Raw genomic sequence first — 222,010 nt, 5'->3', positions numbered from 1 at the left:
ACTTACGATATAGGTATAATGCAGGTAAATTCATCTAACATACCTAAGCTCAAGAGGGTAGGTATCATAGAAAAAGAAGAGGACCTTTGGGACATTTGTAAGAACATAAGAGCGGGAGCTTACATACTTAAGGAATGTATAGCTAATCATGGCTTTAACTGGAAGGCTGTGGATTGCTACAACAAAGGTAAAAAGGCAAAGGATATAAGCACCTATGTATGGAAAGTGTATAAGGTACTGAGTGCTTACAGATGATTATCTTTCCCTTTTTACAATAGAGATAATGAGGGGTGAGAGAATTTCTACAGCATCTTTCCCAGCTATTCTGTAAAGATCCTCTAAGGCTTGATCTGTTTCTACCTTCGCCTTCCTGTATGTGTTTTCAACTCCACCTAACTCTATCACTTTCTGCCTGAGCCACGTAGTGTCGCGGTTCTTCAAAAGGTTTTTCACATTTTTTATGTCAAGTTTGTCTAGCACGCTTATGAGAGGATAGGTACATTTACCTTCTTTGAGATCATTACCTACAGGTTTACCTAACTTTTCCTGAGAACCTACATAGTCTAAAGCGTCGTCAACGAGTTGGAAAGCTCTACCTATCCTGACGCCTATACGGTAAAACTCTTCGTAATCTTCCCTTCCCGCCATTAGAGCTCCTACTGCCATGCTGGCTCCAAAGAGCACACCCGTTTTTTTATCTATTATGTCAAAGTAAGTTCTTTCATCTATAACATTTTCTATACTTTTGAGCTCAAGCACCTGTCCCTGAGCCATATCCATAACCGCTTTACTCACTATCTGTATACTTTTCATGTCGCCATACACTGAATACAACCAAAGAGCCTTAGCGTACATGTAATCGCCAGTCAGAACGCACATCTCGTTTCCAAAAACTAAGTTAGCGGAAGGTTTACCCCTTCTTGTGTCCGCACCATCAACTACATCATCGTGAAGCAAAGATGCCACATGTATGTACTCTATACCCACAGCTAAGGGATGTACTTTACTATCATCCCCACCCAAAGCTATACAGGTAAGTAAGGTAAGGATAGGTCTTATCCTCTTACCACCAGAAGATACTATATAGTTGCCTACTTGTAAAACCTCTCTCACTTCTGGGTCAAGATGTCTTACAAGCTCTCCTTCTATCACTTTTAGTAGTCGCTCCATCTTATACCTACAAAATCAAATACAGTTTTATACACAGAACAAACACTAAAAGTAAGTGAATTAGATTTAGAACCATGGAAATGCCATGCCACCTCATGAATGTCTCATAGTCTGTAAATTTAAAATGGTGCGATATAGGAAGCACATAAAACTCTTGAAAGGCAAGGATAATAAGGTTAAGGATCATAACAATGACCACCCATTTGCCCAACCTAAAGCCTAAAATCAAGGAAAGCGAACCCAAAATTAAGCCTAAACCAAAGTATACAGGAAACACCTTTTCTACTACCCTTCCTGCGTATTCCTTTTCAAGAACTTTAAAAAGTAGTGGTGCTAAATAAAAGCTAAAGAATGTCCCAAGACCTAAATAAAAGGCATTTAGGAAAAGCAAGAGTTTTGCCATTTTTACTCCCTTACCACGGGAAGACCGTACTTTTTGAGAGTTTCTATAAGCTTTTTCTCGTTCTCTGGTTTCATCTCACAAAGGGGTAGTCTGAACTCTTTTTCACACATACCAAGAGCCCAGCATGCGGTCTTTATAGGGATAGGGTTAGTTTCTATAAAAAGTATTTTAAAAAGTTCAAACAGATAGAGATGTAGTTCCAAAGCCTTCTTGAAGTCTCCTTTGAGTGCATAATCCACCATGTTCTTTACTTCTACAGGTACTATGTTGTTAGCTACGGATATGACACCTTTTGCACCGAGAGCCATCATGGGAAGCGTAAGAGAATCATCACCAGAAAGTACCACAAAGTTGTCTCCCAAAAGTCTCATCAGTTCAGATATCCTATCCATGTTTGGTGTTGATTCTTTTGTGCCTACTATGTTGGGGCAGTCTTTAGCAAGCCTGTATACTGTTTCTGGAGCTATCTCCACACCAGTCCTTGAAGGTATGTTATAAAGGATTATGGGAATATCTACCTCGTCCGCTATGGTTTTAAAGTGTCTGTATATACCCTCCTGAGTAGGCTTGTTGTAATAGGGAACAACAGACAAACAGGCATCTGCACCCACGCGCTTTGCATAAGCGGTAAGCTCTATAGCTTCGTGTGTAGCGTTTGCTCCTGTTCCCGCTATAACCTTTATCCTTCCCTTTGCACGCTTTACTACATACTCAACCACTTTTTCGTGTTCCTCAAAAGTAAGGGTTGCTGATTCACCTGTGGTACCACACACAACCAATGCATCAGTACGGTTATTTATGTGAAACTCAACGAGCTGATCTATGGAAGCGTAATCCACCTCTCCATCTTTGAACGGAGTTATAAGAGCAACCATTGATCCCTGAAACATGGCAATTACATTATATCACACATCTATATATCAAATATGACCTCTGCGAGGTATCCATCAGGTAGTTTTTCTACTTTGAGCCTGTGGTATGTGGCAGCTTTTATTACAAGTTTAGGTTCGTTTTTTTTATCATCAAACTTATCTCCAAAAAGCTTTAACTTTACATGGTTTTCTGATAACTCTAAAACCTCACAACTGGAAGCTACAAAACCCTTTGATTCGTGTAGCACTATAGCCTGATTTATAGCATCTGCAAGCATGTAGGGGAGATTAGAATAAACTTCTACCGTATGACTTTCCTTCCTTTGGACTTTTTCTATGTCTGTAATTTCGTTAAAAGTTGCAAGAATAGCCTTGCATATGAGCTCCTCAAGAGTTTTTGCTTTTACACGCACGCCTGCGTCAGCGGTTATGTCTTCTATAATCTCATAAAAACTCATAGCCCAAGCACATCAAACATAGAGTAAAAACCCGGTGGCTTGCCCATTATCCACCTACTTGCTTCTATAGCACCCTTGGCAAAAGTGTCCCGAGAGGTTGCTCTGTGTGTAAGTTCTATCCTTTCACCAAAACCCAGAAAGTAGACAGTGTGATCACCTACTACATCTCCCCCCCTTAGGGCAATAACGCCTATCTCTTGCGTGCTTCTTTGATGCACTCCTTCCCTACCAAAAACTGCAGAATCTTTGAGTGTAGTGTTAAAGGCAGATGCTACTATGCTTGCAAGTTTAAGAGCGGTACCACTGGGTGCATCTTTCTTGAACCTGTGGTGTATTTCGGATATTTCCACATCAAAGTTCTTGTCCTTCAAGGCTTTTGCGGAAAGCTCCACGAGTTTAAAAAGAAGGTTTACACCAAGACTCATGTTAGGAGAAAGAAGAATGGGTATATTTTGCGAGTGCGCTTTTACTTCTTGCACTTCCTCTTCTGAAAAGCCTGTGGTTCCTATAACTATGCCTTTACCACTCAGAGAAGCTATCTTTGTGTGAGAGACTGCAGCAGATGGGTTGCCTGAAAACTCTATAACTACATGACATTGGGAGATAACCTCTTCAAGTCTTGAAGTTAAGGGCTTCCCTTTCAGTTCCTGTATGCCTGACGCTTCCCCTAAGTCTGCTACTCTTATGCAGTCTGGATGTTCCACACCTGCTATCACCTCAAAGTCTGAATATTCAAGGGAAAGCCTTAGAATGGCTTTCCCCATTCTTCCAAGAGCACCACAGAGCACAACCTTAGTCATTCTTCCTGGTCCTCTCCGAACATCATATCTTCAAGCTCTTCAAGTGCCTCTTCTGCCTGATCTGGTGGGACTACTGACGGATAAAGAGCTATCTTTATGTCTTCTGTAAAAAGGAAACGGGCAAGAAGTTCCTGAAGCTTTTCCATCTCTTCAGGAGTAAGGTCGCTTCTAATACTCTCTTCAATGGGTTTGTTAGTGAAAAAAAACCCTACTAAACTGAACGGGACCGCATACATTTGCTCTTCCATGATACTCTCCTTAGACACATTTTTCACTTTAAAAATATAACATATTTTTCTTCCGTGATCTCTTTCCATCACTACGAGGGGGCGGATTACTCCTATTATCCGTGCGGAGGCTTTTCTTTGTAAGTTAGCCAGCTGACCTGTTGGAGGTGCATCGCTTGAGTTTTCTGTACACCACGCTACCATGTCTAACATACAACCTCTGGCTATGGAATTTTAGACACTAGGTTTTAGCCCTAAATTTTCTATAAAGTTTGTGATCCTGTCTTTCCACTTTCTTGCTATATGCCTAACTTCATCCATATCCACGGTCTTTAGCTCCCGTTTTTCCATAAGGACTCTACCTTTACATATGACGGTATCTATGTCAGAGGACTTTGCGGAGTAAACTATCTGAACGAGAGGGTCGTATAGGGGTTGTAAGTGGGGTTTGTCTGGGTCTATAAGTATAAGGTCTGCCTGATAGCCTTCTTCCAGTTTTCCTGCTTTTATACCGCATGCGGTAAAGCCGTTTAGCGTCGCTATCTTTATAGCAGTTCTGGCATCCATAGCTTTTGCAGATAAGCTATAACCTTTTTGGAGCTTTACCATGGTAGACATCTCTTCAAGCATATCCAAGTTGTCGTTAGATGCAGGACCGTCAGTTCCCAAGCACACATGTATGCCCATCTTTATATACTCCCAAACGGGAGCTATACCCGAAGCGAGCTTTAAGTTACTTTCTGGACAGTGAAGTACCTTTGCACCTCTTTCCTTAACTATAGATTTTTCCTCTTCATCTAACCATACCATGTGAGCCATAAGCACCTTTTCTGAAAGGAACCCCAAGGCATCTAAGTGTTTTACCGGTGGCTTTCCATACTTTTCCTTTACACTTTCCACCTCAGCTTTGGTTTCTGCCACATGTGTGTGAATAAGCACTCCTTCTTTTTCCGCGAGCTCTTTTACTTTCATAAGGGTTGGGGGTGAGCAAGTGTATGTTGCGTGAGGACACAAAACAGGAAAGACAAGATCCTGCTCTCTGAAAGTTTTTATAAAGTGCTCAGCCCTCTTTATGTATTCATCCGGAGTGCTTGCTACTTTTGTGGGAAAGTCTAATATACCAAAACCTAAACCTACCCTTACACCCGCAGACAGAGCTACCTCCGCTACCGCTTCTTCAAAAAAGTACATGTCCATAAGTAAGGTAGTGCCTGACATAATGCTTTCTGCTATGCCAAGCAGAGCCCCATCTCTGACAAACTCTGGTGATACAAACTCACCTTCAAGCACCCATATGACCTTTTGAAGCCAATCCATCAGTGTCAGATCAGCACCTATCCCTCGTAATAGGCTCATAGAAATGTGCGTGTGCATGTTGGCAAAAGAAGGCATTGCTATCTTTCCGTTCGCTTTTATCACATACCTTGCCTCTTCTTCTACATGTGCACTTATAGACGTTATCCTTCCGTCCTTTATGGCTATGTCAAGGATACCTTTTTCTGGTATAAGGGCAGATTTTATGACTATGTCCAGCATGCACAATATTTTAATCCTAAGTTCAACTCTTGACATTTGAAAATATTTTGCATATAATAAATAATAGTAAAACTTTTAAAAGGAGGTTTAGCCATGAAGAGTTTAGCAGGTACAAAGACACTTGAGTGTCTTAAGCACGCCTTTGCTGGAGAGTCTCAAGCCAACAGGAGGTATCTGTACTTTGCCAGAAAGGCAGACATAGAAGGATACCCCGACATAGCTAACATCTTTAGGGAAACCGCAGAAGGTGAAACGGGGCATGCCTTTGGACACCTTGAATTTCTTGAAAAGTACGGAGGTGGTGATCCTGCTACCGGTAAACCTATAGGGAGTATGGAGCAGAATCTTGAGGCTGCAATAGCAGGAGAGACCTACGAGTACACTGAAATGTACCCTGGTTTTGCCAAGATCGCCAGAGAAGAAGGTTTTGATGACATAGCAGAGTGGTTTGAGACTCTTGCAAGAGCTGAAAAGTCCCACGCTGGCAGGTTCCAAAAAGCTCTTGAAAGTCTCAAAGCCTAAAAGTACGCCCGGCTTCTGCCGGGTTTTATACCTTTTGGGGGTGGAAAAGTGAGAAAGGTTAGTATGGAGGACATTCTTAACATCTACGAATACGAGAAGGTAAGAGAAGAAAAGAAAAAGGAAATAATGGAGCTTAAGAAAAACAGAAGAGTTTTTCTTGGTGATCTGGTTCATCTCGTTTTTGAAAACACACAAACTGTCTGGTTTCAGATACAGGAAATGATAAGGGCAGAGAGGATGGTCAGGGATGAGGATATAAAACAAGAGATAGAAGTTTATAACGAGCTTATACCTGATAAAAATCAGCTTTCTGTTACTATGTTTATAGAAATACCCGATGAGGAAGAGAGAAAAAAACTACTTCCCAAGCTTGTAGGTATACACGACCATCTTTATCTACATATAGGCAACAAACACACAATAAGGGCAGTAGCTGACGAAAGAAGCAAAGAGGACTACGAGTATGGCAAAGCCGCAGTGGTTCACTTTTTGAAATTTAACCTAACAGATGAACAAGTTGAGGACTTTAAAAAGATGCCTCTAAAGCTTGAGATAAACCACCCTAACTACAAAGCTATTGCTGACATACCACAGAATGTAAAGGAAGAGCTTATAAAGGATCTACTGAGTTAAACCTCACTTTGCCTCTTCCATTATCTCTTTCATAAGTCTTTCCACTTCTTGCGCTATTTCTTTAGCCTCTGGTATGTTGTACATCTCAAGCATCACGGTGGGAGCTACAGTGCTCATGATCCTCTTATCACCCTGGTCTATAAGTGCTATCCTACAAGGCATAGCGGTAGATACATAAGGGTTCTTTTGTAGAACCGCACTTGCGTGTTTGGGGGAGCATACCTCAACGATCATACACTGATAACTTATCGGCACACCTTTGCTTTCAAGTATCTTAGTGACTTCATGAACAGCCATAACGCCAAAACCTTTGGCTTTCGCAGTTTCTTCAAGCTTGCTTTTGAGTTCTTCTAAACTCTTTGTGCTTTCAACATTTATAAGCATGGTTCAGTACCTCCTTTTAAAGTATTGAACAAACTCTATGTATATTATATCAAGTATGTCATCTATAGCTCTCCTTCTTGGAAGATCGCCCACGCCACCCGTAGGTAGGTTATACGGTACAGTAAAGGAAAAGTCCTTTTCTTCTTTACCATCTTTTAGAGCTATGCTTAAGGTAAGATTGTACGCGCTTACCCTTTGGTAAGGAGTGTACGCAATAGGCGTTTCCTTTAACTCTTTTATCACAGGAACAATACTAAGTGCATTCTCTTTACAACTAAGCTTATGTCCGCTCTCAAGTACAGCATCTTCTAACTTTTTTCGTAGTGCATAGTTTATATAAGGATCCCTATAGGGATTTTCAACAGGCTTTATACAAAACAGAGCAGAAAAAGTTAAACCAACAAAGGAGAGGTACATTATTAAAACTCTTGACATGCTCATTTTTATATGCTAACATATAAAGCAGTAAATTCCTTCAAAGGAGGGTAAGAACATGAGGAAGAGCCTTTTAGCAATGGCAGCCCTGATGGGAGCAGCAGTCTTGCCTTCTCAGGCAGCGGTTATCAGAATTGACGAAGATACCTTCGCCAACATGGGACTAAAACTCCAGATCTGGGCACAGCACCTGGGTAAGACAACCCCTGGAGGCAAGGACTACAATGACTTCTCCATCAACAATGCCAGGATTTACTTCAGCGGTCAGGTGAACAAGTTCGTCCAGTTTGGTGCAAACTTGGACTCTGCAGTCTACAACGGAAGCACCGGTAGAGGTAGCCACGGAGGAACAAGAGAATCAAGAGTTAACGACGCCTTTATAAACCTCAAACCCATGGAAGAGTTCCAGATCATGGCAGGTCTCTACAGGCTACCCTTTAGCAGAGCATCACTAACAGACAGCTACACATACCTTATTCCTACTGGATACGGCTATACCACCAGGACTAATATGTTTGTACCTTTTACCATAGGGTCCAACATAGCCAACGGTTACAGGGATGCAGGTCTTACCGTATGGGGCAACATAGCGGACGGCATGCTCAAGTACCAGCTTGGCATCTTTGATGGAAGGTGGGACCATGCTAATGCCAATTTTGGTGTAAAGGACAACCTTGCCTTCTCCGGAAGGATACAGTTCACACCCACCATGCTGGGCTTCAAAGGTGAAAAGGGCTTTACCCTTGCTGACACTTACCTTGGAAAGCAAAATGTGCTCAGCATAGGTCTTGGCTACAATGCCCAAAAGTGGGACAATGGTAGCGGATACTCAGCTACCGCAAAGGCGTGGACCGTGGATGCCATGTGGGAGCAGAAGTTTGGAGATATAGTTCCCAACCTCCAGCTTGGCTACCAAGACAGGAAAGACATGCCCGCAACTGCTCCTAACAAATCCAAGGACAGAGCTTACTATGTACAGGGTCAGCTCCTTTATGATCAAGTGATTGGAATAGGAAAACCTGCCCTTGCCATAAGGTACGAAAAGCTTGACGACAGGACAAGTGCTAATAAAGACACCAACAGAACTGGTGTGTTCCTCAACTACTACATAAAGGGTCAGGACGCCAAGATTCAATTGGGTGCTGACGTGGTAAGCCTCAAGAACAAGAGCGCTAACGAGAAGAACTACACTGACTGGACATTGGCACTTCAAACCCAGTTCTGAGCAGTTTTAAAAACTCCCTTAGCCCCGCATCCTGCGGGGTTTTTTATTTTGTGGTATAATAGCAAAAGATGTTTTTTTCTATGAGCAAAAAAGCACTACTGACCACATTGGCTTTTTTTATATCTTCGTGTGCTCAAATGACGAGTGGCTATGTAGAGCCTTATAACATTAGTCAAGCTCAGATATCAACACCTCTGCCTTCACAAAAGGAAGAGAAGAAAACTCAAATAGAAGAAAAAAAGGGAGAGAGGGTTATATACGAGCGGAACTACGAAGGGAGTGTAAAAACAGGCTCACCGGCAAAGAAAGGAAACATAAGCATACACTTTGACGACATAAGCCTTTTGGAACTTCTCAACGAAGTATTTTATAAAACATTGGGTATATCTTATTCTGCTCCTGCAGACCTAAATCAGAGAGTCTCTGTGCATTTGGACCACTTAACGAGAGAAGAAGTTATAACTTACATGCAGGATATTCTTTCCGTCTACGGTTTTAGTTTGTCAGAAGATAAGGGTAAACTTTTGGTACTTCCTTCTGGAAAATCTCCATTAGGCAGTAACTTTTCGGCTATAATTTATTCTCCCGAAAATGTGTCTCCTTCTTCTTTAGCTCAGGCTCTTTCCGCTTTTCTTTCACCTGCAGGAAAGGTTATAGCCCAACAGAGATTTTTGGTAATACTGGACTATAAAGAAAAACTTATAAGATTGAAAAGACTTCTTGAGGAGATTGACAGCCCCTTTTACAGAGACAAGAAAATAGCATTTATAAAAACTAGGGTTGATGCTAATCAGGTAAGGGACAATGTGAGGAAGATATTAAAACTTCTTGGCAAGGCTGATGCGGATTCAGTTATAGACAGTCTTGAAAAGGAAGGTATAGTTGTAGTGGTTTCAAAGGATCCTGTACTTTTCCAGGATATAAAGAGGTGGATAGGGGTTATTGAAGATACAGCTTCAAATACCAAACGAGAAATATACATATACAGGCTTAACTTTTTGGATGCACAAAGTACCGCAGAGCTTTTGAATACATTGGGTATATTTGAAGAAGGTATAGGTTTATCTTCTGAAACTCAAAAGGTTGCTACGGTAAACTTAACATCTCAAGATACCACTAAACAAACTGTAGAACAGCCTAAAACTGGACAAACACCTGAGGCAAAAACCCAGCAGACCCAAAAGAAAGAGGAGGTGCTACCCACAGTTATAGAAGAAAAAGTAAAGCCAGAAATCAAGGAGGAGAAAAAGGTTATCAAAGTAGGAAACATAGTTGCGGATAAGTCTACCAACACACTTATCATAAAAGCCACACCCATTGAGTTTGAGGTTATAAAATCCCTTCTGAGAGAGCTTGATACGGTCCCCAAGCAGGTACTCATAGAGATGGTAATAGCAGAGGTTTCCTTAGGACAAGGTCTTCAATACGGTGTGGAAGGGCTCTTGAAGGGCTTTTTAGATAGCACGAGCTTTACTATAGGCACATCCTTTGGCTTGGCTCCACAGGTACAAACCTTGCAAGGTTTTACCACGATAATATTCAATAAGAACAATGACATAAGGGGTATCCTAAACTTTTTGGCATCAAAGACATCCCTAAAAGTACTTTCTGCTCCTCACATACTTGTAAAGGATAACGAAGAAGCAAAGATAGAGGTAGGTGCGGAAGTCCCTATCCTTACCCAGCAGGTAGTTCCCATAACTGGTGGTACTCTTAATGTGCAAAACACGGTTCAGTACAGAACCACAGGTGTTATACTCCGTGTAAGACCTATCGTAAGTGCGGACAATTCTGTTACGCTGAAGATCACGCAAGAAGTGAGCGATGCAGTAAAGAACACGGTGCAGCCAGAACTTACATCACCACTTATAACAAAAAGGTCAGCATCAACAACACTAATACTTAGAAACGAACAGGTGGGATTACTTGGAGGTATTATACAAAATAGGCTACAGAGACAGAAAAGTGGTGTACCGTTGCTTTCTGACATACCGGGTCTTGGCATACTTTTCAGCAGTGAGTCCACTTCTTCTTCCAACACAGAACTCATACTTCTCATTAAGGCTCGTGTCATTAGCACTCCTGAAGAAGAGCAAGGTGCGAAAGAATCTTTTGAAAGTAAGCTCAAACACCTTAAGGAATTGCTAAGAGAAGAATGAAAACCTTTACTGACAATATGAAGAAGTATTTAATTATCCTCGTACCTACGATTCTATTGTTTACGATAGCCTACTACGGTGTTTATAAACCTTATCAGAGAAAAAGGGAAGAGTTAAAAAGCCTTTATGAAGAGAATAAAAAGCTTAGAGATGAATACAAGAGGAAAGCTGATGAGTTAAAAAAGCTCATGAAAGAGGAAGAAAGGATCAACAAGGAACTCACCCAATTGAAAAGTAGATTTTCCGTAGGTGGTGACCAAAAACTTGTCCAGGAACAGATCAAGACTCTTCTCTCCGATAAAGCTAAAATTTATGGGCTTGCGGAGGTTTCTTTTTCACAAGAAAGTGTGCAGGACATGAACGGTATAAAAAAAGTAATAGTAAAGGCCAGATACACATCACAAAATGTGGAGAACATACTAAAATTTTTAAAGGACATAGAGGTAAACGGGCTTATAGTGGATAATCTTTCCATGGGTGTTGACAACATAAACAATCCTACTGCATACTATGTAGAGGTAAGGGTTTATAGGTTATGGATGCCACAGTGAAGATCCAAATAAATCACGAATTTTTAAAGGCAAACGGCATAGCTCCATTAGAAGAGGGAGAGGACTATATAAAGTTTGCATGCCTAAGAGAGGATGAATACCTTAGGGAGCTTTTGCAAAGAACTTTAGGCAAAAAGGTGATCTTTCAGCAGGTAGATGAAGAAAGGTTAAACAACCTGCTTGAGGATCCAACAAGTATAGGATTAGAGCTTGAAGCACTTTCCGAAGATGTGCTGGACGAAAGAAAGCTTGAAAATATAGCAGAAGAAGCACCTATAGTAAAGTTTGTTAATGATATGATAAGGGATGCTATAACGCGTTCAGCTACGGACATACACATAGAGCAGTTTGAAAACCATGTAGTGGTGCGCTACAGGATAGACGGTATCCTCTATACTATAAGGGAGTATCCCAAGTACATAGCTCCGCCAGTAATATCAAGGATAAAGATACTTTCAAGGCTCAACATAGCGGAAAAGAGACTACCTCAGGATGGAAAGTTCTCTTATTCCCTTAATGGTCAGGAGTATGATATCCGGGTTTCTACCGTCCCGTCGGTTCACGGTGAAGGTGCGGTGCTAAGGATACTCAAGCGCGGAGAGATAAATCTTAGTCTCCATACCTTAGGTTTTAAGGACCAAGATATTAACGCATTGCTTTCCTTCATAAAAAAGCCCTACGGTATGATACTGGTTACTGGACCCACGGGTTCAGGGAAAACTACAACCTTGTATGCCTGTATGAAAGAGATAAACACAGGGGAGAAGAAAATAATAACCGTTGAGGACCCCGTGGAGTATAACCTCAGAGGTGTAGTACAAATACAGGTTATGCCCAAAATAGGACTTACCTTTGCAAACGCGTTAAGAAACATACTCAGGCAGGATCCAGATGTGATCATGATAGGTGAGATAAGGGACCTTGAGACTGCAAGTATAGCAGTTCAGGCATCTCTGACAGGTCATTTGGTACTTGCTACCTTGCATACTAACGACGCGTCAAGCGCTTTTACAAGGCTCATAGATATGGGTGTGGAGGAGTTTCTTCTGGCTTCGGCAGTGATAGGAGTTATATCTCAAAGACTTGTCAGAAAAGTATGTCCTTACTGCGTTTACGAATATGAGCCTGCAACCTTTGAAGAGGAAATATTGAAGCTCAATGGAATTGATGTACCTGAAAAGCTTTATAAAGGGAAAGGATGTGAAAAGTGCAACCATACGGGTTATTTGGGTAGAACAGTAATAGGTGAGATTCTCAAGGTTTCTGAAGATATAAGGAGCTTAGTAGTCAAAAAATCTGACGCAGGTAAGATAAAGGAACAAGCGATAAAAGAGGGTATGGTACCGCTTTTAAAGGATGGACTTTTAAAAGCGGTGGAAGGGATAACTACCGTAGAGGAAATACTGAGAGTTTACAGAGATTAAGGGGGCAAAGCCCCCAACGGATTTACCTTCTGTTAAATAGTCTCTTTGACAGAAGAGCAAAGGGAACAAAGAACCATGCAAAGAACAGAGATGCATTACCATATCCCATAGTGCATCCACCGCCTCCTCCTGAACCCACCGAAGGAAGAGATGGAGGTGTGGTAGGAGGATTAGAGGTGGGAACCTGAGCGGTCATAGGGACGCTTACAGCCTGAGCCTGAGTGTCAAATATAAGCACACCACCGAGTGTACCCCTTGCAGAGAGAGGAGGAGAGAACCCTACCGCTATGGAACACACCTCACCTGGTCTTAGCTTGTAAGCCCTGGTTGATGTAGGAAGAGGTGGTGTAGTACTTGGTATACACTCCGTTCCGTTAGATACGTAATTATCATTACATGTGCATCCCACTACATTCGTAAAGAAACCGCTACCTGCAACAGCTACATTGAACTCCAGCGTAGAAGAAGTTATGTTCCTGACCACTATTACCTTTCCTACGCTTGAAAACCTGGGAACTGTTCCAAAATCTATACTGCTACTGCTCAAGCTAAGGAAGTTCTGAGTAGCGGGACCTCCTCTACCCACGAGGGTTCTTTCTATAGAAGATCCGTTAGGTACAGCTACGATAACCCTTCCCGTAAATACACCTGAAGTAAAAGGTTGGAACCGTACTGCTACATTACAGCTTACAGTTTGATTTTCTATGCATGATGTAGGACAGGAAGAGCTTCCTATAGAAAAGTACGTACCCGATACGCTCACGAGAGAATCAGGCAGGGTTATCGTTTCGCCGGGTGTTGCATTTCCATTATTTGGACATGTAAAACTAATATTGACGAACCTATCCACAAAGCTACCCAAAGGAACTGTACCAAAGTCTATGTCCGCACTTGGGTATATACCATTTCCTTTTAAAAATATACCAACACCGGCGCTCTGGTTCCCAGGACCACCGTTGGCATCATTTATGTTGGCTGTGCCAAAGTAGTTTTTAGTATCCTGCGGTGAGAAAGCAAGCTGAAGCTCGCAGTAGTTATTAACACAGTCGTCGGTATTTCCTGCAAAAAAGTTTAAGCTTGCACCGTTGCAGTTGGTAGTTATAAGCCCAAAGGCAGGTATATCTCCCACAGGATTTTCTATAAGGTTAAAAGCAGGATTCAGAAGAGTAAGAGTATCTCCACTGGCATTGCATACCCTTACAGTTTTATAAGCGTTACTGCCTACGCTCACATCACCAAAGTCGCATATAAACCTTGATGGATCGCACCCAGGACCGGATATCTTTATGGCTACACCTTTGCCTGTTAGATTAACTATGGCTGTCTTTTGTGTATTGCAAGCCGTGGTGTCTCCATCATCGTCGTATACCACTGCCAAAGTACCAGAATAGGCAAGTTTTTGGTGTGGTTCAAATCTTACGGATATGGTACATGAAACACCATAGTTTAGACTGCTCCCACTACAGCTATCCCCAACTATCTTAAAATTTTGAAATCCTGAAGGGACAGAAACTCCACATATCCTCAAAGGTCCAGCAGTGGGGTCTCCTATGTTAGTTATCGCAAAGTCAGTAGTTTTGGTAGTGTCTATGGTGGTAGGTCCGTAGTCATAGGGAGAAGAGGGAAAGATTCTTATCACAGGCTGTGAAATAGAAAAACTTGAAGTAATAAGCACTCCAAAGGTAAGCGCCAGAAGTTTTCTCATACTTTACCCCCTTCTTTATGGTTTTCTACAAGTGGTACTGTCCGCAGTGCAAGGACTTGCACCACAAGCATTACCTTGATCATAATCTGCAAACTGTATGTTAAAGCTTGCCCTCACTGTTTTTTCTCTTCCTGTCAAGACCTCTCTACCGTGCAGTTCAAGGACTGCGTTATATATACAGTTATCAAGAGATGAGACGCAGTACTGACTTAGAACACTTGACTTCCAGCTTGCTAAGGCTACTGTTAAACCTTGTAAAGATACTTCTGTATCTGGTGGAACGGTTATACCTGTAAGCTGAGCAAAAGGTGTAGCAAATATTTGCTTGCATTCGGGCGCTCCTTCACATGCGTTGTTAGAAACTGCGCTACTCCATATGACCCTATAGCTGTCAAAATAAACTGGTGAGGGATTAGGTGTGATTGGCTGTCCTGATGCGTTTTTTATAGTTTCGCTCTTAATCTTTATGTTGATGGCATCGTCTTGGAAAGCTACACCGCAAACTCCTGTATCCCCCACCCATATTACGGTATCGCTATTTACCTTGCTTGGTGTGATGCTCGTTATACCCACAAGGACTGTGTCAAAGCCTCCATATATACCAGAACCGCTACCACCTCCACAAGAGAAGAGAAAAGGTGCTACCAAAGATAAAACAGTGAGCTTTTTCATTCTCCTCCTCCTTCCTGTCATATTTTAGCATAAGTATAAGGTAATATCAAAGCTCCAGTGGACTCAATTTTTCAAAGCGGGCAAGTTTAACAGGTATCTTAAGCTCAAAGTATTGAAGAGGGCTTGGTTTAGTAAAACCTTAGAAACTATCCATTGGTTTGAGAATAAAAACAGGGTAGAGTATGAAGTTTCTCAAGAGGAGAAGCTTTTAGCAAGAAAGATTTTCAAACACATATTGAATAAGTGGATAAGACCAAGCTTTAAACACATTTCAATGCATTTAGATAGCAAGGTGGCGGTAGTAGAAAACAACCAAAAGAGCAGAAGCTATGACAGTGGCTAATCCTACCACTATACCTGTAGACCCGTTGCAGAGCATATTAGGAAACTTAGAAGGCAAAACTGATGGCTCTAAGGTAGAACCGTCAAAGTTAGGTACAAAATCAACGGTATCCTCCTCTATGTCTTCAAGGAGTTTTATGGCTACCTTGGAAAGTTTTGCCTCTGAATACCTCATAGCTGCCGGAGGATCACCGTCTATAGAGCCAAAGTTCCCCTGCCCCTTTATAAGAGGGTATCTCATGTTAAAGTCCTGAGCCATCCTAACCAAAGCGTCATAAACAGCCTGATCTCCGTGAGGGTGGTAGTATCCCAAAACTGTCCCTACTATTCTTGCACTCTTTACAAAGGGTTTATCCGGTGTTAGGTTCATCTGGTACATGGCATAGAGTATCCTTCTTTGGACAGGTTTTAGCCCATCGCGAGCATCGGGAATAGCCCGCCCTACTATGACAGACATGGCATAGTCTATGTAGGACTGCTTTACCTCTTCTTCTATGGGGACTGTTGTGATTTCCAAGAATATAATTATAAGAATACCCATGAGTTAGCGATATTGAAAATTTTTTAGCAGGTAGTTATCATGAGAAACCGTTTGGGGAGAAAACATGCAGCGCTAATACTTAGCGCTTTCCTGATAAGAACATTTCGGGATTCGTAAGCTAAATATTTAAGTGGTATCATTAAATTATGAAGTTAGTTATAATTGCTAACAGGATTCCTCTGACTATCAGAGGAACAGACCCGCTTATATTTGTTAGAAGCCCTGGTGGATTGGTATCGGGTATAGATGCTTTTATAAAAAAAGCGAATATATCAGACTGGGTTTGGATAGGCTGGGTTGGTTCTCGTGTAAAGAAAAGAGATTTAGAGAAAATTAGGTCAACTCTTATCCAAGAGTCTAATTGCATACCCATATACATACCGGAAAAGCTTTTGGATAAGTTTTACAACGGATTTTCCAACAAGACACTCTGGCCTCTTTTCCATAACATGCCAGACTTAGCAACTTATAAACAAGATGAATGGCAAAGTTATCAGGAAGTCAATAAACTATTCTTTAGAGCTCTTATAGATAATGTTGAAGTTGATAAAGATACATACATATGGATTCACGACTACCATCTTATGCTTTTACCAAGTATGGTAAGAGAATTCTATCCTGATGCCAAAATAGGATTTTTCCTTCATATACCGTTTCCTCCACCAGAAACATTTGCTCAGCTTCCTTGGAAGAGGGAAACGTTAGAGGGCTTGCTAGGAGCAGACGTTATAGGATTTCACACATATGAATATACTACTAATTTTCTTCGTAGCCTTTCAAGAGTCTTGGGTATTGAGCATAGCATGGGAGAATTGGTTTATAACAGTAGAATAATAAAAGCTGACACATTTCCAATGGGTATAGACGTTGATAAATTCAATGTGAAAGATGATGAAATAGAAGAACAGGTTTTGTCTATAAAACAAGTTTTGCATTATAAAAAAATAATTTTTTCAGTAGATAGGCTAGATTATACTAAAGGCATATACAACAGGCTTTTAGCTTACGAAGATTTGTTAAAGAGAAGGGAGGATTTTAGAAACAACGTTGTCTTGATTTTAAATATAGTGCCATCAAGAGAGGGTGTAGAACATTATCAAAGAATGAAGAGACAAATAGAGGAAAAGATAGCTGAGATAAATGGGTATTTTGGTTCTGTGGAATGGGTTCCAATACTTTATCATTACAAATCTTTGCCTGTAAATGAGTTAATAGCACATTATAGGGCTTGCGATGTTATACTGATAACTCCTATAAAAGATGGCATGAATTTAGTAGCAAAGGAGTTTGTAGCTTCAAGGCAAGATTTAAAAGGGGTGCTTATATTATCTGAATTTGCTGGAGCAGCAAAAGAGCTAGGCGAAGCTTTAATAGTAAATCCAAACTCTATAGAGGAATTATCAAAAGCTATAGAAGCAGCTCTTGATATGCCAGAAGATGAACAAAGTTTTAGACTAAAAGCCATGCAGGAAAGACTTAGAAGATACGATATATTAAGATGGGGTAACGATTTTATCAGTTCTGTAAAAGAAATATCTTCAAAAAGGGAAATTTTGAAAACGAAAGAGCTTACGGAAAGACTTATAAGAAAATTAAAGGATATGTTTAATAGCGCTAGAAAGAGATTGATACTTTTAGATTATGACGGTACTTTAATACCTATTGCAAGAAGACCAGACATGGCCATCCCTACTGAGGAGATTAGGTATATTCTATACAATTTAGGTTCCATGGAAAATACAAAGGTAGTACTTATATCTGGCAGAAAAAAAGAGTGGTTAGAAAGATGGTTTGGAAACCTTCCCATTACTTTGGTAGCAGAACATGGATGTCTTATTAAATCACCTGGTGAAAGCTGGGAAGCCAAATGTTATATAAACCAAGAAATTAGAGAAAAAGTAAAAAATATAATGGAATCCTATGTAGATAAATTGCCACAAGCTTTTGTAGAAGAAAAAGATTTTACGCTAGCTTTTCATTACAGAAACGCTGATCAAGAAATGGCTTCCTTAAGAGTAGCTGAACTGGTAGACGAGATTAGTTCGCTTATAGCTAATACAGAATTAAATATTTTAATGGGCAACAAAGTAGTAGAGATAAGACCAGCCAGCGTTAATAAAGGGACTATTGCTGTTTCTCTTTCCCAAGATTGTGATTTTATATTGGCTATGGGCGACGATACCACGGATGAGGATATGTTTAAGTCTCTTCCGCAAAAATCTATTACTATAAAAGTAGGTACGGGACCATCTTTTGCTAGATACTACTTACCTTCTCAGCGCAGTGCGTTGGATTTTCTTAGTAAATTGTCCAAATCTTAACATCATAAAATATCCGTTGAGTGATTATCCCAAAAAGAAGAAAAGCTATCCGTGTCGTGCAAGCTCCAGTATAAAGGACAAGAAGGATCGTACATGGCTCTGTCTATATCACAGTCATTTCTGTGAGAATGAAAGCTATCAAGATCACGCTCAATAGAAGAATTAGAAGAACTGCCAAACCTCCAAAGACCCAAAAAGCCTAAAATTGCAAGAATGAACCACAGCATGGCTTACCTCCTTACTTTATTTTTTTTCTTGTTTGAGAAGCTTTTGGTTTCTCTGTGCAGTGTATACGCACACCACACCACTATCGTTGTAAATGATCTGATGGTTAAAATCGCAGTGAAGCGCAACAAAGTAGAGGGGTAACTGCTGGTTTCCCCAGCTTTCTGGCAGGAAAGCTATGAGATTGCCCTCCTTGCAATTGGGAATGAGCCTAAAGTCGTTCACCACACACAGCTCTGAGTTGTCCACTCTGTTGGCTTCCTGACAGCCATACAGAGATACCGCCAACGCAACGGCAAAAAGTTTTTTCATAATCTACCTCCTCAATATCTTATAACCCCCTTACGCTAAATTTTCTGACATCATTTGTTCTCAACTGGCTCAATGTTTACATAAACTACCTTTCCGACATTCTGCGTGTAATAGGATAGTGCCATTTTTGAAGGTAGAGTGAGCGCAGAAGCAACAACGCTGAAAGCAGAAGTTCCCCCAGTTATACCTACAATGATCTCACTTTTCTTGTAGCCCCGACTTTGGAGTTCTTTTAATGCACTCCTCATAGCCTTTTGGATATCATCAAAGTCATCGTAATTGGCAGGTCCAAACTGCTCTACACTCAAGCCTCCAAATAGCTTATTTACCACCTCCTCAAAGTGCTTGTAGTAGTCCTTGGACTGCTCTGAAGGAATCACCACTACCTTTTCCAGCTTTGCTTTACTCTTTAGGTCTTCTATAGTCTCAAGGTAAGGTATCCACGAAAAGGTTTCCCATACTTTTCTCGTATCTCCTCTAAGCTTCTCTTCTGTTTTATGTCCAAAAGCTCTTCTTCTGACAGCTTTGGAAGGCTAAGGGCGGTTATGAAAACTCTCTGAGCAGAAGGTAAAATTTCCTCAACTTGGTAGTCTCTCTCCTCAAAGAACTCTTTTAGCTTCTCGTACCTCACAAAAATGTACGCGAGTGCTACAGCGGTTATAACAGCTAAAATCCCAGCTCTTTTTAGAGAGTTCCCTTCTCCCTGAAGGAAAAAGTCAATTAATGAGAATAAAGCTTCAGGCAGTGTTCCAAAGAATAAAGTGATGAACACTATATCCAATAAACTGAACTCTCCCAGCAAGGTCCTTATCGTTCTGTAAGACTTTAAGTTCATTTATTCTCCTTTAACCGATAGTAGTAATCCAAGTAATCCTCAAACACCTTTTTGAACTCCTCTTCTGAACCAAGTATGCGCTGTATCTCTCCTCCATACTTACCCTCTGGCTGACTGCCATGTACTATGACATTTCTTAGGTGGCTCAAAAACTCAAACTTCTCATTATTTCTAAGCTGGTCTCTTATCTCTTCTCTGGTTTTGTATTTGTTGCAGTCTTGTCTATTCTGTTTTCTGCAAGCAAGCACTATAAAAGCCTCATAAAGCAGTACTATAGCCTTTAGGTACTGGCCCCTGTCCGCAAAGAACTTTGCCCTGCTGACCATTCGCTCGTCAAGGTAATCCCTGTCAAGCTCTGATATTAGACGGTTTATCTCCTTGTGTAGTGTATCGTATTGCTCTGGTGGTTTAAACTTCATGAGCTCCTTTAACTCTGTGCGTGGTTGTTGGTTAGTTTCTATTTTGTAGTAGGCTCTTTTGGCCACATCTCCTGCGCCAAGCTTGTCGTAGTAAGCTCTAAAATCTCCTGTGGAAGTGATGAGAGACACTGCGTTTGAGATGTCTAAAAGGTGAGATATGTCCGTGAGCTCGTAGGCTGGCTTTGGGTCTTCTCTGCGCCCATATTCCAGAAAGCCGTAGAATATTCTCAGTCTAAAATCCCTCAGGTTCTTGTAAATCATGAAAGCGCTCAGAACGGAGTAAGGCATGTACCTATAAGAGTGGGTTATGTCAAGGAACACCTCCTTGTAATCTGCGGTGCTCAGGATGTTGAATACCTCTTTTGCTATCTCAAGCACTCTTGGCGGGTTGTCCTCTACTGATAGCAGTCTTACTCTAACGCCCAAGTCCTCAGAGAGGATATCTTCCAGACGCTTTAGTTTCTCGTGGTCAAAACCTTTTTCTAAGCTACTGGCTATCTCAAAAACCTGCTCACTTTCGGAAAGTTGAAAGAGCTCTCCCCAAGTAGAACCGCTTGTGCCCACTATAAGCAGATCAGGTTCTATGTTCTGTCTCTCTCTTAGGTATCTGTGGATCGCTACGGTGAAGAAGGAGCTTTCGTAGGTGCTTCCATCTTCAAACCTGTAGGTTATCTTCTGGTAGCCAGTCCCCTCTTCCTTACTCTTTGTAGCCTTGCCTATAAAAGATACAAGTAGATGATCAGCCATTGTTTGCACCCATGTCTTGTTTTAGTTTGGATACAAAGTCATCAACGGAGCAGAGAGTGAATATGTAATTTGAAGTGTCTGCACCATTATTTAGTTTTTGTGGTACTATCATGTAGAATCTTAGCGTAAAAAACTGGTACAGACAGGTTTTTATGAAGGCGCTTTTGTTGTTGAAAGATGTTAAGTTGAATTCCGATAAAGAACTGGATGTTTTGTACTCAAGTATGAAAAGCCTGTTGTAGAATCCACTGTCAGAGACCAAAACCATGCCATCTATCTCCCCTTCATTTCCGTATTTAGTTTCGTACTTGAGATTACTCAAAAATACATAATTTCCGTAAGGATTAGCTTCTAAGAAGAAGTTGGGTAAGTTCAGTTGCATAGCCTGCTCAAACCATCCACCCCTTAGGAAATTAATGTCAAGAATGTTTGTGATGGTGAGAGTTTTCTGATCCTTGTTCCATGTGTAGTTATGTATGATACCGTTTTTGAATTGATCCAGAAGTCTGAGTAATAACTCTACAGACTCCTGAGGTGTATCTTCAAGGCTTATAACCACTTGGCCACCTCTGTAGTTTTTAACACCAGAGAGTAGAAGTCTATAAGCTGGGTATATCTTGTCGTAATTTCTGATCATGAATTTGAGAGTACCTGAAAGCTTGCTTCTTTCTTCCTTCTTAAGTTTATAGAGCGTAAAGGACTTTACCTTTATACCTCCTGCGTACAGCTTAGAGAATATGGACCACAGTGTTTTGTTATAAAGGGGATTCATCCTGTCATAGGGTAGGAAGTCTTCTAAATAACCTATGTTCACAAGGTATCTGGAATCTTCTGACCTTATCTCCGTAGGATAAACTGGCGTTTCATTCTGAGCAACAGATGTGTTGTCTCTACCTAAAAGAGTTTTTATTTCCTCAAGCAACTCAGTTATGCGTTTTAAATAGTTCATAGTTAACTCCCCTATATATTTTTCTATCTATATTTTATAACTTCTTTCTCGTTTCATGTCTGACGTTAACAAAAGTATTTGCTAAAAGAGTGTCTTTAGTATTATAATTTTACTACTTAGCCCAGGTAGCTCAGTAGGCAGAGCACACCCTTGGTAAGGGTGAGGTCGCCGGTTCAAGTCCGGTCCTGGGCTTAAAAAGGAGGTAATACGATGGCAAAGGAGAAGTTTATAAGAGAAAAAGAGCACGTCAATGTTGGGACGATAGGGCACGTAGACCACGGTAAGTCTACCCTCACATCTGCCATAACCTGCGTGCTTGCAGCTGGCATTATGCCAGGAGGCAAAGCCAGATGCACAAGATACGAAGAGATAGACAAAGCACCAGAAGAAAAAGAAAGGGGTATAACCATAAACATCACCCATGTGGAGTACGAAACACCCAAAAGACACTACGCTCACGTGGACTGTCCGGGACACGCTGACTACATCAAAAACATGATAACGGGTGCAGCACAGATGGACGGTGCTATTTTGGTAGTTTCCGCAGCGGACGGACCCATGCCCCAGACGAGGGAACATGTGCTACTTGCAAGGCAGGTGAATGTCCCTTACATAGTGGTGTTTATGAACAAGTGCGATATGGTAGATGACCCAGAGCTATTAGACCTTGTAGAGCTTGAAGTGAGGGAGCTCCTTTCCAAGTATGAGTTTCCCGGAGACGAAGTGCCAGTCATAAGGGGTTCAGCTTTGGGAGCACTGCAGGAGCTTGACGGAGGCAAACCAGACAAGTGGTGCAACTCCATAGTAGAGCTACTAAACGCCATGGACGAGTACATACCCACACCAGTGAGGGAAATAGACAAACCCTTCCTCATGCCCATAGAGGATGTGTTTACCATATCAGGTCGTGGTACAGTAGTGACAGGCAGAGTAGAGAGGGGGGTATTAAGGCGTGGAGATGAAGTAGAGATAGTAGGATTAAGAGAAGAACCCATAAGGACAGTAGCAACATCCATAGAGATGTTCAGGAAGATACTGGACGAAGCACTACCTGGGGACAATGTGGGAGTACTGCTTAGGGGAGTAGGCAAGGACGATGTGGAGAGGGGACAGGTGTTGGCAAAGCCGGGCACTGTAAAACCCCACAAACGCTTTAGGGCACAGGTGTATGTACTTAGCAAAGAAGAAGGAGGAAGGCACACACCCTTCTTTGTGAACTACAGGCCACAGTTTTACTTTAGGACAGCGGACGTGACAGGGACAGTAGTGAAGTTGCCAGAAGGACAAGAGATGGTGATGCCTGGGGACAACGTGGAACTTGAGGTAGAACTCATACAACCTGTGGCGATGGAAGAGGGACTTAGGTTTGCCATAAGGGAAGGAGGAAGGACTGTGGGTGCTGGTGTGGTCACCCAAATCCTTGATTGAGAGGTGAAAAAATGGCAAATGTAAGGGAAGTTATAGTATTGGCATGCACAGAGTGCAAAAGAAGGAATTACTCCACTACTAAGAACAAACAGAAACATCCTCAGAGAATGGAACTAAGAAAGTACTGTAAGTGGTGCAGAAAACACACTCTGCATAGAGAAGTAAAGTAGGGGCACTAGCTCAATTGGCAGAGCGCGGGACTCCAAATCCCGCGGTTGGGGGTTCGAGTCCTCCGTGCCCCGCATGGAGAAGTTAGGATGGAGAAGATAAAGAACTTTCTTAAAGGTGTAAAGCAGGAAATATATCGAGTATCGTGGCCTGACAGAAAATTGGTGACAAAAGCTACCATTAGTGTTATAATTTTCTCTTTGTTTATAGGTATATACTTGTGGCTTTTGGATATTGGTTTTACAAGAATGATACACTTTGTGCTTTCTTTGAGAGGTAGCTGATGGGAGAGTTTAAGTGGTACGCACTGCAAGTTGAGGCTGGCAAAGAGGCTACTGCAAGGGAGAACCTTCTGAAGGTTATACAGTTGGAAGGTCTACAGGACTATGTGGAAGATGTGGTAGTGCCAGCGGAGGAAAAGGTAGTTATAAGAACTCAAGGTAAGGAAAAGTATAGGCTTTCTTTGAGAGGGAACAACAGGGATCTGAGTGTGCTTGGAAAAAAGGGAGTGACTACTTTTAGGATAGCGGACGGAGAGGTTAGAGTTATTGAAAGCGTAGAAGGAGATACGTGCGTAGAAGCTCCTCCCATATCAAAGCCTGGACAAAAAATAAGCTGTAAAGAAAACAAAGTGGAGGCTAAGATCATCCTTGAGTCAAAGATGTTTCCCGGATACCTGCTTATAAAGGCGGATATGAACGATGCCCTTTTGAGAGCCATAGAAAAGACACCTCACGTTTATAGACCCGTTTTGGTGGGTGGAAAGATAGCACCCATAGATGAGAAAGAAGTGGAAAGGATCATAAGCTTTGTGAAGAAAGGCGTAAGACCTCTGCGCGTCCTTTTTGAAAAGGGAGATCAGGTAAGGGTAATAGAGGGACCTTTTATGAACTTTACTGGCACAGTGGAAGAAGTGCATCCCGAAAGGGAAAAGGCTGTGGTGCTTATAAGCATATTTGGAAGGCTCACACCTGTAGAGCTTGACTTTTCACAGATAGAGAAGCTTTAGGAGGACAAATATGGCTAAGAAAGTAAGTGCTGTTGTTGAACTTATGTTGCCAGCTCAGCAAGCAACACCCGCACCGCCTGTTGGTCCAGCTCTTGGTCAGCATGGTGTTAACATAATGGAGTTTGTCAAGCAGTTTAACGCGGCAAGCAAGGAGTTTGAACCCGGCACAGTAGTTCCTGTGGTCATTACCATATATCAGGACAGAAGCTTCACCTTTATAATGAAAACTCCGCCAGCCTCTTACCTTCTTAAGAAGGCTGCCAAAGTTCAAAAAGGTTCAGGTGATCCCAAAAAGCAAAAAGTAGGCAAGATCACAGTAGACCAACTCAGAGAGATAGCTAATATAAAATTAAAAGATATGAACACTAAGGATATAAACGCAGCCATGAGAACCATAGCAGGAACAGCTAAAAGTATGGGCATAGAGATAGAAGGATGGAAGGAGTAGAGCTATGAGAAGGGGTAAAAGATACACAAAGGCTTTAGAGCTCTTTGATAGGACAAAACACTACACCTTAGAGGAAGCTATTGATATTCTCAAAAAGATAAAAGAAACCGCGGGTGCCAAGTTTGATGAGACTGTAGAGCTTGCGGTAAGGCTGGGTGTTGACCCTAAGTACGCGGATCAGATGGTAAGAGGTTCGTTGGTGCTTCCTCACGGTCTTGGAAAAGAGGTCAAGGTGTTGGTGTTAGCAGAGGGTGAACAGCAAAAGATAGCCCAGTCAGCGGGAGCGGATTTTGTAGGAGGCGAAGACTTGATAAACAAAATACTCAAAGAGGAGTGGGTGGATTACGATGTGGTGATAGCAACACCGGAGATCATGCCCAAGGTAGCCAAACTGGGAAAGATTTTAGGTCCAAAGGGACTCATGCCTAATCCCAAGACGGGCACTGTCACTAACAACATAAAACAGGCTGTGGAAGATGCCAAAAGGGGAAGAGTGGAGTTCAGGGTGGACAAGACAGGCAACGTACATATACCCATAGGAAAGATCTCCTTTGACAGGGAAAAGCTTTTGCAGAACGCTTATGCAGCAATAGACGCTATAGTAAAAGCAAAACCACCTGGTGCAAAGGGTCAGTATGTGAGGAGTATAACCCTTTCCAGTACTATGAGCCCTGGCGTTAAAGTGGATGTAGCCCAGACTCTCAGAAAACTTCAGGAGCTTGCAGCCTAAGGAGGTAAAGTATGGAAAGAAAAAGCTGGCAGGAAAAAGCTCAGAAGGTAAAAAGCTACAAAGAGCGCATGGAGAGATCCAACCTTATGGTATTTTTGAACTTTGTAGGTATAGATGCCCAGTCCATGTCCAAACTCAGAGGCGATGTTAAGTCTGCAGGAGGTGAACTCTTAGTAGGTAAAAATACCCTATTTTATAGGGCATTTATGGACACAGTGCTATCGGATCACAGAGAAGTGCTTGTGGGACCAACCGCGGTAGTGTTTTCCTACAAAGACCCAGTCCTTACCGCAAAAACGGTTTACGAGTTTCTCAAAGAACTCAATAAAGACAACCCTTTAGAAAAAGTAAAAGGTGGATACATGCAAGGGAGGTTTCTAAAACCTGAAGATATAAAAGCCCTTGCAGAACTGCCACCTATGGAGGTGCTTGTATCCAAATTGATGGGTACTCTTCAGGCACCTCTGATTAACTTGATAATGGCTCTGAAGGCTATGCCTCAGAAGCTTGTTTTGGCACTAAAAGCTTTAGAAGAGAAAAAATCTTAAAGGAGGTTAAAAGATGGCTACGCTTACCATTGACGAGATAGTAGAAGCTATCGGCAACATGACCCTTCTTGAGGTTGCCGAGCTCGTAAAGAAGTTAGAGGAAAAGTTTGGTGTATCTGCTGCTATGGTGGCTGCCGCTCCTGCGGTTGCAGCTCCATCAGGACCTACGGCTGCTCCTGTAGAGGAAAAGACAGAGTTTGATGTGATCCTCAAGAGTGCAGGAGCTAACAAGATAAATGTTATAAAGGTGGTCAGGGAAATAACTGGGCTTGGACTAAAAGAAGCAAAAGACCTCGTTGAATCCGCTCCAAAACCCATCAAAGAAGGAGTTTCCAAGGAAGAAGCGGAAAACATTAAGAAAAAACTGGAAGAAGCTGGTGCACAGGTAGAGATAAAGTAAGCCTAAATCTGAATATGGAAATTCACGAAGCTTTACCCTCCTGCGCAAAGCGGGGGGTTTTCTTTTTTCTTGACTTTTCAGGCAATTTATTTTATATTAATAAGTTTCCAAAGCATAAAAAGAGGGTTATAGCATGAGAAAGAACATAGCATTGCCCAGAAAGTTTTTTGGAAGAAGGTCCGAAATACTTGACCCTCCTTACTTGCTTTTTCTTCCTAAGGAATCTTTTGAGAATTTTCTGCAGTTTAGGAAAGCACCAAAAGAGCGCAAGCCTGTAGGTCTTGAGTATGTATTCAGAACTTCTTTCCCTTTCAAGGATCCTGATGAGAAGATCACTGTTGAGTACTTAGGTTATGAAGTGGGTGAGTGGGAATGCAACAAATGTGGTTATAAAGCTTACAACGATCAGAGCTTTTTGGGTGGGTATGGTGTAGCGTGTCCCAAGTGTGGCACCATGCTAACATACAAAGAAAAGTACACGGTTGAGGAGTGCAAAACTAAAGGTTTTACCTACGCGGTACCCATCAGAGTTTTAGTCAGACTCAAAGTAAAGACAAAAAAGGGAGAGAGAGTGCAAGACCCTAAAAAGGTCTATTTTGGCGAAATACCTATGATGACAGAGGTGGGGTCCTTTGTGGTCAACGGAAGTGAGAGGATAGTAGTAAGCCAGCTCATAAGGTCCCCCGGTGTCTTCTTTGAAGAGAAGGAAGAAAGACAGAAAGAAACCACCATAGTGAGGATCATATACAGGGCAAGCATAATACCAGACAAAGGACCCAGAGTTGAGTTTGAGCTTTCCAGCACAACAGACATTCTTACCGCAAGGGTAGATAAGAAGAAGATAAGTGGTTCTTTTATGTTCAGAGCCTTAGGGCTTGAGACCGCTTACGATATTCTCAAACACTTCTACCCAGAAACCAAAGCGTTCTTTACTGAGGGTGGGAGACTCTTTGACAAACAAACTGGGGAAGAATACACACCCCAAGACCTTTCCCAGAGCTATCTTTTTGCAGTACTCAGATACAAAGGAAAACTTGAGGGAAAAGGAAAGGAAGAAGAATTTTTGGAAGAGAGATACATAGAGGATGTAGAAGATTTAGAAAGATTGCTCAAAGACGAAAGGATAAAGGTGGAGCTCTTGACAGCGGTACCAAGAGAGAGTGCGGTAAAAAGTCCATACGGCAAGATCCTTATAGAGACTCTCATAGCGGAAACATCTCCACGTGAGCCTGACAGAAGAAGCTCCATTGTGATACCCGCAAGGTTCTCCTTTAGGGACATAGCGCTTGTTGACATATACAAAAAGCTCCGTGCGGTAGAGCCTATGGTGATGGAGCTGGAACACTTGGTGAGCAGGGCAAGGTCTCACTTCTCCCTCTACTTTGAGGACATAACCAGGTATGACCTTTCCAGAGTGGGAAGGGTGAAGATAAATGCCAAGGTTCATAGAATACCTAAGGTGTTAAGACCTGCAGACTTGGAAAAGCTTTCAAGCCTTCCTCCTTTGGCTCTTGCAGAGAGCGTTGAAGAGTATCAAGAAGGACAGCTTTTAACAGAGGACCTTCTTAAGGAAATTTTCAAGAAGAGAGACCAAGTAAAAGTAAAAGACTACACAGAAGACAACGCACGCTTTTTGCTTCCTGTAGATATTATAAATACAGTCAAATACCTCATAGACCTGCGTTTTGGTAGAGAAAAGAAGGATGACATTGCGTATCTTGGCAACAGAAGAGTCAGAGCCATAGGTGAGCTTCTTGAGAATCAAGCACGCATAGGTTTGGCGCGCATGGAAAAGTTCTTCAGGGACAGATGCACAGTGGTTAATCCAGAAGACCCCAATCTCAAACCCCAAGACCTTTTAAACCCCCGCTACCTTACCAGCACCATATACGAGTTTCTAAAAGGTGGTATGCTTTCCCAATACCTTGACAACACAAACCCCCTTTCCGCTCTTACGCATAAAAGGAGACTCTCCGCTCTGGGACCTGGTGGTCTTACCAGAGAAAGTGCTAAGTTTGAGATAAGAGACGTGCATCCTTCCCATTATGGTAGGATATGCCCCATAGAAACCCCAGAAGGTCAAAACATAGGACTTGTCACTTCTCTGACCGTTTATGCTCAGGTAAACGAGTTTGGCTTTATTATAACTCCATACAGAAAAGTAGTAGATGGTAAGGTCACCAACGAGATAGAGTACTTGGCAGCTTACGAAGAGGAAAACTATGTAATAGCTCAGCACACACCCACTGACCAAGAAGGTAAGATAAAGACAGATAGAGTGTTCGCAAGATACAAAAACGACATACAGATAGTTAAACCTCAGCAGGTCCATTACATGGATGTTTCTTCAAGACAGGTAGTTTCTGTGTCCGCTTCGCTTATACCTTTCCTTGAACATGACGATGCCAACCGGGCTCTTATGGGTTCTAACATGCAGAGACAAGCGGTTCCTCTTGTGTTTACCTCTTCACCCCTTGTAGGCACAGGTATGGAAAAGAAAGTGGCATACGATAGCAGTGCGGTTGTCCTTGCCAAAAGAGGTGGTGTAGTGGAGGAAGTGGACAGCAAAAGGATCATAGTAAGGGTAAACCCAGAAGAGATAGACCCAAAAGACCCTACAGACATGGGCATAGACATATACGAGCTCAAAAAGATGAGCAGAACTAACCAAAACACCTGTATAAACGAAAGACCCTTAGTCTTTAAAGGTCAAAGGGTGAGCAAAGGAGAGATATTGGCAGACGGACAATCTACCGAACGGGGTGAGCTTGCCTTAGGTAAAGATGTGCTGGTTGCCTTTATGCCTTGGAGGGGATATAACTTTGAGGACGCCATAGTTATCTCAGAAAGGTTAGTAAAGGAAGATGTATTCACCTCTATACACATAGAGGAGCTTGAGGTAGAAGCCAGAGAGACAAAGATAGGTTATGAAGAGATAACAAGGTCCATACCGGGTGTACCCGAAAGAGCTTTGGCTCACCTTGACGAATTTGGTATAGTAAGAATTGGCACTTATGTGAAGCCCGGGGACATACTCGTAGGTAAGGTTACTCCTAAGGGTGAACAGCAACTAACACCCGAAGAAAAGCTTCTTCAGGCTATCTTTGGAGAGAAGTCAAGAGATGTCAAAGACACATCTTTGAGGTGTCCTCCGGGTGTGGAGGGTGTGGTGGTAGATGTGCAGGTTTTTGCAAGAAAGGTAGGAGAAAGGCGCAATTATCTTGCGGAACATGTGGAGAGACAGGAAAAGGAAAACCTACGCAACGAACTTGAAAAGAAGAAAAGGCTTCTTGTAGAAGGCAGAAACAGCGTTATAAAAAGTTTGGTCTTGGGGAGAGAAACAAGCAAAGATATTACCATTAAGAAGAAGACATACAAAGCAGGCACGAAGGTGGATGAAAAGACCTTTGAGGTGCTTCTTAACTACATAGTAGCAAAGCCGGAAAATCTTTTTGACGATAAAGAGCTTTGCGAAAAGATAAATCAGGTAAGGGAGAGAACAAAAGCACAAGTAGAACTCCTTGAAAGGATCTACAGGGAGAAGGAAGAATCCATAGGTAAAAGAAGCGAGCTTCCTGCAGGTGTGATAGCGCTCGTGAAGGTCTACATAGCTCAAAAGAGAAAGATAAAGGTAGGCGATAAGATGGCAGGAAGACACGGAAACAAAGGTGTTATATCCGTAGTGCTTCCCGTAGAGGACATGCCCTTCCTTCCGGACGGAACACCTGTAGACATAGTTCTAAACCCTCTTGGTGTGCCATCCCGTATGAATGTGGGTCAGATACTTGAAACCCACTTAGGATGGGCTTTGAAAGAACTGGGTAAAAAGCTGGGAGAACTTATATCCGAAATGGCAGACAGAAAAGAGATAATAGATTTCCTGAAGAGAATATACTCTGTGGGAGACACTCCAAGCGGTGAAAATGCTAAATACATAGAAGAGTTCCTAAACAGCCTCAGCGACGATGAGTTTATGGAAGTTGTAAAGGGTTATGCAGAGAAGGGCATACCTGTAGCAACACCTGTGTTTGAGGGTGCCAGCGAAGAGCACATAAAAGAACTTCTAAAACTCGCAGGACTTCCAGAAGATGGAAGAACGGTACTTTACGATGGAAGGACTGGAGAACCCTTTGACACAAAGGTGACGGTAGGATACATGCATATGCTCAAGCTCATACACATGGTGGATGACAAGATACATGCAAGAAGCACCGGTCCTTACTCCTTGGTCACACAACAGCCTTTGGGCGGAAGAGCACAGTTTGGAGGTCAAAGACTTGGAGAGATGGAAGTTTGGGCTTTAGAAGCACACGGTGCAGCTTACACCCTTCAGGAGATGCTCACTGTCAAGTCTGATGACATAGAAGGAAGGACAAAGGTTTACGAATCCATAGTGAAAGGCAAATACACCTACACACCCGGTATACCCGAGTCCTTTAGGGTGCTTGTAAGAGAGCTAAAAGCTTTAGGTTTGAATGTCAAGTGTGAAAACGGGGAATCAAAGCCCTGTGATCAGATTGAGGTAGAGGAGGAAGAAAGATGAGAAAGGGACTTCTTCCCTTTGAAAAGATAAAGCTTATGTTGGCTTCGCCAGAAGAAATAAGAAGCTGGAGCTATGGGGAGGTAAAGAAGCCAGAGACCATAAACTACAGAACCCACAAACCAGAAAAGGATGGGCTTTTCTGCGCTAAGATCTTTGGTCCCATAAAGGACTACGAGTGTCTATGTGGAAAGTATAGAGGTAAAAGGTTTGAAGGTACTATATGCGACAGGTGTGGTGTTGAGGTCACAAGGTCTTATGTCAGAAGGAAGAGGTTTGGACACATAGAGCTGGCAGCACCCGTTGCTCACATATGGTTTCTCAAGAGCTCTCCTTCCAAAATAGCTACTTTGCTTAACCTTTCCACAAGGGATGCGGAAAGAGTTGTCTACTTTGAGTCCTACCTGGTTATAGAGTATCCCATGAGTGAGGAGGAAGAAAAGAAGTTTGAGGAGATGGAAGACACTATACCCATTAAGGATGATATGGGAAACACCAAGTTCGTAAAGCTCTATGTTGTGGACGAAGACAAATACATGAGTGAATACGCAACGAGCTTGGAACACAGATACGAAGGCGGTATGGGTGCAGAGATCATAAAGAAGGTGCTGGCAAGCCTTGACCTTCAGGCTTATGCTAAAAAGCTCAGGGAGGAGATAAAGCCTTACAGCTTTGGTTTTGAGGATCTTGGAAAGCACTTAGAGGAAAAGTACAAAAAGCTCTACCACAAAATGGTAAAAGTCATTGCGGAAGATTTTAGACTCTTTGGTATAGAAATAAAGCATCCCCAAGACATGACATTAGAACAAGCTATATTGGGCATTTTAAATGAAGAGTACTATCTGAACACACAGACAGGAGAGCTGTTTGCTGAGGATTGTGGAGAAGACTGCCTTACAGGTAGAGAAGCTCTGCGTGAGTATTACGAGAAGCAAAAGGAGAAAAAGAAAGACCTTCCAGTGTTTGAAAAGATAAAGGAAGACATAAGGAATGCGGTTCTCAAGGAAGTATCTGAAGCAAAAGTGAGAAAAGCCATAAGGATTCTCAAGCTTGTAGAAGACTTTATAAAGAGTGGCAACAGACCCGAGTGGATGATACTTGAGGTTCTGCCCGTACTTCCTCCGGAGCTAAGACCTCTTGTGGCACTTGATGGAGGAAGGTTCGCTACCTCGGACCTTAACGACCTTTATAGAAGGATCATAAACAGGAACAACAGGCTCAAAAGACTTATAGAGCTTGACGCACCAGAGATCATCATAAGAAACGAAAAGAGAATGCTTCAGGAGGTAGTGAGCGCTCTCATAGACAACGGCAAGCGCGGAAGGGTGATAACCCAAAATGGGCGGGCTCTAAAGTCCCTTGCGGACTATCTAAAAGGTAAGCAAGGGCGCTTTAGGCAGAACCTTCTTGGAAAGAGAGTGGACTACTCGGGAAGGTCTGTGATAGTTGTGGGTCCAGAACTCAAGATGCATCAATGCGGACTTCCCAGAATAATGGCTCTTGAACTTTTTAAACCTTTCGTATACAGAAGGCTTGAAGAGAAAGGATACGCGACTTCTATAAAGAATGCAAAGAAACTCGTAGAGCAAAAGACACCCGAAGTGTGGGAATGCCTTGAGGAAGTAGTAAAACAGCATCCAGTACTTCTCAACCGTGCACCCACTCTTCACAGAATGTCCATACAAGCTTTTGAGCCTGTTTTGATAGACGGTAAAGCTATACAGCTCCACCCCTTGGTATGTCCACCTTTTAACGCAGACTTTGACGGAGACCAGATGGCGGTTCATGTACCTTTAGGTATAACCGCACAGTTAGAAGCGTACATTCTCATGCTCTCCACTCAAAACATCATATCTCCCGCTCACGGAAAACCCATCACCATGCCATCTCAGGACATTATCTTAGGTGTGTATTACATTACGCAAGAAGTTCCGGGAGTGAAAGGAGAAGGAAAGCTCTTTTTAAGCAGGGAAGATGTGCTATTGGCTCTTGAAAACCAAAAAGTAGACCTTCATGCCAAAATAAAGCTAAGGCTCGAAGACGGTAAGGTTGTAGAAACAACTCCCGGAAGGGTACTGTTTAACAGCATACTACCAGAAGGACATCCCTTTGTAAACGAACCCTTAGACAAGAAAAAGGTCTCTAAGCTTATAACTAACATATACAATAAGTACGGTATAGAAAGAACCGCGAGCTTTCTTGATGACCTGAAAGAACTGGGCTTTAATATGGCAACCAAAGCAGGGATATCCATAAGCGTAGAAGACCTGCAAATACCCAATGTAAAGAAGGAAATACTCAAATCTGCCTTTGAGCAAGCGGACGAGATAATAGATCAGTATATGAAAGGTTTGCTTACCAACAAAGAACGCTACAACAGAATAATAGACCTGTGGTCTGAGATCACTGACAAGGTTTCCAAGTCCATGTTTGAAGAGATAGAAAAAACCCAAAGAAAAGAAGGGGAAAAAGTCTACCCTGGCACCTTTAACCCCATATACATGATGGCAAACTCTGGAGCAAGAGGAAACAGAGATCAGATAAGACAGCTTGCAGCCATGAGAGGACTTATGGCAAAACACACGGGAGAGTTTATAGAAACCCCCATCATATCCAACTTCAGGGAGGGACTTTCTGTTCTTGAATACTTCATATCCACTTACGGTGCGAGGAAAGGTCTTGCGGATACTGCACTAAAAACCGCCTTTGCAGGCTACCTAACCAGAAGGCTCGTAGATGTAGCTCAAGACATTATGATAACGGAAGAAGACTGTGGCACCCATAAAGGTATAGACATGACTGCCATAGTAGAAGGTGGTGAAGAAAAAGTACCTCTCAAAGACAGAATCATCGGTAGAACCTTGGCAGAGGACCTAATAGACCCATACACAGGTGAAACTATAGCCAAGCGCAACCAGATAGTAGACGAAACTCTTGCAGATAGGATAGTGCATGCAGGTATAGAAAAGGTCAAGGTCAGATCTCCCCTCACATGCGAAACTAAGTTTGGTATATGCGCCATGTGCTACGGATGGGACCTTTCACAAAGAAAGCTTGTTGATGTAGGAGAGGCGGTAGGCATAATTGCAGCTCAGTCTATAGGAGAGCCTGGAACTCAGCTTACCATGAGGACTTTCCATATAGGTGGTGCGGCGGTCGCAGAAAAGGTTCAGAATGTTCTTGTGTGCGAAACAAGCGGAAAAGTAAAATACTACAACATAAAACTCATAAAGAACAGGGAAGGCAAATACATTAACATATCAAAGGATGCAGGTATAGCCATACTTGATAAAGACTCAAGACCCATAGAAAGACATGCGGTACCCTACGGTGCCGTCATCTTAGTAGAAGAAGGTGCTCAGGTAAAGGAAGGCACTACCCTCGCAGAGTGGGATCCCTTCAACACTTACATCATAGCGGAAGAAGGTGGGAAGGTAGAGTTCAAGGACATAGTGCTTGACGTGACCGTAAAAGAAGAAAGAGATCCCCTTTCTGGTAAAACATCCACTATAGTTTCCTTTACAAGACCCAAGGACGCCATGCTACACACTCCGAGGATAGTGATCGCCACACAAGACGGTAGAGAGCTTGCTTATGACCTTCCTGTAAACTCCATACTCAACATTCCCCCAGAAAACATAAAGGTAGAGTGGCTCGTATGTCCTACTTGCAGTGAATCGGAAGGTACAGAAATACAGCACAAATACTATGTGGTAAAGGACTATGAGGTTCAGCCCGGAGATGTGCTGGCAAGGATACCCAAAGAGATGGCAAAGGTAAGAGACATAGTGGGAGGTCTTCCCAGAGTGGAAGAGCTTTTTGAAGCAAGAAAGCCCAAGAACCCCGCCATACTCAGCGAAATAGACGGTACAGTCAGAATATATGAAGATGCTGACGAGGTAATTCTTTACAATCCCCGAACTGGTGAAACAAGAAAGTATGATATAAAGAAGGATGAGTATATACTTGTAAGCCACGGTCAGTATGTGCAGAAAGGAACCAACATAACAGACAGCATAAAGGCAGAAATAGACGGACAAGTGAGAATAAAGGGAAGAGGTTATAAGGTTGTTGTGTATAACAAAGAGATGGGCTTGCAAAGAGAGTACTTTGTGCCCAAAGGTAAGCACCTGCTTGTTAAAAACGGAGACACAGTCAGTGCTGGAGATCCACTAACTGATGGTACTCCTGTCCCTGAGGAGATCCTAAGGATAAAAGGTATGGATGAGCTTCAGAAGTTTTTACTCAAAGAGGTGCAGATGGTTTATAGGCTTCAGGGTGTTGACATAAACGACAAACACTTTGAGATCATCATAAGACAGATGCTGAGAAAAAGGAGAGTAGTAGACCCCGGAGACAGCAGGTTCTTGGTCAACGAGGAAGTGGATATAGAAGACTTAGAGCAAGAAATTCAAAGGATAAAAGAAGAAGGTGGCAAACTGCCCAAAGTGGAACCCATTTTGGTAGGCATATCTAAGGCTGCACTTACTGCAAGAAGCTGGATATCCGCTGCATCCTTCCAAGAGACGCCCAAAGTGCTTACAGACGCATCCTGTGAAGGTAAAGTTGACGATCTTAGAGGTATAAAAGAGAATGTGATCATAGGGAACCTAATACCAGCAGGTACAGGTTCAGAAAAGTACGCTCAAGTAAAGGTTATAGAAGAAGCCAAAGCAAAAGCTCTCAAAGATGTGTTATAATAGTAGACTGCTTTGAAAGGAGGACGCAATGCCTACCATAAACCAGCTTGTAAAGCAAGGCAGAGAGAAGAAGAAGAAAAAGAGTAAATCGCCTGCCCTGCAAGGGAATCCCCAAAAGAGGGGAGTCTGTGTCAGGGTCTACACGGTGACACCCAAAAAACCTAACTCTGCTCTTAGGAAGGTAACAAGGGTGAGGCTTTCCAACGGTATAGAAGTGACCGCATACATACCGGGAGAAGGTCATAACCTTCAAGAACACTCCATAGTGTTGGTAAGAGGTGGAAGGGTTAAAGACCTTCCGGGAGTAAGGTATAAAGTGATAAGGGGTGCTCTTGATACTGCAGGTGTTGCCAACAGGAGGCAGTCAAGGTCCAAATACGGTGCCAAAAGACCTAAACAACAGGCAGGAGGTAAAAAGTAATGCCCAGAAAAGGACCAGTTCCTCCCAGAGAAACACCACCAGACCCAGTTTACGGAGATGTTCTCGTTGCAAAGCTTATAAATAAGGTTATGAAGGATGGTAAAAAGAGTGTTGCGGAATACATAGTTTATACAGCATTAGAAGAAGCGTCAAGGGAAGCTAAAATGACACCCGTTGAACTTCTACACAAAGTGGTAGAACAGTTAAAACCCGAGTACGAGGTAAGACCCAGAAGAGTAGGTGGTGCTACATATCAGGTGCCAGTGGAAGTTCCACCAAGAAGGCAGATAAGCTTGGCTATAAAGTGGCTTGTAGAAGCGGCAAGGAACAGAGCAAGACACAGAGGTAGCTACACCATGGTGGAAAGGCTAAAGTCTGAAATGTTAGACGTGCTTGAAGGAAAAGGTGGTGCCATAAAGAAGAAGGAAGATACTCACAAGATGGCAGAAGCTAACAAGGTTTTTGCTCACTTTAGGTGGTAAAGGAGGATAAGAGATGCCTAGGACAGTACCCATAGAAAGACTCAGGAATATAGGGATAGTGGCTCACATAGATGCTGGGAAGACTACAACTACCGAAAGGATACTTTATTACACAGGAAAAACCTACAAGATAGGAGAAGTGCACGAAGGTGCTGCTACTATGGACTGGATGCCTCAAGAAAAGGAGAGGGGTATTACCATAACTGCAGCAACTACCGCATGCTATTGGAAGGATCACCAAATAAACATAATAGACACACCGGGGCACGTGGACTTTTCCGTTGAAGTAGTAAGGTCTATGAAGGTTCTTGACGGCATCATCTTTATCTTTTCAGCAGTGGAAGGTGTACAGCCTCAGTCAGAAGCCAATTGGAGGTGGGCAGACAGATTCGGAGTTCCAAGGATTGCCTTTATAAACAAATTGGACAGGCTGGGTGCGGACTTTTACAGAGTCTTTAACGAGATAGAGAAAAAGCTCAGTATAAAGCCCGTTGCAGTTCAAATACCTGTAGGTGCGGAAGATCAGTTTAAGGGTGTTATAGACCTTATGAACATGAAAGCCATCATATGGCTTGAGGAAACGCTGGGTGCTAAGTACGAGGTGGTTGATATTCCCTCCGAATACTTAGAAAAGGCTCAAGAGTGGAGAGCCAAGATGGTGGAAGCTATAGTAGAAAATGACGATGAACTCATGATGAGGTACTTAGAGGGGGAAGAGGTGCCCACCCAGGACCTCAAAAGAGTTTTAAGGACTGCTACCATAAACAGAAAGTTAGTGCCTGTACTTTGCGGTTCTGCCTTTAAAAATAAAGGCGTTCAACCCCTTTTGGATGCGGTAATAGATTATCTTCCCTCTCCCCTTGATGTACCACCTGTGAAAGGTATAAACCCCAAAACTTCAGAGGAAGAAGAGAGGAAGCCTTTTGACGAAGAGCCTTTCTGTGCTTATGTGTTTAAGGTGATGAGTGATCCGTACGCAGGACAGCTTACCTACTTTAGGGTTTTTTCTGGAAAGGTATCCGCAGGCTCTTATGTTTACAACGCCACAAAAGACAAAAAAGAGAGGATAGGAAGATTGCTTTTGATGCATGCTAACTCCAGAGAAGATGTGCAGGAAGCTGCTGCAGGTGAAATAGTTGCGGCGGTAGGTTTGGATGCTACAACTGGAGACACCCTCTGCGACGAAAAGTTCCCCATACTTCTTGAGAAACTTGAGTTTCCTGAGCCTGTCATTTCTATGGCGATAGAACCAAAGACAAAAAAAGATCAAGAGAAGTTATCACAGGTGCTCAACAAGTACATGAAAGAGGACCCCACCTTTAAGGCAAGCGCTGACCCAGAGACGGGTCAAACTCTAATACACGGTATGGGAGAACTACACCTTGAGATCATGGTAGACAGGATGAAAAGGGAGTACGGCATAGAGGTGAATGTGGGTAAACCCCAAGTGGCATACAAAGAAACCATCAAAAAACCTGCCCAAGCAGAAGGCAAGTTCATAAGACAGACAGGTGGAAGAGGACAGTACGGACATGTGGTGATAGAAATAGAACCCTTAGAAAGGGGTCAGGGTTTTGTATTTGAGAATGCTATAGTAGGCGGTATAATACCTAAAGAGTTTATTCCTGCTGTGGAACAAGGTATTAGAGAAGCAATGCAAAGTGGCGTGCTGGCAGGTTATCCCGTTGTGGATATCAAAGTGAGACTTTTTGATGGATCTTATCACGAGGTGGACTCTTCGGAGATGGCTTTCAAGATAGCTGGTTCTATAGCCTTTAAAGAAGCGGTTAAGAAGGCAAATCCTGTCCTTCTTGAGCCTATAATGGAGGTGGAAGTGGAAACTCCTGAAGATTATGTGGGAGATGTCATAGGGGACCTTAATTCCAGAAGAGGGAAGATAATGGGAATGGAAAATAAAGGTGTGATAACAGTAGTTAAAGCCTTAGTGCCTTTAGCAGAGATGTTTGGATACGCTACTACACTGAGGAGCTTGACACAGGGAAGAGGAACTTTTATAATGAAATTTTCTCATTACGATGAAGTTCCCCAGAGCATAGCGGAACAGATCATAGGGGAACGTATGGCAGGAGCTAAAACTTAACGAATATGCGGAGGTAATACGATGGCAAAGGAGAAGTTTATAAGAGAAAAAGAGCACGTCAATGTTGGGACGATAGGGCACGTAGACCACGGTAAGTCTACCCTCACATCTGCCATAACCTGCGTGCTTGCAGCTGGCATTATGCCAGGAGGCAAAGCCAGATGCACAAGATACGAAGAGATAGACAAAGCACCAGAAGAAAAAGAAAGGGGTATAACCATAAACATCACCCATGTGGAGTACGAAACACCCAAAAGACACTACGCTCACGTGGACTGTCCGGGACACGCTGACTACATCAAAAACATGATAACGGGTGCAGCACAGATGGACGGTGCTATTTTGGTAGTTTCCGCAGCGGACGGACCCATGCCCCAGACGAGGGAACATGTGCTACTTGCAAGGCAGGTGAATGTCCCTTACATAGTGGTGTTTATGAACAAGTGCGATATGGTAGATGACCCAGAGCTATTAGACCTTGTAGAGCTTGAAGTGAGGGAGCTCCTTTCCAAGTATGAGTTTCCCGGAGACGAAGTGCCAGTCATAAGGGGTTCAGCTTTGGGAGCACTGCAGGAGCTTGACGGAGGCAAACCAGACAAGTGGTGCAACTCCATAGTAGAGCTACTAAACGCCATGGACGAGTACATACCCACACCAGTGAGGGAAATAGACAAACCCTTCCTCATGCCCATAGAGGATGTGTTTACCATATCAGGTCGTGGTACAGTAGTGACAGGCAGAGTAGAGAGGGGGGTATTAAGGCCTGGAGATGAAGTAGAGATAGTAGGATTAAGAGAAGAACCCATAAGGACAGTAGCAACATCCATAGAGATGTTCAGGAAGATACTGGACGAAGCACTACCTGGGGACAATGTGGGAGTACTGCTTAGGGGAGTAGGCAAGGACGATGTGGAGAGGGGACAGGTGTTGGCAAAGCCGGGCACTGTAAAACCCCACAAACGCTTTAGGGCACAGGTGTATGTACTTAGCAAAGAAGAAGGAGGAAGGCACACACCCTTCTTTGTGAACTACAGGCCACAGTTTTACTTTAGGACAGCGGACGTGACAGGGACAGTAGTGAAGTTGCCAGAAGGACAAGAGATGGTGATGCCTGGGGACAACGTGGAACTTGAGGTAGAACTCATACAACCTGTGGCGATGGAAGAGGGACTTAGGTTTGCCATAAGGGAAGGAGGAAGGACTGTGGGTGCTGGTGTGGTCACCCAAATCCTTGATTGAGAGGTGAAAAAATGGAGGAGCTAATACGAATAAAGCTAAGGTCTTACGATTACAGGCTTCTCGATCAGTCGGTCAAGCAGATCATAGATACAGTTAAGAGAACAGGTGGTATAGCCAAAGGTCCTATACCCCTTCCTACATTGAAGAAAAGGTGGGTAGTGCTTCGCTCTCCACACAAATTTGACCAATCAAGAGAACACTTTGAAATAAGGGAACACAGAAGGATAATAGACATAACGAGGATAACTCCTCAAACAGTAGAATCTCTCATGAGTATAAACTTACCTGCCGGTGTAGATGTAGAACTAAAGATGAGGAGCTGATCATCATGGCTATAGGTTTGATAGGAAAAAAGTTAGGTATGACAAGGGTATTTCTCAAAGACGGAACCACACTGCCCGTTACTGTGATAGAGGTGCCACCTCATGTGGTAGTTGCCATAAGAACTCCAGAAAGGGAAGGATATTCAGCCCTTCAACTGGGTGCCTTTTCCGCAAAGGAAAAACATCTGACTAAGCCAGAGATAGGCCATCTACAAAAGGCTGGTGTAAAGCTTCTGAGGGTGCTCAAAGAGTTCAGAGTAGATTCAGTAGAAGGTTATCAGATAGGGCAGGAAATTGGCGTTGCAGATGTTTTTTCTCCTGGTGAATTGGTAGATGTAATAGGCATCAGTAAAGGAAGAGGTTTTACTGGAACTATGAAGAGATGGGATTTTGGTGGTTTTCCAGCATCTCACGGTCATAGATATCACAGGGCAGTGGGTTCTATAGGAAACAGGTCAGACCCCGGAAGGGTATGGAAAGGCAAAAGGATGGCAGGACACTATGGCGCTCAGAAAGTGAGGGTACAGTCCCTTTTTGTAGTTGATGTAATACCTGAAAAGAACCTTCTTCTGGTGAGAGGTTCTGTACCCGGTCCTACGGGTGGTCGTGTGATTATAGAGAAAAGCAGTATATCCTACAGAAAGTCCCAAAAACTTAAACTTAACAGGCTAAAGCACCTAACGGAAAATCTCGTAAAAGGAGCACAGGCATGAAAGTGGGAGATGTGGAATTAAGAGATGACATTTTTAATGTTGAGGTAAACAGGCATGTACTCTGGGAAGTGGTAAAGTGGCAACTCGCATCAAGAAGACAGGGAACTCACAGCACAAAAACCAGAGGTGAAGTCTCTTACAGTGGAAGAAAACTACTACCACAAAAAGGTACAGGAAATGCAAGGCATGGAGATAGAGGTGCTAACATATTTGTAGGCGGTGGTATAGCTCATGGTCCTAAACCTACAGATTATTATTACAACTTACCTAAGAAGGTCAGGAAGTTAGGACTAAAAATGGCACTATCCTCAAAGGCACAAGAGGGCAAACTGCTTATATTTGACAGCATTAACATGGGAGAGGTACCTAAGACAAAGAAAGCTCTTGAGTTTTTACAAAATATGGGAATAAAAGACTCAAAGGTTCTTATAGTTATTCCAGAAAAGGATCAAGTAGTGATGAAATCTTTCAGAAATCTTCAGACAGTAAGAGTGCTTCCCGTGGAAGGTTTGAATGTTTATGATATACTTTGGGCAGATGTGCTGGCTCTTCACAAAGAAGCCATAGAGAAAATATACGAGAGGTTATCCGCATGAGAAAGCCCGAGGAAATAATAATAAGACCCATCATAACGGAAAAGAGCAATAGGTTAATGGAGGATCACAAAAAATACACCTTTGAAGTTGCCCTTGACGCCACCAAGCATGAAATAAAATATGCGGTAGAACAGCTATTTAAAGTACCTGTACTGAAGGTAAATACCATAATAGTAAAGCCTAAAAAGAAGAGGGTGTTAGGTAAATTCAGAAAATATGGCTACACGCGCTCTTACAAAAAAGCCATAATTACCATTCCTCCTGATAAGGAGATAGACTTACTAAATTTGTGAGGTTAAACCTATGGGTGTGAGAAAGTTAAAACCAGTTACCAACGGTCAGAGACATGCGGTTCTTTATGACTTTAAAGAGATAACAAAAAAAGAGCCAGAAAAGGCTCTTTTAGTTCATTGGCACAGAGCAAAGGGAAGATCCCGTCAGCAAGGTAAAATAACCTCACGCTCAAGAGGAGGAGGACACAAAAAAAGGTACAGGTTAATAGACTTCAAGAGGGACAAAAGCTTAGTGCCTGCAAAAGTAGTTGCCATAGAGTACGATCCCTTCAGGTCTGCAAGAATAGCTCTCCTTCACTACGCTGACGGTGAGAAGAGGTACATACTGTGGCCAGAAGGTCTTGAGGTGGGTAGTACGGTAATGTCTATATCTTATGAAGATGCGGAGAAAGGCAAAGAGCTCCCAGAGATAAAGACAGGCAATGCTATGCCTCTCAAGTACATACCTGTAGGTACTGTAGTGCACAATGTGGAACTACACCCGGGGAAGGGAGGTCAGCTGGCAAGAGCCGCAGGCATGTCAGCACAGGTCCTTGGTAAAGTAAATGATTATGTACAGCTTAGGCTACCCTCAGGAGAGATTAGGTTAGTGCACCAAAGATGCATGGCAACTATTGGCAGAGTAGGACTTGCAGAACACGAGCTTATAAAGTATGGAAAGGCTGGACGCTACAGGTGGCTCGGTTGGAGACCTCACACGAGAGGTACCGCTATGAACCCCGTAGACCATCCTCACGGTGGTGGTGAAGGAAAAACCAAGGGTAAGCACCCCGAGTCTCCTTGGGGTTGGAAGACCAAAGGATACAAGACCAGAAGAGGCAAAAAATACTCAGACAAGTTTATACTCTCCAGAAGGAAAGGAGGAGTCCAGCAATGAGCTTCAGAGGTGCTTGGAACAAAAGAAACAGGCTAATAGAAGACCCAGAACAGTTTCTAAAACTTTACAAGAAGACTCAAAGGATATACAAAAAAGTGAGAAAAGTACAACACACAGAAAGCTTGTTCCAAAAAGCCCTTGAAAAGTACAAGAAAGTTTGGGAAGAGTACAGACTTTTGGTAAACAAAAAGGCTTGGGTGGACCCAAAGCTGTGGAAGAGGATCAGGCTTATGAACCAAACGGGAGATAGAAAGGTAGTAAGAACCTACAGCAGAGACACCACCATAATTCCCGAATTTGTGGGACACACCATAGCGGTGCATAACGGAAAGACCTTTGTACCCGTTTATATAACTTCAGATATGGTAGGACACAAGCTGGGTGAGTTTGCACCCACAAGAACTTTTAAGGGCCATCCAGAAAAATCTGCAAAAGTAGCTAAAAAGAAGTGAGGTAAGGGACATGGAAGTCAGAGCGGTTTTAAGGTATGCGAGGATTTCACCAACAAAGGTGAGACAAGTTTTAAGAGTAATACAAGGACAAAATGCTGGAAGTGCTCTTTATCAGCTGAAAGTGATACCAAAGAAAAGTGCAAGAATCGTTGAAGGTGTGCTAAAAAGTGCTTTAGCCAACGCAGAACAGCACGGGCTTGATATAGAAAAGGTTTACATAAAGAAGGCGGTAGCGGATGAGGGTCCCATGTACAAAAAGTGGATGCCAAGAGCACACGGAAGAGCGACCATGCTCAGGAAAAGGACATCTCACATAACAATAGTGTTAGAAGAGAAAAAGGAGGAGCAGTAAATGGGTCAGAAGACGCATCCCATAGGTTTCAGGATAGGTGTAATAAAAGAGTGGAACTCCAAGTGGTTTGCTGGTAAAAGGGACTACACAAAACTTCTCCACGAAGATATAAAGATAAAGGATTACATAAAGAAAAGATACGCTTCCGCTGGAGTTTCCAAAGTGGTCATAGAAAGAGCTGCAGAAAAGGTAAAAGTCAGGATATTTGCTGCAAGACCAGGTATCATAATAGGAAGGAAGGGAGCGGAAGTAGAACAGCTAAAGAAAGACATAGAAAGTATAGCGGTGGGGAAAGATATAACCATAACCGTTGACGAAGTAAGAGTGCCAGAGCTTGATGCTCAGCTTGTAGCGGAGGAAATAGCCCTTCAGATAGAGAGGCGTGTATCCCACAGAAGAGCCATGAAAAGAGCTATAGACAACGCCTTCAAAGCAGGTGCAAAAGGCGTAAAAGTTCAGGTAAAAGGTAGGATAGGTGGTGCAGAACTGGCAAGAGCAGAATGGTTTCTGGTAGGAAGGATGCCTTTGCAAACTCTCAGAGCGGATATAGATTACGGTTTTGCGGTTGCTCAGACCAAGTACGGCGTTTTGGGTGTCAAGGTTTGGATATACAAAGGCGACATACTAAAAGGTGGTAAAGAAGAGATCATAAAGAAGATAGAAGAGGACCTTAAGAAAGCAGAAAAGGAGGTATAAAGGATGTCTTTCTTGGCTCCAAAAAAGACCAAATTCAGGAAATCTCAGAGAGGAACACTAAAAGGCAAAGCTTTTAGAGGAAACAAGCTGGCTTTTGGTGAGTATGGCATACAGGCTTTAGAATCTCATTGGTTAACTCAGAGGCAAATAGAAGCTGCCAGAATAGCCCTTGTGCGTGCCCTAAGGAAAGGAGCTAAAGTGTGGATAAATATATTTCCGGATAAGCCTTATACCAGAAAGCCCAACGAGGTAAGGATGGGTGGTGGAAAGGGTGATCCAGAAGGTTTTGTAGCGGTAGTAAAGCCCGGAAGGATACTCTTTGAGTTTTCTGGTGTGCCCGAAAGCGTTGCTGAAGAAGCTTATAAGTTGGTTTCTGCCAAACTACCCATAAAAGTAAGGCTCGTGAAAGCTGGAGGTATAACAGTATGAAGGCACAGGAACTCAGAAAGTTGAGCCTACAAGACCTCAGAAAAAAGGAAGATGAGCTAAGGAGAGAACTTTTAAGACTCAGGTTCAAGAAAAAGGTGGAAGGTTTGCCCAACATAATGGCTATAAGAAATACAAAAAGGGAGTTAGCCAGAGTGCTTACCATAATAAGAGAAAAGGAGTTGAGAGGTGAAGACTGATGAGCAGAAAAGAGTTTGTGGGTGTGGTTGTTAGCGATAAGATGCAAAAAACGGTAGTAGTAAGAGTAGACAGAAAAGTGCCCCACCCTCTATACAAAAAGCACATAATAAAGAGCAAAAAGTACCACGCACATGATCCTAACAACGAGTGTAGGGTGGGAGATGTGGTGCTTATAAGGGAAACAAGACCTCTGTCCAAGACAAAACGATGGGTAGTGGTGAAGATACTTCAAAGAGCCAGATCGCCCGAGGAAAACCTAAGCTAAGATTATGTACGCTTTAATCCAAAAACACAAAACCTTAGCAGTACTAATAGTTGTCTTAGCATCAGGAGCTTTCTTTCTTTGGCTTTTTTTTACTGGAAGTATCAGAGACATCACTTCTGTAGGCAAAAAGTGTGTAGCGGAGGTAAACGGTAGCTGTATAACTTTAAGAGAGTACCGAAGGGAGCTTTTAAGGTTCTCCAACATACAGAACAAAGAACTTGAGGAGATTATAAAAAAGCAGGTAATTGATAACCTTATCACACAAGAACTTCTTTATCAAAAGGCTAAGTCCTTAGGTTATTCTGCTTCAGATGAAGAGGTCATCAGTGTCATAAAAAGCGACACAACCTTTCAAGAAGGAGGTAGCTTTAGTGCCTCTAAGTATAAAGAACTGCTATCAAGGCTTGGACTCGTTCCGGAAGAGTATGAAGATTACATAAGGAGAATGTTAACGATACAAAAGCTACTCGTGTTGGTCTCCAACGGCGTCTACATTTCTGATAAAGAAAAAGAAGTTAATTTGGCAGTTCAGTCCACCTTACTATCTGGTAGACTTTACATACTCACACCTTCTGATGTGGAGCTTTCTTACAACCCAACACAAGAGGAGGTATTAAGTTTTTACGAGAAAAATAAGGAGCTTTTTAGAAAGCCAGAAACCAAGATAATAAGAGTTTGGAAGGAAAAGGATAAGGGAAGAATAGAAGAGCTCTACAAGTCTATAAAGGAAGGTAAGATACCTCAAGGCTACACTGAGTATGTACTTCCCAATGATCAAAGCAAATTGCCTGAAGTTATAAATTCTGAGGTTCCAAGGTTAAGTGAAAAAGACCGCATTTCTGTTTCTAAGTCAGGAGATGAGTATGTACTCATATACCTTTACAAGATTGAGCCTCCCGGTGTGAAAAGCTTTGATGAGGTAAAGGACCAGATAAAGTCTATACTAATAGAGCGCAAGAAGTTATCAGCGGTGAAAGAAAAGGCGCAAGAAGTATATAAGTTGCTCTCAGAAGGTAAAGAGGTTAGCACCAAGTACATAGCTTTTAACGACACACCCGCAAACCAAATTATGAGCATAGCAAAGATAAAGCAAGATGAGATAGTGCGCTTTTTGCTATCAAAAGAGAAGGTATTTGGTCCCTACGATTTGGCACAAGGTTATGGTGTTTTTTTAATAACGGATAGAAAGAAAAAAATCATGAAGGAAGATGAAGCAAAGAAATTAACGCAGGACATATTAAACATGAAGTCAGACACCATGGTAAATTATCTCATAGAGCATCTTATGAAGAAGAGTAAAATAAAGGTAAACGAAGAAGTAATAAAAGGAGGAGTTTGATGGGTATGTGGAGAACCGCTATAACTCAGCATTTGGGACACGAAACTTACATAAGAGGCTACAGACTGCTTGATCTGGTAGGCAATCTTTCTTTTGCGCAAGCTGTTTATCTCATACTAAAAGGTGAGCTTCCAACAGAAAGGGAAAGCAGGATGATGGAAGCCATGCTTGTTTCTGTGATAGACCACGGTATTGCTCCACCTTCTGCCATAGCCGCAAGAGCGGTAGCGTCTGGTGGTAATTCTTTGAATGTGGGAGTGGCGGCAGGTATATTGGCTTTTGGTTCTGCTCACGGTGGTGCCTTAGAGGATGCCATGAAGTTTATGCAGGAAGGTGTAGCAAGTGGAAAAGGTGTTGAGGACATAGTCAGCGAATATCTTTCTGCAAGAAAACCCATACCGGGGTATGGACACAGGTATTATAAGGACTTTGATCCAAGAACCAAAAGGCTTATGGATATTGCAAAGGCTTTGGAATTTTATGGAAAGCACTGCGAATTTGCTCAGGCGGTAGAAGAAGAAATAGCAAAACAGAAAGGCAAAAAACTTGTTCTTAACGTAGACGGAGCCATAGCTGCAGTTGCATCAGAGATGGGGTTTGATTGGAGGTTGGGGAAAGGCTTCTTCATAATAGGTAGAGTTCCAGGGCTTGTAGCGCATGTTTACGAAGAGCTAACCACAGAAAAACCTTTTTCTAAAAGGCTTGACGAGGAGAAAGATGTGGAATATACAGGACTGCCTCCGAGGGAACTGCCACCAGATATAAAGAAGATTTAGAATGCAAGAGTTTGTATCAAAAATATACAAAGGCTTCATTATATTAGCTTTTAACATAACCATAATTGTGCTTATTATAGGCTTGTTTGTAGGTATTTACAGAACTATATCGGAAATAGGTTTAACCGCTTCAGAAGCAACGGTCAGACTTGGCTTTAAGGAGCTTGTTACCAATGTACTTTCTCTTATAGTGGTGCTTGAACTTATAAGGGCTTTTATAGACTTTTTTGAACACGAAAGGGTAAGGGTGGAGATTCTTTTAGAGGTGCTTATAGCTTTTATCATAAGGGAATTTATGCTCCACCTTTTTGAAGGTAATATGTCTGGTATGGATGTGTTTTTTTGGTCTTTTGGTATAGCGTTTCTTATAGCTGCCAGGTTTATAAGCCTTTTTTACAGAGTGGCAAAGGCTTAATATGCTTCTTCTTCAACGCGTATGACTACAGGCTCTCCCATTATGACGGGGAGGTTTTTTATCTCTCTTATAGCTTTTTGCATACTGCTTTCGTAAGCTTTGTGCGTGAGTATAACAAGAGGGACTATAGGTTCGCCTTCCCTACCTGCCATCTTGCAAACCTTCTCTTTTTGAAGCACACTGGCTATGCTTATGTTATAATCTGCCAAGACCCTGGAAACACTTGCCAATACACCTGGTCTATCAGGCACATCAAACCTCATGTAATACCTGCTGTAAAAATCCTTGCTCAAATATAAAGATTGGTCCTCCCATTCCAATTGATCTTTATCTTTCGTGCAAAAGAGGAGTTTTTTAGCTATGTCCACGATATCAGAAACTACGGCGGAAGCGGTAGGCTGACCACCAGCACCCTTACCGTAAAACATAGTTTTGCCTACAAAATCACCCTCTACCATTATGGCATTATAAACATCGGAAACCTTAGCAAGAGCATCCTCTGACCTTATAAAAGTAGGATGAACTCTGACTTCCATACTTCCATCCCTTCTTTTTGATATAGCAAGAAGTTTTAGAGTGTATCCAAGCTCTTTTCCAAGCTCCAAATCAAGCAGATCAAGGTCTCTTATGCCTTCTACATAAACCTCTTCAAAAGGTACATACCTACCGAAGGCTATCATGGAAAGTATGCATATCTTGTGGGCAGAATCCCAACCGTCTATGTCTAAGGAGGGGTCCGCCTCTGCATAACCCTGTTTTTGAGCAAGTTCAAGAGCGTGTGAAAAGTCCATCCTTTCTTCTAGCATTTTGGTAAGTATATAGTTAGTGGTTCCGTTGAGAATACCATAGATGGCTCTTACCCTGTTGCCTACAAGACCTTCCTTTAGAGCTTTAACTATAGGAATACCACCACCTACAGATGCCTCAAAGCCTATGTGCAAACCCCTTTCTCTGGCTTTTCTGAAGACTTCAAGACCGTCTTCCGCAAGCAAGCGTTTGTTAGCAGTAATTACGTGTTTGTTTTCTTCAAGAGCTTCAAGTATAAGGTTTTTAGCAAAATCCTTGCCACCTACAAGTTCAACGACTATATCACTCTCTTTTATAACTTCCCTGTAGTCATGTGTTCTGAGATAAGTAGGTATCTCTATCTCCCTTTTTCTTTCCCAATCTTTGTCTGCGACTTTTGTAAGTACAAGTTCTACACCTGTCTTTTTCTGTATTATGTTAGAGTTTTCTAACAGCAGTCTTACCGTTCCTGTTCCTACTACGCCACAACCTACTATGCCTACTTTTACCTTCACACGTTTATTATAACTCAGCAGGTATTACAGTGTGTTTGTTTTGCTTCCCTTGCTCTCTTCGCGGTTTCTGGGTCGTAAGCTCTGCCTTGCCAAAGCATCTTATAGACTACTTCGTAAGTGCTTTCCGCAAGTTCGGTAAGCTCCTTAAAGAGTTTATTGAAACCTTCACTTCTGTGAGATTCCTCATGATCCTCTAAGCTTCTCCAGAAAGTGACTATAAGCACCTCTCTGTCCTTTAGAGGATGTTCTGTTGTTTGACCAGCAGTAGATCCCTCAAGAGACACTCCACCCGTATTGAGAAGCACAAAGCCTCCATAGAATCCCGTATCCGAGTGATAGGTTTTTACGTGCTCACAAAGATAAGCGACCCTTTCCATAACATCGTCTAATGTAACACCTTCCTTAAGCACCACGTAATTTATATTAACTATGGCATCTTCCGGAACATCTACTATCATGTTTCCCATAAACATGGCTCTAACCTCCTTCAACTTTTAAATATATAAGAATATTCTAATATGTCAATAGACTTCCTTAAGCTTGACATTTTCTTTCAAATCATCTATAATGTTTTTGAGAAGTTAGCCCCCATCGTCTAGCCTGGTCTAGGACACCGCCCTTTCAAGGCGGAGATCGCGGGTTCGAATCCCGCTGGGGGTGCTTCTCCTTTATTTAAAAATGGAGAGATACCAAGCAGAAGACATAAAAGCTATTACGGGACTTCAACACGTACGCCTAAGACCATCTATGTACATAGGCGATGTGGGAGAGAGGGGACTACACCATCTTCTTTGGGAAATCCTGGATAATGCGGTTGATGAACATGTTGCTGGTTATGCTAAAAACATCACCGTTATCATACACGAAGATGGTTCTGTAAGCGTTGAGGATGATGGAAGGGGTATACCAGTAGATATACATCCAGAAACGGGTATTCCTGCTGTAGAGATGGTGTTCACCATGCTCGGAGCGGGTGGGAAGTTTGACAAAAAGGTTTACAGGTACTCGGGGGGACTTCACGGCGTGGGAGCATCGGTGGTGAATGCACTTTCTGAGTGGTTAGCGGTAGAAGTTTACAGGGACGGAAAAATATACAGACAGGAGTACTCAAGGGGAGAACCTCTTTATCCTCTGAAAGTAGTAGGTACTACTACAAAGAGGGGTACCAAAGTAACTTTCAAACCTGACCCAGATATTTTTGAAACTACCAAGATAAAGCTTGACCTTGTTGAAAGAAGAATAAGGGAGCTTGCATACCTCAACCCAGAGTGTACTTTCAAGCTCTTTGACGAAAGGGTAAATAAGGAGTTTATCTACAAGTTTGATAATGGCATAGAAGAGCTTGTAAAGTTTCTTTCTTCTGGCAAAGAGCTACTTTTTGATGAGGTTATAAGGATAAAGGACGAAAGAGAAGGTGTTCAGGTAGATATAGCCTTTATTTACACAAAGGATTACAGAGAGCTTGTGGAAAGCTTTGTGAATAACATAAAGACCATAGAGGGTGGAACCCACATAACAGGTTTTAGGAGCGGGCTTACTAAAGCAGTAATGAAACACATCTCTAGCCTAAAGCTCCAAAAAGAACTAAAAGAAGCTATAACAGGGGAAGACCTAAGAGAGGGACTTGTGGCAGTAGTAGCCTGCAAAGTCCCTGAGCCTCAGTTCGAAGGACAGACCAAAACTAAATTGGGAAACCAGAATGTCAAAAGCATAGTAGAATCAGTAGTGTACGAGCATCTTTCTGCTTACTTTGAGGAAAACAAGGAAGTTTACAGGAAGATAGTAGAAAAGGCGGTAGAGGCAGCACTCGCGAGGGAAGCTGCCAAAAAAGCGAAAGAGCTTGTCAGGAGAAAGTCTCTCTTAGAGGACACTACACTGCCGGGCAAATTAGCGGATTGTTCTGAGAAAGATCCAGAAAAGTGCGAGCTCTTCATAGTGGAAGGCGAGTCCGCTGGAGGCTCAGCAAAACAGGCAAGAGACAGAAGGATACAGGCAATACTACCTCTCAGGGGTAAGATACTCAATGTGGAGAAGGCAAGGTTTGATAAGGTCTTTTCCAACGAAGAGATAAAAGCCATAGTGAGCTCTATGGGATGCGGTATAGGTGAAGACATGGATCTTTCTAAGCTCCGGTATCACAAGGTGATCCTAATGACGGATGCTGATGTAGACGGATCCCACATAAGAACTTTACTTCTAACGTTCTTCTACAGATACATGCCAAAGATCATATCTGCAGGTTATCTTTACATAGCTCAACCGCCCCTTTATAGACTTAAAAAAGGGAAGCAGGTGTTTTATCTCAAAGATGATAAGGAGCTTGAGCATGTGCTTATGGAACACATAAAAAATCACGGTGTGCTTAAAGACGCAAAAGGAGCAGAATACAGAGGTGAGGAACTCGTAAAGCTTCTGAAAAACCTCAAAGAGTTTGAAGAAAACTACAGGTATTTGGTCAGAAGAAAGGGTGAGGATGTGTTATCCTCCTTGCTTTCCGTTATGCTCACCGAAGAGGACATGAGAAACCAAGAGCTTTTGAAGGAAAAGGTTAATTTACTCAAAAAGATACTTACTGATTACAAGATAGAAACCAAGTACGATGAACTAAGCGGGGCTTATGAGATAATTTTGATGGATGAAAGAACAGGCAGGCGCATCCTTTTAGATGTGGAATTTCTATCTTCTCTCGCGTATAAGTCTGTACTTTCTGGATTTAAACTTGACCTACCAGCGGTGGTAAGCGTAGAAAAGAAGAGTAAAACTGTATATGACCTACATCAGATATTAAACACTTTTATGGAGCTTGCTAAGGAAGGTTTTGAGCTTCAAAGGTATAAGGGATTAGGAGAGATGAACCCGGAGCAGCTATGGGAGACAACTATGAACCCCAAGACTAGGAGGCTCTTGAGGGTAAGTATAGAGGACGCAGCAGAAGCTGACAGGATATTTACCATACTTATGGGAGAAGATGTGGAACCAAGAAGGAAGTTCATAGAAACTTACGCAAAAGAGGTAAGAAACTTAGATGTTTAAAAGATTATTGGTGGGATTGGACGGTTCTAAGTCAAGCTGGACTGCTTGCGAGTATGCCTTTGACTTTGCACAAAAGTTAAACCTCCCAGTAGTGGGCATTCATATCATAGATGAGAGGCTCATGGAGGAGAGCTTTCTTGAAGACTTAGCGGGTGTTTTGGGTTTTACCTTTTACTACGGTGTATCTTCCAAAGTTAAAGAGTTCTTAGAGTCTCAGGCAGACCTTATTTTGGAGGAGTTTCTTAGCTTAGGAAGACAGAAGGGTGTAAAAGCTTCTTCCTTTCAAACTGTTGGTATTCCTCACAAAGAGATCGTCTCTCAAGCAGATGCGGAGGATCTGCTATTCTTAGGTAAGAAAGGTAAAAGGCCTGTAGAAGGTTTCCTTCTTGGTTCTACTGCAGATACAGTGGTAAGAAGTTCTCCTTGTCCCGTCTTCCTATCTGCAGAAGAAAAAAGGGACCTAAAAAGGGTGTGCGTAGCATACGATGGCAAAGAAATGTCCAAGAAAGGCATGAAAATGGCTTTGCAAATAAAGGATCTTTTTGGCTCTGAAATCTACGCTCTGCATGTAGGTGATGAAAGCATGATAGATGAAGTGTTTAAAAGTGCGGATCATTACGAAAGTTTGAAAGGACTGCCAGAGGAGAAAATAGTAGAATACTGTAAAGAAAAGGAAGTAGACCTTTTAATTATGGGTGCTTTTTCCAAAGGGCGGTTCAAGGAGTTTCTTTTTGGTAGTATAACTTCCTTTGTGGTGCATCACCTTGACATACCAATGCTTTTGGTGAAGTAAGATGGGAAAGCTTTATGTGGTTGCCACTCCGATAGGAAACCTCAAAGACATAACCCTCAGAGCTCTTGAGGTGCTCAAAGAAGTGAATTTTATAGCCTGCGAAGACACAAGAAGAACAAGCATTCTTCTTAACCACTTTAATATAGAAGGAAAGAAACTGCTATCTTATTACGAGCCAAAGGAGAGCGTCCAAGTTCCTAAAATAATAAAGCTTCTTGAGAGGGAAGATGTGGCACTTATAACAGATGCAGGCACTCCCAGCATTTCTGACCCTGGTTATAAGCTCATCAAAGCTTGTATAGAAAAAGGTATTCAGGTGGAAGTGATCCCCGGACCCAGCGCAGTTCTCACCGCTTTGGTAGGCTCTGGCTTACCCACAGACAGATTTCTCTTTGTGGGATTTTTACCAAGAAAGGGTCTTGCAGGTTTTTTTGAAGATATAAAAAAGTGTGAAGATACTACCATCATAGCTTTTGAATCTCCTAATCGTATACTAAAGAGTCTTGAGGTTATGAAAGAAGTATATACAGATGACCTTCCTGTCTGTGTTGCAAGGGAGCTGACCAAACTACACGAAGAGTTTATTAGAGGTACGCTGTCTGAAGTGTATAACCAGCTCTCTTCAAGGGGAGAAATAAAGGGGGAAATAGTGCTTCTTTGGAGGCAATAAGAGGTGTTTTATGTGCTACCCTCCAGCAAAAAACAGTCAAAGATGAAAGGTAGTTATCAGGAGTTTAGCGATGAAAGGTTTACACAGCTGTACCCAAAAGCGAAGGAGTTAATGCGTTGTTTTAATGTCAAAGAGGAGTTCCTGCCTCTTTTTTTGAGGTATAAAAACAGGTTCTGGGATAGTCTGGAATACTGGGTGCTTCCGCCAACAGTACAGGCTCGGATAAAGGACAGGTCTGTAGTTTTGAGCCCTCTTTTAGGGCTTGCATCCGTGGAAAGCCCTATGCCCGAATATAGTCTTGATTGGAAAAGCATTTGTCAAGGTAAAACTCTCAAAGAATACTGGAAAGAAGACATAAAAAAACTGAGCAAAGAACTCTTTGAAGGTAAAACAGTTTTTCTCTTTGTAGGAAAACAAGAAGAGAACCTTCTTGACCTTTCTACAGCCTCCCAGATTGTAGTTTTTGAGTATTACAGAGCCAAACAAAAGGTAAAAAATCCTCTGCCCCACAGAGCATACACCCTTCGCTATATAGCGGAAAAGGACCTAAGCCTTGATGAACTATTTAAGATAAACTTTTACGATTATAAGGTGGAAAAGGTAGAGCGGAAGGGAAAAAGACTCAAAGTATTGCTCAGAAGTGAGGGAAGATACATATAATTTAAACAAGGAGGTTTGAAATGGACAGCAAGGAGAAGTTTATTATAGATTTAGGAGAAAAAGTCATCCAAGGAGAGCACATCTCAAGAGAAGAAGCCCTAGAAGTTTTGAGAATCCCTGATGAATACATAGCCCTGCTTGTTTATATAGCACAGAAGGTAAAAAATGCCTTTTTCCCTTCCAACAGTGTGGAGTTTTGCTCCATAATAAACGCAAAAAGTGGAGCCTGCTCGGAAGATTGTAAGTTCTGCGCTCAGTCTAAGTTTTACAAAACACCCATAAACATATACTCCTTAGTGCCCAAAGATGAGATAGTAGAAGGTGCTTACAGGGGTGTTGAGTTTGGTGCCAACAGGTACTGCGTAGTGCTGAGCGGTAAGAAGGCAACCTTCCAAGAAGTAGAAAAGATAGCACAGGCTGTTGAGGAGATAAAGCACAGAGAGAAACTACCTATAAATGTATGCGTGTCTGCCGGCACTCTTGATGAGGAAGACCTCCTTAGACTAAAATCTGCCGGTGTGCGGAGGATCAATCATAATCTTGAAACTTCCGAAAGGTTCTTCCCAAACATAGTAAGCACTCATACTTGGAGAGAACGCTATGAGACTATAAAACGCATCAAGTATGTGGGACTCTCCGCGTGCTGTGGTGGTATATTTGGTATGGGCGAGACAGACCAAGACAGGGTTGACCTTGCCTTAACCTACAGAGAGCTGGGTGTGGACTCCATACCTCTAAACTTTCTTATGCCTATAGAAGGCACACCTATGCAAAACGCTCCCGGAATTGGTCCTTTAGAAGCTCTCAAGGTTATAGCAATGTTTAGACTTACAAACCCTAAAGCGGAATTAAGACTGTGCGGAGGAAGAGAGCAAACTCTCAGGGACTTTCACGGAATGGCTGTCCTTATGACCAATGCCATGATGGTGGGTGGGTATTTAACGCGTGCAGGAAGAGATATAAAGAAGGACTATCAACTGCTTAGAGACCTCAAAGCGGAAAGACTACAAAAAGTCCTTGAATGATAGAAGTAAGGACTGGCTTTGAAAACATGAGCATAGATGGGAATAATCTTTTGGCGCTTGAAGAAGGCAGAGGTAAGCCCGCCAAAAGGATATACATGTGGAGTGAGCCCACAATAAGCATAGGTTATTCACAAGAACCCAGAGAGTTTAGCGTGCCTGTAGTGAGAAGACCCACAGGTGGTGGCGCATTACTACACGGATGGGACATATCCTTTTCCATCGTTGATTACAAAAATGCTTGGGGTAAAAGCTTTTCAGAGATATACAGAAAGCTAAGCCAAAGATTAGCGGATGCTTTTGGTTCTATTGGTGTATCAGTAGAGATATGCAAAAACAAGGGTGTTCAAGGTGATAGTTATTACTGCTTCTTTTTTCCTAGCTTAGGAGAACTGACGGTAAATGGAAGAAAGCTTGTAGCTTGTGCCATGAGAACTCTCAAAAGGGCTTTTCTTTTACACGGTAGTATATTCTTGGACCTGGACTACACTGTGGCAAGCCAGATAATAGGTGTGCCAGAGGATGAACTAAGAAGGCGCATTGTGTGCGCTCAAGACTTGGGTCTTTCAAAGGAAGATGTTTTACAAGTGCTCAGTCAAGGCTTATAATTAATCCTATGGGCAAAGTAAGATTGCAAGATGTAGCAAAAGAGTTGGGCAAAAGCGTAAAGGATGTAAGGGAACTCCTAAAAGCGTACGGTATAGAAAAATCTAACTTTTCTCACCTTGAGGAAGAAGAGCTACAGATCATATACGATAACTTTGGTGTAGAAAAAGAAGAAGAAAAACAGGAAGAGTTGCAAGAAACCAAAAAGGAAGAGAAAAGGCAGGAAAAGAAGGAGCAAAAACAACCTAAAAAGGAATCAGTTAAGTTAGAAAAACCAAAAGCAGGTTTCCACGAAAAGAAAGAGTCAAAATCTATACCCAAAGCACCACCCCCTCCACCAGAAGTCAAAGAACAGAAAACGGAAGAAAAACCCAAAAAAGAGACTGTAGTTGAGAAAAAGATAAGCAAGGAAGAACAGCAAGTTCTCAAAAAGCTTGAACAACAGATAGAGAAAAAGAAAAAGGAAGAAAAGAAGGAAGAGGAGATAAAGATAGTTGAAATACCACAGATTATCACTGTTAGAGAGCTCGCAGACATACTAAAAGTACCACCCAATCAGGTTATGGCAGAGCTTCTCAAGAGGGGGATACTTGCAACCATAAACCAGACTATACCAGCGGAAGTGGCTGTGTCCATAGCGGAAGGTATGGGATTTCTTGCGGAGATAAAGAGCGTGGAAGAAAAAATAGATCAAGAGGAAGAAGAAGAGCCATCAGAAAACCTTCAACCAAGACCTCCCGTAGTGGTGGTAATGGGGCATGTGGATCACGGAAAAACCACACTTCTTGATGCGGTGCGTAAAACCAACGTGGCGGAAAGGGAAAAGGGAGGAATAACCCAGCACATTGGTGCGTCTGTTGTGGAGCTTCCAGACGGAAGGAAAATAACTTTTCTGGACACACCGGGACACGAAGCCTTTATCTCTCTGAGAGCAAGAGGCGCGCAGGTCACGGACATAGCGGTGCTTGTAGTTGCTGCAGATGACGGCGTGATGCCACAGACAGTAGAAGCCATAAATCACGCAAGAGCTTTTAATGTGCCTATCATAGTAGCTGTTAACAAAATAGACAAACCAGGTGCTGATCCCCAGAGAGTAAGGCGGGAACTTTCAGAGCTTGGGCTAATACCCGAAGAGTGGGGAGGAGACACCATATTCGTAGATGTATCTGCCAAAACAGGCCAGAACATAGACCAGCTTCTTGAATACATACTGCTGTTGGCAGACCTGCTTGAACTCAAAGCCGATCCCACAAAAAGAGCCAAAGGCACCATCATAGAATCCAAGCTGGACAAACAGAAAGGAGTGGTTGCAACAGTTTTAGTTCAAGAAGGCACTCTTTATGTAGGAGACATCTTTGTTGCAGGCACCACCTACGGAAGAGTCAGAGCCATGACAGATGACAAGGGTAGAAGGCTCAAGTCCGCAGGACCATCAACTCCAGTAGAGGTCTTAGGTTTTGAGGATCTACCCATGGCAGGAGATACCTTTAAAGTAGTACCTGACGAAAAGACTGCGAGGCAGATAGCCGAAGCAAGAAGACTACAAAAGGAGCAGTTGGAGAAAGTGTCAAGAGGTTTGGCTCTTGAAGAGGTCTTTAAGAAGATTCAAGAGGGAGAGCTAAAAGAACTCAAGCTTATAGTAAAGACGGATACTGTTGGTTCCTTAGAAGCAATAAAGAAATCCCTTTCAGATATACACAGTCAAGAGGTAGCCATAAGGATCATACACGGTGATGTGGGTGGTATAACAGAAAATGACATTATGCTTGCAAAAGCTAGTTCCGCTATAGTAATAGGTTTTAACACGAGACCCGATGTAAAAGCTAAGGAAGCTGCAGAGAGGGAAAAGGTAGATGTAAGACTTTACAGCATCATTTACGAGCTTATAGATGATGTCAAAAAAGCCCTCAAGGGTATGCTAAAACCTGTAGAGAAAGAGGTGGTGTTAGGTTCTGCAGAGGTAAGAGCGGTCTTTAAGATAAAGTCTGTGGGAAATGTGGCGGGTTGTTATGTGCTTGAAGGTAAAGTGGTCAGAAACGCAAAAGCAAGGCTTATAAGAAACGGCGTGGTTATATACGATGGCAAGATAGAAGGACTAAAGAGGTTCAAAGAGGATGTGCAGGAAGTAGCAAAAGGCTACGAATGCGGTATAAAGCTAAAAGATTACAACGATATAAAGGTGGGTGATGTGATAGAATGCTACGAGATAAAGTTAGAACAAGCACAACTCTGAGCATAAACGAGATATATCCTACCATTCAGGGAGAGGGATTACTTGTGGGAAGTCCGTGTCTTATGGTGCGATTTCAGGGATGCAACATAAGGTGTCCGTGGTGTGATCAGCCTTCTGCTTTAGTATTTAAAAGACCAAACACAGACCTTTCTACCCTCTTGGAAGAGATAAAGCGCCATCCTCACAAACACATAGTGCTTACAGGTGGAGAGCCTTTGGCACAACCAAACCTTCACCTCTTAGTTTACGAGCTTATTCAAGAGGGTTATTTTGTGCAGATAGAAACAAACGGCACACTCTGGAACGAAAACTTAAAAGTAGTAGAAGACCGTATACACATAACATGCTCTCCCAAATGGACCGCAAACTGGTATGTGCATCCTTCTGTGCTCAAGAACGCTAAAGAGTTAAAATTTGTCGTTGATGATAACTTCTCTTCTCACATTCTAAAAAGAAGTGAGTTCTTACCTTTTCTTGAAAAGGGTCTGGTGGTGCTACAACCAGAAGGCAACAAAGAGAAGTTTTTGCAAAAAGCCCTAAAAATCCAGACAGACCTGCTTGAAGAAGGATACACTGTCAGAGTTTTGCCCCAGCTTCACAAACTCATTGGCTTAAAGTGAGCTTCTTCTCCATAGGGAAAAAGTAGTTTACTACTGCAGTGTATATGGCACGAGCAAACTTATCCTGAAAGTCCTTGTCAGCCATAAGAACTGCCTCATCAGGATTAGTTATAAAACCCGTTTCTATAAGCACAGAAGGAATACCCGGAGTTTTAAGCACCGCAAAGCCAGCCCGCTGTATTCCCTTAAACTGCACCTCTCTTCCCAACTCCCTTGCAATACTCTTGGCTATTTTTTCACCAAAAGATACACTCTCGTAGAGCGTCACATCCATAGCAAGGTCTGCAAGCACCTTTTTGGCACTGATGGGAACATCTGCAGTACCAAGCACTAACTTGGCATAGCTGTCATTGTTTATTATCTGGTGTTTTTTCTTTTTTGCTGCCTCAGAGGATATAGCAAAAATATAAGTACCACTTGCGTGATGAGATACACCTTGTGGAGATGCGTTGGCATGTATGCTTATAAAAAGGTCTGCTCTGTTTTTTAAAGCGGTGTTTGCTCTTTCCTGAAGAGGTAAAAAGGTGTCATCTTTTCTCGTCATGATTACTCTAAACCTTCCATCTTGTGATAGATACTCTGCCAACTTCTTGGCTATAGCTAAGTTTATGTCTTTTTCCTTTATGCCCATGTATCCTATGGCTCCTGGGTCATGCCCACCGTGTCCCGCATCTATCACTATAGTCCTTCTCTGCGTGATGATCACGTTCTTTTTGCGCTCGCTTATTACCTTCTCCTTAGCTCCTGCATCGTACTGTATAATCTTGAGCACTTTCGGATCGAGAATAGCCAGCAGAGCATCGTCGTTATTTTCTTCCTGTTTTTCCATCTTTTTGAAAAGATCTATAACTATCCTGAAAGGATCTTCTACGGAAAAGGCTTTCACGCTTGAAAAATCCCTTTCAAAAACTATCCTTGTGCCCCATGGATGTTTGCCCAAGCGGTAGTTTATACCTTTTGGAACTCTTAAAGCAAAGTCTCCCTGAGAAAGTATGTCCACAACTATTCTCTTTGGGTCTTCAAGTAGCACAACTCTGTAGTCCACTCTGTTGTTAAAATCCAAGACTATCCTTTCTTTTTCCGGATAGCTTCCGTATCTTACGCTTACGACCTGCCCAAAAGAGATGGCCAAAAGCAAACTAAAAATTACCAAAATCTTCTGGTACATGCACCTCCTCCTCTACCTCTTCCTTTCTCGTTGCCCAAGATGGTCTTGGAAATCTAAACACTAAGGGAGTAGGTATGTCTGGCTGGTACATGATCATGGTACCTTTTTTCAGCATGATAGCTCTTTGTCTGAAATTGCCCAAAAGAAACTCGTACTCTTTACCCATCACTTCACTGCTGTCCATTCTACCTACTACCTTTACCGCAGAGTTTGCTATTACTCTTTTTTCTATCTCACTTGCTGTCTGCTGAGCACCTATTAGAATAACACCCAAGCTTCTACCTCTTTCTGCTATGTCAAGGATAATGTCCTTTATAGGACTCCAGCTATCTTTGGGTGCGTACTTATTTAGCTCGTCAAGTACTACGAAGATTTTAGGATAGGATTTTGAGGTTTCCTCCTTCTCTCTAAAGACTTTTCTCAGGATAGCACCCACAACGAACATCTTGGCTATACTGTGGAGTCCACTTATATCTATGACAGAGAGCTTATGATCTTGCCATTTTATGGGTGAACTCCCTTGACTCCGGACAAACCTCCTTATGTAGGTTTTAGCTCTGTGAAACCTTCTCATAAAAGCGTATGTTGTCTGAAGCTGTGCATCTCCAAACCAGCTTTTGTAGATCTCTGAGCTTTTGTTCTGCTCTTTGTCCTGAATAGCTTCTTCAAGAATCTTTTCAAAAGCGTCTAAATCCTCTATATCTCTACCGTAATCGTCTATTAACCTGCCCACTGGACTATTCTTGGCAAGTGTGTATAGTTTGTTAGCGACCTTGTCTATAGTGTAGTTTATGTTGGACATGCCCTCTTCGCCTTCAACGAACATGAACTTTAAGAGTCCATCTTCTGCAAACTCCCTCATACTCCAGTAAAAAGGTACTACCTTTTCGTCAAGCCTTTCACAATCAGGTATATCAGGGTTTTTCTCTTCTGGTGGAACATAAAAGATCACATTTTTGAAAGGCTCCGGTTTTAATCCCAATCTTAGCCAAGCCTCTTTATCCTCTTGTGAAAGATACTTGTTTTTCTTGTCTATCCATAAAAGGTCTTTGCCTTTCACATTAAAAACCATACCGTGAATGTCCTTCATATCGTCTGCTTTGTTAATAATGGAGTAGAGTAGAAACATAGCATAAGAAGTTTTAGTGGCTATTCCTGACATGCCAGAGATGCTAACATGGGCTCCCTCTTTACCGTTGATAAAGTGATAGTTTATATAAACGGGTTCTCCACTGCGGGTAAGACCTGCAGGTATCTTTGTCTTCATCTGATCATAGTAAAGTGCCTTTTCAAAGTGATGTCCTATCGCTCTGTACACTTTGTCTCCTGGTGCAGGTGGTAAAAATAGCTCAGGTTCTATCCTTGTCACGCTTACCTTTGCGGTATAAGCTACTTCTACGGGTATGATACCATCCGTGGCAAGGCGAGCATCATACACAGACTCTGCACCTTCAAGGAACTTATGCACCTCTTGGACAATACCATAAAAGATCACCTTTTGGTTTCCTGCTTTTGATTCCACATACACCACATGATCAAGCTCAAGTATATGCCCCTCGCTTACACCTATCCAAAACTCAAGGGGAGATATGGGTTTAGTCCCAAGAACTATACCTATGTGTTCCATCCATAGACCTCCCTGAGTATTTCCTCCGCACCCTTACTAAGTAGTTCCTTTGCAAGCTGTGCACCTATCTTCTCTGCAGATTTTATGTCTGCGCTTTTCATACCTTCTATAAATTTAATCCCTTCAAGGTCAGAGACAAAGCCTTTTATGAATATACTATCACCTTCTATCCAAGAGTACGCACCTATTGGTACTTGGCAACCACCCTGAAGTTCCCTAAGGAAGGCTCTCTCACACTCTGCCCTTGCTCTGCTCTCTGGATGGTCAAGCTCTCTCACTACCTGCCAAACATCCTGATCATCTTCCCTTATCTCTATGGCTAAGGACCCTTGTCCTACTGCTGGGATAAAGTCTTCAAGTACCTGTGTTATTTTATCCTCCATACCCATTCTTTTTACACCTGCGTAAGCTAATATAATAGCATCGTAAAGCCCTTCCTGAAGCTTTCTGAGCCTTGTGTCCACATTCCCCCTAAGGGTTTCTACCTTTAGGTCTCTCCTCCTTCTCTTTATCTGAACCTGCCTCCTCAGAGAAGATGTACCTACTTTTGCACCTTGTGGCAAATCTTCGAAAGGAACACCTTTTAAGGATATAAGTACATCAAAGGGATTTTCCCTTTCTGTTATGGCACCTATAGTGAGACCATCAGGTAGCGTCATGGGAACATCCTTTAGGGAATGAACCGCTAGGTCTATTTCTTTCCGCATGAGAGCCTCTTCTATCTCTTTTACGAAAAGCCCTTTACCTCCTATCTTAGCAAGGGGAACATCTTGGATCTTGTCTCCCGATGTGGTTATAAGCACCAGCTCTACTTGATGTCCTTTTTTTTCAAGTTTTTCTTTGATAAAGTTAGCCTGCCACAGAGCAAGCTTACTTTTTCTTGTTCCTATTCTAAGCTTCATAATAGTTCTTTTTATTATACATTTAAACGGACATTGCAAATGAAATTCATTTGAGCTATATTAATGGTATGCAGCTCAGTGAATTAAAGCAGAAGTTTGAACAGTTTCTCAAACAGAAAGGTTATAAGGTTACCAAAAGTAGGCTTGAGCTTATAGATAAGATAGCGAGCTATGGATCTCACTTTGAAATAGAACAGCTTGTCGTGTGGGTGAGCAATCAAGATAAGGGTGTGGCTTCAAGGTCCACCATATACAGAACCGTTAAGCTTCTTCAAGAGTTTGGTGCTATAAGGGAGGTTATAAAACTCGGCAACAGGACTATATACGAGTTTATCGCAGGCAAACCTCACCACGAGCATCTCATATGCGTAAAGTGCGGTAAGATTATAGAGTTTTACAGAGAGGACATAGAAGAAATACAGGATAAGGTCTGTGAAGAATACAAGTTTACCCCCCTCAATCACAGACTTGAGATATTTGGTGTATGCAGTGAGTGTTCCTATTCAGTGGTTTAACCACTGCATAAAGAAGTATATGAGCCAGCCAGTAAGAGCCACATAAAGCCAAACTCCTGCGGTGATGGGTGCTATCCTCTTGTGTTTATCAAAAACCCCTTTTAAGGCGTATCTTAAAGTGATCACCGCAAGGGGAAAGTTCAGTATGGCAAGTGCGGTATGAGACCAAAGTATGAACAAGAAAAGGCTTTTGTATGGACCTTCATACTTAGAAGTTGGAAAAAGGGCGTTTTTTAGAAGATAAAGACCTACAAACAGAAGAGCAAACACAGATGCATTTATCATAGTTTTTTTGTGTAATTCTCTTCTTCCAGTCTTAATAAAGTAAAGCCCGGCAACAACAGAAAGTCCGCTTATCCCTATAGTTATAAGACTCAGATAGTTTATTGCCTCATATCCAGTCATGATATCTATTATATAAATTTTTAATTTATACACACCAAGAAATTAAAGAAAGCCAAGAGAGGCAGTAAAAAGCTACCCTCGTCCTTCGCCTCGCTCAGCTACTCATTGACCCCAACATTGAGCCCTAACAACTCTTTAGGAAGACGGAGTTATAATATATACAAATGCTGATACCCAAGCTAATAGAAAAGCTAAGGAATAATATTCAAATTAACGGTGTTGAAGTTATAAATTTCATAAATCTTAAAGAGCAAGACTTGGAGATTATAAGGCAGTGGCGCAACCACCCTGAAGTAAAAAGGTGGATGTATACAGACCACGAGATAAGTAAGGAAGAGCATATGAACTTTATTGAAAGCTTAGTAAAGGACACTAAAAATTTTTATTATCTTGTAATAAAGGAGCATAAAAAGATAGGGGTTATTAGCTTAACTAGATTAAATTATAGAAATCGCAACGCTTATTTTGGGATATATGCAAATCCTTTTGAAAAAGCTCCAAATGCTGGCATAATATTGGAAAAAACATCTTTAAAACTTGCTTTTGAAGTAGCAAATCTTCATACTCTTAAGCTTGAAGTGATAGAGACCAACGAAAGAGCTATAAACTTTTATAAAAGAATGGGCTTTAGAGAAGAAGGTAAACTAAGGGAGTTTGTATTTAAGGATGGGTGCTGGCTTGATGTAATAGTTATGGGCATGACAGAAGAGGAATACCATGAAAAGTATAAACATTGACGGAAGAGAAATAGGTGAAAATGCACCTGTCTTCATAGTCGCTGAGCTTTCTGCTAACCATCTTCAGAACATTGATCTTGCACTAAAGACCATAGAAGCTATAAAAGAGGCTGGTGCAGATGCGGTAAAACTTCAAACTTACACACCAGACACTATTACACTAAATGTCAAAAATGAGTACTTTATGATAAGGCAAGGAACTCTGTGGGATGGCCTTTACCTGTATGACCTTTACAGGTCTGCGTACACTCCTTGGGAGTGGCATCCTAAGCTCTTTGAGTTTGCAAGAGACCTTGGTCTGGTGGTTTTCTCCACACCTTTTGATAGGACTGCGGTGGACTTTCTTGAAGAGCTTAACACCCCATGCTACAAGATAGCTTCTTTTGAGATAACGGATATCCCCCTTATAGAGTATATAGCTTCAAAAGGAAAACCGGTAATCATATCCACTGGTATAGCAACCCTTTCAGATATAGAACTAGTAGTCAAAACTTGCAAGTCCGTAGGTAATAACCAGATAATTCTATTAAAGTGTGTATCTGAGTACCCAACACCCTTTGAAGATGCTAACCTGCGCACCATACCTAACATGAAAGAAACCTTCGGTGTTCATGTAGGTTTATCGGATCACACTCTTGGTATATCCATACCTATAGCTGCTGTAGCTCTTGGTGCTGTCATAGTAGAAAAACACTTTATTCTTGATAGAAAGCTTGGCGGTCCAGATTCTTCTTTTTCGTTGGAACCTTTGGAGTTTAAAGCCATGGTTCAAGCAATAAGAGAGGTGGAAAAAGCTCTCGGACAAGTTAACTATGAATTGACAAAGAAACAAGAAGAGATGCGTAAGTTTTCGAGAAGTCTTTTTGCCGTACAGGATATAAAGGCTGGCGAGATAATTACAGAACAAAAAGTCAAAAGCATAAGGCCAGGTTACGGTCTTCACCCCTTGTACCTCAAGGAAGTAATAGGTAGGAGGGCAAGGATAGATATACCAAAAGGCACACCTCTAAGATGGGAGATGATAGAATGAAGTTTCTTGAAGGAAAAACCATACTTATAACAGGTGGAACTGGTTCCTTTGGTAAAGCTTTTACTAAGTTTGTGCTCAAACATGCGAATCCTAAAAAAGTAATAATCTTCAGCAGGGATGAGTTCAAACAGTGGCAAATGCAAAAGGAGTTCCCAGAATATAGCTATCCACAGCTGAGATTTTTCTTAGGTGATATAAGAGATAAGAATAGGTTGATGTTAGCCTTTGAAGGTGTAGATTATGTGATCCATGCTGCTGCTCTGAAGCATGTACCAATCCTTGAATATAACCCTTTTGAAGCGGTAAAAACTAACATAATAGGTGCACAGAACATAATAGAAGCCTCTCTTGAAAAAGGAGTTAAAAAGGTTATAGCCTTATCAACGGACAAGGCAGTGAACCCAGTTAATTTGTATGGAGCTACTAAGCTAACTATGGAGAAACTTTTCATAGCAGGCAATGCATACACTGGAGCTAAAGCAACTACTTTTAGCATAGTCCGGTACGGTAATGTTATAGGAAGCAGAGGAAGCGTGGTGCCACTTTTTTTAAAACTTGTAAAAGAAGGATGTACAGAACTTCCTATAACAGATGAAAGGATGACACGGTTCTGGATCACTCTTGAAGAAGGAGTGAGACTAGTGCTCTTTGCCCTTCAGGAAGCGGTTGGTGGTGAGGTATTTGTTCCAAAACTTCCAAGCGTCAGAATCGTGGATCTAGCAAAAGCTATATGTCCCAACTGTTCCTTCAAGTTTATAGGTATAAGACCTGGTGAAAAGCTACATGAAAGCCTTATAGCAGAAGACGAAGCAAGACAGGTAGTTATGGTAGAACATGAAGGAAAGACTTACTATTTGATACTTCCCAACTTCCCTTTTGAGAGTAAAGCTATAGAAAAGTGGAAGAGCTTACGCAAAATGCCCGAAGGCTTTTTTTACAGAAGCGATAGAAATGATTGGTGGCTTGGTTACGAAGAAATAAAAAGCTTACTGGAAAGAGCAAAGGAGGATATGGTTTTGTAAATGGTTATGATACCTTATGGAAGACAGTACATAGACGAAGAGGATATAAGAGCTGTTTTGGAAGTTCTTCAATCTGACTTTATCACCCAGGGTCCAAAAGTTGGTGAGTTTGAAAGAGCCTTAGCTGAGTACTGCGGTGCCAAGTATGCTGTTGCTTTCAATTCTGGTACTTCTGCTTTATACTGCGCTTACAGAACCCTAGGATTACAAGAAGGAGATCTTTTTATAACATCTCCCATAACTTTCACGGCTACAGTTTCCGCCGGGGTTTTGTTAGGTGCAAAGCCTATTTTTTGTGATGTGGAAGAAGATACAGGAAACATGGATGTAAACCTTCTAGAAACATATATCAAAGAAAATACTAAGCTTATAGTACCAGTCCATTACGCAGGGCATACCGTGGATATGCAGAAGGTATGGGAAATAGCACAAAAGTATAACTTGTGGATAGTTGAAGATGCTTGCCACGCTTTAGGGTCCGCTTACAAGGGTTTCAAAACGGGTTCGTGCCAATACTCACACATGACGGTCTTAAGCTTCCATCCTGTAAAACACATAACTACTGGGGAAGGTGGAGCTGTTTTAACTAACGATAAGATTTTGTATGAAAGGCTACTTCAATGTAGGAACCATGGCATAAAAAAGGGTGATGATTGGGAATACTCTGTAGAATTTCCTTCCTTTAACTTCAGGATAACAGACTTTCAATGCGCACTTGGACTTTCTCAACTAAAAAAGCTGAATTTCTTCGTGGAAAAAAGAAGAGAGATCGCAAAGTTTTATCTAGAAAGATTAAAAGACAATTTACACATAGAGCTTCCTGTAGAAAAGTCGTATACCTTCCATTCCTATCATCTCTTCCCTATAAAGCTTAAGGACCCTACAAAGCGCCGAGAGTTATTCAGAAAACTCAGGCAGTCGGGCATTTTTGTACAGGTACACTACATACCAGTCTATTGGCATCCTTTTTTAGATTATTCCAGAGGATTATGCCCACGAGCTGAAGCTTTTTACTCAAGAGAGTTAAGCCTACCTATATATCCTTCCATAAGGCAAGAGGATCTTGATTTTGTTATACAGAAGTTAGAGGAGGCTTTAGGTGGTTGACAAATTTGTGCTTGGAACAGCAAACTTTGGCATGGAATATGGTATATCCTCTAAAAAGGTAGATGGTAAAGAAGCTTTAAAAATCTTGGAGAGAGCTGCAGAAGAAGGTATATGGGGCGTGGATACAGCGGTAGCTTACGGGCATGCAGAAGACATTTTAGGAGCTTTTTTTTCGGAAAAAGGAAAGATTCTTAGAGTAATAGATAAACTACCTCACAGAAACTATATGAGCAAAAAAGAGGTAGAAAGAGAAGTTAAAAACATGTTAAAAAGATTGAATTCAAGTTTTCTGGATTGTCTTCTTCTACACTCTTTTAGAACTTTTGAGATGATGCCTGAAATAGTTGATGTTTTAAAAGGTTTAAAAAAAGAAGGGTTTATAAAGCATTACGGTATTTCTGTGTACCATCCCTGGGAAGTTGAAAGTTTCTACTATCTTTGTAAGGAACCTATAGTAGTAGAATTCCCTCTTAATATTTTTGATAGAAGATTTACAAAGTATATTAAAAACTGGAAGTCTATGGGTTTTATGCTTTTTGCAAGGTCTGTGTTCCTACAGGGTCTATTCTTTCTAGAAAATTTCGAAGGTAATTTGAAAAAAGCGGAAGAAAAGGTAAAGGCTTTGCGAGAATTTGCTAAGGAATTAGAGGTAGAGCTTTCTTGTCTTTTGCTCTCCTTTGTTGCACATTTTGAGAACCTTGATGGTTTTATAGTGGGTGTAGATGGACTCACTCAATTTGAAATGAATTTAAGATGTTTGAAAAATCCCATTAAACTTAAGCAAGATATAGACAGTTTTGAGCTTCAGGACGAAGATCTGATATTACCTTACAGGTGGTTTAAGCCTTCTTGAGATATGCCTTCATAACCTCTAATGTTTTATTGTATCCTAAAGTGTATATTTCTTGAGCTTTCCATAGGTCTATAACCGAATAGTTTTGCAGTTCTGGTTCTATAAGTACTTGGCACAGTTCTCTTCTTTTTTCTACATTAGACCTCACTGCAAGGAGAAAGCTACGAGCTATTATGTGGATTATGTTTTTGATCTTTTCTACTGAGTTGGTGGGATTTACATCAGCTCCTATCAACAGTCCTTCCCTTTTTAAAAGGGGCTCTACCGGTAAGTTGTTGGTAACACCCCCATCTACAAACACGTAATCTTGGTATTTGACTGGCTCAAAAATACCCGGCAGCGCACAGCTACCTAAAAGTATTGGGTAAAGCTCTCCGCTATTGAAGTGAAAGCTTTTGCCACTCTTTATATCCAGCACTCCTATGTAAAGTTCTTTTTTGAGCTCCTCTATGCGTTCCACTTGTAAGTATTTTCTCAAAAACTTTTCCGCTTTACTGAGACTAAAAAAGCCGTATCTTGGCACCTTTGGACGTATAAGTTTTATCCAATCAGTGTTTTTTACAAGCCTTAGCATATCCTCAGGCGAATAGCCTGCACAAAAAAAGGCACCCACAAGCGCACCAGCACTTACTCCGCTTATGGCTTGCACTTCAAACCCCATATCTTCTAAAGCCCTAAGTATCCCAATATGAGCTATCCCTCTTGCCGCACCTCCCGAAAGGACAAGGTTAACCTTCATGACTAAGCAGGACAACACAGTAGCACACTGCACCCCTTTCTAAGCAGAAGCCTTCCCTTCTTTTACCTTTTATAGATATAGCGGACTTACTTATCTGCATGATATTAGATAGATTTTCTATTATGACATCCTTTATAGGAGATATCTTAGGGCTATCCATCACAAGCACACAGTCAAGGTTTATTATGCGGTATCCCTTTTCTTTCATACGCCTTAGAGCTTCCCTTAGGAAAATCTCAGAAGGTGCATCTTTCCACCTTGCCTCTTGGTCAGGGAAAAGCTCACCCATATCAGGTTCACCTATGGCACTAAGTAGTGCGTCCGTTATGGCATGTAAAAGGAGATCACCGTCCGAATGACCTTTAAAGCCTGCATGGTGTTCTATGTGAATACCACCCAAGTAAAGAGGCTTGCCTTCCTGAAACTCGTGAGAATCAAAACCTAAACCAATTCTAAAAGCCATAAAGATAATTTATACTATATAACTGCTCATGAAACATCTCATAAGCGTTTTTGAGCTGACTAAAGACCAAGTGAGTGACCTTTTTGATCTTTTTATCCAGTTTAAGCGGGGAAGGCAAGAAAAACTTAAAGGAGATGTAGCCCTACTGTTTTTGGAAAGCTCAACCAGAACCAGACTGTCTTTTGAAAAGGCTTGTAGAAACCTGGGACTAAACACCTACTACGCTGGCGCAAAGGAGACATCCTTAGAAAAGGGAGAGACCTTTTACGATACTATAAAAACTCTTTCTTCTTTAGGCTTCAAAGCATTAGTCTTTAGAGTACCTTTTGTTCTTTTCCCATACAGCGCTTATCTTAACGAAGGTATATCCCTAATAAATGCTGGTGATGGTACGCATCAACATCCCACACAGGGGCTTATAGACCTCTTTACCGCTATGGAGGTGCATGGTTCTTTGGAAGGATTAAAGGTTCTTTATGTAGGAGACATATACCACAGTAGAGTTTTCAGATCGGGTGCTTATCTTTTTAGTATGTATTCTGCAAGTGTAGGTGTGCTTGGACCCAAAACTCTCGTCCCATCTGACCTTTCTCCCTTTGGTGTATGTTGCATTTTTGACAGTTGGGAAGAAGCTATAGAGTGGGCAGACTTGGTCATATGTCTGAGGCTACAGGAAGAGAGGTTTAGAGAAAATTTCATACCTTCAAAAGAAAGCTATTTTTTACAGTTTGGGCTTACCAAAGATCGCTACCAAAAACTAAGAGGCTTTTTTATGCATCCTGGACCAGTAAATGTAAATGTGGATATAAGCGAAGATGTAGTTTATGCGGAAAAGTCCCTAATTCTGAGACAGGTGGAAAACGGTGTATATACGCGTATGGCTGTCCTATATAAGCTTCTCAAAGATGCTTAAGATATTCCTTTTGAGTGTGTTTTTTATGGGTATTTCCTTGGTGCTAAGCTCCTATGTGAGGAGTGCTTACGATCACTTACCTACACTTAAACAAGAAGAGAAGGGCAATGCTCAAGATGTTATGATAAAAGCTTACGGGAAGGCTGGACTTGAGTGGACACTGAAAGGAAAAAATCTCTACACAAAAAACGGCAATATTTTGCTTATATCCGCTCTTTTGCAGACGCAAAAGGAGAAGATAACAGCGAATAGAGCCTTTATAAACAGAGATACCCTTAAAGGGTATGTGGAAGGAAATGTACAGATAGTGGGTGAGAACTTTTACGCAAAGACAGATAGAGCAAACATTGACCTAAAAGAGGGTAAGGTGTGGGGAAACACAAAGGTGATTTTAAAGGAAGAGGGGAAAGAAACTTACGGTGAAAGTTTTACAGTAGAGCTAAGACCTTTGAGGATTATAATTAAAAAAGCAAAGGTGAAATTGGAATGATCTTTTTGTTATTGGCTGGACTTTTGTTCTTTAAGTTGGCTATATCTGAGCCAATACTGGGTGAGGCGGATAACCTTACTTACGAAAAAGACAAGATAATATACACGGGCAATGTGAAGATGACAAGGGGCAAGGGAGTACTTACCGCTAACAAGGTGGTAATATACCTTGATGACAAGCGAAAACCCAAAAAAGCGGAAGCGGAAGGAAATGTAAAGTACGTAGAAGGAGCTCGCAGAGCTTTTGCAGACAGGGCTGAGTATGACTTTCAAACGGAGGTTCTTAAGCTTTTTGGGAATGCAAGGGTTGAAGATGATAAAAACTTTGTTGAAGCAGATGAGATAATTTATTATAAAAAAGAGGATAGAGCTATAGCCATAAGCAAAAGCAAAAGAGTAAGAACCTTCTATGTGGAGGAAAAGAGTGAGAAAGTCAGAGATAGTAAATAAGTTAGCTAAGGAGTACAACATACCTGTAAAAGAAGCCAGAAGGATAGTAGAGGAGATGTTTTTCTGGATAGCTCAAAAGACTGCAGAAAATGGGCAGGTACAGATACGAGGTTTTGGTGTGTTCAGACTAAGAAGGCGCAGTGGCCGTTTCACAAAAAATCCCAAAACAGGTATAGAGACCTACATAGAGGAAAGATACCTTATAGGCTTTAAGCCTTCAAAAAAACTTCTTGCCAAGCTAAATGAGAAAGTATGATGTAGTTATCATAGGTGGAGGTCCTGCAGGGTCTTCGTGTGCCTACGAGCTTGCAAAAAGTGGTGCTAATGTGCTTGTGGTGGACTTCAAAAAACAGATAGGTACGCCTGTTCAGTGCGCAGAATTTGTACCATTGCAACTTTTCAACACATTCCCACAGTTTTTTCCAGAGCCTGCCATATCACAGGAAGTTAAGAACATGATACACTTCACTCCGTGGGGAGAGGTAGTTTCTATGAGTTCTCCGGGCTTTGTCCTTAATAGAGAAGTGTTTGATTACCAGATAGCTGAGCTTGCAAAAGAGCACGGAGCTTGTTATTTACTGCGAACAGTTTTTTTGGGTGTGGAAGGAAAAAAAGTATGGCTTGAGAGAATAGACACAAGAGAAAGGTTTTATGTGCTCACAGATGTTTTGGTGGGTGCTGATGGTCCAAAATCAAAGGTAGCTAAACTGACAGGAGAGACTACAAAGGAGTTTTTGACCACCGCACAGGTAAGAGTTCCCTTAAAAAGTAGGCTAAATGACCTTCTTATATACTTTAGGGACTACATACCCGGTGGGTATGGCTGGATATTTCCAAAGGGGGAAACCGCTAATGTAGGTGTAGGTATAGACCCTTCGTATCCAATAAATGTGGTTGAGAGCCTCAGGCTATTTCTGAAAGAGGTGCTATCAGACGGTTTTATAGAGGATACTCTGCTGGCAAGGACAGGAGGATGGATACCTGCAGATGGACTCCTTAAGCTAATAAGGGATAACACCCTTTTGGTGGGGGACGCTGGTGGTTTTTGCCATCCTATAACTGGGGGAGGAATAGCCAACGCAGTACTCTCTGGCAGTATGGCGGGCAAAGCCTTAGCTTCTGGATGCATTCAAGACTATGAGGAAGAGGCACAGGAGGTATTTGGAACCACTCTCAAAAGAGCCAGTCAGAAACGCAAAAAGCACATGAAGACTTGGGAAAACTTACAAAACATCATACCAAAAACTTGGATAGCTTTTGATGAATACTGGAAAGAAATTTAGAAAAACTCTCAAGTCTTGGACTCCACTTTATAGATGAGCCAAAAGACAACTCCTAAGGCTAAAGTGACTAAGGACAAGGTTATAAGCTCCTGAACTTTTTCTGGCGAAAGGGATATGATAAGAACCTTTCTAATCACTGCAGCAAGGGCAACACCTACAAAGACTTTTATACTTAGGGCAGAACCCCTTATGTGCTTTACTTCTTCTGTAAGGAGCTCTGATATGGCGTAAAGGACAAGGACAGAACCCAGAATGCTAAGCCCACCTCTTTCTAAAGGGAGACTTCCTACAGAGACAAGCCATATTTCATAAACTATCCAAAATATGAGGAACACCCCAACTACTGCTAAGGTAAGTATTATGAAAGTATCAAAAAACCACGATACCCTTCTTATGTTTTCTATGAGTAATCTCTGATACTTACCAGATGCAAGATAAAGACGGAGCTCCTCCTCCCTGAAAGAGTTTATCATCACATCAAGGTTTATATCCAAAGCCTTGTTAATAGAGGAGAGTATTCTGTTTGCTTCAAGGCTACATCCCATCTCTTTTGTGATCTTATCCGCTATGTAGTTTCTTACAAAGTTCATAGAAGCTTGCACATAGTGAGGTGGCAGTCCTATCCTCACATGGGTTTCACCTATCCTGTAGAGCCTTCTCAGATACTGGGCATCGTATTTTGATGTGAACAGAGCAACGAACCAGCCCTTAACTTTTGCTTTGTGTCTGCTTCTTGTTTCCTCGTCAGGAAGGTACTTACTTGTATCGGAGAAGTTCTCTAAGTATCTGTAGAACTCTTCAATGAATTCTTCCTTGTACCTTTCCGCTATCCAAGACACTTTAGCTAAGTTCTCTTCGTCCTCTCTTGTCCAGTTATAATGTACCTTAAGTTCTTCTATAGTCTCCATGTCATAATTTTAACCTCTGCCACAGAGCATCTATCTTATCCTTTACTTCCTTTGACATCTCTATAACCTTGGGCCATTCTCTTGTGTATCCTTCTTCTTTCCACTTTGTAGTGGCATCTATGACCATTTTACCGCCAAAGCCTACACTGTTGGTAGAATGATCAAGCACGTCTATTGGACCCTTGAGTATGAGGACATCTCTTGATGGGTCCATGTTGTTGCCCCAAGCCCAAAGGACTTCTTGTATGTCGTGAACATTTACCCACTCGTCAAAAACTACTATCACTTTTTCCAGAGACATAAGACCCAAACCCAAAAGGGCATAAGCCACTTTAAAGGCATGTCCCGGGTAGCGCTTTTTTATGGAAACAAAGCAGAAGTTGTGAAAGCATCCTTCCGCAGGCAAATGATAATCAATTACCTCTGGAAGATTAAACTTTATAAGAGGTAAAAATATCCTCTCCGTTGCCCAACCCAAGTACTTGTCCTCCTGAGGGGGTCTTCCCACTATGGTGCTAAGGTATATGGGATTGTCCCTATGCACTATGGCGGTTATGTGCATTTTGGGATACTTGTCCACCGGGGTGTAAAAGCCAGTGTGGTCTCCAAAGGGTCCTTCGTCCACAAGAGGTTCTTGTGGATCCACATAACCTTCTATTACTATCTCTGCATGAGCGGGATATTCAAGATCTACAGTTTCACCTTTTACAAGCTCTACCCCTTCTTCCCTGATGAGACCTGCAAAGAGGTACTCATCCACCTCTGGAGGAAGAGGTGCGGAAGCTACATAAGAGAGCACTGGGTCTCCACCTATAGCTATAGCTACTTCCATCTTTTTCCCAAGTCTTTTGGCTTTCCAGTAATGATGGTTTCCGTCTTTGTGTATCTGCCAATGGATGGCAAGCTCACGCTCTGAGAGAACCTGAACTCTATAGAGTCCCACATTTCTTATGCCACTTTCTGGATCCTTTGTTATGACCTGTCCGAAGGTTATGTATCTACCTCCGTCTTCTGGCCAGCACTTTAGCACAGGAAAGTCAAGAATATTTATGTTGTCCCTTATGACATTTTCTTTTACGGGTCCTTTTTTTACAACTCTGGGCAGTGAGTCGTTGAGCTTTTTGAGTTCTGGTATGCGCTTTAGTTTTTCTAAAAAAGTATTGGGTATTTCTGGTCTTAGAAGTTTGTAGAGTTTCCACCCTATATCTTCAAGGTTTTCGTAGCCTAAAGCTAACTTTATTCGTTTTTCTGAACCCAGCATGTTAGTTAGCACGGGTATTGAATACCCTTCAACCTTTTCAAAAAGAAGAGCTTTTCCACCTTTGGGCAGTTTGGAAACCCTATCGGTAAGCTCTGTTATCTCAAGTATAGGAGACAAAAGCTCTTTTATGCGTAAAAGCTCACCTTCTTTTTCCAAAACCTTCAAAAATTCTCTCAGGTCTTTCATTTATGGTAAGTAAGCTATAGGGTTTTGTCTTATCCCATACTTTATGACTTCATAGTGAAGGTGTGGTCCTGTTGTTCTTCCCGTCATACCCACCCTGCCTATGATCTGTCCCTTTACTACCCTATCCCCGTAATTCACGGATATATCCGAGAGGTGTCCGTACAGGGTAATAAAACCGTATCCGTGATACACAATCACCGTCTTTCCGTATCCGCTTAGCCAACCTGCGTATATGACCCTACCGTCAGACGCTACGCTTACAGGGGTGCCATAAGGCACAGATATATCAACGCCTGGGTGAAACTCCTTTACCCTACCCATCCTTCTCCATCCGTAGTCAGAGGTGATGAGCCCTACCACAGGCCATATGTCAGGTTTTACCGTCTCAACTGTTTTAACATCTAAAAGTTCCTTCATGGCTTTTTCCACAGAGGACTCTACCGCTATGATGTTATCCACACTTTGCGTGTCAAAATCTTCTTCTTTCTTAAGCTCTTTTTCCGGAATAAACTCAAAAGTATCCTTTGCAGGACCACCTACACCCAAAGGCGAGTTATCGACGGTGGGCTTGCAAAGGACACCCCCAAGCACAAAGGCTAAAAGTATCTTTTTCATGACAACACCTCCGCTCGGTTTTGGAATAGTTTAACACAGTATGTCAGAAAATTAAAAAGGGGAGGGTTATTTAATAGAAGAAAAACTTAGTGGAGGTAGAACATGAGAAAAGGATTTCTCAGCTTGGCTATGGGCAGTATGCTGATAGCTTCCTGCGGAGGCGGCGGTGCAGACTTTGACTTACCCTCTTCTGGTGGTGGTGGAGGAGGAAGTTCAAATTCTGTGAAATTTAAAAATGTCTCTGTACAACCCACAAACTTACAAACCACTTCTTCCTTCAGTGTAAGCTGGACAGCGGATTACAGCGGTATGTATGTGGTAGAAGTCTACCAAAGCCCCAGCAACAGTGTACCAGTCCCAAAAGACAATTATCGCATAGCTACGGTAAACTGTTTTTCTTTCTCTGAGGCTTGTAAAGGAAGTAGTGGAAGTATTCAATGTAAGATAGATAGAGGTTCACCTAACATAATAAGCTGTAATGTAGGAGGTTATGCTACCACAAATGCTCAGTTGGTGAGTGGAACAGGCTATATAGTTCTCAGAGCTGTGGTATTTAATCCTTTTGAAGAAACTGCGGACATAAGGAGCGTTCAGGTGGTCTTCCCCTGATCTCCTGTGGGGCTCTGCCCCAACTTTTTAAAAAGTTCGGGAAGTTTCAAAAGGTATAGGTATATCCGCTTCCATCTGTTCCACTCTACCGCAGGCAGGTTAGCTCCGTAAGTTTTGTTAGGCTCAAGGTCGTTGGCTACGCCGGACTTGGCAGTAACCACCACATGGTCACCTATATTTATGTGATCCGCTACACCTACTTGACCAGCCAATATCACATTCTTTCCTGTCTTTACACTTCCGGAAAGACCCACCTGAGACACTATTATGTTGTTCTCTCCAATCCTACAGTTATGTCCTATCATAACCAAGTTGTCAATCTTTGTGCCTCTGCCTACAATAGTCTTGTCCAGAAGAGCCCTGTCTATGGTAGTGTTTGCGCCAACTTCCACATCGTCTTCTATTATCACTGTACCTATATGGTTTAGCTTTGTTATACCTTCATTACTGATGTGATAACCAAAGCCGTCCGCACCTATTACCGTTCCACTGTGGATCCTCACCCTTCTGCCTATTACACACTTGGGGTATATGTGAACACCGCTGAATATAATGGTTTCATCACCTATAACGCAGTGATCACCTATGTAAGAGAAGGGATATATCTTCACACCATCTCCTAAGAAAACACCATCACCTACATAAACAAAGGGGGCTATGTAAACATCTTTACCCATATGTACATTCTTCCCCACATAAGCCGTAGAAGATACACCTGATGGGTGTTTTTCGGGATACATGTGTTTTAGAAATACAGCCATAGCATGCTTAACATCCTTAACTAAAAGGGTATTAGGATGCTCAACGGGAGTGTCTACCACAAGGACTATATCTTTTGAGCCTTTTACCTTTTGAATATCCCCTTTGTTCCAACAAAAGACTAAAGTTCTGGGCTTTGGGTCTTCTACGGAAGAAATGCCGTTTATCTCAAAGTTTTCATCACCTTGAAGCTCTCCTCCCAAAATAGATGCTACATCAGAAAGCCTCATTTACCCTGATCTAAGCTCTTTATAACTACATCTGTTATGTCTATATCCGGCTGTTTGTAAACAAAAGCGCTACAGTCTAACACTCCTGTGTAGCCGTTCTTCTTAGCTATGTTTTCCGCTATTGTCTTTACCTTGCTGAGTATGTCCTCTTCCAGCTTGCTCTTGAGCTCCACTATGTCCTTCTGAGCTTTTTGTTGGAGTTCCATACCTTCTGCTTCAACTTTTTGATACTCTCTTATCTTCTCTTCTTTAGCTTTCTGGCTTATACCTTTGCTCTCTATCTGTTTTTTTAGTTCGTCAAGCTTCTTCTGTTTCTCATCAAGCTGTTGCTGATAATCCTTGACCTTTTTTCTGAGTTGTTCCTGAGCTTGGGATACAGACTTGGATTCGGAAAGTATGCGGTTAGGATCTACGCATACAAACTTCTGCTCCGCAAAGGCAAAACCGCTACAAAGCAAGCCTACCAAGAAAAACTTTTTCATTCTATCCTCCTGTTTTTGTATTATACCGCCTTTTTGTAAACATACTTGGGCTTTACTCTATTTCTGACCACTTCTTCGTCTATTATTACCTTATTCACCTCTTTCAGTGATGGCACTTCAAACATAACATCCGTCATTATTTCTTCCATTATAGCTCTGAGACCTCTGGCTCCCGTCTTTCTCTTTATGCTTTCTCTTGCTATTTCTCTTAGAGCTTCCTCAGTAAATTCTAGTTCTACACCATCCATCTCAAAGAGCTTTTTATACTGCTTTACCAGGGAGTTTTTGGGTTCTGTAAGGATCCTTACCAAATCTTCCTCTTTTAATTCATCTAGAACTGCAACTACAGGAAGTCTTCCCACAAACTCTGGTATAAGACCAAAGTGTATAAGATCGTCGGGTTCTACAAGCTGAAGAATGTTATCTTCTTTCAGTGTAGCGCTTATTTGGGACTCAAAGCCTATGGTGGATTTTCCAAGCCTGCGCCTTATTATGTCCTCAAGGCCCACAAAAGCACCACCGCATATGAAAAGTATGTCTGTTGTATCCACCTGTATAAATTCCTGATGGGGATGCTTTCTACCTCCCTGAGGTGGCACATTAGCTACTGTTCCCTCTATGATCTTCAAAAGAGCTTGCTGGACACCTTCTCCAGAAACATCTCTTGTTATGGATGGGTTTATTCCAGACTTTTTGGCTATCTTGTCTATCTCATCTATGTAAACTATGCCAATCTGAGCAAGCTTTACATCATACCCGCAATTTTGCAAGAGTCTCGTTAGCACATTTTCCACATCTTCACCTACATAACCGGCTTCTGTAAGACTTGTGGCGTCTGCTATGGCAAAGGGTACATTTAAAAGCTTGGCAAGGGTTTTGGCAAGCAGAGTTTTGCCAGAACCAGTTGGTCCTATAAGCAGTATGTTGCTCTTTTCTACCTCCACATCATCAAAGGTAAGTCCCGCTTGCTTTGCCCTTATCCTCTTGTAATGATTGTACACCGCTACTGAGAGTATCTTTTTGGCTCTCTCCTGTCCTATCACATACTCATCAAGGAAGGCTTTTATCCTTTCTGGCTTTGGTATGTCTCTAAGACCGTAAGAAACTTGCTGTTTTTTCTGTTCCCTTATCACAGAGTTGCAAGCTTCCACGCACCTATCACATATAAAGGTGTCGTTAGGACCAGCTATGAGAACTAAGACTTCATCCTGAGACCTTCCACAGAAGGAGCAATGGTTTTTAGTTGTGTATCTTTTCATGTTAGCTCCCAAAATATAAGCTCATCACTGCCTTTTGGCAATAACCTTATCCACTATTCCGTACTCTCTTGCCTCTTCTGCAGACATAAAGTAATCTCTTTCCACATCTCTTTCTATGCGTTCAAGAGGTTGTCCTGTGTGTTTTGCGAGTATTTCGTTGAGCATGTGTTTTATACGCTTTATCTCCTCAGCGTGGATTATAATGTCCGTTGCCTGCCCCGTTATACCTCCCAAAGGTTGGTGTATCATTATGCGTGCGTGGGGGAGTGCGTACCTTTTGCCGGGAGCTCCTGCAGCTAGAAGCACAGCTCCCATAGACGCAGCCTGTCCTATACATATGGTGACCACATCAGGCTTTATGTACTGCATGGTGTCATATATTGCCATACCTGCGGTCACCGAGCCACCCGGTGAATTTATGTACATGTATATGTCCTTTTCTGGGTCTTGGGCTTCCAAGAAAAGCAGTTGGGCTACTATGAGATTGGCAACATGGTCGTCTATGGGATAACCAAGAAGCACTATCCTGTCCTGAAGAAGTCTTGAGTATATGTCATAAGCTCTTTCTCCTCTTGGAGTTTGCTCTATAACTATAGGTACCAGCTGATTAAGTATTTCCTTCATCCTTCTTCTCCTCTAATTCTTTTATCACCGCTTTGCTTATTATATCACTGAAGGCTTTTTCTCTGCGTATGTCTTCTATTAGCACGCCTTCAAGATTTTCCTGTTGGAAGTAAGACTTTATCTCTTCAGCGCTTTTTCCGTATTGCTGTGCAAGTTCTTGGTACTTTTTCTCTAAATCCTCCTGACTTACTTCTATACCCTTTTGATCCGCATACTTTTCAAGTATGTATCTCAGTTTTATGTTAAATATGGCTTGTGGCATAAGTTCCTGTGCCATAGCCTTGTAGTTAAGATACCTTGTGTCTATACCATACTGGGCAAGCTCTTGCACTCTTCTTTCTACCAAATGGGACACCTCACGGGAAAGAAGTGTTTGTGGCAGTTCAAACTCAAACATCTCAATGAGCTTTTTAGCTACCGCATCTTCAACAATAATCTTCTTCAGACGCTCCACACTTTGTTTTACCTCTTCCCTTATCTTTTCTTCTGCAGATTGCCATGTATCTCCTAATCCTAACTCCTTTGCAAAGTCATCGTTTATTTCAGGAAGGACCTTCTCTTTTACACTTTTGATAACAAGCTTTACCTTAGCTCTTCCTGCTTCCTTGCCTTCCATGTCGTAAAGGGGGAGGTCTTCCATAAACACTTCATCACCTTCTTTTTTTCCAATCAGAGCTTTCTCTATCTCTTCTCTGAACATCTTCTGTCCTACTATTCCTGATGTCTCTCCTTGGGTGATCTCTCCACTTTGCACCTCTTCTATGTAATAATCAACAGATACCAAGTCTCCTTCTCTTATTTCCCTTTCAACAGGCTCCCAGACTGCGTGCTGTTCCCTGAGCTCCTCTATCCTGTTTTTGACCAAATCTTCGTTGAACTCTATCTTTCTTACCTCTACCTCTATGCCCTCAAGATCCTTTAGCTCAAACTCTGGGGGTGTCTCAAAAACCACCCTGTAGGTAAGCTTGGGCACGTTCTCTTCTAACTTTACCTCTTCTAAAAATATGTCTGCAACAGGTTTTAGCTTGCTTTCCTCGATGGCTGATTGGAGAGTTTGGTTAGCTACTCTCTTTCCTACTTCCTCCTCAATGTGTTCTTTATATCTTGCCTTTATGATCCAAAGGGGTGCGGTGCCCTTTCTAAAGCCTTCTATACTCACATTTTCCTTCAAGTATCTGTAAACATCCTCCATGGCGGACTTTACCATATCGCCTTCTACTTCTACACTTAACTCTTTAAAAAGCCCTTCTCTTTCTTTTACAGAAACTTTCATACACTGCCTCCTTTCACTTAATAGTTTATCACACACCGTATTATAATTAAAGCCATGAGCTTGCTTGTAATTTATGATGAGAAAGGCTATCCCCTTTTAACTGAAAAGGACTACAAAGCTATAAGCCAAAGGTTAGATAAGGTTGGTGTGCTTTTTGAAAGGTGGAGGGTAAAACCTGTAAAAGGACAAGAAGACATACTCAGAGCTTATCACGACGAGATCCAAAGGATAAACGAAACTTTTCATTTTGTATCTGTAGATGTGGCAAGCATTACACCAGATCACCCCAAAAAGGAAGAGCTAAGAAACATGTTTTTAAAAGAACACACCCACTCGGACTTTGAAGTGCGTTTCTTTGTAGAAGGCAGAGGCACTTTTTACCTTCATTTGCAAGACAGGGTTTATGCAGTAGTCTGTGAAGAAGGAGACCTTATAAGCGTACCTTCTGGTACTCCCCATTGGTTTGATATGGGAAAGGAACCACACTTTACCGCCATAAGGTTTTTCACTATCCCAGAAGGCTGGGTAGCAAACTTCACAGGAAGCAACATATCAGAAGTTATCCCTGATCACGATAGTATAGTAAGCTCATGGCTAAGATCTTAGCGGTGCTTACGGACATAGAAGGCACTACTTCTTCACTATCTTTTGTGAAGGATGTTCTATTTCCTTACTCAAAGAACAAACTAAGAAGTTTTTTAGACAGCCACTGGGACGATGAAAGAATAAGGGCAATACTTGAGGAGCTTTTTAACAAACTGGGAAAAACTCTAAGCCTTGAAGAGACACTTGAGCTTCTCACCAAGTGGATAGATGAGGATAGGAAAGATACAGTGCTTAAGGAAATTCAAGGGTATATATGGGAAGAGGGCTACCAAAAGGGCGAGCTAATGGGGCACATATACCAAGATGCTTACAAAAAGCTCAAGGAGTGGCACTCAAGGGGGATAAAGCTTTATGTCTTCTCTTCCGGGTCTGTAAAAGCCCAAAAACTTCTTTTTTCTCATACTCCTTACGGTGATTTAACCTATCTTTTCTCAGGATACTTTGACACAAAAGTAGGGAGCAAAAAAGACCCACGGTCCTACGAAACCATAGCCAAAACTATAAACATAGACCCTGATAAGGTGCTTTTTCTCTCCGACTTAGAAGAAGAGCTTGACTGTGCAAAGATGGCAGGCATGAAGACCACAAGGCTGGCAAGGGACTGTGAAGTGCAATCCAAACACCCAACTGTAAAGGACTTTTACTCCATTGAAATATAATACTGGCATGCAAGCTCTTATCCTCAACATGGAAGACCCTCTGATGTTCAAAGGGGGGACAGAGAGGGTTGTCTTGGGTGTGATAGACCTGCTCTCACAGGAGGGCTACAGGGTGGAGGTCATCCACAAAGAAAACAGCCAAAAGTTGGGTGGGTTTGCTCCTTACTGGGTAGGCAGGCAGGCACACCTTTCTGAAAAGGTCTGGGATTTAGCTGTGGTGAACAACTTGGCAGGTGTTGGGTTTTTCCCAGGCAGGACAAAAAAAACTGTGGCTATATTTCACGGACTTTACATGGACTTTTTTGGGAATGCAATAAAGGAAGAGGACTTACCTAAGGCAGGCATGAATTACTGGGAGTACTTGGTAAATAGGTATCTCAACGGGTATATAGCTGAGGCTTTTGTGCTGAACTCCGCAGACAGGGTGGTGGCGGTGAGCCAGAGCCTCAAAGAAGCCATAAAAAAACACACAGATAGAGATGTTATAGTAATCCACAACCCAGTGGACCCAAGCTTTAGACCAATGGACAAGGGAAGATTAAGGGAGATGTATAACATACCAAAAGATGCACTTGTGGGACTCTTTGTGGGTAGGAATGACTACACAAAGGGCTACGACGTATTTAGAGAGATAGTCAGATACACATACAAAGATATCCTTTGGGTGCAGGTGCTTTCAGGGGGTGGCCTTGCCTCCTCTATACCTTTGATGAAGGACATAATTACTTTCAGAGGAGTCCCATTTGAAGAAATGCCTATCATTTACAACCTTGCAGACTTTTTAGTGTTTCCTTCAAGATATGAAGGCTTTGGACTTACTATAGTGGAGGCTCTTGCGTGTGGCATACCTGTGATAACTTCAAAGTCGGTCGTGTCAGAAGAGATCATTGACCTTCTAAATGGCTTTTTGATAGAAGAGCTAAGCGCAGAGGAGTTTCTTAAGCAAATAGAGGTCATAAAAAAGTACAAAGTCATAAGAGATCACTATAGAGAGTACATCTCCAAAGAAGTGCGCAGGAGGTTTTCTATAGAGCTATGGAAAGAAAGAATGAGGGAAGTTTTAGTTTAAAATATTTCTGACATGCAGGCAGTTATCCTTAACTTGGTAGATCCTTTCAAATTCAGAGGGGGCATAGAAAGAGTGGTGCTTCATCTTATGGACATGCTAAGCGAAGAGGGTTACAGTATAGAGCTTATACACGCAGACAATAGCCAGAAAATTGGAAGTTATTCTCCTTATTGGGTAGGTAGACAGGCTTACTTTTCAGAAAAAAGCTGGGACTTGGCAATTGTAAATAACTTATCAGGCTTGGGTCTATTCCCTGGAAAAGCAAAAAAAACGGTAGCTATCATACACGGGCTCTATACAGAATTCTTTGAAAACAGGGTGATAAGTGAGGAAGACATACAAGAAATGGGAGTAGATTATTGGGAATACTTAGTAAATAGGTATCTCAACGGTTATCTGGCAGAAGCTTTTGTGCTGAACTCTGCGGACCTTATAATAGCGGTGTGTCAGCGCCTAAAGGAAGCTATACAGCGACAGGTTGAAAAGCACGTAGTAGCCATTCCTAACCCAGTGGATCCCATCTTCCAGCCTATGGACAAGAAAAAGATAAGGGAGATGTATAACATACCAAAGGATGCACTTGTGGGACTCTTTGTGGGTAGGAACGACTACACAAAGGGCTACGACGTATTTAGAGAGCTAGTAAGACACACTTACAAAGATATCCTTTGGGTACAAGCTATATCAAGTGGTAGCTCTGATTCTTATGAGCCTGTGAGAGACATAATTGCTTTCAGAGAAGTGTCATTTGAGGAAATGCCTATCATTTATAACCTTGCAGACTTTTTAGTGTTTCCTTCAAGGTATGAAGGGTTTGCGCTTAGCATATTGGAGGCTCTTGCGTGTGGTATACCGGTGATAACTTCAAAGTCGGTCGTGTCAGAAGAGATCATTGACCTTCTAAATGGCTTTTTGGTAGCAGAGTTAAGCGTAGAAGAGTTTCTTAGGCGAATAGAGGTCATAAAAAAGTACAAAGTCATAAGAGATCACTATAGAGAGTACATCTCCAAAGAAGTGCGCAGGAGGTTTTCTATAGAGCTATGGAAAGAAAGAATGAGAGAAGCACTGTTGTCGTGATAGCTCCACACCCAGATGACGAGGTACTGGGTTGTGGTGGAACGCTTTATAAGCACGCACAGGCGGGGGATGAAGTCTTGCTGTATGTCCTTACAGACGGTTCTAAGTTTCTTGATGGGAACAAGAGGAAAGAGGAGTGTGTAAAAGTTTCCAAAATCTTGGGAATAAGTCATGTGGAATTTTTGGACTTTCCAGACGGAGAGCTAAAAAACCACATACCAAGCCTAAAGTCTGCTTTAGAAGAGCGGATAAAGGACTTCCAGAAGGTTTACGCTCCACATCCCCTTGACCATCACCCAGACCACATAGCCACATCCCTTGCTGTGATCTCCATATTTGAGGAAAAACCCTCCTTTGAACTGCATCTTTACGGTGTTTACAACACTTTTAGGTACAACCAGCTTGTTGATGTGACGGATGTGTGCGAAATAAAGATGAAGGCTTTAAGGGAGTATGCCTACAGCCTGAGCGTGATTGGTCCCGAACTCATGACAAAAAGAGCAGAGGCTTTTATGCGTTTTCCTACCATAAACACTTGCGAAGACAAGCTTTACGAGTTTTTCTTTATGCCAGAAAAGCCCATGACCCTCAGCGAGATCCTCGGGTATCTTACTTACGACCTTTTGTGCCAGGACCCCCACACACAGCTTCTAAAGAAAATAAAGTCCACGGAACATTTGATGCATCTGCTTACTCAGGAAAGAAGCGCGAGGCTCTCTGCTGAACAAACTTTATTGGATCAAAAAGAAGAGTTGGAAAGACTCAGAGGCTGTCAGGAGGAGCTTGACAAACTAAAAGCTTCTGTTTTTTTCAAAGTCTACGACCTATACCACACAAAACTAAAGCCCAAGCTGATCCCGGAAGGCTCACTCAGAGAAGGTCTCTACAAAAGGCTTATAAGTTTCATAAAAGGTGGTTAGTTCTTTCGTAAGCCTCTTGAGAAAGCTCTTTTCAAGCACTTCCCTACCAACATCTATAAAAAACTTCTGCCTGAGCTGGGTCATAAACTTTAAGAAGGGCAGAAAGGCATCTGCGAGCCTTATACCTATAAAGATGTCCCTTAGTAGGTCTTCAGGAGTTGGGCTTGCACTTATGTGCTTCTGCGGAGCTAAGGTTTTTTGTTTGAGAGGGTGCGAAGATAGAACTGCGAGAATATCGTTGAAAGGATGATCCCAGTGCAGAAAGCTCAGAATAGCATCTTCGTAAGAGGTGTAGGTAGGGAAGGGCACATCACCATCCAACAGGGCTATCCCTGGCAGGCGTGCGTGCTCTACCATCTTGTGGTAAGAGTTTGGAGTTATGTAGTATATGATAGCATCAAAATGAGACAGCCAAGTTAAATAAGGTTCTTTTGGTGAGAAGCCTATAGTGTGCAGTCTGCAAATTTGATAAAGCTCTGTGCTAACTTCGTGAGGTATCCACACAGTGAGCTCAGACCAATCTTCCAGAAGCTTAAAAACTGGTATCAGCTTTTTACTCTCCTCCGCACACACAAAGGCTATCCTCACAGCTCCTCCAGAATTTTTTCCACCACTTGCTTCCAAGAAAGGTTCATAGAAAGGACCTTTTGGTAAGCTCTCTCTCCCATCTGCATGGCCATCTGTGGGTTCTGAGCCAGCCTGTCTATGGCTTGCGCTATGTCTGTGGGTGTAGGTTGCACTACAAATCCAGTAATACCATCTTCTATAAACTCTGTAGGCCCACCTGAGTCTATACAGGTTATAACAGCCTTTTTGGAGAACATGGCCTCAAGAGCAACATAACCGTAGTCCTCTTCAGCTGTAGGGAAAAGAACAGCTAAACATCGTGAATACAGGTCTATCTTTTCCTCATCGCTCACCTCTCCAAGATAAACCACCCTATCCTCCAAGCCTCTCAACCTCTGTAAAAACTCCTCAAGTATCCATGGGCTATCTGGCCTTCCACACACCACAAGTTTTATATTACTTCTTACATACTTCATAGCCTCAATAGCCAAGTAGTGCCTTTTGAGTGGGCTTATCCTACTTGGAAAGAAGATAAAGTTCTGGTACTCCTTACAGTGAAGATTTTCTGTGTTTGGTGGTGGATGGTACAGCACCTCTCCTTCAAGTCCCAAGTACTTTTTAATCCTTTCGTTCATAGTTTTTGAGACTACGAAGAGCTTCTTTGCATTCTTTAGATGTTTTCTGTCCATCTGTAGTATGAACTCCCTGACTGCGTATCCGCTTGGGTTTCGTGGAAGGTCTAAGTAAGGCCTGTCCCACAGCTCGTGAGCGCCCTTGTAAGGATGTATTAGCCACACCACTTTGTTAGGATGGTCTATGTAGTAGTTGGGAAATCTCATGGTTATTAGCAGGTCCACCTTCCTACCTGTTACCTCCTCAAGGTCCATGATCCTCGCTATAAAAGCCTGCTTTATAAGATTCTCTATAGGATAGGATTTGAAGGGTATTCTTAGAATTTCCACAGTGTGTCCCATTTGTGTAAGAGCTTTTTTTAAATTCTCAGCATGCCTTTCTGCACCACCTTCCATAAAAGGCACATGATTCTCTACAATAAGCACATTCATGTTATCAACCTGTATATCTTTTTTGCTAACCTTTCCATCAAAGGATGTTTTTTAAAGAACATCTTGTTTTTCAATCCTATTTCTATAAGCTTACCCCTCAACCCCTCAAGTTTATACTCCCTGTAGCACAGGATGGTGTCTGTATGGATCCATCTTAAGGCTCCTTCTTTTAAAAATTCCTTTTGTAAATCCTTCTTGATTATGGTAGGCAACCACTTATAAGCCTGTGAAGAGTCCTCTAAGAAGGGTCTCATGAGAGGATCCACGCTATAAACATCAAGATAATTAAAGGATATTAAGTGATATTTATCTTCGTACTCACTTAGGACCGCATAAAAAACCTCATCAAAATCGTCTGTGCGCTTATAGCCTTCTGGAAGGATCACTTGATAATCGGACAATACTTTATACTTACAAGGCTTTGTTTTAGAGAAATTTAGCCCTATGGCTTTTCTTATAATAGGTAGCATGCGCACAAGTGTATCTTCTGCTTTGCTTCTTGAGAAGTGTTTCCTGACATAAGATAGCCCTTTATTGGCAAGTTCTTTTCTTTTTTCTTCATCCTTTATGAGTTCTACGATAGCCTGTGCAAAATCTTCGGGGCTGTCTGCTACAACTATTCCAGAGTTTCCTAAATCTACAAACCCTTCTGCACCTAAGGAAGTTGTCACTACAGGCACACCGTATTCAAGACTGTTTAATATTTTACCCTTAATACCTGAACCGGAGATCAACGGTGCTACAGATAACTTGTGTTTTCTTATCTCCTCTCCTATGTTCTTCACCCAACCTACCAAATGAACTTTCTTTTCGTAGATTTTTAATAAACTCTTGTCTTCTACTATGCGATCTAACATCAACTCATTTGTCTTATCTCCTATGGCGTAGAATTCTATCTCTGGGTCTCTTTGAAGTACCAAGGGGTATATTTTGTTCAAAAAGTACTTTATAGCAAGCAGGTTGTTAGGGTTAAGGGTGCTTCCTATGAAGCACACGCTTTTCTTCTGCCCGTTCGCAGGATTATCTGTTGGATAGTGTATGTTTGATATTATAAAAGTTTTATCAACATCTACGGAAAACTCTTTTACCACAAAATCCCTTTCTTCCTCAGATACAAAAATGACCACATCAGATAATGAATAAAGCTCTTTCTCTACACTATACACCGCTTTTATCTCATCTTCTGTGATCTCTATTCCTGCATCTTTCCATCTTAGCATGTGCTTGTATATACTGTCCATGATGTCAAAGATTACTGGTATGTTATAAACAAGCTTAGCTCTTCTTGCTAAATTTAGAGCTTTTCTAAGTCTTTCCAGTTCCCAAGTTTCTGTTATCCACAGAAGATCGTGATCTCTTATAGAGGTAAGGTGAGTGTATATGGGTATTAATATGTGAAAATTTTCGTAAGATTTATGCAAATCTTCCACTTCTGGTTCTACACCGTTTATAAAAAACCCGTGAGTATAAGTTATCTTCGCTCCTTTCTCAAGAAGTATTTTTAGTATTTCGTACTCCCTATTGCAAGAGGAGGTTTTTGATGGCATCAGGGGTACTTCTGTGTAGTAGAGTATCTTGAGGTCTTTGTAAGTAATACTGCTTACCCTTTCTTTTTGCGGAGGAACAGAAAGTATATAATCTTCAAGCTTTTTAATCTGCTTTTCAAAAGAGAAATTTTCCTTTATAAACTCTACTGCTCTTTGGGACATGGCTTTTAACCTTTCTTTATCTTCAAGGGCTTCTTTTATGGTCTTTACAAGGTTATCCACGCTCAGGGGTTCTACCAAAAAGCCCGTCTGTCCATCCAAAAAAGTCTCTGGTAGTCCTCCGCTCTTAGTTCCTATAACAGGACAACCACAAGCCTGTGCCTCTAAAGAAGACCTTGGTAAGGATTCTTGATAAAGCTCAGGTACTGTGGGTATAATGCACAGAGCAGACTCACTGTAAGCCTTTATAAGTTCTTCCTTACCCACTTTGCCGTGAAAAAATACCCTTAACGCGTCTGCATGTTTTTTTACGTCTTGAGCCATACCCCATAAACTTGCGTCTCCGTATATATGGAGTTCCAAATGTGGTATAAGGTTGTTCAACTTTTTGAATGCTTCAAAAAGCAAGTCTATTCCTTTTTCCTTAGTAGTTGCTCCTGCAAACATTATCTTATTCATGTTTCTTTCTGATAGAGGTCTATAGGTATGTGTATCTATCCCGTATGGTATCTTTTTAAGCTTTTCTTCCTTTATACCCCAGCGCAGGTAAGCATCCTTTTGGTAATCTGAGAGACATATAACCCCGTCAAAGTACTTGTTTATAAAGTGTGGTCCAGCCCTGTGTTCTATAAAGCGCGTATCCTGAGGTAGTAAAAAGAACCTCTTTATGTTTTCAAAGCTTAAGAGGGTCTTTGCTGGATAGGCATGCACGCATATACACGCATCAAACTCCTTATCTTTATATTCCTTGAAAACCTCATAAAGATTATAGTCCTCACCGTAGTCTATAAACCTAACCCCATCTACTATCTGATTACCTCTTGGAAGATATCCAAAAAAGTAAACTTCCCAGCCAGCTTTTGCAAGCCCAACAGCTGTGTCCACGCTTACTGTTTCTGCACCACCAAGGACACCCTTTGGATCAACAGGGAAAAACTTGTGTACAAAAATTAACCTACCTTTCATACTTTTTAAATCTCATTATATCACCAATAGTCTTAAAATGATCCGTATGAAGAGTTTTTTAGACCTTAAACTTTCAGAGCTGGGAATTGGTACTTATCTTGGTGAGCTAGACCAGAATACTTCCGAAGGTTACAGGCGGGTTATAAAGTCTGCGTATATTGATTACGGAATAAACGTGGTGGACACCGCTATCGTTTACAGATACATGAAGAGTGAGAGGGATGTGGGCGCAGTTCTGAAAGAAGTAGGAAGGGGTAGATTCATAGTTTCTACAAAAGGAGGTTATGTACCCTACGATGCAGACTCAGGTATAGACCCAAAAGACTACTTTTACGAAAACTTTATTAACAATGGTTTGATAAAACTTGATGAGATGACACCCCAAGGACACTACCTATCTGCCAAGTTTATAGAGTGGTGTTTAAATAAAAGTTTAGATAATATGCAAACCAATTATGTGGATGTGTATTTTCTTCACAATCCGGAAGAACAGCTAAATTTCTTTAGCAGAGAGATTTTTGAAAGAAAGCTTATAGAGTGCTTTGAGTTTCTGGAAAGTAAAGTGAAGGAAGGCAAGGTCAGATATTACGGACTTGCTACATGGAGCGGTTTTAGGGTGTCTCCCACAAGTAGGCAGTATCTTAACCTTTCACAAATAGTAGATTTAGCCCGTCAGGTAGCGGGAGAAGACCACCACCTTAGGTTCATACAACTACCCTACAGTCTTGGAATGCCAGAAGCTTATACTCTTAAAAACCAAGAGCTAAAGGGCAAAAAGCTATCTACCTTAGAAGCTTGCAACGAGCTTGGCATATACGTATATACAAGTGCAAGTATATACCAAGGTAGAGTTATAGGTAGGGTTCCACAGGCTCTTAAAGAAAAGCTTGGGGTAAATTCAGATGTACTTGCAAGTCTTCAATTTGTCCTGAGCACCCCGGGCGTAGGTACCGCACTTGTAGGCATGAGCAAACCAGAACACCTCAAAGAAAACGCTCAGATACTGAGTATAAAGAGGCTATCTCCGGAGGACTTTGCAAGCCTGTTTGTAAGATTTTCTCAGTAGAAAGATAACTTTTAAAACCACACCCAAGACTCTGTAGATACGCACTTTTTTGTGCTTTATGTTTTGAATATCTGCCTTAAGATAAGTAGTAAAACATGGAGAGGCAGGACTTCCTATTCTTTATTGAGCAAACGGACAAGTTTGCGGTGGGTATATTTCGCCAGTTCAAGATAAAGGAGGAAAAAGATAGCGTTATACTTATAGCACCTACTATAGCTTACAAAAGGTGGGCAATAGAGTATATTAGAAGCAGGCTTAGTAATTACACAAAAAGGATTGAAGTAAGGAGCGTAGAAGATAAAGAAGAAAGTACTTATGAGTATCAAAGCGGTTTGATAGAAAAGTATCGTTTTGAAAACTTCGTAGTAGGGAAAGCTAACGAGCTTGTCTATAAGGTGTGTCTTCAGGTGGGGCAGTATCCGGGTGTATCTTACAATCCTCTGTTCATATATGGTAGCGTAGGACTTGGAAAGACACACCTTCTGCATGCCATAGGCAACAAAGCAATGGAGTATGGTTATAGGGCTTTATACTCTCCCGTCAGCGATTTTTCTGAGGAGATGATAGCTTACCTAAAGAAGGGACAGATAGACACCTTTAGGAATAAGTACTCAAACGTTGATGTGCTTCTCCTTGACGATGTGCAGTTCCTCAGCGGAAAAGAAAGAACCCAGATAGAACTTTTTAAGATCTTTGAGGCTATGTACACAAGGGATAAGCAGATAGTTTTGGTAAGCGATAGACATCCTAAAGACCTAAAAGACATATCTGACAGGCTCATAAGTAGGTTTGAAAGTGGCCTTGTGATAGAGATAGGTCTGGACGATGAGACCAAGCTCTCCATCATAAAACAAAAGATGATCCTCTACGGCATGCCCCTTGACCAAAAGTTAATAAACTATGTCTTTGAGAACACTGGCTACAACGTAAGAGAAATAGAAGGTGCTATAAAAACCTTAAAAGTAGTTGGCATGAAAAACACTTCAAAGGAAAAAAATACCAAAGACATAAAGTTTGTGGTGGAGTTTACCGCAAGGCATTTCAAACTAAAACCCGAAGACCTCAAAAGAGAAAGCAAAGAAAGGAGGATCATAAACGCAAGACAGATAGCTATGTATCTTTGTAAAGTGGTTTTAAACGCTTCCTACGTAGAAATAAGCAGGTACTTTGGTAAAAAAGACCACACTTCAGCTATTTATGCGGTGAAAAAAGTAGAAGAAAAGATAAAAGAAGACAGAAAATTTAAGTATATGCTCACCTTTCTTGAAAAACAACTCAAAAAGGAACTGCTATAATAGAAAATAGGAGGCAAAAACATGAAGCTTTTGGCTATGTTTGGACTTGTAAGCGTTGCCATGGCTCAACCTCTCATAAAGCCTGATTTTGCGGACAGATTGTTTCCCTACATAACCTACTCAAGCGTATGGTCTGGCACTCCTGCATCTCTTACAGATGTGGCAGTACCCCATGTCCTCATAGTGTATGGAGAAAAGGAAGACCCCCGTGTGGTGGCACAAGCAGGAAAGATAGCCTACTACTTGGGACAGTGGACGGATGATATAGGCTTTGGAGTAGAAGAGGTAAAGGCATCCAAGATACCCCCTCTTTTAGTAAGTGATAGCCAGCTCAAAAACATGAACTACAAGAACATCATAGTAGTAGGAACAAACAACCAAGTGGTAAAAGACCTGGGACTCTCTTTTGATAAGCCTACCATACAGGTTGTTCAAAAGGACGGTAGAAACATAATGGTAGTGGGTGGAAAGAATGTAGAGGACGTAATAAAGGCAAGTGAGTATCTATCAGATGTGAGGCTCAATTTCAAGGCAGGTGCTTATAGAACTTTCTTCTCCTTTGTGGCTCTAAGGGGCTACATAGAAAAGGGAGAGTTTGACGCCGCTTACAGGTTGGTAAAGAGTCCTACCGGACTTTCTGCCTGCGGAAAGAACATGTCCCTGGCAGCTCCCATGGTGGCAAACTGGAGCGAAGATGTAAAGAATGTGGTAAAAACGAGAAACGCCATACTTTACTCTGAAATACCCAAGGCTTTGCAAGAAAAAGATAAAGAAAAAGCTATCCAACTTTGGCAGAAAGCCATGCTTACCTGCTACCAGTGTCATCAGGGTATAGGTATACCACAGATGAGGAAGTTTAAACCCCTTGAGGAGATACACTCCAAGCACCAAAGGATAGCGGAGAGCTTTGGACTGGTGAAGGTGGCAGATGGTCAAAAGTCTTGCATAGCCTGTCATAGAGGAGAAACCCAGATAAGGGGTTATTAAAGTGATAGTGGTAATCATGGGTCTCTCTGGAAGTGGAAAGTCCTTTGTTGCACGCATACTCCACGAAGAGTTTGGCTTTGAATGGATAAGAAGCGATGCTATAAGGAAAGAACTTGCAGGTGTCTATGAGCGCATAAAAGTGGGTTTTGGAGAAGGTATATATTCCGAAGATTGGACTAAAAGGGTATATGAGGAAATGATAAACAGGGCAAAGGTGTTAAAAGATGCGGGAAGGCATGTGGTAATAGATGCTACCTTCTTGAAAAAGTGGCAAAGGGATATGGTAAAGGAACAACTGGGTGATGTGCTGTTTTTGATGACTGTTGCAGATGAGGAAGAAATAAAGAAAAGGCTTTCTCAAAGGGAGGACATATCAGACGCAGACTGGAACATATACCTAAGACAAAAGGAAGTTTTTGAACCACCAGAGGACATTACCACAATAAACACCCAAAAAGACAGAGAAGAGATCAAGGCTGAGCTAAGGAAGGTTCTTCAAAGATACGGTTTAGAAGACAGTCCAAAGCCATACTGAGTCCTTCATCGTTCTTTGCTTTTATCACACAATCGGGTAGTATACCCACATCGCTCGTTATGTTATCTCCGCTGGGGAGTTTCATCGCAAAAGTGACAAGCCTGAGCACTCTACCGCAGTCATCTAATTTATACATATTGCTACCTACATACTTGCCTACCGTAAGCTCGCCTGCAATAACAGCTTTATCGTAGACTCTGAGTAAAACGGTCAAAAGCTCAGCAGCAGATGCGGTCCATCTGTTGACAAAGACAAGCACAGGTTTTTTAAAGAGGGGCTCTCCATCTTTAAATGGATACACATCAGGCACTCTGTTTCTACCTTCTAAGTAAAACATCACACCTTTTCCTCTTATGAACATGTCCGCTATGCTTTTGGCAACTGAGATAAGACCACCACCGTTGTCTCTGAGGTCAAGCAAAAGCGCATCAACATCTTGAGAGTTTAAAAATTCCAAAGCTTTTCTGAACTCCTCTACTGCAGGAGTTGTAAAGTTTGTCAGAGCTATGTATCCAATCTTTTTGTGGTCCAAGAGTATGATCCTAACTTCTTCCACGGGAGGTACAGAAAACTCACCTTTGACAATGTGGAACTCCTTAAGACTTTCCTGTCTTTTTACTGTTATATTTACGATGCCCCCTACAGGCACGCTCCTTATGGTCTGGCTCCAAAGATTTTTGTCCTTTACCCCATTTATAGAAAGGATCACATCACCTTCTTTAAGTCCGCTTCTTTCTGCTGGAGAGTCTTTGAACACCCTTTTTATAGTGCCTTCGTCATCCCACCTTATACCTATACCAAACATTTTAGCCTTGGAGTACCAAAGCCTATCCTCTTCTATATTGGTTATAGCAGTCCATCTATCACCTTTACTTCTCAGGTAAGTTATAGCTTCGTCAAGACTACCCCATTCTACGCCATCTACCTTCTCCTTCCACAGGTAATGCTCGCTTATGATCTCTTTTAGCTTACTAAGAGCTTCTTTTGAACATGAATCCTGAGCGTAAGATATGTGCAAGATAAGTACCAAGACAAGAATAGGGATACTCATAAACTGGTAAAATTATACCATGCTATAATGTCTTTCAAGTGAGGTGAAGAGTATGAATAAGAAAGAGCTTATTAACCTTCTTCTTTATGATGTGGCTCTTGAGCACTCTGCCATAGTTCAGTATCTTTACCACATATTCCTGATAACGGATAAGAACATAACGGAAGAGGTGGAATCTATAGCAAGACAGGAGATGAGGCATCTCAAGTGGTTTGCACAAAAGGTAGTAAAGCTGGGCGGTCAGGTAGTGCTTGACAGACTCGAAGATATGATAGTGATAGGTGGTCCCGATTGGGCGGATATGATGGCAAAAGATATAGATGCGGAACAGATGGCTATAGATACCTACACCAAACAGCTTGAAATAGTTAAAGATGATGAGATAAAGAGGCTTTTGGAAAGAGTCATAAAGGACGAAGAGGACCACAAGATAGAGTTTACAGAACTTATGGAGCTTGCAAAAGAGTCCGTTATGTTAGAAGGTGAAAAAAAGGCAGACCCTCAAACCCTACAAGTCCTAAACAAGTTTCTTAAAGAGGAGTACCAAACCATAATAAACTATCTGTATCAGTTTTTTCACACAAAAGACTGCACTTACAAGGACATAATGCTTGATCTGGCTATAGAAAGTATGACTCACATGGGAAAGATAGGTGAAAAGATAGGTGAGCTTGGTGGTATGCCAGATATAAATACAGACTTATCACCAAAACCACTGAAAAAGTTAGAAGAGCAGGTAAAACAAGAAATAGAATACGAAAAGTCTACTGGTAAGGACTACAACGAGGAGATGCAAAAGGTAAAAGACCCAGAAGTACAAAGACTCCTTAGATTCATAGAGAATCAAGAGGAGTATCACAAGCACATGCTTTCAGAGTTTTTCAAAACTATGAGGAGGCTTACAGTTGGAAACCTCAAAAAGGATGATTGAGCTGGTGATAAACTCCTTCAGAGAAAGCGCTGATGTTAAGCTGGCTTTTGTGGAAACCTATGCACAACAGATAGTGGAGGTGGGTCAGATCATAGCACAGGCTTTAAAGGATGGTAATAAGCTTCTACTTTTTGGGAATGGAGGAAGCGCAGCAGATGCACAACACATAGCAGGTGAAATAGTAGGCAGGTTTAAAAAGGAGAGAAAGGCTCTACCTGCCATAGCTCTCACTACAGATACCTCTATACTTACCGCTGTTGGAAACGATTATGGTTTTGAGTCGGTGTTTGAAAGGCAGATAGAAGCTCTTTGCATGCCCGGAGATGTGGTCATAGGTATAACCACATCAGGAGACTCTCCCAATGTGGTAAGAGGTATAGCAAAGGCACACGACCTTGGAGCTACAACTATCGCTTTCACAGGCAAAGGTGGTGGGAAGGTAGTCCAGATAGCTCACTATAGTTTTGTAGTACCTTCTTACGAAACACCAAGAATACAGGAGTGTCATATAACCTTAGGTCACGTGCTTTGTGAGATTATAGACGCACTCTTATGAAAAAAGTACTTCTTTTTGTAAAGGACAGTCAGAGCGCCATAGAGACTGCAAAGAAGATACAGAAACACCTCATTGATAGGAAGGTATCCACAGATATTTACATAAACCGTAGAGGTGTAAAGCCCAAGATAGATATCAAAGGCAGAGACCTACTTCTTGTGGTGGGTGGGGATGGTACTTTTTTGGCAGGAGCAAGAACTGTAGCCAAGTACCAAATACCCATCTTGGGTATAAATGAAGGAAGATTTGGATTTCTAACGGAGGTAGAAAAGGAGTATGCCTTTGAAGTGCTTGATATGGTGCTAAAAGGTCAGATAAAGTATCAGAAAAGAGTTATGATCTCTGCATACCTGAAAAGATACAAAACCCTGCGCTTTTTGGGAGATTATCTTAATGATGTAGTGGTTTCAAAAAGCAACATAGCACGCATGCTTGAGCTTGATGTTTATACCATGGGAGAATTTATGATGAGAGTTTATGGAGATGGAGTTATAGTATCAACACCTACAGGTTCAACTGCTTACGCTCTATCCGCTGGAGGACCTATCCTTTATCCCCTTTCAGAAAACCTTCTCTTTGTACCCATCTGTCCTCACACCCTTTCCAACAGACCCGTCATACTTCCAAGCAATTTTGAGATAAGGCTAGTAAATCTCTCACCCGATGGCATGGCGTACCTGACCATGGACGGACAGGAAGGCATGGCACTAAAAAAATACGATCAGATAATAGTTAAAAAGTCAAAGCATTACTGCCTTATGTATCCAAACCCAAAAAGGAGTTTTTTTGAAATACTAAAGGAGAAGCTAAAATGGGGCTAAACTTTGACAGCTTTTTTGCCTTTCGCTTTAAGGACGGTAAAATTCAACCTATAGAAAAGGTGCATATTCCAAACTTTGAAGAACTGCTTCACATAGACAGACAGAAAGAGGCTCTAAGAAAAAACACCCTCAAGCTGGTAAAGGGTCTTCCTGCTCACGATGTGCTTCTGTGGGGAGACAGAGGCACAGGGAAGTCTTCCCTCGTTAAGTCTATGCTTGGGCTTTACGGTTCTGAAGGGCTAAGAATAGTTCAGGTGTATCAGATGGACATTATTCACCTCTCTGAACTATACCATATGATAAGAAGCACGCAAAATAAGTTTATCATCTTCTTTGACGACCTTTCCTTTGAAGAGGGGGACCCTCAGGTAAATATCTTAAAATCCCTACTGGACGGAGATGTGGAAGAGAGACCTGCCAACGCAGTGGTGTATGTCACCTCCAACAGAAGGAACTTGCTTCACGAAATAGAAAAGGCTCATAAGTTTCCCGAAGAGGATCGTATCCAAACTCTCTCCCTTGTGGAGAGGTTTGGCTTAAGGCTGGGCTTTTTCTCCATAGGAAAGCAGGAGTATCTGGACATAGTAAAAAGCTACGCGGTAAGAAGAAACCTAAACATTCAAGAAGAACTGCTTTTTAGTATGGCTCTTGAGTGGGCAAAGGAAAGATACGGCTTTTCAGGAAGGTCTGCATATCAGTTTATAAGATACCTTGAAGGGGAGCTAATGTTAAAATCTTTGTGATGGCTAACCTAATAACTCTTTTTAGATTTTTTCTAACATTTCCCACTTTTTATGCAGTCCTTGAAGGCTACGAAAGGTTCTCTTCTGCTCTAATACTTTTAGGAGCTTTGTCTGATCTCCTTGATGGCAATTTAGCCAGAAGGGGTAGAGAAAAAAGCAGGTGGGGTGCTTTGCTTGACCCTATGGTGGATAAGGTCTTTTTCTTGTCTGTGCTTTCCGCTTTTCTGTATGTACAAAAAGTTCATCCTTTGAGCTTTGTCCTTTTGCTCGTTAGAGAGCTTATCCTTTCCTTCCTAAGGAGCGTTTCTGTAGAAAAGGGCTATATGATGCAGGCATCATACCTTGGTAAAACTAAGGCTTTCTTTGAGTTTTTAAGCCTGTTCCTCCTGTCTTTGGGAAGTTCTGCAGGAAACTTGGCACTTTGGATCGCGGTGATCTTTGCCTACATCTCCATGTGGGATTACATACTCAAATACATAACCTTTGAAAAATAACTATAAATTTATGATCATGCTAAGAATACTCAGAAGGAATACAAAAACAGCTAATAGAGATAGGTCTAACATAAAGGTAGGCATTCCCAAGTTTTTGAACATATGGAGCACACACCAGTTCTGGGTTGGTTTTTTTGAAAAGCTCGGTGTTAAGGTGATCTTTAGCTCGGACACTTCCGAAGAGCAATACAGACAGTATGGTAAAGGAAGGATAACTATGGACAGTTGCTTTCCCGTAAAGGCATTGGCAGGACACATAGGCGAGCTTCTTACAAAAGAAGTGGACATCATCTTTGTACCTATGATATACTCCCTTCCTTCCTTTCTAAAAGGGCATGTGCTTGATACTCTTAGCTGTACAAGGGTTATGATGGCTCCAGAGAACATAAAGGCAGGATTCACAAAAGAGAGAGACGAGTTTCTCTCTAAGGGTATAAAGTACGTATCACCCTTTATCACTTTTGGTGAACCTGAGCTTCTTCCCAAACAGCTCTACGAGTCTTTAAAATCAGTTATTGATGTATCTTATCAAGAGGTAGTCGATGCTGTTTTGTATGGACTTAAGTCTCTTGAGGAGTTTGATGCTTATGCAAGAAGCAAGAGCCTTGAGATAATAAGGTGGTGCGTCAAAGAGAATAGACCAGCCATCTTGGTTCTTGCAAGACCTTATCACATGGACCCAGGTATAGGACACGAGATAGATGCGGAGTTTCAAACTTATGGATATCCAGTGCTTTGGTATAATTACTTACCTTTAGAAAATTGGCTATTGGACTGGCTTTTTGGTCAGGATGTCAAAGCTGGCATTATAAAAAGCTATTTGGACATATCAGATGTGTGGACATCTTCGTACAGCTCAAACACTAACGAGATCATATGGGCTGCCAAGTTTGCCAGTAGGTTTCCGTGGATAACGGGAGTTATAAGGCTTTCCAGTTATGAGTGTGGTATGGATCAACCCACCTACACACCCGTGCAAAAGATCGTTGAAAGCAGAGGTACACTTTTCTTCAAATTCGGAGAACTTGATGAAACAAAACCCGCTGGAAGTATAAAAATAAGAGTGGAAACCATAGCGTACTACTTGGAAAAGTATTCTACGGACATAATACAAAGAAAACTCAAAAAATTACCCCCAGTCCCTAAGGAACTCCTTTAAGTGATCTTTGTCATATTGACATCAGGTTTCAATTTTTGTAATATCGTTGATATTAAATCTCAATACAGGAGGTATAGAGAATGAAGAAGGCACTTCTGATTTCAGCCCTCTTTTCTACAATAGCTGTAGCACAGCCTACCGAGGAAAAAATAAGACAATTAGAAGAGCAGATAAGGACTCTTCAGCAGGAAATTCAGAAGCTAAAAGAAGAACAAAAGAAAACTGAGGAAGTTAGGCAGGAAACAGATGTGCTCAAAGAAGAGATAAGAAAGCTTAGGCTTGAAATAGCGATGCCTCAACTTGAAATCAAGTCTTATTCTGGATTGGGACCTGCCGCGTCCAAGGCACTATTTAATCCTAAGGGTGTTTCCATAGGCGGGTATGGAGAGATCCACTTTCTTCACAATCCTGATAAAAAGCCCAAGAATACAGTGGATGCCAAAAGGTTAATACTTTACTTTGGTTATGCCTTCAACGAAAAGCTAAAGTTTAATTCAGAAATTGAGTGGGAGCACGCTTTTGTCGAGGGGGAAGAAGAAAGTGGTGAGACTGCAGTGGAATTTGCCTTTATAGATTACAGCTTTAACGAAAAGTTAGGATTGAGAGGCGGTCTTATTCTTATTCCTGTAGGGATCATCAACGAGTATCACGAGCCTCCTACCTTTCCCAGTGTGGACAGGCCTTTTCTTGAAAGGAACATAATACCTACAACTTGGCGCGAGCTTGGTTTTGGAGCTTACGGAAAGTTAGAGAAACTTGAGTACAGAGCTTACATCACCAACGGCCTAAAACCCAATGAGGAAGCCGGAGAAAAAGTTGAGAATGGACAGCTTTTGCAAGGCTTTAAACAGAAAGGCTTCAAAGCGGTCTCTGATCAGATAGCCTTTTCTGGAAGGTTTGATTATAACCTTCCGTATAACTTAAAAGTAGGAGTGAGTGGATTTTTTGGTGGTGTGCAGGACGAAAAAGGTAAAAAGCTTGGAAATCTAAATCTTCTTTCACCTCACCTTTGGTGGCAGTATGGTGGATGGGATGTGAGGTTTGTGGGAGCATACGGAACTACTTCTGGAGCGGATAAGATATCTCAAGAGATAAGTACAAACCCAGCATGCCAACTTGGTGATACAGCTAAGTGTACCACATTTCCCAAAAAGTTTTACGGCTTTTATACTCAGTTAGCTTACGATGTATTTAGATTTCTGAAGATCTCGGACCAACAGCTTTATGTGTTTGGTATTTACGAAAACTACAACACGCACGCAAGCGTGCCAGATGGCTTTGAAAAACCTTCAGGACGTAAGGTGCAGGTTTTTAATGTGGGTATTTCTTACAAGCCTCACCCACTTGTAGCACTAAAGGCAGACTATGTGCGCTTTTCACCAAAAGATGCCAAAAAGCAAAACATCTACAGATTAGCTCTTGGATGGATGTTTTAGGGAGGAGGTTTCATGAAGAGGGTTTTTCTACTTTCTGCACTTTTCCTTTATGCGTGTGGGGGAGGAGGGGGTAAAGAAGAGATTACGAATTTTACCAACCCTGAGCCTAACATACCCCTTGAGTGCTATACGGATACAGGTATAGTCAGATACAGTAGGGCTATAGCAAACCCGTGTTATGTGTGCCACACTCAGGCAAACACACCCTATGCCAACGAAAAGACAGACTTTGATCTGACGCTCAAGTACTCTTTTCCAAGAGAAATACTGAAGTTAGGTAATCCTTGGCTAAACGCCACAAGACCTGACCTTACCCTTGCTGGTATTCCTATGCCTTCTGATGCACAAGTGCAAAGCTACATAAGACAGGACAACTGGATGGCGGCTTATCAGAAGAGGGGAGAAGGAGATCTCAAGTACTTTCCTGACCTTCCACCCATATATACATACAGCGGTGGAGCTTATCAGCTTGTTAATATAGACAGTGAAGGTTTTGTAGGTAGCACGGGATGGCGAGTCTTCAAGTGGAAACCTTTTCCGGGCTTTTTCCCCACCAACGGCAGAATAGATTCCACCTTTATAAGGCTTGACAGACCTTTCAGAGAAAAAGGAGGGAACTTTGACAAAGCCACTTACAAGAAAAACTTAGCCATAGTTGAGTGTGCCATAAAAGGAGTTAGTCCGGGTAATCTGTGTAGTGATACAGAGGTAGGAGACTTCATCATGCCGGATCGGTACGAGGGAGACGCAAGTAGTGTGCCCGTCATAACTTACCAATACCCACCCGGAACAGAATTTGCTCATCCCATCTACTATCTTGACCCTCAAAACACCATATCCTTCAAATCTCTTAGGATAAGGGAAATGAGGTATATGAGGAAATTAGCTTACGCAGAAAAAAGGAAAGAGCAGGAAGAGGAAGAAGAAGGCTTTTTCTGGGATAAAGGGGCTGTTTTTAATGCGAGCAAAAACTGGCTTATGGTGGGATTTATAGAGGACAAAGACGGAAAGCTACGACCTCAAAATGCTCAGGAAATGAAGTTTTGCATAGCGTGTCATGGGTCTATAGGTGGAAGTGTGGATGCCACTTTTACTTACTGGCGTAAGGTGCCAGGAGCAAAAGGATGGATGGAGCAGGATTACAACCTTGTAGTAAAAAACATAAAAGACTGGACTTACGCAAGCTTAGAAGGAAACATAGGACCTGAAATTAAAAGGATTTTACCTTTTGTAAAGGGAGAGTATCAGCTCTACTTTTCAATGACCAACGGAGGAGATCACTTCAGAAGCAACCAAGAGATACTCCCAAGGATAAGCAAAGATATTAACAAAATATCCCTCATACTTTCACCCCAGGACAACATTATCACAAACCCAAACCTTATAAACTATCTGGATGATGAAGGCTATATAAAGCCTGAGCTTTTTCTTCCTTCACCTGAACGTGCATACGGTATAGACAAACAGTACATGAGAGTGGTAAGTGCTCAAGGGTTCATCTTTGGAAGGGATGTTTTTGATAGACCCTTTGGCATTTCATCTGGTGGAAACTCTTTAGAAAGACTTGATGCGGTAGAAAGCACTGGAATAAAGGAAGCTGGCATATGGGCAATCATAAAGACTATTCTGTTCTTAAAGTAGGGATTAAAATATGTTAAGCATGTGTAGGTGGTGTGCTTTATTTATCGTATTCTTTTGTTTTATCTCTTTTGCGATAGATAGTTCTGCAAGAGATTTCAAAACCCCACAGCAGGCTCTCAAAGACGCCTTTCCGGGTGCAAGTATAGAGGTTAAAAACATAGTACTTTCAAAACTACAGGTGGAAAATATAGAAAAGCTCTCTGGCGTAAAACTAAACACAAGGCTCGTATCTTGGTATATAGCCAAAAGAGGAAATTCTATAGTAGGATACGCATACATAGACACACACACGGTCAGAACCCATCCTGAGGTAGTGCTATACACCATAACACCAGAAGGTAAGATAGACCTAATAGAGGTGCTTTCTTTCAACGAGCCTCTTGAGTACATGCCTGATGAAAACTGGCTAAAGATCTTTAAAGGGAAGATGCTAACACCAGACAGTATAAGACTCAGAAAGGACATACCCAACATGACAGGTGCTACACTTACATCAAAAGCCATCACCGATAACACAAGAAAGGTTCTTGCCATGTGGCAGGTGATCTTTGGAGGTGAAAGATGAGGTTCTTTATATCCGCTAACATAAAAAGCAACAGACCCCTCTATTACCTGATCCTTACCTTTTTGCTTTTCCTACTGTTTTATTGGATAAGCTCGTGGATCTACTTTTATCACAAATACGGTTTTACCTACTCATCAAGTTTTAAGTACTTCTTTGGAGACCCAAACTTTCCTGAAAGGATATCCCTCTCGCAACTCTCTGAAGACATGCATGTGGATGTATTTTTGAAGGCTTTTTACATTTTGGTGCTATTTTCTCTTTTTTTACTATCTTCTTTTTCTGAAAAGCTAAAAACTACCTTGATTATTGGAACTACTTTTTCAGGCATATTTGCTGTGCTTTCTGATCTCCTTATAGTCTATGCTTCTCCCCTTTTCATATACGTAAAGCTCTTTTCTTTCTTTATGTTCCAAATTCTAAGTGGTGTAGTTTTACTTTTAACGCTTCTCTTTTTCATTTTTATGGGTGAGGATAAGGCTTCTGGTATATCAAGTATTAAGCTACTTCTTTTGATGTTTTCCTTCTTTTTACTTGTTTTTGCATGCATCAACTTTATGGTTTTTTTCTCAAAAATGGGCTTTACCTTTGACAATGTAAAGGACTACTATCTGGGAAACCCATCCACTTTTAGCAAACCCAAAACCTTTGAGGGTATGCTTAAAGTCTTCCATCCTCACCTTCTGTCTATGGCTATTTATTCTATAACTGTTTCTCACCTTCTTCTCTTTACTAACTCCAAAAAGAAACTGCTGATAGGTCTTTCCCTTTTTTTCTTTTCCTTTCTTGATAACCTATCAGGTTTTCTAATTAGGTTCGTACATCCTCAGATGGCTATTGTTAAAGTGTTTGCCTTTTTACTCCTTCAATGTCTGCTTTTTTACACTTCTCTTCTTCTGTTTCGCAGTTCAAAAGCTTAGACACCTCCCTTTTGTATGCTATGTAGAAGATAATAGCTCTTGTAGTCATCTCTACGCTCATGAAAACCCACGGCACGAGAGGTGTATGGAAGTACTTCAGTAAAAAGTATGAGGGTATTATCCTAAAAACCCAAAAAGACGTTGAATTTACGAGAAGAGGTATGTGAGTTTTACCCATACCTTTGAGGGCTCCCGAATATATACTGGCGTAAGCCATCTGCGGTTGGGAAAAGGCAACTATCACCAGATAATAAACCGCATACTCTATGACCTGAACATCTCTGGTAAATATGAGAGAAAAGTACTTAGGAAACAAAGCAAGCAATACACCCATAAAGCCCATCAAGAAAGCAGTTAGGTGAGCGGTGATCCTAATGCCGTAATCTAAACCTGCGTAGTTTCTCGCACCCCAGTTTTGCCCCGAAAGGGTAGTGGACGCTACCATAAACCCGAAGCCTATCATAAAGGAAGCGCTTTCAACCCTTAGCCCTATCTGATGAGCGGCAAGCACCTTATCTCCAAAGCTAGCCAAAAAACCCACAAATATGTTAAAAGATAAGCTTGAGAAAGCTCTTTCAAGAGCGGTGGGAGTGCCAATCCTAAGAATACTCAAAAGCACACTTTTACTAAAATCCCAGCACAGCGGAAAGGGCTTTTTCTTTGTTATATAAAGAATCACATATGCCAAAAGGCCTACCAATTCTGAAAGTGCAATACCCCATCCCGCACCGCGCACCTCCATCCTTGGAAATCCCAAGTTGCCGTATATTAGAAGGTAGGCGCTGGATATATTGACTACATTCATAAGAAGGGCTACTTGAAAGGGCGTTTTTGTATCCCCATAACCGTTGTAAGCGGCATACACTGTGTTGGTAATAAAGCCAACAGTTATGAAATCAAATACAGGATCAAGGTAGTCTCTTGCTAAACTTACTACCTGCTTAGATGCACCAAACTTTTCCATTAAAAAGGTCACCAGGTCTGTACCTACAAAAGTAAGAGGTAGAGCTATCAAAAAAGATATAAGTAAACCCCAAAGCAGTGCAGGAGAAGGGTCTTTTCTTGCGCCTGTCATCTGAGCTACAAGTACAGATGTACCTGTATAAGACAGAGCCATCAAGGAGTATATAAACCAGAGCATGCTTGCGGAATAACCTACCGCCGCCACTGCCGTTGAGGAAAGACCAGAGACGAGTATTATAGAAAAGGCGCTTTCCACAGTATAGAGCAAGTTAGAAAGTATTATAGGTAGTGCTAATTTGATAACCTTACGCGCTACAGAGTCCCATCCTTCCTTTGGATCAACAATAAGTCCGTTCTTTTTCTTTAAAGAGATTCGAGACATTTAATTAAAATTATTATAATACACACACAGGAGGTAGATAAATATGATATCGTACGAAGAAGCTATTTCTACAGTCCTTGAACATACAAGAGTAATAGATACCGAAAGGGTGTTTATAAACCAAGCTTTGGGAAGGGTGCTTGCAGAAGATGTACTTTCTGATACAGACAAACCGCCCTTTGACAACTCAGCCATGGATGGGTATGCAGTCAGACACGAAGACATAAAGTTAGCTTCTGAAGAGAATCCTGTAAAACTTAAGGTGGTAGGTGAACTGTCCGCAGGAGAGGATAAAAGTATAGTCGTTGAAAAAGGCACCGCAGTAGTTATATTCACGGGAGCACCTATTCCACAAGGTGCTGACACGGTAATCCCCTTTGAGATGGTTCAGAAAGAAGGTGATCACATACTCATAAAACACCCCCTAAAGGCTTGGAGCAACATAAGAAAGAAGGGAGAGGAAGTAAAACAGGGTGAACTCCTTATAAAAAAAGGCACACACATAAGACCCTACGAAGTGGGCATAATGGCATCGGTAAACAAGGTTCTTGTTTCTGTTTATAGAAAGCCAAAGGTAGCTATATTAGTAACGGGTGATGAGATAAAGGATGTGGGAGAGATTATAGAGAAACCTACCCAAATAAGAAGCTCCAACAGTTATGTGCTTATATCACAAGTCATAAGAAGCGGTGGGGAACCCCATTATTTGGGTATAGTCAAGGATGATCAAGAAGAGATAACTCGTGCATTAGCCCATTTGAAAGACTATGACGTATTTATAACCACCGGTGGTGTGTCTATGGGAGGCAAGGACTATGTTCAGTATCTGGTCAGAGAGTGCGGAGTGGATGTAAAGTTTCACAAAGTGCGCATAAAGCCGGCAAAGCCAGTTCTTTTTGGCACTTACGGAGAGAGAGGTTTGTTCTTTGGACTTCCGGGCAATCCAGTATCTTGCAGTATGGCTTTTGACCTTATAGTACATCCTGCTTTGCTCAAAATGTCAGGAAGGAGCGATTATGCACACAAGACCTTCAAAGCTATTCTCAAAGAGGACTTTTCAAGAAAGGACGCGGAAAGAAGAGAATTCGTAAGGTCCTACGTGTGGTTTGAAGAAGATAAGGCTTACTGCTCTTACTCTCCCAAGACCCAATCTCATATGCTAACTTCCTACATAGATATGAACGCATACATGGTAGTTTACGAAGGTATAAAAGAGATAAAAAAGGATAGCCTTGTAGATGTGATACTATTTCCTTAAATGCTGTATTTGCTTTTGCTAATTACTTTAGTAAGCTACTTTTTTCGCTTAGGATCACCTCAGGTTTGGATGCCCAACGAGTCTTTTTATGCAGACGCGTCAAAAAACATGATACACACGGGAAACTTTATAACACCTTACTATAACGGTGAGCTAAGACTTGAAAAACCTCCCGTGACCTACTGGATAATCTCCTTAGGATACTATCTTTTTGGAATTAACGAGTTTGGGCTTAGGTTTTTTCATGCAGTCCTTGGCTTGCTCACAGGTCTTATCACCTTCCTTTTAGCTTGGGAAGTTTTAAAAGACTTAAAAGTTTCCCTGTTATCAGCGCTTATACTCCTGTCTTCCTTTCAATTTTTTGCCAACTCAAGGTATGCATCTCCCGAAATACCCTTCACCTTTTTTATAACCCTCTCCCTTTACCTGTGGCTAAAAGCTTACAAAAAAGACAGTGTATTTTTTATGGTCCCTGCCTTTCTTTCATCCTCCTTAGCCATTATGACAAAAGGCCCTGCAGGCTTTGTGATCCCTGCAGGCATTGTTTTTATCTATCTCCTTTTTGAAAACCCAAAGGAACTACTTAAAAAACGCTACTACTTATTGACACTCCCCTTTTTACCCCTTGGCCTTTGGTGGCACTTTTACGAACTTTTTGCTCACAAAGAGGAATTTTTAAAGGTATTTTACCAAGAAAACATCAAAAGAATACATCAAGGTACAGATCCCTTTTACTTTTACCTTCTTGATACCCTAATTAGCTTCCTGCCTTACTCCTTTTTAGTGTTTTTTGCCTTCTTTTGGTCTATTCTTAAGTTAAGAAGGGAGCTTTCCTTTTTCATAGTTTGGTTTTTATTTGTTTTTACAGTTTTTAGTATAGTAAAGTCCAAAATACCTGTTTATGTGCTTCCCGCTTATCCTGCCATGTCAGTACTTACCGCAAGCTTTTTGTTAAACACCAGCTGGAAGAAGCTCACCTTAGGTTCTTCTCTCTTTTTAACCATCCTTTTATCCTTAACTATAGTCATAGCGGTTTTCTACTTTAGCCTGAATAAGTTTTTCTTACTTTTGGCTTTTTTACCCCTTCTTATGCTTCCTAAGAGTTATATACTTTCTCCTTTGGTGGGAGGTATAGCTTTCCTTGTGTTTGTAAATGCAGGCTTAGTGGAATATCTTGAAAAGTTTAGGCATTACAGAGAAGTGGGGAATTACATAAAAGCTCTTGATCCAAAAGGCAGTCTAAAAGTTTACGAGCTTGGCTACTTCCACCACAATCTACCCTTTTACACAGACAGAAAGGTGCTGAAAGATAAAAAACCCGACGGATCTTCAATAGTCATATTCAGGATGGGATCCTTTGACGATTGCAAGCCTTTGCGAGTATGGAAGTTATACACATCTTCCGAATCAAGACTCTTGGTATTTTTGCTTGACACCAAAAGAGGAAAGAGGTTTGAGGATTTTGGTGTGTGCGTCTATAATTAGTTATAACTCATAGAAGCACTACTTTAACCCATCTCCTTGAGCTTTTCTTTCACAAAGTCCCAGCTCCACCAAGTGGCAGAACTAACAGGCATAGCCTTTCCTATGTCCTCTTCGCATCCTTCAACCCATATAAACTCTCCGTCCGTTAGGAGCTTAAAGTTCCGTGTGCGAGAAGACCACCTCCAAAAGTTATGAGGGCCAATGCCCAGAGCTTTTTTAAAAGCCTCCAGCTCATTAGGAAGAAGAGCCCTACCTTTTCTCTCCATACTAACATTATCCCATTTTTTTTTACTTACCCAATTTTTATTTTAAACTAAACAATAGATATAATTAGCTCTTAGGAGGTAAGTAAGATGAAGAGTGTTTGGGCAGGTGCTTTAGTGCTTGGTTCTCTTCTGGTATCCTGCGGTGGTGGAGGTGGTGGTGGAGTTTCTTCTACTTCTTCTATACCTGTATACTTTACTGACGATATGAGCGTATATCCTTCTATATTGGTCAAAGTTTACGAGGTAAACCTGTGCTCTGACAACAGTTGTCAGCAAAAGGTGAATCTCTTTACAAGCCAGCAAGGACTACAAACAAACCTTGCAAAACTAAACGGTGTTCTTCAGTACATTACAACTGCTAACATCCCGCAAGGCACTTACAACAGGCTTGAGGTGGTTATGGACAAGAATCTTACCATAACAGATTCCAACAACGTAGCACACCAGGCCGTATTTACACCAATGAACGAAAAACCCAACAAGCCTAACACGGTGCAGTGCGATACTCAGAGGTGCTACATTAGGTTCAATGGCATTGTACAACCCTTTTCTATGGGCAAACTCGTTATTGACTTTGTATTAAAAGAGTTTGAAGTGAACACAAACACAAATCCTTGGCAGGTGTACGAAGTAAAAATGAAGCCACTAACCCCTCAAGAAACAGCAGGCAAGACAATTGAAATACACCTGATGGTGCAAAGTACAAGTACACAAAATAACAACTTTACAGGTACATGGATGGGCAAAACCTATACAGTTAACTTAACTCAAACTACCGCATGCGAGATAAACGATGTGTCTTACCCTGCAAGCCAGTGCTTAAATTACATACAACCTAATATGTGTGTAGAAGTAAAAGTTCAGGAAGATCCTGCAACAGCTACAAGCCTGACCGCTGTTAAAATAGAAACTGAAGATCCTAACGAGTGTATCAAATAAAAAACATGGAACTCATAGGCATAGAGGATTTTCTTAAATTGGACATAAGGTTGGCTAAAGTGTTATCCGCAGAAAGGGTAGAAGGCTCCGAGAAACTCCTAAAGCTCAGAGTCTCTCTTGGAGAGGAGGAGCGCACACTGGTAGCAGGTATTGCTAAGCACTACACACCTGAGGAACTAATAGGCAAAAGCATACTCATCTTAGCTAACCTAAAGCCCAGAAAGATCATGGGTATAGAATCTCAAGGTATGGTGCTTGCGCTCTCTGACGGTGAAAAACTGTCTCTCATAGTGCCAGATAGAGAAGTCAAAGAAGGTGCAAAGGCAAGTTAAGTGTGATATAATAATTACATACCTCGTTCCTACCATAAAGGTAGGGACCTAAAAGCCCAGGAGGTGAAAGATGGCAAAAAGGTATTATGAGACTACAAGACATTATGAGAGTGTGTTTGTCCTTAAACCTACACTAACTGAAGAGGAGGTCCAAAGGAAGCTTCAGGAGATCAAAGATACCATCCAAAAGAAAGGAGGAGAGATTCTTCATGAGGAAGATTGGGGGATAAAAAAGCTCGCATACCCTATAAAAAACTTTCATCATGGCAGGTACTTTGTTTTGCGCATAAAGTCCTCAAACCCACAACTACCTAATGAGCTTGACTTCTACTACAAGATAAGTGATGATATTATAAGGTGGCTAAACTTCCACATTAAGGAGAAAAAAGATGCTCAATAAGGTGCTCATCATAGGAAGGCTCACCAAAGATCCTGTAGTTAGATATTTGCCTTCCGGGAGCCAGACAGCTGAGTTTTCTATAGCTTACAACAGGCGCTATAAAGTAGGCGAAGATTGGAAAGAGGAAAGCCACTTTTTTGATGTCAAAGCTTACGGTAAGCTCGCTGAAAATTTAGGCACAAAGATATCCAAGGGCTACACAGTAGTCATAGAAGGAAGGCTCACCCAAGACAGATGGACTGACAAGGAAGGAAAGGTGCAAAGTAAAGTGAGAATAGTAGCTGAGGCTGTAAGGATAATAAACAAACCCAAGCTTGACGAAACACCCGAAGAAGAGGTCATACCAGAAGAACGAAATGTGGACGAAAAGCTCTGGAACTCAGAGGATGACGAAATACCTTTTTAAAGGAGGAAAAACATGAAACTTCACGAGCTTGCACCTAACGAAGGAGCGGTAAAGGAGAAAAAGAGAGTGGGTAGGGGTATAGGCTCTGGGCATGGCAAGACTTGTGGTAGAGGACACAAGGGGCAAAAAAGCAGGTCAGGGGACAGAAACCTACCCTCTTGGTTTGAAGGAGGACAGACGCCTCTTCACAAAAGAATACCCAAAAGAGGATTTAATAGTCCTAACAGAGTGGTTTATTCCGTTGTCAATGTAAAAACCCTTGAAAGGTACTTCTCAGAAGGTGAAGAGATCACACCCGAAAAACTCTACGATAGGGGATTTGTCAGAAAAGGGATGCCCGTCAAAATATTGGGTGATGGAGAAATTACTAAAAAGTTTACAGTAAAGGCTCATGCCTTTTCTTCAAGTGCAAAAGAGAAGATAGAAAAAGCAGGTGGTACTTGTGAGGTTATAGAGTGGTAGAGTACTTAAAGCAACTCTTCTCCCTTGAAGACTTTAGAAACAGACTTATTTACACGCTTTTTATGTTTGCCATATACAGACTAGGTAGCCACATACCTCTGCCGGGCATAGATACTACCGCTCTGGAGGACTTCTTCAAGAGTTTTCAAGGTACAATTTTTTACCTTTATGACATATTTTCCGGTGGAAACCTTGGGCGTATGACCCTTTTTGCTCTTGGAGTCATGCCTTACATTTCTGCGTCTATCATGATGCAACTTCTTACGGTCGCCATACCAGAACTTCAAAGACTCGCCAAAGAAGAAGGTGATTACGGAAGGTACAAGATAAACCAGTACACGAGATACTTAACAGTATTCGTTGCCTTTGTACAGTCTTTGGGTATATCTGTGTGGCTACAGAATCAGGTATCACCCCGCGGATTTCCTGTGGTCCCAGAAGGTGGGATACTTTTCACTCTTACCACAATAATAGCGCTTGTGTCCTCCACCATGTTTTTAGTTTGGGTAGGAGACAGAATAACAGAAAAGGGTATAGGAAACGGCATGTCTCTGCTCATATTTGCCGGTATAGTTGCTAACTTTCCCAACGCTTCTATACGAGTTTTTGAAATGCTCAAAAACGGTGATCTCTCACCCTTTGCGTTCGTTGGTGCAATAATCTTCGTCATAGCGGTCATAGTGGGTATAGTGTTTATGCAAGAGGCAGAAAGAAGAATTCCCATACAGTATCCCAGAAGACAGGTAGGGAGGCAGGAATTAGCGGGAGGTTCCACTTACCTTCCCATAAAGATAAACCCTGCTGGCGTAATACCCATTATTTTTGCCCAATCCTTGCTCATAATACCTTCTACTGTATTAGGGTTTGTGAACCATCCCATAGCACGTCTTTTGCACGATGCCTTTAATCCAACAACACCCCTTTATAACTTTCTTTATGTGCTTTTCATAATCTTCTTCACTTACTTTTACACCGCTGTGCTCATAAATCCAGTAGATGTTGCGGATAACCTCAAAAAGGCAGGTGCCTTTGTGCCAGGAGTTAGACCAGGCCAAGATACCCAAAAACTCTTGGAAAACATCATAAACAGGCTTGCCTTTGTAGGTGCCATATTCCTAAGTGTGGTAGCTATAATACCCATATTTATCAGCCTTTGGTTAAAAGTGCCCTTTTACTTCGGAGGTACAACAGCTCTAATAGTTGTAGGTGTAGCTCTTGACACCCTCAATAAGATAGAAACGCAGATGATACAGAAAAAATACGCAGGATACATGAGAAGGAGAAGACCATGATAGTGGTATTTTTGGGTCCTCCCGGTGCGGGAAAAGGAACACAAGCTAAGCTTATATCTCAGGAACTAAAGCTTAAACACGTATCCACAGGAGACATGCTAAGATCCGCAGTAGAAAAACAAACACCTTTGGGACTGAAAGCTAAGGAGTATATGGACAGGGGGGAGTTAGTCCCTGATGAGCTGGTAATAGCTATGGTAGAAGAAGAAGTATCGCAAGAAGAAAACGTAATACTTGACGGATTTCCAAGAACTCTCCAGCAAGCTAAGGCTTTGGAAAACATGCTCAGCAGATACCACAGAAGTGTAGATAAAGTATTCCTCTTTGAGATAGGAGATGACTATATAGTGGAGAGGCTGTCCGGAAGAAGGACATGCCCCAAGTGTGGTGCGGTATACCACATGAAGTTTAACCCACCTAAAGAAGACGAAATTTGTGATATATGCGGTACAAAGCTCATTCAAAGGGAAGATGATAAAGAAGAAGTAGTAAGAAAGAGGCTTGAGGTTTACAGAAAACAGACCGCAGAACTTATTGACTTTTATGAAAAAGAGAATAAATTAATTAGGCTGGACGCTCGGAAGAGTATAGAAGAGCTACATGAAGAGATCAAAAAGGCACTAAAGGATGAATGTTGAACTTTACTCTTTTAAGGAGATAGAGAAGATTAGGAAGGCTTGTCTTGTGGTAGCAGAGGTGTTAGAAAGAGTTGCAGAACAGATAAAGCCGGGCATTTCTACTTATGACATAGATATGATAGCAAGAGAGGAAAGCAAAAAGAGAGGTGCTCGTCCAGCGTTTCTGAACTACAAACCTCCCTTTAGTAGGACTCCTTATCCTGCAGCCATATGCGTATCTATAAACTCCGCGGTGGTTCACGGGCTTCCCAAAAAGGATCAGATCATAAAGGAAGGGGACTTGGTAAGTTTGGATTTTGGTGCTATAATAGATGGATACGCAGGAGATTCTGCTATAACTGTAGCTGTTGGTAAGGTAGGACAGAAGGAGGAGATGCTTTTGAAGGCTACAAAGGAAGCTTTGGAAGAGGCTGTAAAGATGTGTGTGCCGGGAAGATGGGTAAGCGATATAACGCGCGCAATACATGGCACAGCTCAAAGGTACGGTGTGTATCCTGTCAGAGGTCTTGGTGGGCATGGCATTGGCAGAAGGGTGCACGAAGAACCCTTCATACCCAATAACTTAAAGGATATGGATAAAAGAGATACTAAGTTAAAGCAGGGAATGGTGGTAGCCATTGAACCCATGTTTGCTCTCGGGACAGAGGATACGGTTCTTGACGGGGATGGGTGGACTGTTCATACAGCAGACAGGAGCCCATCTGCTCACTTTGAGTACACCGTGGCTATAACTAAAGACGGACCTGTGGTACTTACGGAGTTTAGCAATGGGTAAGAAAAAAGAGGATCATCAGTACAAGGAGAAGGGAATAGTACTTGAGGGTACGGTGACAGAAGCTCTGCCTAACGCTATGTTCCGAGTAAAGTTGGATACAGGGCACGAAGTTTTGGCTCATGTCTCTGGGAAGATGCGTGTTCACTTTATAAGGATCCTGCCTGGGGATAGAGTCAAAGTGGAGCTCTCACCTTACGACCTTACCAGAGGCAGGATAGTTTATAGGGCATAAAGGAGGTGTGTGATGAAGGTAAAACCATCTGTGAAACCCATGTGTGCCAAATGTAAGGTCATAAGAAGGAAAGGAAGAGTTATGGTTATATGTGAGAATCCAAAGCACAAGCAAAGGCAAGGTTCTTAAGGAGGTAAGTTATGGCAAGAATAGCTGGTGTTGACCTCCCTGATCATAAAAAGTTAGAAGTGGCATTGACTTACCTTTACGGCATAGGTTGGTCAAGAGCTAAAGAAATATGTGAAAAGACGGGCATTCCGTGCACTAAAAGGCTTGGTGAGTTGTCCCCTGAAGAGTTAAACATCATAAGGAGGTTCATAGAGCAAAACTACAAAGTAGAAGGCGATCTCAGAAGAGAAGTGCAGATGAACATAAAGAGGCTTATGGACATGGGTTGCTACAGAGGACTAAGACACGCTAAAGGTTTACCCGTAAGAGGACAACAGACCAGGACCAATGCAAGAACGAGAAAAGGTAAAAGAAAAACCGTGGGCGGTACTAAAAAGAAAATAGCCAAATAGGAGGTTTCTGATGGCTAAAAAGAAAGGACAGGCTAAAAAACAGAAAAGGACCGTGACGCAGGGTATAGTAAACATACTTAGCACTTTCAACAACACCATAGTAAACATAACAGATCCACAGGGAAACACCTTAGTTTGGGAAAGCGGTGGTACTGTAGGTTTTAAAGGAACAAGAAAGAGTACTCCTTACGCTGCACAGCTTGCAGCGCAAAAAGCTGCCAAAAGAGCTATGCAGGAGTATGGTCTTCAGGAAGTAGAAGTGAGAATAAAAGGTGCAGGAGCAGGAAGAGAATCCGCTCTAAGAGCCATATACGCTTCTGGACTCAAGATAAAGCTCATAAGGGATGTTACCCCAATACCTCACAACGGGTGTAGGCCACCTTCTAAGAGGAGGGTGTGAGATGAGCAGGTACATAGGACCATGGTCTAAGATAGACAGAAGGTTTGGTGTTGTAGTTTCGGGCAAAAAAAGCGCAGGTAGGATCCTCTCAAGGAGAAACTTCCCACCTGGACAGCACGGTAGGGTTAAAGGAAGAAAAAGAAAGCTCACAGAGTTTGGGCTTCGCCTTATGGAAAAACAAAAGCTCAAGTTCCTTTACGGCGGTATAAGAGAAAAGCAGTTTAAGAGATACTTTGAAGAAGCTTCAAAGGCAAAGGGCAATACAGGACAAGTACTGATTCAGCTTCTTGAAAGAAGGCTTGATAATGTGGTGTACAGGCTGGGTATGGCTTCAACAAGAAGACAAGCAAGGCAGATGGTATCACACGGCCACATACTGGTAAACGGAAAAAAGGTAGACATACCATCTTACCGTGTAAATGTAGGAGACATTATAGAGTTAAAACCTACCTCAAGAGACGTACCTCAGTTTAGGGAAAACATAGAAAATATAGACCCAAGAAGTGTGCCACCTTGGTTAGAACTGGATAAAGAGAATTTCAGAGGAAAGGTAATTGACCTTCCTAAGGATGTCCAGCTTGAGGTTCCTGTTAACTTGCAGTACATTATTGAGTTCTATTCAAGAGTTTAAGGAGGTCTTATTATGCAAAGAGAATTTCTCTTTCCTTCTAAGGTTTATTGGGAAGAGAGGGATAGGACTTATGGAAGATTTGTAGTAGAACCTTTGGAGCGTGGTTTTGGCATTACCTTAGGTAATTCTCTCAGAAGAACCCTTCTCTCTTCCATTCAGGGCACTGCTATAACAGCGGTAAAGATATACGGCATATATCACGAGTTTTCTGCAATAGAAGGCGTTCAAGAAGATGTGCTTGAGGTTATAGCTAACCTTAAGAAAGTTAGGTTTAACCTAAGGGAAGGTGATGTGGAAACCCTATACCTGAAAAAGAGCGGTGAGGGAGTAATAACCGCAAGGGATATAGCACTCCCACCTCACGTGGAAGTAGTAAACCCTGATCAGAAGATAGCAACCATAACTGACCCCAACAAAGAACTTCACATGGAGATAAAGATAGAAAGAGGCTTTGGATACATGCCCACCGAAGAGATGGAAGTTATAGGGGAGATAGGCTGGATACTTGTGGATGCAGACTTTTCCCCCGTTCGTCAGGTTAGCTTTAAAGTTGAAAAGACAAGAGTGGAAAAGAGAAGTGATTACGACAAGCTTATAATGGAAGTTTATACAGACGGAACAAAAACACCAGAAGAGGTGGTAAAAGAAGCCATATCCATACTTGTAAGGTACTTTTCAAGTTTAGAACACATATCCTACGAATTACCCGTAGCGGAAGAACCCGTAGTAATAGATGAGTTTTTGGAAAAGCTCAGCCTCCCGGTAGAAGAGCTTGATGTGTCCCAAAGAGCGCTCAACTCCATAAAGAGGATGGGCATAAACACCATAGGTGATTTGGTCAAGCTCTCCGAAGAGGACCTCAAAGGCACAAAGAACATAGGAAGAAAAGCTATAAACGAAATAAAGGAAGCCCTAAAGCAAATGGGATTATACTTAGGCATGGACATAGAGAGCAGGAGGTAAGTTATGAGGCACAAGGTTAAGAAAAAACGCTTTGACAGGACTAAAGAACAAAGGGTGGCTCTATACAGATCACTTCTGCTTGCTCTTATAAAGGAAGAGAGGATAGAAACATCTCTGCAAAAGGCAAAGGCGGTAAGGCCCTTAGCAGAAAAGCTCATAACCTTAGCAAAAAAAGGTGACCTCTCATCAAGAAGGAGAGCCTTAGCCATACTACCCAACAGAACCGCTATAAAGAAGCTCTTTGAAGACATAGCGGTCAGGTACGAAGGAAGGAACGGCGGATACACAAGGATCATAAAGCTTCCCTTTAGGCGTACAGGAGACAGTTGTGAGCTCGCTATACTTGAGTTTGTAGAGTGATAAAGGGTATCTTATCTCTGCTTTTGAACCTTCTCATACTGGTAATAGTTTTCCACGCTTTGGCTTCTTGGTTTCCTTCCCTTAGAAACAGCAAACTTTATGCATTTGCAGACCGTATAGTTTCTCCCATGCTTGAACCTATAAGGTCTGTGATCAAGCCTATCAACGGCCTTGATTTTTCTCCTATGATACTTATCTTTTTAATATACCTTATCAAGTACCTTCTGAAACTCTAATGCCCCGCGAGAGGCTGGATAAAAAGCTTCTTGAACTTGGTTTTGCAAGCTCGCGTGAAAAGGCACAAGCTCTTATAATGTCAGGTTTGGTAGTTGTTGATGGCCATATTGTGGATAAACCGGGCTTTTTGGTAAAGGAAGGTCAAAGAATAGAAGTCAAGGAAACTATGAGGTATGTCTCTCGGGGAGGATACAAGCTGGAACACGTACTGGAGCGCTTCAAGGTAGATGTAAAAGGTCTTGTCGCTCTTGATGTAGGTTCATCAACAGGTGGCTTTACTGACTGTCTTTTGCAAAAAGGTGCTTTAAAGGTTTATGCAGTGGATGTGGGAAGAGCTCAGATGGATATGAAGCTTCGCAAAGATCCAAGAGTAATTCTATACGAAGAAACAGATGCAAGAAGCCTTACAGAAGAGCACATACCTCAAAAGGTGGATATCATAACGGTGGATGTGTCTTTCATATCCTTGACCAAGATACTCTCACATGTACTTAAATTTCTTAAGGATGATGGGATAGCACTCATTCTTGTAAAACCGCAATTTGAACTTACACCTGAAAAAGTAAGAAAGGGCGTAGTAAGAGATCCTAAAGACAAGGCATATGCGGTTTTGAAAGTATGTAAGCACTTGAACGAACTTGGCTTTAATGTAGGAGGCGTGATAAAGTCCAAGCCCAAAGGCTCAAAGGGAAACGAAGAGTTTTTTGTTCTTGCAGGTAGGCACTTGATTCAGATAAAGGAAATAGAAAAGGCAATAGAAGATGCTGTCAGAGAGCCTATTTAAAGAGAACAAGATCTCAGGAAAGAGAGGTGTTTACCCTCTTACTGGGGAAAACCTTTTTCGCGTAGGACTTGCCCTTTGTACCCTTCTTAGCATAGACAAAGAAATACATAAACCCACCATGTGCGTTAGCGAGCTTAATTTTTTAATTATGGCACTTAGCACAGGCTTTATGGCTGGTGGAGGGGATGTGTTTGTCTTTGAAGGGCAAGCAGATGTTTGTGTAAGGTACGAGAGAAAAGAAGAGCTTGACATACTTGTTTTTGAGGGACTTGAGCCTTTAGACTTTAAAAAACTTGAATCTATTCTTTTCAGCAGGTATAATATGCCAAGAAAGGAAGGCGAGGAGATAGGAAACATATGGACACAAAGGGAGAGGCTTTAAAACTATCAGAAGAGGTCCTAAAAAACATATTGGATTTTGGAACGGAGCTTGACGAATACTACAGAAAGTTTAGAGAGCTAAGACTTCTCACAGACGATCTTTCTTTTCAGTCCGCTCTTATAAATGTGGAGCATGCTTTTTTTATGGTTGTCCAATCCCTAAACATACTCAAGGATCAGATAAAACTCCTTGAGGTGGCATCTAAGAAAGGGGAGGTTTACTGATGGGTATAAGGTTTCTTTTACTTGATGAAGACAGAAAGTTTTTTTCTCTTATAAGCGACATTTTTGATGTGACTGGTCATAAACTTCTCGTAGCATTAGATGAACAAAAGGCAAAGGACCTTCTGGATGCCACTTCCTTTGATATAATCCTTATGGAGCTTAAGCATCTGAACTTTTGGTTAGACACCATTAGAGCGGGGAAGTATCCCATCCCTATGTTTTTCATAGATAAGTATGAAGATGCAGAAAAGCTAAGAGCTTTGGGTTTTACTGACCTTAACTTTGTGATCCTTCCCTTTAACCCTCTTGACCTTCTTACAAAAGCAGTATGGTTAAACAGGGGAGAAGTTGAACCAAGACAGCTATCCTTGATTGGTCCTGTAAATCTTCTTTTACACCTTCTTAGGCGCAGTGCCTCTTCTATTATGAGTCTTAAAGCTTCTGAAAAAAACTGTAGTATTTACATAAAAGAAGGACAAATCGTTGGAACAACCTGTGATCTTCAGGCTTTGAGAGAGATACTCACCTTTGAGGATGTAAAGATAGAGCTCTTTCCTTACACTGGGGAAAGCTACCCTGAGGAAGGTTCCTTAGGCAACGAGGCGTTTTTCACAAGCTTATTTTTACCAGCTTTTATTTTTACTCAGGACAAAGTGCAGGATAAAACTTTCTCTTTACCTAAAAAGGCAGACCTTACACAACCTGTTGAGCTTGAAAGGGGGCTTTTCTGGGTAGGTGTGCAAGACAGTAGCTTCTTGCTTCACTCGAATGTGTACCTTCGTATATACGAAAGGGAGGATATAAAAATACCTCTGCTAATAAACACGGGCACACTTGAAGATTACGCGCAGGTAAAAGCTAAGATAGAAGAGATTTTAAGCACTATGGACATAATAAAAGCTGTTGTACTGCTTGATTCTGAACCTAAAGCGTGCGCTACTATTCTCAGTATGCTTCAAAGTAGTCCTAAGCTTCAAGTTATAACATCCATAAGCGTAGCCAAATGGCTAAATAAGTCTGGTGTTCCCATGTCCCGCATAAGGCTCGTAGAGAGCCTTCCAGATATGAAACTAAAGCTGTCAACGGGTGATGTGCTTCGTATCGTACCTACGCCTTTTTCACCTTATAAAGGGACCTTTGCCCTCTACGAGGAAGAAACAGGCTTTTTATTCACCTCTCATCTTTTTAGTTCCTTACGCACGCCCGAAGAATTTTCCCTTTTTGAAGATCCTGATGTAGAGGATGTGGTCCTGTATGCTTCTCTTAGTATGCCCTGTTCAAGAGTGGTGCATAAAGCCCTTGAAGGGGTAGAAGGTTTACGCATAAGTAAAGTCTTTCCAGCATGGGGAAACCCTCTTGGTGAAAACACCTTCCGTATGGCTCTTAAGTCTCTCAAAACTGCAGAGTTAGGTACAGACCTGCCAGCTTCTATAGATGAAAGCTCATGCTTTGAGGTTATAAACCGTATCATTGCACAGCTTAATGAAAGTGAGTTTATAAAAGTGAAGGAAGAGCTTGAAAAGTATGTGTACTTTGAGAATGGTACTATAAAGGACACGCTAATACATGCCAATGCACTACCAAATCTCTTTATAGCAAGTATGCGTTCTGTGGGTATTGATCCTGCTCTTATCAAACATGTTATTAGGGAGCTGTTTTATAAGGGTATCACTATTGATCTATAAGAGGTTTGCCTATACGGTCTAGGCGTGGGTGTAAGAGAGCCAAAAATAGTTGTTTAAATCCTGTAAAGATATTTACATCTGTGCTTTCAAGAGGTGGTATGTCTCCTGAAAAGTATATGACAAAAGCTTTACCTACTATGTTTTCCTTTGGTACAAAGCCCCAGTACCTACTATCCTCACTGTTATCACGGTTATCTCCCATCACAAAGTAATTTCCTGGAGGTATTTTAGTAGGAGGTACATCTCTGCGAGGTATTACAGGATCTGCATACAGAGCTATTTTATGTTTTACGCCGTTGGGAAGAAGCTCTTCGTAGATGAGCTTTCTATTACCATCTTCATACTGCTCACCTATGAGTTTTAAAGGAAGTGGTTTTCCGTTTATAAAAACTTGATAATCTTTAACTTCTATCACATCCCCAGGCATACCTATTATCCTCTTTATAAAGTCTATGTTCGGATTCACAGGCCACCTAAAAACTATAATATCTCCTCTTTTGGGTTCTGAAATACTATAAACTAGCTTATTTACAAGTATGAAATCACCAACCAGAAGGGTAGGCTTCATAGAGCCAGAAGGAATGTTATAAGCCTGAACTACAAAGGCTCTAAGTAAGAGCACTATTACTATTACGGCTATGAGTTCTGTAAGCCAGCTTTTACCTTTCTGCATTCCTTTAATTTTACCACACCTTTGATTATGGAGCGGGCGACGGGACTCGAACCCGCGACCTGCTGCATGGCAAGCAGCCGCTCCACCACTGAGCTACGCCCGCTATATATACATTAAATTATAACACATCAGAATCTATTTTCTTTTATGATTTTTCTGTCTAATATATATTTTGCCCTTGAACGTACTATGGGATAAGTGTGATGGGAGAGCTTTCTTAGAAGTTCCAAAGCTTCTACATGAGACATTTTACCAAGAGCATCAACTATAGCCATCAAAAGTATGGGGTTTGACTCTTTATTTGCCATATATTCAAGTTGAGGTAAAGCGGATACAAGGTTTTTCATGCCAACCGTATGTATAACATTGATCCTCATCTCCAATACTGGATGTTCAAGACCCATGAGAAGCTTGTACTCGTATGGCATTTTATGAAATTCCGTAATGTCATATCCGCAGTTAGGGCATAGCTTATCCTTTTCTGATATGACACTCCAACAAGCTGGACAGAAGTAGATTATGTGGGATTCATCGTCAGACCGAAAGGTTTTTATCTTACTGCCTTCTTCTATGTAATCATAGGGATTTAGTATATCAAACTGCTTTATTTGATTGACCAAATAAACCTCAAAAACATCTGCTTCTTCATCAAAAGCACCTTGATATATTACATATCCATCCATAAATACACGATAACCGTAATCTTGCATAGATACACTTATTAAAAGTAGTGGATGTCCCATATACCTCTTGGATAGTTCTTGGCAGAACTCTTGCGCATCTTCTAATTTCGACGATACAGAGACCATTTTAGGATCGGAAAGTAGAAAGCTAAGTACTATGTCTTCCAATTGATAGAGGTTTATCAGACAAACGTTTTCAGAAAGATTTTTGATTATTTGTTTAAGCGCCTCTCTGCCTTTTTGTTGCTCAGTTCTTGCATCTACAATCAGTCCGTTCTGTAAAAATATATATCCCTTTTCTCTTTTCACTCTATCTTCTACCTCTACAAACCCTGTTGTAGAAAACTCTTCTAATTTTCTGAAAAACTCTTTTATGTTAAAACTCAGACTTTCTAAGTTTATCCATATGGGTTCTCCTTTGCATAAGGGTATGTCTGGAGACACAGGCAGTTGAAAGTGATGTATAAGAAAGTTTCTTGTGGATTTATAGAAACTGAGCATCTCAAAGTACTCAGGAAGGTCTCCCCACAGAGCGCCATTGACCATTGGTAAAAAGTGCGTTTGTTCCAAAGATTGAAACACATAAAAGCCTGTTTGAAGAGAAGAGCTGTGTATCTCAAGTATCCAGCTTAAGTTCACCGCATCTCTGTGTATGGGACCTAACGCTGGTTTAGCCTTTTTAAGAAGACCTAACAGCTCCTTCCTCATTTTTTAGAGCAGTCTTTATAGCTTCTTTTAGGGTCTCCAAAACGCCAATGCCATCTTTTGCAACTGCGGGAATTACAGGCATACTGTTAAAAGTTTCTTTTATGATTTCTAACGGAACTGCGTTTGGTACATCTCTCTTGTTTGCTTGCACTACTATCCTGTTTATGCTTATAATATCCTTTATCTCATAAAAACTTTCCATGTTTTCCTGAATGTCCCTTGAGGAGTCAAAGACAAACACAACGGAAGATGTATGTCCAAAAAGCCAAGGTCTGAGTACCTTAAACCTCTTTTGTCCGGGTGTGGTGAATAAAGAAACAATAACATCTACGCCTTGAACACAGGTATGAAACTTTAGCATAAGCAAGTCAAGATAAACAGTCCTTCCTTCCGCAGTTTGCTGATGGATTCTATCGTAAACTCTATCTTTGTAAATTTCTTTAAGCTTTTCCAAGTTTGTGGTTTTACCAGCCATACCAAGACCATGGTAAAGTATGCGCAGTTCCCTCATATGGCTATGTCCTCAAACTTTACAGTGCGCGTATCTGCTTTTCTACTGCGAGCTTCTTCTAACATGGGATAGATCTCTTTCATGAGTCTCTCACTGAAGACCTTCACACTACCAAGGGGCGTTTTATTAGAGAAAGAAACAAACAGAATAAAGGCGTGCTCTGATTTAAGCATGTATACACTCTTGGTCTTTCCTGACACATACAGAACTCTTCCACTGTCAACAAGATTTTCTAAGTACTCTATCGCTCCGTTTATTGCTGCAGAGATGACTGCGCTTCTATGGGATATGGGCTTTAAGCTCTCAAACTTAGGTGCAAAAGTTATGAGCCTTCCTCCTTCATCACACAAAACGCACAGTTCAACACCTACATTCTTGACAAAGTTTTCTAACATTAGGGAAAGTCTTTCCAGTTCTTCATCTAAAAAGGTGTAAGAAATCATGTCCATGACCAAACCTCCTTGGTATTAACTTTAATGGTGAAATGTTAAGTTTTGGTTAATTCGCTTCGAGCACGCTATCTATGTTAGTTTTTAGCCACTTGGCATCAAGCCATTCTTTTGGGTTTACTTCTATCCCATGAACCATTATGCCAAAGTGTAAGTGGTCCCCAAGAGCCAAGCCTGTGCTATCTGTGTTTGCTATGATATCTCCCTTTTTCACAAACTGCCTTTTTTTTACCTTTATCTCTGAGAGATGACCGTACAGACTCATAAGACCAAAGCCGTGATCTATAACAACCATATTCCCGTATATACCCATATTACCAGTAAAGACCACTATACCACTGTTGCTGGCTGGCACTGGTGCGTTTTCAACGGAAGCAAAGTCATAACCCATGTGTCTGCTCATGCTTATCTCTCTGTCTTGGTAATAGTAATACCTTATGTCTCCAAAGGTGGAAATCACTTTGCTACCCGGAAGCTGTAAGAAATTGCCCTCCCAAAGCTTTTTAGCAGTGCTGTTTGATCCTATCCTTTTGAGATTCTCCACATCCTTCTTTCTCCAGTTTTCGTTAACTTCTTTGAAAGCATCGATAGGTGGCATGTCCCTACCAAGAAGCGGTATGATAACCTTCTTTATAAACTCTTCGCTTAGCTTTATCCTGTCTGTTTTAAACTGTACCTTCTTTATTTGGATTTTCAAGAGAGCCGTTGTGCTGTTACCAGCAAGGTCATAAGCAACAACTTTTATAGTGGTGGAGGGGTCTTGGTCAACCTTTACAGGATACAGAGTAAAGTATTCTTCCTTACCTACGGGATACATGGGATACCTTTCCTCTCCTACTTGCAAGTAAGCGCTATAACCATCTTTTACCCTTGCCTTTACCGCACCTGTGCCACCCTGTGGTACATACCGAGTATAACCCACAACTTCAAGCTTAGGGGGCAGAGTATCAATCCAAGTGTCCATTTGGTAAGTTTTCCTGCCCAAAAGTCCGTATCTGAGCGTTATGAGCAGTTTGGCTTTTCCGTCCGTTAGTCCCATCTGCCTTGGAGCTAAATGTAGAGGAATAGCCTTTCCTTGAGGTGGTGCGTCATACAGGATAAATTCCCTTTCTCCCTGAAGTATTTTTATAGTTGCTCGCTTTACATCACCTTTTAGCCTTAGGATCGCATCCTTTTGAGCGGGTATGAAGGTGATGTCCCTTAGGTTTTCCACTTGGGGTTTTCCCGTAATAAGGGAAAAGAACATGTATACAGTAATTCCCGCAATGCCTGAAAAAAACAGAAATTTCAACAACTTTCCTTTTACTTTCCTTTTTTCTCTTCTTTCTAACTTGTACTTTTTGTACTTCATATTTCCACTACCAGACCAAACCAGCCCTTAACTTTCTTTATTTTAACTATACGGAAGCCTTTTAGCATCTGTAAAAATTCATCAAGCTCGTCCTTTCCGTATATACCAGAGAATACCGCTCGCTTTTTAAAGAGCCTCTTTATGTGTTCCATTTCTTTTCTGAAGATGTCCATTTCCAAGTTAGCACAAAGGAAGTCGAATCTTTCTCTTATGTCCTGTGGTCTTGCTTTTATGCATTTTATGTGTGTGTTGTTTGCTTTTGCGTTCTTCTTGCATTCCCTCACTGCAATCTGGTCTATGTCAATAGCTAAAACTTCCTTTGCACCGAGCTTTTCTAGAGCTATAGACAAAATTCCGCTACCGCAACCTACATCTATAGCAGTCCAGCCTTTTTTAAAAAACTCATCTATCAACAAAAGACATATCTGTGTAGATGCGTGCAGACCCGTGCCAAAAGCCATGCCCGGGTTTATGAAAATGGTCTTAACTCCGCACGGCACAATGAGAAAGTCCTTTACCCTTATAGTTTTTAGATAGCTTTTTGGGTGTTTCATACGGATCTCTTGAACCTGCAGAGGTTCTAAATGTTCCAACTTTTCATATACCGCAAAGATTACCTTGTCATCTTTTCTGTCTAAAATCTCAACACCTTTTGTGTACTCTGTAAGTAGTTGATAAAAGCTCTCTTCCTGTAAGGAATACACATACCTTGTGTACTTCACTTTATAAGTTTAGATAGGACTTTGAACTCTTGAGTGCCTGCCACTTTGAGGTGTTGGAAGAGTACTGTTTCTGTACATGTTATTACAGCTCCTGCGGACCTCATGAATTCAATACCCGTCTGGTGGTTTTCCCAAGAGCGCGAGCATACCCCATCAGAAACCACATGCACATGGTATCCTTCTCTTAAAAGTCCCAGAGCGGTCTGCAGTACGCATATGTGTGTTTCCATACCAGTCAAGATAACGCTTTTCCTGTTATAACCTTTTACAGTTTCAAGAAAGAGCCTTTCTTCACAGCAGTTAAAACTGAGTTTTTCTATGGGTTTGTATTCTGGTAAGACATTTCTTATCTCCTCAACGGTCTGTCCCAAGCCCTTAGGGTACTGCTCTGTGATTATTATGGGAATTTCAAAGAGCTTACACATTTCTATTAGATTTTGCACATTTTTTATAACACTCTGCCTTTTTTCCATAACTCTGGCAAGCTTTTCCTGAATATCTACTATCACAAGAACACTATTCTGTGCTGAAAGGAAGAACTTTTCTAAGCTCATGTACCCAACTCCCAAGAGGATAGGTACTTTACTTGCTCTAGCGTTAGAGTGTCTATCTTCACTCCCATGCTCTCAAGCTTTAGCTGTGCTATTCTCCTGTCTATTTCTTCTGGCACTCTGTAAACGTCCCTTTTTAGTTCCTGATGATGTTCAAGGATGTACTTGGCAGAAAGTGCCTGATTGGCAAAGGACATGTCCATTACTGATGCAGGGTGTCCCTCCGCACTGGCAAGGTTCACAAGCCTCCCCTGAGCTATTAGGTAAATTCTTCTGCCATCTGCAAGTTTATACTCCTCTACGAACTTTCTTATCTCTCTTTTGCTCACACTCATGCTTTCAAGAGCCTGCACATCTATCTCCACATTGAAGTGTCCTGCATTGGAAATTATCGCTCCATCTTTCATAACTTTCATGTGCTCTTCCCTTATAACAGATGTGTTTCCTGTTACCGTAACGAAAAAGTCCCCTATTTTTGCCGCTTCTATCATAGGCATTACCAAAAATCCGTCCATCCTTGCCTCTAAAGCCTTTATAGGATCTACCTCGGTGATGATTACCGTTGCACCCATACCTCTCGCTCTTTGAGCCACACCTTTACCACACCAACCGTAGCCAGCAACTACAAAGTTAGAACCCGCTATGAGCCTGTTGGTAGCCCTCATTATGGCATCTATGGTGGATTGCCCAGTCCCGTATCTGTTGTCAAACATATGTTTAGTGTATGCGTCATTAACCGCTATTATAGGAAAGTTCAAAATCCCTTGCTTAGCCATGGCTTTTAATCTTATAACGCCCGTAGTGGTCTCTTCCATACCTCCCATTACTTTCTTAGAAAGCTCTTTGTAATCTTTGTGAAGGGTAGATATAAGGTCCGCACCATCATCTATAACTATGTTAGGCTCTTTCCTTATCACCTCATGAAGGTGTTGGTAGTAAGTTTGCGTATCTTCACCTTTTATAGCAAATACTGGTATCTGATAATACTTCACAAGAGCTGCTGCCACATCGTCCTGAGTGGATAGGGGGTTAGAAGCGGTCAAATAAACTTCTGCACCCCCTTCTTTGAGGGTTATGGCAAGGTTTGCAGTCTCCGTAGTAATGTGCAGACAAGCGGATATTCTTACGTTCTTTAGAGGTCTTTCTTTAGCAAACTCCTCTCTTATGATTCTGAGAACTGGCATGTCCCTCTCTGCCCACTCTATCCTGTCTCTGCCTTCCTGTGCAAGCGATAGGTCTTTTATATGGTATTCCATAAAGCTCTATTATAACTCTTTTAAAAGCTCCACTACCTTTTTTATATCTTGGGTGAACTCTTTGTCCGCTTGGGGGTTTCTCAGCACATAAGCAGGATGGTAGGTTAGAAAAACCTTTATGTTCCTGTCATAAGGGTAGTCAAAAACCTGTCCCCTGTAGCGCGTTATGGGTAGGTTCTTGCCCAAAAGCCCTTCAAGAGCGGTAGAGCCCAAGCATACTATCAGTTTTGGCTTTATTATCTCTATCTCTTTTCTCAGATAAGGTATACAGCCTATCATTTCATCTTTAGTAGGTTTTCTGTTTCCCGGAGGTCTTGATTTTACTACATTGGTGATATAAACCTCTTCACGACTTAGTCCAACTTCTTGGAGCTTTTCGTTTAAGTACCTACCCGCTCTTCCTACAAAGGGTTTTTTTTGTCTGTCTTCTTCCTCGCCTGGTGCCTCTCCCACAAAAACCACCGGTGAATCAGGATTTCCATCACCAAAGACATAGCCACTGCTACCTTCATAGAGCACACACTTACCCTCAGTACTCAGTTTTTTAAACAGTTCTTCCAGCAACAGCTTTTTACCTATTTTTTCGCTTCTACTTTCAATAAGGTAAAGCTCCGTTATACCTATTTCTTCTAAGGATTTTACCGTTGCAAAAAGTTTTCTATCCATGACTTTTCAAAGCAAGCACTTCCCTCTTCGTAATTTTGACTCTTCTCTATACACTCCCTTATCTTCTCTAACCTGTAGGTAACTAAGTTCTTGCATATTACCCAAGCGTATTCACACCATTTGTGCTCTTTTAAAGGGTTGGTATTGCAGTCTTTTTCTTGTGCGTAGGAAACGCCCAAGAAAGCTATCAAGCATACGCCAACTTTCTGTAGCTTTGTCATACCACCATACTAACATCTTGTCAGGCCCTTTCTATATGATTTATATCATATTTAACCTTATGAAGTTTTTCACCCTGACCGTATAAACAAATATATAATTATAAAGCTATGGGATATAGGGTTGCTGTAGTTGGAGCTACAGGCGAAGTAGGAAGAGCCTTCTTGAGAGTTTTAGAAGAAAGGGATTTTCCCGTAGACCATCTTGAGCTTTTTGCCTCAGAGAAATCTGAGGGTACTCTTTTAACTTTCAAAGGTGAGAAAATAAAAGTTCAAGCTCTTAACAAAAGGACAGATTTTAAAGGTATTGATATAGCACTTTTCTCTGCGGGAAGTTCCGTAAGCAAGGAGTATGCACCAAAATTTGCATCAGATGGAGCGGTGGTTATAGATAATTCTTCTGCATGGAGGCTTGAACCTAATGTACCTCTTGTCGTACCAGAAGTAAACCCCGAAGATGTTAAGGACCACAAAGGCATAATAGCCAATCCTAACTGCTCTACTATACAGATGGTTGTAGCCTTAAAGCCCATATACGATGTTGCAGGCATAGAAGCTATAGTGGTTTCTACATATCAGTCTGTATCAGGTGCTGGTGCAAAAGCAATAAGGGAGCTACAAGAACAAGTAAAAGCTTGGTGTGAGGATAAAGATGCACCCCATCCAAAAGCTTTGCCCAAAAAGATAGCTTTCAACGTAATACCTCAGATAGATGTTTTTACAGAGAATGGTTATACAAAAGAGGAAATGAAGATGTTAAACGAAACGCGGAAGATCATGCACGATCCAGATATAAAGGTTTCTGCTACAACGGTGAGAGTTCCCGTGTTTTACGGACATTCGGAAGCGGTAAGTATAAAGCTAAAAAGAGAGCTAAATGTTCAAGAGGCAAAGTCCATACTTTCAAAGGCAAAGGGAGTTATCCTATACGAAGACTATCCTACACCCTTGGATGTTGCAGGAAGGGATGAAGTTTTTGTAGGTAGGGTAAGAAAGGACTTAGTTTTTGAGCCGGGCCTCTCCATGTGGATAACTGCGGATAACATACGGAAGGGTGCTGCTACCAATGCGGTACAGATAGCAGAACTTCTCACCCAATTTGCCATGGTGTGAAACATGCTTAGAATAAAGGGATCAGCCTTACAAAAGATCATAGCTCAGGCAGAGAGGGATTACCCTTACGAGACATGCGGGCTTCTTTTGGGAAAGGCAGAAGGTGAGATAAGAACCGTCTTTGGAGCCTTTGAAACTCCTAATGCTAACGCCGAGAGAAAGAACGACAGATATGAGATACACCCAAAAGATTACTTAAAAGCGGAGGAAAAAGCTAAAAATTTTGGTCTTGAGATAGTTGGAGTTTATCACTCTCATCCGGATCATCCAGACAGACCATCACAGTTTGATGAAGAAAGAGCTTTTGAAGGTTGGTCTTACATTATACTTTCCGTAAGTAAAGGCAAAGTGGTGTCTTACAGAAGCTGGGAACTTATAGGGGGAAAATTTAAGGAGGAACAGATACTCGTGTTTGGCTAATTCAAACCTTTATGTATTCTAAATCTATACCCAATATGAACTCGGGGTAGTTTTTGTCAAGAAAGTTCCGTACCTTAGAGAGGGTTTCCTCTACCAAGGACTTTTCCGCACCTACACAAACTATAGCTAACTGGGACCTCTGCCAAAGGTCGTGGTAGTCTACTTCTGCAACGGAAACATTGAAACTAGACTTTACACGATCCTTAATAGACCTAAGGTAGTATCTCTTCTCCTTCAGGGAGTGGTTCTCTGGAAAGAAAAGGTCTAACTTTAGCACGCCCAGAAACATGAGTATCTTAATAAAATTATACACTCCGAGTGAGTTTACTAAGGAACTTTATCCTCTGCCTCTTTTATCCTTGTCTTCCTAAAGAGGTGGTAGGACTTAATGTTGGGGTCAATGAGTAGATTAAGCAATATAATCTAATACATGAAAAAGTTTATATTAGTATTGATACTTTTGGTAGGTGTGATGGCATTAACAAACCTTATATCCAGACTACCTGTAGGGGACAGGATAGCGGTGATAAAAGTAGATGGTGTTATAGTGGACCCAGAGCCATTAATAAAGAAAATAGAGAAAGCAAAGGAAGATAAAAGCGTAAAGGCTCTGGTGCTTAGAGTAGACAGTCCGGGTGGATCTGTAGGAGCTTCTCAAGAGATATACAGAGCCTTAGAGCGCTTCAAAGAAAGTAAAAAGCCCATTGTGGTATCTATGGGAAATGTTGCAGCATCTGGTGGTTATTACATATCCGTGCCCGCTGATTATATATATGCCAACCCAGGCACAATAACAGGTAGCATAGGTGTGATTATACAGCATATAGACTATAAGGAGCTTCTAAACCGCATAGGTGTCAGTGCCACTGCCATAAAAACGGGTAAGTTCAAAGACACTCTCTCACCCTTTAGAAAACTCACAGAAGAAGAAAAAGAGTATCTGGAAAGCACCATAGAGGACGCTTATCAACAGTTTATTTCAGCCATATTAAAATACAGGTCAGGAAAGATAAGTGAGGAGAAGTTAAAAAGTATCGCAGACGGCAGAATAATGACAGGTCTTATGGCTCAAAAAGTTGGGCTCGTAGATGGTATAGGCAATATTGAAGATGCCATAGATATGGCTAAGAAGCTCTCACACGCAGAGAAAGCCAGAGTCTTTTATATGGAAGATAGAAAAGGATTTCTCAGAAGGTTCTTAGGAGCGAGTCTTCCCAGTCTGGACTTAAGCCAGTACGGCACAATGGCTTACTATCTGATGAAGTAGTATAATTAAAATTCTAAGGTGCGTAGCTCAGAGGGAGAGCGCTGGCCCGACACGCCAGAGGTCGGGGGTTCGAGTCCCCCCGCACCTACCATGTTATAATGTTTTTACATGAAAGAGTTTTGGTATTGGGCGGAGAACTACGACAAAAAACTCATAACCACAGCAATAGAATCTGGAGCTACTGCAATAGTCCTCAGCGATCCCTCTAAAAAGGAAGAGGTGAAAAAGCTCGGAAGGGTGAGCATTGTATCTGAGGAAGGAGACCTAAAGCTGGGAGAGGATGTGGTCTATTTGCTTATAAAGGGGAAAGAAGATGAGGAAAAAGCGGTCAAGTATCCTCCCCATGTGAAGGTAATAGTGGAAACCACTGACTGGACCATCATACCCCTTGAGAACATTATAGCTCAGAGGGAAGAAGTTTACGCAGTTGTCAAAAATGAAGAGGAGGCAAGGACTGCTCTTAAGATCTTAGAAAAAGGTGTTAAAGGAGTTGTTCTAAAAAGCTCGGACATGAACACCATAAAACGAGTAGGTAGAGCTTTAGAAGAAGAGGAGGAAAAGCTAAACCTCTGCGTGGTGCGTATAACACGCATATTACCTTTGGGACTGGGAGATAGGGTGTGTGTGGATACCACCTCTTTGCTCTCAAGAGGTGAGGGAATGCTTGTGGGAAACTCTTCTGCAGGTATGTTTTTGGTGCATGCGGAAACGGAAGAAAATCCTTATGTAGCTTCCAGACCCTTTAGGGTTAATGCAGGTGCGGTTCACATGTACATAAGGGTTCCAGGCAATAAGACCAAATACCTTTGTGAGCTATCCACAGGAGATCCCGTAATGGTTTATGACTACAAGGGAAGGGGAAGACTCGTTTATGTGGGAAGAGCAAAGGTGGAAAGGCGCCCCATGATCCTTGTAGAAGGGAAGGCGGAAAACAAAAAAGTGAGCGCTATACTTCAAAACGCAGAAACCATAAGACTGACAAAGCCTGACGGCACACCTATATCTGTAGTAGAGCTAAAAGAAGGGGACGAAGTGCTTGGATATACAGAAGAAGCAGGAAGACACTTTGGTATGAAAGTGGAGGAAACCATCACAGAAAAGTAAAAATGGACATACTAAACTTGCTAAAAGATGTCAAAGGTATTACGGATAACTCAAAAGAAGTGCAGGAAGGCTACATCTTTGTAGCCATAAAAGGATCTCAGACGGACGGACACAACTTTGTGGAAGAGGCATTGAAAAGAGGTGCCAAGTGGGTACTTGTGGAGAAAGATGTGAATATATCAGACAGCAGAATAGTAAGGGTAAAAGACACAAGGCATGCCTTAGGAGAGCTTACCCATGCCTTCTACGGAGAGCCCTCTAAAAAGCTAAAAGTGATAGGCATAACTGGAACCAACGGAAAGACTACCACAACTCACATAATAGAATCCGTGCTAAACAAAGGCGGTATAAAAACGGGGCTTATAGGCACCATATATTACAGGTTTATGGACAAAGTTTATCAGTATGAAAGTAGGACAACACCCAACCCCATTTTGTGGCATGGCACTCTCAGAAGAATGTGGGAAGATGGAGCGCAGGCGGTATCTGCGGAAGTATCTTCTCACGCTCTTGACCAAAAACGCGTATGGCCTACATGCTTTGAAATTGTAGGCTTTACGAACCTATCTCATGATCACCTTGACTACCATAAAAACATGGGGGAGTACTTTAAGGCAAAGCTAAGACTGTTCAAAGAGTACGAGTACAAACACGCCATTGTAAACACAGACGATCCTTACGGAAAAAGGATACATGAGGAGCTAAAAGGAAAAGCCATAACTTACGGAAGGGAAGGAGACTTTAAAATCCTTGACTTTAGCACCAATTTTGATGGATCAAGGTTAAAAGTCCAATACCAAGGCAAGGTTTATAACTTTTATTCAAACCTCGTAGGAGAATTTCAGGCTTACAACCTATCTGCGGGAATACTCTGTGGTATGCTTCTTGGTGTTGATCCGCAAGCCATTCAGGAAGGTATAGAAAAAGTTTATGTGCCTGGAAGGTTTGAAACCTACAAAGGGGATGGATTTTTAGTTATAGTGGACTATGCACACACACCGGATGCCCTTGAAAATGTGCTTAAAAGTGTAAGAAAACTTTGCAAAGGGAAGGTAATAACCCTTTTTGGTGCAGGTGGCAACAGAGACAGAACCAAGAGACCAATAATGGGAAAGGTTGCCCAAAAGTGGTCAGACCTTGTGGTGATCACATCAGATAATCCCAGAGACGAGGACCCAATCAAGATCATAAGGGATATACTGGAAGGTATAGATGACACCTCAAAGGTTCTAATAGAAGAGGACAGAAAAAGAGCCATAGAGCTTGCTATAAGCAAGGCAGAGCAAGGAGATGTAGTCCTTATTGCAGGTAAAGGACACGAAGATTATCAGGAAGTAAAAGGAGTAAAGCATCCTTTTAAGGACTCACAGATAGTAAAGGAGGCTTTAAGTGTGCGACTTTGAGAACTTACACTATCATCTAAAAGATGAACTTTTGAGGATATACAAAGAGGCAGATGTGCCCCAACCTAAGGTAAAGATAGAGGACCTCAAAAGTGCAAGAATATGTGGACTTTCCAACTTGGCAAAACTCATTTTGTATCTTGAAAGGGAAGGATATCTTACCATACTCAACAAAGATGAGAACTTTAAAAACTGGGAGATACAGATAGAGGCTGGAATACTTGATCTTATGTTCGGTTATGGATAGCTTGCCAAAGGCGTTCCTTCACATATCTTTATTAATTAAGCGAGGTGTAAGATATGTTTGAGAAATTTACAGAAAAGGCAAGGCAGGTTATACTACAAGCAAGAGAAGAGGCTTTAGAGCTTGGACATACATACCTTGGAAGCGAGCACATTCTATTAGCCCTTATAAAAGATGAGGACCTTCCTACCATCATACTTTCCAAGTTTGGGCTTACTGCGGACAAGGTTAGAAAAGCCATCATAGGTCAGATCACAAGGGGTAGTCATTCGGGTGAGATACTCTTTGCACCTGACGCAAAGAGGGTGCTTGAATTTGCGGTAGAAGAAGCCCGGATACTCCATCATCAGTTTGTAGGTCCTGAGCACCTTCTTATAGGTGTGGTAAGGGAAAAAACCGGTCTTGGTGGCAGGATACTCAGAGGATTTGGGCTTGACGAATACTCCGTCAGGCGCGAGGTGCTCCAAATTTTGGGAGAGCTACCTCCTCAGGAGAGCGTCAAGTACGCACCCACTCCTAACCTTGACAGGTTCTCAAGGGACCTTACCCAGATGGCAAGGGAGGGCAAACTTGACCCAGTGGTAGGAAGAGAAAAGGAGATAGAGAGAGTTATACAGATACTCGTAAGAAGGAGAAAAAACAATCCCGTTCTTTTGGGGGATCCCGGTGTAGGTAAAACCGCCATAGTGGAAGGTTTGGCTCAGAGAATAGCTAATAAAGAGGTGCCAGAACCTCTTCAAAATAAAAGGGTTGTAGCTCTTGATCTTGCAGCATTAGTGGCGGGAACCAAGTACAGAGGTCAATTTGAAGAAAGGCTCAAAAACATACTCAAAGAGCTTGAAAAAGCACCCAATGTTATACTCTTTATAGACGAGATACACACTCTTGTAGGTGCAGGTTCTGCAGAAGGTTCCATAGATGCAAGCAACATGCTAAAACCTGCTCTGGCAAGGGGAGAAATACAGGTTATAGGTGCAACCACCCTTGACGAGTACAGAAAGTATATAGAAAAAGATGGTGCCTTAGAAAGAAGGTTCCAACCCGTTTTGGTAGACCAGCCGAGCGAAGAAGATGCTATACGCATACTCTACGGTCTTAAGCAGAAGTTTGAAGAGTTTCACAATGTGGAATACACCCCCTCTGCCATAGAGAAGGCAGTTCAGCTTTCTGTAAGATACATAACAGAGAGAAACCTACCTGACAAAGCTATAGATGTCATAGATGAGGCAGGCTCTCTGGTAAAGCTCAGAGCTATGAACTTACCACCAGACCTTAAGGCACTTGAAGAGAAGATAAAGGAAATAGAGCTGGAGAAAGAGAATGCAGCTAACGAGCAGGATTACGAAAAGGCGGCAAGACTCAGGGATGAAGAGCTAAGGCTCAGAGCAAAGCTTGAAAATCTTAAAACTAAGTGGAAACAGGAGATGGCTAAAAACAGACCGCAGGTAACAGAGGAAGATGTGGCGGAGGTAGTCTCCAGATGGACTGGCATACCAGTAAAGCGTGTCCATGAAAGCGATATGGAAAAACTACTACACATAGAGGAAGAACTAAAGAAAAGAGTTATAGGTCAGGATGATGCTATAAAAGCCATTGCAAGAGCTATAAGGAGGTCAAGGGTAGGTCTAAAAGGTAGACACAGACCTATAGGGGTCTTTCTCTTTTTAGGTCCTACGGGTGTAGGTAAAACAGAAACCGCAAAAGCTTTAGCTGAGTATCTGTTTGGTACAGAAGACGCACTTATAAGGTTTGACATGTCCGAATACATGGAAAAGCACACTGTTTCAAGACTCATAGGTGCACCTCCTGGGTATGTGGGATACGAAGAAGGAGGACAGCTAACCGAGAGAGTGCGCAGAAGACCTTATTCTGTACTTCTCTTTGACGAGATAGAAAAGGCTCACCACGATGTGTTTAACATATTCCTGCAGATCTTTGATGACGGAAGGCTCACCGATGCTATGGGAAGAACAGTGGACTTTTCTAATACCATAATCATAATGACTTCCAACCTCGGTGCAAGACTTATAACCCATGGAGGAAAGATGGGCTTTGAACAGAAGTTTGGTGTGATAGACTTTGAGCAGATGAAGAAAAATGTTATGGATCAGGTAAAGAGGACCTTCAATCCAGAGTTTCTCAACAGGCTTGACGAAATAATAGTGTACAGAGCGTTAGAGAAAGAAGATGTTGCCAAAATAGTAGAGCTACAGCTAAATGAGATCAACAAGAACTTGCAAGACTGGGGTATAAGCGTAAAGCTACATAAGAGCTTTGTAGACTGGCTTATAGAGAGGGAGTACAAACCAGAATACGGAGCAAGAAGCCTCAAACGCGCTTTGCAACACCATGTGGAAGATCTGCTTGCGGAAGAGCTTTTAAGAGGCACTCTAAAAGATGTAGATACGGTGGAGATCAAGATCAAAGATGACAAACCACACCTAAAGCCCATAAAAAAGAAGGAGAAGTTGGAAGCCCTGTTTGGTGAAAAGGTAGAGTGAAGATACTCATAACTGGTGGTGCGGGATACATAGGCTCTCATGTGGTAAAGCTTTTGGGTGAGTTAGGACACACTTTGTTAACTTATGACAACCTCTCTACAGGAAACCCAAAGGCAGTCCTTTACGGTGATCTCGTCGTTGCGGATTTATTGGATGAGGGGAAACTCAAAGAGGTTATAAAGAATTTCAAGCCTCATGTAGTTATGCACTTTGCAGCAAAGATATCTGTTCCAGAAAGTGTCAAAGACCCCCTTAGATACTACAGAGAAAACTTCTGTGGAACCCTGAACCTGCTTTCTGCCATGGTAGAGACTGGTGTTAGGTATTTAGTTTTCTCTTCAACCGCGGCGGTTTACGGGATTCCCAAGAGTGTGCCTGTCAAAGAAGAAGACCCCACACTTCCCATAAACCCTTACGGTTGGAGCAAGCTTATGTCAGAGATAGCCATAAAGGATCTGGCTTCTTCTGGTTATCCCCTCAAGTTTGTTATACTAAGGTACTTCAATGTTGCTGGAGCGGACCCAGAAGGAAAGTTAGGTTATATGGGAAAGGATACCACGCATCTGATAGGTAGAGCACTAAGAACCGCTAAGGGAGAGCTACCTTATCTTGAGGTTTATGGTACAGATTACCCCACACCTGATGGAACATGCATAAGGGACTACATACATGTTATGGATTTGGCAAGGGCGCACATTGATGCTATGCATTACTTACTTGAAGGTGGAGAAAGCGATATATTTAATGTGGGCTACGGACAGGGATACTCAGTCCTTGAAGTGATAGACAAAGTCAAACAGATCACAGGAGTGGACTTTCCTGTTAGATACGCAGGGAGAAGAGAAGGAGACCCACCTGAGCTGGTTGCGGACAGTACAAAAATTAAGAAAAGGCTAAGCTGGAGACCCATTTACTATGACATAAGCTTCATCATAAATACCGCATGGAAGTGGGAAATGAGCTATATTTATTAGACAATGGAGCAGGAAATTTACGAAAAACTAAAGGAGATAAGGGACCCAGAGATACCCCTTGACATAGTAAACTTAGGCTTGGTTTATGGAGTTGTGGTAAAAGACCGTGTTGCATACATAGATATGACCCTAACAGTACAGGGCTGTCCTGCAAGGTCATACTTTGCACAGCACATAAGGGATTACATACTTAAGAACTTTCCTGACCTAAAGGATGTGGTAGTAAACTTTGTCTTTGAACCTCCATGGAATAAGGATAAAATATCTGAAGAGGGTAAACAAAAGCTCAGGAGTATGGGATGGAGTATTTGAAGGATAAGTTTCGTGCGCTGGCAGAAGCCATAGAGAGAGAATCTGTACTTATACATCGCGCAGCGCTCATAGACGGCTACAGGGATCTGCACAAGCTTTCCAAGTTGGGTATAGAAAAGGTTATAAAGAGGGCTGCAAGTTATGGAGGGAAGAAGGGCGCAAAGATATTAAAAGAAAGGTATAGTGTTTACACAGACAGACTTGACGAAGCTCTTGAGATACTTACCGTAATAGCGGAATCTTCAAGACTACTGGATGTGTTTGAGTACGATATGGATGCCATGGAGATAAGGGTAGAAGGGTCTATACTTGTTGAGGCGGTAGGAAAGAGTAAGAACCCTGTCTGCGAACCTATGGCTGGTTTTTTTGAAGGCTTTTTAAGTACCCTTCTTGATAAGAAGTTCGAAGTAAAAGAGATAAAGTGCAAGGCACAAGGACACGAAAAGTGCGTTTTTAAGATAACTCAGAAGTGATGGGGACCTTTACCGTAAGAACTACCAAAAGGACAAGCTTTGTGAACATCACTGCAAGCGTGAAAGAAGAGGTAAAAAAATCAGGTGTAAAGTCAGGTATCTGTTTAGTGTATGTGCCTCACACTACTGCAGCGGTTTTCATCAACGAAGGTGCAGACCCTGATGTGATCAGAGACATAGCTAACACTATAGAAAAGCTTATACCTTGGGAAGACAGCTCTTACACTCACGCAGAGGGTAATTCCGCAGCGCACATAAGGAGCGCACTGATAGGAAACTCAAGGGTTATACCTATTGAAGAGGGTCAGCTACTTCTTGGAAGGTGGGAGTCTATATTCTTAGCGGAGTTTGACGGTCCCAGAGAGAGAAAGGTAGTGGTGAAAGTTATAGGAGAATTATAGAGTGCGTGTGCTTATAACGGGAGCAGCTGGGTTTATAGGCTCTCATCTGTGCGATAGGTTTATCCAAGAAGGTTTTGAAGTTATAGGTATGGACAACTTTATTACGGGTTCACCGGACAACATAGCGCATCTTTTTGGCCACCCTAAGTTTAAATTTTTACACTACAATGTGGTAAACTACATATACCTTGAAGGTTCTGTAGATATAGTTCTCCACTTTGCCTGTCCTGCCTCACCTGCAGACTACATGTCCAACCCTATCCACACCATGAAGGTGGATTCTTTGGGAACTCTAAACACTCTCGGTTTTGCAAAGTTAAAAAAGGCAAGGTATGTGTTCGCTTCCACTTCTGAGGTTTACGGTGATCCCACAGTTCACCCACAACCAGAAACTTATTGGGGAAATGTAAACCCAATAGGACCGCGTAGCGTTTATGATGAAGCCAAGAGGTTTTCAGAAGCCATGTGCATGGCTTACCACAGGGAACACGGTATAGATGTTAGAATACTCAGAATATTCAATACCTACGGTCCTCGTATGAGAATAAACGATGGTAGAGTCATACCCAACTTTATAACGCAAGCGCTCAAAGGAGAGCCCCTCACTGTATACGGGAATGGTAAGCAAACCAGAAGTTTTTGCTACATAGACGATTTGGTGGAGGGTATCTTTATTGCATCTGTGAAGGACGGTTTGTCTGGTGAGGTTATAAACCTTGGAAATCCCCAAGAGTTCAGGATCATAGACATAGCTAAGCTCATAATAGAGCTAACAAACAGTAATTCCCAGATAGTGTTTTATCCACCATTGCCAGATGATCCAAAAAGGCGGTGTCCAGACATAGGTAAAGCCAAAAGACTCCTCTCTTGGGAGCCAAAAAAGCCTCTCAGAGAGGGGCTCTTAGAAACTATAAACTGGTTTAGGGAGAAACTAAAAAGCGCATAAAGATGGGAACGGTAATAAAGCTAAGAAGCACTCCAAGTCCTATACTTGCGAAAGCAAGCTCGTAATTTAGCCCGTACTTCAAGGATAGAATGCCAGCCATCATCATGCTTGGCATTCCAGATTCCAAAAGGGACACTTTAAAAACCATACCTTGAGCTTTTAAGAGATGCCCCATCTGATAAGTTATCAATACTGACAAGAACATCTTTATCAAAAGTGCCAAAAAGCTAATGGGCAGATACTTCTTTATACCTGAATAGCTCAAGGACAGACCAAGTGCAAAGAGAACCACGGGTGATAAAGAGTCAGCGACGGTATCTAAAACTTTCATCACTTCCGGATGAAGGTTGTAATCTTTTAGCAGAAAGCCAAGAACCAAACCCAAAAAAGGCGGAAAACTCAGAAGCTCTTTTATGTTAACCCTTCCTATGGACACAAAAAAGCCCAGTGTGGAAACCAACAGAAAAGAGCCTAAGCTGTCGTATATAACTGCATACTTTAAGCCCTCCTGTCCAAAAAAGGACAGTGTGTAAGGATACCCTAAAAAGGCAGTATTACCAAAGGAGGAAACCAAAAGAAAAACTCTCAGGTCTTTGTCTTTTAGTCCAATAGCCTTTCCTACAAGGAAGGATACAAGCATGCAAAGTATTATTCCGCTCCAAGCAAGAGCTACTACTACCAACACGCTTCTGTTTATTCCAAGACTGTGCGCAGACCTAAAGCTGACCGCAGGAAGCGTTATGTATATGATGTAATTGATAAGCACTTTTGCGTCCTCTTCTTTAAAAACGCGGGCTTTTTTCAGGAAGTAAGCCAAGATAACTAAAAGTATCACTTCAAGCATATATGAGCTTTTCTATCTGCCTTCTTACCAAGGAGTAAGAACCTAAGTGTTTTCTTAGAAAGTTCTCAAGGCTTTTTATAGGAAGGAGGTTTTGGGGAGCTCTTCTGTCTTGGAAAACACTGCTTACAAGTATTGGGAGTATTCCTGCTGTTATGTCTGCTATGTGTTTGGCTGTTTCCAGTCCTACCCTTTCAAAGACTTCGAGTCTTGCGAGAGAACCTATACCTTCACCATCTGTAAGTTTCACATACCAAGTGTACTTCTCTGCTCTTTCTTTCTCTTCCTGTCCACGCTGATAGTGCACTTTTATTATAGGTGTTCTCTGCCCGCGCTTCAGATGGGTAAGTAAGTATGCATCCTCCTTCCTCATAAAGAGCTTCTTTATAGTTTTGATGTATCCTACGCAGTGCGTACCTCTGAGTTTACCGCTGAGAGTCCCATCGCATATCAAAAGGCTATGTCCTTTACCCTTAGCCACCTTTTTTGCCACGCTCGCCTCAAGTTCTTCTTTCATTATCCTGTTTATTTCCTTAGAGAGGTCATCTTCTACAAAGCGCACCTCAAAACCCAAACCCAAAGGAGGTATGTCCTTTAGCACACCTCTAATTACCATGTAGCGCTTTACCACAGGGTTATACATAGATTCCTTTATCTGATTGAGCCTGCCCAACTTTACTATCACAGCACCAGCTCCAAGAGAAACAAAAGCACCCTCGTAGCTTACTCCGCTTTCGTCCATAAGGTACAAAGCGTATTCTGTCCTTCTAACACCATCTACGAAAGCTATGGTGATGTCTTCCTTAGGCATAATACCTTGGTAGGGTATAGGTTCCTCTGCCATACTCACAAACTGTTCTGACTCTTCGTATTCTAAAAGGTCTACATCAGGAATTTCCCAAGGCTTTAGGGCTATCTTATACTTCCCCAACATGCTACAAACCAAAGATCACTGGTTTACCACCCGGGGTCTTTAGTGGTGTTTTGTGTCTTAAAAGATTAAGAGAGAAGGCTAAGTTATCGTATAGGTCTATGGAGTAGTTGTCCCAGAAAACGCAAGTGCCTGCAAGACAGAAGTATCCACCACTTGTAGGTGCTATCTGTTCTGCTATAAGTAATGTGTAGTTTTCTTGGCTGGACTTTGCTGTATCTTCTGCGCGGGCTACCACTTTTATGTCAGGCATTAGAGGTTTGATGGAAGCGGTGCAAGGAAGGACTATCTTTTGAACCACTACCTCGTTTTTTTCGTTCTTTGTATACCTTCTTAGCTTGGATGTGACCACAAAGTACTTATCCCCTTGGTGATTGTTTACCTCGTCAATAACCTCGTCAGAGTTTAGCTCCATGCCAAAGCGCCTCGCAAGGGTATTACATGTATCTGCTATGTGGTCTTCGTTTTTGTAGTATCCTAAGAGGATAACCTTCTTGCCTTCTTCCCAGACAAGTTTTTCTATATCTTGGGCTTCTCCTTCCGTGAAGGGTATCTCTGGATAGTTAAACACAATAGTGTCATATTCCTTGAGCTTTTCCCAACGATCAACCTCTTCTATGAGAATACCCACCCTTTGGGCTTCTCTACTCAGCTTAGAAAAGTAGTAATAGTCTGTGATGGTAAACTCCTGATGTGTTATGCTCCAAGCTACTCTCGTCATAACTCTAAATTATAACGGTAATGTATCTTGGTGTGTAAGATTTATAATTATTACTATAATGGTTTTGTTTGTATTGCTTATGCTTGTAAGTTTAGCCCATGCCTTTTACGAGTGTTTCTTTTTTGCAGGCACACGGTATTCAGTAGATCCCTATCTCCTCGCTTCCATAGCAAAGGTAGAAAGTGCTTTTAACCCAAAAGCCATAAACAAAAATCAGAATGGAAGTTTCGATTATGGCATCATGCAGATAAACTCCTACTGGATACTACACTACAAGATACCCTTAGAGTGGATACAAGAACCCTGTTACAACATACACTTTGGAGCTATGATTTTGAGAAATTGTATGGACATGTATAAAAACAATCTACAACTTGCTATAGATTGCTACAACAGAGGTACAAAGGCGGACGGCAACAGTACTTATGTGCTTAAAGTATATAACAGCTATAAGAAGATAATGAAGTTAGTTAGATAGGACATGTTCGTACAAAGTCTGCCCTTAGAAGTCATACAGAAGATATCAGCAGGGGAGGTTATAGAAAGCCCAGTAGACTGTGTAAAGGAACTGGTGGAGAACTCCCTCGATGCAAAAAGCTCAAGGGTAGATGTAGAAATCATTAAAGGTGGAAAGAGGTACATAAGTGTTAGGGACAATGGCACAGGTATACACAGAGATGACATGGAAAAGGTTATACAAAGGTGGTCTACAAGTAAGATAAAGGATGTAAGCGATCTTCTGAGTATAACTTCCTTTGGCTTTAGAGGAGAAGCCCTGTATGCTATAGCAATGGTAAGCAGATTAGTTATTAAATCTCGGTTTTTTCAGGACCAGCTAGGTATAAAAATGCGGGTAGAAGATGGTAAAGTTTTGGAAAAACAGGAAATAGGTATGCAAATAGGTACCTGTGTAGAAGTTTACGACCTTTTTTACAACCTTCCCGTTCGGCTAAGGTTCTTGAAAAAGGAGGACACAGAAAGAAATAGAATAATCAAACTTATGAAGGAGTATGCTTTGTCCAAGTGGGATGTACACTTTACTCTGACCTCTAACGGAAGAAAAGTCTTTGACCTTTATCCCTGTCAGGATGTAAAGGAGAGAATACAGCTACTCTTTGGACAAAAGTTTGAGGAGAGAAAAAACTCAAAGAATGGTGTATCCGTAAGTCTTTACACTTCGTTGGAAAATACAAGAGGGGAAGTATACCTCTTTGTTAACTCAAGACCTGTGCAGAACAGAAATCTTTTAGAATACATAAGAAAGACAGTGGGATATAAAAAGGTCTGTGTGTGCTACATAGACCTACCCCCTTACATGGTGGATGTAAACGTACATCCCAAAAAAAGAGAGGTAAAAATATACAAGGAGAATCTCGTAAAAGAACTGATAAGGGAGCTTTTCAAAAAAACACCTCCTTACTTCAACTTCATGTTGGCTCAAGAGAAGGCATCTTACACGCCTAGCGTTGAGATCATAGGCATCATAGATAAAACGCTCATCCTTGTAAAGATAGGAGATTACCTTTACTTCTTTGATCAGCATCTTCTTTCTGAACGACTGCTCTACGAAGCAAGTGGTGATCTTAGCGCTTCGTGCAAAGGTGCACTGAAAGCAGGAGATGACCTTTCAAAGGATTCCGCTTTGGAGCTTGTACGCGCATGGTTGAGCTTTGAAAACAAAGAGGTATGCCCTCACGGCAGACCCATATATTACAAGCTATATATAGGAGATATATATAAAAACCTTGACAGGAGAAGATGATGCTTGCAAAAAGGATCATACCGTGTCTCGATGTAGACAAGGGCAGAGTAGTAAAAGGTATAAAGTTCAAAAACTTGGTAGATGCAGGAGATCCTGTTGAAACTGCTTTAGCTTATGAGGAGCAAGGGGCGGACGAACTTGTATTCCTTGACATAACCGCATCTTACGAAGACAGAAACATTATGCTGGATGTGGTAAAAGCTGTTGCGGAGAACGTCTTCATGCCCTTTACTGTGGGAGGTGGTATAAGGAATTTAGAAGATATAAGGAAATTGCTTCTGGCTGGGGCGGACAAAGTTTCCATAAACACATCTGCGGTAAAAAACCCTGATCTTATAAAAGAATCTGCCAAACTGTTTGGCTCTCAGTGTATAGTGGTAGCCATAGACGCTAAAAGAAAAGAAAAGGGATGGGAAGTTTACATAAACGGCGGTAGAACTCCTACGGGACTTGATGTGATAGAGTGGGCTAAAAAGGTATCGGAGCTTGGAGCAGGTGAAATACTTCTCACCTCCATGGATAAAGATGGTACGAAAAGTGGTTATGATATAGAGCTAACCAAAATGGTATCGGAAAGTGTCCACATACCTGTTATAGCTTCGGGAGGTGCAGGTAGTGTGGAACACTTTTACCAGGTTTTTACAGAAGGAAAGGCAGATGCGGCCCTTGCCGCCTCTCTGTTCCACTTTAAAGAAGTAAGTATTCCCCAGTTAAAAGAATATCTTTTTAGTAGAGGTGTTCCTGTAAGGTTAAGTGGTTAAAGCCTTACTTTTTTTGCTTACGCTTTTTGTTAGATTCTTCAGTAACCTTTATTTCCAGATCCCTGAACTCTACAAAAATGGGATAAACTTTGCCTTGCTCAACAGAAAAGGTAAGCATTCTTTTGCCATCTACTAACTGGGTGAGTTTCTCATCTGTGTAAATTCCGCTTAAGAAACCCAACCTCAACAAGGAAGGTTGAAGGATTATACTTGATTTTTGGTCATAGGTAAGCACTCGGTAAAGGTCTTCGTTGAACTGAGTTTGTACCTCTTGTGCTGGTTTCTCTCCAAAGTATGCCATGTATATGTGCATAGGTTTTAGCTCTCTCAGTCTTTCTTCAAGACCTTCTCCTCCTTTTATATAATAAGCTTCAAGTCCAAGAGTCTTTAGAGATGCGACCAATGAAGCGGCAAATACAGCACACAGATCAGAGGTCTGCATGTACACAACTGCTATCCTGTTATACTCTTTCTGCTTTAGTAGCCTCGCTATCTGCACAGCTACATTTATACGAGGATTTACCCTTTCTGGGGACACAAAAGGATTACTTTCTTCAGCAAATACGGGTACAAAAATTAAGAACACCCCCATAAGTACTAAAAGCCTTTTTCTCATAACAAAGCATTATATAATTATTCCATGCAAGAAGATAAAAGCAAGCTCGTTATAGAAATTATACGCAGATTAGAAAGAGTTTATCCAAATAAACTGGAGCTCCACTTCAATAACCCCTTTGAGCTTCTCATAGCGGTGATCCTTTCCGCTCAAACAACAGATGCAAAAGTCAATGAAATCACCTCCACCCTTTTCAAGAAGTACTCAACACCTGAAGACTTTTTAAAAGTGCCCATTGAGGAGTTAGAAAGGGACATAAGTTCCATAAATTACTACAGAAAAAAGGCAAAGTTCATAAAAGGTGCATGCCAGATACTTGTTGAAAAGTACTCGGGAGAAGTGCCCAAGAGCATTGAGGAACTTACAGAGCTTCCGGGTATTGGTAGAAAGAGCGCAAACATGATACTTTACAACGCCTTTGGTATCAACGAAGGTATAGCGGTAGATACTCATGTAGCAAGGGTAAGCAAAAGGCTTGGACTGACAGACCAAGAAAAACCCGAAAAGATAGAGGAAGATCTTATGAGGATCACACCAAAAGAAGAGTGGGGAAAGCTTTCTAACCTACTTATACTTCACGGAAGGTATATATGCACAGCAAAAAATCCCAAACATAAAGAATGTGTGCTTTATGACCTTTGTCCGTCAAGGGACCTGTGAGACTTAAAAAAAGCTACGGACAGCACCTCCTTGTATCTTCTGGAGTTATAGAAGCGTTGGTCAAGCAGGCGGAGATAAAACCAGATAATGTGGTAGTTGAGATAGGTCCCGGAACGGGAAACCTCACAAGGGAACTTCTCAAGACCCATCTCAAAAAGCTCTATCTATTAGAGATAGACCCCCAAATGATAGAAGAGTTGAAAAAGATAAAAGACAGTAGGGTAGTTATTCTTCAAGAAGATGCCACCAAGTTTGATTTTTGCTCTTTGGGTGAGGAACTAAAGCTTGTGGGAAACCTGCCCTACAACGTGGGAAGCCTCATAGTGGAAAACACGGTTTTTCATAAAGAGTGCGTTCCTTTTGCCCTCTATATGCTCCAAAAGGAGGTGGCAGAGAAACTGCTAAAGGGTCCCTCTTGGCTCTCTACCTTCCTAAGAACCTTTTACCATGTTGAGTATGTTATGAGCGTGCCCGCAAGGTTCTTTATTCCTCCTCCCAAAGTCCAATCGGGTGTGATCAAACTCATAAGAAAGGAAGACGCTCCAGCCATAGAGGACTTGAAAGATTACAAGAGCTTTCTTGTTAAGCTCTACTCCATGAGAAGAAAAGCGTTAAAGAAAAAGCTAAGAGAAGAACTACTAAAAACTGCCGGGATAGACCCCCTCACAAGGATAGAACAGCTTTCCATCTCACAGATTTTACTGTTGTATAATCTATCCAAAACTCAAGAGGTGGAAGAGAGATGATGGACGTGTTCTTCATTGAGAGAGACCCCTATGCACCAATAAGACACTGCTATCCTGTTTCCAAAATACTCTACGAAGGCAAAAGCGAGTATCAAGAGATAATGGTTATTGAATCTCCTCACTTTGGAAAGGTTCTGGTTCTTGATGGTGTAGCCCAGTGCGATGAGAGGTTTGAGTTTATCTACCACGAGTTTATCTCTCATGTTCCCCTCTTTGCCCACCCAAATCCGGAAGATGTGCTCATAATAGGTGGTGGAGACGGTGGAGCCCTAAGGGAAGTGCTAAAACACAAAGAGGTAAAAAGAGCGGTTCTTGTGGATATAGACAAACAGGTTATAGAAGTGTCCAAAAAGTTCTTCCCCACCATGGCGGTAGCCTTTGAAGACCCAAGGGTGATAGTGCTTAACGAAGATGGTTATAAGTATGTGCAGGATTATGAGCAGGAGTTTGATGTGATAATAGTGGACTCTACAGACCCTGTGGGTTTTGCCCATGTGCTTACAACGGAAGAGTTCTTTAAGTATGTCTATAGAGCTCTAAAAGATGACGGTATATATGTGGGACAGACAGAATCTATACACTACCATGCGGACATAGTAAGAAGGGTCCAAAAGTCTCTCAGGAAGGTGTTCCCCATAGTGGATCTTTACACGGCGGTGATACCCGGATATGCAGGCTATTGGTGGACTTTCTCCATAGCTTCAAAAAAGCATCCTGTGAGAGAACCCTCAAGAGATGTAAACATACAGACCAAGCTCTACAGCGCTGATATGCACAGACACGCCTTTCTTCCAGAGAGCTTTTATCAGAAAATACTATCTGGTGAGTACTAAAACATGAAGTTCTACATTACCACACCCATATACTATGTGAACGACGTGCCTCACATAGGGCACGCTTACACCACCATCGCAGCAGATACACTGGCAAGGTATCACAGACTAAGAGGCTACGATGTTTTCTTTCTGACAGGTACAGATGAGCACGGACTCAAAATTCAAAAGTCAGCGCAAGAAAAGGGTATATCACCAAAAGAGCTTGCAGATCAAAACGCAGAAAATTTCAAAAAGCTATGGGAGTTCATGAACATAAGCTACGATAAGTTTATCAGGACTACAGATCAGGAGCATATAAGATTTGTTCAGGAGGTTTTTGTAAAGAGCTACGAGAAAGGAGACATATACAAGGGAGAGTACGAAGGCTGGTACTGTGTGGGATGCGAAGAGTTCAAATCAGAGAGCGAGCTTTTAGAAGGTAATATTTGTCCCATACACATGCGACCTTGTGAGTACATAAAAGAACCTTCCTACTTTTTTAGGCTATCAAAGTACGAGCAAGACCTTTTGGCACTTTACGAATGGAAAGAGGACTTTATAATGCCCCATTACAGGAAGAATGAGGTGGTGAGCTTTGTAAAACAGGGACTAAAAGACTTATCTGTGACTAGACCTTCCTCAAGGGTAAAGTGGGGTATAGAAGTTCCCTTTGACAAAGAACAGACCATATACGTTTGGTTTGATGCTCTTTTTAATTACATATCCGCAATTCAGGACAAGCTTTACTACTGGCCCGCAGACCTACACCTTGTAGGTAAGGATATCCTAAGGTTTCATGCGGTTTATTGGCCCGCCTTTCTCATGTCAGTAGGTTATGCACTTCCTGAGCGCATCTTTGCTCACGGCTGGTGGAAGGTGGAAGGCAAAAAGATGTCCAAATCCTTGGGAAATGTGATAGACCCTTATGAGATGATCAGAAATTACGGTCTTGATGAGGTGAGATACTTCCTCCTTAGAGACGTACCCTTTGGACAGGACGGAGACATAACCCAGGAAGGGCTAAGAAACAGGCTCACGGGAGAACTATCCAACGAGATAGGCAACCTTTTGAGCAGGGTAAGCTCTATGGTAATAAGATACACTAAAGGACCCTTATCTGGAAGAAAGGATATTGCTTATCAGACCTTTTGCAAAGAGATCATAAAGCACTACGAACAGGATATGAAAAAAGTGGACTTTTACAATGCCCTTGAAAGTGTCCTTAAGCTCTCTGGCTTTCTCAACAAGTATGTGGACGAAAAAGCACCTTGGAAAGTGGCAAAACAAGACGAGGAACAGCTCAAAGACATTCTCTATACACTCACAGACGGTATATTCGTATTGGCTTATCTGCTTTATCCTTTTGTTCCTCAAAAGATGACAGAAGTTTTCAAGGCTTTTGCCTTGGAAAAACTACCAGAGCACATAAAACCTTATCTCTTTGCCTCTTATAGCCTAAAAGAAAAGCTTGTACTCTTCCCAAGAAAGCTGTGATGTTTCCTACAGAGTGGTGGGGATCCGCAGAGGAAAGGCTCATAAACCCAGCCAAAGCCAAGGAAAGCTTAGAAGAGCTTTTGAAAAGACATCCCAACCCCCAAAGCCTCATAAATTATCTAAACCAGCGGAGGTTTATTCTACTTCTTGAACTTCTTGACCATTCAGAATGTATGAGGAAGTTTCTTATCAATCACCCAGAGGACTTTCAAAACACCATACCAGGCCTTTGGTACAAATCCAAGAAAAAGGAAGATTACCTGAGAGAGTTAGAGGAACTTCTCGGAGACCAGATATCAGATGAGGAGTTTTCCAAAAGGCTTGCCTATTACAGACACAGGGAGCTTATGAGAATACTTTCTAAGGAAATCCTTGGAACCTCAAAGCTTGAAGACCTTCTCACTGAGTACTCTTACCTTCCAGACGCCATGCTTGAAATGGCTTACCGCAGAGCTTTAAAAGAGTTTGAAGACTTCTATGGCACACCCCTTGAAGAAGATGGAAAAGTAGCAAGAGCCTGCATAATAGCGCTTGGAAAGTTAGGTAGTCTTGAACTCAACTACTATTCAGATATAGATATCATGTTTATTCATTCCTCTGACAAAGGTCATGCGGGAAGGTTAAGTCTGAATGAGTTTTTCTCAAAAGTGTTTCAAAAGGTGGTAGGCTTGATAAACACTATAACACCTGAAGGCAAACCCTATGAGGTAGACCTAGACCTTAGACCCTTTGGAAAGTCAGGACCCATTAGTATGCCCCTCAGAAGCGCAGAGCTTTACTACGAATCTTACGGCAGGCTTTGGGAGAGGTTTGCTATGTTAAGGTCCAGGTTTTGCGCAGGAGATGAGGAGCTCTATGAAGCTTTTGAAAGGGAAGTGAAAGAACCTTTTGTGTTTAAAAAGTCCGTGGATTATAGAGTAATAGAGGAAATTCAGCTCATAAAGGCGCAGATAAGCGCTCAGGCAAAGAAACAAATAGAAGGTGTGATAAATATAAAACTCTGTGAGGGAGGCATAAGGGAGCTTGAGTTTGCGGTTCAGTCTTTGGTGCTTCTTTTGGGCGGAAAGTACCCCTTTTTGAGGGAGAGCAACACCTTTAAAGCCATATGGAAACTCAACCAAAAGGGTATATTTTCAAACGAAGAAGCCAAATTTTTAGAATCTGCTTACGAATTTTTAAGAAAATTAGAACACCGTTTGCAAACCTACAGATGTTTGCAGACACAAAAATTAACCAAGGGAGACATACCCATAGTAGCCAAGATGATGGGTTATACACCAGAGGAGTTTGAAAGTAAGCTCAAATACTATACGCAAGGTGTGAGTAGGATCTTTTTGAATATTATGCCCTCAAAAGAAGAAAGTTCCCTTACCCCAATACAGCAAGCTATACTGTCAGAGGATGCAGTGCTTGGAAAAGAGCTACTATCCCAATTGGGGTTCAAAAACCCCAGCAGAGCTTTTCACATACTGATCAGTTATGTGCAAAGTACCTATCTCTCAAGCCAAGAAAGAAAGAGGTTTATTGATATGCTCCCTCAGATAGTATCCTGCGTATCTGAATCTTACGAACCTGACGAGACGCTCAATAACTTTGACAAATTCTTTTCCAACCCAACAGGAAGGAAGGTGATACTTAGTCCCTCAAAAGAGGATATCATAAAGCCTCTGTGCAGGGTTTTTTCCTTGTCCTCCTACCTTTCTACCACGCTCAGCAGAAACCCTGACCTGGTGGAAGACTTTTTGACCCTATACCAAGACTTTCCAGAAAGGCGGGATTTGGAAGAAGAGTTTGAAAAGTACCTTACAACCCTAAAGCTTAGTTTGGAAAATACTTTCAGAAGGTTTAAAAAGGTTTGGGAAACAAGGATCGTTCTTGTTTATCTCATGAAAGAAGGCGAAAGATACCAAAAACTCAAAGACTTTTTTAAAAGCCTCACTCAACTTGCTGATTTTTTGATGGAAAAACTTTGGAACAGCTTAAGTCTTGATGATAATATGGTGCTTGTAGCTTTGGGAAAGTACGGGAGCTCAGAGCTGTGCATTGGATCAGACCTTGATCTTGTGTTTGTAGGAAGAGACTATAAAACAGAGAGGATAAAACTTGTGCAGGACTTTATAAGGTTTTTAACCACTCACACCAAAGAAGGATATCTCTATGATGTAGATTTTAGGCTAAGACCCATGGGAACAAAGGGAGAGTTAGTGCCATCTTTTGATTTTTACAAGGAATACTTTTCAAAGCATGCGAGAACTTGGGAAAGGCTCGCATGGACGCGCTGTAGGTATGTAGTTGGGGATAAAGAGCTTTACGAAGATTTTGAGGAGGTACTTAAGAGCTTTCTGTTTGACAAACCCGTTGACAGACAGCAAAAGGAAGAGATAAAAAACATGAGATTTGCCTTAGAAGGTCAAGCCAAAAGAGGGACAGGAGTTATAGACCTTAAGTTCGCTCCAGGTGGGATAATGGACGGAGAGTTTTTGGTGCAGTATTTTTCAATAATTGAAAGGTTAAGGGAACCTTCCATGATATCCGCTTACGAAAAGCTTATACCTAAGCATCCCATACTCAAAAAGGCATACGAACACTATATGTTTTTCAGGCTTGTGGAGACTAAGCTAAGGCTGTCAAAGGAAAGGGGTACATCTGTGCTCACACCTCAGGACATTCCAAGGGTGGCGATTTCTTTGAACATGGAAAAGGACGAACTTTTAGAGGAATTAAGAAATAGACTGAGAGAGATGAGAGACATATTTTTGGAAGTGTTAGCTACTTAGTATAAGCTCCACCGCATCCTTTATGTGAGAAACACCTATGGCTTCTATACCTTCCATCTTTATGCTCACTGACTTGGGTAGAATGGCGCGCTTGAAACCAAACCTACTGGCTTCTTTTAGTCTTACATCTGCAAAGTGAACCGCTCTTACCTCTCCAGCAAGTCCTATCTCACCAAAAGCCACCAAGTCCCCTATGGGCTTATCCTTCAAAGATGATGCAATAGCAAGGGCAACCGCAAGGTCTGATGCTGGCTCTTTTATCTGCATGCCTCCCACCACATTTACAAAAACATCTCTGTCTCTTGTGAAGATTTTGCATTCCTTTTCAAGCACCGCAAGTATGATGGAAAGTCTGTTAAGGTCATATCCTTGAGCTCTTCTCTGAGGCGTAGTGTAAAGAGCCTGTATGGTAAGAGCTTGCACCTCAACAAGCACGGGTTTGCTCCCTTCTGTGTAAGGAAACACTACGCTTCCGGGCGAAGAGCTTACCCTTTCCTGAAGGAAAAAGGCGGAAGGCTCAGGCACCTCCTCTAATCCACTGTCCAACATTCTAAAGACTGCCACTTCTCCTGAGGACCCAAACCTATTTTTGACAACTTTTACTATCCTGTAGAAGTTAAAACGCTCTCCTTCAAAGTAGAGGACTGTATCCACCAAGTGCTCAAGCACCTTAGGACCCGCTATCATACCTTCCTTGGTGATCTGACCCACTAAAAACACGGGAATGTTTTTTGACTTGCAAAGTTCCGATATTCTAAAGGCGCATTCTCTAACCTGAGACACAGAACCCGGTGATGAAGAGATGCTCTCCGAGTAAAGAGTTTGCACGGAATCCACCACCAAAAGAGTAGGATTTACGCTTTCTATCACATCCATAAGAACCTCAAGTCTCGTCTCAGGAAGCACCAACAAATTTTTACCGCTTACTCCTATCCTTTCCCCCCTTAGAGCTATCTGAGAGCCTGACTCCTCTCCAGAGACATAAAGCACCTGCCCGTACACATTGGCATACCTGTCAGATACCTGAAGGAGCAAAGTGGACTTTCCTATGCCTGGTTCTCCTGCCAGCAGTACCACCTGACCAGGCACTAAGCCTCCACCTATGGCTGCATCTAACTTTTCAAAACCAGTGCTCGTTCTAACAAGGTTTTCTTGATACCATTCTACTAAAGGTTTATAAGAAGACTTATTTTTGTAGCCCTTCAGCTGCGGAAAATCCTTCTCCTCAACGAGAGTGTTCCAACTACCACACGAGGGACACTTACCCAGCCATCTAAAAGAGACATATCCACACTCCTGACACACAAACTGAGTTCTATCTTTTTTCATCAAGTTTAAAATTTATTCTCTATGGTACTTATTATAACCCTATTTCTTTGGGTGAGTGTTGGATTTTCAAAGGTTTTTGTAGCACAGTGGGATTCCGCTATTACACCTCTTACCGTAGATTACATAAAAAGGAGTCTCCACACTGCGGAAAAGGAAGGTGGTAGCCTTTTCGTATTAGAACTCAATACCCCAGGCGGTCTTGAATCTTCTATGAGGGAGATAGTTCAGGAGTTTCAAAGAACACCTCTGCCAGTAGTAGTCTTTGTATATCCTCAAGGAGGCAGAGCAGCATCCGCAGGAGCTATAATCACTATATCAGCAGACATAGCGGTCATGTCTCCGGGCACAAATATAGGTGCTGCTCATCCCGTGCAGATGGGTGGTCAGCAGGACGAAGTTATGAAAGAAAAAGTGCTTCAGGATACCTTAGCTTTTGTAAGAAGCATAGCTATAGAAAAAGGTAGGAACGCACAAGTAATAGAAAGAATGGTTAAAGAGAGCATATCTTTGACACCTCAAGAAGCCTTAAAAGCAGGAGTCATAGACCTCATAGCTCAAGACACAAAGGATCTCCTTAACAAGATAGACGGAAGAATGGTAAAAAAGCACGGTAAGGAGATAACCATCGGTACCAAAAATGTTCCTGTTGAATACATTTCAAAAAGTCTGAGGGAAGAATTTTTAACCTTGGCAACAGATCCAACAGTAGCTTACATGCTTTTACTTATAGGCTTCTACGGTATATTTTTTGAGCTTTACAATCCCGGGAGCGTAGTACCCGGTGCTGTTGGTGTTATCTGTTTACTTTTGGGCCTTTACGGCTTGGGTGTGGTGGGTATAAACTGGCTTGGACTTTTACTTATACTCTCAGGAATACTCATGCTCGCTCTTGAGGTTATAACTCCTTCCTTTGGAGGACTTGCTTTAGCAGGTACAATAGCCTTAGCTATAGGTTCATTAATACTGGTAAGTCCCGAATCACCTTACGGAAACATACCCAAGTCTGTAATAGCGACCATGGTAATAACAAGCGCTGTCTTCTTTATAGTGATAGGACGCTTAGGACTAAAAGCCCAAAAGAAAAAAAAGATGTTAGGCACAGAAGAGCTCATAGGAGAGGAGGGAGAAGCCATGACAGACTTCATTGATGGTAAAGGCAAGGTATTTGTGCACGGAGAGATATGGAACGCTGTGAGTGATGAGGAGATAAAAAAAGGTGATCCTGTTGAGATCAAGGAAGTCAAGGGCTTAACCCTAAAAGTTAAGAAAGTTCAGCGGGATCTGTGAAGCCAAAACATTGCAATAATTCCATATATACCAGAAGATAAAAGCAAAAAGTTATGCACAAGAAAACCTTTCACTATCCAGCTCCTAATGTCAAGTTCGTAGAATTTTGCGGGAACAGAAAAGCTAAGTTCGTAAGTGCCATAACCCATAAAACTGTGCAGAGGCAGTACGGTGCTTAACTCACCAAAGGAAAAGGACAAAAAACCCAGCAAGTAGGAAGACATACCCATGATTTCCAACACCGCCAAGAACTTTAAAACTACAGACAGAAGGGAACAACCAAAAAGATAAAGGGATAAGGGAAGGCTCATACTGTCTCTTATGTAAATCTTTAAGTCTCTGAGTTTACCCCAAGAAGGCAATATGATGTATGCTTTATAAGAAAAAATGGAAGTAAAAAGCACACCAAAAGAAATAAGAAAAACAAAAAGTGAGACTTTTACTAAAGAGTAAACCAAAAGACCTGCAAAGATCAATGCAGACAGGTCAAACATCCTTCCCAAAAAGAAAGACCACGCAGAAACCTTAAGGGAAATTCCTAATTTTTTTGCGTAGTAAAACCAGCTTAGCTCACCAGTCCTTGCGGGAAGTACATTGTTAAAAAAAATGTTAGCACTGTTTATAAAGAATATATCTAAAAACCTTAATTCCTTTATAAGGGGCTTCCACCTTATGCTTCTAACCGTTTGACTCAGTGTGTAAAAGAAAAAAGCAGACATAAAATCCTCTAAGGATACATATTTGACAGATTCCAGAACTTTCTCCAGAGGAATGTACTTGTAAAAAAACAGAAAGAAAATTAAAGTGAGCAGAGCAGGAATTAAAAAATTTCTTATACGCACTTTAAAAAAGACCTTTCTGAGAAATACTCCTAAAGATAACATCTGCATCTTTGAGTAAACTCTTCATTTCAAGTTCTGTGAGCTTCTCTTTTAGTTTTTCCACATCAGGCTCTTTCATACACATATCACTCTCCTTTAGGTCCAGCTCTGGAACCAGTTGAAGTTTTACCAAAGAATAGGAAAGTTCAAGTTTTTCCTTATCTGCTTGTGGAAAAACTGTCTTGAATTCTTCAAAGTTTCTCAGGATGTTTTCCACATTGCCATACTTTTCAAGTACTTTAACTGCGGTTTTTTTGCCTATACCTTTTATACCTTCTATGTTGTCCACCTTATCACCAACAAGAGCTAAATAATCCGGTATTAGCTCAGGAGGAACACCAAACTTTTCCATAACACTTTTTTTGGTAAACACTTCACCGTTCATAGGGTTTATTACGCTTACCTTGTCAGAAACGAGCTGAAGTATGTCCTTATCTGGAGAATAAACCTTTACTAAAAACCCCATATCCACCGCCTTTTTAACTAAATAGCCTATAATGTCATCTGCTTCATAGCCTTCCACCTCTAAGATGGGGATTCCCATCAGTTTAAGGAGCTCTTTTATAATGGGTATCTGCACTTTTAAGGGATCAGGCATGGGAGGTCTTTTACTTTTGTATGCACTGTAAATCTTAGCCCTTGTGGTAGGAGAAGGGTGATCAAAGACTACAACAAAGCACTTGGGTTTTTCTGTTTTGAGTAAGGAAAAAACCGTCCTCATAAAGCCATAGATAGCACCTGTTGGAAAACCGCTTTTTGTTGAGAGAGGAGGAAGGGCAAAAAAACTTCTGTATATAAAGGCAGAACCATCAAGTATGTAAAGCACCTTCATGGCATGAAGAATCTCTCCCTGTGAACGCTCCTACAGGCTTCCACCAGAGATTGTGTAGCCTTTTTAACATCCTCAAAACCTAATATGGCAGAGACTACCGCTATGCCTTTAGCTCCCGCTTCCAGCACTTTTTTTACCCTATAGTGAGTTATACCTCCTATGGCTACTATGGGTTTTGAGGTGAGCTTTACCGCTTGGCGCAAACCTTCAATACCTACAAGTTTGTAATTTTCCTTTGTGGTGGTCTCGTAAACAGAACCAAAGCCTATGTAATCTATGGGAAGGTGGTCCACTTCCTTTAGCTCTTCCACACTGTTTACCGAGTATCCTATATACATGCTATCACCTACTATCTTTCTAACCACATCTGGTGGTAGGTCTTGCTTTCCCACATGCACGCCATCAGCACCTACCGCCATAGCCAGATCAACCCTGTCATTTACCACAAGGTCCGCTCCGTACCTTTTAGTTAGTTCTCTCAGTACAAGGAGCTCTTCGTACATCTGCCTTGCGCTCTTGTTCTTGAACCTGTATTGAATGGCAGTGGCACCACCCTGCAGAGCCTGTTCTATAGTGCTAACAAGGTCTCTGTCTTTAAAGTATTTGTCATCTGTGACCAAATACACAAAAAGGTTCATCTTACGCATGTTATAATTATACTAAAGCCGGAGTGGCGGAACTGGCAGACGCAGGGGATTCAAAATCCCCCGCCCGAAAGGGCGTGCGGGTTCGACTCCCGCCTCCGGCACATCTTTCTGAAAATAATCAAATCTTTGGAAAAGCAGTTTTTACAGCCTGCATTAATTTTATAAGCCCTTCTAATATCTGCGCAGGTTCTGGTGGACAGCCGGGAACATGTAAGTGAACTGGCAAATGCTTTGAAACAGGACCTTCTACCGCATAAGAGTCCCTGAAGTAGGGGCATTCACCGGCACAGTCTCCCACTGTTAACACAAACTTTGGATTTGGTGCGTTATCGTAGGCTTTTAACATAGGCACAAGCATGTTTCTTGTAACGCATCCTGTTATCAGTAAGACATCTGCATGTTTTGGATATGTCAGGCGTTATGCTCAATGTGGCAATTTATGGGATATTCAGATTCCTTTTTGAATTTTCTTCACAGCCTCACATCTTAATAAGCCTTCTGCTTGTGTCATTAGGGGGCCTTTCCCTTTTTTACGGTGCCCTTCATGCCCTGCTTGATAGAGATGTTAAAAGATTTCTTGCCTATTCAAGTATAGAGAATATGGGATCGATAGTAATTGGTATGGGGGTAGCATACTTTGCTATGCTGGAGGGACTTCCTCATGTTTATTCTCTGGCTATTTCTTTTGTGCTTTTGCATCTTTTAAACCACTCTCTTTTAAAAAGCTCTCTTTTTATGGGTGCCGGGCTTTTGGTAAAGATGACCCACGAGTACAGCATGAACAGGTTAGGTGGACTGTATAAAGCAAGCCCCATATTATTTTTCTTTATGCTTATATCTTCTCTATACATGTCTGCCTTTCCGCCTTCCAATATGTTTTTAAGTGAGTTAATGCTCTACAAGGCGCTCTTTCTCTCGCTTTATCTAAAAGGTCATATAATGAGCTATGTTTTTGTCTTTATTCTTGCCCTTTTTGCACTTTCCGGTGTTTTTATAGGTGCAACTTTTGTTAAGTTCCTTGGACTTGTTTTTTAGGTAAGTCCAGAGGTGCAAATATATTGGACAAACCCAACCACTTTGAACTTTTTGCTATAGGAATACCTATTGTATGCTCCATACTCATTGGCACTTACCCTTACATCCTTTCTGGATTATTCCCTTCCAGCTACCCCCTTGACCTTAACGGTCTGTCCTATATGCCCACATTCCTCTCATTACTCTTGCTGTTTATTTTACTCATAGTCTTTTACTTATTCAGACCTAAAAAGGTTAGGGTGTACGAAACATGGATGTGTGGTCTTGATGAAGAAAACTCCTCTGCACAAGCAACGGTGCTTTCTCAAACCTACAGCATAAGAAGGTTGTTTTCCATGTTCTATTCATCACTTTCGGAAGTGAGTTTTGAAGAGGATGTTAAAAAATACTTCAGAAAGAGCCTGTTTTACAAAGAAGAAGTGATGGATGTTTTTGAAAAGTGGATTTACAAACCTTTGGCAATTAGTGTTTTGAAAGTGTCAAGCTATGTTAGGAGTCTTATTCAAACAGGAAACATAAATCTATACATAGGCTACATATTTTTGACTTTGCTGTTTTGCTTCCTGTTTTACATGCTTGTAATAGGAGAAAAATGATGGAGTTGGCTTTATCTGTTTTGGAAGGTGTAGCGGTGCTTTTGCTTGCCCCATTCTTCGCTGGTTTTATACATAAACTAAAACAAAGGATAAGAGGACAAAAGGGTATAAGTATTTTCCAGTATTACAGAAACTTTCACAAACTGTTTAAGAAGGAGACAGTACTTTCAAAGGATGCTACCATCATATCTCATATTGCCCCCTTTATGTATCTTGTACCGAACCTTCTTTTGGTTTTTACGCTTCCCTTATTTTACGCTAAACCTCTTATAACCTCTTCAAATCCGATGCTACTTGCCTATCTGTTATCCCTTTCCATATTTTTCATGACTCTTTATGCTCTTGATCAGGGTTGCTCTTTTGGTGGATTGGGTTCAAGCAGAGAATGGTTCATCAGTAGCCTTTCAGAACCAGCTTTTCTTTTACTGCTTTTCTCTGTATGCCTTTACTTTAAGGAGTGGAACATAAGTGTAGCTTTTTTAAGGCTTGGCGAGGAAGTAAAGTCGCTAACTGTTGGGCATGGACACTTCTCTATAAGCATACTTTTTCTTCTTATTATAAGTCTTTTTGTACTCACACTTGCAGAAAACGCTCGCATACCTTTTGACAATCCAGAAACCCATTTAGAGCTTACCATGATACACGAGGCAAACATATTAGAAGCAAGCGGTACTCATCTTCTCCTTTTTGAATATGCTTCCCAATTAAAGCTTACTATATTCATGAGTTTTATTGTCCTATTGACTATGCCTTATATGGCACAGACGGCTCTTTACTTTATTCCAGCGTTCCTCTTTTATCTTTTGAAAATGCTCATTCTAAGCTCCTTGATTGCTTTTGTAGAATCAGCGAATGCAAAAATGAGGCTTTTCAGGTTACCCAATCTGCTATCGGTAGCATTTGTTCTATCACTTGTATCCCTCGTGCTATCCATGGAGGTATAGAATGGAACAGTTGGCGGGCTTTTTGGCACTTATGGTGCTGGTGACTGCTGTTTTGAATGTGGCTTCTCCTTTCCTCAAGTTTGCGGTAAGCCTAAACATGCTTCAATCTTGGATGCTTTCCTTTTATATACTTATAGTTGCTATAAATTCAAACATTTTACATCTCTATCTTTCTTTTTTAGCAACGCTTATTTTCAAAGGATTTATTATTCCTGTGTTGTTATTTGTAGTTTTAAAAAAAAATAGGTAAAGAGAGGGAGATAGATATGGTTGTAAGTATACCTTCTGCAGTTGTGCTGTCTGGATTTTTCGTGTTGGCATCTTCTGCCCTTTCCACAAAATTTACAGAGCTTCACTTCATCTTTGGAAGGTTTGTTTTTGTGTCGTCTCTTTCAACATTGTTGATAGGGGGCTTGCTTCTGGTTATAAGAAAAATGCTTTTTTCTCAGATACTTGGTCTCCTTATAATGGAAAATGCCATATTTCTTGCAGCAAACAGTGTTGCCACTGGCATGCCACTTATAGTAGAGCTTGGTGTGCTCTTTGACATATTCATAAGCATACTCATATCTTCTGTGCTTCTACTTCGCATAAAAAGAAAGTTTGAAGACATAAAAGTTGAGGCATTGGAGGTGTTAAAGGAATGATTTATTTACCCTTTTTATTGTCATGTTTGGGTATGCTGCTTTCCCTTCTTCTTGATGTCTATAAGATGTCCTACATCCAAGTTCTTATATCCGCATGTATATTTGTTGCAGGAGGTTACATTTTTTACATTGGTAATTACTCACCACATTTATATGGGTTGCTCTTTACTGACCCTCTGAACTCTTTTGCTACTAACTGTTTCCTGCCTTGAACTTTTTGTTTCTCTTTATTCTTTTGGATACATTAGAACCGAGATAAGTCATGGTGTACCAAAGAGACGTTTTAGATATTACTATTTCTGGAAAAATGCCTTTATTCTCAGCATGTTTGTATCCATACTTTCAAACAACATTGGTATTTACTGGGTGGGTCTTGAAGCTACCACTTTAGCCACCGCCTTACTTATAGCCTTTTACAGGAGCAAGGAATCCTATGAAGCTTCCTGGAAGTATGTAATTATGTGTTCTACGGGTATAACTATTGGTCTTTTTGCAATCGTTATCATGTATTACGCAACAGTTGGAGTATACGGAGAAAGCTTGCGTTCCCTTTCCTTTGTTGACATTCTTATGGTTGCGGAAAAGCTTGATAAAAAATTGCTGTTCCTGTCCTTCTTATTGGCACTGGTAGGTTTTGGTACAAAGGCTGGTTTAGCACCCATGCACAACTGGCTACCTGACGCTCACTCGCAAGCACCTAGCCCAATAAGCGCTTTGCTATCCGGTGTTCTTCTAAACACAGCCCTTTTGGGTGTAGTTAGGTTCTATCAGATAAATAGAAAGGCAGGTATAGATTATGCAAGCGATTTTCTCCTCTTCTTTGGCTTGCTTACATTACTGCTTTCAAGTCTTATTATGCTTAAACAGAGTGAGTATAAAAGACTTTTTGCCTATTCCTCAATGGAAAATATAGGCTTTATCTCTTTAGGCTTGAGTGTGGGTGGTTTTGCTGCTTTTGGTGCTTTGCTTCATATACTGTTTCATGCTCTCAGTAAGGGTGTTCTTTTTATGGCTGCTGGAAATGTGCTTTCCCTTTTGCATAAAAGGAAAATGGACGAGGTAAAGGGCTTATACAAAAGTATGAAAGGGACAGCTTTTATTCTTACTTTTGGTTTGGCAAGCATATCTGGTTTTCCCCCCTTTTCTACTTTTTTAAGTAAAATGTATACGGTTGTGGGCATAGTGCAGAAGAGTCCATCATTGGGCGTGTTGGTGCTTCTCTCTCTTTCTTTGGCATTTGCAGGAATTTTTTATCAAGTTCTTCCTATGCTTTTTGGTGAAGGTGATAAGAAAGAAGAGAAAGTACACCCCTTTATGTTGCTTTTGCCAGCGTTTATTCTAATGGTACTTGTGATCTTAACTTTTCTACTTCCTAAGGGAATTGTTCAAAAAGTTTGGAATGCAGTTTTAGAAGTAAGCTGAACTACGGATGCTGAAACATCTGTTTTTTACTATGCGCATCACCGTTCTCTGAAAATAGTCAAACCTACTTGCCCACTCATCAGGAACAGTCCTACCTAAAAAGCTGTAAAAAACCGCCTTGGCATAAAGATCTGGATACACTACGGAATTGCCTGCAATAAAGAGCTTATCATCAAGTTTAGCCCATGCTACGCTGCCGCGCCACATTAAATTTTTTATCACAGAGCTTTCTACATTATGAGAGAGTGTGAAGTAATAGTGCCAATCAGGGTCTTTCAACTTCCACAGCAGTAATGAAAAAGCCCTAAGTCCGCATACATCTTCTATGTTATCCACAAGATACTTGAGGTTCACATAAGGTAGAGCTTTTATAAGTCCGTCCGTATCTTGCAGATAAGCTATCACATAAGCTACATCTTTTAACTTTCGCAGATTTTCTCTTACGGGTTGGTAGTCATTAGTTCTTTCTGCGTAAAGGTAAGTAAGGAAAAGAAAAGTAGCAGAGTAAGAATCTGCAGAATCGTACGTGTACAAAGGGACCTCTGAGTTTTCTGTTATGTAGTAATCATAAATAGTCCCTGTCAAACCGTATTTATCTGGATAGTTAAGATGATCCAAATACCATCTTATGTAGCTTTTGACTTTTTCTGGGTCAGATGGAAGTAGGTTGATAGCGGTAAGGTTTAAAAAGTAAGGCACTACATACGAATTGTTGATGATGTCAAGGACAGAATGTGAAAAGGAAAGTTTTATAAAAAGCAAAGCTATCAAGAGGAGTTTCATAACCTTATGTTAATGGAATTTGAAAGAAAGGTCAAGTTCTTCGTCTTTTTGAAGATAAAAGTAGTAGAAGTGTTCATCCTGAGAAATAAAGACAGCTTCTTTGGGAAAACTTAAAACCTTTCCGTAATAGCGCGGTACAGCAATAGCTATGTCTTTTAATCCTTCCGGGTTTTTGAGTCGCACAACTAATTCATCACCCTTTTTCCTAAAACTATACTCCGTTTTTAAAAATCTCAAAAGGAAGTCCGCAAAGTAGCTCATGGAGTGTATTTCCAATAGACCTTCCCTTTCCTTTTGTTGCCAGTAATCTATAGCTTTGAGAACAGCAGAAGGATACAGGGGAATGTCGTAAGGATGAGAGTAGAAAAGCCTTATCTGTTTTGTTTCTGCAGAAAAATCTGCAAGAGACTTTAAAAACCTATAAACTTCCTCTTCGCTAATACCCTTTTGGTACATCTCGTAAAGAGAGGCGGATTCTTCGTAAGGAGATATAGGAAAGGCTATAACCTTTGAGGATACCATTTTACCGTTTATGAAAGTCCTGTTGGGAGATGAACCACTATCACCCGTATAGTAGTAAGCTACAAAACCGAGCTTTTCAAGAGCTTTAGTGGTCTCTGGCTGAGGATGAACACCGTTAGGAGCGGAGTATTCCCTTATCTTGTAGCCCGTTATGGACTCAAGACAGCGATTGTTCTTTTCAATGTACTCATAGATGTCCTTTTGATCCAGTTTTCCGCTAAGTATTCCATAAGCAAACCAGTTGTGAGCCCATCCACCGTGAGAACCTATAACACCGTAAGACATAAGCATCTTCACATACCTTTCACCTTTTCCACAAGCATCAAAGCCAAGATTATCACCCGGCTTGTCCCTGAATGGTCCTGCGGTGATGTGAAGAGAATACTCCAAACCCTTTCTGAGATAACCTTTTTCCATCATCATAGGTATAGATGTCCAGTCAAGGTTAGCATCTATGTGCCAGTTAATAACGAACCCTCCTTTACCTTTGGGAGTGTTCACAAGGTGTGGAACTTCTGCCAGTTTGAAAAGAAAGTATCTCAAGTTTGACCTTAGAAACAAGTCATCTGAATAAGCCTTAAAATGTCCAAGGGGTAGAGAAGAGTAGAAAATGTATCCTTGCCTATATTTGCTCCAAACTAATGCTTTGTATTGACTACCGTCCTTTTTATCCACCACAACTGCGAGAGTTTTCCCACCAAAGCTCCTGTCTTCTGTTTTGACATAAGGGTAAGTTAGCTCTTTATACATGTATCCTGTTACAAGTCTTTGTTCTTTGTCTAATTTACCCGGAGTTATTTCAAGATCTCTATCCAGCACCTTTACATATCCTTTTGAGTAGCTACCTGCTCTTAATTTTTCATAAAGGATGTAATTTATGCCCAGCAAAGGACTAAAAATAGCGGACCTTAAGTATGCTCCTGCATAGTTTTTTATACCAGCATCTTGAGAAATAAACAAATTCCCTCCGTGTGTTAGATAATCCTCAAACCACCTTATGGCGCTTGGATTTACATACTGTAAGGTCCCGTCTGGTATGATAATTGCAGGCTTGTACTTGGCTAACCTTTGCGGATCTTCTGATAAAAGGGTTTTTACATCTACAAGCCTGTGGGGCACTCCCTCTTCTTCAAGTGCGCTTTTAAAGGCGTCCACCTGATAACCTTTTTTTCCATAAACTACCAGCACTTCTATATCTTTGTCCCATTTTAGAGAATAAAGGGGTAATAGTGTTTTCAAGATGATAAACAAGAGTATGAGTGTAATAAAAAGAATAAATCCCTTTCTCAAGGTCTTGCCTCCACAAGCTTTTCACTGTGTAGATATCCGTAAATCCTAAATGGTCCTTTTATGAATATTTTACCTCTTGCTACTACTGATTTTACTTTACCTTCTAATCCTATAACTACCCCGTTTTTAAGAGTTATACTACTTTGACTGAACACATTCCCTTTTACCCATACATTCCCTTCTATTTGTACATCACCATCAGAGAAAAGGTCCCCATTTACTACAACAGGCCTTTCTTTACCACCTATGGTTATACCACCTTTTACGCCAAGGCTTCCCTTTATGTTTATAGTCCTTTCTTCCGGCATATTTTTTTTATCAAGAAGAGGCTCGTCTGATGTGTCAATCTTTTTGGCATAAGCCCTTTTAAAGGTTGTTCTGTTTCTTATTTTTACTTCCAGAGCATAAACACTTACACCTAAGTCTGCTTTAGACTTTGTGATAAGATTTCCTTCTACATGCACCCATCTCACAATGCGAACGGGTGCTTCTATAAAACAATCACCCTTCACATACAGACTTCTTGCTGCGCAGGTATTTAAGAATACAGCGTTTCCAAATACCGCTAATTCCCTCTTGAAGATATGGTTTTGCAAAAGGGCAGTATCTTCGGTAAAAACCACAGGCGTATCTACCACGCTTTCTATTAACCCTTCGTCATTTAGAAACCCTACCCATTCTTCTCTGTTTAACTTGAGCTTTAGATAGACAGGCTTAAGCTTTTCTATCTCTTGAATGTTTAAGTCTTTTAAAGCGGTAGTCAAAAGCTTGATAAAACTTTTTCCAAAATAGTCGGGCTCCTTTGTGCGCTGTTGATCTATAGCGATGGGTTCTTTGTCTCTTTTGAAGATTAGCTCAAGGATAGAAGGCAAAAAAGGTAAAAGTAAAAGGAAGATAAAAGCTATGATTAACAAAAATACCTCAGACATTTCTAAACCTCTCAGTTTTCTGCCAAATTACGGTTCTTTTCATTATGAGGTCTATCAGCGCATCAATAAAACCCAAAGACGCATATATAATGTTGAAGATGAACTCAAAAAACATCAAAGGCAAAAGAAAAACCCTTTCCATTACGCCATCAAGCACCAGCGCAGTGCCTACCTCAAAGAAGGGAGCAAAGTTCCCAAAGGAGTTATGAGCAAATATGAAAAGTAAAAAAAGATAAGAGCTTGTTATTTCCATCTCACCAAGGAAAAAGAGTAAAAGAGAATCAAGCAAGCCCAAAAAGATCATAAAAGGTTGCATATATACGGTGAGAAGCAACAAACCGTCTACCTTTTGCCAAAAGCTGAGTTTTTTAGAGAGGAGCGTAGGTAGAAGATACTTAAACATCACCTGATTATGTCCCCTTGACCACCTTCTTAACTGTCTTGCTCTTACATTCCAGTCTTCCGGTGCTTCCTCATAACACTCTGCACTGTTCGCGTAAGCAACTTTATAGCCATTCAGATAAAGCTTATAGGTTAATTCTGTATCTTCAGCCAGAATCCTCGCATCAAATCCACCTAAGTTTACGACCAAGTTCTTTCTAAAACCACCAACTGTGCCTCCAAATTGAGGTATCAGGTTTAAGTTATACCTTGCCTGTTGGTCTACCTGATAGCCACCCGACCTTTCCATATCAAGAAGTCTCGTAAGCAAGTTCTTTCCGGCGTTTATGGGAACAACTCTTCCCATGACTGCACCCACCTGCGGATCTTTGAAAGCTGTAGCTAAAATCCTAATTTGTCCTTTGGGTGGAAGGTAATCTGCGTCGTAAACTATTATTACCTCCCCTTTTGCTATTTTTAGAGCGTCATTTAAACCGTTCTGTTTGCCTCGTGGTAAGTCCCCATACCTATGTAAAGGTTTTATAAAAGGATGCTTTTGAGCGTACTCATTAAGGATCTCTTTGGTTTTATCTGTTGAGTGGTCATTTATGGGTATGATCTCTAACTTTTCCTTTGGGTAATCTGATGCAATAAGGAGGTCCAGTATATGTCTGGCTACCTTTTCTTCGTTATGCATGGGAACCAAAACAGATACAGTAGGTAGGTCTTCGTCCAACACATCTTGATAGTAAAGCCTCTGTTTGCCAAGAGCCCTGTTTAAAGTAAAAAAGTAGTGTCTTATAAGATAAAGAAAAAGAAAGAGCATTAGGAAAACCATGTATGTTTTTAAAAGGAATATCAGAACCCCCATTGGTAAAAAGCCTCCCGCCTTTTTTGAAGAAGCCTTAAGGTCATGTAAAGACAAAGGGAGTAAAAAGAAACTATGTATATAAAATCCAAAAGAGGACCAAAGAGAAAAAACATAGCTGGCATGTGTATATAAGAGAAATTCTTTAAAATGTAAGCGAATACTATATACCTAACACCACCAAAAACGGAAGAATACATAAGGCTAAGAGATATAGTAATTGCGTTTAACAGAAGATTTAGCCAGCTAAAAGTGAATATGGACAAAGAAAGACCAAGAACAAAGGGTATAAAGATGAAAACTCCCATCTGCTGGAGGATGTAGAGTGTAGCAAAATCTCTTTCTGTGTAAGGAAAACTGTCTAAAAAGAGCACAAAATAGCAAGAAGATACAAAATACACAAAGGCTATGTATATAAACCATGCGGAAATATACTTGGGCAGTGGATTGAGTTTTCTTATTAGAAACAGTAAGAATAAAAGGCTTAAAATAAGGTAAGTAAAAGATTCTTGCAGGGTGGGTAGTCTTCCATGTGATACAGAATATTCAAGCGTAAGGTTTAAGAATTTATAACTTCCAGTATAGCTATCCTCCAAAATTCTTCTTGCAATGTTAGATAAAACCTTAAAGTAATCTTCAAGAAAAAAAATCACTAAAAATTCAAATACGAACACCAGAAGCGTAAGCTGAAGTAGAAAAAGATACTTGTTGAATTTTAAAACCCTACCAAAGCGCGCATAACCAACCACTGGTTTCTCTATCTCAAAACTCTTTGAATATGCCTGCTTGAAAGCCATACTTTTCATACCCGTCTTTTAATTTCAAGTAGTTTAAACTCCCGAATAAACCTAAGCTTTTCTTTATCCAGTGTCTGTGAGAAAGAGATATGTAAAAGGCTTTTTGTCTCACCTCTTGTGGACTAGCTAAGTATGTAGCAAGGTATGCCTGTTTGCCATAGGAAAGGTCCAGATAAGTCCAACTTTTCCCCTCTTGACCTATGCCTAGACTTAAAAGGTCAGACGAAGAACTTACGCTTCCCGGATAACTTCTGTTTATGAAGTGCTTGTAGGCTATCACAAATCCTCTTCCGTAATAGGTAATGCCCGGATAAACTATGTAGTTTTTGTGAACATCGTGGTATTTGATGTATGTAAAGCCTAAAGAGGGAACTATGTTCCTTTTTGCACCCACCTTAAAGTTAAACTCATGGTCTAACCTATACTTGGGAAGGTAAGAACTGTTGTTCCCAAAAGAGAGACTACTGTATGTGTATAGCCATTCGCTCCAGTCTTTATAAGCTCCAAAAACACCAAGTAAGGCATCACCATCATGTTTTCTACTAAAAACACTACCTTCTAAAAAGTAAGTAAAATGACTAAAGGGTCTGTGGTAAAGTCTTAGAAAACCACTTTTCCAACTGCCATAGGTAGCATTTGGACTGAGGTATTCGTAATTTCCTCCCGCTTCAAGTCTGAAATCAAAGGCATAAACGCTAAGACTAATAAATACCACTAATGGAGTTAACCTTAGTACACTCATACAGATCCCCCTTGTAATCTTTCTTGTAATTTAACATAAAGTTCTTTACTTCATCGCAAAGGAAGAAGTTCTTTATCCTTTCGCTTGCCCTTCCATCTCCGTAAGGATTTTCAAAAGAGAGCTTTTCGTAATAACCTAGATTACTGTAAGTTTTTTCAAACTCTTTTACTATTTTCTCTTTTTCAGTACCTACAACTTTTCCCAAGCCTACATCAACCACTTCAAGCCTTTCCGAAACGGTTCTTGTTATGAGGACAGGTTTTCTCAAAGTGCATGCTTCCTCCTGAATTCCTCCTGAGTCAGTAATTATCACTTTTGACCTCTCCAATAGGTAAAGGGTTTGTGGATAACTGAGGGGTTCTAAGAATACCAAGTTATCTGGTAATTGTGTAAAGCCTTCAAGAATGCTCTCTCTTACTTGAGGGTTTTTGTGCAGAGACCAAAGGAAGAGAAGATGGGGAAACTTTTGTGCAAGCTCAAGCACTGCGTCCCTTATATTTTTCATAGGTTCTCCTATGTTTTCCCTCCTGTGAGAGGTTATAAAAACCAAGCCATCAAAAGCGTCTATTTCCCTATTTATCTGCTTTTGTAGCTGGCGTTTGATCTTATCTCTATCAAGGAGATCAAGTGCAGTCTGTACTGCATCTACTACTGTATTGCCTGTTAGTACTATACGATCCTTTGGAAAGCCCTCTTTTAGAAGGTTTTCCACCGCCCTTTTTGTAGGAGCAAAAAGCACATCGGATAGCTCATCTGTAAGTTTTCTGAACATCTCCTCCGGAAATGGGGAGAACTTATCATGGCTTCTTAGACCTGCCTCAACATGCAAAACGGGTATTTTATTCAAAAAGGCCGTATAAGCTCCCATGTAGCAACTAAGAGTGTCTCCTTGAACTATCACGCAGTGGGGTTTATACGCTCGTAAAACTTCTTTCAAAGACTCTGCCATACACGCTGTATTTTCAATAAGGTCTGGATTCATACAGTGAAGAAAGTCTGCATCTATACGGAAAAATTCAAGAACATGTCTGAGAAGCTCATCGTGTTGTCCCGTGGCAACTACTTTAAGCTCAAAACCGCTTTCTTTTAGGGCATTAATTACTGGTGCAAGCTTTATAGCTTCGGGTCTTGTGCCTAAAACCACGAGCACTTTCATAAACTACACCTTTTTTGTGAACTTTCTCACATTGCCTTCTCTTCTTGTTAGTCCCTTTAAATCCATGTACTCAAGAAGAGGTATAAGGTACTTTCTTGTAAGCCCCAACTTCTCCTTGGCTTGCTGAACGCTAAATGTATCCCCTAACTCTTTTAGTTTTTCAACAAAGTTTTTAAAGATGTCATCCCTTATGTAAAGGAACTCTCCTAAGCTGTGAATATATCCCTTTCTTACTGCAACAGTTAGTATATCCTTAAAATGAAGAAGTTCCTTCTCTTCCTTTATGCCCTCTTGCATAAATTCCATGAGCTTTTTGAAGCTTTCAAGTTCTTCAATTTTAGCGCTCCTTTCGTCCAAAAGGTAGCCTTCAACTACCGTATAGCCTCTCAAATCTTTTAGGATGTAGCTTAGGACCCCCTGAGTTATCTTAAGCTTACTCACAACTTCTGCAAGCTTTACCACACCTTTAGAGTTTTGGATAAGACCAAGCAGTCTTTCTTTTACTTGTTTGAGTGTATGAGGATGATAGAGAACATCTCCTATGCGCACACTTTGGGTATGCTGTGGGTTTATAGCTCTTCCAAAAGATGCGCTTAATTCTTTTATACTTATTCCCTTTACTCCAGCTTCAAGAAGATAGTAGGTTGTTGGGTCTTCTCCTAAAAGGTGAAGATGTTTTTTTATAAAAGTTTTAGAAAGCCTTTTGGGATTAGGGTGAAGCAGTTTGTATCCGCTCACAAACCTACCTGAGCTGTCAAGGATGGCTCCTCTTTCGTCCCTTACGCATACCACGTGCTGGGAGAGTCTTACCATGTATGTGTTTTCGTGTATGTGCCTTGGTATGCCAGAAACTCCTCTCATGCCAAAAAAGAAGGTATACTCTTTTCCCGGTTTTATACCATCTGCAGAGATAAGAATTATCTTAGTTTTTAACAGTTCTTCCTTTTTTACAAGCCAAAAACCCCTTTCTACTAACTTATGGTCTATTTCTGGAAGGTTAATGGCAAGCCTCTGCCATGCCTTACCTTCTTTGACAAAACTGCCGTGGTTCTGTATATTTCTTACTTTGGCTTGTATCCCCAAAGGTTCCAAAATTAATGTGTCTCCCTCCTTTACTGTACCAGACACACAGCTCCCCCTTAACACAGTCCCATAGCCTCTAATATGAAAAGCTGAGTCAACATTCAATCTAAAGAAGGCATCCTTTGGGGGTTCTGGAAGGCTTTCTACATAATGAGCTATCCCCTCTTTGAGCTCTTCAAGACCGATACCTTCAGTAGAGGACACCAAGTAAAAACCAAAACACTTTACATCCTCTTTCCTAAGAAACTCCTCTACATCTTCTTTTACCAACTTGATGAGTTCTGGATCCGCTTTGTCTATCTTGGTAATGGCTACTACGCAATGTTCTATCCCAAAGCTTTTTGCAAGCTTAATGTGTTCCACGGTTTGTGGCATAAGACCTTCGTTGGCATCAACAACAAGAATGAGCCCTTGTGCGCTGGAAAGCCCAGCTATGGCATTTTTTAGAAACCTTTCGTGTCCTGGCACATCTATGATCTCCACTCTCGTGTTTATCTTTTGTAGGTCTATAAAGGCAAAACCTACATCTATGCTCATACCTCGCCGTTTCTCTTCAGGTAGTCTGTCTGTGTCTATACTGGTAAGCGCCTTTATCAGAGATGTTTTGCCGTGATCTACATGTCCCCCAGTGGCTAATGTAATGTATCTCAATTTTCCATATTCTTGGTGTTCTTAGGTGCTCTTAGGTTCTGTATGTATAATCTTAACTTTAAGCCCTCTTTTCTTCTAATACGCTCCCTTCGCATGTTCTGGATGTACTCTTCTTTAAGCATTTTTACTAAGTTTAAAAGGCTCATAGGTTTAATTATAACTTAAAATAAAACCTATGGTAGAAAAGGGCATTCTTTTGGGTGGAAGGTATGTGGAAAGCCAAGAGAAGATAGATGTAGTGTATCCTTATACTGGTGAGCCAATAGGTAGGGTGTCCAGGGCATCAGAGGATCATGTGTATAACGCGGTAGAGTTGGCAAAAGAAGGCTTTAAACAGCTCTCTTCCTTTACTTCTTATGAGCGCTATAGCGTGCTTATGAGAGCTGCACAGATGCTCCAAGAGAGGGCAGAAGAGTTTGCAAGAATGCTTGTGTTAGAGGTGGGAAAAACCATAAGGGAAGCAAGAGTAGAAGTCCAAAGAGCGGTGCAAACTCTTATATTCTCTGCAGAAGAGGCAAAAAGGGTAGGTGGTGAGGTGGTGCCTTTGGACGCTCATCCCAACGGTAAAGGGAAGGTGGGCTTTTATATACGGCAACCTGTTGGTATAGTTTCTGCTATCACTCCCTTTAACTTTCCTCTAAATCTCTCTATGCATAAGGTTGCTCCTGCCTTGGCAGCAGGAAATGCGGTGATCCTCAAACCTTCCGAAAGGACTCCCATCACTCCCCTTATGTTGGGTGAGCTTTTGGTATCTGCTGGAATTCCACCATCTGCCATAAGCGTCCTTCCGGGTTATGGTTATGTAGGAAAGGCAATGACAACGCATCCAGCTGTCAGAGTGGTTTCCTTTACAGGCAGTAGAAAGGTGGGAGAGATCATCACAAGACAGGCAGGTATAAAGAAGGTAATTCTTGAGCTTGGGTCTAACTCAGCTTTGGTTTTACACAAAGATGGAGACATAGACAAAGCGGTGGCAAAAACAGTCCAAGGTGGGTACGCTATAGCGGGGCAGGTTTGTATATCCATTCAGAGGGTATTCGTACATGAAGATGTCTTTGACCTTTATCTGTCAAAACTCAAGTCCGCGGTAGATAACCTGAAGGTAGGAGACCCTATGCAAGAAGACACAGATGTAGGTCCCATGATAAGCCCTTCGGAAGTAGAAAGGGTTCAAGAATGGGTCAGTGAGGCTATAAAAGAGGGTGCTAAGCTCATAAGGGGTGGTGTTGCGTGTGCAGAGAGTAAAGCTCTACTTGAGCCTACAGTGGTAAGCCTTGTGCCAGAAAGCTCCTTGCTTTTTAAAGAAGAAGCCTTTGCACCCGTAGTAGTGGTAAACCCCTACAGAGAAGTAGAAGAAGCCATAAGAGGGGTAAACAGCTCTGTATATGGCCTTCAAGTAGGGGTCTTCACGAAAGATATAGACATAGCCTGGGAGTTTATCAAAAAAGTAGAAGCTGGTGGTGTCCTTATCAACGAGGGACCCAACTTTAGAGCGGATCACATGCCTTACGGAGGTGTAAAGCAGTCAGGCATAGGGAGAGAAGGTCCCAGATTTGCCATAGAAGACTACACAGAGATCAAGATGGTTGTGTGGGATCTGGGACCTTAAAATCTTAACAAAACATTAACCAAAAATTAATGAACCTTTAACACAACATCTCTAAGATGATCTCTTGATTAAAACTCAAGGAGGTGGAAAAATGAAGAAGGTCTTACTTACAGGTGCCATACTGTCCTTATGGACTCTTCAGGCTCAAGCAGCATCTATAAGATTAGATGAGGAAACTTTTTCCACACTGGATCTCACTCTTAGGATAACCGCACAGAGGTTAGGAAAAGCCAGAAGTGATGTAAAGGACTGGACAGACTTTTCTATAAGAAGAGCAACTATCAACATGGCAGGTCAAGCAAATAAGTACGTTAAGTTTGAGTTTGAAGGCGATTTTTCCCCTAACACCACCAATAGGGGAAGCCATCAGGCAGCTTCTGCCAGTATAAATGACGCAGTTATAACATTGGATCTTGCTGATGAACTCAAAATAAGGACAGGTAAGTACAGAGTACCCTTCGCAAGAGCAAACCTCACATCTTCCAGAAACTATGTGATTCCAACAGGAATAAGGTGGGGTGCAGGAGACGGTCAGACAGGTTATAAAGCGCCAAGTTGGAACCCCTTCGCACCAGCAACCTTAGCAGGAGACAGAGATTACGGTATGACCTTCTGGGGTAATATAGCTGATGGTCTTTTCCAATACAGGGTAGGTATATTTGACGGTAAGTTTGATCACACCGACACAGCTCTTGGTTATAAAGACAACATAGCCTACGGTATAAGGTTGGAAATGAACCCAGTAATGTTGGGCTACAAAGCGGATAAGGGCTGGGGAAAGGCAGATAGCTATTTAGGAAAAATGAACGTATTTAACATAGGCGTAGCATACTGGGCTCAAAAGTGGGATGATAACAAAGGAAGTTCAGGTACTGCGAAAGCCTACACTGTGGATGCTCTTTGGGAGCAAAAGTTTGGCGATATGGTACCTAACCTACAACTTGGATACATAGGTCAGACCAGCCTACCCTCTACTTTAGGATTTAGTGGAACAAAACCTAAAACCAACGCTTACTATGTTCAAGGACAACTACTCTACGACCAGATGGTGGGTATAGGAAAACCTGCTCTTGCGCTTCGCTACGAATACTCAGAATACAAAAACTTTAACATGACAGATCCCGTAACCAAGGCTTACCTTGGAAAAGGCAAAGTGGGCAGGACTTCCGTATTTCTCAACTACTACATAAAAGGATGGAATGCAGTGCTGAGCGCAGGTGTTGACATAGTAAATCCTAACGGAGCAATGAAGAGGTATAATTCTGACGGCAAGACCTACACAGGAAAGAACTTTACCGACTTTACTATAGCGATGCAAACCATCTTTTGAAAAAAGGCTTTTCCCGTGTTCTTACCCTCGCAGCTTGTGCTGTGGGGCTTTTCTTTTTATTATTCCTAAAACTTCTTCAACGGTTTTTTCTACACTTTTTCCCGTTGTATCCACAATGATGGCATCCTCTGCAGGTCTAAAGGGATAGATGGGTCTTTCCATATCCCTTTTGTCTCTTTCTGAGAGCGCTTTAAGGACTTCTTCAAAACTCACACCAGAGAGCTCAAGAAATCTTCTTCTTGCTCTCTCCTCAAGGCTTGCGGTTATGAAAAGTTTTATGGGTGCGTCTGGAAATATGTGAGTGCCTACATCTCTACCCTCTGCAACTACTTGCGTATCACCAACAAGATTCCTAAAAAACTTAACCATCCTTTCTCTGAACTCAGGGATGCTTCCCATTATAGATGCGTATCTGCCTATCTCTTCTCCTTTTAGCTCCACATCAAGGCACCTGCCTCTAAAAATTATCTCTGTTTTTGCTACGCTTATATTCACCACAGGTGCTTTATCAAACAGAGAAAGAACTTGTTTTTTATCTGTCATGTCTATACCTTCCTCTTTTGCTATGTAAGCAAAAGCCCGATAAACTTTTCCCGTGTCAAGATAGGGAAGGTTTAGTTTTTCTGAAAGGATCTTGGCTATGGTGCTTTTCCCACTCCCCGCAGGACCGTCTATGGCTATCTTCATCAGAAGAAACCCCTACCTCCAGAGGATATACCTTTTAACTTAAGCTCAAGGTCTCCGGGCTTATTGGCATAAAGAAGAGCGGTGCTATAGTCTATAAGGCCGTTCCTGTAGAGCTCTTCAAGGTGCTGATCAAAGGTCTGCGTGCCATAAATACTCTTTCCCTTTTCCATGAGCATGGGAATTTCGTCAAACTTAGTGGGATCAAGGATACATTCTTTTATAGATGCTGTATTTATAAGAACTTCTACCGCGGGAATGACTCCTCTACCGTCCGCTCTTGGGAGGAGCCTTTGAGAGAATATGGCTATCAGGGTTTCTGCAAGCTGTATCCTTATCTGCTCTCTAACTTCAAGGTTAAACATGCCTATAAGCCTGTTTATAGTTTCTTTTGCATCAAGGGTGTGAAGGGTTGAGAACACTAAGTGTCCAGTTTCTGCAGCCTGAAGGCATATCTGAGCGGTTTCGCTATCTCTTATCTCTCCCACCATTATCACATCAGGGTCTTCTCTTAGAGCAGCTCTTAGACCTCTTGCAAAAGAAGATGTATCTATCCCCACCTCCCTCTGCACTATAAAGGACCTTTCATCTCTGAAAAGATACTCAATAGGGTCTTCTATGGTCACTATCACGCTATCCCTCGTTTTATTGATAATGTTAATAAGAGATGCAAGTGTAGTGGATTTGCCAGAACCCGTAGGACCTGTGATGAGTATAAAGCCTTTGGTGTTTTCTAAAATGACCTTTCGCATCACCTCGGGAAGGTTTAGGCTCTCAAAAGGTGGCACATTAAAGGGTACTACCCTGAAAGCCATACCGGTAGAGTTCCTCTGTTTGTATATGTTCACCCTAAAGCGCGCTACGCCCGGAAGGGAGTAAGAAGTGTCTGTCTCACCGAGCTCTTCAAACTCAGCCATTTTCCTCCTGTTTTTCTCCAAAACCTCTTTTACAAATAGCTCCATCATCTTCTCTTCTATGATGGGAAAATCACTTAGTTTTATGAGCTTCTTTTTGGTTCTTATGACAGGCTGGCTACCTGACTTTATGTGAACATCAGAAGCGGACAGTTCAATGGCTTTTTTAAGTATCAGCTGGAGCAAGCCCTGCAACCTCTCTGACTTTCTGCTCTATTTCTTCTGCCAAGTTGGGGTTTTCCATAAGGAACTTCTTAGCTTGGTCCTTACCCTGACCAAGTTTTATATCTCCATAGCTGTACCACGCACCACTTCTTGCAAGCACTTTCAACTCTGTGGCTATGTCTATAAGGTCACAAAGCTTGCATATACCTTCACCGTATATAACATCAAACTCAGCTTCCTGAAAAGGTGGTGCCAGTTTGTTTTTTACCACTTTTACCTTTACTCTGTTGCCTACTTTGTCATTGCTGTCTTTTATGTCTCCAACCCTTCTTACATCCAATCTCATATCTGCGAAGAACTTTAAAGCTCTTCCACCCGGTGTGGTTTCGGGGTTTCCAAACATAACACCTATCTTCTCTCTCAGTTGATTTATGAATATTATAGCTGTGTTTGCTCTATGTGCCATGCCTTTTAGTTTTCTAAGAGCTTGAGACATGAGTCTTGCCTGTTTTCCTACATGAGCCTCTCCCATCTCTCCTTCCAGTTCGTCCTTTGGAACAAGTGCAGCAACGGAATCTATAACTATAACATCTACTGCGTTGCTGGCTACGAGGCTTTCTACTATCTCTAAGGCTTGCTCGCCGTAATCCGGTTGTGATATGTAAAGGTTTTCTGTATCTACACCTATCTTTTCCGCATACTTAGGGTCAAGAGCGTGCTCCGCATCTATAAACACTGCAACGCCTCCCATCTTCTGGGCGGATGCTATCACATGCAGTGCCAGTGTAGTCTTACCGGAAGACTCAGGACCGTATATCTCCACTATCCTACCTTTCGGGATGCCTCCTATACCTGTGGCTATGTCTAAGGCTAAAGAACCCGTTGGTATAACATCCACCTTTACCTTCTCCGCGTTTTTAAGTGGCATTATGGAACCCTTGCCGAACTTTCTTTCTATGCCAACAAGCACGCTCTCAAGGGCTTTTCTTTTTTCTAAGACTTGCTTTTCTTCTGTCATAAGGTCATACCTCCACTACTCTTGGCACTACAAAAAATCCCTTTTCCTTCTGCGGTGCGTTAAAGACCGCATCTTCCTGACTGAGGCACTCACCGGGCAGGTCCTCTCTCATGGGTGTGCACATGCTGTGTTGATAAGGTTCTATACCTTCTGTATTTACTTCCTGAAGTTGCTCTACAAAGGCAAGTATGTCAAGAAACTGCTTGCCAAGGACCTCTTTTTCTTCCTCTTTGAGCTGTATTCTTGCAAGATGGGCAGTCTTTTCTACTGTTTTAATATCCACCATAAATAATAATATAGATTATGATTAAAGTTTTTGCACAGCTTGTAAAATTTTCAGGTCTGTGTGAGGAGGAGTGTATATCTTGCGGTGGTCCCATTTACTCCAAAGACCAAGGATACTTTTGTAATGCGTGTCTTGAAAGCCTAAAACCTTACCATCCCTTAGAGTACAGAAGACTTGAGTATGTGAGCTCTTACAGGGTGTTTGGAAGATACGAAGGTGTGCTAAAAAGCCTCATCCTAAGCGCAAAGTTTGGTGCTAATGTTTCTCTTGCGCACCATATTGGAAAAGTCATATCCCCGTATCTTTGGGAGTACATAGAGATTATAAACCCTGACCTGATAACCTGCCCAGCGGTTAACATAAGAAGGTACTGGTCAAGAGGGTTTAACCATGCGGAGGAGATGCTCAAAGGTGCAAATGTTCCCTTTGTGAAGGTTTTTAAAAGGATAGGTTTTGGTGGTCCATTCGCAGGACTAAGCAAAGAAGAGAGGCTAAAAGCGGTAGAGAGCCACAAGCTCAGGGAAGAGGTTATAGACCTTCTGGAAGATAAAAAGGTGCTTATATTTGACGATGTTCTCACTACAGGTGCTACTATAACGAGACTGGCTGAGCTGGTTCTTTACGTTGGTGCATCAGAAGTTTACGCCTTTTTTGTTGCTCAGGCTCTATAATGTTAGTTATGAAGTTTGGTTATGTAGCCATAGTGGGAAAGCCCAATGTAGGTAAATCTACGCTCCTGAACCAGATAATAGGTAGTAAAGTCTCCATCGTTTCTCCCAAGCCCGGGACTACGCGCATAAGGGTGCTTGGTGTTAAAAACATACCCGAAACTGCTCAGATAGTCTTTCTTGATACTCCTGGCATATACAAGCCAAGGGATGCCTTAGGTGAAGCTATGGTGGATACCGCAAAGAGTTCTTTAGAAGATGCGGACATTATACTTTTTATGATAGATGCAGAAGATGGTTGGAAAGATGATGATGAGCTTGTGTTTTCTAACTACATAAAACCCTTATCTAATGAAAAGCACCTTTTCTTAGTGATAAATAAGGTGGATAAAGTTGGGCACGTAAGTCAGGCTCTTCCATTAGCGGAAGAGATACTCAAAAAACATCCTGAGTTTAAAGAAGTAGTGCCTATAAGCGCCCTAAAAGGCTACAATGTGGATGAGCTTATAAAAACTATCCTGAAGTATCTACCGGAAGGTGAGCCCCTCTTCCCTCCAGAGATGATCACAGACCTTCCCCTGCGCCTTTTGGCTGCAGAGATAATCAGAGAAAAGGTTTTAATGAAGGTACATCAAGAGATACCCCAAGGTGTTGCGGTAGCCATCACAGAAATATCCGAAGGAAGCCACGACCCAAGTGTTTTGGTGATAAAGGGAGAGATAATTATAGACAGAGAAAATTACAAGCCCATCATCATAGGCAAAGGGGGACAGAGGCTAAAATCCATAGGGAAAATGGCAAGGGAGGAGCTGGAGCTCATAACGGGAAGGAAGGTCTACCTGGAGCTTTGGGTAAAGGTAAAGCCCGACTGGAGAAAAAGACCCGAACTTGTTAAAAGCTTTGGATACAAGCTTGAATGAATTATGGTAAACATTTTGATAGTTGAAGATGATACTAACCTGAGAAACGCACTCATAAAGGCTCTATCAAAAAGCCAGTATAACTGTGCAGGTGCTGGTAGCCTTCAAGAAGCTATTGAAGCTATCCATCAAGGGTCCTACGATGTAGTCCTTCTTGACCTTAAGCTTCCCGATGCAGAAGGTGTGCAGGCAATTAGAAAGGTAAAAGAGCTAAGCGATGCAAAAGTAATAGTCATAACGGGATACGGTGATATAAAAACCGCAGTAGAATCCATAAAGGCGGGTGCTTATGACTTTATACAAAAACCCTTCAATTTGGATATCCTTGAAGCTGATATAAATAGAGCTGTAAAGGAAAAACTCACAGAAGAAGAAAACTTGACGCTAAAAGAGCTTATCAAAAAGGGTATGGATTACACCCTTGAAACGAAAAACCCCCAATTTGCAAAAATTCTTTCCCTTTGCGAAAAGTATGCCAAAACTGACACAAACATACTCCTAATAGGTGAGACGGGAACAGGCAAGGAAGTTTTGGCAAGGTACATACACGAGATTTCTCATAGGAGAGATAGACCTTTTCTTGTTGTAGAATGCACCTGTATACCTCATGAACTTTTTGAAAGTGAGCTTTTTGGACATGAAAAAGGAGCCTTTACTGGAGCTTCTCAAAGGAAAAAGGGACTCATTGAAATGGCAAAAGGTGGAACTCTTTTCTTAGATGAAGTAGGGGAGCTTCCAACCCACATACAGCCTAAATTACTAAGGTTTATAGAAACCAAGAGGTTTAGAAGATTAGGTTCTGTGAAGGAGGAGTTTGCAGATGTAAGGATCATATCCGCAACCAACAAAGACCTCAAAGCTTTATGTGAAAAAGGACAGTTTAGGGAAGACCTTTACTACAGATTATCTGTGCTTGAGATAAGATTATTGCCTCTCAGGGAGAGAAAAGAAGATATTCCTTTATTAGTCCGTTTCTTTTTGAACAGATGGAACAAAAAGATAAGCACTAAAGCTATGGAAAAGCTAAAAAACTATCCGTGGAAGGGAAACATCAGGGAGTTAAAAAACCTCATTGAAAGAGCTTGCATTTTAGCGGAAGAAGAATACATAGACAATTACCTTTTTGCTTCTTACGAAAAGCACGAAAGCTTAGAGAAAGAATTATTTGAGGATATGCCTGACCTTGAACTTCTTGAGGCAAGATACACAGCTTACCTTTTGAAAGTCCTAAAAGATGTTGATCAAGTGGCAAAGGTTCTAAGATGTAGTAAAAGGACTGTTTACAGAAAGCTAAAAGTTCTAAAGGAGAGGGAGCTTAACAACAAAGGTTGAGCCTCTGCCCAGTTGAGAATCCACATGTACGCTACCACCCATGTCCTTGAGTACGCTGTTCACTATAGCAAGTCCCAAACCGCATCCGTCTTTATTTTTTCTCGCTTTACCCTGATAAAAGGGTAGAAATATTTTACTTAGCTCCTCTGGGTGTATCCCAGGACCCTCGTCTTGTACCTCTATCATCGCATAACTACCGTTCACACTGGTTTTTACATAAACCTTTTTCCCAGTGTCAGATACATCAATGGCATTCACAAGGAGATTTGTTATTACATGTCTCAAGTCTGCCTCACTTCCTAAAACAAAACCGCACTCTTGCACATTTTTTTCTATGATCACACCTCTGTCTTCTGCGTATATACTCAGAAGCTCCACGCAATCCTCCACAGCTTTCCTTATATCAACAAGGCTTCTCTCTTTAGAGTTGCGCACCATGAGGAGAAGCTTGCTTATGTAATCTTTACAGGTACATACAGCTTCCTTTATCCTTTCTATCTCTTCTTTTTCTCCGTACTCTTTTTCAAGTATCTGCACGCATGTGTATATGATGTTAAGGGGAGTGTTTATCTGATGAGCAACGCCTAAGGCAAGGTAAGATATGGAACTTAGCCTTTGGGATAGACTAAATAAATAGTACTTTTCTTTATCGTTTTTTATGTTCCTTATTATCTGTAGCACAGAACCATTTTTAAGTGGATAAGCACATATTTCTACAGGGAACTCATCTTTATCATGAGTATAGTGAGTGTGTATTACATTAACCGCTTTCCCAGTCTTTTCTATTTCCTTTAAGGGACACGGATGGCACTCACCGTCGCAAGGTTCATCCCTGTAATGGGAAATTCTGAAACACTCTTTTCCTATAACTTCCTCCTTTGAAGAATAACCCATATCTTTGGCATACTTTTCGTTGGCATAAAGTATCTTGTAGTCCTTGCTTATGACAACCACTTCTTCTTCAAAGGCATCAAATATGTGAAATCCCTCCATGAAGTTTATAGTATATCAAAGACAAAAGTGTCACTAATCTAAGTCATACTTGTCATCTTCAAGTAGTCTTTTTGCAGTGCAAAAGAGGTGTCTGCTGAATGCTTCTTTATGGCACAGAGTTTGCTAAATAAAATAGAGAGGAGGTGCACCAGATGAAGTTAGACAGGCGGGACTTTTTAAAGCTTTCTGGAAGTAGCGTGATCGCAACGTCTTTGCTGAGTGGTGTTGGGAGTTTTACCTTTGCCAAAAAAATGGAGGAGCTCAGTCTTCCAAAACCCTCCAGAAATTCGCCAAGAGTAGTTATAGTTGGTGCAGGCTGGTCTGGACTGACTGTAGCCAAGTATATAAAGAAGGGTAATCCAAATGTGGATGTGGTTCTCATTGACAAAAGGCAAGAGTTTTTCTCGTGTCCAGTAAGCAACCTTTGGCTGGTGAATCTTGTAAATCTTGAGTTTCTTATGCATGACTTTCTTACACCCGCTAATAGGCACGGTTATCACATGCTCACAGGTACTTCTGTGATAGATGTAGACAGGGGAGGAAGGAAGGTTTACACAGATAAGGGCGTTATCAGCTACGACTATCTCGTGCTTGCACCGGGCATAGATTATTATTACGAGGCATGGATAAAGGATCCTAAGGATATAGAGCTAGCACAGGTGCGTTATCCTGCTGGTTTTATTCCTGCCTCAGAACATATAAGGATCAAGCAAAAGATACAGAACTTTGAGAAGGGAAACTTTGTTCTTACCGTGCCACCTGGTCTTGATTACAGGTGTCTGCCAGCGCCTTATGAGAGGGCAACCCTCATAGCTTGGTACTTTAAGAAGAACAATATACCGGGTAAGGTGGTGCTGGTGGACAACCACCCAGACCCTCCCGTTAAGGCAAAGGGTTTCCATTACGCGTGGGACAATTTAGTAAAAGGCTATGTGGAGTATTACCCCAACGCAGGCATAAAGTCTGTTGATGTAAACGGTCGTAAAATATCAACGGAAGCTTATGGAGACATAGACTTTGATGATGGCGCCATATATCCTATGTGTAAAGCGGGAGATATAGTCTTCAAAGCAGGTCTTGTCAAAAAGGGTGAGAGGTGGCCAGAAATTGATCCTCTTAAGTACCACGCAGTAGGTGATGAAAGGGTTTATGTAACAGGAGATTCAAGAAATCAGCCTTTCTCAAAGAGTGGTAATACAGCTAATACAGAGGCTCACTATGTAGCAAAACTTATCCTTGCAAAGATTTCAGGTAAGGATATAGCGTATGAGCCTCCAAGAACCCTATGTTATTCTGCGGTTGCACCTGACGGAGCCATATGGATAGACTTAACTTACAAGTATCTTGGTGGTGGAAAGTTTGAGTTTGCTGATGTTAAGTTAGACGAACAACCAAAGGAGAGCAATTATAAGGCGTACATAGAGTGGGCAAAGGGACTCTACAGAGATATGTTTGCATAATTCCGCCCCTTTTTTCCAGTCCCTTTCCAGAAAACCCCCGAGGAGGGGGTTTTTTTTATTTTTATTAACGCCGTCATATATTAACACTAACGAACAAACTATATTTAGTTTAACTATGGAAAGATTTTTAGAAATTCCTTTAGATTTAGCTCAAAAGTGTGTAAAGTGTGGACTCTGTAAGTCAGTCTGCCCTACATACACGGTAAATCAAGAAGAAAGGAGCTTTGCGAGGGGAAGGCTTGCCCTTGCAGAGATGGTAATAAAAGGAGAACTTCCGCTGGATCAGGAGGTTGCAAGACAGTGGGACGAGTGTGCCATGTGCAGAAGGTGTGAGTGGATCTGTCCTAACAATGTGCAATACAAGGAGATTTTGGTGTATGCCAAGCACATGCAGAAAGAGAAGCTCGGCACTGGCTGGGTAAAGTCTGCAGGACTAAAGGCTCTTGAACTTATGCAAACAAAACCCGGAAGGTCCGCACTAAAGCTTGCTGGCAGAGTTATGAGCCTTCTACCAGCAAAAGAGATAAAGACACCTTTCCCCACAGGAGCGGTCAAGTTTATGCCTAAACCCACTGCAAAGGCTTTTGGACTCAGAGGAAAGGTCTTTAAAGCTCAAAAAGAAAAGGGTAAGCTCCTATTTTTTACAGGGTGCATGATAGATGCTTTTTATGGAAAAACGGGTGAGAGCGTGATAAAGCTCATGAATAAAGCTGGCTACACAGTAATAGTTCCCAAAGACATAAGATGTTGTGGTGCGCCCCACTACTACTCTGGGAACATACCTGCCTTTGAAAAGCTAAGAGATCACAACATAAAGGAGATGCAAAAATACGACTATGATGCTATAGTGGTTGCCTGTCCCACATGCGGTGGCGCCTTGCAGGAGGATTACGGGATTAACAAAGAGGTTTATGACTTTGCACAGATAGTCTTCAAAGAAGGGCTAAAGTTCAGAGGTACAGGCGAGAAAATTACCTTCCACGTGCCTTGTCATTCTTACAGCGCCATGAAAGTAAAAGATGAGGTGTTTTATTCTGTTATGAACTCTGTTGAGAATGCACAGGTCAAAAAAGCACAGAAAGACAAATCCTGTTGTGGTTTTGCAGGTCTTTTCTCCATAACAAATCCCAAAATATCAGACCAAATACAAAAAGAAAAGATAGAAGACCTTGCGAGTACAGGTGCACAGGTGGTGCTTTCCACATGTCCGGGATGCGTGCTGAATCTAAAGGACGGTACTATAAAACACAAAACTGGCCAGGAAGTGATGCATTTAGCGGACTATCTGGCTGATAGATTAACGGACGAGGTTTAAAAGCTCTTCATACACTTTTATAACTTGCCTCTTTGTATGCTCTAATCCATCTGAGTTATCTATGATGAAGTGCGCATGCTTGACTTTTTCTTCAGGTGGCAATTGGTGCTTCCATCTTCTCTCAAAGTCCTCCTCCGAAAAGCCAGATTTCAGAGCCCTCTCTTTACAAACTTGATAGGGTGCATAAACCACAATAAGTTTGTCGTAGTTCTTGTAAGTGCCCTTCTCCACAAGGAGGCTTGCCTCTACAATAGCTATAGCATTCTGCGGAAGTTTTTTGAACTCCTCATCAAGCCTTTTGTAGAGAGCATTGTGGGTGATCTCCTCCAAAACTCTCAACTTTTCTTTGTCAGAAAAGACTATCTGAGCGAGCTTTTTCCTGTCTATGTTTCCCTCCTGGTCAAGTACAGCACTGCCAAAAGCTTCAACTACCTTCTTGTATACCTCTCCCTTTTCTTCGTAAAAACCCCTTATTATAATGTCTGCGTCAAACACATAAGCACCAAGCTCCCTGAACATAGACGCTACTGTAGATTTTCCACAACCTATGTTGCCTGTTAGTCCCACTTTTAGCATTAAATTAATTCTACATGAGGAAGTTTCCAAAACCACTACTTGTTATGAGCGCCTGTCTTGACCTTCAGACTGTGAGGTACAACGGAGAGGTAGTAAAAGATCCCTTTGCCATAAAACTCAGAGAGTACTGCCATGTAATACCCGTGTGCCCAGAAGTGTCCATAGGCTTGGGTGTGCCAAGGGACAAGGTGATAATCCAAAAAGGAGAGAGTCTTAGACTCATACAACCTTCTACTGGCAGGGATATTACACAGCTTATGCTCTCTTTTAGCAAAGAGTTTTTGGATTCTTTGGAAGCCGTTGATGGATTTTTGTTAAAGAGCAAGTCTCCATCTTGTGGGGTTTCTAACACAAAGATTTACAAAGACCCTCAGGGAAAGGAGTTCTACGGTAGGGGAAAGGGGCTCTTTGCCATACAGGTGCTTGAAAGGTATCAGCTACTGCCTGTAGAGGATGAAGGAAGGTTAAAAAACAAGGAGATCAGGGAACACTTTTTGGTCAGGCTCTTCGCCATTGCTGATCTTAGGGAGTTCCTCTCAAGAGCTCAAGATGTAAAAGACCTTGTGGAATTTCACAGTCGCTACAAGTACCTTATTATGGCACACTCTCAGGCAAAACTCAAACAGATGGGACAGCTTGTAGCAGAGGCAAAGAAAAACTTTAAGGAAGCTTTAAGCAAGTACGGGATACTTTTTATGGAAGCGCTCAAAAGAAGACCCACAAAAGGACAGCACGCTAACACCCTTTTACACATAATGGGACACCTGTCAAGAGCGTTAAAAAAGTCAGAGAAAGAGCATTTTTACAGTTTGGTGGAAAGCTACAAAGCTGGGCAGAGAGATCTTTACACACTGCTCGAAATAATCAAGAGCTGGTCTTACAGATTTGATGAGAAGTACCTTACGCATCAGGTTTATCTTGAACCTTATCCTAATGAGCTTAACGTTATTCAACAGTGACTGTTTTAGCAAGGTTTCTTGGCTGGTCCACATCAAGCCCCAAGTGATCCGCAATGTAATAAGCAAAAAGCTGTAATGGGATCACCGTCAAGAAGGGTGAGAGGTCCTCATCCACACTGGGTATGCCTATAAAGTCTTTGGACATGCTTTTTAGCCTCTCATCACCTGCAAAACCTACGCTTATAACTATCCCTTTTCTGGTAAGCACTTCCTCTATGTTAGAAAGGGTTTTTTCGTATACTCTGTCTTTTGGAGCAACCACCACAACGGGCATGTTTTCGTCTATGAGAGCTATAGGTCCGTGCTTCATCTCTCCCGCAGGATAACCTTCCGCATGTATGTAAGAGATCTCTTTGAGCTTTAGAGCACCCTCCAAGGCTACTGGATAACTGAGATACCTACCCAAATAAAGCATGTTCTTTTTGTTGGTGTACTTTAGGGCTACTTTCTTTACATTCTCCGCATTCCCCAAAACTTCTTCCATCATGTTGGGTACTGCAGAGAGTTTTTCCATGTACTCATCCCTGTTGGGTAGCTGAGAAACGGAAAGACTGTAAAGCACCGCTAACTGAGAGGTAAAAGTCTTTGTTGCTGCAACGCCTATCTCTGGCCCAGCGTGTGTGTAGAGAGTGTAGTCTGATTCTCTATCTAAAGCACTTCCCATTACATTAACCAAAGATATGACAGTAGCACCCCTTTCTTTAGCTGAGAGCGCAGAGTAGCGCGTGTCTGCTGTTTCCCCAGATTGGGATATGGCTATAACCAGGTCTCTATCATCTACAGGTATATCTGCGTATCTGAACTCAGAAGCGTACATGACTTCTACGGGAACTTGAAGATACTTAGATATCCAGTAGCTTCCTACCAAACCAGCATGGTAAGATGTGCCACATGCCAAAAGAATTATCCTTCTGAATTCCCTTAGCTTAAAAGGCAGAATATAGTCCCTTGATATATACCCCTTTATAGTGTCTCCTACTGTTCTGGGTTGTTCAAAGATCTCCTTGAGCATAAAGTGTTTAAACCCTCCCTTTTCTGCGGATATAATGTCCCAAGGCACGCTTATTACATCTTTTACTAATCTGTTTCCTTCCGCATCGTATATATCAACACCGTCTACCCTGAGGTCTACTATCTCACCATCGGAAATGGGTATTATGTGTCTTGTGAAGGGAAGAATTGCCGGAATATCTGAGGCTAAGAAATTTTCTCCTTCTCCTATACCCACCACTAAGGGGTTCCCATTCCTTACGCCCACGATCCTGTAAGGTTCTTTGCTTGTTATGACCGCAAAGGCGTAAGAACCTTTAAGCATAGGCATAATTTCCATCACCGCAGACAGAAGGTCTCCCCTGTAGTGTTTAGAAATAAGGTGAGCTATTACTTCTGTATCTGTTTGAGATTTAAATTCTATACCTTGTGCCTGTAATTTTTCTTTGAGTTCCCTGTAGTTTTCTATTATGCCGTTGTGCACCACCGCTATCTCACCGGTCGTATCTGTGTGGGGATGAGCGTTTATCTCACAAGGCTCACCGTGAGTTGCCCACCTTGTATGTCCTATACCTACAGTAGCGTTAAGGGATTTACCCCACAAGCTCCTGACAAGTTCTCTTATTTTACCTACCTTCTTTTCTACAAAGATCCTGCCGTTTTCAATCAGAGCTACACCAGCGGAGTCATAACCTCTGTACTCAAGTCTTTCTAAACCTTGAAGCAAAACTATAAGCGCAGGGCTCTTCCCAACATAACCAATGATACCACACATAACGGAATTATACTACATGCTCGGCAGAAAAGATGCACCCCTTTTTACTTGACAAAAATATACTAAAGAAATATTATAAAAGTAATTTAATTTTGGAGGTTAAGGGAAATGTTTAGTGAGAACCTTCTTTCTGGGAAGGCTTTGGAGTATCTAAACAAGGCAAAGGAGATAGCTAAGTCATACGGTGATACCAAGGTAGACACAGACCATCTTTTACTTTCCTTCCTTTCTGATGAGAGCTCTCCGCTGGCTAAGTACATAGAGAGAAGGGGTATAGACAGGAAGGAACTTTACAAAAGGGTAAGTGAGTACCTGAGAAAACTAAGTGAGCAGGTGGAAAAGGCAGCGCATCAGGAAGCACAACATCTTATTGACCTTAGAAGCAAGATAATGGAAGTGAAGTCTGACATAGCTTCCGTTCAAATGGAGCTGGAAAAGATAAGAAGAACAAAGGAAGAACTCCTCAGAGAGATAGAGAGGGCAAGGCGCTACGGAGACTTTTGGAGTTTGCAAAGCCTTCAGGTGGAGTATGCAAGATTGGAAAGTATAGAAAAGCAGTACAAAAGTAGGTTAGAAAGCGTAGAGAAAAGCCTTTCAAGCGTGTTCAAACAGGAAGATGTGAGAGCTTTCCTTGAAAACAGGCTCACTATAGACGGTTTGATAAGAAAAGCTATGGAAGATAGCGCACTTCTCAAACAAGTCAAAGAGTTGGGAGTATCTCCTGATAGAATAAAGGACCTAATAGCCAAAAGGGTGTTTGGTAAAGAACCCGCCTTTGATTATTCAGAGGAGCTTATAAAGGTAGTAGAGAAAGCTCAAAACAAAGCCCTACAAGAAGGTTTGTCTCGCGTAGAGGCTTACCACATAGCTTCTGCGCTTATGGAAGCCAAAGAAACTATAGGAGGTAAATTATTAGAAGATATCTTAGGAGGTGAAAAGATGAAAGACACAACCCAAGAACTAAAAGAAGAGGAAAAGTCTCCTTTAGAGAGGTTTGGGGTTAGCCTTACCCAGATGGCAAGGGAGGGTAAACTTGACCCTGTTATAGGCAGAGAAAAAGAGATAAACCAAGTGATCGAAGTGCTTTTAAGAAGAACCAAAAACAATCCCGTACTGGTAGGGGACCCAGGTGTAGGTAAAACCGCTATAGTGGAAGGTTTAGCTCAGAGGATAGTCTCAAAAGAGGTGCCTGTGGAACTGCAAGACAAGGAGATAATAGCTGTAGACATGGGGTCTTTGCTGGCTGGTTCTAAATACAGAGGAGAGTTTGAGGAAAGGTTAAAGGCACTGCTTGAGGAGGTAAAACAAAAGGGGAATGTGATACTCTTTATTGATGAAGTTCATACTGTTGTAGGTGCCGGCAGAGCAGAAGGAACTGCGGTAGATGCAAGCAATATGCTAAAACCTGCTCTGGCAAGAGGTGAAATAAGGGTTATAGGTGCCACCACTGTGGACGAATACAGAAAATACATAGAAAAGGACCCAGCCTTAGAAAGACGTTTCCAACCCATATACGTAGATGAACCCACGGAAGAAGAGACCTTAGAGATCCTTAAAGGTTTGAGGCCTAAACTAGAGCAGCATCACAAGGTAAAAATATCAGACGAAGCTCTGCACGCAGCAGTTAAGCTAACCAAAAGGTATGTCACTTTCAGAAAGCTTCCTGATAAAGCCATAGATGCGCTTGATCAGGCAAGTGCAAGGAAAAAGCTTTCCGTCGTATCTTTACCACCGGAACTCCAAGAGCTTGAAAGGAAAATAAGATCAACAGATGAAGAGATACAAAAGGCATACTTAGAAGGCGATTATGAAAGGGAAGCCCAGCTAAAGATAAAGAAGGTTCAGCTTGAAAAAGAAAAACAGGAGCTTTTAAGCAAGATAGGTGGTACAGATGTAAAGATACAGGAAATAAAAAAGCGTATGGAAGAGCTTGACCAAGAGATCATCAAAGCTTCAGAAAGGGGGGATTACGAGAGGGAAGCTCAGCTTAAGATAGAAAAGGTCAAGTTGGAGAAGGAACTGAAAGAATTGGAGAGCAAGAAAGCGGAAGCCCTTGTGGTAGGTTGGGACGATGTAGCTCAGGTGGTTTCCGAATGGACTGGCATACCGGTATCAAAGCTCAAAGAAGAGGAGATGCAAAGACTACTCAAGCTTGAAGAAGAACTCCACAGAAGGGTGATAGACCAAGAGCATGCGGTAAAGGCGGTTGCTGAAGCCATCAGAAGAGCAAGAGCAGGACTAAAAGATCCCAAGAGACCCATAGCTACCTTCCTATTTTTAGGACCCACTGGTGTAGGAAAAACTGAACTTTCAAAAGCTCTTGCAGAACTTCTTTTTGGTGATGAGGATGCCCTCATAAGGCTTGACATGTCAGAATTCAAAGAAGAGCACAGTGTTGCAAAGCTCATAGGCGCACCACCCGGATACGTGGGATACGAAGAGGGCGGAAAACTCACAGAAGCAGTAAGGAGAAAGCCTTATTCAGTCATCCTGCTGGACGAGATAGAAAAGGCACATCCAAGAGTGTTTGACCTTTTCCTGCAGGTGTTTGATGACGGAAGACTGACAGACTCTCACGGTAGGACTGTAGACTTTAGAAACACAGTGATCATCATGACATCCAACATAGGCTCTCAGTACCTTCTAAACATTTCTGTTGATGGTGATGATCAGGCGGTAGAGAGGGAATTTCAAAGAGCAAAAGAAAAGGTGCTTGAGGAACTAAAGTACTTCTTCAGACCCGAGTTTTTAAACAGGATAGACGAGGTGATAGTCTTTAAACCTCTTACCATGAAAGAGCTCCTGCAGATAGTGGACCTGCTTGTAGCGTCTGTCAACAAAAGGCTTGAGGAAAGAGGTATAAAGCTAAAGCTAACAGAAGAAGCCAAAAAAGAATTAGTGAAGCTTGGATACGATCCAGCCTACGGAGCAAGACCTCTCAAAAGAGTGGTTCAGAGATACTTGGAAACACCTCTTGCGGAAAAGATAATAAAAGGTGAGATAAAGGATAACACTACCGTAGTTGTGGATTACGATGGAGAGAGCTTTTCCTTTGTAAGCTCTTAAGCCTCTCTGCCCCTTATGATGAGCTTTATGGGGGAGTGTCTTATCCTTAGATGCTCCCTCAGCTTTCTTACAAAAAACCTTTTATAACTTTCCTTCCAACCTTCTGGATAGTTAGTTATAATCACAACAGTAGGTGGTTTTGTCCCTTCTTGAAATGCGTAATAAACCTTTACCTCTTTACCTTTGTATACGGGTGGGGGTTTTTCTCCCATCACCTTTTGCACAGCTCTGTTAATAAAGGATGTTTTGTGTTCTTTGGTGTAGTCTTGGTAAGCTAAAACTACAGCATGGAGAAGCTCGTTAATACCTACACCTTTCAAAGCAGATGTGAACACAACGGGTGCGTAATCAAGAAAAGAAAGCTGTCTTTTCACATACTCAAGGGCACTATTTTTGTCTGTCTTTACAAGGTCAAACTTGTTTCCTACTATCACACAGGCTTTGTAGCGCCTCTCTATTAGACCACCTATTTTTTGATCCTGATGGGTTATGCCTTCGGACATGTCAAGAACTAAGCAGGAAACATCTGATAGCTCTATGGCTTTTATGGCTCTGCCTACAGAGAAAAACTCCACTCCGTATTCTACCTTTGTCCTTCTTCTTATACCTGCGGTGTCTATGAGCACAAACTTTTGATCTGAGTAAGTAAAAGGTATCTCCACTGCGTCCCTTGTGGTGCCTGCTATTGGAGACACGAGGACCCTTTGGCTTCCAAGTATGGCATTTATCAAAGAAGATTTGCCTACATTGGGTCTTCCTACAAAAGAAACCTTTATCCCTTCATACTCAAGCTTTGTAGGTTCATCTTCTAAGAGATCACATACAGCAGACAAAAGCTCATCAACACCTCTACCGTGTTGAGCAGACACCAAAAAAACTCTATCAAACCCTAAGGAATAAAAGTCGTAAGCCTGCCTTTGAAGTTTTTCGTTATCCACTTTGTTAACTACTAAAAACACCTTTTCTTTGTAAGGATAGAGCATTTTGGCTACATAGCGATCCGCTTCTGTGAGCCCTTCTTTTGCATCTACAACAAACAGTATGGCTTTAGCATCAGACAAGTTCTTTTTAACTTCCTCCTCTATGCTTTTGAATAGCTCACCGCCCCTCTCAAAAATACCGCCCGTGTCCGCTACTATGAACCTTTTGCCTTTCCACTCTGCCTCGGACTCTATAATGTCGCGCGTCACTCCCGGCAGATCATAGACTATGCTCTTTCTTCTACCAATTATCCTATTAAAGAGTGTGGATTTTCCCACATTAGGCCTTCCCACTATGATAATTCTATTTTTCATCATAATGAACTCAGAAGCTCCTTTGTGTAAGGATGCTCTGGATGATCAAAAATGCTATAAACATCCTTTTGTTCTACTATACATCCATCTTTGAGGACAAGAACTCTATCTGCCACTTCTGCTACCACTCCAAAGTCGTGGGTCACCAAAATTATCGCTTTGCCTTTGTCTCTTATGTGTTTGAATAAACTGAGTATCTTCCCCTGTATGGATACATCAAGGGCTGTAGTGGGTTCATCCGCCAAGATTAAATCCGGATCACATACAGTGGCTATAGCTATGCAAACTCTCTGCTTCATACCTCCAGAGAGATGATGTGGGTACATACGATATACAGTTTCTGCGTTTTTTATTCCTGCATCCTTTAGCGCCTGAAGGGCTTTCTCTTTTGCTCCCGACTTCCCAAAGTGAGCAATGTAAGCTTCTTCTACTTGAGTACCTATCTTGAAAAGAGGGTCAAGGTAAGCAGAAGGCTCTTGAAACACTATGGATATGTGTCTTCCTCTTATCTTTCTGTATTGATCTTCAGAAAGTCCAAGTAGCTCCTCTCCTTTAAACTTTATGCTTCCTTCAATCCTTGAGCCCTTTGGTAGTAGCCCCATAATGCTGAGAAGAATGGAAGATTTACCAGAACCTGATTCTCCTACTATGCAGAGTATCTCTCCGCTATCCACGCTGAAGCTGATATCTTTTAGGATGTGTCTGTTTCCATACCAAAGATTGAGTTTATTTACCTCAAGTAGCATCTATAAAACCATCAAGTATGGGTTTTAGCCTATCGTAAAGTTCGTAAAGGTCTTGAGATATGACCTTAGTTTCAGATAGCACAGGCATAAAGTTGGTATCTCCGTTCCATCTTGGTACTATGTGAAGGTGAATGTGGTCCTCAAGCCCAGCACCTGCGGACCTACCAAGGTTGTAGCCTAAATTAAATCCGTGAGGCTTTATACAAACCTGCAGAGCTTTTATACACGCTTTGGTGAGTTTATTTATCTCCAGCAAGGTCTCATCATCAAGTGAGGTAAAATCTCCCGTATGCGATATAGGTGATACCATCAAATGACCGGCGTTGTAGGGATACTTGTTGAAAATCACAAAAGCCCTCTTCCCTACATACAACACTAAGTATTCTCTCCACTTTTCCTTTGGTTGATTTACCGCATCACAAAGGAAGCAGTTGCTTATCCTGTCTATATTCTCCACGTAATTGGTCCTCCAAGGTGCCCACAGGATATTCACAACCTCAAAAGCCTCCTGATAGCCCTTTCCACCTCTTCTTCCGAAGGCAGATAGTCGTGTCTTTCTAGCTCCATAGTATCTCTAAAGTATAGCACCGCGGGAAATACAAATATACCCAAATCCTCAGCGCTTGTGTTCTTTTCCACATCCATGTAGTAAAAATTCACCTTGTCTCCATAAAGCTTTTGGAACTTTGAAAGGACTTTGTAGAAAGCTTCATTTTGAGGATTGTTTGGTTGTGTAAAGATAACTACAGCGGGTTTTTCTCCTGCCAATGCTTTGTCGTAAATTTCTTTGTCTGTTATCTCCTCAAAACCCTCAAACATTTCAAACCTCCAGATTTATATTTTACCCTATGAAATGCCTCGTGATAGGACTTGGTAGGATGGGTGGGGGTATAATCAGAAGGCTAAAGTCAAAAGGACATTATGTGGCAGGGTATGACAGGGATGAGAAAGCCAGAGAAGTTCTTAAAGACACTGCACACATACTTGATGATCTATCCCAATTAAAGGATTTCTTTGAAAGTCAGAGGAAGTTTGTGTGGCTTATGGTGCCCCATGAAGCTGTGGATCAAGTGCTTGATGAACTTATGCCTTTTCTGTCAGAAGGGGATATAGTGGTGGATGGAGGAAACTCTTTTTACAGAGATTCTCAAAAAAGATACCAAAAACTTAAAGAGCGCGGAATTCACTTTCTTGATGTGGGTGTAAGTGGTGGTGTGTATGGTGAGCAGGTGGGTTATTGTCTTATGGTGGGTGGGGACAAAGAAGCTTTTGAGTTTATAGAGGAAGCGCTCAAAGATCTGTCTTACGAAGGAAGAGGTTATGCCTACTTGGGTATGTCAGGAGCGGGACACTTTGCCAAGATGGTGCACAACGGTATTGAGTATGCCATTATGGAGGCTATAGGTGAGGGTTTTGAACTTCTAAAAGAGAGTGAGTTTGGATATGACCTTTCACAGGTAGCGAGAATATACAACGCAGGAAGTGTTATAAGAAGCTGGCTTATGGAACTCACCCAGAAGGTCTTTGAGGAGTTTGGAGACCTTGAGGATCTAAAGGCGTATGTAGAAGACACGGGAGAAGGAAGGTGGACCCTGCTGGAAGCTATCCAAAGAGGTGTGCCTGTGCCTACCATAGCAGATGCCCTTTTTATGAGATTCAGGTCCAGGCAGGAAAACTCTTTCAGAGACAGGCTTTTGGCTGGCCTTAGATATGAGTTTGGTAGACACCAAGTCAGGAAAAAAGATGAGTAAAAAGTTTTCCCTTTTTATACTGGGTGGAACGGGAGACTTAGCCAGAAAAAAGCTCTTTCCCGCTTTATACAGTCTTTACTCAAAGGGTAAGCTTGAAGGTCTTTACAAGGTCTATTCACTTGCAAGAGAAGAAAGCCAAGAGTGGAAACACCTTGTGAGCAAATCACCTGATCCCGAAAAGTTTAACAACTTCATACAGTTTGATGTAAAAGAAGAAAGCTACTACGAGGAGTTAGCTAAGGTATTGAAAAAACTCAGAGGTCAAGAAATTATATTTTACTTGGCACTTTCTCCTTTTCTTTTTGAAACAGCCATAAGAAAGTTAGGAGTGCTTCTTAGAAACTTTACAAACCCGAGAAAGATAGTAGTAGAAAAACCCTTTGGTTTTGATCTTGCATCCGCAAGCAGACTAAACCAGATACTTCATACTTATTTCGTGGAAGAAGAAATATACCGTATAGACCACTTTTTAGGTAAAGAAACTGTTCAAAACATTCTCTCATTAAGGCTGTCTAATACCATCTTTGAAGGTATTTGGAACAAAAACTTTGTGGATCATGTTCAAATAGTAGCCATAGAGGACATAGGCATAGAAGGAAGGGGAGATTATTACGATGGTGTGGGTGCCATTAGGGACATGCTTCAGAACCACATGCTTCAGATGCTTTCCTTTACCGCAATGGAGCTACCCTGCTGTATGGATCCTGAACTCATAAGAGATGAAAAGACAAAGCTCTTAAGGTCCGTAAGAAGATTAAGTCAAAAAGATGCTGTAAAAGGACAGTACGAAGGCTACTCACTTGAGAAGGGTGTAAAAGAAAACTCAAACACAGAGACCTTCGTCGCAGTTAAGCTTTACATAGACAACTTCCGGTGGCAAGATGTTCCCTTTTATCTAATGACTGGGAAAAAGCTTTCTAAAAAGCTCAGTCAGATAGCTTTGGTTTTTAAAGAGGTACCTAAAAGCTTTGCTAAATTACTTGACTGCACACCCAAACAGAACAAAATAGTATTTCAAGCATCACCTGAAAATAAAATAGCCATACACTTTGAACTTAGACCTCCTGCTGGAGGCTTTATAGCTTGCCCTGTAGAGACAACTATGGAGTATAACCTAACAGGTCAAAAGCTTCCTGAGGCTTATGAGAACCTCCTTATTGATATAGTACAGGGAGACAGATCTCTCTTTATAAGGGGGGATGAGGTAGAGCTCATGTGGGAAATAGTAGAACCCATAATAAAGGAAGATATGCCCCTTTACACCTACAAGCCGGGAACACTGCCAGAGCAAGCAAACAAACTTATAGAAAAAGATGGAAAGGTGTGGATTTTATAAGATCCTCACCAATAAGAATATAGATAGTAGAGTTGCTCACTACATCATACGCTTGGCACGTGTATTTATCAACAAAAAAGGCAGTTTTAATGTAGCCTTGGCTGGTGGCAAAACCCCCTTAGGAGCATACAGTATTCTCTCAAACCTTCAAAGGGACTGGACCAAGATTAACCTGTTCCTAACCGACGAGAGGTATGTTCCTGTTGAAGATGACAGGAGCAACTGCAAAAACCTCAAGCCTTTTTTTGAGGGTATAAACTGCTTTGACACATCATTGCCACCTGACCAAAGCGCCCTAATGTACTCCCAAAAGCTCCAAAGCCTTGGATGTCTTGACTTGGTTCTTCTGGGTGTGGGCAAAGACGGTCATACCGCATCTTTATTTCCTAATACCGAATGCAGAAGGATAACCAGAGAGGTCTGCGTGAGCACATCCCCCGACGGTCTTATAAGGCTCAGTCTAACAGAAGAGTTTATAAATCTCTCAGAAAAGGTTGTATTTTTTATAAAAGGTGAGGATAAGAGAGATGTCTTAAAAAAGCTACTAACCTGCGAAGACATACCCGCCTCAAGGATAAAACCACGCAGGAGCGTACTGATATTCACAGACCTGACGCTTTTCTGAGTGTTTTTTTCGTAAAAATTAAAAAAGAAGGTATGTAAGGGACGCGATGAAGAACGGAGTCAGATGGGACAGGGTGATGAGCTATGAGTTAGCGAAAATGCTTCTTATTGCTTGTTCTGGGATTTTTCAAACGGACTCAGTGGAAACAATAACTTTTACAAGATCATCTATACGAAGCTTTCGTAAGTTTTCAATACCAAAAGGATTTTCTAAGTATGGGATCTTAAGGGAAGGTGTTTCTTCAAGCCTGCACCTATTTATCACCTTATACACCTTAAAGTCCCTAAGATGCTTCTGAAGGCTATCCCCTTCTTCTATAGACAGCGGATCTTCGTTAGTAACTGCAAATATAATGGCTTTTTCTCTTAATACCTTTATAACCTTTTTTACTCTCTCCTTTCTACTTCTTAACAGTTCAATAAGACTATCTTTCCTTCCCATAAAACTTTCAAGCTTTTGCTTTTCTTCTGCTATCTTTTCAAGAAAAGAAAACCAATTTTCCAGTGAGTTCATGGTATAAAAAAATCTCACCATCTGCCCTGTAGGAGCGCTATCTAGTATTATGAAGTCAAAGGGTTCTTCAAAATAGTCGACTAAACGGTCAAGTAAAGCTGTTTCTAAAGCAGTAGGTGAATACCTTAATTGTTTTGTATACTCTTCAAGTCCTGATCTCAATGTGGGAATAACTTCCTTTAAAGCAGAAAGGACTTTATTTGAATATTTTTCTACGAGTTCCTCCGCTGATAACTCCTGTGCATAAAGGTTGTGTGTTATTTTAGAAATCTCAGAACCTATCTTTGTCTGAAGTATACCCGAAAGGGAGTGAGCGGGATCTATAGAAAGCAATAGGGTTTTATGATGCTCTGATAATTTAAGGGCTGTAGCACATGCTAAGGTGCTTTTACCAACGCCACCTTTACCACCAAAAAGTACTACCCTTAACAGCATGGGAATATGTTAAAGCCACTTTTCTCTATACCTATGCTCCTGTGCCAAAGGTGGAACTCCTCAAGTAGGTATGGGTAAAGGTCAAGAGCGTAGATACCTAAAGGGTTGTCAAGCCCAAAATATTCTGCAAAAAGGAAAAACAAAAGGGTGTCCCTCAGATAAGAGCAGGACACCTCTACAGGCTTCTTAAAGTGCAGCTCAACAAAACCTAAAAAGTGAGACTTTATTTTAGAGAAAGAATCCACTGGGCGAGTTCCTTAGCTTCTTCGTCAGTCACATTCTGCGGAGGCATAGGAACCTGTCCCCAAGTTCCTACTCCTCCATTCTTAATTCTCTTGGCAAGCTCATCAACAGCTCCCGGCTGACCTGCAAACTTTTTGGCAACATCTTTATAAGCTGGTCCTACTTTTTTGGTGTTTATGTCGTGACAGGCAAAACAGCCTTTTTGCTGGGCCAAAGCAGTCATATCTTTGGCAGGTCCTTGAGATTTTTGTTCCGCAGGCTTTTGCTCACCAGAAGGCTTGGCTGGTTGTTCTTGCTTCTGCTGTTCAGGTTGAGCTGGTTGAGATGGCTGTGCGGGTTGTGCTTGTTGGGCAGGTTGCGCAGGTTGTGCTGGTTGTGCTGGCTGTTCTGCCTGCTGCGTCTCCATTTTTTGACAAGACGCAAGAAGGGCAATGCTGAGAATTCCGCTCAAAAGTACCGTCTTCATAGTTCTACCTCCAAATGAAATTTAAACTGTAATTATATACAAAAAAGATGAATTTTTTATGAATAGGCTTTATAATTGATATGATGATGGATACAAGAGAAATAATGGAGGTCCTACCGCACAGGTATCCACTTCTTCTTGCGGACAGGATACTTGAGATAGAACTGGGAAAGCGTATAGTTGGACTAAAGAATGTTTCAGCTAATGAACCTTACTTTCAGGGACACTTTCCAGGATTTCCCCTGATGCCGGGTGTGTATATTCTTGAAGCCATGGCACAGGTGGGTGGCATTCTCATGATAAAGTCTCTTGGCTTGGAGATAGGCAAGTATGCAATCGTCTTTGCTGGTATAGATGACGCGAGGTTCAAAAAACCCGTCTATCCGGGAGACCAGCTTCTTCTTGAGTTGGAAGTGATATCTCTCAAAAAAGCTCTCTCCAAGATGAAGGGTAAAGCGACCGTTGACGGTCAGATTGTAGCAGAAGCGATCCTTTACGCAGCAGCAAGAGAACTAAAAGACCTAAAGAGATAGCTTTTTTGAGCTTATGCAAAAGAAACCACCCTCTTTCCAAAAGCCTTCCCTTATTTCCTTAGTCTTTATAGGTTTCTCATCCTGCGGTTCCTCAAAGAGGGTGGTGAAAACTCTGTCAGATCCAAATCCAGCATTCTCTAAAAAAGTGATAATTTGGCTATAAGTGTAGAATTTTGCACTGCTATATATGGGATGTCCTTTTTTAGCCTTGTCTCTGTAAAACTCTGCCCAAGGACTTTCCGAAAGCACAAGTCCCAACAACAAAGAACCCTCAGCTTTGAGCACTCTATTGGCTTCTTTTAGAGAAGCTACAGGATCTTCAAAAAAGCACAGAGAAACCACTATTAAGACCCCATCAAAGATACCTTCTTTAAAAGGCAGATCTTCTGCTTTGCCCAATACTCCCTTTACGCCTCTTTTTAGTGCCATCTTAAGAAGCTCTTTTGATGTATCCACGCCGTAGCGCACACCCAAAGCGGAAGCAAAACGCCCACTTCCTACTCCTATCTCTAAGGAGGTTTCAGACTGCTGGTAAAGTTTTCTGAGACACTCAAGCTCTAGCCTATATGCAGACATTCCAAAGGGCTTTTCGTACCAAAGGTCATATGCTTGTGCGTACTCATCAAAGACCCACATCCTTTAATCCCATGTTTTGTTCGTAAGCTTGTAGAGTGTTTAAAAGTAGGGCTGTTATGGTCATTGGACCTACCCCACCCGGTACTGGGGTTATGGCACTTACTTTGTGTTTTACACTATCAAAGTCTACATCTCCCACCACTTTATCTCCTAATTTGGATATGCCCACATCTATTACAACAGCACCTTCTTTTATCATGTCCCCCTTTATAAGGTGTGGTACGCCAGTTGCTGATATAAGTATATCCGCTTTCTTAGTGTATACTGTTATATCTTTTGTGTGTATGTGGCATACAGACACCGTTGCATCTCTCCACAGCATCAAAAGTGCCAAAGGTCTGCCTACTATGAAGCCAGCACCCACTATCACCACATCCTTTCCTTTTGGGTCTATACGGTAGTGTTTTAAAAGTAGGTCTATACCAAGGGGTGTGCAAGGAATAAACCCCCCTTCTATGCGAGCCACTAATTTTCCCATGTTTTCAGGATGAAAGCCGTCCACATCCTTTCTTGGGGATACGGAAAGTATCACTTCTTGCTGGGATATGTGTTCAGGTAGCGGTAGTTGGACAAGTATACCATCTACTTTTTCTTCACTGTTGAGGTATGCTATCAGGTCAAGGAGTTCCGGTGTTGTAGTGTTCTCAGGAAGATGATAAAAAAGGGATCTTATCCCTACCTTTTGGCATGCTTTCCGCTTGTTCCTGACATATATATGACTTGCAGGATCATTACCCACCAAAACTACAGCCAAGGTGGGTTCCCTGTATCCTTTTGAAGTTATAGCTTTTACCCTTTTACTTATCTCTTCTCTTATGTTTTCTGATAGAGTCTTTCCATCTAAAAGAAGGGTCATCGCTTTTAAACCTTCAGAGCCTGTTTGACCTGCCTTACCATTTCAAGCTCTTCGTCAGTTTTTATAACAAGAACCTTAACCTTACTTTTCTTACTGTTTATGTAAGGTTCATTCTTTATGTTCATCTCCTCTTCTATGATTATACCAAGTTTCTCTAATCCATTACATACTAAGCTTCTAACTTCAGGACTGTTCTCTCCTACGCCTCCGGAGAATACCAAAGCATCAAGCTCTTCAAGTAGCACATAGTAAGCACCTATGTATTTTTTTATCCTATGTACATATAAATCAAGTGCCTGCTTAGCGATCCTGTTTCCTTCTTTGGCGTTCTGTATAAGCTGGCGCATATCCTCCGTATGTGTCAACCCCTTTATTCCACACTCTCTGTAAAGAAAGTGTTCCAAATCCTGCAAAGTATTACCCTTTTTGAGAAGCTCAAGCACAACACCCGGATCAAGATCACCTGCTCTTGTAAGCATAACTAAACCTTCTAAAGGTGTCATTCCCATAGAAGTATCTACGGGTTTGCCTTTATGCACAGCACACGCACTTGCACCACTGCCAAGATGAAGCATTATAACGCTGAGCTCATCTGCGCTCTTTCCCATTAGCTTTGCAGTTTCTTTAAGAAGGTACGAGTAAGATATACCATGAAAACCGTACCTTCTAATTCCTTCCTTATAAAGTCTCATAGGTAGAGCGTAAGCTTTTGATGTAAAGGGAAGGTGTTTGAAAAAAGATGTGTCAAAAACCGCATACTGGGGTACATCTGCCAGATCTTTTAGACATGCTTCTACGCCAATGATGGCAAAGGCGTTGTGAATGGGGTCAAAAGTTACCAGTTCTTTAAGTATTTGCAGTCCTTTCCTGTCTATAAGCAAAGGAGAGTCTAAGTCTTTTCCGTGGACCACTCTGTGGACTATCACATCAACCTTTTCTTTTTCTACAGTATTTAGGATCTTTTTAACCGCACCTTGAACATCCTCTTCCTTACTTACCTTTAGAACACTTCGGTATAACTCTTTGAGGTCCTCAAAGTAAGCGTATTTTAAAGTTGAGCTACCGTAGTTGAATACAAGGAAGTGCTTCATAGCTTCTCTAAGTTAGGATCATCCACACCGTAAGTGTAAGCGTATTCAAGAGCGGATATTTGCATGTTTTTTAACTTATCCTTAAAACTTCCCCCTCTACCCTGAAGCTTAGGTACTCTTTCTACAACATCCATAGCTATACTGAATCGGTCTATTTGGTTTAGTATTGCAAGTTGTAAAGGTGTGGTAATGCCTCCCCTACCCTTTAAAAATGGGGTCAGGTAAGTTGCATCTATGCCTATCTTTCTGTTCTCCCTGTAGCCTCTTACATGAAGGTTTGAATGGTTGGTTCTTCTGTAAGTGAGTCTGTGTATAAGCCATGGGTATCCGTGAAAGTTAAATATTACTGGCTTGTCTTTTGTAAAGTAAGAATCAAAGTCCCTATCTGTGAGACCATCAGGATGCTCGCTGTTGGGTGTCAAACAGAGTAAGTTTACTACATTTACAAACCTTATCCTTAGGTCTGGAAAGGCGTCCCTTAACATAAGACAGGCGTATATAGCTTCCTTTGTTGGTATATCACCACAGCTTGCTACGACCACATCTGGTTCGTCTTCCACATGATTGCTCGCAAAGTCCCATATGCCTATACCCTTTTCTGCGTGTTTGATGGCACTTTGTAGGTCAAGATACTGAGGATGACTCTGTTTATCCACGATGATTATATTTATTCTGTTAGTGCTCTGAAGACACATCCAAACAGTACACAGCAAAGTGTTAGCATCAGGTGGGAAGTAGACTCTTACTACATTGGGCCATTTGTCCACTATGGCGTTTATAAAGCCCGGATCCTGATGAGTGAAACCGTTATGATCCTGCCTCCAAACTACTGATGTAAGAAGCAGGTTCAGAGAGGATATGGGCATCCTCCACGGTACATCTGATGCTATATCCAACCATTTGCCAAATTGGTTAACCATAGAGGATATTATGGGAGCAAAGCCTTCATAGGTGTTTAAAAGCCCGTGCCTTCCTGTAAGTATGTATCCTTCAAGTAAGCCTTCTACAGTATGTTCGGAGAGTACCTCCACAGTTCTTCCAAAAGGACTTAAATACCCTTCATCTTTATCTTCTGGAAGTACATTTGCTATCCAAACTTTACCAAACTCAAATACATCATGAAGCCTGTTGGAGTGCGTCTCGTCTGGCCCAAAAACTCGGAAGTTGTCGGGGTTTTTCCTTATCACTTCTCTTAGAAACTTCCCTAAAGGTCTCGTGTTTTCGTAAAAAGTTTTCAGTGGCTCTTGCACGCTAATGGCTAACTCTTTCAGTTCTGGCAGTTTCAAGGGGATCCTCAGTAGTCCTCCGTTGGCATAAGGATTTGCACTCATCCTTTTACTTCCTTTAGGAGATAGGTCTCTAAGGTCTTCCCGTAGCTTACCTCTTTCATCAAAAAGTTTCTCTGGCTCATAACTTCTTAGCCACTCTTCTAAAACTTTAAGGTGCTTATCCACATCCGTTATAGGAACCTGATGGGATCTCCAGTATCCTTCTATGTAATGTCCGTCCACCTCTCTTGGAGCGGTCCACCCTTTGGGAATTCTGAGTATGATCATAGGCCATTTAGGTCTAAAAGGTTTCTGAGAAGTTCTTGCTTCCTCCCAAAAGCTAAGTATTCTTTCAACACACCAATCCATAGTTTGTGCCATTTTTTCGTGAACTTCCATCTTCTCCAAACCGTCCACCAACTTGGGTTCGTAGCCGTAGCCTCTGAAAAGGTTTAAAAGCTCGTCATCCTCAATTCTTGCAAGTATAGTAGGATTATTTATTTTATAGCCATTTAGCAAAAGAACTGGCAGTACCGCTCCATCTCTTATAGGGTTTAAAAACTTATTGCAGTGCCATGCTGTTGCTAAGGGTCCCGTTTCAGCTTCCCCATCTCCTACCAAAGTTATAGCTATAAGGTTAGGATGGTCAAACACTGCACCAAAGGCATGGGAAAGGCTGTAGCCTAATTCTCCACCTTCTTGTATGGAGCCGGGTAGATCTGGCGTACAGTGGCTTCCTAATCCCCCCGGAAAGGAAAAAGCTCTAAAAAGATTCTTAAGACCTTCCTCATCCTGACTAAAGTGGGGGTAGTATTCGCTGAGAGTACCCTCAAGGTATATGGGAGCTATAAAGCCTGGTGCTCCGTGCCCAGGTCCAGGTATGAATATGCAATCAAGATGATATTTGTTTATGACTCTGTTAGCATGCACATAAGTAAAGCTTATGCCGGGACTTGCACCCCAATGTCCAAGAAGCCTTCTTTTGATATGTTCTTTCCTGAGAGGTTCTTTAAGCAAGGGATTGTCCCACAGGTATATCATACCTACAGACAGATAACAACAAGCCTTCCAGTAATCCACTATCTTTTTCAGTTCCATCACAAAAATCCTCCCTCTTTCATAGAAAAGTAGCTAAGGGTAGTGATTATAATGTGGTCAAGAAGTTCAAATCCCAAAAGCTGACACGCATCTTTTATCCTTTTGGTAAACTCTAAGTCCGCTTTTGAAGGTTTTGGTTGTCCCATAGGGTGGCTATGAGCCAGTATGATGGAATGGCAAGCACTTTTTATCGCTCCGTAAAGTACATCTTTTGGGTCTGCAAATACAGAGTTCATCCTACCTATGGCTACCGTCTCATAGCTCACAAGGGTGTTAGAGGGGCTCAGATACAGTGCCCAAAGATGTTCCCTTCTGTTATCCATCTTATCTTTGAGAAATTTGTAGACATCTTCTGGGGTATTTATAACCACATGAGAGTGAGGCTCGTATATGCGCCTGCTCAGTTCAAAGATAGCTTTTATTTGGCAAGCCTTTGCTTCTCCTATGCCTTCTATTTCTTTTACCATCTCCTCAACGCTCATGCTCTTTAGCCTTTCCCAGCCGAGCCTAACTATTTTCTTTGAAAGAGAAAGCACATCGTCCTTCTTTGTCCCAAAACCTAATATGATAGCTACTAATTCTTCGTCAGAGAGTGCGTCAACACCTAAGGTTCTGAGTTTTTCTCTTGGTCTTAGCTCTTGAGGTATCTCTTTAAGCTTTCTGCTCCTGTACATATTTTTCCACCATCAGTTTTTTCACCCTCCTGCTGTCAGATTGTATAACTACGAACTTCAGTCCACAACAAAGAACCACCTCACCCTTATGGGGTATCCTTTTCAGCTGGTATATTATAAAGCCTCCCAAGGTTAAATAGGGTCCATCGGGAAACTTTATACCCGCTACCTTTTCAAATTCGTGCTTGTCAACCATACCATCAACGATCCATTTTTCCTTCTCTATTTCCTTTATGGGTTCTTCCGACTGGGTGAGACTGTCCCCTATCTGACCTAAAACCTCCCTTACTATATCATCAAAGGTAACTATACCCAATATGATACCCCTTTCGTCCACCACAAGACCCATGCGTGCACTACTTTTCCTAAAGGTTTCAAGTGCATCCTGCAGAGGTGTAAACTCAGAGAATATACTGAGGGGTTTTATAAACTCTCTGATGGGTGCTGATGGAGGATTGTCTACTATATCAAACATATCCACATAGCCTGTTATGTCATCAACCCTTTTTCTGTAAACGGGTAGCTTGGTAAAACCGCTTTCCTTCATTCTTTGGAGAGCCTGCCCTACCGTAGAAACTTCGTCTATCATAACCACCTCATATATGGGTTTTACCACTTCCGAGAGAGTGCTTTCTTTAAGTGCAAGAAGTTTAACAGCGGTTTTTATCTTTTCATCCTGAAGCTCTATCTCTTCCAAAAGTTTCATTATGTCTGACTTGCTTAACTTTTCCGAGTGCCTGCTTTTGAAAAACTCTGTAAGTACTCTGCTTACCTTTTTTGAAAAGATGAGAAGGGGAAAGGCTAAAATTTTGAGCTTGCTAAGATACCACAGGCTTGGTATGAGAAGTTTGTCTGCATGCCTTTGAAAGAGGCTTTTGGGAATAACTTCTCCCAGTACCAAGGTAAAGAACACTAAGCTTAGGGAGATAAAAACCTCATACCCTTTTATGTAGGGTATATGGTCAGACAAGGTGATGACTGCCATAGTGTAAAAGGTACTTGCGAAGACTATGCTCACTGTATAACCCAGCATGGAAAGGGTGATGTACTCCTCGGGGTTTTCGTGAAAGTCTTTTAAAAACCTATATCCTGTCTTTCTGTAAAGGGCAAGTACCTTGCTCCTGTCTGTGCTTATAATAACTATTTCTGCACCTGCGAAAATTCCCTCGAGCAGTATAAAAAACAAAACACCGAGAAAAAAGCCTACAGACTCCATCCTATTAGCACCCTGTCCTGACCTGCGTAATCTTTAAAAATATCCACTCTAAAGCCTTTTTCCGTAAAGAGTTTTTTTAGAATAGAGCCCTGGTCATGCCCTATCTCTAATGCAAAAAAGCCACTGTCTTTTATAAACTTTCCTACTTCCTGAGCAAAGCGTTCGTAAAACTCATAACCTTTTTCCCCTCCTATGAGAGAAGTCCACCCCTCAAGTCTTACACCCTTTGGTAAGTTTTCCCACTCTCTTTGGGGTATGTAAGGTGGATTAGAAACTACAAAGTCAAACACCATACCTTCCACAGGTTCAAACATGTCTCCCTTTTTTAGTATAAGCCTTTGCTCCACCTTGTGGAGTTTTGCGTTCTCTTTGGCAAGCTCTAAAGCGGTGTCTTGTACATCATCTGCGTACATAATAAGATTTCTTCTCTCTAAGAGTAATGTTATAGATATGCATCCTGTCCCAACACCTATCTCAAAGCCCACATACTCTCCGTTGGCGGGGATCAGCTCAAGGACCTTCTCACAGAGCAGTTCCGTCTCTGGCCTTGGGATTAGCACACCCTCTTTTACCTTAAAGGTCCTTCCGCAAAAATCCCACTCTCCTAAGATGTACTGAAGAGGATAGCCTTCTTCAAGTAATTTCAAAGACTTAAGATACTCTTCCTGTAGCTTTTTAGATACTTCCCTGTCCTCAATGAAGTATATATCACCTGGTTTTACTTTCAGAAGGTGTGCCAGAAGGAGCTGTCTTTCCCGGAGGGATACCTTGCTGGCTACTTTTAGGAGATCTTTGAGTTTCATCTTTTATGAGAGAGCCTTTCTTTGAAGGATTTGTAAGGGCAAGAAGTAAAGCCACAAGCATGAAAGAAAAGCCAAGCCAATAAGTGAATTTGGTAAGTATGGTGTCCACACCACCCGGACCGAAAACACCTTGACCCATTCCACCAAAAGCAGTTCCCACATCTCCCCTACTTCTCTGAAGAAGCACAACTACTATAAGCATTAGGGAAATTATGACAAACAGCACAAGCAGAAGGTAGTACATGGTTAATATTATACCACCCAAAGTATAATTTTTTATATGAGGCTTGGCGTAAATATAGATCATGTGGCAACTCTCAGACAGGCAAGGAAGACTTTTGAGCCAAGCCCTGTATTTGCAGCACTCATAGCTCAGCAAGCAGGAGCAGACCAAATCACCCTTCATCTTAGGGAAGACAGAAGACACATACAAGACAGAGACTTGGAGCTCATAAAGGAACTCGTAATTGTACCTGTGAACTTGGAAATGGCACCCACAGAAGAGATGAGACAAATAGCTCTAAGAGTAAAACCAAACAGGATAACCCTTGTGCCAGAAAGAAGGGAAGAGATAACTACCGAAGGAGGTTTAAATATAGCCTCTATGAAAGACTTCCTGAAGGATTACATTGAACCTTTTAAGTCCGCAGGTATAGAGGTTTCCTTTTTTATTGAACCCGATATTCAGCAGGTGATGGCTTCCAAAGAGGCAGGAGCGGATGCGGTGGAACTTCACACTGGCAGGTATGCTAATCTCTGGAAGGAAAACAACAGGAGGGACTTAGAGGAGGAGATAGAAAAGCTAAAAAAGGCAGGTATGGAAGCAAAACGTCTTGGGCTTAGAGTTTACGCAGGACACGGTCTTACCTATCAGAATGTGCGTGATTTTGTAAGAGAGTTAAGGGGTATAGTGGAGGAGCTAAACGTGGGGCACTCCATCATATCCAACTCGGTCATCTTTGGTCTTGAAAGAGCGGTAAAGGAGTTTTTAAGCTTGATAAAGGATTGACGGAATATTAAATTAATAAAACATGGCACAAAAAGAGGAACTAAAACCAGAAAGCATGCAAGAAGAGGTAGAGGAACTTCGCAAAAGCATGTTTAAGCTCTTTGAACTTCTTCTTCCACCCAAAGAAGTGAGAAGGGAGGTGATGAAAAACCTTTACATGGCAGAGCTTTCCATGCTCAGAATACTCAAAACCATCTTAGACTACAAGGTATCACAGTTAGAGAGAAAAGCTCAGGAAAAAGAGGAAAAAAAGGAACGAGCTAAAAAAGTGCCCGTAGAGTGATCACCTGCCGTAGGTCAGGCACAGCTCCTTTAATCTTACAGAGAGACTTTCATCAGGTAAGCACTTTAACCTCCATTCCCAATTTCCCTCCTTTCTGCCTGGAGTGTTCATCCTTGCATCCTGCCCTAAGTTCAAAAGGTCCTGCATAGGAATTACACAAGCCTTGGATACGGACATATAAGCGAGTCTTATAAGCGCATAGCTTACATCCTCCTCGCTTAGCTCTCTACCCAGATACCTAAAAAGCCTCTCTTTTGATGCGTAGTTAAGTTCCTGCAAATACCAGCCTTTTACTGGCATGGTATCGTGCGTGCTTGTGTAAACAAAGGAATTTTTGTCGTAATTGTGGGGCATGTAAGGATGGTTTTCTGACTCAAAGGCAAAAACAAGCACCTTCATACCAGGAAAACTAAAGCGGTCTCTCATCTCTTCCACATCAGGAGTAATGAGTCCTAAGTCTTCTGCTACAAAGGGAAAGTCTGGAAACTCCTCCTTGAGTTTGGTGAAAAACTCCTCTGCGGGTGCACTTACCCATCTGCCCCGCACCGCTGTTTTTTCAGAAGCAGGCACTTCGTAGTAGGCAACAAAACCTCTAAAGTGGTCAAGTCTTAGAAGATCAAAAAGTCCCAAATTATGCCTTATCCTCTTTATCCACCAAGAAAAGCCCTCCTCTTTCAATCTCTCCCAGTTATACACAGGGTTTCCCCAAAGCTGACCCTCTTTGCTAAAGTAATCTGGTGGCACACCTGCAACCACATAGGGATTGTTGTTCTCATCAAGCTTAAAGAGGTGTCTGTTGGACCACACATCGCTACTGTCAAAGGCAGGGTATATGGGAAGGTCTCCCATTATCTTTATACCTTTAGAGTTCGCATAAGCCTTGAGAGCTTTCCACTGCTTGAAAAACACAAACTGCAAAAACTTCTCTTTTTTAACCTTGTCTTCAAGTCCCTCTGTACTTTCGCTTTCCCAAGCATTCCAAGGTTTTTTGTACTTGTCTCTGAGAGCCTTGAATCTACAATAATCCTCAAGCCAGTATGCGTTTTCTTCAACAAAGCTTCTATACTCTTCATTTTCACTAAAGTTTCTGTAAGCCTTTTCCAAAAGACTTTCTTTTATAGCCCAAGCGGTGGGATAATCCACCTTATCCCTTTGAACTTGATAGCCTTCTAAGTCTTTCTCAGAAAGCAAACCATCTTTGCAGAGAAGTTCAGGACTTATAAGTAGTGGATTACCCGCAAACAGAGAAATACTATAGTAAGGTGAGTTTCCATACTCCACACATGTAGGATTTAAAGGAAGCACCTGCCATAGCTTTTGTCCAGATGCATACAAAAAATCTACGAACTTATAAGCATTTGGACCCAGGTCTCCCACGCCAAAAGGTGAGGGTAAAGAGGTTATGTGAAGAAGGATACCTGCCACTCTCACAGTATAATTTTAACATGCTAAAGCTTTTGTCTTTCTTAGTAGTCTTTTTCCTTTCCTGTCAGCCGGTGCCAAAGGATGTACCCATAGAAAAGTACAAAAATCAGTTTATAAAGGGAACAGTGGATTTATCCCCTGAGCTCAAAAGCAAGATCCCAAAGGGAGACTACTTTCTGATCATCTCGGTTAGGGACCTTCAAAATCCTATGCCTATAGCGGTCTTGAGGGTAAAAAAACCAGAAATTCCCTATGCTTTTAAGATCACAGGTAAAAATAAGCTGGATCACAGCAGGATAATGGAGGGAGATGTGATCATCACCGCAAGGATAAGCAAGTCTCCTATGGCAGAAATTCAAAAGGGTGATCTTGTAGGTACCCTGCAGACTAAGGTAGGCACTCAAAACAACAGAATACTCATAAACACGGAGGTAAGGTGATGATAAGGAAACTCTTAGAACTTGGACATGCTATAGCACTTCTGCCTGCTGTTAGTCTTTTTATTGGAGCTACCTTTTTGGGACTTTACGGCGTTTACATACTCTTAGAGACCCTTTACGGAGTTATCTTTAAGCCAGAAGTAAGAGAGCCCGCAGTGCTTTCCACCAAGTTCATATCCGTTATGGACATCCACCTTCTTTCCATAATACTGTATATCTTTTCGGTAGGTCTTTATGAGCTTTTTGTAGGAAAGCTCAATGTCCCTGATTGGCTCAGGATCACAGATATAGACCAGCTTAAGGCTAAGCTTGCAAGCGTAGTGATCCTCATACTGGCAATAACCTTTACAAAAAAACTTGTTGAGTGGAAGAATCCCATAGACACTTTGCTATTTGCATTAGCCATAGCGGTAATCATAGCGGTTCTTATTTTCTACTATAAGGTGAAGGAAGAGTGATTCAAAAAGGTATGACACGTTTTATTGTCTCCTTCTGAACATAAGTTTAGATTTTACAAACGATGAAAAACATATACTTGGATACAAGACTTCTTGAGCTTTTCTGCTGTGTGTACGAAAAAGGAAGCATAGCAAAGAGCGTTAACTGCTTGCACTTATCCCAGTCCACCATAAGCTTCCACATAAACCAGCTTGAAAAATCCATAGGTTTAAAGCTCTTTTACCGAAAGGGTAGAACGCTCATCCCCACCAGCAATGCACACATACTTTACCCCTATGCAAAAAAGATACTTGAGCTGAAACTTCTTGCCTTAGAGGAGATAAAGCTCATATCAGGATCTTACAAAGGACACATAAGGATAGGTGCGAGCTCCGTTCCAGGAACATATCTTCTTCCGGACATCTTAGGAGACTATCTGGCAAACAACCCTAACAGCAGTGTAGAGGTAGTTGTGGAAGATTCCATAAAGATCCTTAATATGGTAGAAGAAGGCAGTGTAGACATGGGTTTTATAGGTTTTAGGTGTACAAACCCAGACCTTGAGGTGTTTGAAATGTGGGAGGATACCATACACTTTGTAGGTAGCAAAAGCATTCCCAAGAATTTATCCCTTAACGACTTTCTTAAGTATCCTTTTATACTCAGGGAGGAGTCTTCTGGTACCAGAAAGTTTGTAGAGAGCATACTCAGGACAAAAGGTATAGATATTAGAGACTTAAACATCATAGCTGTAGTTGACAAAAATCATATGATCCTTTCCTTGCTCAAAAAGGTTCAAGCGATATCTTTTGTCTCTTCTTACGCACTAAAAGATAAAAAAGACCTGCAGGTGATTAGAGTTAAAGACTTGGAACCTATAAAAAGGAGCTTTTATCTCATTTATGACAGAAAAAGACCCCAAAGTCCAGCAGTAAGATTATTTATTGACCAAATACTTCAAAAGAGTCTATCCAAAAGCACTACAAATAAAAAGATCAAACTTATGTAGCCATTAACAGTAAAAAAGGCTTTGTTTATCTTGGAAAGGTCATGGGGTTTTATAAGGCTATGTTCGTAGAAAAGAAAGCCCGCAAGAACCAAAAGACCTATAAAGTAAATATAACCCAACTGGGGGGAGATAAGACCTACAAGCACGAGGGAAAAGAAAGTGATAACATGGAATAGCCTTGACAGAGCTATAGCGGATTCTATGCCAAACTTTACAGCTACGGACTTTATGTGATGTTGCTTGTCAAACTCATAGTCTTGAAGAGAATAAAGTATGTCAAAACCAGCAACCCAAAAAGCCATGGCAGTTCCTAACAAAACCGAAAGAAGAGACACCTTTTCGTTCAGAGCTATATCCACACCTATGGGTATGAGAAAGTAGATCACTCCAAGAACAAGATGCGGAAAGTTTGTAAAGCGCTTTGAGTAAGGGTAAAGCCAGAGGAGAAATATAACAATAGGAGACAATAAAAAAGCGTAAAAATTTATAAAAAGTGCGGAAAATACAAATAATACACAGGATATGATGATAAGAATTATTATTTCGTGCTTTTTTACTCTACCGGAAACATGCACCCAGTTTTTAGTTCTTGGGTTTTTTTCGTCTATAGGTAGGTCTATAAGTCTGTTTAGAGCCATTCCCGCAGTTCTTGCACTGACCAAAGCAAAAACTATCCAAAAAATCTTCCACCAGCTTGGGAAGGATTTATACAGTATTAAAACAGAAGCTAATGCAAAAGGGAGAGCAAATATCGTGTGTTCAAACTTCACTAAATTTGCGTAGTCTATTAGCTTGTCTTTTAGGCTCATGGTAATATTTTATAATCATCAGCACCTATGACATATTTAGACATAGATCCCCCTCACGACGAGTTGGCAGAAAGAGCCATACTGGGAGCCATGATCCTTGATCCAGAAACTATACCTCAGGTACTTGAGTACCTCAGAGAGGAAGATTTTTACTTGGAAAATCATAGACTTCTTTTTTCTCTACTTTACAAGCTTTGGGAAGATAAAGGTAAAGACTGGGATGATATAGTTCTGCGAGAATACATAAACAGGTATGGGCTAAGCGGTAGGATAGACATGTCATTTGTTTATGCTCTTGTTGACGAGGCGGCAAAAGGTGCTCTGCTGGAAGAAGCCATAAAGCTCGTAAAAGAAAAGTCAGGACTTAGAAGTCTTATGGAGCTTTCTATAAACACTCTTAAAGGCATAAAGGAAGAGCCAGACTTTAACAGACTCATTGACTTCATAACCCACAAGGTTCTTGAGATATCCGAAAAGCAAACCATAACCCACTATTACCATGTAAAGGAAGTTGTAAGTAAAGTCATAGACATAATAGAGAAGCACAGAAAGGAAGAAAAGCTCATCACAGGTAGGGCAACAGGCTTTTTAGACCTTGATGTACTAACCACAGGCTTTCATCCCTCAGACCTTATTATAGTGGCTGCAAGACCAGGTATGGGTAAATCCAGTTTTATGCTTTCCATGGCTATAAACATGGCTATGGAAGAAAAAGTCCCTGTAGTCATATACTCCCTTGAGATGAGCAAGGAACAACTTATCATGAGAGCGCTTTCTATGCTTTCCGGAGTTTCTCTTCAGAACATGAGGAGAGGTTTTATAAAAGAGGAAGAGAGAAACAAGCTCATAGGAGCAGCTCTTGAACTTTCTCGCTGTGAAATATACATAGATGACACACCTACCCTTTCAACCACAGACCTAAGGATAAAGACAAGAAAGCTAAAGAAAGAAAAAGGTGTGGAGGTAGCTTTTATAGACTACCTTCAGCTCCTAAGACCCCCAGTACGAAAATCCTCAAGACAGGAAGAGGTGGCAGAGATCTCCAGAAACCTAAAAGCTTTGGCAAAGGAACTCAATGTGCCCGTAGTGGCCTTAGCACAGCTGTCCCGTCAGGTGGAACACAGAAGCGACAAAAGACCACAGCTTGCGGATCTGAGAGAGAGCGGACAGATAGAGCAGGATGCGGATCTTATCATCTTTATACACAGACCCGAATACTATAAGAAGTCCCCTCCACCCGAAGAGCAGGGAATAGCGGAGATCATAGTAGCAAAACAAAGGCAAGGTCCAACAGGCATAGTAAAGGTAGCCTTTATCAAAGAAACTGCAAGCTTTAGACCTCTAGAGTCCGCAAGCACACAAAGTGTGGAGACTTACGAACCTGATTTGGAAGAACTTTCTGAAGATGACTACGACCTTGATTTTTAATAACAATTCTTTATGCACCTTTAAAGACTTCTAATAGCGAATAACGCTACCCTGCTTTATATTCATCATTACAGGAGGTGGGAACTATGTTGGAGCTACTTTTGAGCAAAGAAAAACTCAGTCAGAAGGAAAAGCTTGCTTTTTTCAGAAGCATGCTCAAATCTGAAATGGATGTGTTAAATGAGTACTGTGTAGAAAGTGGTATTCCCAAAAGATACAGGATAGAGCTTTGCCACCTTCACAATATTAAAAAAGTAAATATAGCTAGGCTTTTGGGCATTATAGAGTTTTATGACCCTGAGTTTATAAAGATCCTCGCCCTAACAGACCCAAGGGTAAGGACTTTTATAAAGTACTATCTTGATTTTCTCAAAACTAACCCCTACGGTTATGAGGCTTTGGAACCCCAAAACCTGTTTGGAAACTGGGACTTCATACGCTACAAGCTAAAGATACTATTTCCTGAACTTACTCTTGATGAAATAGACAGGTTCAAGTTCAAGAGGAAGGAGTTCATAGAGTATGTAAAAGAAAAAACAGGTGAAGGGGAAGAAGTTATAGAGTCTAAACTCAATAAGGCTACCTGGTATGAATCTGTTCCTTACCTTGAGCTTGAGGAGGAGATGTCAAGAGAATGGCATCCAGAACCCATCATGACAGAAGAAGACTGGGCTTTTATAAAGAGACACATAAAGGGTAGAAAGAACATATTCATAAAGGAGGGTGGAGTTGAAAAGTTTGTTTATGTTGATGTGAATATACCTGACGAGGAGTTAGACAAGTACAAAAAAGACAGAGAAGGACTAAAAAAACTTTTAATGCAGAAGTACAACATAGACGATAGTGGAGCAGAACAGATTCTCAGAAAGGCAGGATGGGAATCGGAAACATACCACATAGTGCCACCTGTACATACGGACGTTATCTTAGATTACGGCGAGCTTGAGAAAGCGGTGAAGAAGGAGATAATACAAGAGGATAGGGAAACAAGCTACCACGAACTTGCCAACTTTATAAGGTACTTAGGAGGTCTTGAGCTTGAACAACTAAATTACTACGAGCTTATCTACGATAAAGTGGAAGAACAGGTACAGGACAAAATTGATGTGATCATAAGAACCCAGAGAAGGATACTGGGTAAGATGTTTGGCATATTCTACACGGTAGATCCACTTATGGCTGAGGCTATAATCACCATAGAACCTACACGGATGGAATTTCTCAAAAGCCTTGCTGTAAAGGAAACGGTAAGAGCTAAAGAGTTTAACCTTTATTCCAATCCAACCGCATGGAAGATAGTAAAGGAGAGGATAGTCTCGCGCTTTCCCGAGGTGAGTTTGGAAGAAATAGAACAGTTCAAGGGAAGAAGAGAGGACTTTATCAGATACCTTGCGGAAAAAACCCATAAACTTCTTGAATCTATTGACAATGCCCTTGAGGAGTGCGGATGGACAAAAAGTGAAGAGATACCTGCATTCCTCAGACAGATAGGACCCTAAAGTTCCACCTTTCTTAGGGCTTCTATGCGATCCTTTATTGCCTCGTATATCTGTATTGTGGCTTTGGATTTATTGAGCGTATAAAAGTGTAGCCCAGGCACGCCGTTTTCCAAAAGGTCTTCGCACTGCCTTATGGCAAACTCCACTCCTATCTTGGTTGTCTCTTCTTGGTTATCCGCATAAGGCTCTAACTTTTTGATTAGCTCATCAGGTATGGTAGCACCGCACATGGAAGCGAATTTGCTCACCTGCTTAAAATTGGTTATAGGCATGATGCCTGGTATTATGGGTATGTACACACCTTCTTTTTGACAAAGCTCAACAAACCTGTAATAGTATTCGTTCACAAAGAACATCTGAGTTATGGAAAAGTCAGCACCCGCAGACACCTTTTTCTTAAAGTACCTTATCTCCCACTCCATGTTGGGAGATTCTGGGTGCCCCTCAGGATAAGAGGCTACACCTATAGAAAAGGCTTCTTTGAAGTTTTCTCTTATGAGCATCACCAACTCATAAGCATACTTGCACGCATCTGCAGGCGGTTCAAGGTTTTTAGGCATATCCCCCCTTAAAGCTAATATGTTTTCTATACCTATATTTCTGTATTCCTCTAATATATTCAAAATCTCTTGCTTTGAGTGGGCTATGCATGTGAGGTGTGCCATGACTGTTAGATTTGTCTCCCTGTGTATTTTTTCTACTACTCTTTTGGTTCTGTCCCTTGTGCTTCCTCCAGCTCCGTAAGTGACGGAAACAAAGGTGGGTGATATATGTTCAAGATTTCGTATAGTTTCAAAAAGCTCTCTTTCTCCCTCCTCTGTCTTAGGTGGAAAAAACTCAAAGGACACACTAAAAGTCCCTGACCTTAGTATCTCTCCTATCTTCAAGCAAAACCTCCGCAAGTCTTATTATAGTCATCTTACACGGTGCTGGAGACTTAACAAAAATACCCAAAGCGCTTATAAGTTTGTCAAGTTCTTCTCTATTCTTTTGCGAAAATTCATAAAGGTAGCTTAAGGAGTTTTCTACTTCCGCAGATAAGCTCCTTTCAGCAAGAACATCCTGTATGTCTCTGCCTTCCGAAAAAGCCCTAAGAACTTTTATTATCTTGCTTATGAGATCATCTCTGGTTTTCGCCCACCTGAGATCCGTATAGTCCGTTATCACCTTGTAGAAGGTTTTAAGAGTATCTTGCATTCACTTGTTTAGCTCTTGCAGATCCTTTATGAGCTGTTCCACATCAATGGCAGGCATGGTGAGGGTCCTTATAGTACCCCTTGAGCCAAGTTCAATAGCCATCTTGACGATAGTATCGTTGTCTGGTGCCTCTAAGATGTTTACAAAATCGTAAGGACCCATAACCGCATACTGGGCTATTAGCTTTACGCCAAAGCGTTCCATCACCTCTCTATCTACTTCCTTTATCCTTTCCGGCCTGTGTTTGAGTGTTTTCATTCCTTCATCCGTTAGTGTAGTAAGCATCACAAAAAGTGCCATTTTTAAACCTCCCTAAAGTAAATATTTTAGCTCTTGCAAGGAAAAAGTCAAAATTTTTTATAATCTTTTCTCATGCTTTTTTCCCACGTACGCCAAATGGATCCGGAAAAGGACAAAAACTTGAAATGGGAATGCTTAAAGTCTCTATGTCCTTCAAGCTGTTGTTTTATACCCGATCGAACTTTTATAGCGTTGGATGAGGTTCCAAGGCTTTCCAAGTACTTTCCTGTGGTTATAACAGTAGAAGTAGATCAGCAGGGCAACGAAAACCCTCTTTTGTGTGCTTATCTAAGGCTCAGAGAGGACAAAAGGGGATGCGTTTATCTAAGGGAGGGGAAAGGTTGTACATTGGAAGATGAAAAACCTTATACTTGCAAGCAGTACCCTTTCTTTATAAGTCAAGGGTGTTTAGCCATGGACCTAACATGCCCAGGTTTTTCTACAGAGAAAGGGAAGAAGATCTTTGATGGAGATCACATAAACCCAGATTTTGAGAAGGATTTTTTTGTATACGCTCTTAAGCTTGAAAAAGCAAAGGCTCAGACAGAAGAGTTTTTGAAAACGCTTTTTGAAAGGGATCTGGTGGTAGGGTATAAGCTCGTATTTGAAAAGGTGGAGATCTCTTTCAACGCAGTAGATGAAGATAAGCTCTTGGAACTTCCAAAAGATGTATTAAAGGAGTTTTCATCAAAAGGCTATCTGCGGATAATATACGCACATTTGAACTCCCTTCAAAACTGGGAAAAACTCATCAGGAGGTTGAACTTATGAGAGCTGTGCTTATCACAGCTACAGATACGGGCGTAGGTAAAACCTTTGTGGCTTACAACTTAGCTTACGCTCTTAAAGAGGCAGGAGTAAAGGTAGGCTACTTAAAGCCTGTAGAGACAGATGTAAAAGACTTCCCGGCAGACGGAAGCCTTCTTGTTAGCATAACTGAGCAAGACATAAAAGAAGCGGTGCCTGTTGTTTTTTCTCTTCCTTTATCACCTTATGCGGGTATTTTGGAAGAGGGTAAGGATTTTTCTTTGGAGGATCTAAAGCATCACTTTGAAAACATGCTAAAAAAGTACGAGTTTGTTATAGTAGAAGGAGCGGGAGGCATCGCAGTACCCATAAAGAGAGATTATGACTATGCAAGGCTTGCTAAGGATTGGAATTTACCCATCTTAGTAGTAGCAAGGGCTACTTTGGGAACAATAAACCACACCTTTTTAACCTACTTTTACGCAAAGAGTATGGGTCTAACTATTAAGGGTATAGTGATGAACGGGTTTGAAGGCAAAGATGTATCCGAAAGGACTAACGCAAGGATAGTGCAAGAACTTACAGGAATTAAACCTTTGGAACTTCCTAAGATAGATGGTTTGCTCCTCCCTGAAGACTTAAGGCGTGCTCTTGCTGAGCTTGTCGGGTTTTAGTCTGTAGTAAGCGGATACTCTCTCCACCATCTCTTTAAAGTAGGGTGCTGCAGCTGTGCCTCCGTAGGCTAACCCCTTTGGTTCATCAACGGATATGCCAGCTACGAATCTTGGGTCTGTTGCCGGAAAGTAGCCCACAAAGTAAGCTACCACCTTATCCCTTGAGTACTTACCCACTCTGAAGTCAAATTTCTGAGAAGTTCCTGTCTTGCCCGCTATGGTAAAGTAGTCTGACCTTGCCAGCTTGGCGGTACCTTCTTCCACTACCCTTATGAGGTTTTTGTGTAGCCAGTTCATAACCCTCTGTGAAAAAAGCCCCTGCCTTAGGATCTGGCTCTCGTAGTAATTCTTTTTTCCTTCCTCATCTTCTGTATATAGGATTATTTTAGGCTTTGGCATGTAACCTGTGGCGAGAAGAGAGAAAGCACTGCACAAGTTAAGCAGGTTGGCAGACAAACCCTGTCCTATACTTGAATAAAGTATGTTTGCTGGGTATCTGTAGTCTGGTAGCCTTGGTTTTGTTTCTCCCGGAAGTATTCCAAAGCTGTCTTTGAAGTGTATCTTCTGCATAAGTTCCTCTACGTCTTTTCTTGAAAGAAACTTAGCTATCTTAACAGTTCCCACATTGGAAGACTTTACAAGCACTTGATCCAAGGTGAGCCTACCGTAGGGATGCACATCCCTTACTGTCCTACCGTAAACCTCAGTTTTTCCATGCTCACCATCTACGGTGTATTTCTCAGATATGTAGCCTTTGTCCAGAGCCATACCTATGAAGAAGGGTTTCATCACGGATCCGGGTTCAAAAATATCTGTAATTACAAAGTTTCTTCTTTCCCAAGGCTTGTACTTACCGTAATTGTTAGGGTCATAATACGGGTAAGTGGCCATACCCAGTATGTCTCCACTTTTGGCATCCATAACAAGTATGGCAACTTTTTTAGGCTTCCAATCCTTGACTATCTTATCCCTTATGTCCTCAAGTATACTTTGAACTCCCAAATCTATAGTAGTGTAAACAGTTTTTGACTTTAAAGCTTCCACATAGGAAGATGGCTCTAGAGCCAAACTACCTTCTGGAGAGAAAAGAAAAGGTATCTTTTGTTTCTTTTCATTGAGAAAAGAATTAAGCATGTACTCAAGCCCTTCAAGTCCTGTGCCGTCATCTCCAGAAAAACCTATAAGGTTGCTTGCTAAAGAGCCGTGCGGATAAAACCTTTTGAAGTCTTCCTGAATTCCCACATACTTAGAGTTTTCCGTATCCTTTATAACACCCTTTATGTAAGGTAGAAGACTTTTATCCACCTTTTTGGCAAGCCATACGAATTTTTTCCCTGAATTTAACTGCTCTAATATCTTCCTTTCAGGCACACCTGTTGGAGCGGAAAGTCTGCTTGCAAGTTCCTCTTTGTTTTGGACATACTTAGGAAAGGCATAAACAGATATGGTGGGAATGCTCATGGCAAGGTCGTTGCCATTCCTGTCTTTTATTGAGCCTCTGTAAGTGGGTATGTCTACGAGCGCGACCTTTGGAAACTTTTCCGCTATCCTTTTTACGTACTCTGTCCTTCCTACGAGCTGAAGGTAAGCTATTCTTAAGAAGAGCACAAAAAAACCTATAAAGATTAAAGAGGAGAGGAATAGGATCTTTGAGTTTTCCTTTTTAAGCTCTCGCATAACATAGTTGGATGAATTCTTTGAAAATGTTCTTTGCATCATGGGGTCCAGGAGAAGCTTCCGGATGATACTGCACACAGTATATGGGTAAGTACTTGTGCCTAAAACCTTCCAAGGTATTGTCCAACAGATTTATGTGGGTGATCTCCACATCTTTTAGGCTTTCTGGGTCCACCGCAAAGTTGTGATTCTGTGAGGTTATCTCTATGTGTCCGTCTCTTAGGTCTTTTACAGGATGGTTTCCTCCGTGATGTCCAAACTTGAGCTTGTATGTTTTACCTCCAAGAGCAATCCCTATTATCTGGTGTCCAAGGCATATACCCATTATGGGTTTTTCCTCCATAAACTCCCTTACAAGCCTTATGCCGTCCAACACCTTTGCAGGGTCTCCAGGACCGTTGCTAAGGAGTATAGCATCTGGGTCTATTTTTCTTATAAGTTCGCGAGCACCATAGGGAGGCAAAACTATTACCTTTGCACCTTCGCTGACAAGCCTTCGGAGTATATTTCGCTTTACTCCAAAATCCACTACCGCTATAATGGGTTTTTCTGAATCCCCTCTTATATAGCCTTTATATAGATTCCAATCCCCTTCGTTCCAATAATAAACTTCTTTTGTTGCCACTTTCTCCACCAGGTCCTGCTCCGAGATGTCCTTGATGTTTCTTGCTCTACGCACCAACTTTCTTGGGTCCTCTTCTTTTGTAGATATTACACCTCTTACAACACCCTTTTCCCTGATCCTCTTAACAAGAGCCCTCGTGTCTATACTTTGAATTCCCACCACACCGTTCTCTTTTAGATACTCATCAAGGCTCTTTTTAGCTCTCCAATTGCTGTAGAAAGTGGAAAGCTCTCTTATTACAAAGCCGTTTACTTGAACTTTTTCCGATTCTATATCTTCGTCGTTTACCCCACAGTTGCCTATCTGCGTGTAGGTCATGATTACTATCTGGCCTTTGTAAGATGGGTCTGTGAGTATCTCCTGATAGCCTGTCATTGATGTGTTGAAAACTACTTCTCCTTCTGCTTCTCCCTCCGCACCGAAGGAGTATCCTACAAAGTATGTCCCGTCTTCAAGGGCAAGAATGGCTCTTTTCATAGCTCTTCCCAACGGAGAGGGCGGGATTCGAACCCGCGGTAGGGCTTTTAACCCTACAACTCCTTAGCAGGGAGCCGCCTTCGGCCTCTCGGCCACCTCTCCTGCCTTTTATCAAGTTGCGGGGGCGGGATTTGAACCCGCGACCTTCGGGTTATGAGCCCGACGAGCTACCAGGCTGCTCCACCCCGCGTAATGTCTTAAATTATTATAAGTTTATAGCTCTATCAAGTCAAGGCTTATTTCTGAAAGGGGTTGACCTATACCTTTCTCAACCGCTACTATGTTTTCAAGCCTGACACCAAACTTTCCCGGTACATATATGCCTGGCTCTATAGTAAAAACCATGCCCTCCTCTATGGTTTTTTTGCTGTCTTTTCCCTTATAGTAAACCCTTGGATACTCGTGTATGTCAATGCCCACACCGTGTCCTGTAGAGTGGTTAAAGAGTTTCCCATAACCTTTCTTTTCTATGTACTTCCTCGCAGTTCTGTCCACATCACCTAAGGTGTTGCCCACCTTTACTTTTTCAAGAGCAAAAAGATGAGCATCCTTTACGATCTGATATACTTTTTTAAACTCCTCGTCTGCCTTACCTATAAAGATGGTTCTTGTAAAGTCAGTGCAGTATCCTTTCCATATAAGTCCCATGTCTACGAGAAGGTTTTTACCTACTTCTATTTTGTTGTAGGACGTTTCCCAGTGAGGAATCGCAGAATGCTCACCAGATGCAACTATGGTAGGAAAACTCTCTCCGCTCGCACCCACCTTGAATATTTCCTGAACTATAAGAGCCCTAAGATCCATCTCCGTCATACCAGGCTTTATAAACTCCAAGAGCTTTCTGTATATGCTGTCGCTCTTTTTGACACCCTCTCTCATTGTGTTTATCTCTTCTGGGCTCTTTATGGCTCTAAGGTAAGAAAGAAACCCAGATAGTCCTACCCACTTTATGCCTTTTGTCTTTAGCGCCTGCTTAAACTCACAACTCACTTTATCCTTTTCGTATCCCACCCTTCGGACCCCAAGGTCTCTGAGAAAGCTTTTTATGTACTTTACTGCACTACCCTCTATAAGTCTCACATCCCAATGGGTTATTTCCCTTTTTGCCCTCTCGTAATACCTTCCGTCAGTGAGAAGATGATGACTATCTGGAGTGATTACAAGATAAGCATGCGTTGACTTAAAACCAGTAAGATAAAAGACATTGGACGGAGAACTCACCAAAAAGGCATCAAGTTCACTTTTTTTGATAAGCTCTTTTACCTGCCTTAGCTTCATCTCAAACCAAGAAGTTTTCTATACTTGGCTACTGTTCTTCTTGCTATGTTTATGCCCTTTTCTTTTAGCATATTAGCAACCTTACTGTCGCTTATAGACATATTTTCCTGCAATACTTCCTTTATGGCTCTCATCACTTCCTCTTTGCTCATACCGCTTTTACTCTCTTTTACAAAGAAAAATCTAAGTGGATAGATCCCCGCTGGTGTGCTTGCGTATTTGGAATTTACCAACCTGCTAACTGTGGACATGCTTACTCCAGCGCTTTGTGCCACCTCCTTTAATGTTAGAGCTTTCAGAGGTTTTCCTCTCAAAAGGAAATCTTCCTGCCTTTGAATGATGGATTTACCTATTTCTCTAAGTAGTCTCCTTCTCATCTCCAAAATGATCCTTAGGTTTTTTGCTCTTCTGAGCTTTTCCTTTTGCACCTCGTTTTGGGTTGGTACATCCTCTTCTATATGAAAATCTATAAAATCCTCCTGAATAAAGATGTACCAGTTTTCTCCATCATGTTCCAAAACTAAGTCTACTGTTCCTGTCCTTTGAGGGACTGGCTCACTTCCTAAGGGTTTTAGCCTAAGGCGGGAGATGATCTCCTTTATCTGAGGGCCTGCATGTCCTGTTTTTATGGCTTGCATTACACTTTTTTGGAGCTGAATGTCCTGCGGATACATCTCTTGCAACTGCACTCTTATGAACTCCTCAAGGTTTTTGGAAGCTATACCTACAGGTTCTATCTCTGTCATTATAAATTCTCTTATGTCTTCCACATACTCTGCGCTCACTCCATAAAGCTTTCCTATATCTTGCGGATCATCTTTGAAAAAACCATCAGGATCGCACCTGTAGAGTATCTCTAAGGCTATATCTTTGTCTATACCATCAAACTCAAGGCTTATTTGCCTTGAGACCTCCTCAAAAATGCTATCCTTTGCCACCGCTTCTTTCTGCTGGATCTCTTCTTTGAAAAACCACCTTGGTATACGCTTAAACACATGTGTTATGTAAGGATTGTGCTTTTGCTCCTCTTCAAGCACTTGCTGAAGCTCCTCAGAGCTCTTAGTTAAAAGCTCTATATTGTGTCTTAAAAGTAGCGAGAGATTCAGCCTTGGTTTTACTGTGGTCTTTAACTCACCCTTTATCATCAGGTAATAATTTACACCTTTTCGCTTTCTGTTGCCATTATATAAAGACTAACTATTCGGTTTCCGTCCATTTTGTCCACCACAAACTTAAACCCTTCGTATTCAAACTCGTCACCTTCCTCCGGCACTTTTGAGAGGTTTGCCATAACGAAGCCCCCAACTGTATCGTACTCGTACTCTTCTGGAAGACTAAAACCCACAGTTTTTGCCACCTTCTCTATGTCCGCCCAACCGTAAACTTTGTAAATGCCTTTTGATATTCTAACCGTGTCTTCTTCCCACACCTCCGGCAGACTCCCCAAAAGCCTTCTTAGCACATCGTGAAGGGTAATAAGCCCAGAAACCTCTCCGTGTTCTCCTACCACTATGGCTATCTGCATACCACTTGATCTCATTTCCTTTAAAAGTGCAGTTATGCTTGAGATTTCTGGAACAAAAAGAGCAGGTCTTTTGAATTCTTTGAGTTTTTTACCTGCATTCTCTTCAAAAGGTATGATGTCCTTTACATAAACTATACCCGTTATGTTGTCAAGACTTTCTTTGAAAACGGGAATGCGCGAGTGCTTTTTCTCAATGATCTTCTCAAATACCTCCGCAACAGTAAGCTCTTCATCAAGGGCAAATATGTCTGGTCTTGGTGTCATGATTTCTTTAACCAAAAGATCGTCCAAAGACATGGCTCTCTCTACTACCTCCCTCTCTTCTGCGCTAAAAAGCCCCGCAGAGTGTCCCATCTCAAATATTTCCCAAAATACCTGATCTGTTTTCCTTTTCTCTTCTATTCCCTCAATCTCAAAAAAGCTCAGTATCCTCTCAATCTGTGCAAGGAAAAGTTTTCTTATTGGCAGAAATGCCGTGTGAAATACATAAAAAACTGGAGCATAAAGGAGCGAAAGCCTTGTAGTGAAAGGTAAAACTAAGTTTTTGGGTATCACCTCTCCAAACAGGAATATGAGAAAACTTATAAGAAGGGCAGAAAAAGTGGCACCTTTCTTTCCAAAAGTATCAACAAAAAGCTTTGTCCCGTAAGAGGATATAAGGACATTGACCACCTCGTTGCCTATAAGAATGGAAAGGAGCAGTTCCCGAGGTTTTGAAAGGAGTTTATTTAGCAGTTTGTAGAGTTTTTTGGATGAATACCTTCTAAGAAGGTATCTGTTTGCACCAAAAAAGACCACTTCAGAGGAGGCAAAAAAACCTGACAAAAAGAGCAGGAACAAGAGTATGGAGAGTTCAGTAAAGGTTACAAGCGACGAACCTTCCATCCAAAACCTCCTCCTTTATACTCTGCTTGCAAGCTTCTACCCTCTGATTACAAAGCCAGTAAAAGGGGCAACCTTTGTCCAATACTTCTTGCACGCTTTCCTCTTGTAGGCGCACTTTCCTTTCCTTGGGATGTTTTACAGGAACATTTTCCAAAAGATACTTAGTATAAGGATGCTTTGGGTCCTTTAGAACTTGCTCCTTTGTGCCCATTTCCATGAGCATACCTGAGTAAATGACTGCTAATCTA

General features: G+C 41.6%; 247 protein-coding genes, 8 tRNA genes and 1 pseudogene (2 of these 256 cut by a window edge). 151 read left to right on the top strand and 105 right to left on the bottom strand.

Annotated features, from left to right (window positions below; all coding sequences use genetic code 11):
* On the top strand, positions 1-255 hold the 3' portion of the coding sequence (locus CP948_RS01855; RefSeq protein ID WP_096600488.1) for a lytic transglycosylase domain-containing protein. Its footprint begins 129 nt before the window's first position; the window shows 255 of its 384 coding nt (coding positions 130-384); the start codon falls outside the window, past its left edge; the stop codon is at positions 253-255.
* Here CP948_RS01855 and CP948_RS01850 read toward each other — a convergent pair whose 3' ends face one another.
* From CP948_RS01850 to CP948_RS01820, 7 genes are read right to left on the bottom strand one after another with little or no spacing between them, the layout of a single operon-like run.
* A complete protein-coding gene (locus CP948_RS01850) occupies positions 256-1,170 on the bottom strand; it encodes a polyprenyl synthetase family protein (protein ID WP_096600486.1) in 915 nt (304 codons plus the stop codon).
* Positions 1,171-1,177: 7 nt separating this feature from the next.
* Positions 1,178-1,573, bottom strand: coding sequence for a DUF4149 domain-containing protein (locus CP948_RS01845; protein ID WP_096600484.1), 396 nt, complete (start codon positions 1,571-1,573; stop codon positions 1,178-1,180).
* 2 nt (positions 1,574-1,575) lie between these two features.
* Complete coding sequence (dapA, locus tag CP948_RS01840; RefSeq protein WP_096600482.1) at positions 1,576-2,463, bottom strand: 4-hydroxy-tetrahydrodipicolinate synthase; 888 nt, start codon at positions 2,461-2,463, stop codon at positions 1,576-1,578.
* A gap of 23 nt (positions 2,464-2,486) precedes the next feature.
* The gene (locus CP948_RS01835) at positions 2,487-2,903 is read right to left on the bottom strand and encodes an archease (RefSeq protein ID WP_096600480.1); all 417 of its coding nucleotides are present in this window, start codon (positions 2,901-2,903) and stop codon (positions 2,487-2,489) included.
* Positions 2,900-3,703 (bottom strand): 4-hydroxy-tetrahydrodipicolinate reductase, encoded by an 804-nt coding sequence (gene dapB / locus CP948_RS01830; RefSeq protein ID WP_096600478.1) that lies wholly within the window; start codon positions 3,701-3,703, stop codon positions 2,900-2,902. The genes CP948_RS01835 and dapB overlap by 4 nt, the downstream gene beginning before the upstream one ends.
* Positions 3,700-4,134, bottom strand: coding sequence for a hypothetical protein (locus tag CP948_RS08965; RefSeq protein ID WP_245810049.1), 435 nt, complete (start codon positions 4,132-4,134; stop codon positions 3,700-3,702). Before CP948_RS08965 ends, dapB begins: the two co-directional genes overlap by 4 nt.
* 30 nt (positions 4,135-4,164) lie before the next feature.
* Positions 4,165-5,466, bottom strand: a complete 1,302-nt coding sequence (locus CP948_RS01820) for an amidohydrolase (RefSeq protein ID WP_096600476.1) — start codon at positions 5,464-5,466, stop codon at positions 4,165-4,167.
* A 93-nt stretch (positions 5,467-5,559) separates the two neighbouring features.
* On the opposite strand from CP948_RS01820, the gene CP948_RS01815 reads away from it, so the two are divergent.
* A complete protein-coding gene (locus CP948_RS01815) occupies positions 5,560-5,988 on the top strand; it encodes a rubrerythrin family protein (RefSeq protein ID WP_096600474.1) in 429 nt (142 codons plus the stop codon).
* 63 nt (positions 5,989-6,051) lie between these two features.
* Complete coding sequence (locus CP948_RS01810) at positions 6,052-6,621, top strand: DUF3501 family protein (RefSeq protein WP_245810048.1); 570 nt, start codon at positions 6,052-6,054, stop codon at positions 6,619-6,621.
* A gap of 3 nt (positions 6,622-6,624) precedes the next feature.
* On the opposite strand, the gene CP948_RS01805 is transcribed toward CP948_RS01810, so the two are convergent.
* Positions 6,625-7,005, bottom strand: a complete 381-nt coding sequence (locus tag CP948_RS01805) for a DUF302 domain-containing protein (protein WP_096600470.1) — start codon at positions 7,003-7,005, stop codon at positions 6,625-6,627.
* Positions 7,006-7,008: 3 nt separating this feature from the next.
* Positions 7,009-7,440, bottom strand: coding sequence for a hypothetical protein (locus tag CP948_RS01800; RefSeq protein ID WP_096600468.1), 432 nt, complete (start codon positions 7,438-7,440; stop codon positions 7,009-7,011).
* A gap of 58 nt (positions 7,441-7,498) precedes the next feature.
* On the opposite strand from CP948_RS01800, the gene CP948_RS01795 reads away from it, so the two are divergent.
* From CP948_RS01795 to CP948_RS01780, 4 genes are all read left to right on the top strand, one after another.
* On the top strand, positions 7,499-8,665 hold the full coding sequence (locus CP948_RS01795) for a porin (protein WP_096600466.1): 1,167 nt from the start codon (positions 7,499-7,501) through the stop codon (positions 8,663-8,665).
* Between the two features lie 80 nt (positions 8,666-8,745).
* Positions 8,746-10,824 (top strand): type II secretion system protein D, encoded by a 2,079-nt coding sequence (locus CP948_RS01790; RefSeq protein ID WP_245810047.1) that lies wholly within the window; start codon positions 8,746-8,748, stop codon positions 10,822-10,824.
* Positions 10,821-11,375, top strand: a complete 555-nt coding sequence (locus CP948_RS01785; RefSeq protein ID WP_143441262.1) for a hypothetical protein — start codon at positions 10,821-10,823, stop codon at positions 11,373-11,375. Before CP948_RS01790 ends, CP948_RS01785 begins: the two co-directional genes overlap by 4 nt.
* A complete protein-coding gene (locus CP948_RS01780) occupies positions 11,360-12,799 on the top strand; it encodes a GspE/PulE family protein (protein ID WP_096600460.1) in 1,440 nt (479 codons plus the stop codon). The genes CP948_RS01785 and CP948_RS01780 overlap by 16 nt, the downstream gene beginning before the upstream one ends.
* A gap of 22 nt (positions 12,800-12,821) precedes the next feature.
* Here CP948_RS01780 and CP948_RS01775 read toward each other — a convergent pair whose 3' ends face one another.
* From CP948_RS01775 to CP948_RS01765, 3 genes and pseudogenes are all read right to left on the bottom strand, one after another.
* A complete protein-coding gene (locus CP948_RS01775) occupies positions 12,822-14,504 on the bottom strand; it encodes a choice-of-anchor D domain-containing protein (protein ID WP_096600458.1) in 1,683 nt (560 codons plus the stop codon).
* Between the two features lie 15 nt (positions 14,505-14,519).
* Positions 14,520-15,176, bottom strand: coding sequence for a hypothetical protein (locus tag CP948_RS01770; RefSeq protein WP_096600456.1), 657 nt, complete (start codon positions 15,174-15,176; stop codon positions 14,520-14,522).
* 328 nt (positions 15,177-15,504) lie between these two features.
* Positions 15,505-16,035 (bottom strand): annotated as a pseudogene (locus CP948_RS01765) (DNA gyrase subunit A); the annotation flags it as partial.
* A 170-nt stretch (positions 16,036-16,205) separates the two neighbouring features.
* Between CP948_RS01765 and CP948_RS01760 the strand changes: the two are divergent.
* Positions 16,206-18,380, top strand: coding sequence for a bifunctional alpha,alpha-trehalose-phosphate synthase (UDP-forming)/trehalose-phosphatase (locus CP948_RS01760; protein WP_096600454.1), 2,175 nt, complete (start codon positions 16,206-16,208; stop codon positions 18,378-18,380).
* Between the two features lie 2 nt (positions 18,381-18,382).
* Here CP948_RS01760 and CP948_RS01755 read toward each other — a convergent pair whose 3' ends face one another.
* The 6 genes from CP948_RS01755 to CP948_RS01730 are packed head-to-tail and all read right to left on the bottom strand — an operon-like array spanning position 18,383 to position 21,867.
* Positions 18,383-18,607, bottom strand: a complete 225-nt coding sequence (locus CP948_RS01755) for a hypothetical protein (RefSeq protein ID WP_096600452.1) — start codon at positions 18,605-18,607, stop codon at positions 18,383-18,385.
* Between the two features lie 16 nt (positions 18,608-18,623).
* A complete protein-coding gene (locus tag CP948_RS01750) occupies positions 18,624-18,917 on the bottom strand; it encodes a hypothetical protein (RefSeq protein ID WP_096600450.1) in 294 nt (97 codons plus the stop codon).
* A gap of 50 nt (positions 18,918-18,967) precedes the next feature.
* A complete protein-coding gene (locus tag CP948_RS01745; protein ID WP_096600448.1) occupies positions 18,968-19,297 on the bottom strand; it encodes a hypothetical protein in 330 nt (109 codons plus the stop codon).
* Positions 19,298-19,335: 38 nt separating this feature from the next.
* Positions 19,336-19,752 (bottom strand): hypothetical protein, encoded by a 417-nt coding sequence (locus CP948_RS01740; RefSeq protein WP_096600446.1) that lies wholly within the window; start codon positions 19,750-19,752, stop codon positions 19,336-19,338.
* Entirely contained in the window at positions 19,749-20,918 is a 1,170-nt protein-coding gene (csx2, locus tag CP948_RS01735) for a TIGR02221 family CRISPR-associated protein (protein WP_096600444.1), read from the bottom strand. The genes CP948_RS01740 and csx2 overlap by 4 nt, the downstream gene beginning before the upstream one ends.
* A complete protein-coding gene (locus CP948_RS01730; RefSeq protein ID WP_096600442.1) occupies positions 20,911-21,867 on the bottom strand; it encodes a PDDEXK family nuclease in 957 nt (318 codons plus the stop codon). The genes csx2 and CP948_RS01730 overlap by 8 nt, the downstream gene beginning before the upstream one ends.
* Positions 21,868-21,986: 119 nt before the next feature.
* Here CP948_RS01730 and CP948_RS01725 point away from each other — a divergent pair.
* From CP948_RS01725 to CP948_RS01580, 30 genes are all read left to right on the top strand, one after another.
* A tRNA-Thr gene (locus CP948_RS01725) sits at positions 21,987-22,059 on the top strand.
* Between the two features lie 18 nt (positions 22,060-22,077).
* Positions 22,078-23,295, top strand: coding sequence for an elongation factor Tu (tuf, locus tag CP948_RS01720; RefSeq protein WP_096600440.1), 1,218 nt, complete (start codon positions 22,078-22,080; stop codon positions 23,293-23,295).
* An 11-nt stretch (positions 23,296-23,306) separates the two neighbouring features.
* Complete coding sequence (gene rpmG, locus CP948_RS01715; protein WP_096600438.1) at positions 23,307-23,465, top strand: 50S ribosomal protein L33; 159 nt, start codon at positions 23,307-23,309, stop codon at positions 23,463-23,465.
* Positions 23,465-23,537, top strand: a tRNA-Trp gene (locus tag CP948_RS01710). The genes rpmG and CP948_RS01710 overlap by 1 nt, the downstream gene beginning before the upstream one ends.
* A gap of 15 nt (positions 23,538-23,552) precedes the next feature.
* Positions 23,553-23,747, top strand: a complete 195-nt coding sequence (gene secE / locus CP948_RS01705) for a preprotein translocase subunit SecE (RefSeq protein WP_096600436.1) — start codon at positions 23,553-23,555, stop codon at positions 23,745-23,747.
* On the top strand, positions 23,747-24,472 hold the full coding sequence (gene nusG, locus CP948_RS01700) for a transcription termination/antitermination protein NusG (protein ID WP_096600434.1): 726 nt from the start codon (positions 23,747-23,749) through the stop codon (positions 24,470-24,472). Before secE ends, nusG begins: the two co-directional genes overlap by 1 nt.
* Positions 24,473-24,482: 10 nt before the next feature.
* Positions 24,483-24,920: a 50S ribosomal protein L11 gene (rplK, locus tag CP948_RS01695; RefSeq protein ID WP_096600432.1), complete on the top strand. Its 438-nt coding sequence runs from the start codon at positions 24,483-24,485 to the stop codon at positions 24,918-24,920.
* Between the two features lie 4 nt (positions 24,921-24,924).
* Positions 24,925-25,650, top strand: coding sequence for a 50S ribosomal protein L1 (rplA, locus tag CP948_RS01690; protein ID WP_096600430.1), 726 nt, complete (start codon positions 24,925-24,927; stop codon positions 25,648-25,650).
* 11 nt (positions 25,651-25,661) lie between these two features.
* Complete coding sequence (rplJ, locus tag CP948_RS01685) at positions 25,662-26,198, top strand: 50S ribosomal protein L10 (RefSeq protein ID WP_096600428.1); 537 nt, start codon at positions 25,662-25,664, stop codon at positions 26,196-26,198.
* A 13-nt stretch (positions 26,199-26,211) separates the two neighbouring features.
* Complete coding sequence (gene rplL, locus CP948_RS01680) at positions 26,212-26,598, top strand: 50S ribosomal protein L7/L12 (protein WP_096600426.1); 387 nt, start codon at positions 26,212-26,214, stop codon at positions 26,596-26,598.
* Positions 26,599-26,731: 133 nt separating this feature from the next.
* Positions 26,732-31,141: a DNA-directed RNA polymerase subunit beta gene (gene rpoB, locus CP948_RS01675; RefSeq protein WP_096600424.1), complete on the top strand. Its 4,410-nt coding sequence runs from the start codon at positions 26,732-26,734 to the stop codon at positions 31,139-31,141.
* Positions 31,138-35,838: a DNA-directed RNA polymerase subunit beta' gene (gene rpoC / locus CP948_RS01670; protein WP_096600422.1), complete on the top strand. Its 4,701-nt coding sequence runs from the start codon at positions 31,138-31,140 to the stop codon at positions 35,836-35,838. The genes rpoB and rpoC overlap by 4 nt, the downstream gene beginning before the upstream one ends.
* Before the next feature lie 28 nt (positions 35,839-35,866).
* Complete coding sequence (gene rpsL, locus CP948_RS01665; protein WP_096600420.1) at positions 35,867-36,259, top strand: 30S ribosomal protein S12; 393 nt, start codon at positions 35,867-35,869, stop codon at positions 36,257-36,259.
* Complete coding sequence (gene rpsG, locus CP948_RS01660) at positions 36,259-36,741, top strand: 30S ribosomal protein S7 (protein WP_096600418.1); 483 nt, start codon at positions 36,259-36,261, stop codon at positions 36,739-36,741. Before rpsL ends, rpsG begins: the two co-directional genes overlap by 1 nt.
* 13 nt (positions 36,742-36,754) lie before the next feature.
* The gene (gene fusA / locus CP948_RS01655) at positions 36,755-38,842 is read left to right on the top strand and encodes an elongation factor G (RefSeq protein ID WP_096600416.1); all 2,088 of its coding nucleotides are present in this window, start codon (positions 36,755-36,757) and stop codon (positions 38,840-38,842) included.
* Between the two features lie 21 nt (positions 38,843-38,863).
* A complete protein-coding gene (tuf, locus tag CP948_RS01650) occupies positions 38,864-40,081 on the top strand; it encodes an elongation factor Tu (protein ID WP_096600413.1) in 1,218 nt (405 codons plus the stop codon).
* A gap of 11 nt (positions 40,082-40,092) precedes the next feature.
* Positions 40,093-40,404 (top strand): 30S ribosomal protein S10, encoded by a 312-nt coding sequence (gene rpsJ / locus CP948_RS01645; protein ID WP_096600411.1) that lies wholly within the window; start codon positions 40,093-40,095, stop codon positions 40,402-40,404.
* A gap of 5 nt (positions 40,405-40,409) precedes the next feature.
* Positions 40,410-41,117 (top strand): 50S ribosomal protein L3, encoded by a 708-nt coding sequence (gene rplC, locus CP948_RS01640; RefSeq protein WP_096600409.1) that lies wholly within the window; start codon positions 40,410-40,412, stop codon positions 41,115-41,117.
* The gene (rplD, locus tag CP948_RS01635) at positions 41,114-41,713 is read left to right on the top strand and encodes a 50S ribosomal protein L4 (protein WP_096600407.1); all 600 of its coding nucleotides are present in this window, start codon (positions 41,114-41,116) and stop codon (positions 41,711-41,713) included. The genes rplC and rplD overlap by 4 nt, the downstream gene beginning before the upstream one ends.
* Complete coding sequence (rplW, locus tag CP948_RS01630) at positions 41,710-42,006, top strand: 50S ribosomal protein L23 (protein WP_096600405.1); 297 nt, start codon at positions 41,710-41,712, stop codon at positions 42,004-42,006. The genes rplD and rplW overlap by 4 nt, the downstream gene beginning before the upstream one ends.
* Before the next feature lie 10 nt (positions 42,007-42,016).
* A complete protein-coding gene (rplB, locus tag CP948_RS01625; RefSeq protein WP_096600403.1) occupies positions 42,017-42,883 on the top strand; it encodes a 50S ribosomal protein L2 in 867 nt (288 codons plus the stop codon).
* 122 nt (positions 42,884-43,005) lie between these two features.
* Positions 43,006-43,335, top strand: coding sequence for a 30S ribosomal protein S19 (gene rpsS, locus CP948_RS08835; protein ID WP_425479796.1), 330 nt, complete (start codon positions 43,006-43,008; stop codon positions 43,333-43,335).
* Positions 43,336-43,345: 10 nt separating this feature from the next.
* Complete coding sequence (gene rplV, locus CP948_RS01615) at positions 43,346-43,687, top strand: 50S ribosomal protein L22 (protein WP_096600399.1); 342 nt, start codon at positions 43,346-43,348, stop codon at positions 43,685-43,687.
* Entirely contained in the window at positions 43,688-44,383 is a 696-nt protein-coding gene (gene rpsC, locus CP948_RS01610; RefSeq protein ID WP_096600397.1) for a 30S ribosomal protein S3, read from the top strand.
* Between the two features lie 3 nt (positions 44,384-44,386).
* Positions 44,387-44,812 (top strand): 50S ribosomal protein L16, encoded by a 426-nt coding sequence (gene rplP / locus CP948_RS01605; protein ID WP_096600395.1) that lies wholly within the window; start codon positions 44,387-44,389, stop codon positions 44,810-44,812.
* Positions 44,809-45,009, top strand: coding sequence for a 50S ribosomal protein L29 (rpmC, locus tag CP948_RS01600; protein WP_096600393.1), 201 nt, complete (start codon positions 44,809-44,811; stop codon positions 45,007-45,009). Before rplP ends, rpmC begins: the two co-directional genes overlap by 4 nt.
* Positions 45,009-45,275 carry a 30S ribosomal protein S17 gene (gene rpsQ / locus CP948_RS01595; protein ID WP_096600391.1) on the top strand — a complete coding sequence of 89 codons (267 nt, stop codon included), beginning with the start codon at positions 45,009-45,011 and terminating at the stop codon, positions 45,273-45,275. The genes rpmC and rpsQ overlap by 1 nt, the downstream gene beginning before the upstream one ends.
* 4 nt (positions 45,276-45,279) lie before the next feature.
* Entirely contained in the window at positions 45,280-46,614 is a 1,335-nt protein-coding gene (locus CP948_RS01590; protein ID WP_096600389.1) for a peptidylprolyl isomerase, read from the top strand.
* Positions 46,614-47,390, top strand: a complete 777-nt coding sequence (locus CP948_RS01585) for a citryl-CoA lyase (RefSeq protein WP_096600387.1) — start codon at positions 46,614-46,616, stop codon at positions 47,388-47,390. The genes CP948_RS01590 and CP948_RS01585 overlap by 1 nt, the downstream gene beginning before the upstream one ends.
* 1 nt (position 47,391) lies before the next feature.
* Positions 47,392-47,805: a phosphate-starvation-inducible PsiE family protein gene (locus CP948_RS01580; RefSeq protein ID WP_096600385.1), complete on the top strand. Its 414-nt coding sequence runs from the start codon at positions 47,392-47,394 to the stop codon at positions 47,803-47,805.
* On the opposite strand, the gene CP948_RS01575 is transcribed toward CP948_RS01580, so the two are convergent.
* Positions 47,802-49,106 carry a homoserine dehydrogenase gene (locus CP948_RS01575; RefSeq protein WP_096600383.1) on the bottom strand — a complete coding sequence of 435 codons (1,305 nt, stop codon included), beginning with the start codon at positions 49,104-49,106 and terminating at the stop codon, positions 47,802-47,804. The two genes, CP948_RS01580 and CP948_RS01575, sit on opposite strands and share 4 nt — an antisense overlap.
* 14 nt (positions 49,107-49,120) lie before the next feature.
* Entirely contained in the window at positions 49,121-49,579 is a 459-nt protein-coding gene (locus CP948_RS01570) for a ligand-binding protein SH3 (protein WP_219350200.1), read from the bottom strand.
* A 111-nt stretch (positions 49,580-49,690) separates the two neighbouring features.
* Between CP948_RS01570 and CP948_RS01565 the strand changes: the two genes are divergently transcribed.
* The 9 genes from CP948_RS01565 to CP948_RS01525 all read left to right on the top strand — a co-directional run bounded on the left by CP948_RS01565 (position 49,691) and on the right by CP948_RS01525 (position 58,743).
* Positions 49,691-49,766, top strand: a tRNA-Glu gene (locus tag CP948_RS01565).
* Positions 49,767-49,784: 18 nt separating this feature from the next.
* The gene (gene gyrB, locus CP948_RS01560) at positions 49,785-52,139 is read left to right on the top strand and encodes a DNA topoisomerase (ATP-hydrolyzing) subunit B (RefSeq protein ID WP_096600821.1); all 2,355 of its coding nucleotides are present in this window, start codon (positions 49,785-49,787) and stop codon (positions 52,137-52,139) included.
* Complete coding sequence (locus CP948_RS01555; RefSeq protein ID WP_096600381.1) at positions 52,132-52,932, top strand: universal stress protein; 801 nt, start codon at positions 52,132-52,134, stop codon at positions 52,930-52,932. Before gyrB ends, CP948_RS01555 begins: the two co-directional genes overlap by 8 nt.
* A gap of 1 nt (position 52,933) precedes the next feature.
* On the top strand, positions 52,934-53,602 hold the full coding sequence (rsmI, locus tag CP948_RS01550; protein ID WP_096600379.1) for a 16S rRNA (cytidine(1402)-2'-O)-methyltransferase: 669 nt from the start codon (positions 52,934-52,936) through the stop codon (positions 53,600-53,602).
* A 12-nt stretch (positions 53,603-53,614) separates the two neighbouring features.
* The gene (locus CP948_RS01545; RefSeq protein WP_245810046.1) at positions 53,615-54,262 is read left to right on the top strand and encodes a hypothetical protein; all 648 of its coding nucleotides are present in this window, start codon (positions 53,615-53,617) and stop codon (positions 54,260-54,262) included.
* 20 nt (positions 54,263-54,282) lie between these two features.
* A complete protein-coding gene (gene bioB, locus CP948_RS01540; protein WP_096600375.1) occupies positions 54,283-55,287 on the top strand; it encodes a biotin synthase BioB in 1,005 nt (334 codons plus the stop codon).
* Entirely contained in the window at positions 55,284-55,892 is a 609-nt protein-coding gene (locus CP948_RS01535) for a lipoyl protein ligase domain-containing protein (protein WP_096600373.1), read from the top strand. Before bioB ends, CP948_RS01535 begins: the two co-directional genes overlap by 4 nt.
* An 8-nt stretch (positions 55,893-55,900) precedes the next feature.
* A complete protein-coding gene (gene infB, locus CP948_RS01530) occupies positions 55,901-58,123 on the top strand; it encodes a translation initiation factor IF-2 (RefSeq protein WP_096600371.1) in 2,223 nt (740 codons plus the stop codon).
* Complete coding sequence (locus CP948_RS01525; protein ID WP_096600369.1) at positions 58,087-58,743, top strand: 7-carboxy-7-deazaguanine synthase QueE; 657 nt, start codon at positions 58,087-58,089, stop codon at positions 58,741-58,743. Before infB ends, CP948_RS01525 begins: the two co-directional genes overlap by 37 nt.
* Here the strand turns inward: CP948_RS01525 and CP948_RS01520 are convergent.
* From CP948_RS01520 to hemC, 3 genes are read right to left on the bottom strand one after another with little or no spacing between them, the layout of a single operon-like run.
* A complete protein-coding gene (locus tag CP948_RS01520; RefSeq protein ID WP_096600367.1) occupies positions 58,727-59,911 on the bottom strand; it encodes an N-acetylmuramoyl-L-alanine amidase in 1,185 nt (394 codons plus the stop codon). The two genes, CP948_RS01525 and CP948_RS01520, sit on opposite strands and share 17 nt — an antisense overlap.
* On the bottom strand, positions 59,883-61,538 hold the full coding sequence (locus CP948_RS01515) for an ATP-binding protein (protein ID WP_096600365.1): 1,656 nt from the start codon (positions 61,536-61,538) through the stop codon (positions 59,883-59,885). Before CP948_RS01515 ends, CP948_RS01520 begins: the two co-directional genes overlap by 29 nt.
* Positions 61,526-62,440, bottom strand: a complete 915-nt coding sequence (hemC, locus tag CP948_RS01510) for a hydroxymethylbilane synthase (RefSeq protein ID WP_096600363.1) — start codon at positions 62,438-62,440, stop codon at positions 61,526-61,528. Before hemC ends, CP948_RS01515 begins: the two co-directional genes overlap by 13 nt.
* 68 nt (positions 62,441-62,508) lie before the next feature.
* Between hemC and CP948_RS01505 the strand changes: the two genes are divergently transcribed.
* Complete coding sequence (locus CP948_RS01505; protein WP_096600361.1) at positions 62,509-62,955, top strand: Fur family transcriptional regulator; 447 nt, start codon at positions 62,509-62,511, stop codon at positions 62,953-62,955.
* Here the strand turns inward: CP948_RS01505 and CP948_RS01500 are convergent.
* On the bottom strand, positions 62,944-63,360 hold the full coding sequence (locus CP948_RS01500; protein WP_096600359.1) for a DUF420 domain-containing protein: 417 nt from the start codon (positions 63,358-63,360) through the stop codon (positions 62,944-62,946). The genes CP948_RS01505 and CP948_RS01500 overlap by 12 nt on opposite strands.
* Positions 63,361-63,524: 164 nt before the next feature.
* Between CP948_RS01500 and pseH the strand changes: the two genes are divergently transcribed.
* Genes pseH through CP948_RS01475 form a run of 5 tightly spaced genes read left to right on the top strand, consistent with a single transcriptional unit; the run spans position 63,525 to position 68,109 of the window.
* A complete protein-coding gene (gene pseH / locus CP948_RS01495; protein ID WP_096600357.1) occupies positions 63,525-64,097 on the top strand; it encodes a UDP-4-amino-4,6-dideoxy-N-acetyl-beta-L-altrosamine N-acetyltransferase in 573 nt (190 codons plus the stop codon).
* Positions 64,078-65,127 (top strand): pseudaminic acid synthase, encoded by a 1,050-nt coding sequence (gene pseI, locus CP948_RS01490; protein WP_096600355.1) that lies wholly within the window; start codon positions 64,078-64,080, stop codon positions 65,125-65,127. Before pseH ends, pseI begins: the two co-directional genes overlap by 20 nt.
* Complete coding sequence (gene pseB, locus CP948_RS01485) at positions 65,124-66,149, top strand: UDP-N-acetylglucosamine 4,6-dehydratase (inverting) (protein ID WP_096600353.1); 1,026 nt, start codon at positions 65,124-65,126, stop codon at positions 66,147-66,149. Before pseI ends, pseB begins: the two co-directional genes overlap by 4 nt.
* On the top strand, positions 66,150-67,256 hold the full coding sequence (gene pseC / locus CP948_RS01480; protein WP_245810045.1) for a UDP-4-amino-4,6-dideoxy-N-acetyl-beta-L-altrosamine transaminase: 1,107 nt from the start codon (positions 66,150-66,152) through the stop codon (positions 67,254-67,256). It begins immediately after the preceding gene.
* Positions 67,249-68,109 carry an aldo/keto reductase gene (locus CP948_RS01475; protein WP_096600351.1) on the top strand — a complete coding sequence of 287 codons (861 nt, stop codon included), beginning with the start codon at positions 67,249-67,251 and terminating at the stop codon, positions 68,107-68,109. The genes pseC and CP948_RS01475 overlap by 8 nt, the downstream gene beginning before the upstream one ends.
* Here the strand turns inward: CP948_RS01475 and CP948_RS01470 are convergent.
* Entirely contained in the window at positions 68,096-68,848 is a 753-nt protein-coding gene (locus tag CP948_RS01470) for a patatin-like phospholipase family protein (RefSeq protein WP_096600349.1), read from the bottom strand. The genes CP948_RS01475 and CP948_RS01470 overlap by 14 nt on opposite strands.
* Positions 68,838-69,311, bottom strand: a complete 474-nt coding sequence (gene ispF, locus CP948_RS01465; RefSeq protein WP_096600347.1) for a 2-C-methyl-D-erythritol 2,4-cyclodiphosphate synthase — start codon at positions 69,309-69,311, stop codon at positions 68,838-68,840. Before ispF ends, CP948_RS01470 begins: the two co-directional genes overlap by 11 nt.
* Positions 69,312-69,339: 28 nt before the next feature.
* On the opposite strand from ispF, the gene CP948_RS01460 reads away from it, so the two are divergent.
* Genes CP948_RS01460 through CP948_RS01440 form a run of 5 tightly spaced genes read left to right on the top strand, consistent with a single transcriptional unit; the run spans position 69,340 to position 72,446 of the window.
* Positions 69,340-70,224: an aspartate carbamoyltransferase catalytic subunit gene (locus tag CP948_RS01460; protein WP_096600345.1), complete on the top strand. Its 885-nt coding sequence runs from the start codon at positions 69,340-69,342 to the stop codon at positions 70,222-70,224.
* Positions 70,217-70,714, top strand: a complete 498-nt coding sequence (lptC, locus tag CP948_RS01455; protein WP_096600343.1) for an LPS export ABC transporter periplasmic protein LptC — start codon at positions 70,217-70,219, stop codon at positions 70,712-70,714. The genes CP948_RS01460 and lptC overlap by 8 nt, the downstream gene beginning before the upstream one ends.
* Positions 70,711-71,163, top strand: a complete 453-nt coding sequence (lptA, locus tag CP948_RS01450; RefSeq protein ID WP_096600341.1) for a lipopolysaccharide transport periplasmic protein LptA — start codon at positions 70,711-70,713, stop codon at positions 71,161-71,163. Before lptC ends, lptA begins: the two co-directional genes overlap by 4 nt.
* Complete coding sequence (locus CP948_RS01445) at positions 71,138-71,419, top strand: HU family DNA-binding protein (protein ID WP_245810044.1); 282 nt, start codon at positions 71,138-71,140, stop codon at positions 71,417-71,419. Before lptA ends, CP948_RS01445 begins: the two co-directional genes overlap by 26 nt.
* The gene (locus tag CP948_RS01440) at positions 71,406-72,446 is read left to right on the top strand and encodes a geranylgeranyl reductase family protein (RefSeq protein ID WP_096600337.1); all 1,041 of its coding nucleotides are present in this window, start codon (positions 71,406-71,408) and stop codon (positions 72,444-72,446) included. Before CP948_RS01445 ends, CP948_RS01440 begins: the two co-directional genes overlap by 14 nt.
* Positions 72,447-72,454: 8 nt before the next feature.
* Here the strand turns inward: CP948_RS01440 and CP948_RS01435 are convergent, their stop codons facing one another.
* From CP948_RS01435 to CP948_RS01425, 3 genes are read right to left on the bottom strand one after another with little or no spacing between them, the layout of a single operon-like run.
* Positions 72,455-73,354, bottom strand: a complete 900-nt coding sequence (locus CP948_RS01435; protein WP_096600335.1) for a protoglobin domain-containing protein — start codon at positions 73,352-73,354, stop codon at positions 72,455-72,457.
* 1 nt (position 73,355) lies between these two features.
* A complete protein-coding gene (locus tag CP948_RS01430) occupies positions 73,356-74,801 on the bottom strand; it encodes a menaquinone biosynthesis decarboxylase (RefSeq protein ID WP_096600333.1) in 1,446 nt (481 codons plus the stop codon).
* Positions 74,802-75,416 (bottom strand): M23 family metallopeptidase, encoded by a 615-nt coding sequence (locus CP948_RS01425; protein ID WP_096600331.1) that lies wholly within the window; start codon positions 75,414-75,416, stop codon positions 74,802-74,804.
* A 102-nt stretch (positions 75,417-75,518) separates the two neighbouring features.
* On the opposite strand from CP948_RS01425, the gene CP948_RS01420 reads away from it, so the two are divergent.
* Positions 75,519-76,025, top strand: coding sequence for a hypothetical protein (locus CP948_RS01420; protein WP_096600329.1), 507 nt, complete (start codon positions 75,519-75,521; stop codon positions 76,023-76,025).
* Here the strand turns inward: CP948_RS01420 and lpxD are convergent.
* Genes lpxD through tig form a run of 5 tightly spaced genes read right to left on the bottom strand, consistent with a single transcriptional unit; the run spans position 76,007 to position 80,652 of the window.
* Positions 76,007-77,014 (bottom strand): UDP-3-O-(3-hydroxymyristoyl)glucosamine N-acyltransferase, encoded by a 1,008-nt coding sequence (gene lpxD, locus CP948_RS01415; RefSeq protein WP_096600327.1) that lies wholly within the window; start codon positions 77,012-77,014, stop codon positions 76,007-76,009. The genes CP948_RS01420 and lpxD overlap by 19 nt on opposite strands.
* Complete coding sequence (locus CP948_RS01410; protein WP_096600325.1) at positions 77,011-77,496, bottom strand: OmpH/Skp family outer membrane protein; 486 nt, start codon at positions 77,494-77,496, stop codon at positions 77,011-77,013. Before CP948_RS01410 ends, lpxD begins: the two co-directional genes overlap by 4 nt.
* Positions 77,497-77,516: 20 nt before the next feature.
* Entirely contained in the window at positions 77,517-78,755 is a 1,239-nt protein-coding gene (gene clpX, locus CP948_RS01405) for an ATP-dependent Clp protease ATP-binding subunit ClpX (protein WP_096600323.1), read from the bottom strand.
* A gap of 24 nt (positions 78,756-78,779) precedes the next feature.
* Entirely contained in the window at positions 78,780-79,379 is a 600-nt protein-coding gene (gene clpP / locus CP948_RS01400; RefSeq protein WP_096600321.1) for an ATP-dependent Clp endopeptidase proteolytic subunit ClpP, read from the bottom strand.
* Positions 79,363-80,652 (bottom strand): trigger factor, encoded by a 1,290-nt coding sequence (tig, locus tag CP948_RS01395; protein WP_096600319.1) that lies wholly within the window; start codon positions 80,650-80,652, stop codon positions 79,363-79,365. Before tig ends, clpP begins: the two co-directional genes overlap by 17 nt.
* 54 nt (positions 80,653-80,706) lie before the next feature.
* Between tig and CP948_RS01390 the strand changes: the two genes are divergently transcribed.
* The 5 genes from CP948_RS01390 to CP948_RS01370 are packed head-to-tail and all read left to right on the top strand — an operon-like array spanning position 80,707 to position 84,983.
* The gene (locus CP948_RS01390) at positions 80,707-81,258 is read left to right on the top strand and encodes a 1,2-dihydroxy-3-keto-5-methylthiopentene dioxygenase (RefSeq protein WP_096600317.1); all 552 of its coding nucleotides are present in this window, start codon (positions 80,707-80,709) and stop codon (positions 81,256-81,258) included.
* Positions 81,243-81,917 (top strand): acireductone synthase, encoded by a 675-nt coding sequence (gene mtnC / locus CP948_RS01385; RefSeq protein ID WP_096600315.1) that lies wholly within the window; start codon positions 81,243-81,245, stop codon positions 81,915-81,917. The genes CP948_RS01390 and mtnC overlap by 16 nt, the downstream gene beginning before the upstream one ends.
* A gap of 7 nt (positions 81,918-81,924) precedes the next feature.
* Positions 81,925-82,986, top strand: coding sequence for a glycosyltransferase family 4 protein (locus CP948_RS01380; RefSeq protein WP_096600313.1), 1,062 nt, complete (start codon positions 81,925-81,927; stop codon positions 82,984-82,986).
* A 12-nt stretch (positions 82,987-82,998) separates the two neighbouring features.
* A complete protein-coding gene (locus CP948_RS01375; RefSeq protein ID WP_096600311.1) occupies positions 82,999-84,063 on the top strand; it encodes a glycosyltransferase family 4 protein in 1,065 nt (354 codons plus the stop codon).
* On the top strand, positions 84,027-84,983 hold the full coding sequence (locus CP948_RS01370; protein WP_096600309.1) for a PIG-L deacetylase family protein: 957 nt from the start codon (positions 84,027-84,029) through the stop codon (positions 84,981-84,983). Before CP948_RS01375 ends, CP948_RS01370 begins: the two co-directional genes overlap by 37 nt.
* On the opposite strand, the gene CP948_RS01365 is transcribed toward CP948_RS01370, so the two are convergent.
* Genes CP948_RS01365 through CP948_RS01355 form a run of 3 tightly spaced genes read right to left on the bottom strand, consistent with a single transcriptional unit; the run spans position 84,930 to position 89,286 of the window.
* On the bottom strand, positions 84,930-85,571 hold the full coding sequence (locus CP948_RS01365; RefSeq protein WP_096600307.1) for a hypothetical protein: 642 nt from the start codon (positions 85,569-85,571) through the stop codon (positions 84,930-84,932). The genes CP948_RS01370 and CP948_RS01365 overlap by 54 nt on opposite strands.
* Entirely contained in the window at positions 85,568-86,614 is a 1,047-nt protein-coding gene (locus tag CP948_RS01360) for a glycosyltransferase family 4 protein (protein ID WP_096600305.1), read from the bottom strand. The genes CP948_RS01365 and CP948_RS01360 overlap by 4 nt, the downstream gene beginning before the upstream one ends.
* A complete protein-coding gene (locus tag CP948_RS01355) occupies positions 86,611-89,286 on the bottom strand; it encodes a glycosyltransferase family 4 protein (protein ID WP_096600303.1) in 2,676 nt (891 codons plus the stop codon). The genes CP948_RS01360 and CP948_RS01355 overlap by 4 nt, the downstream gene beginning before the upstream one ends.
* A 46-nt stretch (positions 89,287-89,332) precedes the next feature.
* Between CP948_RS01355 and CP948_RS01350 the strand changes: the two genes are divergently transcribed.
* The 4 genes from CP948_RS01350 to CP948_RS01335 all read left to right on the top strand — a co-directional run bounded on the left by CP948_RS01350 (position 89,333) and on the right by CP948_RS01335 (position 93,169).
* Positions 89,333-90,352 (top strand): aldo/keto reductase, encoded by a 1,020-nt coding sequence (locus CP948_RS01350; RefSeq protein ID WP_096600301.1) that lies wholly within the window; start codon positions 89,333-89,335, stop codon positions 90,350-90,352.
* Positions 90,353-90,447: 95 nt separating this feature from the next.
* Positions 90,448-91,647 carry a chromosomal replication initiator protein DnaA gene (locus tag CP948_RS01345; RefSeq protein WP_096600299.1) on the top strand — a complete coding sequence of 400 codons (1,200 nt, stop codon included), beginning with the start codon at positions 90,448-90,450 and terminating at the stop codon, positions 91,645-91,647.
* Positions 91,648-91,668: 21 nt separating this feature from the next.
* Complete coding sequence (locus CP948_RS01340) at positions 91,669-92,634, top strand: cellulose biosynthesis cyclic di-GMP-binding regulatory protein BcsB (protein ID WP_096600297.1); 966 nt, start codon at positions 91,669-91,671, stop codon at positions 92,632-92,634.
* Between the two features lies 1 nt (position 92,635).
* Positions 92,636-93,169 (top strand): P-loop nucleotide/nucleoside kinase family protein, encoded by a 534-nt coding sequence (locus CP948_RS01335; RefSeq protein ID WP_096600295.1) that lies wholly within the window; start codon positions 92,636-92,638, stop codon positions 93,167-93,169.
* Here CP948_RS01335 and CP948_RS01330 read toward each other — a convergent pair.
* Positions 93,105-94,220 (bottom strand): S41 family peptidase, encoded by a 1,116-nt coding sequence (locus tag CP948_RS01330; RefSeq protein WP_096600293.1) that lies wholly within the window; start codon positions 94,218-94,220, stop codon positions 93,105-93,107. The two genes, CP948_RS01335 and CP948_RS01330, sit on opposite strands and share 65 nt — an antisense overlap.
* Before the next feature lie 52 nt (positions 94,221-94,272).
* Between CP948_RS01330 and CP948_RS01325 the strand changes: the two genes are divergently transcribed.
* From CP948_RS01325 to CP948_RS01280, 10 genes are all read left to right on the top strand, one after another.
* Positions 94,273-95,151, top strand: coding sequence for a ferritin-like domain-containing protein (locus tag CP948_RS01325; protein WP_096600291.1), 879 nt, complete (start codon positions 94,273-94,275; stop codon positions 95,149-95,151).
* On the top strand, positions 95,144-95,707 hold the full coding sequence (locus tag CP948_RS01320) for a D-sedoheptulose 7-phosphate isomerase (protein ID WP_096600289.1): 564 nt from the start codon (positions 95,144-95,146) through the stop codon (positions 95,705-95,707). The genes CP948_RS01325 and CP948_RS01320 overlap by 8 nt, the downstream gene beginning before the upstream one ends.
* The gene (locus CP948_RS01315) at positions 95,704-96,528 is read left to right on the top strand and encodes an NAD(+)/NADH kinase (RefSeq protein WP_096600287.1); all 825 of its coding nucleotides are present in this window, start codon (positions 95,704-95,706) and stop codon (positions 96,526-96,528) included. Before CP948_RS01320 ends, CP948_RS01315 begins: the two co-directional genes overlap by 4 nt.
* A complete protein-coding gene (locus tag CP948_RS01310) occupies positions 96,519-97,271 on the top strand; it encodes an ATP-binding protein (protein WP_096600285.1) in 753 nt (250 codons plus the stop codon). Before CP948_RS01315 ends, CP948_RS01310 begins: the two co-directional genes overlap by 10 nt.
* On the top strand, positions 97,271-97,765 hold the full coding sequence (locus tag CP948_RS01305; protein WP_096600283.1) for a CDP-alcohol phosphatidyltransferase family protein: 495 nt from the start codon (positions 97,271-97,273) through the stop codon (positions 97,763-97,765). Before CP948_RS01310 ends, CP948_RS01305 begins: the two co-directional genes overlap by 1 nt.
* A 10-nt stretch (positions 97,766-97,775) precedes the next feature.
* On the top strand, positions 97,776-98,924 hold the full coding sequence (locus CP948_RS01300) for an acyl-CoA dehydratase activase-related protein (RefSeq protein WP_096600817.1): 1,149 nt from the start codon (positions 97,776-97,778) through the stop codon (positions 98,922-98,924).
* 80 nt (positions 98,925-99,004) lie between these two features.
* Positions 99,005-100,360 carry a cell division protein ZapB gene (locus CP948_RS01295; RefSeq protein WP_096600281.1) on the top strand — a complete coding sequence of 452 codons (1,356 nt, stop codon included), beginning with the start codon at positions 99,005-99,007 and terminating at the stop codon, positions 100,358-100,360.
* Positions 100,361-100,372: 12 nt separating this feature from the next.
* On the top strand, positions 100,373-102,001 hold the full coding sequence (locus tag CP948_RS01290) for a hypothetical protein (RefSeq protein WP_096600279.1): 1,629 nt from the start codon (positions 100,373-100,375) through the stop codon (positions 101,999-102,001).
* Between the two features lie 19 nt (positions 102,002-102,020).
* On the top strand, positions 102,021-102,566 hold the full coding sequence (locus CP948_RS01285) for an FMN-binding protein (protein WP_245810043.1): 546 nt from the start codon (positions 102,021-102,023) through the stop codon (positions 102,564-102,566).
* Positions 102,563-103,483 (top strand): hypothetical protein, encoded by a 921-nt coding sequence (locus tag CP948_RS01280; protein ID WP_096600275.1) that lies wholly within the window; start codon positions 102,563-102,565, stop codon positions 103,481-103,483. Before CP948_RS01285 ends, CP948_RS01280 begins: the two co-directional genes overlap by 4 nt.
* On the opposite strand, the gene CP948_RS01275 is transcribed toward CP948_RS01280, so the two are convergent.
* Positions 103,404-104,828 (bottom strand): MATE family efflux transporter, encoded by a 1,425-nt coding sequence (locus CP948_RS01275; protein WP_096600273.1) that lies wholly within the window; start codon positions 104,826-104,828, stop codon positions 103,404-103,406. The two genes, CP948_RS01280 and CP948_RS01275, sit on opposite strands and share 80 nt — an antisense overlap.
* A 43-nt stretch (positions 104,829-104,871) precedes the next feature.
* On the opposite strand from CP948_RS01275, the gene CP948_RS01270 reads away from it, so the two are divergent.
* Together CP948_RS01270 and CP948_RS01265 are read left to right on the top strand one after the other, a co-directional pair.
* Positions 104,872-106,086, top strand: coding sequence for a molybdopterin molybdotransferase MoeA (locus CP948_RS01270; RefSeq protein WP_096600271.1), 1,215 nt, complete (start codon positions 104,872-104,874; stop codon positions 106,084-106,086).
* Entirely contained in the window at positions 106,087-107,571 is a 1,485-nt protein-coding gene (locus CP948_RS01265; RefSeq protein WP_096600269.1) for an ArnT family glycosyltransferase, read from the top strand.
* A gap of 23 nt (positions 107,572-107,594) precedes the next feature.
* On the opposite strand, the gene CP948_RS01260 is transcribed toward CP948_RS01265, so the two are convergent.
* Entirely contained in the window at positions 107,595-107,837 is a 243-nt protein-coding gene (locus CP948_RS01260) for a hypothetical protein (RefSeq protein WP_096600267.1), read from the bottom strand.
* A gap of 87 nt (positions 107,838-107,924) precedes the next feature.
* On the opposite strand from CP948_RS01260, the gene CP948_RS01255 reads away from it, so the two are divergent.
* The 20 genes from CP948_RS01255 (at position 107,925) to CP948_RS01160 (ending at position 119,500) form a co-directional block, all read left to right on the top strand.
* Positions 107,925-108,776: a DUF4382 domain-containing protein gene (locus CP948_RS01255; protein ID WP_096600265.1), complete on the top strand. Its 852-nt coding sequence runs from the start codon at positions 107,925-107,927 to the stop codon at positions 108,774-108,776.
* A 5-nt stretch (positions 108,777-108,781) separates the two neighbouring features.
* Positions 108,782-109,108 carry a methionine--tRNA ligase subunit beta gene (metG, locus tag CP948_RS01250; RefSeq protein WP_180764076.1) on the top strand — a complete coding sequence of 109 codons (327 nt, stop codon included), beginning with the start codon at positions 108,782-108,784 and terminating at the stop codon, positions 109,106-109,108.
* A 70-nt stretch (positions 109,109-109,178) separates the two neighbouring features.
* Positions 109,179-109,508, top strand: coding sequence for a 30S ribosomal protein S6 (gene rpsF, locus CP948_RS01245; protein ID WP_096600263.1), 330 nt, complete (start codon positions 109,179-109,181; stop codon positions 109,506-109,508).
* Entirely contained in the window at positions 109,498-109,914 is a 417-nt protein-coding gene (gene ssb / locus CP948_RS01240; protein WP_096600261.1) for a single-stranded DNA-binding protein, read from the top strand. The genes rpsF and ssb overlap by 11 nt, the downstream gene beginning before the upstream one ends.
* Before the next feature lie 12 nt (positions 109,915-109,926).
* Positions 109,927-110,376, top strand: a complete 450-nt coding sequence (gene rplO / locus CP948_RS01235; RefSeq protein ID WP_096600259.1) for a 50S ribosomal protein L15 — start codon at positions 109,927-109,929, stop codon at positions 110,374-110,376.
* Positions 110,370-111,668 (top strand): preprotein translocase subunit SecY, encoded by a 1,299-nt coding sequence (gene secY, locus CP948_RS01230; RefSeq protein ID WP_096600257.1) that lies wholly within the window; start codon positions 110,370-110,372, stop codon positions 111,666-111,668. The genes rplO and secY overlap by 7 nt, the downstream gene beginning before the upstream one ends.
* A complete protein-coding gene (locus CP948_RS01225) occupies positions 111,665-112,306 on the top strand; it encodes an adenylate kinase (RefSeq protein ID WP_096600255.1) in 642 nt (213 codons plus the stop codon). The genes secY and CP948_RS01225 overlap by 4 nt, the downstream gene beginning before the upstream one ends.
* Positions 112,296-113,081 (top strand): type I methionyl aminopeptidase, encoded by a 786-nt coding sequence (gene map / locus CP948_RS01220; RefSeq protein ID WP_096600253.1) that lies wholly within the window; start codon positions 112,296-112,298, stop codon positions 113,079-113,081. The genes CP948_RS01225 and map overlap by 11 nt, the downstream gene beginning before the upstream one ends.
* Complete coding sequence (gene infA / locus CP948_RS01215; RefSeq protein WP_096600251.1) at positions 113,074-113,313, top strand: translation initiation factor IF-1; 240 nt, start codon at positions 113,074-113,076, stop codon at positions 113,311-113,313. The genes map and infA overlap by 8 nt, the downstream gene beginning before the upstream one ends.
* 12 nt (positions 113,314-113,325) lie before the next feature.
* Positions 113,326-113,442 carry a 50S ribosomal protein L36 gene (gene rpmJ, locus CP948_RS01210; protein ID WP_096600249.1) on the top strand — a complete coding sequence of 39 codons (117 nt, stop codon included), beginning with the start codon at positions 113,326-113,328 and terminating at the stop codon, positions 113,440-113,442.
* Positions 113,443-113,453: 11 nt separating this feature from the next.
* Entirely contained in the window at positions 113,454-113,834 is a 381-nt protein-coding gene (gene rpsM, locus CP948_RS01205) for a 30S ribosomal protein S13 (RefSeq protein WP_096600247.1), read from the top strand.
* A gap of 10 nt (positions 113,835-113,844) precedes the next feature.
* Positions 113,845-114,234, top strand: a complete 390-nt coding sequence (gene rpsK / locus CP948_RS01200) for a 30S ribosomal protein S11 (RefSeq protein WP_096600245.1) — start codon at positions 113,845-113,847, stop codon at positions 114,232-114,234.
* Position 114,235: 1 nt separating this feature from the next.
* Positions 114,236-114,865 carry a 30S ribosomal protein S4 gene (gene rpsD / locus CP948_RS01195; RefSeq protein WP_096600243.1) on the top strand — a complete coding sequence of 210 codons (630 nt, stop codon included), beginning with the start codon at positions 114,236-114,238 and terminating at the stop codon, positions 114,863-114,865.
* A gap of 12 nt (positions 114,866-114,877) precedes the next feature.
* Positions 114,878-115,828: a DNA-directed RNA polymerase subunit alpha gene (locus CP948_RS01190; RefSeq protein WP_096600241.1), complete on the top strand. Its 951-nt coding sequence runs from the start codon at positions 114,878-114,880 to the stop codon at positions 115,826-115,828.
* A gap of 3 nt (positions 115,829-115,831) precedes the next feature.
* Entirely contained in the window at positions 115,832-116,188 is a 357-nt protein-coding gene (rplQ, locus tag CP948_RS01185; RefSeq protein WP_096600239.1) for a 50S ribosomal protein L17, read from the top strand.
* Entirely contained in the window at positions 116,185-116,424 is a 240-nt protein-coding gene (locus CP948_RS01180; RefSeq protein ID WP_096600237.1) for a YggT family protein, read from the top strand. Before rplQ ends, CP948_RS01180 begins: the two co-directional genes overlap by 4 nt.
* The gene (locus CP948_RS01175) at positions 116,424-117,209 is read left to right on the top strand and encodes a TlyA family RNA methyltransferase (protein ID WP_096600235.1); all 786 of its coding nucleotides are present in this window, start codon (positions 116,424-116,426) and stop codon (positions 117,207-117,209) included. The genes CP948_RS01180 and CP948_RS01175 overlap by 1 nt, the downstream gene beginning before the upstream one ends.
* Complete coding sequence (locus tag CP948_RS01170) at positions 117,187-117,591, top strand: hypothetical protein (RefSeq protein WP_096600233.1); 405 nt, start codon at positions 117,187-117,189, stop codon at positions 117,589-117,591. The genes CP948_RS01175 and CP948_RS01170 overlap by 23 nt, the downstream gene beginning before the upstream one ends.
* Entirely contained in the window at positions 117,567-117,815 is a 249-nt protein-coding gene (locus CP948_RS01165) for a hypothetical protein (protein WP_096600231.1), read from the top strand. The genes CP948_RS01170 and CP948_RS01165 overlap by 25 nt, the downstream gene beginning before the upstream one ends.
* On the top strand, positions 117,815-119,500 hold the full coding sequence (locus CP948_RS01160; protein WP_096600229.1) for an oxygen-binding di-iron domain-containing protein: 1,686 nt from the start codon (positions 117,815-117,817) through the stop codon (positions 119,498-119,500). The genes CP948_RS01165 and CP948_RS01160 overlap by 1 nt, the downstream gene beginning before the upstream one ends.
* Here CP948_RS01160 and lepB read toward each other — a convergent pair.
* The 11 genes from lepB to CP948_RS01105 form a co-directional block, all read right to left on the bottom strand.
* The gene (gene lepB / locus CP948_RS01155; protein ID WP_096600227.1) at positions 119,487-120,173 is read right to left on the bottom strand and encodes a signal peptidase I; all 687 of its coding nucleotides are present in this window, start codon (positions 120,171-120,173) and stop codon (positions 119,487-119,489) included. The two genes, CP948_RS01160 and lepB, sit on opposite strands and share 14 nt — an antisense overlap.
* 28 nt (positions 120,174-120,201) lie before the next feature.
* Positions 120,202-120,276 (bottom strand) — tRNA-Gly (locus tag CP948_RS01150).
* A 25-nt stretch (positions 120,277-120,301) separates the two neighbouring features.
* Entirely contained in the window at positions 120,302-121,564 is a 1,263-nt protein-coding gene (locus CP948_RS01145) for a HEAT repeat domain-containing protein (protein ID WP_245810041.1), read from the bottom strand.
* A complete protein-coding gene (locus tag CP948_RS01140; RefSeq protein ID WP_096600225.1) occupies positions 121,536-122,075 on the bottom strand; it encodes a GTP-binding protein in 540 nt (179 codons plus the stop codon). Before CP948_RS01140 ends, CP948_RS01145 begins: the two co-directional genes overlap by 29 nt.
* Positions 122,072-122,524, bottom strand: coding sequence for a roadblock/LC7 domain-containing protein (locus CP948_RS01135; protein ID WP_096600223.1), 453 nt, complete (start codon positions 122,522-122,524; stop codon positions 122,072-122,074). Before CP948_RS01135 ends, CP948_RS01140 begins: the two co-directional genes overlap by 4 nt.
* A gap of 49 nt (positions 122,525-122,573) precedes the next feature.
* The gene (locus tag CP948_RS09000; protein ID WP_096600221.1) at positions 122,574-123,875 is read right to left on the bottom strand and encodes a M23 family metallopeptidase; all 1,302 of its coding nucleotides are present in this window, start codon (positions 123,873-123,875) and stop codon (positions 122,574-122,576) included.
* Positions 123,872-124,597: a 50S ribosomal protein L11 methyltransferase gene (locus CP948_RS01125; RefSeq protein ID WP_096600219.1), complete on the bottom strand. Its 726-nt coding sequence runs from the start codon at positions 124,595-124,597 to the stop codon at positions 123,872-123,874. Before CP948_RS01125 ends, CP948_RS09000 begins: the two co-directional genes overlap by 4 nt.
* Positions 124,594-125,151 carry a hydrolase gene (locus CP948_RS01120; RefSeq protein ID WP_096600217.1) on the bottom strand — a complete coding sequence of 186 codons (558 nt, stop codon included), beginning with the start codon at positions 125,149-125,151 and terminating at the stop codon, positions 124,594-124,596. The genes CP948_RS01125 and CP948_RS01120 overlap by 4 nt, the downstream gene beginning before the upstream one ends.
* Positions 125,148-126,404 carry an adenosylhomocysteinase gene (gene ahcY / locus CP948_RS01115; protein WP_096600215.1) on the bottom strand — a complete coding sequence of 419 codons (1,257 nt, stop codon included), beginning with the start codon at positions 126,402-126,404 and terminating at the stop codon, positions 125,148-125,150. Before ahcY ends, CP948_RS01120 begins: the two co-directional genes overlap by 4 nt.
* Positions 126,405-126,413: 9 nt before the next feature.
* On the bottom strand, positions 126,414-127,070 hold the full coding sequence (locus tag CP948_RS01110) for a uracil-DNA glycosylase (RefSeq protein ID WP_096600213.1): 657 nt from the start codon (positions 127,068-127,070) through the stop codon (positions 126,414-126,416).
* A complete protein-coding gene (locus CP948_RS01105) occupies positions 127,043-127,291 on the bottom strand; it encodes a hypothetical protein (RefSeq protein WP_096600211.1) in 249 nt (82 codons plus the stop codon). Before CP948_RS01105 ends, CP948_RS01110 begins: the two co-directional genes overlap by 28 nt.
* A gap of 108 nt (positions 127,292-127,399) precedes the next feature.
* On the opposite strand from CP948_RS01105, the gene CP948_RS01100 reads away from it, so the two are divergent.
* Both CP948_RS01100 and CP948_RS01095 read left to right on the top strand, forming a co-directional pair.
* Positions 127,400-128,401 carry an aspartate-semialdehyde dehydrogenase gene (locus CP948_RS01100; protein WP_096600209.1) on the top strand — a complete coding sequence of 334 codons (1,002 nt, stop codon included), beginning with the start codon at positions 127,400-127,402 and terminating at the stop codon, positions 128,399-128,401.
* A 3-nt stretch (positions 128,402-128,404) separates the two neighbouring features.
* On the top strand, positions 128,405-128,821 hold the full coding sequence (locus CP948_RS01095) for a M67 family metallopeptidase (RefSeq protein WP_096600207.1): 417 nt from the start codon (positions 128,405-128,407) through the stop codon (positions 128,819-128,821).
* Position 128,822: 1 nt separating this feature from the next.
* On the opposite strand, the gene CP948_RS01090 is transcribed toward CP948_RS01095, so the two are convergent.
* Positions 128,823-129,110, bottom strand: a complete 288-nt coding sequence (locus CP948_RS01090; RefSeq protein ID WP_096600811.1) for a DUF503 domain-containing protein — start codon at positions 129,108-129,110, stop codon at positions 128,823-128,825.
* Between the two features lie 141 nt (positions 129,111-129,251).
* On the opposite strand from CP948_RS01090, the gene sppA reads away from it, so the two are divergent.
* From sppA to CP948_RS01035, 11 genes are all read left to right on the top strand, one after another.
* On the top strand, positions 129,252-130,088 hold the full coding sequence (sppA, locus tag CP948_RS01085; protein ID WP_096600205.1) for a signal peptide peptidase SppA: 837 nt from the start codon (positions 129,252-129,254) through the stop codon (positions 130,086-130,088).
* Positions 130,089-130,104: 16 nt separating this feature from the next.
* A tRNA-Val gene (locus tag CP948_RS01080) sits at positions 130,105-130,179 on the top strand.
* 17 nt (positions 130,180-130,196) lie between these two features.
* Positions 130,197-131,192, top strand: a complete 996-nt coding sequence (locus tag CP948_RS01075; protein ID WP_096600203.1) for a 3-dehydroquinate synthase II — start codon at positions 130,197-130,199, stop codon at positions 131,190-131,192.
* 2 nt (positions 131,193-131,194) lie between these two features.
* Entirely contained in the window at positions 131,195-132,595 is a 1,401-nt protein-coding gene (locus CP948_RS01070; protein WP_096600201.1) for a UDP-N-acetylmuramoyl-L-alanyl-D-glutamate--2,6-diaminopimelate ligase, read from the top strand.
* Positions 132,582-132,842 carry a hypothetical protein gene (locus CP948_RS01065; RefSeq protein WP_096600199.1) on the top strand — a complete coding sequence of 87 codons (261 nt, stop codon included), beginning with the start codon at positions 132,582-132,584 and terminating at the stop codon, positions 132,840-132,842. Before CP948_RS01070 ends, CP948_RS01065 begins: the two co-directional genes overlap by 14 nt.
* Before the next feature lie 53 nt (positions 132,843-132,895).
* Positions 132,896-135,340, top strand: a complete 2,445-nt coding sequence (locus tag CP948_RS01060; RefSeq protein ID WP_096600197.1) for an ATP-dependent Clp protease ATP-binding subunit — start codon at positions 132,896-132,898, stop codon at positions 135,338-135,340.
* Positions 135,337-136,314: a UDP-glucose 4-epimerase GalE gene (gene galE / locus CP948_RS01055; protein WP_096600195.1), complete on the top strand. Its 978-nt coding sequence runs from the start codon at positions 135,337-135,339 to the stop codon at positions 136,312-136,314. The genes CP948_RS01060 and galE overlap by 4 nt, the downstream gene beginning before the upstream one ends.
* A 3-nt stretch (positions 136,315-136,317) precedes the next feature.
* Positions 136,318-136,626, top strand: a complete 309-nt coding sequence (locus tag CP948_RS01050; RefSeq protein ID WP_096600193.1) for a metal-sulfur cluster assembly factor — start codon at positions 136,318-136,320, stop codon at positions 136,624-136,626.
* Positions 136,614-137,099 (top strand): V4R domain-containing protein, encoded by a 486-nt coding sequence (locus CP948_RS01045; RefSeq protein ID WP_096600191.1) that lies wholly within the window; start codon positions 136,614-136,616, stop codon positions 137,097-137,099. Before CP948_RS01050 ends, CP948_RS01045 begins: the two co-directional genes overlap by 13 nt.
* Positions 137,099-137,500, top strand: a complete 402-nt coding sequence (locus CP948_RS01040) for a secondary thiamine-phosphate synthase enzyme YjbQ (RefSeq protein WP_096600189.1) — start codon at positions 137,099-137,101, stop codon at positions 137,498-137,500. The genes CP948_RS01045 and CP948_RS01040 overlap by 1 nt, the downstream gene beginning before the upstream one ends.
* Before the next feature lies 1 nt (position 137,501).
* A complete protein-coding gene (locus CP948_RS01035; protein ID WP_096600187.1) occupies positions 137,502-138,446 on the top strand; it encodes a UDP-glucuronic acid decarboxylase family protein in 945 nt (314 codons plus the stop codon).
* Here CP948_RS01035 and CP948_RS01030 read toward each other — a convergent pair.
* From CP948_RS01030 to CP948_RS01020, 3 genes are read right to left on the bottom strand one after another with little or no spacing between them, the layout of a single operon-like run.
* A complete protein-coding gene (locus CP948_RS01030; RefSeq protein WP_096600185.1) occupies positions 138,421-139,290 on the bottom strand; it encodes an AEC family transporter in 870 nt (289 codons plus the stop codon). The genes CP948_RS01035 and CP948_RS01030 overlap by 26 nt on opposite strands.
* Entirely contained in the window at positions 139,283-140,221 is a 939-nt protein-coding gene (locus CP948_RS01025) for a DNA double-strand break repair nuclease NurA (protein WP_096600183.1), read from the bottom strand. Before CP948_RS01025 ends, CP948_RS01030 begins: the two co-directional genes overlap by 8 nt.
* A gap of 1 nt (position 140,222) precedes the next feature.
* Positions 140,223-140,939, bottom strand: a complete 717-nt coding sequence (locus CP948_RS01020) for a hypothetical protein (RefSeq protein WP_096600181.1) — start codon at positions 140,937-140,939, stop codon at positions 140,223-140,225.
* Positions 140,940-140,997: 58 nt separating this feature from the next.
* On the opposite strand from CP948_RS01020, the gene CP948_RS01015 reads away from it, so the two are divergent.
* Genes CP948_RS01015 through hisF form a run of 3 tightly spaced genes read left to right on the top strand, consistent with a single transcriptional unit; the run spans position 140,998 to position 143,462 of the window.
* Positions 140,998-141,417, top strand: coding sequence for a lytic transglycosylase domain-containing protein (locus tag CP948_RS01015; RefSeq protein ID WP_245810040.1), 420 nt, complete (start codon positions 140,998-141,000; stop codon positions 141,415-141,417).
* 3 nt (positions 141,418-141,420) lie between these two features.
* A complete protein-coding gene (gene mutL, locus CP948_RS01010) occupies positions 141,421-142,701 on the top strand; it encodes a DNA mismatch repair endonuclease MutL (RefSeq protein ID WP_096600177.1) in 1,281 nt (426 codons plus the stop codon).
* Complete coding sequence (hisF, locus tag CP948_RS01005) at positions 142,701-143,462, top strand: imidazole glycerol phosphate synthase subunit HisF (protein ID WP_096600175.1); 762 nt, start codon at positions 142,701-142,703, stop codon at positions 143,460-143,462. Before mutL ends, hisF begins: the two co-directional genes overlap by 1 nt.
* Positions 143,463-143,466: 4 nt before the next feature.
* On the opposite strand, the gene CP948_RS01000 is transcribed toward hisF, so the two are convergent.
* Positions 143,467-144,078 (bottom strand): hypothetical protein, encoded by a 612-nt coding sequence (locus CP948_RS01000; RefSeq protein ID WP_096600173.1) that lies wholly within the window; start codon positions 144,076-144,078, stop codon positions 143,467-143,469.
* A 24-nt stretch (positions 144,079-144,102) separates the two neighbouring features.
* On the opposite strand from CP948_RS01000, the gene nth reads away from it, so the two are divergent.
* The 5 genes from nth to CP948_RS00975 are packed head-to-tail and all read left to right on the top strand — an operon-like array spanning position 144,103 to position 150,570.
* A complete protein-coding gene (gene nth / locus CP948_RS00995) occupies positions 144,103-144,738 on the top strand; it encodes an endonuclease III (RefSeq protein WP_096600171.1) in 636 nt (211 codons plus the stop codon).
* Positions 144,735-145,484 (top strand): 16S rRNA (adenine(1518)-N(6)/adenine(1519)-N(6))-dimethyltransferase RsmA, encoded by a 750-nt coding sequence (gene rsmA / locus CP948_RS00990; protein ID WP_096600169.1) that lies wholly within the window; start codon positions 144,735-144,737, stop codon positions 145,482-145,484. The genes nth and rsmA overlap by 4 nt, the downstream gene beginning before the upstream one ends.
* Positions 145,481-146,317 carry a polyamine aminopropyltransferase gene (speE, locus tag CP948_RS00985; protein WP_096600166.1) on the top strand — a complete coding sequence of 279 codons (837 nt, stop codon included), beginning with the start codon at positions 145,481-145,483 and terminating at the stop codon, positions 146,315-146,317. Before rsmA ends, speE begins: the two co-directional genes overlap by 4 nt.
* 3 nt (positions 146,318-146,320) lie before the next feature.
* Positions 146,321-147,793, top strand: a complete 1,473-nt coding sequence (gene metG / locus CP948_RS00980; RefSeq protein ID WP_096600164.1) for a methionine--tRNA ligase — start codon at positions 146,321-146,323, stop codon at positions 147,791-147,793.
* Complete coding sequence (locus tag CP948_RS00975; RefSeq protein ID WP_096600162.1) at positions 147,793-150,570, top strand: [protein-PII] uridylyltransferase family protein; 2,778 nt, start codon at positions 147,793-147,795, stop codon at positions 150,568-150,570. Before metG (CP948_RS00980) ends, CP948_RS00975 begins: the two co-directional genes overlap by 1 nt.
* Here the strand turns inward: CP948_RS00975 and radA are convergent.
* Positions 150,559-151,899: a DNA repair protein RadA gene (gene radA / locus CP948_RS00970; RefSeq protein WP_096600160.1), complete on the bottom strand. Its 1,341-nt coding sequence runs from the start codon at positions 151,897-151,899 to the stop codon at positions 150,559-150,561. The genes CP948_RS00975 and radA overlap by 12 nt on opposite strands.
* 21 nt (positions 151,900-151,920) lie before the next feature.
* Here radA and CP948_RS00965 point away from each other — a divergent pair, with 21 nt between their 5' ends.
* Positions 151,921-153,186, top strand: coding sequence for an NfeD family protein (locus CP948_RS00965; RefSeq protein WP_096600158.1), 1,266 nt, complete (start codon positions 151,921-151,923; stop codon positions 153,184-153,186).
* Here CP948_RS00965 and CP948_RS00960 read toward each other — a convergent pair.
* From CP948_RS00960 to thiE, 3 genes are read right to left on the bottom strand one after another with little or no spacing between them, the layout of a single operon-like run.
* Positions 153,171-154,076 carry a lysylphosphatidylglycerol synthase domain-containing protein gene (locus CP948_RS00960; RefSeq protein WP_096600156.1) on the bottom strand — a complete coding sequence of 302 codons (906 nt, stop codon included), beginning with the start codon at positions 154,074-154,076 and terminating at the stop codon, positions 153,171-153,173. The genes CP948_RS00965 and CP948_RS00960 overlap by 16 nt on opposite strands.
* The gene (locus CP948_RS00955; protein ID WP_096600154.1) at positions 154,030-154,899 is read right to left on the bottom strand and encodes a 5'-3' exonuclease; all 870 of its coding nucleotides are present in this window, start codon (positions 154,897-154,899) and stop codon (positions 154,030-154,032) included. Before CP948_RS00955 ends, CP948_RS00960 begins: the two co-directional genes overlap by 47 nt.
* Positions 154,896-155,546 (bottom strand): thiamine phosphate synthase, encoded by a 651-nt coding sequence (gene thiE, locus CP948_RS00950; protein WP_096600152.1) that lies wholly within the window; start codon positions 155,544-155,546, stop codon positions 154,896-154,898. The genes CP948_RS00955 and thiE overlap by 4 nt, the downstream gene beginning before the upstream one ends.
* Positions 155,547-155,563: 17 nt before the next feature.
* Here thiE and CP948_RS00945 point away from each other — a divergent pair.
* Positions 155,564-155,647 (top strand) — tRNA-Leu (locus CP948_RS00945).
* Between the two features lie 17 nt (positions 155,648-155,664).
* On the opposite strand, the gene CP948_RS00940 is transcribed toward CP948_RS00945, so the two are convergent.
* The gene (locus CP948_RS00940; protein WP_425479795.1) at positions 155,665-155,961 is read right to left on the bottom strand and encodes an NADH-quinone oxidoreductase subunit B family protein; all 297 of its coding nucleotides are present in this window, start codon (positions 155,959-155,961) and stop codon (positions 155,665-155,667) included.
* Between CP948_RS00940 and CP948_RS08955 the strand changes: the two genes are divergently transcribed.
* The 6 genes from CP948_RS08955 to CP948_RS00920 all read left to right on the top strand — a co-directional run bounded on the left by CP948_RS08955 (position 155,955) and on the right by CP948_RS00920 (position 160,190).
* A complete protein-coding gene (locus tag CP948_RS08955) occupies positions 155,955-156,581 on the top strand; it encodes a proton-conducting transporter transmembrane domain-containing protein (RefSeq protein WP_245810038.1) in 627 nt (208 codons plus the stop codon). The two genes, CP948_RS00940 and CP948_RS08955, sit on opposite strands and share 7 nt — an antisense overlap.
* 23 nt (positions 156,582-156,604) lie before the next feature.
* The gene (locus CP948_RS08950) at positions 156,605-157,177 is read left to right on the top strand and encodes a hypothetical protein (protein WP_245810037.1); all 573 of its coding nucleotides are present in this window, start codon (positions 156,605-156,607) and stop codon (positions 157,175-157,177) included.
* The gene (locus CP948_RS00930; RefSeq protein WP_245810036.1) at positions 157,174-158,121 is read left to right on the top strand and encodes a respiratory chain complex I subunit 1 family protein; all 948 of its coding nucleotides are present in this window, start codon (positions 157,174-157,176) and stop codon (positions 158,119-158,121) included. Before CP948_RS08950 ends, CP948_RS00930 begins: the two co-directional genes overlap by 4 nt.
* A gap of 1 nt (position 158,122) precedes the next feature.
* Complete coding sequence (locus CP948_RS08945) at positions 158,123-158,371, top strand: hypothetical protein (RefSeq protein ID WP_245810035.1); 249 nt, start codon at positions 158,123-158,125, stop codon at positions 158,369-158,371.
* A gap of 16 nt (positions 158,372-158,387) precedes the next feature.
* Complete coding sequence (locus tag CP948_RS08940) at positions 158,388-158,768, top strand: hypothetical protein (protein WP_245810034.1); 381 nt, start codon at positions 158,388-158,390, stop codon at positions 158,766-158,768.
* Between the two features lie 324 nt (positions 158,769-159,092).
* The gene (locus CP948_RS00920; protein WP_245810033.1) at positions 159,093-160,190 is read left to right on the top strand and encodes a proton-conducting transporter transmembrane domain-containing protein; all 1,098 of its coding nucleotides are present in this window, start codon (positions 159,093-159,095) and stop codon (positions 160,188-160,190) included.
* Here the strand turns inward: CP948_RS00920 and CP948_RS00915 are convergent.
* From CP948_RS00915 to CP948_RS08825, 9 genes are read right to left on the bottom strand one after another with little or no spacing between them, the layout of a single operon-like run.
* The gene (locus CP948_RS00915) at positions 160,176-160,973 is read right to left on the bottom strand and encodes a hypothetical protein (protein WP_096600148.1); all 798 of its coding nucleotides are present in this window, start codon (positions 160,971-160,973) and stop codon (positions 160,176-160,178) included. The two genes, CP948_RS00920 and CP948_RS00915, sit on opposite strands and share 15 nt — an antisense overlap.
* A 9-nt stretch (positions 160,974-160,982) precedes the next feature.
* The gene (locus CP948_RS00910) at positions 160,983-162,785 is read right to left on the bottom strand and encodes a polysaccharide deacetylase family protein (protein WP_096600146.1); all 1,803 of its coding nucleotides are present in this window, start codon (positions 162,783-162,785) and stop codon (positions 160,983-160,985) included.
* On the bottom strand, positions 162,782-163,714 hold the full coding sequence (locus tag CP948_RS00905) for a bactofilin family protein (protein WP_096600144.1): 933 nt from the start codon (positions 163,712-163,714) through the stop codon (positions 162,782-162,784). The genes CP948_RS00910 and CP948_RS00905 overlap by 4 nt, the downstream gene beginning before the upstream one ends.
* Positions 163,707-164,966 carry a glycosyltransferase family 2 protein gene (locus CP948_RS00900; RefSeq protein ID WP_096600142.1) on the bottom strand — a complete coding sequence of 420 codons (1,260 nt, stop codon included), beginning with the start codon at positions 164,964-164,966 and terminating at the stop codon, positions 163,707-163,709. Before CP948_RS00900 ends, CP948_RS00905 begins: the two co-directional genes overlap by 8 nt.
* Complete coding sequence (locus CP948_RS00895; protein ID WP_245810032.1) at positions 164,954-165,769, bottom strand: hypothetical protein; 816 nt, start codon at positions 165,767-165,769, stop codon at positions 164,954-164,956. The genes CP948_RS00900 and CP948_RS00895 overlap by 13 nt, the downstream gene beginning before the upstream one ends.
* Positions 165,726-166,502, bottom strand: coding sequence for a YaiO family outer membrane beta-barrel protein (locus CP948_RS00890; RefSeq protein WP_096600140.1), 777 nt, complete (start codon positions 166,500-166,502; stop codon positions 165,726-165,728). Before CP948_RS00890 ends, CP948_RS00895 begins: the two co-directional genes overlap by 44 nt.
* Positions 166,462-167,658, bottom strand: coding sequence for a non-hydrolyzing UDP-N-acetylglucosamine 2-epimerase (gene wecB, locus CP948_RS00885; protein WP_096600137.1), 1,197 nt, complete (start codon positions 167,656-167,658; stop codon positions 166,462-166,464). The genes CP948_RS00890 and wecB overlap by 41 nt, the downstream gene beginning before the upstream one ends.
* Before the next feature lie 3 nt (positions 167,659-167,661).
* Positions 167,662-169,392, bottom strand: coding sequence for a selenocysteine-specific translation elongation factor (gene selB, locus CP948_RS00880; RefSeq protein ID WP_096600135.1), 1,731 nt, complete (start codon positions 169,390-169,392; stop codon positions 167,662-167,664).
* Entirely contained in the window at positions 169,389-169,538 is a 150-nt protein-coding gene (locus CP948_RS08825; protein ID WP_180764075.1) for a hypothetical protein, read from the bottom strand. The genes selB and CP948_RS08825 overlap by 4 nt, the downstream gene beginning before the upstream one ends.
* Positions 169,539-169,567: 29 nt before the next feature.
* On the opposite strand from CP948_RS08825, the gene CP948_RS00875 reads away from it, so the two are divergent.
* Both CP948_RS00875 and CP948_RS00870 read left to right on the top strand, forming a co-directional pair.
* Positions 169,568-171,001 (top strand): aldehyde dehydrogenase family protein, encoded by a 1,434-nt coding sequence (locus tag CP948_RS00875; RefSeq protein ID WP_096600132.1) that lies wholly within the window; start codon positions 169,568-169,570, stop codon positions 170,999-171,001.
* 91 nt (positions 171,002-171,092) lie between these two features.
* The gene (locus CP948_RS00870) at positions 171,093-172,331 is read left to right on the top strand and encodes a porin (RefSeq protein ID WP_096600130.1); all 1,239 of its coding nucleotides are present in this window, start codon (positions 171,093-171,095) and stop codon (positions 172,329-172,331) included.
* 21 nt (positions 172,332-172,352) lie between these two features.
* Here the strand turns inward: CP948_RS00870 and cmk are convergent, their stop codons facing one another.
* Genes cmk through gatC form a run of 4 tightly spaced genes read right to left on the bottom strand, consistent with a single transcriptional unit; the run spans position 172,353 to position 175,398 of the window.
* The gene (gene cmk / locus CP948_RS00865; RefSeq protein WP_096600127.1) at positions 172,353-173,018 is read right to left on the bottom strand and encodes a (d)CMP kinase; all 666 of its coding nucleotides are present in this window, start codon (positions 173,016-173,018) and stop codon (positions 172,353-172,355) included.
* A complete protein-coding gene (locus tag CP948_RS00860) occupies positions 173,018-174,115 on the bottom strand; it encodes a type IV pilus twitching motility protein PilT (RefSeq protein WP_096600125.1) in 1,098 nt (365 codons plus the stop codon). The genes cmk and CP948_RS00860 overlap by 1 nt, the downstream gene beginning before the upstream one ends.
* Entirely contained in the window at positions 174,096-175,112 is a 1,017-nt protein-coding gene (gene recA, locus CP948_RS00855; RefSeq protein ID WP_096600124.1) for a recombinase RecA, read from the bottom strand. The genes CP948_RS00860 and recA overlap by 20 nt, the downstream gene beginning before the upstream one ends.
* A 4-nt stretch (positions 175,113-175,116) precedes the next feature.
* Positions 175,117-175,398, bottom strand: a complete 282-nt coding sequence (gatC, locus tag CP948_RS00850) for an Asp-tRNA(Asn)/Glu-tRNA(Gln) amidotransferase subunit GatC (protein WP_096600122.1) — start codon at positions 175,396-175,398, stop codon at positions 175,117-175,119.
* 17 nt (positions 175,399-175,415) lie between these two features.
* On the opposite strand from gatC, the gene CP948_RS00845 reads away from it, so the two are divergent.
* From CP948_RS00845 to CP948_RS00835, 3 genes are read left to right on the top strand one after another with little or no spacing between them, the layout of a single operon-like run.
* Positions 175,416-176,069 carry a ComF family protein gene (locus tag CP948_RS00845; RefSeq protein ID WP_096600120.1) on the top strand — a complete coding sequence of 218 codons (654 nt, stop codon included), beginning with the start codon at positions 175,416-175,418 and terminating at the stop codon, positions 176,067-176,069.
* Between the two features lie 8 nt (positions 176,070-176,077).
* Complete coding sequence (gene era, locus CP948_RS00840; protein ID WP_096600807.1) at positions 176,078-176,986, top strand: GTPase Era; 909 nt, start codon at positions 176,078-176,080, stop codon at positions 176,984-176,986.
* A gap of 3 nt (positions 176,987-176,989) precedes the next feature.
* Complete coding sequence (locus tag CP948_RS00835) at positions 176,990-178,318, top strand: sigma-54-dependent transcriptional regulator (protein ID WP_096600118.1); 1,329 nt, start codon at positions 176,990-176,992, stop codon at positions 178,316-178,318.
* Here CP948_RS00835 and CP948_RS00830 read toward each other — a convergent pair.
* Complete coding sequence (locus CP948_RS00830) at positions 178,286-179,311, bottom strand: PAS domain-containing sensor histidine kinase (protein WP_096600116.1); 1,026 nt, start codon at positions 179,309-179,311, stop codon at positions 178,286-178,288. The two genes, CP948_RS00835 and CP948_RS00830, sit on opposite strands and share 33 nt — an antisense overlap.
* 152 nt (positions 179,312-179,463) lie before the next feature.
* On the opposite strand from CP948_RS00830, the gene CP948_RS00825 reads away from it, so the two are divergent.
* Both CP948_RS00825 and CP948_RS00820 read left to right on the top strand, forming a co-directional pair.
* Positions 179,464-180,771 carry an FAD-dependent oxidoreductase gene (locus CP948_RS00825; protein WP_096600114.1) on the top strand — a complete coding sequence of 436 codons (1,308 nt, stop codon included), beginning with the start codon at positions 179,464-179,466 and terminating at the stop codon, positions 180,769-180,771.
* 115 nt (positions 180,772-180,886) lie between these two features.
* Positions 180,887-182,086 carry a (Fe-S)-binding protein gene (locus tag CP948_RS00820; protein ID WP_096600112.1) on the top strand — a complete coding sequence of 400 codons (1,200 nt, stop codon included), beginning with the start codon at positions 180,887-180,889 and terminating at the stop codon, positions 182,084-182,086.
* Here the strand turns inward: CP948_RS00820 and coaE are convergent.
* The gene (gene coaE, locus CP948_RS00815; protein ID WP_096600110.1) at positions 182,069-182,662 is read right to left on the bottom strand and encodes a dephospho-CoA kinase; all 594 of its coding nucleotides are present in this window, start codon (positions 182,660-182,662) and stop codon (positions 182,069-182,071) included. The genes CP948_RS00820 and coaE overlap by 18 nt on opposite strands.
* A gap of 14 nt (positions 182,663-182,676) precedes the next feature.
* Between coaE and CP948_RS00810 the strand changes: the two genes are divergently transcribed.
* Complete coding sequence (locus CP948_RS00810) at positions 182,677-183,621, top strand: YbgA family protein (RefSeq protein WP_096600108.1); 945 nt, start codon at positions 182,677-182,679, stop codon at positions 183,619-183,621.
* On the opposite strand, the gene glmS is transcribed toward CP948_RS00810, so the two are convergent.
* Positions 183,608-185,386, bottom strand: coding sequence for a glutamine--fructose-6-phosphate transaminase (isomerizing) (gene glmS, locus CP948_RS00805; RefSeq protein WP_096600106.1), 1,779 nt, complete (start codon positions 185,384-185,386; stop codon positions 183,608-183,610). The two genes, CP948_RS00810 and glmS, sit on opposite strands and share 14 nt — an antisense overlap.
* A gap of 108 nt (positions 185,387-185,494) precedes the next feature.
* Between glmS and CP948_RS00800 the strand changes: the two genes are divergently transcribed.
* Positions 185,495-188,452 carry an AAA family ATPase gene (locus CP948_RS00800; protein ID WP_096600104.1) on the top strand — a complete coding sequence of 986 codons (2,958 nt, stop codon included), beginning with the start codon at positions 185,495-185,497 and terminating at the stop codon, positions 188,450-188,452.
* Here the strand turns inward: CP948_RS00800 and der are convergent.
* The 4 genes from der to CP948_RS00780 are packed head-to-tail and all read right to left on the bottom strand — an operon-like array spanning position 188,449 to position 191,312.
* Complete coding sequence (gene der / locus CP948_RS00795) at positions 188,449-189,750, bottom strand: ribosome biogenesis GTPase Der (RefSeq protein ID WP_245810031.1); 1,302 nt, start codon at positions 189,748-189,750, stop codon at positions 188,449-188,451. The two genes, CP948_RS00800 and der, sit on opposite strands and share 4 nt — an antisense overlap.
* Positions 189,747-190,493 carry an ABC transporter ATP-binding protein gene (locus CP948_RS00790; protein ID WP_096600100.1) on the bottom strand — a complete coding sequence of 249 codons (747 nt, stop codon included), beginning with the start codon at positions 190,491-190,493 and terminating at the stop codon, positions 189,747-189,749. Before CP948_RS00790 ends, der begins: the two co-directional genes overlap by 4 nt.
* Positions 190,483-190,986, bottom strand: coding sequence for an HIT family protein (locus tag CP948_RS00785; protein WP_096600098.1), 504 nt, complete (start codon positions 190,984-190,986; stop codon positions 190,483-190,485). Before CP948_RS00785 ends, CP948_RS00790 begins: the two co-directional genes overlap by 11 nt.
* Positions 190,983-191,312 (bottom strand): thioredoxin family protein, encoded by a 330-nt coding sequence (locus tag CP948_RS00780; protein WP_096600095.1) that lies wholly within the window; start codon positions 191,310-191,312, stop codon positions 190,983-190,985. Before CP948_RS00780 ends, CP948_RS00785 begins: the two co-directional genes overlap by 4 nt.
* A 29-nt stretch (positions 191,313-191,341) precedes the next feature.
* Between CP948_RS00780 and gnd the strand changes: the two genes are divergently transcribed.
* From gnd to pgl, 3 genes are read left to right on the top strand one after another with little or no spacing between them, the layout of a single operon-like run.
* The gene (gene gnd, locus CP948_RS00775) at positions 191,342-192,244 is read left to right on the top strand and encodes a phosphogluconate dehydrogenase (NAD(+)-dependent, decarboxylating) (RefSeq protein ID WP_096600093.1); all 903 of its coding nucleotides are present in this window, start codon (positions 191,342-191,344) and stop codon (positions 192,242-192,244) included.
* Positions 192,204-193,580, top strand: coding sequence for a glucose-6-phosphate dehydrogenase (zwf, locus tag CP948_RS00770; RefSeq protein ID WP_245810030.1), 1,377 nt, complete (start codon positions 192,204-192,206; stop codon positions 193,578-193,580). Before gnd ends, zwf begins: the two co-directional genes overlap by 41 nt.
* On the top strand, positions 193,558-194,205 hold the full coding sequence (gene pgl, locus CP948_RS00765) for a 6-phosphogluconolactonase (RefSeq protein WP_096600091.1): 648 nt from the start codon (positions 193,558-193,560) through the stop codon (positions 194,203-194,205). The genes zwf and pgl overlap by 23 nt, the downstream gene beginning before the upstream one ends.
* A 126-nt stretch (positions 194,206-194,331) precedes the next feature.
* Here pgl and CP948_RS00760 read toward each other — a convergent pair whose 3' ends face one another.
* Genes CP948_RS00760 through CP948_RS08905 form a run of 3 tightly spaced genes read right to left on the bottom strand, consistent with a single transcriptional unit; the run spans position 194,332 to position 195,619 of the window.
* Positions 194,332-195,153 (bottom strand): ArsA family ATPase, encoded by an 822-nt coding sequence (locus tag CP948_RS00760; RefSeq protein WP_096600089.1) that lies wholly within the window; start codon positions 195,151-195,153, stop codon positions 194,332-194,334.
* A complete protein-coding gene (locus CP948_RS00755) occupies positions 195,144-195,398 on the bottom strand; it encodes a DUF7990 family protein (RefSeq protein ID WP_096600086.1) in 255 nt (84 codons plus the stop codon). The genes CP948_RS00760 and CP948_RS00755 overlap by 10 nt, the downstream gene beginning before the upstream one ends.
* A complete protein-coding gene (locus tag CP948_RS08905) occupies positions 195,377-195,619 on the bottom strand; it encodes a c-type cytochrome (protein WP_219350202.1) in 243 nt (80 codons plus the stop codon). The genes CP948_RS00755 and CP948_RS08905 overlap by 22 nt, the downstream gene beginning before the upstream one ends.
* Positions 195,620-195,948: 329 nt before the next feature.
* Here CP948_RS08905 and fabZ point away from each other — a divergent pair, with 329 nt between their 5' ends.
* Positions 195,949-196,395 (top strand): 3-hydroxyacyl-ACP dehydratase FabZ, encoded by a 447-nt coding sequence (gene fabZ / locus CP948_RS00745; RefSeq protein ID WP_096600803.1) that lies wholly within the window; start codon positions 195,949-195,951, stop codon positions 196,393-196,395.
* On the opposite strand, the gene CP948_RS00740 is transcribed toward fabZ, so the two are convergent.
* The 8 genes from CP948_RS00740 to secG are packed head-to-tail and all read right to left on the bottom strand — an operon-like array spanning position 196,384 to position 204,281.
* On the bottom strand, positions 196,384-197,031 hold the full coding sequence (locus CP948_RS00740; RefSeq protein WP_096600082.1) for a class I SAM-dependent methyltransferase: 648 nt from the start codon (positions 197,029-197,031) through the stop codon (positions 196,384-196,386). The two genes, fabZ and CP948_RS00740, sit on opposite strands and share 12 nt — an antisense overlap.
* Positions 197,018-197,887 carry a bifunctional methylenetetrahydrofolate dehydrogenase/methenyltetrahydrofolate cyclohydrolase FolD gene (folD, locus tag CP948_RS00735; RefSeq protein WP_096600080.1) on the bottom strand — a complete coding sequence of 290 codons (870 nt, stop codon included), beginning with the start codon at positions 197,885-197,887 and terminating at the stop codon, positions 197,018-197,020. Before folD ends, CP948_RS00740 begins: the two co-directional genes overlap by 14 nt.
* 5 nt (positions 197,888-197,892) lie before the next feature.
* On the bottom strand, positions 197,893-198,978 hold the full coding sequence (locus CP948_RS00730) for an acetate/propionate family kinase (RefSeq protein WP_096600079.1): 1,086 nt from the start codon (positions 198,976-198,978) through the stop codon (positions 197,893-197,895).
* A complete protein-coding gene (locus CP948_RS00725; RefSeq protein WP_096600076.1) occupies positions 198,975-201,344 on the bottom strand; it encodes a phosphoketolase family protein in 2,370 nt (789 codons plus the stop codon). Before CP948_RS00725 ends, CP948_RS00730 begins: the two co-directional genes overlap by 4 nt.
* Positions 201,344-202,018 (bottom strand): RadC family protein, encoded by a 675-nt coding sequence (gene radC, locus CP948_RS00720; RefSeq protein ID WP_096600074.1) that lies wholly within the window; start codon positions 202,016-202,018, stop codon positions 201,344-201,346. The genes CP948_RS00725 and radC overlap by 1 nt, the downstream gene beginning before the upstream one ends.
* Positions 201,996-203,234, bottom strand: coding sequence for a hemolysin family protein (locus CP948_RS00715; RefSeq protein WP_096600072.1), 1,239 nt, complete (start codon positions 203,232-203,234; stop codon positions 201,996-201,998). The genes radC and CP948_RS00715 overlap by 23 nt, the downstream gene beginning before the upstream one ends.
* Positions 203,222-204,037, bottom strand: coding sequence for a peptide chain release factor N(5)-glutamine methyltransferase (gene prmC / locus CP948_RS00710; RefSeq protein ID WP_096600070.1), 816 nt, complete (start codon positions 204,035-204,037; stop codon positions 203,222-203,224). Before prmC ends, CP948_RS00715 begins: the two co-directional genes overlap by 13 nt.
* Positions 203,943-204,281, bottom strand: coding sequence for a preprotein translocase subunit SecG (secG, locus tag CP948_RS00705; RefSeq protein WP_096600068.1), 339 nt, complete (start codon positions 204,279-204,281; stop codon positions 203,943-203,945). The genes prmC and secG overlap by 95 nt, the downstream gene beginning before the upstream one ends.
* Before the next feature lie 36 nt (positions 204,282-204,317).
* Between secG and pdxJ the strand changes: the two genes are divergently transcribed.
* Positions 204,318-205,046 (top strand): pyridoxine 5'-phosphate synthase, encoded by a 729-nt coding sequence (gene pdxJ, locus CP948_RS00700; protein WP_096600066.1) that lies wholly within the window; start codon positions 204,318-204,320, stop codon positions 205,044-205,046.
* 22 nt (positions 205,047-205,068) lie between these two features.
* Positions 205,069-205,329, top strand: coding sequence for a hypothetical protein (locus tag CP948_RS00695; protein WP_096600064.1), 261 nt, complete (start codon positions 205,069-205,071; stop codon positions 205,327-205,329).
* Here CP948_RS00695 and malQ read toward each other — a convergent pair whose 3' ends face one another.
* On the bottom strand, positions 205,330-206,760 hold the full coding sequence (malQ, locus tag CP948_RS00690; RefSeq protein ID WP_096600061.1) for a 4-alpha-glucanotransferase: 1,431 nt from the start codon (positions 206,758-206,760) through the stop codon (positions 205,330-205,332). It lies immediately after the preceding gene.
* Positions 206,761-206,774: 14 nt separating this feature from the next.
* Here malQ and CP948_RS00685 point away from each other — a divergent pair, with 14 nt between their 5' ends.
* The 3 genes from CP948_RS00685 (at position 206,775) to CP948_RS00675 (ending at position 208,641) form a co-directional block, all read left to right on the top strand.
* Positions 206,775-207,194: a c-type cytochrome biogenesis protein CcmI/CycH gene (locus CP948_RS00685; RefSeq protein WP_096600059.1), complete on the top strand. Its 420-nt coding sequence runs from the start codon at positions 206,775-206,777 to the stop codon at positions 207,192-207,194.
* Entirely contained in the window at positions 207,194-207,652 is a 459-nt protein-coding gene (locus CP948_RS00680; protein ID WP_096600057.1) for a YqhA family protein, read from the top strand. Before CP948_RS00685 ends, CP948_RS00680 begins: the two co-directional genes overlap by 1 nt.
* A gap of 62 nt (positions 207,653-207,714) precedes the next feature.
* Positions 207,715-208,641: a selenium metabolism-associated LysR family transcriptional regulator gene (locus CP948_RS00675; protein WP_096600055.1), complete on the top strand. Its 927-nt coding sequence runs from the start codon at positions 207,715-207,717 to the stop codon at positions 208,639-208,641.
* Here the strand turns inward: CP948_RS00675 and CP948_RS00670 are convergent.
* A complete protein-coding gene (locus CP948_RS00670; protein WP_096600053.1) occupies positions 208,590-209,450 on the bottom strand; it encodes a UbiA-like polyprenyltransferase in 861 nt (286 codons plus the stop codon). The genes CP948_RS00675 and CP948_RS00670 overlap by 52 nt on opposite strands.
* A 27-nt stretch (positions 209,451-209,477) precedes the next feature.
* Between CP948_RS00670 and dnaB the strand changes: the two genes are divergently transcribed.
* Both dnaB and CP948_RS00660 read left to right on the top strand, forming a co-directional pair.
* Complete coding sequence (gene dnaB, locus CP948_RS00665; RefSeq protein ID WP_096600051.1) at positions 209,478-210,878, top strand: replicative DNA helicase; 1,401 nt, start codon at positions 209,478-209,480, stop codon at positions 210,876-210,878.
* Between the two features lie 86 nt (positions 210,879-210,964).
* The gene (locus tag CP948_RS00660) at positions 210,965-212,377 is read left to right on the top strand and encodes a hypothetical protein (protein WP_096600048.1); all 1,413 of its coding nucleotides are present in this window, start codon (positions 210,965-210,967) and stop codon (positions 212,375-212,377) included.
* On the opposite strand, the gene metF is transcribed toward CP948_RS00660, so the two are convergent.
* Genes metF through CP948_RS00645 form a run of 3 tightly spaced genes read right to left on the bottom strand, consistent with a single transcriptional unit; the run spans position 212,374 to position 213,874 of the window.
* Entirely contained in the window at positions 212,374-213,264 is an 891-nt protein-coding gene (metF, locus tag CP948_RS00655; protein ID WP_096600045.1) for a methylenetetrahydrofolate reductase [NAD(P)H], read from the bottom strand. The genes CP948_RS00660 and metF overlap by 4 nt on opposite strands.
* Entirely contained in the window at positions 213,227-213,574 is a 348-nt protein-coding gene (locus CP948_RS00650) for a hypothetical protein (RefSeq protein WP_096600042.1), read from the bottom strand. Before CP948_RS00650 ends, metF begins: the two co-directional genes overlap by 38 nt.
* Positions 213,575-213,874, bottom strand: coding sequence for a GYD domain-containing protein (locus CP948_RS00645; RefSeq protein ID WP_096600040.1), 300 nt, complete (start codon positions 213,872-213,874; stop codon positions 213,575-213,577).
* Positions 213,875-213,994: 120 nt separating this feature from the next.
* On the opposite strand from CP948_RS00645, the gene CP948_RS00640 reads away from it, so the two are divergent.
* Both CP948_RS00640 and bioD read left to right on the top strand, forming a co-directional pair.
* A complete protein-coding gene (locus CP948_RS00640; RefSeq protein ID WP_245810029.1) occupies positions 213,995-214,645 on the top strand; it encodes a SapC family protein in 651 nt (216 codons plus the stop codon).
* Positions 214,642-215,295 (top strand): dethiobiotin synthase, encoded by a 654-nt coding sequence (bioD, locus tag CP948_RS00635; protein ID WP_096600036.1) that lies wholly within the window; start codon positions 214,642-214,644, stop codon positions 215,293-215,295. The genes CP948_RS00640 and bioD overlap by 4 nt, the downstream gene beginning before the upstream one ends.
* On the opposite strand, the gene CP948_RS00630 is transcribed toward bioD, so the two are convergent.
* The 8 genes from CP948_RS00630 to CP948_RS00595 form a co-directional block, all read right to left on the bottom strand.
* Positions 215,260-216,972, bottom strand: coding sequence for a peptidoglycan D,D-transpeptidase FtsI family protein (locus CP948_RS00630; RefSeq protein ID WP_096600034.1), 1,713 nt, complete (start codon positions 216,970-216,972; stop codon positions 215,260-215,262). The genes bioD and CP948_RS00630 overlap by 36 nt on opposite strands.
* A complete protein-coding gene (gene carA, locus CP948_RS00625; RefSeq protein WP_096600032.1) occupies positions 216,959-218,074 on the bottom strand; it encodes a glutamine-hydrolyzing carbamoyl-phosphate synthase small subunit in 1,116 nt (371 codons plus the stop codon). Before carA ends, CP948_RS00630 begins: the two co-directional genes overlap by 14 nt.
* 12 nt (positions 218,075-218,086) lie before the next feature.
* Positions 218,087-218,176, bottom strand: a tRNA-Ser gene (locus CP948_RS00620).
* Positions 218,177-218,190: 14 nt separating this feature from the next.
* Positions 218,191-218,264, bottom strand: a tRNA-Met gene (locus CP948_RS00615).
* A 23-nt stretch (positions 218,265-218,287) separates the two neighbouring features.
* Positions 218,288-219,352, bottom strand: coding sequence for a M24 family metallopeptidase (locus CP948_RS00610; RefSeq protein ID WP_096600030.1), 1,065 nt, complete (start codon positions 219,350-219,352; stop codon positions 218,288-218,290).
* On the bottom strand, positions 219,349-220,497 hold the full coding sequence (locus tag CP948_RS00605; RefSeq protein ID WP_096600028.1) for an RNA polymerase factor sigma-54: 1,149 nt from the start codon (positions 220,495-220,497) through the stop codon (positions 219,349-219,351). Before CP948_RS00605 ends, CP948_RS00610 begins: the two co-directional genes overlap by 4 nt.
* An 11-nt stretch (positions 220,498-220,508) precedes the next feature.
* Entirely contained in the window at positions 220,509-221,762 is a 1,254-nt protein-coding gene (locus CP948_RS00600; protein WP_096600026.1) for a hemolysin family protein, read from the bottom strand.
* Positions 221,731-222,010 carry the final stretch of an ABC transporter ATP-binding protein gene (locus CP948_RS00595; protein WP_096600024.1) on the bottom strand. 638 nt of this gene lie beyond the right edge of the window, so 280 of the gene's 918 nt are visible here — the last part of the coding sequence; its start codon lies beyond the right edge, outside the window; its stop codon occupies positions 221,731-221,733. The genes CP948_RS00600 and CP948_RS00595 overlap by 32 nt, the downstream gene beginning before the upstream one ends.

It is taken from the genome of Hydrogenobacter hydrogenophilus (assembly GCF_900215655.1).
Lineage (GTDB): Bacteria > Aquificota > Aquificia > Aquificales > Aquificaceae > Hydrogenobacter > Hydrogenobacter hydrogenophilus.
The sequence above is the reverse complement of the archived record's forward strand: the minus strand, read 5'-3'. Positions and strand labels throughout refer to the sequence as shown.

What these genes read in the sequence shown, in the direction of transcription:
- CP948_RS01170 (WP_096600233.1), top strand. Translation starts at nt 117,187, where the DNA reads ATGCTGTCAGAGAGCCTATTTAAAGAGAACAAGATCTCAGGAAAGAGA.
- CP948_RS01025 (WP_096600183.1), bottom strand. Translation starts at nt 140,221, where the DNA reads ATGTTGGGGAAGTATAAGATAGCCCTAAAGCCTTGGGAAATTCCTGAT.
- CP948_RS01260 (WP_096600267.1), bottom strand. Translation starts at nt 107,837, where the DNA reads ATGGAGAGAAAAGGTAGGGCTCTTCTTCCTAATGAGCTGGAGGCTTTT.
- sppA (WP_096600205.1), top strand. Translation starts at nt 129,252, where the DNA reads ATGAAAAAGTTTATATTAGTATTGATACTTTTGGTAGGTGTGATGGCA.
- era (WP_096600807.1), top strand. Translation starts at nt 176,078, where the DNA reads ATGAAGTTTGGTTATGTAGCCATAGTGGGAAAGCCCAATGTAGGTAAA.
- CP948_RS01375 (WP_096600311.1), top strand. Translation starts at nt 82,999, where the DNA reads ATGCAGGCAGTTATCCTTAACTTGGTAGATCCTTTCAAATTCAGAGGG.
- CP948_RS01295 (WP_096600281.1), top strand. Translation starts at nt 99,005, where the DNA reads ATGAAGAAGGCACTTCTGATTTCAGCCCTCTTTTCTACAATAGCTGTA.
- CP948_RS01500 (WP_096600359.1), bottom strand. Translation starts at nt 63,360, where the DNA reads ATGACTGGATATGAGGCAATAAACTATCTGAGTCTTATAACTATAGGG.
- rplP (WP_096600395.1), top strand. Translation starts at nt 44,387, where the DNA reads ATGTCTTTCTTGGCTCCAAAAAAGACCAAATTCAGGAAATCTCAGAGA.
- radC (WP_096600074.1), bottom strand. Translation starts at nt 202,018, where the DNA reads ATGTACAGGAGCAGAAAGCTTAAAGAGATACCTCAAGAGCTAAGACCA.
- CP948_RS08965 (WP_245810049.1), bottom strand. Translation starts at nt 4,134, where the DNA reads ATGGTAGCGTGGTGTACAGAAAACTCAAGCGATGCACCTCCAACAGGT.
- rpmJ (WP_096600249.1), top strand. Translation starts at nt 113,326, where the DNA reads ATGAAGGTAAAACCATCTGTGAAACCCATGTGTGCCAAATGTAAGGTC.
- CP948_RS01790 (WP_245810047.1), top strand. Translation starts at nt 8,746, where the DNA reads ATGAGCAAAAAAGCACTACTGACCACATTGGCTTTTTTTATATCTTCG.
- CP948_RS01075 (WP_096600203.1), top strand. Translation starts at nt 130,197, where the DNA reads ATGAAAGAGTTTTGGTATTGGGCGGAGAACTACGACAAAAAACTCATA.
- cmk (WP_096600127.1), bottom strand. Translation starts at nt 173,018, where the DNA reads ATGAAGATAGCCATAGACGGTCCTGCGGGGAGTGGGAAAAGCACCATA.
- CP948_RS00895 (WP_245810032.1), bottom strand. Translation starts at nt 165,769, where the DNA reads ATGAAAAGTATGGCTTTCAAGCAGGCATATTCAAAGAGTTTTGAGATA.
- clpX (WP_096600323.1), bottom strand. Translation starts at nt 78,755, where the DNA reads ATGAAAAGATACACAACTAAAAACCATTGCTCCTTCTGTGGAAGGTCT.
- CP948_RS01440 (WP_096600337.1), top strand. Translation starts at nt 71,406, where the DNA reads ATGAGAAAGTATGATGTAGTTATCATAGGTGGAGGTCCTGCAGGGTCT.
- CP948_RS01100 (WP_096600209.1), top strand. Translation starts at nt 127,400, where the DNA reads ATGGGATATAGGGTTGCTGTAGTTGGAGCTACAGGCGAAGTAGGAAGA.
- CP948_RS01535 (WP_096600373.1), top strand. Translation starts at nt 55,284, where the DNA reads ATGATAGAAGTAAGGACTGGCTTTGAAAACATGAGCATAGATGGGAAT.
- prmC (WP_096600070.1), bottom strand. Translation starts at nt 204,037, where the DNA reads ATGAAACTCAAAGATCTCCTAAAAGTAGCCAGCAAGGTATCCCTCCGG.
- CP948_RS00845 (WP_096600120.1), top strand. Translation starts at nt 175,416, where the DNA reads ATGATTAAAGTTTTTGCACAGCTTGTAAAATTTTCAGGTCTGTGTGAG.
- coaE (WP_096600110.1), bottom strand. Translation starts at nt 182,662, where the DNA reads ATGCTAAAAGTGGGACTAACAGGCAACATAGGTTGTGGAAAATCTACA.
- CP948_RS08955 (WP_245810038.1), top strand. Translation starts at nt 155,955, where the DNA reads ATGTCAGGCGTTATGCTCAATGTGGCAATTTATGGGATATTCAGATTC.
- dnaB (WP_096600051.1), top strand. Translation starts at nt 209,478, where the DNA reads ATGACATATTTAGACATAGATCCCCCTCACGACGAGTTGGCAGAAAGA.
- CP948_RS01255 (WP_096600265.1), top strand. Translation starts at nt 107,925, where the DNA reads ATGAAGAGTGTTTGGGCAGGTGCTTTAGTGCTTGGTTCTCTTCTGGTA.
- CP948_RS08940 (WP_245810034.1), top strand. Translation starts at nt 158,388, where the DNA reads ATGGTTGTAAGTATACCTTCTGCAGTTGTGCTGTCTGGATTTTTCGTG.
- rpsC (WP_096600397.1), top strand. Translation starts at nt 43,688, where the DNA reads ATGGGTCAGAAGACGCATCCCATAGGTTTCAGGATAGGTGTAATAAAA.
- rpoC (WP_096600422.1), top strand. Translation starts at nt 31,138, where the DNA reads ATGAGAAAGGGACTTCTTCCCTTTGAAAAGATAAAGCTTATGTTGGCT.
- CP948_RS01265 (WP_096600269.1), top strand. Translation starts at nt 106,087, where the DNA reads ATGCTGTATTTGCTTTTGCTAATTACTTTAGTAAGCTACTTTTTTCGC.
- rplV (WP_096600399.1), top strand. Translation starts at nt 43,346, where the DNA reads ATGGAAGTCAGAGCGGTTTTAAGGTATGCGAGGATTTCACCAACAAAG.
- mutL (WP_096600177.1), top strand. Translation starts at nt 141,421, where the DNA reads ATGTTCGTACAAAGTCTGCCCTTAGAAGTCATACAGAAGATATCAGCA.
- CP948_RS01020 (WP_096600181.1), bottom strand. Translation starts at nt 140,939, where the DNA reads ATGACGAGAGTAGCTTGGAGCATAACACATCAGGAGTTTACCATCACA.
- gatC (WP_096600122.1), bottom strand. Translation starts at nt 175,398, where the DNA reads ATGGTGGATATTAAAACAGTAGAAAAGACTGCCCATCTTGCAAGAATA.
- clpP (WP_096600321.1), bottom strand. Translation starts at nt 79,379, where the DNA reads ATGAAGGAAATACTTAATCAGCTGGTACCTATAGTTATAGAGCAAACT.
- CP948_RS01585 (WP_096600387.1), top strand. Translation starts at nt 46,614, where the DNA reads ATGGGTATGTGGAGAACCGCTATAACTCAGCATTTGGGACACGAAACT.
- secE (WP_096600436.1), top strand. Translation starts at nt 23,553, where the DNA reads ATGGAGAAGATAAAGAACTTTCTTAAAGGTGTAAAGCAGGAAATATAT.
- CP948_RS01425 (WP_096600331.1), bottom strand. Translation starts at nt 75,416, where the DNA reads ATGAAAAAGATACTTTTAGCCTTTGTGCTTGGGGGTGTCCTTTGCAAG.
- CP948_RS01320 (WP_096600289.1), top strand. Translation starts at nt 95,144, where the DNA reads ATGATTGAGCTGGTGATAAACTCCTTCAGAGAAAGCGCTGATGTTAAG.
- CP948_RS01095 (WP_096600207.1), top strand. Translation starts at nt 128,405, where the DNA reads ATGCTTAGAATAAAGGGATCAGCCTTACAAAAGATCATAGCTCAGGCA.
- dapA (WP_096600482.1), bottom strand. Translation starts at nt 2,463, where the DNA reads ATGTTTCAGGGATCAATGGTTGCTCTTATAACTCCGTTCAAAGATGGA.
- lptA (WP_096600341.1), top strand. Translation starts at nt 70,711, where the DNA reads ATGATCTTTTTGTTATTGGCTGGACTTTTGTTCTTTAAGTTGGCTATA.
- CP948_RS01570 (WP_219350200.1), bottom strand. Translation starts at nt 49,579, where the DNA reads ATGTTTATGGGAAACATGATAGTAGATGTTCCGGAAGATGCCATAGTT.
- CP948_RS00960 (WP_096600156.1), bottom strand. Translation starts at nt 154,076, where the DNA reads ATGCAGATGTTATCTTTAGGAGTATTTCTCAGAAAGGTCTTTTTTAAA.
- CP948_RS00725 (WP_096600076.1), bottom strand. Translation starts at nt 201,344, where the DNA reads ATGGAACTGAAAAAGATAGTGGATTACTGGAAGGCTTGTTGTTATCTG.
- CP948_RS01270 (WP_096600271.1), top strand. Translation starts at nt 104,872, where the DNA reads ATGATATCGTACGAAGAAGCTATTTCTACAGTCCTTGAACATACAAGA.
- nusG (WP_096600434.1), top strand. Translation starts at nt 23,747, where the DNA reads ATGGGAGAGTTTAAGTGGTACGCACTGCAAGTTGAGGCTGGCAAAGAG.
- glmS (WP_096600106.1), bottom strand. Translation starts at nt 185,386, where the DNA reads ATGTGTGGTATCATTGGTTATGTTGGGAAGAGCCCTGCGCTTATAGTT.
- CP948_RS01190 (WP_096600241.1), top strand. Translation starts at nt 114,878, where the DNA reads ATGCAAAGAGAATTTCTCTTTCCTTCTAAGGTTTATTGGGAAGAGAGG.
- CP948_RS01355 (WP_096600303.1), bottom strand. Translation starts at nt 89,286, where the DNA reads ATGAAAGGTAGGTTAATTTTTGTACACAAGTTTTTCCCTGTTGATCCA.
- CP948_RS01505 (WP_096600361.1), top strand. Translation starts at nt 62,509, where the DNA reads ATGCAGCTCAGTGAATTAAAGCAGAAGTTTGAACAGTTTCTCAAACAG.
- CP948_RS01390 (WP_096600317.1), top strand. Translation starts at nt 80,707, where the DNA reads ATGAGCTTGCTTGTAATTTATGATGAGAAAGGCTATCCCCTTTTAACT.
- CP948_RS01275 (WP_096600273.1), bottom strand. Translation starts at nt 104,828, where the DNA reads ATGTCTCGAATCTCTTTAAAGAAAAAGAACGGACTTATTGTTGATCCA.
- rplO (WP_096600259.1), top strand. Translation starts at nt 109,927, where the DNA reads ATGAAACTTCACGAGCTTGCACCTAACGAAGGAGCGGTAAAGGAGAAA.
- gyrB (WP_096600821.1), top strand. Translation starts at nt 49,785, where the DNA reads ATGGAGAGATACCAAGCAGAAGACATAAAAGCTATTACGGGACTTCAA.
- CP948_RS01300 (WP_096600817.1), top strand. Translation starts at nt 97,776, where the DNA reads ATGATCATGCTAAGAATACTCAGAAGGAATACAAAAACAGCTAATAGA.
- CP948_RS01520 (WP_096600367.1), bottom strand. Translation starts at nt 59,911, where the DNA reads ATGTACCAGAAGATTTTGGTAATTTTTAGTTTGCTTTTGGCCATCTCT.
- CP948_RS01820 (WP_096600476.1), bottom strand. Translation starts at nt 5,466, where the DNA reads ATGCTGGACATAGTCATAAAATCTGCCCTTATACCAGAAAAAGGTATC.
- carA (WP_096600032.1), bottom strand. Translation starts at nt 218,074, where the DNA reads ATGAAAAGAGCCATTCTTGCCCTTGAAGACGGGACATACTTTGTAGGA.
- rplB (WP_096600403.1), top strand. Translation starts at nt 42,017, where the DNA reads ATGGGTGTGAGAAAGTTAAAACCAGTTACCAACGGTCAGAGACATGCG.
- CP948_RS00790 (WP_096600100.1), bottom strand. Translation starts at nt 190,493, where the DNA reads ATGCTACTTGAGGTAAATAAACTCAATCTTTGGTATGGAAACAGACAC.
- CP948_RS00900 (WP_096600142.1), bottom strand. Translation starts at nt 164,966, where the DNA reads ATGGGGGTTCTGATATTCCTTTTAAAAACATACATGGTTTTCCTAATG.
- CP948_RS01040 (WP_096600189.1), top strand. Translation starts at nt 137,099, where the DNA reads ATGGGGACCTTTACCGTAAGAACTACCAAAAGGACAAGCTTTGTGAAC.
- CP948_RS01160 (WP_096600229.1), top strand. Translation starts at nt 117,815, where the DNA reads ATGGGTATAAGGTTTCTTTTACTTGATGAAGACAGAAAGTTTTTTTCT.
- CP948_RS01135 (WP_096600223.1), bottom strand. Translation starts at nt 122,524, where the DNA reads ATGGACATGATTTCTTACACCTTTTTAGATGAAGAACTGGAAAGACTT.
- CP948_RS01770 (WP_096600456.1), bottom strand. Translation starts at nt 15,176, where the DNA reads ATGAAAAAGCTCACTGTTTTATCTTTGGTAGCACCTTTTCTCTTCTCT.
- rplC (WP_096600409.1), top strand. Translation starts at nt 40,410, where the DNA reads ATGGCTATAGGTTTGATAGGAAAAAAGTTAGGTATGACAAGGGTATTT.
- pdxJ (WP_096600066.1), top strand. Translation starts at nt 204,318, where the DNA reads ATGAGGCTTGGCGTAAATATAGATCATGTGGCAACTCTCAGACAGGCA.
- rpsK (WP_096600245.1), top strand. Translation starts at nt 113,845, where the DNA reads ATGGCTAAAAAGAAAGGACAGGCTAAAAAACAGAAAAGGACCGTGACG.
- hisF (WP_096600175.1), top strand. Translation starts at nt 142,701, where the DNA reads ATGCTTGCAAAAAGGATCATACCGTGTCTCGATGTAGACAAGGGCAGA.
- rplK (WP_096600432.1), top strand. Translation starts at nt 24,483, where the DNA reads ATGGCTAAGAAAGTAAGTGCTGTTGTTGAACTTATGTTGCCAGCTCAG.
- CP948_RS01305 (WP_096600283.1), top strand. Translation starts at nt 97,271, where the DNA reads ATGGCTAACCTAATAACTCTTTTTAGATTTTTTCTAACATTTCCCACT.
- CP948_RS01460 (WP_096600345.1), top strand. Translation starts at nt 69,340, where the DNA reads ATGAAACATCTCATAAGCGTTTTTGAGCTGACTAAAGACCAAGTGAGT.
- rpsD (WP_096600243.1), top strand. Translation starts at nt 114,236, where the DNA reads ATGAGCAGGTACATAGGACCATGGTCTAAGATAGACAGAAGGTTTGGT.
- rpmC (WP_096600393.1), top strand. Translation starts at nt 44,809, where the DNA reads ATGAAGGCACAGGAACTCAGAAAGTTGAGCCTACAAGACCTCAGAAAA.
- CP948_RS08905 (WP_219350202.1), bottom strand. Translation starts at nt 195,619, where the DNA reads ATGACTGCTTTGGCCCAGCAAAAAGGCTGTTTTGCCTGTCACGACATA.
- CP948_RS00780 (WP_096600095.1), bottom strand. Translation starts at nt 191,312, where the DNA reads ATGTTTGAGGGTTTTGAGGAGATAACAGACAAAGAAATTTACGACAAA.
- CP948_RS00685 (WP_096600059.1), top strand. Translation starts at nt 206,775, where the DNA reads ATGCTAAAGCTTTTGTCTTTCTTAGTAGTCTTTTTCCTTTCCTGTCAG.
- hemC (WP_096600363.1), bottom strand. Translation starts at nt 62,440, where the DNA reads ATGAAGCTTAGAATAGGAACAAGAAAAAGTAAGCTTGCTCTGTGGCAG.
- CP948_RS08825 (WP_180764075.1), bottom strand. Translation starts at nt 169,538, where the DNA reads ATGAGCCTTTTAAACTTAGTAAAAATGCTTAAAGAAGAGTACATCCAG.
- CP948_RS00820 (WP_096600112.1), top strand. Translation starts at nt 180,887, where the DNA reads ATGGAAAGATTTTTAGAAATTCCTTTAGATTTAGCTCAAAAGTGTGTA.
- CP948_RS01050 (WP_096600193.1), top strand. Translation starts at nt 136,318, where the DNA reads ATGGAGCAGGAAATTTACGAAAAACTAAAGGAGATAAGGGACCCAGAG.
- rpsG (WP_096600418.1), top strand. Translation starts at nt 36,259, where the DNA reads ATGCCCAGAAAAGGACCAGTTCCTCCCAGAGAAACACCACCAGACCCA.
- CP948_RS00605 (WP_096600028.1), bottom strand. Translation starts at nt 220,497, where the DNA reads ATGATAAAGGGTGAGTTAAAGACCACAGTAAAACCAAGGCTGAATCTC.
- lpxD (WP_096600327.1), bottom strand. Translation starts at nt 77,014, where the DNA reads ATGAGGCTTTCTGATGTAGCATCTATTTTGGGAGGAGAGCTTCAAGGT.
- ahcY (WP_096600215.1), bottom strand. Translation starts at nt 126,404, where the DNA reads ATGGAATACCATATAAAAGACCTATCGCTTGCACAGGAAGGCAGAGAC.
- CP948_RS00965 (WP_096600158.1), top strand. Translation starts at nt 151,921, where the DNA reads ATGGTACTTATTATAACCCTATTTCTTTGGGTGAGTGTTGGATTTTCA.
- CP948_RS01580 (WP_096600385.1), top strand. Translation starts at nt 47,392, where the DNA reads ATGCAAGAGTTTGTATCAAAAATATACAAAGGCTTCATTATATTAGCT.
- CP948_RS00675 (WP_096600055.1), top strand. Translation starts at nt 207,715, where the DNA reads ATGAAAAACATATACTTGGATACAAGACTTCTTGAGCTTTTCTGCTGT.
- gnd (WP_096600093.1), top strand. Translation starts at nt 191,342, where the DNA reads ATGAAATGCCTCGTGATAGGACTTGGTAGGATGGGTGGGGGTATAATC.
- bioB (WP_096600375.1), top strand. Translation starts at nt 54,283, where the DNA reads ATGGACAGCAAGGAGAAGTTTATTATAGATTTAGGAGAAAAAGTCATC.
- CP948_RS00920 (WP_245810033.1), top strand. Translation starts at nt 159,093, where the DNA reads ATGTTTGTATCCATACTTTCAAACAACATTGGTATTTACTGGGTGGGT.
- rplJ (WP_096600428.1), top strand. Translation starts at nt 25,662, where the DNA reads ATGGAAAGAAAAAGCTGGCAGGAAAAAGCTCAGAAGGTAAAAAGCTAC.
- CP948_RS00955 (WP_096600154.1), bottom strand. Translation starts at nt 154,899, where the DNA reads ATGAAGGTGCTTTACATACTTGATGGTTCTGCCTTTATATACAGAAGT.
- CP948_RS01045 (WP_096600191.1), top strand. Translation starts at nt 136,614, where the DNA reads ATGGAGTATTTGAAGGATAAGTTTCGTGCGCTGGCAGAAGCCATAGAG.
- CP948_RS01815 (WP_096600474.1), top strand. Translation starts at nt 5,560, where the DNA reads ATGAAGAGTTTAGCAGGTACAAAGACACTTGAGTGTCTTAAGCACGCC.
- CP948_RS01470 (WP_096600349.1), bottom strand. Translation starts at nt 68,848, where the DNA reads ATGAAGGTTAACCTTGTCCTTTCGGGAGGTGCGGCAAGAGGGATAGCT.
- CP948_RS01360 (WP_096600305.1), bottom strand. Translation starts at nt 86,614, where the DNA reads ATGAATGTGCTTATTGTAGAGAATCATGTGCCTTTTATGGAAGGTGGT.
- CP948_RS01140 (WP_096600225.1), bottom strand. Translation starts at nt 122,075, where the DNA reads ATGAGGGAACTGCGCATACTTTACCATGGTCTTGGTATGGCTGGTAAA.
- CP948_RS01775 (WP_096600458.1), bottom strand. Translation starts at nt 14,504, where the DNA reads ATGAGAAAACTTCTGGCGCTTACCTTTGGAGTGCTTATTACTTCAAGT.
- pseH (WP_096600357.1), top strand. Translation starts at nt 63,525, where the DNA reads ATGCTGATACCCAAGCTAATAGAAAAGCTAAGGAATAATATTCAAATT.
- CP948_RS01590 (WP_096600389.1), top strand. Translation starts at nt 45,280, where the DNA reads ATGTACGCTTTAATCCAAAAACACAAAACCTTAGCAGTACTAATAGTT.
- CP948_RS01290 (WP_096600279.1), top strand. Translation starts at nt 100,373, where the DNA reads ATGAAGAGGGTTTTTCTACTTTCTGCACTTTTCCTTTATGCGTGTGGG.
- CP948_RS01330 (WP_096600293.1), bottom strand. Translation starts at nt 94,220, where the DNA reads ATGAGTATCCCTATTCTTGTCTTGGTACTTATCTTGCACATATCTTAC.
- CP948_RS01850 (WP_096600486.1), bottom strand. Translation starts at nt 1,170, where the DNA reads ATGGAGCGACTACTAAAAGTGATAGAAGGAGAGCTTGTAAGACATCTT.
- CP948_RS00740 (WP_096600082.1), bottom strand. Translation starts at nt 197,031, where the DNA reads ATGTGGGTCTTTGATGAGTACGCACAAGCATATGACCTTTGGTACGAA.
- dapB (WP_096600478.1), bottom strand. Translation starts at nt 3,703, where the DNA reads ATGACTAAGGTTGTGCTCTGTGGTGCTCTTGGAAGAATGGGGAAAGCC.
- CP948_RS01515 (WP_096600365.1), bottom strand. Translation starts at nt 61,538, where the DNA reads ATGGAACACATAGGTATAGTTCTTGGGACTAAACCCATATCTCCCCTT.
- zwf (WP_245810030.1), top strand. Translation starts at nt 192,204, where the DNA reads ATGAGTTTGGTAGACACCAAGTCAGGAAAAAAGATGAGTAAAAAGTTT.
- CP948_RS00630 (WP_096600034.1), bottom strand. Translation starts at nt 216,972, where the DNA reads ATGCGAGAGCTTAAAAAGGAAAACTCAAAGATCCTATTCCTCTCCTCT.
- CP948_RS00715 (WP_096600072.1), bottom strand. Translation starts at nt 203,234, where the DNA reads ATGGAGTCTGTAGGCTTTTTTCTCGGTGTTTTGTTTTTTATACTGCTC.
- CP948_RS01730 (WP_096600442.1), bottom strand. Translation starts at nt 21,867, where the DNA reads ATGAACTATTTAAAACGCATAACTGAGTTGCTTGAGGAAATAAAAACT.
- CP948_RS01315 (WP_096600287.1), top strand. Translation starts at nt 95,704, where the DNA reads ATGAAAAAAGTACTTCTTTTTGTAAAGGACAGTCAGAGCGCCATAGAG.
- CP948_RS01805 (WP_096600470.1), bottom strand. Translation starts at nt 7,005, where the DNA reads ATGCTTATAAATGTTGAAAGCACAAAGAGTTTAGAAGAACTCAAAAGC.
- CP948_RS00830 (WP_096600116.1), bottom strand. Translation starts at nt 179,311, where the DNA reads ATGGAGGGATTTCACATATTTGATGCCTTTGAAGAAGAAGTGGTTGTC.
- CP948_RS00875 (WP_096600132.1), top strand. Translation starts at nt 169,568, where the DNA reads ATGGTAGAAAAGGGCATTCTTTTGGGTGGAAGGTATGTGGAAAGCCAA.
- CP948_RS01740 (WP_096600446.1), bottom strand. Translation starts at nt 19,752, where the DNA reads ATGAACTTAAAGTCTTACAGAACGATAAGGACCTTGCTGGGAGAGTTC.
- ispF (WP_096600347.1), bottom strand. Translation starts at nt 69,311, where the DNA reads ATGGCTTTTAGAATTGGTTTAGGTTTTGATTCTCACGAGTTTCAGGAA.
- map (WP_096600253.1), top strand. Translation starts at nt 112,296, where the DNA reads ATGAATGTTGAACTTTACTCTTTTAAGGAGATAGAGAAGATTAGGAAG.
- CP948_RS08945 (WP_245810035.1), top strand. Translation starts at nt 158,123, where the DNA reads ATGGAACAGTTGGCGGGCTTTTTGGCACTTATGGTGCTGGTGACTGCT.
- lepB (WP_096600227.1), bottom strand. Translation starts at nt 120,173, where the DNA reads ATGCAGAAAGGTAAAAGCTGGCTTACAGAACTCATAGCCGTAATAGTA.
- CP948_RS01750 (WP_096600450.1), bottom strand. Translation starts at nt 18,917, where the DNA reads ATGAAAAAACTTTTTGCCGTTGCGTTGGCGGTATCTCTGTATGGCTGT.
- CP948_RS00930 (WP_245810036.1), top strand. Translation starts at nt 157,174, where the DNA reads ATGATGGAGTTGGCTTTATCTGTTTTGGAAGGTGTAGCGGTGCTTTTG.
- radA (WP_096600160.1), bottom strand. Translation starts at nt 151,899, where the DNA reads ATGAAAAAAGATAGAACTCAGTTTGTGTGTCAGGAGTGTGGATATGTC.
- CP948_RS01350 (WP_096600301.1), top strand. Translation starts at nt 89,333, where the DNA reads ATGAAGAGTTTTTTAGACCTTAAACTTTCAGAGCTGGGAATTGGTACT.
- rpsQ (WP_096600391.1), top strand. Translation starts at nt 45,009, where the DNA reads ATGAGCAGAAAAGAGTTTGTGGGTGTGGTTGTTAGCGATAAGATGCAA.
- CP948_RS00810 (WP_096600108.1), top strand. Translation starts at nt 182,677, where the DNA reads ATGAGGAAGTTTCCAAAACCACTACTTGTTATGAGCGCCTGTCTTGAC.
- pgl (WP_096600091.1), top strand. Translation starts at nt 193,558, where the DNA reads ATGGAAAGGTGTGGATTTTATAAGATCCTCACCAATAAGAATATAGAT.
- CP948_RS01380 (WP_096600313.1), top strand. Translation starts at nt 81,925, where the DNA reads ATGCAAGCTCTTATCCTCAACATGGAAGACCCTCTGATGTTCAAAGGG.
- ssb (WP_096600261.1), top strand. Translation starts at nt 109,498, where the DNA reads ATGCTCAATAAGGTGCTCATCATAGGAAGGCTCACCAAAGATCCTGTA.
- speE (WP_096600166.1), top strand. Translation starts at nt 145,481, where the DNA reads ATGATGGACGTGTTCTTCATTGAGAGAGACCCCTATGCACCAATAAGA.
- CP948_RS01325 (WP_096600291.1), top strand. Translation starts at nt 94,273, where the DNA reads ATGAATAAGAAAGAGCTTATTAACCTTCTTCTTTATGATGTGGCTCTT.
- CP948_RS01370 (WP_096600309.1), top strand. Translation starts at nt 84,027, where the DNA reads ATGGAAAGAAAGAATGAGAGAAGCACTGTTGTCGTGATAGCTCCACAC.
- CP948_RS00650 (WP_096600042.1), bottom strand. Translation starts at nt 213,574, where the DNA reads ATGCAAGATACTCTTAAAACCTTCTACAAGGTGATAACGGACTATACG.
- CP948_RS00825 (WP_096600114.1), top strand. Translation starts at nt 179,464, where the DNA reads ATGAAGTTAGACAGGCGGGACTTTTTAAAGCTTTCTGGAAGTAGCGTG.
- CP948_RS00670 (WP_096600053.1), bottom strand. Translation starts at nt 209,450, where the DNA reads ATGAGCCTAAAAGACAAGCTAATAGACTACGCAAATTTAGTGAAGTTT.
- infA (WP_096600251.1), top strand. Translation starts at nt 113,074, where the DNA reads ATGGGTAAGAAAAAAGAGGATCATCAGTACAAGGAGAAGGGAATAGTA.
- CP948_RS01435 (WP_096600335.1), bottom strand. Translation starts at nt 73,354, where the DNA reads ATGGAGACTATAGAAGAACTTAAGGTACATTATAACTGGACAAGAGAG.
- CP948_RS00890 (WP_096600140.1), bottom strand. Translation starts at nt 166,502, where the DNA reads ATGAGTGTACTAAGGTTAACTCCATTAGTGGTATTTATTAGTCTTAGC.
- CP948_RS01110 (WP_096600213.1), bottom strand. Translation starts at nt 127,070, where the DNA reads ATGGATAGAAAACTTTTTGCAACGGTAAAATCCTTAGAAGAAATAGGT.
- CP948_RS01345 (WP_096600299.1), top strand. Translation starts at nt 90,448, where the DNA reads ATGGAGAGGCAGGACTTCCTATTCTTTATTGAGCAAACGGACAAGTTT.
- CP948_RS01430 (WP_096600333.1), bottom strand. Translation starts at nt 74,801, where the DNA reads ATGAAAGACCTGAGAGAATTTTTGAAGGTTTTGGAAAAAGAAGGTGAG.
- CP948_RS01165 (WP_096600231.1), top strand. Translation starts at nt 117,567, where the DNA reads ATGGACACAAAGGGAGAGGCTTTAAAACTATCAGAAGAGGTCCTAAAA.
- CP948_RS01030 (WP_096600185.1), bottom strand. Translation starts at nt 139,290, where the DNA reads ATGCTTGAAGTGATACTTTTAGTTATCTTGGCTTACTTCCTGAAAAAA.
- CP948_RS01070 (WP_096600201.1), top strand. Translation starts at nt 131,195, where the DNA reads ATGGACATACTAAACTTGCTAAAAGATGTCAAAGGTATTACGGATAAC.
- recA (WP_096600124.1), bottom strand. Translation starts at nt 175,112, where the DNA reads ATGACAGAAGAAAAGCAAGTCTTAGAAAAAAGAAAAGCCCTTGAGAGC.
- CP948_RS01000 (WP_096600173.1), bottom strand. Translation starts at nt 144,078, where the DNA reads ATGAGAAAAAGGCTTTTAGTACTTATGGGGGTGTTCTTAATTTTTGTA.
- folD (WP_096600080.1), bottom strand. Translation starts at nt 197,887, where the DNA reads ATGACCCTTCTTTTAGATGGAAAGACTCTATCAGAAAACATAAGAGAA.
- CP948_RS01060 (WP_096600197.1), top strand. Translation starts at nt 132,896, where the DNA reads ATGTTTGAGAAATTTACAGAAAAGGCAAGGCAGGTTATACTACAAGCA.
- CP948_RS01145 (WP_245810041.1), bottom strand. Translation starts at nt 121,564, where the DNA reads ATGAGGAAGGAGCTGTTAGGTCTTCTTAAAAAGGCTAAACCAGCGTTA.
- CP948_RS01015 (WP_245810040.1), top strand. Translation starts at nt 140,998, where the DNA reads ATGGTTTTGTTTGTATTGCTTATGCTTGTAAGTTTAGCCCATGCCTTT.
- infB (WP_096600371.1), top strand. Translation starts at nt 55,901, where the DNA reads ATGGGCAAAGTAAGATTGCAAGATGTAGCAAAAGAGTTGGGCAAAAGC.
- CP948_RS00600 (WP_096600026.1), bottom strand. Translation starts at nt 221,762, where the DNA reads ATGGAAGGTTCGTCGCTTGTAACCTTTACTGAACTCTCCATACTCTTG.
- CP948_RS00760 (WP_096600089.1), bottom strand. Translation starts at nt 195,153, where the DNA reads ATGCTGTTAAGGGTAGTACTTTTTGGTGGTAAAGGTGGCGTTGGTAAA.
- CP948_RS00800 (WP_096600104.1), top strand. Translation starts at nt 185,495, where the DNA reads ATGTTTAGTGAGAACCTTCTTTCTGGGAAGGCTTTGGAGTATCTAAAC.
- CP948_RS01285 (WP_245810043.1), top strand. Translation starts at nt 102,021, where the DNA reads ATGTGTAGGTGGTGTGCTTTATTTATCGTATTCTTTTGTTTTATCTCT.
- CP948_RS01175 (WP_096600235.1), top strand. Translation starts at nt 116,424, where the DNA reads ATGCCCCGCGAGAGGCTGGATAAAAAGCTTCTTGAACTTGGTTTTGCA.
- mtnC (WP_096600315.1), top strand. Translation starts at nt 81,243, where the DNA reads ATGGCTAAGATCTTAGCGGTGCTTACGGACATAGAAGGCACTACTTCT.
- fabZ (WP_096600803.1), top strand. Translation starts at nt 195,949, where the DNA reads ATGGATACAAGAGAAATAATGGAGGTCCTACCGCACAGGTATCCACTT.
- CP948_RS01755 (WP_096600452.1), bottom strand. Translation starts at nt 18,607, where the DNA reads ATGCTGTGGTTCATTCTTGCAATTTTAGGCTTTTTGGGTCTTTGGAGG.
- rplL (WP_096600426.1), top strand. Translation starts at nt 26,212, where the DNA reads ATGGCTACGCTTACCATTGACGAGATAGTAGAAGCTATCGGCAACATG.
- rpmG (WP_096600438.1), top strand. Translation starts at nt 23,307, where the DNA reads ATGGCAAATGTAAGGGAAGTTATAGTATTGGCATGCACAGAGTGCAAA.
- rpoB (WP_096600424.1), top strand. Translation starts at nt 26,732, where the DNA reads ATGAGAAAGAACATAGCATTGCCCAGAAAGTTTTTTGGAAGAAGGTCC.
- metG (WP_096600164.1), top strand. Translation starts at nt 146,321, where the DNA reads ATGAAGTTCTACATTACCACACCCATATACTATGTGAACGACGTGCCT.
- CP948_RS01785 (WP_143441262.1), top strand. Translation starts at nt 10,821, where the DNA reads ATGAAAACCTTTACTGACAATATGAAGAAGTATTTAATTATCCTCGTA.
- CP948_RS01800 (WP_096600468.1), bottom strand. Translation starts at nt 7,440, where the DNA reads ATGTCAAGAGTTTTAATAATGTACCTCTCCTTTGTTGGTTTAACTTTT.
- rplA (WP_096600430.1), top strand. Translation starts at nt 24,925, where the DNA reads ATGAGAAGGGGTAAAAGATACACAAAGGCTTTAGAGCTCTTTGATAGG.
- CP948_RS01760 (WP_096600454.1), top strand. Translation starts at nt 16,206, where the DNA reads ATGAAGTTAGTTATAATTGCTAACAGGATTCCTCTGACTATCAGAGGA.
- rplW (WP_096600405.1), top strand. Translation starts at nt 41,710, where the DNA reads ATGAGAAAGCCCGAGGAAATAATAATAAGACCCATCATAACGGAAAAG.
- pseC (WP_245810045.1), top strand. Translation starts at nt 66,150, where the DNA reads ATGGTTATGATACCTTATGGAAGACAGTACATAGACGAAGAGGATATA.
- CP948_RS00660 (WP_096600048.1), top strand. Translation starts at nt 210,965, where the DNA reads ATGTTGGAGCTACTTTTGAGCAAAGAAAAACTCAGTCAGAAGGAAAAG.
- CP948_RS00610 (WP_096600030.1), bottom strand. Translation starts at nt 219,352, where the DNA reads ATGAAGCTAAGGCAGGTAAAAGAGCTTATCAAAAAAAGTGAACTTGAT.
- CP948_RS00695 (WP_096600064.1), top strand. Translation starts at nt 205,069, where the DNA reads ATGGCACAAAAAGAGGAACTAAAACCAGAAAGCATGCAAGAAGAGGTA.
- CP948_RS00870 (WP_096600130.1), top strand. Translation starts at nt 171,093, where the DNA reads ATGAAGAAGGTCTTACTTACAGGTGCCATACTGTCCTTATGGACTCTT.
- CP948_RS01340 (WP_096600297.1), top strand. Translation starts at nt 91,669, where the DNA reads ATGAAGCTTTTGGCTATGTTTGGACTTGTAAGCGTTGCCATGGCTCAA.
- rplQ (WP_096600239.1), top strand. Translation starts at nt 115,832, where the DNA reads ATGAGGCACAAGGTTAAGAAAAAACGCTTTGACAGGACTAAAGAACAA.
- nth (WP_096600171.1), top strand. Translation starts at nt 144,103, where the DNA reads ATGCAAGAAGATAAAAGCAAGCTCGTTATAGAAATTATACGCAGATTA.
- CP948_RS00645 (WP_096600040.1), bottom strand. Translation starts at nt 213,874, where the DNA reads ATGGCACTTTTTGTGATGCTTACTACACTAACGGATGAAGGAATGAAA.
- fusA (WP_096600416.1), top strand. Translation starts at nt 36,755, where the DNA reads ATGCCTAGGACAGTACCCATAGAAAGACTCAGGAATATAGGGATAGTG.
- rpsF (WP_096600263.1), top strand. Translation starts at nt 109,179, where the DNA reads ATGGCAAAAAGGTATTATGAGACTACAAGACATTATGAGAGTGTGTTT.
- rplD (WP_096600407.1), top strand. Translation starts at nt 41,114, where the DNA reads ATGAAAGTGGGAGATGTGGAATTAAGAGATGACATTTTTAATGTTGAG.
- tuf (WP_096600413.1), top strand. Translation starts at nt 38,864, where the DNA reads ATGGCAAAGGAGAAGTTTATAAGAGAAAAAGAGCACGTCAATGTTGGG.
- CP948_RS01280 (WP_096600275.1), top strand. Translation starts at nt 102,563, where the DNA reads ATGAGGTTCTTTATATCCGCTAACATAAAAAGCAACAGACCCCTCTAT.
- CP948_RS01835 (WP_096600480.1), bottom strand. Translation starts at nt 2,903, where the DNA reads ATGAGTTTTTATGAGATTATAGAAGACATAACCGCTGACGCAGGCGTG.
- CP948_RS01410 (WP_096600325.1), bottom strand. Translation starts at nt 77,496, where the DNA reads ATGAAAAAGTTTTTCTTGGTAGGCTTGCTTTGTAGCGGTTTTGCCTTT.
- der (WP_245810031.1), bottom strand. Translation starts at nt 189,750, where the DNA reads ATGATGAAAAATAGAATTATCATAGTGGGAAGGCCTAATGTGGGAAAA.
- CP948_RS00835 (WP_096600118.1), top strand. Translation starts at nt 176,990, where the DNA reads ATGGTAAACATTTTGATAGTTGAAGATGATACTAACCTGAGAAACGCA.
- secG (WP_096600068.1), bottom strand. Translation starts at nt 204,281, where the DNA reads ATGTACTACCTTCTGCTTGTGCTGTTTGTCATAATTTCCCTAATGCTT.
- lptC (WP_096600343.1), top strand. Translation starts at nt 70,217, where the DNA reads ATGCTTAAGATATTCCTTTTGAGTGTGTTTTTTATGGGTATTTCCTTG.
- CP948_RS01810 (WP_245810048.1), top strand. Translation starts at nt 6,052, where the DNA reads ATGGAGGACATTCTTAACATCTACGAATACGAGAAGGTAAGAGAAGAA.
- csx2 (WP_096600444.1), bottom strand. Translation starts at nt 20,918, where the DNA reads ATGGCTGATCATCTACTTGTATCTTTTATAGGCAAGGCTACAAAGAGT.
- CP948_RS01525 (WP_096600369.1), top strand. Translation starts at nt 58,087, where the DNA reads ATGCTACGAGATAAAGTTAGAACAAGCACAACTCTGAGCATAAACGAG.
- CP948_RS01120 (WP_096600217.1), bottom strand. Translation starts at nt 125,151, where the DNA reads ATGAGCTTAGAAAAGTTCTTCCTTTCAGCACAGAATAGTGTTCTTGTG.
- tig (WP_096600319.1), bottom strand. Translation starts at nt 80,652, where the DNA reads ATGAAAGTTTCTGTAAAAGAAAGAGAAGGGCTTTTTAAAGAGTTAAGT.
- CP948_RS01845 (WP_096600484.1), bottom strand. Translation starts at nt 1,573, where the DNA reads ATGGCAAAACTCTTGCTTTTCCTAAATGCCTTTTATTTAGGTCTTGGG.
- thiE (WP_096600152.1), bottom strand. Translation starts at nt 155,546, where the DNA reads ATGCGTAAGATGAACCTTTTTGTGTATTTGGTCACAGATGACAAATAC.
- pseB (WP_096600353.1), top strand. Translation starts at nt 65,124, where the DNA reads ATGAAGTTTCTTGAAGGAAAAACCATACTTATAACAGGTGGAACTGGT.
- rpsJ (WP_096600411.1), top strand. Translation starts at nt 40,093, where the DNA reads ATGGAGGAGCTAATACGAATAAAGCTAAGGTCTTACGATTACAGGCTT.
- CP948_RS00680 (WP_096600057.1), top strand. Translation starts at nt 207,194, where the DNA reads ATGATAAGGAAACTCTTAGAACTTGGACATGCTATAGCACTTCTGCCT.
- pseI (WP_096600355.1), top strand. Translation starts at nt 64,078, where the DNA reads ATGAAAAGTATAAACATTGACGGAAGAGAAATAGGTGAAAATGCACCT.
- CP948_RS01225 (WP_096600255.1), top strand. Translation starts at nt 111,665, where the DNA reads ATGATAGTGGTATTTTTGGGTCCTCCCGGTGCGGGAAAAGGAACACAA.
- CP948_RS00905 (WP_096600144.1), bottom strand. Translation starts at nt 163,714, where the DNA reads ATGTCTGAGGTATTTTTGTTAATCATAGCTTTTATCTTCCTTTTACTT.
- CP948_RS01795 (WP_096600466.1), top strand. Translation starts at nt 7,499, where the DNA reads ATGAGGAAGAGCCTTTTAGCAATGGCAGCCCTGATGGGAGCAGCAGTC.
- wecB (WP_096600137.1), bottom strand. Translation starts at nt 167,658, where the DNA reads ATGAAAGTGCTCGTGGTTTTAGGCACAAGACCCGAAGCTATAAAGCTT.
- CP948_RS01780 (WP_096600460.1), top strand. Translation starts at nt 11,360, where the DNA reads ATGGATGCCACAGTGAAGATCCAAATAAATCACGAATTTTTAAAGGCA.
- rpsL (WP_096600420.1), top strand. Translation starts at nt 35,867, where the DNA reads ATGCCTACCATAAACCAGCTTGTAAAGCAAGGCAGAGAGAAGAAGAAG.
- rsmI (WP_096600379.1), top strand. Translation starts at nt 52,934, where the DNA reads ATGGGAAAGCTTTATGTGGTTGCCACTCCGATAGGAAACCTCAAAGAC.
- CP948_RS01310 (WP_096600285.1), top strand. Translation starts at nt 96,519, where the DNA reads ATGGGGCTAAACTTTGACAGCTTTTTTGCCTTTCGCTTTAAGGACGGT.
- CP948_RS00975 (WP_096600162.1), top strand. Translation starts at nt 147,793, where the DNA reads ATGTTTCCTACAGAGTGGTGGGGATCCGCAGAGGAAAGGCTCATAAAC.
- CP948_RS01105 (WP_096600211.1), bottom strand. Translation starts at nt 127,291, where the DNA reads ATGACAAAGCTACAGAAAGTTGGCGTATGCTTGATAGCTTTCTTGGGC.
- CP948_RS00730 (WP_096600079.1), bottom strand. Translation starts at nt 198,978, where the DNA reads ATGAAGCACTTCCTTGTATTCAACTACGGTAGCTCAACTTTAAAATAC.
- metG (WP_180764076.1), top strand. Translation starts at nt 108,782, where the DNA reads ATGGAACTCATAGGCATAGAGGATTTTCTTAAATTGGACATAAGGTTG.
- CP948_RS01090 (WP_096600811.1), bottom strand. Translation starts at nt 129,110, where the DNA reads ATGTTTCTGGGCGTGCTAAAGTTAGACCTTTTCTTTCCAGAGAACCAC.
- CP948_RS00915 (WP_096600148.1), bottom strand. Translation starts at nt 160,973, where the DNA reads ATGAAACTCCTCTTGATAGCTTTGCTTTTTATAAAACTTTCCTTTTCA.
- tuf (WP_096600440.1), top strand. Translation starts at nt 22,078, where the DNA reads ATGGCAAAGGAGAAGTTTATAAGAGAAAAAGAGCACGTCAATGTTGGG.
- CP948_RS01555 (WP_096600381.1), top strand. Translation starts at nt 52,132, where the DNA reads ATGTTTAAAAGATTATTGGTGGGATTGGACGGTTCTAAGTCAAGCTGG.
- CP948_RS09000 (WP_096600221.1), bottom strand. Translation starts at nt 123,875, where the DNA reads ATGAAGTACAAAAAGTACAAGTTAGAAAGAAGAGAAAAAAGGAAAGTA.
- rpsM (WP_096600247.1), top strand. Translation starts at nt 113,454, where the DNA reads ATGGCAAGAATAGCTGGTGTTGACCTCCCTGATCATAAAAAGTTAGAA.
- bioD (WP_096600036.1), top strand. Translation starts at nt 214,642, where the DNA reads ATGAGAGCTGTGCTTATCACAGCTACAGATACGGGCGTAGGTAAAACC.
- CP948_RS01420 (WP_096600329.1), top strand. Translation starts at nt 75,519, where the DNA reads ATGAGAAAAGGATTTCTCAGCTTGGCTATGGGCAGTATGCTGATAGCT.